204 protein-coding genes and 2 pseudogenes (2 of these 206 running past the window's edge) are annotated in these 230,686 nt (G+C 72.7%); 82 read left to right on the top strand and 124 right to left on the bottom strand.

The window, feature by feature from the left end; translation table 11 throughout:
• The 4 genes from PSH03_RS25975 to PSH03_RS25960 all read right to left on the bottom strand — a co-directional run.
• Positions 1-21 carry the beginning of a hypothetical protein gene (locus PSH03_RS25975; protein ID WP_238690667.1) on the bottom strand. Its footprint begins 450 nt before the window's first position, so 21 of the gene's 471 nt are visible here — the first part of the coding sequence; it begins with the start codon at positions 19-21; its stop codon lies beyond the left edge, outside the window.
• A gap of 5 nt (positions 22-26) precedes the next feature.
• Complete coding sequence (locus PSH03_RS25970) at positions 27-470, bottom strand: hypothetical protein (protein ID WP_238690666.1); 444 nt, start codon at positions 468-470, stop codon at positions 27-29.
• Between the two features lie 342 nt (positions 471-812).
• Positions 813-1,076: a DUF6244 family protein gene (locus tag PSH03_RS25965; RefSeq protein WP_030489032.1), complete on the bottom strand. Its 264-nt coding sequence runs from the start codon at positions 1,074-1,076 to the stop codon at positions 813-815.
• A 164-nt stretch (positions 1,077-1,240) separates the two neighbouring features.
• Complete coding sequence (locus PSH03_RS25960; RefSeq protein ID WP_196924501.1) at positions 1,241-1,459, bottom strand: winged helix-turn-helix domain-containing protein; 219 nt, start codon at positions 1,457-1,459, stop codon at positions 1,241-1,243.
• Between the two features lie 271 nt (positions 1,460-1,730).
• On the opposite strand from PSH03_RS25960, the gene PSH03_RS25955 reads away from it, so the two are divergent.
• Genes PSH03_RS25955 through PSH03_RS25945 form a run of 3 tightly spaced genes read left to right on the top strand, consistent with a single transcriptional unit; the run spans position 1,731 to position 3,084 of the window.
• A complete protein-coding gene (locus tag PSH03_RS25955) occupies positions 1,731-1,949 on the top strand; it encodes a hypothetical protein (protein WP_238690665.1) in 219 nt (72 codons plus the stop codon).
• Complete coding sequence (locus PSH03_RS25950; RefSeq protein WP_238690664.1) at positions 1,946-2,617, top strand: hypothetical protein; 672 nt, start codon at positions 1,946-1,948, stop codon at positions 2,615-2,617. The genes PSH03_RS25955 and PSH03_RS25950 overlap by 4 nt, the downstream gene beginning before the upstream one ends.
• A complete protein-coding gene (locus PSH03_RS25945; protein WP_238690663.1) occupies positions 2,611-3,084 on the top strand; it encodes a hypothetical protein in 474 nt (157 codons plus the stop codon). Before PSH03_RS25950 ends, PSH03_RS25945 begins: the two co-directional genes overlap by 7 nt.
• Positions 3,085-3,222: 138 nt before the next feature.
• On the opposite strand, the gene PSH03_RS25940 is transcribed toward PSH03_RS25945, so the two are convergent.
• The 4 genes from PSH03_RS25940 to PSH03_RS25925 form a co-directional block, all read right to left on the bottom strand.
• Positions 3,223-3,867 (bottom strand): hypothetical protein, encoded by a 645-nt coding sequence (locus PSH03_RS25940; protein ID WP_238690662.1) that lies wholly within the window; start codon positions 3,865-3,867, stop codon positions 3,223-3,225.
• A 305-nt stretch (positions 3,868-4,172) separates the two neighbouring features.
• Positions 4,173-5,117: a hypothetical protein gene (locus tag PSH03_RS25935; protein ID WP_238690661.1), complete on the bottom strand. Its 945-nt coding sequence runs from the start codon at positions 5,115-5,117 to the stop codon at positions 4,173-4,175.
• Complete coding sequence (locus PSH03_RS25930; protein WP_238690660.1) at positions 5,114-7,660, bottom strand: FtsK/SpoIIIE domain-containing protein; 2,547 nt, start codon at positions 7,658-7,660, stop codon at positions 5,114-5,116. The genes PSH03_RS25935 and PSH03_RS25930 overlap by 4 nt, the downstream gene beginning before the upstream one ends.
• A gap of 97 nt (positions 7,661-7,757) precedes the next feature.
• Positions 7,758-10,451, bottom strand: a complete 2,694-nt coding sequence (locus tag PSH03_RS25925) for a type 1 periplasmic-binding domain-containing protein (RefSeq protein ID WP_238690659.1) — start codon at positions 10,449-10,451, stop codon at positions 7,758-7,760.
• A 145-nt stretch (positions 10,452-10,596) separates the two neighbouring features.
• Between PSH03_RS25925 and PSH03_RS25920 the strand changes: the two genes are divergently transcribed.
• Positions 10,597-12,129, top strand: a complete 1,533-nt coding sequence (locus tag PSH03_RS25920; protein ID WP_238690658.1) for a M1 family metallopeptidase — start codon at positions 10,597-10,599, stop codon at positions 12,127-12,129.
• Positions 12,130-12,285: 156 nt separating this feature from the next.
• On the opposite strand, the gene PSH03_RS25915 is transcribed toward PSH03_RS25920, so the two are convergent.
• The 4 genes from PSH03_RS25915 to gltB form a co-directional block, all read right to left on the bottom strand.
• Positions 12,286-12,807 (bottom strand): hypothetical protein, encoded by a 522-nt coding sequence (locus PSH03_RS25915; RefSeq protein ID WP_238690657.1) that lies wholly within the window; start codon positions 12,805-12,807, stop codon positions 12,286-12,288.
• A 69-nt stretch (positions 12,808-12,876) separates the two neighbouring features.
• Positions 12,877-14,274, bottom strand: a complete 1,398-nt coding sequence (locus PSH03_RS25910; protein WP_238690656.1) for an MFS transporter — start codon at positions 14,272-14,274, stop codon at positions 12,877-12,879.
• A 174-nt stretch (positions 14,275-14,448) separates the two neighbouring features.
• Positions 14,449-15,984, bottom strand: coding sequence for a glutamate synthase subunit beta (locus tag PSH03_RS25905; RefSeq protein ID WP_210786613.1), 1,536 nt, complete (start codon positions 15,982-15,984; stop codon positions 14,449-14,451).
• Positions 15,977-20,689, bottom strand: coding sequence for a glutamate synthase large subunit (gltB, locus tag PSH03_RS25900; protein ID WP_238690655.1), 4,713 nt, complete (start codon positions 20,687-20,689; stop codon positions 15,977-15,979). The genes PSH03_RS25905 and gltB overlap by 8 nt, the downstream gene beginning before the upstream one ends.
• A gap of 144 nt (positions 20,690-20,833) precedes the next feature.
• Between gltB and PSH03_RS25895 the strand changes: the two genes are divergently transcribed.
• Positions 20,834-21,679, top strand: a complete 846-nt coding sequence (locus PSH03_RS25895; RefSeq protein ID WP_238690654.1) for a GNAT family N-acetyltransferase — start codon at positions 20,834-20,836, stop codon at positions 21,677-21,679.
• Positions 21,680-21,714: 35 nt separating this feature from the next.
• Here the strand turns inward: PSH03_RS25895 and PSH03_RS25890 are convergent, their stop codons facing one another.
• Positions 21,715-22,902, bottom strand: coding sequence for an FAD-dependent oxidoreductase (locus PSH03_RS25890; protein ID WP_210786619.1), 1,188 nt, complete (start codon positions 22,900-22,902; stop codon positions 21,715-21,717).
• 9 nt (positions 22,903-22,911) lie between these two features.
• Complete coding sequence (gene lgt / locus PSH03_RS25885; RefSeq protein ID WP_238690653.1) at positions 22,912-24,093, bottom strand: prolipoprotein diacylglyceryl transferase; 1,182 nt, start codon at positions 24,091-24,093, stop codon at positions 22,912-22,914.
• A gap of 102 nt (positions 24,094-24,195) precedes the next feature.
• Between lgt and PSH03_RS25880 the strand changes: the two genes are divergently transcribed.
• A complete protein-coding gene (locus PSH03_RS25880; protein WP_238690652.1) occupies positions 24,196-24,726 on the top strand; it encodes an NUDIX hydrolase in 531 nt (176 codons plus the stop codon).
• 83 nt (positions 24,727-24,809) lie between these two features.
• Here PSH03_RS25880 and trpA read toward each other — a convergent pair whose 3' ends face one another.
• The 3 genes from trpA to trpC are packed head-to-tail and all read right to left on the bottom strand — an operon-like array spanning position 24,810 to position 27,695.
• A complete protein-coding gene (trpA, locus tag PSH03_RS25875) occupies positions 24,810-25,613 on the bottom strand; it encodes a tryptophan synthase subunit alpha (RefSeq protein WP_091407799.1) in 804 nt (267 codons plus the stop codon).
• Position 25,614: 1 nt separating this feature from the next.
• Positions 25,615-26,853 carry a tryptophan synthase subunit beta gene (gene trpB, locus PSH03_RS25870; RefSeq protein WP_210786627.1) on the bottom strand — a complete coding sequence of 413 codons (1,239 nt, stop codon included), beginning with the start codon at positions 26,851-26,853 and terminating at the stop codon, positions 25,615-25,617.
• A 38-nt stretch (positions 26,854-26,891) separates the two neighbouring features.
• Positions 26,892-27,695 (bottom strand): indole-3-glycerol phosphate synthase TrpC, encoded by an 804-nt coding sequence (gene trpC / locus PSH03_RS25865; RefSeq protein WP_030334428.1) that lies wholly within the window; start codon positions 27,693-27,695, stop codon positions 26,892-26,894.
• 487 nt (positions 27,696-28,182) lie between these two features.
• Between trpC and PSH03_RS25860 the strand changes: the two genes are divergently transcribed.
• The gene (locus PSH03_RS25860; protein WP_238690697.1) at positions 28,183-28,452 is read left to right on the top strand and encodes a hypothetical protein; all 270 of its coding nucleotides are present in this window, start codon (positions 28,183-28,185) and stop codon (positions 28,450-28,452) included.
• A gap of 50 nt (positions 28,453-28,502) precedes the next feature.
• On the opposite strand, the gene PSH03_RS25855 is transcribed toward PSH03_RS25860, so the two are convergent.
• The 4 genes and pseudogenes from PSH03_RS25855 to PSH03_RS25840 all read right to left on the bottom strand — a co-directional run.
• Positions 28,503-29,093, bottom strand: coding sequence for a Trp biosynthesis-associated membrane protein (locus PSH03_RS25855; protein ID WP_238690651.1), 591 nt, complete (start codon positions 29,091-29,093; stop codon positions 28,503-28,505).
• 55 nt (positions 29,094-29,148) lie between these two features.
• Positions 29,149-30,702, bottom strand: coding sequence for an anthranilate synthase component I (locus tag PSH03_RS25850; RefSeq protein WP_238690650.1), 1,554 nt, complete (start codon positions 30,700-30,702; stop codon positions 29,149-29,151).
• 58 nt (positions 30,703-30,760) lie between these two features.
• The gene (hisI, locus tag PSH03_RS25845) at positions 30,761-31,192 is read right to left on the bottom strand and encodes a phosphoribosyl-AMP cyclohydrolase (protein WP_112676797.1); all 432 of its coding nucleotides are present in this window, start codon (positions 31,190-31,192) and stop codon (positions 30,761-30,763) included.
• Between the two features lie 267 nt (positions 31,193-31,459).
• Positions 31,460-31,738, bottom strand: a pseudogene (locus tag PSH03_RS25840) (phosphoribosyl-AMP cyclohydrolase); the annotation flags it as partial.
• Between the two features lie 597 nt (positions 31,739-32,335).
• Between PSH03_RS25840 and PSH03_RS25835 the strand changes: the two are divergent.
• The 3 genes from PSH03_RS25835 (at position 32,336) to PSH03_RS25825 (ending at position 34,536) form a co-directional block, all read left to right on the top strand.
• Positions 32,336-33,091 (top strand): ABC transporter ATP-binding protein, encoded by a 756-nt coding sequence (locus PSH03_RS25835; RefSeq protein WP_210786636.1) that lies wholly within the window; start codon positions 32,336-32,338, stop codon positions 33,089-33,091.
• On the top strand, positions 33,088-33,843 hold the full coding sequence (locus PSH03_RS25830) for an ABC transporter permease (RefSeq protein ID WP_238690649.1): 756 nt from the start codon (positions 33,088-33,090) through the stop codon (positions 33,841-33,843). The genes PSH03_RS25835 and PSH03_RS25830 overlap by 4 nt, the downstream gene beginning before the upstream one ends.
• Positions 33,844-33,939: 96 nt before the next feature.
• On the top strand, positions 33,940-34,536 hold the full coding sequence (locus tag PSH03_RS25825; RefSeq protein ID WP_210786640.1) for a TetR/AcrR family transcriptional regulator: 597 nt from the start codon (positions 33,940-33,942) through the stop codon (positions 34,534-34,536).
• Positions 34,537-34,679: 143 nt separating this feature from the next.
• On the opposite strand, the gene PSH03_RS25820 is transcribed toward PSH03_RS25825, so the two are convergent.
• From PSH03_RS25820 to PSH03_RS25810, 3 genes are all read right to left on the bottom strand, one after another.
• Positions 34,680-35,429, bottom strand: coding sequence for a DUF2470 domain-containing protein (locus PSH03_RS25820; protein ID WP_238690648.1), 750 nt, complete (start codon positions 35,427-35,429; stop codon positions 34,680-34,682).
• Between the two features lie 84 nt (positions 35,430-35,513).
• Positions 35,514-37,304, bottom strand: coding sequence for an ABC transporter ATP-binding protein (locus PSH03_RS25815; protein ID WP_372494873.1), 1,791 nt, complete (start codon positions 37,302-37,304; stop codon positions 35,514-35,516).
• A gap of 55 nt (positions 37,305-37,359) precedes the next feature.
• Positions 37,360-39,243: an ABC transporter ATP-binding protein gene (locus PSH03_RS25810; protein WP_238690647.1), complete on the bottom strand. Its 1,884-nt coding sequence runs from the start codon at positions 39,241-39,243 to the stop codon at positions 37,360-37,362.
• 172 nt (positions 39,244-39,415) lie between these two features.
• Between PSH03_RS25810 and PSH03_RS25805 the strand changes: the two genes are divergently transcribed.
• The 3 genes from PSH03_RS25805 (at position 39,416) to PSH03_RS25795 (ending at position 43,084) form a co-directional block, all read left to right on the top strand.
• Complete coding sequence (locus tag PSH03_RS25805; RefSeq protein WP_238690646.1) at positions 39,416-40,045, top strand: TIGR03085 family metal-binding protein; 630 nt, start codon at positions 39,416-39,418, stop codon at positions 40,043-40,045.
• Positions 40,046-40,244: 199 nt separating this feature from the next.
• A complete protein-coding gene (locus PSH03_RS25800) occupies positions 40,245-41,120 on the top strand; it encodes a terpene synthase family protein (protein WP_238690645.1) in 876 nt (291 codons plus the stop codon).
• A 137-nt stretch (positions 41,121-41,257) separates the two neighbouring features.
• Positions 41,258-43,084, top strand: a complete 1,827-nt coding sequence (locus tag PSH03_RS25795) for an AMP-dependent synthetase/ligase (RefSeq protein ID WP_210786189.1) — start codon at positions 41,258-41,260, stop codon at positions 43,082-43,084.
• 45 nt (positions 43,085-43,129) lie between these two features.
• Here PSH03_RS25795 and PSH03_RS25790 read toward each other — a convergent pair whose 3' ends face one another.
• On the bottom strand, positions 43,130-44,434 hold the full coding sequence (locus tag PSH03_RS25790) for a low temperature requirement protein A (RefSeq protein ID WP_238690644.1): 1,305 nt from the start codon (positions 44,432-44,434) through the stop codon (positions 43,130-43,132).
• A gap of 107 nt (positions 44,435-44,541) precedes the next feature.
• Positions 44,542-45,996, bottom strand: a complete 1,455-nt coding sequence (gene yczR, locus PSH03_RS25785; RefSeq protein WP_238690643.1) for a MocR-like transcription factor YczR — start codon at positions 45,994-45,996, stop codon at positions 44,542-44,544.
• 59 nt (positions 45,997-46,055) lie between these two features.
• On the opposite strand from yczR, the gene yczE reads away from it, so the two are divergent.
• Positions 46,056-46,727 carry a membrane protein YczE gene (yczE, locus tag PSH03_RS25780; RefSeq protein ID WP_238690642.1) on the top strand — a complete coding sequence of 224 codons (672 nt, stop codon included), beginning with the start codon at positions 46,056-46,058 and terminating at the stop codon, positions 46,725-46,727.
• Positions 46,728-46,828: 101 nt separating this feature from the next.
• Positions 46,829-47,290: a hypothetical protein gene (locus tag PSH03_RS25775; RefSeq protein ID WP_210786191.1), complete on the top strand. Its 462-nt coding sequence runs from the start codon at positions 46,829-46,831 to the stop codon at positions 47,288-47,290.
• A 5-nt stretch (positions 47,291-47,295) separates the two neighbouring features.
• Here the strand turns inward: PSH03_RS25775 and hisF are convergent, their stop codons facing one another.
• The 12 genes from hisF to hisD form a co-directional block, all read right to left on the bottom strand.
• Positions 47,296-48,063 carry an imidazole glycerol phosphate synthase subunit HisF gene (hisF, locus tag PSH03_RS25770; RefSeq protein ID WP_210786192.1) on the bottom strand — a complete coding sequence of 256 codons (768 nt, stop codon included), beginning with the start codon at positions 48,061-48,063 and terminating at the stop codon, positions 47,296-47,298.
• Positions 48,064-48,136: 73 nt separating this feature from the next.
• Positions 48,137-49,132, bottom strand: coding sequence for an NADP-dependent oxidoreductase (locus PSH03_RS25765; protein WP_238690641.1), 996 nt, complete (start codon positions 49,130-49,132; stop codon positions 48,137-48,139).
• Positions 49,133-49,179: 47 nt separating this feature from the next.
• Complete coding sequence (locus PSH03_RS25760; protein ID WP_112668570.1) at positions 49,180-49,611, bottom strand: organic hydroperoxide resistance protein; 432 nt, start codon at positions 49,609-49,611, stop codon at positions 49,180-49,182.
• A gap of 5 nt (positions 49,612-49,616) precedes the next feature.
• Positions 49,617-50,063: a MarR family winged helix-turn-helix transcriptional regulator gene (locus tag PSH03_RS25755; RefSeq protein ID WP_238690640.1), complete on the bottom strand. Its 447-nt coding sequence runs from the start codon at positions 50,061-50,063 to the stop codon at positions 49,617-49,619.
• Between the two features lie 81 nt (positions 50,064-50,144).
• Positions 50,145-50,534: a RidA family protein gene (locus PSH03_RS25750; protein WP_112582733.1), complete on the bottom strand. Its 390-nt coding sequence runs from the start codon at positions 50,532-50,534 to the stop codon at positions 50,145-50,147.
• A complete protein-coding gene (gene priA / locus PSH03_RS25745) occupies positions 50,531-51,256 on the bottom strand; it encodes a bifunctional 1-(5-phosphoribosyl)-5-((5-phosphoribosylamino)methylideneamino)imidazole-4-carboxamide isomerase/phosphoribosylanthranilate isomerase PriA (RefSeq protein ID WP_091407754.1) in 726 nt (241 codons plus the stop codon). Before priA ends, PSH03_RS25750 begins: the two co-directional genes overlap by 4 nt.
• A gap of 14 nt (positions 51,257-51,270) precedes the next feature.
• Positions 51,271-51,594, bottom strand: a complete 324-nt coding sequence (locus PSH03_RS25740) for a hypothetical protein (protein WP_210786194.1) — start codon at positions 51,592-51,594, stop codon at positions 51,271-51,273.
• Between the two features lie 36 nt (positions 51,595-51,630).
• Positions 51,631-52,263, bottom strand: coding sequence for an imidazole glycerol phosphate synthase subunit HisH (gene hisH / locus PSH03_RS25735; protein WP_210786195.1), 633 nt, complete (start codon positions 52,261-52,263; stop codon positions 51,631-51,633).
• A 13-nt stretch (positions 52,264-52,276) separates the two neighbouring features.
• Positions 52,277-52,447: a CG2302 family histidine operon protein gene (locus tag PSH03_RS25730; protein WP_210786196.1), complete on the bottom strand. Its 171-nt coding sequence runs from the start codon at positions 52,445-52,447 to the stop codon at positions 52,277-52,279.
• Positions 52,448-52,505: 58 nt separating this feature from the next.
• A complete protein-coding gene (hisB, locus tag PSH03_RS25725) occupies positions 52,506-53,117 on the bottom strand; it encodes an imidazoleglycerol-phosphate dehydratase HisB (RefSeq protein WP_030334475.1) in 612 nt (203 codons plus the stop codon).
• Entirely contained in the window at positions 53,114-54,187 is a 1,074-nt protein-coding gene (locus tag PSH03_RS25720) for a histidinol-phosphate transaminase (protein WP_238690639.1), read from the bottom strand. Before PSH03_RS25720 ends, hisB begins: the two co-directional genes overlap by 4 nt.
• Positions 54,184-55,506, bottom strand: a complete 1,323-nt coding sequence (hisD, locus tag PSH03_RS25715; protein ID WP_238690638.1) for a histidinol dehydrogenase — start codon at positions 55,504-55,506, stop codon at positions 54,184-54,186. The genes PSH03_RS25720 and hisD overlap by 4 nt, the downstream gene beginning before the upstream one ends.
• 106 nt (positions 55,507-55,612) lie before the next feature.
• On the opposite strand from hisD, the gene PSH03_RS25710 reads away from it, so the two are divergent.
• The gene (locus PSH03_RS25710) at positions 55,613-56,320 is read left to right on the top strand and encodes an LON peptidase substrate-binding domain-containing protein (RefSeq protein ID WP_210786199.1); all 708 of its coding nucleotides are present in this window, start codon (positions 55,613-55,615) and stop codon (positions 56,318-56,320) included.
• Here the strand turns inward: PSH03_RS25710 and PSH03_RS25705 are convergent.
• The 25 genes and pseudogenes from PSH03_RS25705 to mraZ form a co-directional block, all read right to left on the bottom strand.
• A complete protein-coding gene (locus tag PSH03_RS25705) occupies positions 56,235-57,065 on the bottom strand; it encodes a DUF2567 domain-containing protein (protein ID WP_210786200.1) in 831 nt (276 codons plus the stop codon). The genes PSH03_RS25710 and PSH03_RS25705 overlap by 86 nt on opposite strands.
• A 56-nt stretch (positions 57,066-57,121) precedes the next feature.
• On the bottom strand, positions 57,122-58,807 hold the full coding sequence (locus tag PSH03_RS25700; RefSeq protein WP_441005699.1) for a MinD/ParA family ATP-binding protein: 1,686 nt from the start codon (positions 58,805-58,807) through the stop codon (positions 57,122-57,124).
• 95 nt (positions 58,808-58,902) lie between these two features.
• On the bottom strand, positions 58,903-59,934 hold the full coding sequence (locus PSH03_RS25695) for a hypothetical protein (protein ID WP_238690636.1): 1,032 nt from the start codon (positions 59,932-59,934) through the stop codon (positions 58,903-58,905).
• 42 nt (positions 59,935-59,976) lie between these two features.
• On the bottom strand, positions 59,977-60,921 hold the full coding sequence (locus PSH03_RS25690; protein WP_210786203.1) for an RluA family pseudouridine synthase: 945 nt from the start codon (positions 60,919-60,921) through the stop codon (positions 59,977-59,979).
• Positions 60,918-61,535 (bottom strand): signal peptidase II, encoded by a 618-nt coding sequence (gene lspA / locus PSH03_RS25685; protein ID WP_238690635.1) that lies wholly within the window; start codon positions 61,533-61,535, stop codon positions 60,918-60,920. Before lspA ends, PSH03_RS25690 begins: the two co-directional genes overlap by 4 nt.
• Positions 61,536-61,599: 64 nt before the next feature.
• Complete coding sequence (locus PSH03_RS25680) at positions 61,600-62,019, bottom strand: TraR/DksA family transcriptional regulator (protein ID WP_091407724.1); 420 nt, start codon at positions 62,017-62,019, stop codon at positions 61,600-61,602.
• 225 nt (positions 62,020-62,244) lie between these two features.
• Complete coding sequence (locus tag PSH03_RS25675; RefSeq protein WP_210786205.1) at positions 62,245-63,744, bottom strand: potassium/proton antiporter; 1,500 nt, start codon at positions 63,742-63,744, stop codon at positions 62,245-62,247.
• 22 nt (positions 63,745-63,766) lie between these two features.
• Positions 63,767-64,072, bottom strand: coding sequence for a DUF167 domain-containing protein (locus tag PSH03_RS25670; RefSeq protein WP_112582742.1), 306 nt, complete (start codon positions 64,070-64,072; stop codon positions 63,767-63,769).
• 10 nt (positions 64,073-64,082) lie between these two features.
• Positions 64,083-64,832 (bottom strand): hypothetical protein, encoded by a 750-nt coding sequence (locus PSH03_RS25665; protein WP_238690634.1) that lies wholly within the window; start codon positions 64,830-64,832, stop codon positions 64,083-64,085.
• An 80-nt stretch (positions 64,833-64,912) separates the two neighbouring features.
• Positions 64,913-65,725, bottom strand: a complete 813-nt coding sequence (locus PSH03_RS25660; protein WP_238690633.1) for a DivIVA domain-containing protein — start codon at positions 65,723-65,725, stop codon at positions 64,913-64,915.
• A gap of 44 nt (positions 65,726-65,769) precedes the next feature.
• On the bottom strand, positions 65,770-66,075 hold the full coding sequence (locus tag PSH03_RS25655; protein WP_030334503.1) for a YggT family protein: 306 nt from the start codon (positions 66,073-66,075) through the stop codon (positions 65,770-65,772).
• Positions 66,076-66,105: 30 nt separating this feature from the next.
• Positions 66,106-66,798, bottom strand: a complete 693-nt coding sequence (locus PSH03_RS25650) for a cell division protein SepF (protein WP_210786207.1) — start codon at positions 66,796-66,798, stop codon at positions 66,106-66,108.
• Positions 66,799-66,990: 192 nt separating this feature from the next.
• Positions 66,991-67,734, bottom strand: a complete 744-nt coding sequence (locus PSH03_RS25645) for a YggS family pyridoxal phosphate-dependent enzyme (RefSeq protein ID WP_238690632.1) — start codon at positions 67,732-67,734, stop codon at positions 66,991-66,993.
• Between the two features lie 9 nt (positions 67,735-67,743).
• Complete coding sequence (gene ftsZ / locus PSH03_RS25640) at positions 67,744-68,859, bottom strand: cell division protein FtsZ (protein ID WP_210786209.1); 1,116 nt, start codon at positions 68,857-68,859, stop codon at positions 67,744-67,746.
• Between the two features lie 245 nt (positions 68,860-69,104).
• Positions 69,105-69,923: a cell division protein FtsQ/DivIB gene (locus PSH03_RS25635; RefSeq protein ID WP_238690631.1), complete on the bottom strand. Its 819-nt coding sequence runs from the start codon at positions 69,921-69,923 to the stop codon at positions 69,105-69,107.
• Positions 69,920-71,485, bottom strand: a complete 1,566-nt coding sequence (gene murC, locus PSH03_RS25630; protein ID WP_238690630.1) for a UDP-N-acetylmuramate--L-alanine ligase — start codon at positions 71,483-71,485, stop codon at positions 69,920-69,922. The genes PSH03_RS25635 and murC overlap by 4 nt, the downstream gene beginning before the upstream one ends.
• On the bottom strand, positions 71,482-72,588 hold the full coding sequence (gene murG / locus PSH03_RS25625) for an undecaprenyldiphospho-muramoylpentapeptide beta-N-acetylglucosaminyltransferase (RefSeq protein ID WP_210785710.1): 1,107 nt from the start codon (positions 72,586-72,588) through the stop codon (positions 71,482-71,484). Before murG ends, murC begins: the two co-directional genes overlap by 4 nt.
• On the bottom strand, positions 72,588-74,042 hold the full coding sequence (locus PSH03_RS25620) for an FtsW/RodA/SpoVE family cell cycle protein (RefSeq protein ID WP_238690696.1): 1,455 nt from the start codon (positions 74,040-74,042) through the stop codon (positions 72,588-72,590). The genes murG and PSH03_RS25620 overlap by 1 nt, the downstream gene beginning before the upstream one ends.
• A 374-nt stretch (positions 74,043-74,416) precedes the next feature.
• Positions 74,417-75,541, bottom strand: coding sequence for a phospho-N-acetylmuramoyl-pentapeptide-transferase (mraY, locus tag PSH03_RS25615; RefSeq protein WP_030334519.1), 1,125 nt, complete (start codon positions 75,539-75,541; stop codon positions 74,417-74,419).
• Positions 75,538-76,935: a UDP-N-acetylmuramoyl-tripeptide--D-alanyl-D-alanine ligase gene (locus tag PSH03_RS25610; protein ID WP_238690629.1), complete on the bottom strand. Its 1,398-nt coding sequence runs from the start codon at positions 76,933-76,935 to the stop codon at positions 75,538-75,540. Before PSH03_RS25610 ends, mraY begins: the two co-directional genes overlap by 4 nt.
• Positions 76,932-78,494: a UDP-N-acetylmuramoyl-L-alanyl-D-glutamate--2,6-diaminopimelate ligase gene (locus PSH03_RS25605; protein WP_238690628.1), complete on the bottom strand. Its 1,563-nt coding sequence runs from the start codon at positions 78,492-78,494 to the stop codon at positions 76,932-76,934. Before PSH03_RS25605 ends, PSH03_RS25610 begins: the two co-directional genes overlap by 4 nt.
• A 52-nt stretch (positions 78,495-78,546) precedes the next feature.
• Entirely contained in the window at positions 78,547-80,754 is a 2,208-nt protein-coding gene (locus PSH03_RS25600) for a peptidoglycan D,D-transpeptidase FtsI family protein (RefSeq protein ID WP_238690627.1), read from the bottom strand.
• 3 nt (positions 80,755-80,757) lie between these two features.
• Positions 80,758-81,363, bottom strand: coding sequence for a cell division protein FtsL (gene ftsL, locus PSH03_RS25595; protein WP_210785713.1), 606 nt, complete (start codon positions 81,361-81,363; stop codon positions 80,758-80,760).
• Between the two features lie 63 nt (positions 81,364-81,426).
• Positions 81,427-82,464, bottom strand: a pseudogene (gene rsmH / locus PSH03_RS25590) (16S rRNA (cytosine(1402)-N(4))-methyltransferase RsmH); the annotation flags it as partial.
• Between the two features lie 206 nt (positions 82,465-82,670).
• Complete coding sequence (mraZ, locus tag PSH03_RS25585) at positions 82,671-83,102, bottom strand: division/cell wall cluster transcriptional repressor MraZ (RefSeq protein ID WP_030488958.1); 432 nt, start codon at positions 83,100-83,102, stop codon at positions 82,671-82,673.
• Positions 83,103-83,457: 355 nt separating this feature from the next.
• Between mraZ and PSH03_RS25580 the strand changes: the two genes are divergently transcribed.
• From PSH03_RS25580 to PSH03_RS25570, 3 genes are read left to right on the top strand one after another with little or no spacing between them, the layout of a single operon-like run.
• A complete protein-coding gene (locus PSH03_RS25580) occupies positions 83,458-84,705 on the top strand; it encodes a MurT ligase domain-containing protein (protein WP_091407686.1) in 1,248 nt (415 codons plus the stop codon).
• Positions 84,695-85,414, top strand: a complete 720-nt coding sequence (locus tag PSH03_RS25575; protein ID WP_091407683.1) for a type 1 glutamine amidotransferase — start codon at positions 84,695-84,697, stop codon at positions 85,412-85,414. Before PSH03_RS25580 ends, PSH03_RS25575 begins: the two co-directional genes overlap by 11 nt.
• On the top strand, positions 85,411-86,097 hold the full coding sequence (locus PSH03_RS25570) for a TVP38/TMEM64 family protein (protein ID WP_210785714.1): 687 nt from the start codon (positions 85,411-85,413) through the stop codon (positions 86,095-86,097). The genes PSH03_RS25575 and PSH03_RS25570 overlap by 4 nt, the downstream gene beginning before the upstream one ends.
• Before the next feature lie 336 nt (positions 86,098-86,433).
• Here the strand turns inward: PSH03_RS25570 and leuS are convergent, their stop codons facing one another.
• Entirely contained in the window at positions 86,434-89,274 is a 2,841-nt protein-coding gene (gene leuS / locus PSH03_RS25565; RefSeq protein ID WP_238690626.1) for a leucine--tRNA ligase, read from the bottom strand.
• Between the two features lie 404 nt (positions 89,275-89,678).
• Between leuS and PSH03_RS25560 the strand changes: the two genes are divergently transcribed.
• From PSH03_RS25560 to PSH03_RS25550, 3 genes are read left to right on the top strand one after another with little or no spacing between them, the layout of a single operon-like run.
• The gene (locus tag PSH03_RS25560; RefSeq protein ID WP_091407670.1) at positions 89,679-90,734 is read left to right on the top strand and encodes an AAA family ATPase; all 1,056 of its coding nucleotides are present in this window, start codon (positions 89,679-89,681) and stop codon (positions 90,732-90,734) included.
• A gap of 1 nt (position 90,735) precedes the next feature.
• The gene (locus tag PSH03_RS25555) at positions 90,736-92,034 is read left to right on the top strand and encodes a DUF58 domain-containing protein (RefSeq protein ID WP_210785716.1); all 1,299 of its coding nucleotides are present in this window, start codon (positions 90,736-90,738) and stop codon (positions 92,032-92,034) included.
• 16 nt (positions 92,035-92,050) lie between these two features.
• Complete coding sequence (locus tag PSH03_RS25550; RefSeq protein WP_210785717.1) at positions 92,051-94,522, top strand: transglutaminase TgpA family protein; 2,472 nt, start codon at positions 92,051-92,053, stop codon at positions 94,520-94,522.
• Between the two features lie 307 nt (positions 94,523-94,829).
• Here PSH03_RS25550 and PSH03_RS25545 read toward each other — a convergent pair whose 3' ends face one another.
• The 9 genes from PSH03_RS25545 to PSH03_RS25505 form a co-directional block, all read right to left on the bottom strand.
• Positions 94,830-95,228, bottom strand: a complete 399-nt coding sequence (locus PSH03_RS25545; RefSeq protein ID WP_030334542.1) for an SCO2097 family morphological protein — start codon at positions 95,226-95,228, stop codon at positions 94,830-94,832.
• A gap of 116 nt (positions 95,229-95,344) precedes the next feature.
• Positions 95,345-96,604 carry a DNA polymerase IV gene (locus PSH03_RS25540; protein ID WP_210785718.1) on the bottom strand — a complete coding sequence of 420 codons (1,260 nt, stop codon included), beginning with the start codon at positions 96,602-96,604 and terminating at the stop codon, positions 95,345-95,347.
• A gap of 62 nt (positions 96,605-96,666) precedes the next feature.
• Entirely contained in the window at positions 96,667-97,839 is a 1,173-nt protein-coding gene (locus tag PSH03_RS25535; RefSeq protein WP_238690625.1) for an alkaline phosphatase family protein, read from the bottom strand.
• On the bottom strand, positions 97,836-98,603 hold the full coding sequence (locus PSH03_RS25530) for a methyltransferase domain-containing protein (RefSeq protein ID WP_238690624.1): 768 nt from the start codon (positions 98,601-98,603) through the stop codon (positions 97,836-97,838). Before PSH03_RS25530 ends, PSH03_RS25535 begins: the two co-directional genes overlap by 4 nt.
• 75 nt (positions 98,604-98,678) lie before the next feature.
• Positions 98,679-98,855 (bottom strand): hypothetical protein, encoded by a 177-nt coding sequence (locus PSH03_RS25525; protein ID WP_167492956.1) that lies wholly within the window; start codon positions 98,853-98,855, stop codon positions 98,679-98,681.
• 93 nt (positions 98,856-98,948) lie between these two features.
• The gene (locus PSH03_RS25520) at positions 98,949-102,332 is read right to left on the bottom strand and encodes an error-prone DNA polymerase (RefSeq protein WP_238690623.1); all 3,384 of its coding nucleotides are present in this window, start codon (positions 102,330-102,332) and stop codon (positions 98,949-98,951) included.
• A gap of 33 nt (positions 102,333-102,365) precedes the next feature.
• Entirely contained in the window at positions 102,366-103,979 is a 1,614-nt protein-coding gene (locus PSH03_RS25515) for a DNA polymerase Y family protein (RefSeq protein ID WP_238690622.1), read from the bottom strand.
• Positions 103,976-104,701 (bottom strand): DnaE2-dependent mutagenesis accessory factor ImuA', encoded by a 726-nt coding sequence (imuA', locus tag PSH03_RS25510; protein ID WP_238690621.1) that lies wholly within the window; start codon positions 104,699-104,701, stop codon positions 103,976-103,978. The genes PSH03_RS25515 and imuA' overlap by 4 nt, the downstream gene beginning before the upstream one ends.
• 102 nt (positions 104,702-104,803) lie before the next feature.
• Positions 104,804-105,253 (bottom strand): SAV_6107 family HEPN domain-containing protein, encoded by a 450-nt coding sequence (locus PSH03_RS25505; RefSeq protein WP_007463070.1) that lies wholly within the window; start codon positions 105,251-105,253, stop codon positions 104,804-104,806.
• A gap of 445 nt (positions 105,254-105,698) precedes the next feature.
• Between PSH03_RS25505 and PSH03_RS25500 the strand changes: the two genes are divergently transcribed.
• The 6 genes from PSH03_RS25500 to PSH03_RS25475 all read left to right on the top strand — a co-directional run bounded on the left by PSH03_RS25500 (position 105,699) and on the right by PSH03_RS25475 (position 111,043).
• Positions 105,699-106,187, top strand: a complete 489-nt coding sequence (locus PSH03_RS25500; RefSeq protein ID WP_091407640.1) for a YbaK/EbsC family protein — start codon at positions 105,699-105,701, stop codon at positions 106,185-106,187.
• 98 nt (positions 106,188-106,285) lie between these two features.
• On the top strand, positions 106,286-106,996 hold the full coding sequence (locus PSH03_RS25495; RefSeq protein ID WP_210785731.1) for a monooxygenase: 711 nt from the start codon (positions 106,286-106,288) through the stop codon (positions 106,994-106,996).
• A complete protein-coding gene (locus tag PSH03_RS25490; RefSeq protein WP_210785723.1) occupies positions 106,993-107,544 on the top strand; it encodes a GNAT family N-acetyltransferase in 552 nt (183 codons plus the stop codon). Before PSH03_RS25495 ends, PSH03_RS25490 begins: the two co-directional genes overlap by 4 nt.
• Entirely contained in the window at positions 107,541-108,419 is an 879-nt protein-coding gene (locus PSH03_RS25485) for a carotenoid biosynthesis protein (protein WP_238690620.1), read from the top strand. The genes PSH03_RS25490 and PSH03_RS25485 overlap by 4 nt, the downstream gene beginning before the upstream one ends.
• A complete protein-coding gene (locus PSH03_RS25480) occupies positions 108,416-109,543 on the top strand; it encodes a glycosyltransferase family 2 protein (RefSeq protein WP_238690619.1) in 1,128 nt (375 codons plus the stop codon). Before PSH03_RS25485 ends, PSH03_RS25480 begins: the two co-directional genes overlap by 4 nt.
• A 12-nt stretch (positions 109,544-109,555) precedes the next feature.
• On the top strand, positions 109,556-111,043 hold the full coding sequence (locus PSH03_RS25475; protein ID WP_238690618.1) for a phytoene desaturase family protein: 1,488 nt from the start codon (positions 109,556-109,558) through the stop codon (positions 111,041-111,043).
• 44 nt (positions 111,044-111,087) lie between these two features.
• Here the strand turns inward: PSH03_RS25475 and PSH03_RS25470 are convergent, their stop codons facing one another.
• On the bottom strand, positions 111,088-111,777 hold the full coding sequence (locus PSH03_RS25470) for a CDP-alcohol phosphatidyltransferase family protein (RefSeq protein WP_112582773.1): 690 nt from the start codon (positions 111,775-111,777) through the stop codon (positions 111,088-111,090).
• A 44-nt stretch (positions 111,778-111,821) separates the two neighbouring features.
• Positions 111,822-112,739 carry a methylenetetrahydrofolate reductase [NAD(P)H] gene (metF, locus tag PSH03_RS25465; RefSeq protein ID WP_112623915.1) on the bottom strand — a complete coding sequence of 306 codons (918 nt, stop codon included), beginning with the start codon at positions 112,737-112,739 and terminating at the stop codon, positions 111,822-111,824.
• Positions 112,740-112,988: 249 nt separating this feature from the next.
• Between metF and PSH03_RS25460 the strand changes: the two genes are divergently transcribed.
• Both PSH03_RS25460 and PSH03_RS25455 read left to right on the top strand, forming a co-directional pair.
• Positions 112,989-113,378 carry a helix-turn-helix domain-containing protein gene (locus PSH03_RS25460; protein ID WP_238690617.1) on the top strand — a complete coding sequence of 130 codons (390 nt, stop codon included), beginning with the start codon at positions 112,989-112,991 and terminating at the stop codon, positions 113,376-113,378.
• 9 nt (positions 113,379-113,387) lie between these two features.
• Positions 113,388-114,470 (top strand): polyprenyl synthetase family protein, encoded by a 1,083-nt coding sequence (locus tag PSH03_RS25455; protein ID WP_238690616.1) that lies wholly within the window; start codon positions 113,388-113,390, stop codon positions 114,468-114,470.
• A 168-nt stretch (positions 114,471-114,638) separates the two neighbouring features.
• Here the strand turns inward: PSH03_RS25455 and PSH03_RS25450 are convergent, their stop codons facing one another.
• Positions 114,639-115,028, bottom strand: coding sequence for an Rv2175c family DNA-binding protein (locus PSH03_RS25450; RefSeq protein ID WP_238690615.1), 390 nt, complete (start codon positions 115,026-115,028; stop codon positions 114,639-114,641).
• A 188-nt stretch (positions 115,029-115,216) separates the two neighbouring features.
• On the opposite strand from PSH03_RS25450, the gene pknB reads away from it, so the two are divergent.
• Positions 115,217-117,205, top strand: coding sequence for a Stk1 family PASTA domain-containing Ser/Thr kinase (gene pknB / locus PSH03_RS25445; protein ID WP_238690614.1), 1,989 nt, complete (start codon positions 115,217-115,219; stop codon positions 117,203-117,205).
• Complete coding sequence (locus PSH03_RS25440) at positions 117,205-118,074, top strand: deoxyribonuclease IV (RefSeq protein WP_238690613.1); 870 nt, start codon at positions 117,205-117,207, stop codon at positions 118,072-118,074. The genes pknB and PSH03_RS25440 overlap by 1 nt, the downstream gene beginning before the upstream one ends.
• An 89-nt stretch (positions 118,075-118,163) precedes the next feature.
• Here PSH03_RS25440 and PSH03_RS25435 read toward each other — a convergent pair whose 3' ends face one another.
• The 4 genes from PSH03_RS25435 to PSH03_RS25420 form a co-directional block, all read right to left on the bottom strand.
• Entirely contained in the window at positions 118,164-119,204 is a 1,041-nt protein-coding gene (locus PSH03_RS25435) for a threonine aldolase family protein (RefSeq protein ID WP_247670366.1), read from the bottom strand.
• Between the two features lie 78 nt (positions 119,205-119,282).
• Positions 119,283-120,689, bottom strand: coding sequence for a class II 3-deoxy-7-phosphoheptulonate synthase (locus PSH03_RS25430; RefSeq protein ID WP_112725193.1), 1,407 nt, complete (start codon positions 120,687-120,689; stop codon positions 119,283-119,285).
• A gap of 87 nt (positions 120,690-120,776) precedes the next feature.
• A complete protein-coding gene (locus PSH03_RS25425; protein ID WP_238690612.1) occupies positions 120,777-121,283 on the bottom strand; it encodes a nuclear transport factor 2 family protein in 507 nt (168 codons plus the stop codon).
• Positions 121,284-121,464: 181 nt separating this feature from the next.
• On the bottom strand, positions 121,465-123,090 hold the full coding sequence (locus tag PSH03_RS25420; protein ID WP_238690611.1) for a glycosyl hydrolase family 18 protein: 1,626 nt from the start codon (positions 123,088-123,090) through the stop codon (positions 121,465-121,467).
• A 167-nt stretch (positions 123,091-123,257) separates the two neighbouring features.
• Here PSH03_RS25420 and PSH03_RS25415 point away from each other — a divergent pair, with 167 nt between their 5' ends.
• Both PSH03_RS25415 and PSH03_RS25410 read left to right on the top strand, forming a co-directional pair.
• Positions 123,258-123,749: a glutathione peroxidase gene (locus PSH03_RS25415; protein ID WP_238690610.1), complete on the top strand. Its 492-nt coding sequence runs from the start codon at positions 123,258-123,260 to the stop codon at positions 123,747-123,749.
• A 331-nt stretch (positions 123,750-124,080) separates the two neighbouring features.
• Positions 124,081-124,755 (top strand): NADPH-dependent F420 reductase, encoded by a 675-nt coding sequence (locus PSH03_RS25410; RefSeq protein WP_238690609.1) that lies wholly within the window; start codon positions 124,081-124,083, stop codon positions 124,753-124,755.
• A gap of 32 nt (positions 124,756-124,787) precedes the next feature.
• Here PSH03_RS25410 and PSH03_RS25405 read toward each other — a convergent pair whose 3' ends face one another.
• Positions 124,788-126,389 carry a glycosyltransferase 87 family protein gene (locus PSH03_RS25405; RefSeq protein ID WP_238690608.1) on the bottom strand — a complete coding sequence of 534 codons (1,602 nt, stop codon included), beginning with the start codon at positions 126,387-126,389 and terminating at the stop codon, positions 124,788-124,790.
• A gap of 184 nt (positions 126,390-126,573) precedes the next feature.
• Between PSH03_RS25405 and PSH03_RS25400 the strand changes: the two genes are divergently transcribed.
• Both PSH03_RS25400 and PSH03_RS25395 read left to right on the top strand, forming a co-directional pair.
• Entirely contained in the window at positions 126,574-127,443 is an 870-nt protein-coding gene (locus tag PSH03_RS25400) for a DUF4397 domain-containing protein (protein ID WP_210784639.1), read from the top strand.
• Positions 127,440-128,123 (top strand): class F sortase, encoded by a 684-nt coding sequence (locus tag PSH03_RS25395; protein ID WP_238690607.1) that lies wholly within the window; start codon positions 127,440-127,442, stop codon positions 128,121-128,123. The genes PSH03_RS25400 and PSH03_RS25395 overlap by 4 nt, the downstream gene beginning before the upstream one ends.
• A 1-nt stretch (position 128,124) precedes the next feature.
• Here the strand turns inward: PSH03_RS25395 and PSH03_RS25390 are convergent, their stop codons facing one another.
• The 5 genes from PSH03_RS25390 to PSH03_RS25370 form a co-directional block, all read right to left on the bottom strand.
• On the bottom strand, positions 128,125-128,475 hold the full coding sequence (locus tag PSH03_RS25390; protein ID WP_238690606.1) for a DUF2203 domain-containing protein: 351 nt from the start codon (positions 128,473-128,475) through the stop codon (positions 128,125-128,127).
• Between the two features lie 46 nt (positions 128,476-128,521).
• Positions 128,522-129,340: a pyrroline-5-carboxylate reductase gene (gene proC / locus PSH03_RS25385; protein ID WP_091407583.1), complete on the bottom strand. Its 819-nt coding sequence runs from the start codon at positions 129,338-129,340 to the stop codon at positions 128,522-128,524.
• A gap of 73 nt (positions 129,341-129,413) precedes the next feature.
• Complete coding sequence (locus PSH03_RS25380; RefSeq protein ID WP_091408060.1) at positions 129,414-130,442, bottom strand: 6-phosphofructokinase; 1,029 nt, start codon at positions 130,440-130,442, stop codon at positions 129,414-129,416.
• 162 nt (positions 130,443-130,604) lie between these two features.
• On the bottom strand, positions 130,605-131,108 hold the full coding sequence (locus tag PSH03_RS25375; protein ID WP_210785068.1) for a pyridoxamine 5'-phosphate oxidase family protein: 504 nt from the start codon (positions 131,106-131,108) through the stop codon (positions 130,605-130,607).
• Positions 131,109-131,186: 78 nt separating this feature from the next.
• On the bottom strand, positions 131,187-131,684 hold the full coding sequence (locus PSH03_RS25370; RefSeq protein ID WP_112582786.1) for a polyadenylate-specific 3'-exoribonuclease AS: 498 nt from the start codon (positions 131,682-131,684) through the stop codon (positions 131,187-131,189).
• A 269-nt stretch (positions 131,685-131,953) separates the two neighbouring features.
• Here PSH03_RS25370 and PSH03_RS25365 point away from each other — a divergent pair, with 269 nt between their 5' ends.
• A complete protein-coding gene (locus tag PSH03_RS25365) occupies positions 131,954-132,646 on the top strand; it encodes a Crp/Fnr family transcriptional regulator (protein WP_091407574.1) in 693 nt (230 codons plus the stop codon).
• Between the two features lie 181 nt (positions 132,647-132,827).
• On the opposite strand, the gene PSH03_RS25360 is transcribed toward PSH03_RS25365, so the two are convergent.
• On the bottom strand, positions 132,828-133,085 hold the full coding sequence (locus PSH03_RS25360) for a hypothetical protein (RefSeq protein ID WP_084597913.1): 258 nt from the start codon (positions 133,083-133,085) through the stop codon (positions 132,828-132,830).
• Between the two features lie 131 nt (positions 133,086-133,216).
• Between PSH03_RS25360 and PSH03_RS25355 the strand changes: the two genes are divergently transcribed.
• A complete protein-coding gene (locus PSH03_RS25355; protein ID WP_247669747.1) occupies positions 133,217-136,714 on the top strand; it encodes an AAA family ATPase in 3,498 nt (1,165 codons plus the stop codon).
• Positions 136,715-136,742: 28 nt separating this feature from the next.
• On the opposite strand, the gene PSH03_RS25350 is transcribed toward PSH03_RS25355, so the two are convergent.
• The gene (locus tag PSH03_RS25350; RefSeq protein ID WP_210785069.1) at positions 136,743-137,435 is read right to left on the bottom strand and encodes a lysophospholipid acyltransferase family protein; all 693 of its coding nucleotides are present in this window, start codon (positions 137,433-137,435) and stop codon (positions 136,743-136,745) included.
• A 327-nt stretch (positions 137,436-137,762) separates the two neighbouring features.
• Here PSH03_RS25350 and PSH03_RS25345 point away from each other — a divergent pair, with 327 nt between their 5' ends.
• Together PSH03_RS25345 and PSH03_RS25340 are read left to right on the top strand one after the other, a co-directional pair.
• The gene (locus PSH03_RS25345) at positions 137,763-138,614 is read left to right on the top strand and encodes a DUF308 domain-containing protein (RefSeq protein ID WP_210785070.1); all 852 of its coding nucleotides are present in this window, start codon (positions 137,763-137,765) and stop codon (positions 138,612-138,614) included.
• A gap of 159 nt (positions 138,615-138,773) precedes the next feature.
• Entirely contained in the window at positions 138,774-140,264 is a 1,491-nt protein-coding gene (locus tag PSH03_RS25340) for an alpha,alpha-trehalose-phosphate synthase (UDP-forming) (RefSeq protein ID WP_238690605.1), read from the top strand.
• 19 nt (positions 140,265-140,283) lie between these two features.
• On the opposite strand, the gene PSH03_RS25335 is transcribed toward PSH03_RS25340, so the two are convergent.
• From PSH03_RS25335 to PSH03_RS25310, 6 genes are all read right to left on the bottom strand, one after another.
• Positions 140,284-141,078, bottom strand: coding sequence for an alpha/beta hydrolase (locus PSH03_RS25335; RefSeq protein WP_238690695.1), 795 nt, complete (start codon positions 141,076-141,078; stop codon positions 140,284-140,286).
• Between the two features lie 79 nt (positions 141,079-141,157).
• Entirely contained in the window at positions 141,158-142,564 is a 1,407-nt protein-coding gene (locus PSH03_RS25330; protein ID WP_210785072.1) for a flavin-containing monooxygenase, read from the bottom strand.
• 117 nt (positions 142,565-142,681) lie between these two features.
• Entirely contained in the window at positions 142,682-143,374 is a 693-nt protein-coding gene (locus tag PSH03_RS25325) for an endonuclease/exonuclease/phosphatase family protein (RefSeq protein WP_112582793.1), read from the bottom strand.
• An 11-nt stretch (positions 143,375-143,385) separates the two neighbouring features.
• Positions 143,386-144,333 carry an ROK family glucokinase gene (locus tag PSH03_RS25320; protein WP_210785073.1) on the bottom strand — a complete coding sequence of 316 codons (948 nt, stop codon included), beginning with the start codon at positions 144,331-144,333 and terminating at the stop codon, positions 143,386-143,388.
• A gap of 76 nt (positions 144,334-144,409) precedes the next feature.
• The gene (locus tag PSH03_RS25315) at positions 144,410-145,114 is read right to left on the bottom strand and encodes a hypothetical protein (protein WP_210785074.1); all 705 of its coding nucleotides are present in this window, start codon (positions 145,112-145,114) and stop codon (positions 144,410-144,412) included.
• A gap of 31 nt (positions 145,115-145,145) precedes the next feature.
• Entirely contained in the window at positions 145,146-145,601 is a 456-nt protein-coding gene (locus PSH03_RS25310; RefSeq protein WP_210785075.1) for an SRPBCC family protein, read from the bottom strand.
• A 118-nt stretch (positions 145,602-145,719) separates the two neighbouring features.
• Between PSH03_RS25310 and PSH03_RS25305 the strand changes: the two genes are divergently transcribed.
• The 7 genes from PSH03_RS25305 (at position 145,720) to PSH03_RS25275 (ending at position 153,958) form a co-directional block, all read left to right on the top strand.
• The gene (locus tag PSH03_RS25305; RefSeq protein ID WP_238690604.1) at positions 145,720-147,534 is read left to right on the top strand and encodes an AMP-dependent synthetase/ligase; all 1,815 of its coding nucleotides are present in this window, start codon (positions 145,720-145,722) and stop codon (positions 147,532-147,534) included.
• Positions 147,535-147,548: 14 nt separating this feature from the next.
• A complete protein-coding gene (locus tag PSH03_RS25300; protein WP_210785077.1) occupies positions 147,549-149,240 on the top strand; it encodes a sensor histidine kinase in 1,692 nt (563 codons plus the stop codon).
• Positions 149,241-149,247: 7 nt separating this feature from the next.
• On the top strand, positions 149,248-149,916 hold the full coding sequence (locus PSH03_RS25295; protein ID WP_030337723.1) for a response regulator transcription factor: 669 nt from the start codon (positions 149,248-149,250) through the stop codon (positions 149,914-149,916).
• A gap of 142 nt (positions 149,917-150,058) precedes the next feature.
• Entirely contained in the window at positions 150,059-150,868 is an 810-nt protein-coding gene (locus PSH03_RS25290; RefSeq protein ID WP_238690694.1) for an SAM-dependent methyltransferase, read from the top strand.
• Positions 150,869-150,947: 79 nt separating this feature from the next.
• Entirely contained in the window at positions 150,948-152,606 is a 1,659-nt protein-coding gene (locus tag PSH03_RS25285; RefSeq protein WP_238690693.1) for a putative bifunctional diguanylate cyclase/phosphodiesterase, read from the top strand.
• Between the two features lie 86 nt (positions 152,607-152,692).
• A complete protein-coding gene (locus PSH03_RS25280; protein ID WP_210785080.1) occupies positions 152,693-153,277 on the top strand; it encodes a TetR/AcrR family transcriptional regulator in 585 nt (194 codons plus the stop codon).
• An 18-nt stretch (positions 153,278-153,295) separates the two neighbouring features.
• Positions 153,296-153,958 (top strand): lysophospholipid acyltransferase family protein, encoded by a 663-nt coding sequence (locus PSH03_RS25275; protein WP_210785081.1) that lies wholly within the window; start codon positions 153,296-153,298, stop codon positions 153,956-153,958.
• Between the two features lie 13 nt (positions 153,959-153,971).
• On the opposite strand, the gene PSH03_RS25270 is transcribed toward PSH03_RS25275, so the two are convergent.
• From PSH03_RS25270 to PSH03_RS25250, 5 genes are all read right to left on the bottom strand, one after another.
• The gene (locus PSH03_RS25270; RefSeq protein WP_238690603.1) at positions 153,972-155,096 is read right to left on the bottom strand and encodes a glycosyltransferase family 4 protein; all 1,125 of its coding nucleotides are present in this window, start codon (positions 155,094-155,096) and stop codon (positions 153,972-153,974) included.
• A complete protein-coding gene (locus tag PSH03_RS25265; protein WP_210785083.1) occupies positions 155,093-156,352 on the bottom strand; it encodes a M48 family metalloprotease in 1,260 nt (419 codons plus the stop codon). The genes PSH03_RS25270 and PSH03_RS25265 overlap by 4 nt, the downstream gene beginning before the upstream one ends.
• 102 nt (positions 156,353-156,454) lie before the next feature.
• The gene (locus PSH03_RS25260) at positions 156,455-156,673 is read right to left on the bottom strand and encodes a hypothetical protein (protein ID WP_210785084.1); all 219 of its coding nucleotides are present in this window, start codon (positions 156,671-156,673) and stop codon (positions 156,455-156,457) included.
• Positions 156,674-156,860: 187 nt separating this feature from the next.
• The gene (locus PSH03_RS25255) at positions 156,861-157,580 is read right to left on the bottom strand and encodes a DinB family protein (protein ID WP_238690602.1); all 720 of its coding nucleotides are present in this window, start codon (positions 157,578-157,580) and stop codon (positions 156,861-156,863) included.
• A gap of 142 nt (positions 157,581-157,722) precedes the next feature.
• Positions 157,723-159,177 carry an NYN domain-containing protein gene (locus PSH03_RS25250; protein ID WP_210785086.1) on the bottom strand — a complete coding sequence of 485 codons (1,455 nt, stop codon included), beginning with the start codon at positions 159,175-159,177 and terminating at the stop codon, positions 157,723-157,725.
• A 127-nt stretch (positions 159,178-159,304) separates the two neighbouring features.
• Here PSH03_RS25250 and PSH03_RS25245 point away from each other — a divergent pair, with 127 nt between their 5' ends.
• The 5 genes from PSH03_RS25245 (at position 159,305) to PSH03_RS25225 (ending at position 164,808) form a co-directional block, all read left to right on the top strand.
• Positions 159,305-161,059: a DEDD exonuclease domain-containing protein gene (locus PSH03_RS25245; protein ID WP_210785087.1), complete on the top strand. Its 1,755-nt coding sequence runs from the start codon at positions 159,305-159,307 to the stop codon at positions 161,057-161,059.
• Positions 161,060-161,185: 126 nt separating this feature from the next.
• Entirely contained in the window at positions 161,186-162,979 is a 1,794-nt protein-coding gene (locus tag PSH03_RS25240) for a RelA/SpoT family protein (protein WP_210785101.1), read from the top strand.
• A 53-nt stretch (positions 162,980-163,032) separates the two neighbouring features.
• Positions 163,033-163,575 (top strand): NUDIX hydrolase, encoded by a 543-nt coding sequence (locus PSH03_RS25235; protein ID WP_091407528.1) that lies wholly within the window; start codon positions 163,033-163,035, stop codon positions 163,573-163,575.
• Positions 163,572-164,441 carry a nucleotidyltransferase family protein gene (locus PSH03_RS25230; RefSeq protein ID WP_210785088.1) on the top strand — a complete coding sequence of 290 codons (870 nt, stop codon included), beginning with the start codon at positions 163,572-163,574 and terminating at the stop codon, positions 164,439-164,441. The genes PSH03_RS25235 and PSH03_RS25230 overlap by 4 nt, the downstream gene beginning before the upstream one ends.
• Before the next feature lie 79 nt (positions 164,442-164,520).
• Positions 164,521-164,808 carry an Lrp/AsnC family transcriptional regulator gene (locus PSH03_RS25225; protein WP_074313163.1) on the top strand — a complete coding sequence of 96 codons (288 nt, stop codon included), beginning with the start codon at positions 164,521-164,523 and terminating at the stop codon, positions 164,806-164,808.
• Between the two features lie 104 nt (positions 164,809-164,912).
• On the opposite strand, the gene PSH03_RS25220 is transcribed toward PSH03_RS25225, so the two are convergent.
• From PSH03_RS25220 to ctaE, 5 genes are all read right to left on the bottom strand, one after another.
• The gene (locus PSH03_RS25220; RefSeq protein WP_210785089.1) at positions 164,913-165,605 is read right to left on the bottom strand and encodes a DUF4142 domain-containing protein; all 693 of its coding nucleotides are present in this window, start codon (positions 165,603-165,605) and stop codon (positions 164,913-164,915) included.
• Between the two features lie 192 nt (positions 165,606-165,797).
• Positions 165,798-167,429, bottom strand: coding sequence for a cytochrome bc1 complex cytochrome b subunit (qcrB, locus tag PSH03_RS25215; RefSeq protein ID WP_210785090.1), 1,632 nt, complete (start codon positions 167,427-167,429; stop codon positions 165,798-165,800).
• A complete protein-coding gene (qcrA, locus tag PSH03_RS25210; protein ID WP_210785091.1) occupies positions 167,426-168,514 on the bottom strand; it encodes a cytochrome bc1 complex Rieske iron-sulfur subunit in 1,089 nt (362 codons plus the stop codon). The genes qcrB and qcrA overlap by 4 nt, the downstream gene beginning before the upstream one ends.
• Before the next feature lie 64 nt (positions 168,515-168,578).
• On the bottom strand, positions 168,579-169,415 hold the full coding sequence (qcrC, locus tag PSH03_RS25205) for a cytochrome bc1 complex diheme cytochrome c subunit (protein WP_210785092.1): 837 nt from the start codon (positions 169,413-169,415) through the stop codon (positions 168,579-168,581).
• A gap of 70 nt (positions 169,416-169,485) precedes the next feature.
• A complete protein-coding gene (ctaE, locus tag PSH03_RS25200; RefSeq protein ID WP_112582810.1) occupies positions 169,486-170,085 on the bottom strand; it encodes an aa3-type cytochrome oxidase subunit III in 600 nt (199 codons plus the stop codon).
• A 108-nt stretch (positions 170,086-170,193) separates the two neighbouring features.
• Between ctaE and PSH03_RS25195 the strand changes: the two genes are divergently transcribed.
• The 4 genes from PSH03_RS25195 (at position 170,194) to PSH03_RS25180 (ending at position 173,110) form a co-directional block, all read left to right on the top strand.
• The gene (locus tag PSH03_RS25195) at positions 170,194-171,114 is read left to right on the top strand and encodes a cytochrome c oxidase assembly protein (protein WP_372494870.1); all 921 of its coding nucleotides are present in this window, start codon (positions 170,194-170,196) and stop codon (positions 171,112-171,114) included.
• A gap of 103 nt (positions 171,115-171,217) precedes the next feature.
• Complete coding sequence (locus tag PSH03_RS25190; protein WP_091407513.1) at positions 171,218-171,613, top strand: helix-turn-helix domain-containing protein; 396 nt, start codon at positions 171,218-171,220, stop codon at positions 171,611-171,613.
• A gap of 91 nt (positions 171,614-171,704) precedes the next feature.
• The gene (gene trpD, locus PSH03_RS25185) at positions 171,705-172,751 is read left to right on the top strand and encodes an anthranilate phosphoribosyltransferase (RefSeq protein WP_238690601.1); all 1,047 of its coding nucleotides are present in this window, start codon (positions 171,705-171,707) and stop codon (positions 172,749-172,751) included.
• A gap of 155 nt (positions 172,752-172,906) precedes the next feature.
• Positions 172,907-173,110 (top strand): hypothetical protein, encoded by a 204-nt coding sequence (locus PSH03_RS25180; protein ID WP_210785094.1) that lies wholly within the window; start codon positions 172,907-172,909, stop codon positions 173,108-173,110.
• A 132-nt stretch (positions 173,111-173,242) separates the two neighbouring features.
• Here the strand turns inward: PSH03_RS25180 and PSH03_RS25175 are convergent, their stop codons facing one another.
• The gene (locus tag PSH03_RS25175) at positions 173,243-173,668 is read right to left on the bottom strand and encodes a cytochrome c oxidase subunit 4 (RefSeq protein ID WP_210785095.1); all 426 of its coding nucleotides are present in this window, start codon (positions 173,666-173,668) and stop codon (positions 173,243-173,245) included.
• Between the two features lie 9 nt (positions 173,669-173,677).
• Positions 173,678-174,649 carry an aa3-type cytochrome oxidase subunit II gene (gene ctaC, locus PSH03_RS25170; protein ID WP_210785096.1) on the bottom strand — a complete coding sequence of 324 codons (972 nt, stop codon included), beginning with the start codon at positions 174,647-174,649 and terminating at the stop codon, positions 173,678-173,680.
• Between the two features lie 230 nt (positions 174,650-174,879).
• Here ctaC and PSH03_RS25165 point away from each other — a divergent pair, with 230 nt between their 5' ends.
• Positions 174,880-176,031, top strand: a complete 1,152-nt coding sequence (locus tag PSH03_RS25165; protein WP_210785097.1) for a cysteine desulfurase family protein — start codon at positions 174,880-174,882, stop codon at positions 176,029-176,031.
• Entirely contained in the window at positions 176,028-176,261 is a 234-nt protein-coding gene (locus PSH03_RS25160; RefSeq protein ID WP_091407500.1) for a sulfurtransferase TusA family protein, read from the top strand. Before PSH03_RS25165 ends, PSH03_RS25160 begins: the two co-directional genes overlap by 4 nt.
• Before the next feature lie 124 nt (positions 176,262-176,385).
• On the opposite strand, the gene PSH03_RS25155 is transcribed toward PSH03_RS25160, so the two are convergent.
• The 3 genes from PSH03_RS25155 to PSH03_RS25145 all read right to left on the bottom strand — a co-directional run bounded on the left by PSH03_RS25155 (position 176,386) and on the right by PSH03_RS25145 (position 179,255).
• Complete coding sequence (locus PSH03_RS25155; protein ID WP_124820724.1) at positions 176,386-177,366, bottom strand: carbohydrate kinase family protein; 981 nt, start codon at positions 177,364-177,366, stop codon at positions 176,386-176,388.
• Between the two features lie 199 nt (positions 177,367-177,565).
• A complete protein-coding gene (gene erpA / locus PSH03_RS25150; RefSeq protein ID WP_091407494.1) occupies positions 177,566-177,934 on the bottom strand; it encodes an iron-sulfur cluster insertion protein ErpA in 369 nt (122 codons plus the stop codon).
• Positions 177,935-178,115: 181 nt separating this feature from the next.
• Positions 178,116-179,255, bottom strand: a complete 1,140-nt coding sequence (locus PSH03_RS25145) for a glycerate kinase family protein (RefSeq protein WP_210785102.1) — start codon at positions 179,253-179,255, stop codon at positions 178,116-178,118.
• Between the two features lie 68 nt (positions 179,256-179,323).
• Here PSH03_RS25145 and nadA point away from each other — a divergent pair, with 68 nt between their 5' ends.
• The 6 genes from nadA (at position 179,324) to PSH03_RS25115 (ending at position 189,725) form a co-directional block, all read left to right on the top strand.
• Positions 179,324-180,523 carry a quinolinate synthase NadA gene (gene nadA, locus PSH03_RS25140; protein WP_238690600.1) on the top strand — a complete coding sequence of 400 codons (1,200 nt, stop codon included), beginning with the start codon at positions 179,324-179,326 and terminating at the stop codon, positions 180,521-180,523.
• A gap of 212 nt (positions 180,524-180,735) precedes the next feature.
• A complete protein-coding gene (gene murA / locus PSH03_RS25135) occupies positions 180,736-182,091 on the top strand; it encodes a UDP-N-acetylglucosamine 1-carboxyvinyltransferase (RefSeq protein ID WP_110564159.1) in 1,356 nt (451 codons plus the stop codon).
• Between the two features lie 112 nt (positions 182,092-182,203).
• Positions 182,204-182,797 carry a DUF3043 domain-containing protein gene (locus PSH03_RS25130; protein WP_091407492.1) on the top strand — a complete coding sequence of 198 codons (594 nt, stop codon included), beginning with the start codon at positions 182,204-182,206 and terminating at the stop codon, positions 182,795-182,797.
• A gap of 174 nt (positions 182,798-182,971) precedes the next feature.
• Entirely contained in the window at positions 182,972-183,532 is a 561-nt protein-coding gene (locus PSH03_RS25125) for a helix-turn-helix domain-containing protein (protein ID WP_238690599.1), read from the top strand.
• Between the two features lie 383 nt (positions 183,533-183,915).
• Complete coding sequence (locus PSH03_RS25120) at positions 183,916-188,682, top strand: WG repeat-containing protein (RefSeq protein WP_238690598.1); 4,767 nt, start codon at positions 183,916-183,918, stop codon at positions 188,680-188,682.
• Between the two features lie 44 nt (positions 188,683-188,726).
• Positions 188,727-189,725: an aldo/keto reductase family protein gene (locus tag PSH03_RS25115; RefSeq protein ID WP_112589150.1), complete on the top strand. Its 999-nt coding sequence runs from the start codon at positions 188,727-188,729 to the stop codon at positions 189,723-189,725.
• Positions 189,726-189,827: 102 nt separating this feature from the next.
• Here the strand turns inward: PSH03_RS25115 and PSH03_RS25110 are convergent, their stop codons facing one another.
• Both PSH03_RS25110 and PSH03_RS25105 read right to left on the bottom strand, forming a co-directional pair.
• A complete protein-coding gene (locus PSH03_RS25110; RefSeq protein WP_238690597.1) occupies positions 189,828-190,622 on the bottom strand; it encodes a site-2 protease family protein in 795 nt (264 codons plus the stop codon).
• On the bottom strand, positions 190,622-190,822 hold the full coding sequence (locus PSH03_RS25105) for a hypothetical protein (protein WP_030337978.1): 201 nt from the start codon (positions 190,820-190,822) through the stop codon (positions 190,622-190,624). Before PSH03_RS25105 ends, PSH03_RS25110 begins: the two co-directional genes overlap by 1 nt.
• Positions 190,823-190,967: 145 nt before the next feature.
• On the opposite strand from PSH03_RS25105, the gene PSH03_RS25100 reads away from it, so the two are divergent.
• From PSH03_RS25100 to PSH03_RS25085, 4 genes are all read left to right on the top strand, one after another.
• Positions 190,968-192,785, top strand: a complete 1,818-nt coding sequence (locus tag PSH03_RS25100; protein WP_238690596.1) for a serine/threonine-protein kinase — start codon at positions 190,968-190,970, stop codon at positions 192,783-192,785.
• A 49-nt stretch (positions 192,786-192,834) separates the two neighbouring features.
• Positions 192,835-194,763, top strand: a complete 1,929-nt coding sequence (locus tag PSH03_RS25095; RefSeq protein WP_238690595.1) for a bifunctional adenosylcobinamide kinase/adenosylcobinamide-phosphate guanylyltransferase — start codon at positions 192,835-192,837, stop codon at positions 194,761-194,763.
• Positions 194,753-195,526: an adenosylcobinamide-GDP ribazoletransferase gene (cobS, locus tag PSH03_RS25090; protein ID WP_210787313.1), complete on the top strand. Its 774-nt coding sequence runs from the start codon at positions 194,753-194,755 to the stop codon at positions 195,524-195,526. Before PSH03_RS25095 ends, cobS begins: the two co-directional genes overlap by 11 nt.
• Positions 195,527-195,593: 67 nt before the next feature.
• A complete protein-coding gene (locus PSH03_RS25085) occupies positions 195,594-196,889 on the top strand; it encodes a DUF2314 domain-containing protein (RefSeq protein ID WP_238690594.1) in 1,296 nt (431 codons plus the stop codon).
• A gap of 146 nt (positions 196,890-197,035) precedes the next feature.
• Here the strand turns inward: PSH03_RS25085 and gcvT are convergent, their stop codons facing one another.
• Positions 197,036-198,166: a glycine cleavage system aminomethyltransferase GcvT gene (gene gcvT, locus PSH03_RS25080; protein ID WP_238690593.1), complete on the bottom strand. Its 1,131-nt coding sequence runs from the start codon at positions 198,164-198,166 to the stop codon at positions 197,036-197,038.
• A gap of 162 nt (positions 198,167-198,328) precedes the next feature.
• Here gcvT and PSH03_RS25075 point away from each other — a divergent pair, with 162 nt between their 5' ends.
• The gene (locus tag PSH03_RS25075; RefSeq protein ID WP_238690592.1) at positions 198,329-199,903 is read left to right on the top strand and encodes a leucyl aminopeptidase; all 1,575 of its coding nucleotides are present in this window, start codon (positions 198,329-198,331) and stop codon (positions 199,901-199,903) included.
• 73 nt (positions 199,904-199,976) lie between these two features.
• On the opposite strand, the gene PSH03_RS25070 is transcribed toward PSH03_RS25075, so the two are convergent.
• The gene (locus tag PSH03_RS25070) at positions 199,977-200,306 is read right to left on the bottom strand and encodes a hypothetical protein (RefSeq protein ID WP_210787508.1); all 330 of its coding nucleotides are present in this window, start codon (positions 200,304-200,306) and stop codon (positions 199,977-199,979) included.
• Between the two features lie 178 nt (positions 200,307-200,484).
• Between PSH03_RS25070 and lpdA the strand changes: the two genes are divergently transcribed.
• Complete coding sequence (gene lpdA / locus PSH03_RS25065; protein ID WP_210787507.1) at positions 200,485-201,876, top strand: dihydrolipoyl dehydrogenase; 1,392 nt, start codon at positions 200,485-200,487, stop codon at positions 201,874-201,876.
• A 67-nt stretch (positions 201,877-201,943) separates the two neighbouring features.
• Positions 201,944-203,779, top strand: coding sequence for a 2-oxoglutarate dehydrogenase, E2 component, dihydrolipoamide succinyltransferase (gene sucB / locus PSH03_RS25060; protein ID WP_238690591.1), 1,836 nt, complete (start codon positions 201,944-201,946; stop codon positions 203,777-203,779).
• Positions 203,780-203,842: 63 nt separating this feature from the next.
• Here the strand turns inward: sucB and PSH03_RS25055 are convergent, their stop codons facing one another.
• On the bottom strand, positions 203,843-204,778 hold the full coding sequence (locus PSH03_RS25055) for an SDR family NAD(P)-dependent oxidoreductase (RefSeq protein ID WP_238690590.1): 936 nt from the start codon (positions 204,776-204,778) through the stop codon (positions 203,843-203,845).
• Between the two features lie 152 nt (positions 204,779-204,930).
• Between PSH03_RS25055 and PSH03_RS25050 the strand changes: the two genes are divergently transcribed.
• Positions 204,931-206,268 (top strand): low temperature requirement protein A, encoded by a 1,338-nt coding sequence (locus PSH03_RS25050; protein ID WP_210787465.1) that lies wholly within the window; start codon positions 204,931-204,933, stop codon positions 206,266-206,268.
• Between the two features lie 120 nt (positions 206,269-206,388).
• Positions 206,389-206,871, top strand: a complete 483-nt coding sequence (locus PSH03_RS25045; protein ID WP_238690589.1) for a hemerythrin domain-containing protein — start codon at positions 206,389-206,391, stop codon at positions 206,869-206,871.
• Here the strand turns inward: PSH03_RS25045 and PSH03_RS25040 are convergent.
• Entirely contained in the window at positions 206,868-207,254 is a 387-nt protein-coding gene (locus PSH03_RS25040; RefSeq protein WP_210787463.1) for a MerR family transcriptional regulator, read from the bottom strand. The two genes, PSH03_RS25045 and PSH03_RS25040, sit on opposite strands and share 4 nt — an antisense overlap.
• Positions 207,255-207,310: 56 nt before the next feature.
• Between PSH03_RS25040 and PSH03_RS25035 the strand changes: the two genes are divergently transcribed.
• Positions 207,311-208,309 (top strand): aldo/keto reductase, encoded by a 999-nt coding sequence (locus PSH03_RS25035; protein ID WP_210787462.1) that lies wholly within the window; start codon positions 207,311-207,313, stop codon positions 208,307-208,309.
• A gap of 30 nt (positions 208,310-208,339) precedes the next feature.
• Here the strand turns inward: PSH03_RS25035 and PSH03_RS25030 are convergent, their stop codons facing one another.
• Positions 208,340-209,191, bottom strand: coding sequence for an NmrA family NAD(P)-binding protein (locus PSH03_RS25030; RefSeq protein ID WP_238690588.1), 852 nt, complete (start codon positions 209,189-209,191; stop codon positions 208,340-208,342).
• 311 nt (positions 209,192-209,502) lie between these two features.
• Between PSH03_RS25030 and PSH03_RS25025 the strand changes: the two genes are divergently transcribed.
• Positions 209,503-210,405 (top strand): TIGR01777 family oxidoreductase, encoded by a 903-nt coding sequence (locus PSH03_RS25025; RefSeq protein WP_238690587.1) that lies wholly within the window; start codon positions 209,503-209,505, stop codon positions 210,403-210,405.
• A gap of 97 nt (positions 210,406-210,502) precedes the next feature.
• Positions 210,503-211,417 carry an LLM class flavin-dependent oxidoreductase gene (locus PSH03_RS25020; protein WP_238690586.1) on the top strand — a complete coding sequence of 305 codons (915 nt, stop codon included), beginning with the start codon at positions 210,503-210,505 and terminating at the stop codon, positions 211,415-211,417.
• Between the two features lie 98 nt (positions 211,418-211,515).
• On the opposite strand, the gene PSH03_RS25015 is transcribed toward PSH03_RS25020, so the two are convergent.
• Positions 211,516-212,739 (bottom strand): extracellular catalytic domain type 1 short-chain-length polyhydroxyalkanoate depolymerase, encoded by a 1,224-nt coding sequence (locus PSH03_RS25015; protein ID WP_238690585.1) that lies wholly within the window; start codon positions 212,737-212,739, stop codon positions 211,516-211,518.
• A gap of 217 nt (positions 212,740-212,956) precedes the next feature.
• Here PSH03_RS25015 and PSH03_RS25010 point away from each other — a divergent pair, with 217 nt between their 5' ends.
• Together PSH03_RS25010 and lipB are read left to right on the top strand one after the other, a co-directional pair.
• Entirely contained in the window at positions 212,957-214,789 is a 1,833-nt protein-coding gene (locus PSH03_RS25010; protein WP_238690584.1) for a DUF6311 domain-containing protein, read from the top strand.
• A gap of 69 nt (positions 214,790-214,858) precedes the next feature.
• Entirely contained in the window at positions 214,859-215,500 is a 642-nt protein-coding gene (gene lipB, locus PSH03_RS25005) for a lipoyl(octanoyl) transferase LipB (RefSeq protein ID WP_210787391.1), read from the top strand.
• A gap of 40 nt (positions 215,501-215,540) precedes the next feature.
• Here lipB and aspS read toward each other — a convergent pair whose 3' ends face one another.
• Complete coding sequence (gene aspS / locus PSH03_RS25000) at positions 215,541-216,827, bottom strand: aspartate--tRNA(Asn) ligase (protein WP_238690583.1); 1,287 nt, start codon at positions 216,825-216,827, stop codon at positions 215,541-215,543.
• A 452-nt stretch (positions 216,828-217,279) separates the two neighbouring features.
• On the opposite strand from aspS, the gene lipA reads away from it, so the two are divergent.
• Both lipA and PSH03_RS24990 read left to right on the top strand, forming a co-directional pair.
• Positions 217,280-218,275, top strand: coding sequence for a lipoyl synthase (gene lipA / locus PSH03_RS24995; protein WP_112589194.1), 996 nt, complete (start codon positions 217,280-217,282; stop codon positions 218,273-218,275).
• 53 nt (positions 218,276-218,328) lie between these two features.
• Positions 218,329-220,035 carry a hypothetical protein gene (locus PSH03_RS24990; RefSeq protein ID WP_238690582.1) on the top strand — a complete coding sequence of 569 codons (1,707 nt, stop codon included), beginning with the start codon at positions 218,329-218,331 and terminating at the stop codon, positions 220,033-220,035.
• A 95-nt stretch (positions 220,036-220,130) separates the two neighbouring features.
• Here PSH03_RS24990 and PSH03_RS24985 read toward each other — a convergent pair whose 3' ends face one another.
• Both PSH03_RS24985 and PSH03_RS24980 read right to left on the bottom strand, forming a co-directional pair.
• Complete coding sequence (locus tag PSH03_RS24985) at positions 220,131-223,022, bottom strand: helix-turn-helix transcriptional regulator (protein WP_238690581.1); 2,892 nt, start codon at positions 223,020-223,022, stop codon at positions 220,131-220,133.
• A gap of 158 nt (positions 223,023-223,180) precedes the next feature.
• A complete protein-coding gene (locus PSH03_RS24980) occupies positions 223,181-223,351 on the bottom strand; it encodes a hypothetical protein (RefSeq protein WP_167362519.1) in 171 nt (56 codons plus the stop codon).
• A 207-nt stretch (positions 223,352-223,558) separates the two neighbouring features.
• Between PSH03_RS24980 and PSH03_RS24975 the strand changes: the two genes are divergently transcribed.
• Positions 223,559-224,245, top strand: coding sequence for a DUF4191 domain-containing protein (locus tag PSH03_RS24975; RefSeq protein WP_091407420.1), 687 nt, complete (start codon positions 223,559-223,561; stop codon positions 224,243-224,245).
• Positions 224,246-224,472: 227 nt separating this feature from the next.
• Here PSH03_RS24975 and PSH03_RS24970 read toward each other — a convergent pair whose 3' ends face one another.
• Positions 224,473-224,871: an RDD family protein gene (locus PSH03_RS24970; protein ID WP_308194398.1), complete on the bottom strand. Its 399-nt coding sequence runs from the start codon at positions 224,869-224,871 to the stop codon at positions 224,473-224,475.
• Between the two features lie 263 nt (positions 224,872-225,134).
• Here PSH03_RS24970 and glnA point away from each other — a divergent pair, with 263 nt between their 5' ends.
• The gene (gene glnA / locus PSH03_RS24965) at positions 225,135-226,559 is read left to right on the top strand and encodes a type I glutamate--ammonia ligase (RefSeq protein WP_112671701.1); all 1,425 of its coding nucleotides are present in this window, start codon (positions 225,135-225,137) and stop codon (positions 226,557-226,559) included.
• A gap of 168 nt (positions 226,560-226,727) precedes the next feature.
• On the opposite strand, the gene mptB (PSH03_RS24960) is transcribed toward glnA, so the two are convergent.
• The 3 genes in view from mptB (PSH03_RS24960) to PSH03_RS24950 are tightly spaced (at most 48 nt apart) and all read right to left on the bottom strand, a layout consistent with a single transcriptional unit that may run on beyond the window.
• On the bottom strand, positions 226,728-228,200 hold the full coding sequence (gene mptB / locus PSH03_RS24960; protein WP_307850693.1) for a polyprenol phosphomannose-dependent alpha 1,6 mannosyltransferase MptB: 1,473 nt from the start codon (positions 228,198-228,200) through the stop codon (positions 226,728-226,730).
• 14 nt (positions 228,201-228,214) lie between these two features.
• Positions 228,215-229,615, bottom strand: a complete 1,401-nt coding sequence (mptB, locus tag PSH03_RS24955; protein WP_238690580.1) for a polyprenol phosphomannose-dependent alpha 1,6 mannosyltransferase MptB — start codon at positions 229,613-229,615, stop codon at positions 228,215-228,217.
• 48 nt (positions 229,616-229,663) lie between these two features.
• Positions 229,664-230,686: the 3' portion of a hypothetical protein gene (locus PSH03_RS24950; RefSeq protein ID WP_238690579.1), read on the bottom strand. 597 nt of this gene lie beyond the right edge of the window; only the last 1,023 of its 1,620 coding nucleotides appear in the window; its start codon lies beyond the right edge, outside the window; it ends in the stop codon at positions 229,664-229,666.

Below are 230,686 nucleotides of genomic sequence, written 5' to 3'. Positions count from 1 at the left end.
TCGGACGACCGGCTCAGGCACGCCTGTCACCTGGCCGCCTCCATGGCGGCCTCCATCCGGTCGAGGTAGTCCCACCACTTCTCGTCGTCTCGGCGACAGGAGGAGAGCAGGTTCGCCGCAACGACGAAGGCCAGGATAATGGCGTTTTCAGTGGGGACTGCGGTGGCGAACGGCTCACCCCTCATCAGCCTCATCAAGAAGTCCGCCACCTCGCGGCGAGTCGGTTGCGCCCAGGATTCCGCCTCGGCGACTTCCTCAGCCACGGCCGAAATCTGATCGTCGCTCGGCCGACCCTTGTGGATGTCGACCATCAGGAAACCGACAAGGGCGAGGGCAAGCTCGACGGTTGCAGCCGCCGTGTTGTCGTCGTTGAGGGTCCGCAAGCGCTCATCGAGCTTAGGGAAATCACGCTGCACGGCGGCGTGGATCATGGCTCGCATCGCGGCTTCGGTGGAGCTATTGATCTTCACTTTGATTCCTCTCTCGGCGCCTCTTCAACCATGACTTGCCGGCACTGACTGTGGCGGCCGTCGCCAAGAGCGTCCCGGCGACCGCCTTCGGCAGCACTGGCATGAACTCGGCGACTGTTGCCCAAGCGGCCCCACCAGCCGACGCCCAGAAACCGACTGCCTCCGCGCTCACCCGTTCCCGCCGCCTGGCGGGTTGTTCAATGTCTCGCGCATCAGCGTCTCGGCGGGCACGAGCACCCTCTCCTCGGTTCGGAGGGTTCTGAGGCTGCCGAGGCACCTGAGGACGAATGATCGGTTTCACCGCTGCGGGTGGTTGGTGGATTGCGCTGCCACCACCCGTGGTCAGTTTCCCAGCGCTCGGACCTTGGCGATCGTCTCCTGCACATGCTGCTTGGCCGGGTCGCCACCCTGAGACGCCTGCGCGAGCGCCTGACGGTACGAGTCGATCATGCCTACCAGCGGACCGGCGGCCACACCCTCCAGCGCGCCGGCGACGAGTGCTCGCGCCTCGGCGGCGTCCTGTGCTGCCGCTGCGGTCTTGGCCTTCGCCTCGTCCAGCTTCTGCGACGCCGCCGCCAACCTCGCGATGATCTGTGCTGCGCTCACGCGCACCTCCCCGTGATCGACCATCGCCTCCACCACCGCACCGGCGGAGACCACATGGGAGCGTACGAGATTCGCGCACCCAGCGCGACCGCATGATCGCTCTCTCGTCACGACGAAAGCAGCAGATCCCTCGAACTCAAGCCACGTTAGGGGACCGTAACTGCTCAGTGCTCAGCGACAAAGACACCCAGCCCGTGAACGCCTTCGACGAGACCTTGGGTCTGTAGGACGAGAATCGCCTGCCGCACTACGCCAGCCGAGACGTTGTGCTCAACACGAAGCTGGGAGGTGGATGGCAGCTTGTCACCTGGGGCGAGTTCACCGGACGCGATCTGCTCTCGGATATGGTCCGCGAGCTGCGCCCATTTGGGCTTGGCGGGCATGTCATCTCCCTGGTCTGCACCGCCATTTGATCACACCCAACTAGTCAGTACAAGAACGGACTAGTCTGTCGTTGACTTGTACAGACTAGTGTGACAAAGTTCGAGTCGACCGGCTCCCTGGTCTGCAACCCGGAGCTGGTTCGTTCCCACCGCGCAGGAAGCGCCCGGTCGGTCGGTCCCCCCGTTCGGCCGGGCGTGCCGGGGTGTGCCCGCACGCCGCCCCGACGCACGAGCCGTGAGCAGCTAGGAGACGACCCGACGGGAGCCCTCGATGCCCGATCGACCCGACGAATCCCCCATCGACCCACCAGCCCCAGCCGAGCAACGCCGACTCGTGTCCGATCAGGACGTCGAGGACGCCGACGACGTCCTCTTCGCCCATCCGCCCCGGGTGGTCCGTCGCTGGCTCTGCGAGTGCGGCGTCGACTACCCCTGTACCGATGTGCGCTTCGCCCTGCTGGTCAAGTCCAGTGCCGAGGCGGGCGAGTGAGCACCGATGCCGTGGATGACCTGCGTGCCGCTTGGCTGGCGACAATCTCGGCTACCGATCGGGCCGGCGCGCAGTTGCACGGGGCAGGACCGCCCGGCCGGCGGCTGCCCTGGCAGGACGCGGTCACGGAGTGCTGGCGGGCGTTGAGCCTGGTCTACGCCGGCCTGGCCGCCGATCGGGAGTCACCGGGAGGCTCGGTCGGGGACCTGCTCGCCGGTCTGCACGCTGCTCGGTTCGACGCGGACCGAGCCGCCATTCTGGCCGCTCGGGCCCGCTGGCGGTTGAGCGCGACCGAGGACCGACTGCGGCGTACCCGGGAGGCGGCCGACGTGGTCGCGGCCCGGCACCTCGCGGCGGCGGCCACCCGGTTGGACCTGGTCGTTGCCCGACTCGCGATCGGCCGCTGCCGGATCGAGCATTCGGTGGCGGCACTGATCGAAGAGCCGGCGGCACTGTCCGCACCGACCCGGCCCAGCAGCGCCGACAACCACGCCGGCCACGACAGCGAGGCGGAGCATGACAGCGACAGTGCCAGCGTCGCCCACAGCGCCGCACTGATCGCCCACGGCTGCCGGGCGGCGAGCGCGCTGGTGACCAGACGGCATCGACTGACCCGGCCACGCGCACGCAGGAGAGCACTCACAATGATCAGGGAGCGACGATGGTGACGGACCCGCAGGCGGCGCTACGCGGTCTGCTGACTGGGCGGCTGCGCAGCCACGAACGGCGGCTGGGCCGGTTCACCGAGTCGGACTGGCGGCGGTACGCGGATCTGCTCGCCGGTGCGCTGTTGGTGGCGGTACGGCGGCGGTTCGTCGCGGGGCAGGATCGGGCGCCGGTGATCCGGTTCGTGGCGTCCGCTCGGGAACGCTACGACGCGACCGGGCGCGACGTCGACCCGGTGCTAGCCGAGGCGCTGGTGTGGGCGGCGCTCGGTGAGCGTCCGCCGGTGCCCCACGACGCGGCCGCGATCGTTGCGCGGACGGTGCTGCTGCTCGGCCTGCTCGAAGACGAAGGTCTCACCGACCGCGAACTCGACGAAGTCCTGGTGGCCGCGGCACATGGCGCCGACGACACGGAGCATGGCGCGGAACCCCAGCAGGTAGGCGCCACGGTCGAATCCGACCGGCAGTGAGCGCAACAGGGCGAAAGATCGACGAGGTAGCTGAAGTCGGGGTATCCCGCTGGCCCGGATACCCCGCCTTCAGCAAACCGTGTGGATCATGCGAGGCGGACCAGGCGGACTACACGGCCGGGCGGGCCGGGCAGCGCGCTACGGCGACGGCGGGCCGTTCTGGGCCCGGGTGATGAGATCGTGCAACGGCTTGGTGCCGCTGCCGACCATCACACCGGTCACGACGGCGTCGACCCAGACTGCCACGCCGTTCCAGTCGGCTCCGGCCACCGCGTGCAGAACGTAGAACCCGCCGGCGCTGGACGCCACTGTGGCCAACCCGCTGGCGAGGCCCCACGCGACGATGGTGCGGTTCGCCTTCGCCCGCGCGACCTTGGCGGTGGCCACGGCGACCGCCTCGCGATCGGCCTCGGTGGGGCCGCCGACCCGGCTGGTCACGTCGGTCACCGTCCGGGACAACGCGGCCTCGGCGGCGCGTCCTGGCAGCCACCGTGAGAACGGTTCCAGGATCCGCTCGACCGCTGCGGCGAAGACCAGCAGGGTGAGGAAGACACCTGTGGTGTCCTCGGGCTGGATCTTCGCCGCGGAGGCGCCGCTGCGCCAGAGCAGCCAACCGCCGGCCGCGCCGACAGCAATCAGCCCGAAACCCGCGACCACCGCGCCCGGGCCGGCCTGCTGGGAGGCGGCGATGACCGACGACCCTGGCTCGGAGCGAGGCGTCGCCGTGCCGGCGGCAGCATCGGCGTTGACGGGCGAAGCGGCAAGCCCGCCCTCTGCCGGCATCGGCTCAACCTGGGTGGACGTGTATCCCTGCAATTCCCTGACCAACCTTTCGACCTGCCGCTCCCAGAGACGTCGGGGCGTGACGGTCCAGACCCTCGGCAAGCGGTTTGCGCACCGACTGCGCACGGGGCGCGAGACTACGGCACCGGGGCGAACACAGTGGACCGCAGGGACAAGCGGTCTTCGGCAAGATCGACACGGGTCTCAGGATGTCGGGGTATCCCACCGGTCCGGACACCCCGGTTTCCGAGTGGATCTGACGACCGGCTGCGCGGCGAAGCGCAGACCGGATGCCAGATCGGTCATCAGCGCAGGCCGCGGACCATCAGCAGGTACGCGCAGTAGGCCATCGGCACCACCAGGAAACAGATCAGGAACCCGAGCGGCAGGTACCTCGGCGGGGTGCCGGCGACCATGGCCGGCCGCCCCCAGCGGCCCAGCACCAGGTACCCGCCGAAGAACGCCACCGCCGGCAACCCCGCGCAGATCCACGCGCCGAGGGTGAACCCGTCCACCAGACCGACCCCGGAGGCGAGCACCAGCATCAGCACGAGCACCCCGGCCGCCGCGCCGCACCCGGCGTAGACGGCGACCGCCCGGGCCAGCGGCGACCACGTCGGCAACAGCGCCGGCCGCTGGGCCAGCAACTCCGCCTGCTGCCCGTGCCGGTCGGCCTCGTCGGCCATCCGCCGGGCCATCTCCAGCTCCACCGCCGGGTCGGCCGTGGCCACGCGCTGCGCGGGCACGCCGCCGCCCGCCGGGCTCACCGCCGTCGGCAACGCCAGCCGCGCCTCCCCCGCCGGCAGCTCGGGGTACGCCCCGACCCCCGCCCGCCCCGGCGCGCCGGCTGCGCCGGCGGATTCCCCGTCCCCGGTTCCCGGCACTGTGGGAGCGCCGGCAGCGAAGGGCGGGCCGGAGCTGGGAGCGGTGGGCGCCCCGACGCCGGACGGCGGGCCGGGCCAGGCGGCGGTCTCGCCTGGCGTCCGGGTTCCCTGTCCCGCACCTGGGCCTGGGCCCGCCCCATGGCCCGCACTAGGGGCAGGGGCAGCGGGTGGTTGGTCGACGCCGATGGCTCGGCCGAGCTGGTCGAGGCGCTGGCCCTGGGCGTTCAGCCGCTGCTGGAGGTAGTCGACGGCGGCGTGCAGGTCGCGGCGGCGCGCGGACTCGACGGCGGCGTGCTGTTCCCCGGCGCGGTGCTGGGCGGAGAGTTGTCGGGCCAGCGCCGCGTACTCCTCGAAGGACACTGTCACCGCTCCCCGTCGGGGTCGTGCCCGTCGCCGACGAACGGCACGATCAGCCGGGTGCGCTGGTCGTGCCGGTCGATCAGCAGCGCCCGGTCGGGGCGGGGCGTGTAGGCCAGGTCGTGCGCTCCGAGGTGCAGGGCCAGTTCAGCGCCGGGCACGTTGAGCGCGACCAGGCAGGCGACATCGTCGCGGTTCTGGGTGCCGCCGAGGTCGTCGGCGAGTCGGCGCAGCCCTCGCCACCAGCCGAGCAGGTGCACCCCGTGCCCGGGGCCCTGGCGCAGGACGGTACGCAGGTCGTCCAGGCCGGAACGGAAGGTGCCGGGGTCGGTGGCTCCGAGGACGGGCGCGGCGGCGTCCATGCCGAACACCACAAGGTATTCGCGGCCGGTGGGCTCGGCGGCCAGCGCGGCGATCCGGTCGCGCAGCCCTGCCGCGTCGAGCCGCTGCACCGAGTGGCCGGCGGCCCGCAGCAGTGTTTCGGTGTCGTCGGCGACCGGGTCGGCGACGTCGACAAGGCAGGCCAGTTGGAAGCGGGCGTCGCCGGGGGTGTGCTGGCGGGCCAGGCTGAGCGTAGCGGCCCGCAGCACGTCCGCGCCGGTCGGTGCGGTGCCCACCACGGCGAGGTGCCGGCCGGGGGTGGTGTCCATCAGGAACAGCGCGGTGGTGCCGTGCACGTCGACGGTTCGGCCGACCAGGGCCATCGGCCGTCGACCACCGGGGCGCAACCCGGTGAACGTGCTGTCGTCCTCGATCCGCGCGGCTTCGTACCCCTTGAAGACCGCCGGTGCCCGCGAGCCCGGCGGGCGGGCCTGCCACAGGTCGTGGCGCAACGCGGCGAGGTCCGCCGCGGCGGCGTGCGCGTCGGGGAAGCGCAGCACGGTGTCGGCGCCGACCGCGCCGGCGGCGGTGTTGACCACGGCGGAGCCGATCGGCAGGGCCGCGGCGGCGTCGTTGAGCTGGTCGAGCACCCCACTGCCGCCGGGCAGCGCCACCCGCAACGCGAACTGCCCGAAGATCGCCTCGGCCCGCCCGTAGAGGGCTTCGATGCCGGTCATGCTCTGGCTGGCGAGCACCAGGTGGATGCCGTACGAGCGGCCCTTGCGGGCCAACTCCTCCAGCAGGTCGACCGACTCGCGGGCCAGCGCGTCGTTGCCGGCGAGCAGCACGTGGAACTCGTCGATGACCGTCACGATGCGCGGCAGCGGATTGTCAGGGGGCAGGTCGGCGAGCTTGGTGACGCCGTGCCGTTTGAGTGCGGTGGCCCGGCGCTGCGCCTCCCGGCGCAGCTCGCGCAGCACGGCGAGACCGTACTCGCGGTCGGATTCGATGCCGACGGCGCGGGCGTGCGGCAGCCAGGACGGATCCCGGCCGGTGGGCACGAACTCGGTGAAGCTCACGCCCTCCTTGAAGTCGAGCAGGTAGAGCTGCAACTCGGCCGGCGAGTAGCGGGCGGCCAGCCCGTAGAGGACGTCGAGCAGGAACACGGTCTTGCCGGCGCCGGTGCGCCCGCCGACCAGCCAGTGCGGGGTGGCGTCGTCGAACGCGAGCGTCAGCGCGGTGTCGAAGGCGGCACCGCCGCCGGCCCGGCCGATCACCGTACGCAACCCGTTGCCGGCGGACTCGGCCCAGCGCCGTTCGGGCAGCAGGTCGGTGAAGGGCAACGCGTCGGCGCGGCGGGTGGCGGTGCCGAGGTGCTCGGCGAGCGCGCGAACCGAGGCCGGCGGCGGGTCGCCGTCGAGCAGGACGGGTACGGCGAGCCCGCTGCCGTCGGCGCTGAACGGGTTGCCGGGCGGGTCGCCGACGTGCGCGTACCCCTGGTTGAGCCGCACCGCTGTGGTGCCGCCCAGCGGCGGCACGGTCTCGCCGGGCAGCCGGGACGGGTGGCCGGCGAGCAGCACGCACACGGCGGCGGCCGGGCCGGCGTGGGTGAGCGCGGCGAGCCGGGCCAGCTCGCGCGGCGGCGGCGCGGCGGTGGCGACCACCACCAACAGGCGACGGGCGACGGGCTGACCGTGCTGGGCGGCACGGGCGTGCTGCTCGGCGGCGTCCAGCAGCGCGGCCACCTCGGCCTCACCGGTGGCCGGCGGGTCGAGCACTCCGGCGTCGAGCAGCGGACGCAGCGGGCCGAAGGTCGCGCCGAGCGCTGCGGTGTCGATGCCGGCGACACGGACCTGACCGGGCGGCGCGGTGGCGACCAGCCGCAGCACCAGCGCCCGCAGCAGCCCGGCGACCTGCGGGTCCCGGGCGTCGGTGTCCAGGGCCAGGTGGTGACCGCCGCCGAGCGGGACCAGCACCGGAAAACCGCCGTCCGCTGTGGACGCCTCGCCGATCCGCACCGCGGCCGGCTCGTCGGTCAGCGGGGTGACGCCCGGGGCGGGGGTGGCCAGGGCACCGCCGAGGCGGGCGAGGTGGGTCACCAGGTCGTCCGCGCCGACCGGCGCGACGGTGGTCGGTGCCGCCCCCAGTGCGCTGCGGGCGGTCTCCAGATGCGCGCGAGCCGCCCGGTGGGAGTTGACCGCCTGCCCGTACGCCGACGCGAGCCTGCCCACCCTCTGCCCCCAACGCCACGGTCGCCTGGTCCCAGGAACCCTAACGGACACCGGCGGCACCCGGACAGTCCTGCGAGGACGTGTCACGCCGGACCGGTCAGGCGGGGCCGCACGCCGCCGGGCCGGACGAGTCGGCCGCCCCGCAGCGGAACACCTCCACCGGCGCCCTCGCCACGTCGGGCACCTGCTCCACCCGCATCAGGGCCAGCCGCTTGTCGACCGGCTCCCCCGAGTCGGGCGTGAACCGGATCAGCCCGGCCACCCCCGGGTAGCCCTGCCCGGCGTTCTGCCGGAGCACCTCCGCGTGCACGCCCACCGGGTTGACCGAATCCGGCTCCCAGCGTTGCCGGGGGTCGGCGTGGTGCAGCCGGGCGGCGAGGCTCTCCACCGCCCGGACCAGCATCATCGACGCGTCGTAGGCGAGGCTGACCCGCTCCCCGACCTGCTCCTCGGAGCCGGGCCGGCAGCGCGGCGGGTCGAGCAGGTCGTCGGCCTGGATCCAGGACAGGAAGCTGGCCCGGGCGTCGTCGCGCCGGTCCTCGGCGGCCCGCAGCGCCGCGCAGGTGGCCAGGGCCGCCTTGGAGACGTACGTGACGGGCAGGTTGCCGGGCGCGGCGGCGCGCAGCCCCGGGTTGGCCATGTACCGGTTGGCCGAGTCGTCGGCGACGAGGTGTCGGGGCGGGTTGCCGCCGCACTCGCGCAACGCCCGCAGGAAACCGTCGAACTCCGACCATCGGCCCGCGTAGAAGAGCAGCCCGGCGTAGCCGCACTCGTCGGTCAGCCGCTGGCCGGTGCGCCACTCGTCGAGGCGGGTGATCCGGGGGCCGAACTGTTGCCGGAGCCCGTCGACGAGGGTGCCCACGTAGAGGTCCTCGGTGAGCGAACTGCCCTCCAGTGTGGTGTAGAAGACGTGCGCCTCGTTGACCTTCAACACCTGTTTGGCGTACGCGTCGACCAGCTTCACCTGGTCCTTGTTCGGCGCGGAGATCTGGAGGTAGAGCCGGGAGTTGGCGTCCATCTTGTCGGCGGAGAGGGTGGGCGCCAGCACCGGCAGCCCGACCTGGTTCAGCTCGCGCAGCGCCCGGGCGGTGCTGGTGCGGCTCTCCACCAGCCCGACCACCCCGAGCACCGTGGGGTCGTCCCGGGCCAGCTCGGCAAGCATCGCCACCGCCCGGTCGGCGTAGATCATCTGCCGGCCGCCGTTGGCCACCACGATCCGCAGCAACGCGGCGCCGTCGGCGCCGGCCGACTCCTTCAGCAACGCGTACTGGGCGGTGGCCATCCCTTCGAGCTCCTCGCGCTCGGAGACGTACGACTCCTCGTCCGCGCGGGTCCGGTTGCCGGTGAGGGTGCCGAGGTAGACCAGGGTGAGGAAGGGCCGTCGTCGGTCGCTACGCTGCCAGACCTCCTCGGCGGCGCGGTTCTGCGCGAAGATGCGCTCCTGAACTGTGCGCAGCCGGTCCTGGCCGGGGTCGTTGTTGAACACCTGGGCGGCGCTGTCGCTGTAGCCGACACACTCGCCGCTGCCGACCACCTCGACCGATACCTGGCCGGTGAGCGAGGGGTGACAGCCCGGCCCCCACCGGCTGGCCGCCCACAGGCCGAGCACCGCCACCAGCACCAGGCAGAGCGCCGCCGGCAGGAAGCGCCGCGACCACCACGGCGGGTCGGGCGCGGAGAAGGGCCGCAGCCCGCCACGTGACGGTGGGCCGGTGTCGGTCTCATCGGGACGCAGCGCCACCAGCCAGGTGGCCGGGCGGCGCAGCCGTCGCATCTCCGGCAGCGCCCCGGCCCACTCGTCGTACGCCTCGTCGGCCTCGGTCAACGGGTGCGGTTCGGGCAGGTCCGGTGGGGGTTGCCCACCGGACGCGACGATCAGCAGCGGGTCGTTGCGGCCGGTCTCGGTGCGGACGTCGCCGATCAGGCGGACCAGTTCCCCGCCGACGTTGCCGGGGGCGACGGAATCGATCAGCAGAGCCGGGTACGCGGTGCGCCGCCAGTCCGACGGGCGCCACGGCCGACGCCGGTACGCCTGCCGCAGGTCCTCCAGGAACGCGTGCAGCAGAAGCTTGTTGACCTGGTCGGGTTGCTCCCCGTCGCGCCAGCCCGCGGTGAGGCGCTCGGCGAAGCCGAGGAAGGTGACCGACTGCCGGGGCGCCAGGTACTGCTGGCGCATGAACCAGTTGTAGTGCCGCCCGAGCACCGGCACCCGACCGGAGACGGCAGCCCGGAAGACCACCCCCGGCACGGCGCGACGGACCAGCCAGAGCAGCACCTGCGAGACGATGCTGACCGCGTCGCCGCCGGACGGCAGCGCCTCCGGCGTACGCGGGCCCCTGCGGTCGCGCAGCCGGCGGACCAGGGCCGCGCGGCTGTCGTCGGCGTCGATGCCCAGGCTGAGGCTCTGCTGCATCAGCCAGTCGGCCAGCGGATAGTGCCGGAAGCGCAGTCGGGCGGCGCCGAATGCCTCCAGGGAGAGCTGACGGTGCAGCTCGCGCAGCAGCGCCGGCACGTCCCCGGCGCCGGGCGGCGCGTCGGCGTCCAGCACGGCGTGCGGGACCCGCCGCCGGGGGCCCTGGCCGAGGAAGCGGCGCAGCGGCATCATCAGATCCGCTGTGTCGGAGCGGACCAGCCACAGCAGCGGCAGCCGGCGGTCGCCGCGACGGGGTCGCCGCAGCAGCCGGGCGAGCAGCGCGAACAACTCCAACCCGCCGGCCGGCAGCCGTTCCCGGCCCGCTGTCGACTGCCGTTGGCCGATCAATTCCCGTCTGGGCAACTCCGAGCGTCGCACGTGTCACCTCCGATCAACACAGTGTGACCTTGCGGTGCAAGGCACGCCAGGGGGCGACGACCGACGATGGGTGTGGCGGGCCGGCGACGTTCACAGTTGTCGATTAGGTTGACCTGGCGAACACCCGATGGAGGGAGTCCACCCCGTGCGACGAGTCCTCACGGCGGCCACCACCGCCCTGACCCTCACCACCGCCGGCACCATGCTCGCCGGCACCCCCGGCCAGGCCGCCCCGACGGGCTGGGGCCGTCCGGTCGTCTCCGCGGCGCCGCAACCCGGCGCGCCCGGAGTGGGCGACAGCTACTTCCCCGACTACGGCAACGGGGGCTACGACGTCGAGCACTACGACGTCCGGCTGCGCTACGAACCGGCCAGTGACCTGCTCACCGGCACCACCACCATCCTCGCCACCGCCACTGCGGACCTTTCGACGTTCAATCTGGACTTCCTGCTCGACGTCGAGTCGGTCCGGGTCAACGGTTGGGCGGCGAGCACCAGCACCGCCGGGGTGCACGAGTTGGTGGTCACCCCGGCCCGCACGGTGACCCGGGGCCAGCAGCTCACCATCGTCGTGCGCTACTCCGGTGTCCCGTCGGAGGCCCTGGTCAACGGCTACACCGGTTGGACGCGTACCGACGACGGCGCCCTCGCCGTCAACGAGCCCGAGTCGGCGTGGTGGTGGTTCCCGAGCAACGACCACCCGCTGGACAAGGCCACCTACGACATCTCGGTGTCGGTGCCCACCGGCGTCGAGGTGATCAGCAACGGCGTGCAGCCGAGGCCGCCGCTGGCCGAGGCCGGCAACCGCACCCGGTGGATCTGGCGGACCACCTCCCCCACCGCCACCTACCTGGCCTTCATGGCCATCGGCCAGTACGACATCGTCACCGACACCACCCCGAGCGGCCAGCCGGTGATCAACGCGTACAGCACCTCGCTGGGCGCACTCGGGCCGGCCGCGCGGGCCAGCATCGAGCGGACCGCCGAGATCGTCGACTGGGAGAGCGGGATCTTCGGCCCGTACCCCTTCGAGGCGCAGGGCGGCGTGGCCGGGCCGATCGACGGCATCAGCTTCGCGCTGGAGACGCAGACCCGACCGGTGTACGGGCCGGGCTTCTGGCGACGCGGCGCCAACACCTACGTGGTGACGCACGAACTGGCCCACCAGTGGTTCGGCGACTCGGTCTCGGTGGCCGACTGGCGCAACATCTGGCTCAACGAGGGCTTCGCCTCGTACGCCGAGTGGCTCTGGTCGGAGGAGCAGGGCGAGGGCACCGCACAGGAGGTCTTCGACTTCACCTACGCCAGCTACCCGGCCGACGACGGGTTCTGGCAGGTGCTGCCCGGCGACCCGGGTGCCGCTCGGGTCTTCGACAACGCCGTCTACGACCGGGGTGCGATGACCCTGCACCAGCTGCGGCTGGCCGTCGGCGACGACGCGTTCTTCGAGATCCTGCCGACCTGGACCGCCGAGCGCCGGTACGGCAACGGCACCATCGAGCAGTTCCAGGCCCTGGCCGAGCGGATCTCCGGACTGGACCTGGACGACCTGTTCACCACCTGGCTGTTCACCGCCGGCCGGCCCGAGGTGGCCAGCGCCGCCCGCAAGGCGGCACCGCCGACCGAGCCCAAGTCCTGGGCCAAGATCCGCGAGTCGCACCACCTGATGTCGCACTGACCGCACCAACCCGGCCCCCGCCCAGGTCGATCATGGAGTTGTGGTGCCTCGCGTATCCGGCACTGGTGAGCATTCCGCCCACCACAACTCCATGATCGACGGGGCAGGGGTGCAGCAGCCCCGTCCGACGAAGGCGTGCGGCGTGCGGGTGGAGTTTTACGGGGTCAGGGCCGGCCGGGCGTTTGTCGCCTCGGCCGTGCTCGCCTCGACGGCGCGGATGTGCCGGTACGCGAACCAGAGCGGCGGGAACGCCCCGACCGCGAAGGACAGGTCGACGAGCGTCCAGAACCAGGGGATGTCCCGGATCGGACCGCAGATCAGCGCCAGCGGAACGATGCCGGCGCAGGCGATCATGCCGACCTGCACCACCCAGACGTTGCGCACCGGGTCGCGCAGTGGCCCCCAGAAGGCCACCGCCAGCACCAGGTGGGCGAAGGCCAACCAGTCGGTGCCGTAGAGCAGGAACGGGTAGTCGTCGCCGGCCGTCACGAGCCCTGTGTGCACCCGCTCGATCCAGGCGACCAGCGCGGGCAGTTGGCCGGCGAGCGGATCCAGTACGCGCAGCAACCAGCGCACCTCGATCTCCAGCGGAAAGGCGGTGACACCACTCAGGAAGAGCCCGATCAGCACGATCCACAGCCATCGGCGGGTTCGCCGTAGCCGCTCCTCAATGTCCATGATCGCAGCGTAACGATGATCTTCAGGTTGCCCAGTCCCGGAAGCGGGCCGCCGAGGGTGACCGCTGTCTCAGCGGTTCGTCACCGGCCCGGCGGTGGCCAACTCCCGGAGCCGGACCCCGCCCGACCGCACCGCACCGGCTTCGGCGGGCACGATGACGCAGACCGCGCCGGTGGGCCGGACGATGCGAGCGGCCCGGAACGCCGCTCGTCGTACCGGATGGCGGGGTCGCGGAACGACAAGCGCGAGGGTCTCCGCGCGGCCGCGCTGCCGGTCCAGGGCGACGCCCGCCGCCGTCGTGGCGATCGCCGCGGCGGCTCCGGCGAGGACCAGCGTCTGCCGGGGCCCGGCGTGTTCGGCGAGCCAGCCGAGCAGCGGGGCGCCGACCGCGGCGGAGACCGAGCCCGTGACCGCCAGGGCGGCGAGCACCCGGCCCCGCATCGCGCCGTCGGTGTCGAGCTGGGCGCGGGTGCCGACGGTGGTGTCGATGACCACCGCGGCGGCGGCGATCGGCAGGATCACCGCGGCGAAGCTCCAGGTGCCCGGTGCGAGGCCGGCGACGATCTGCAGCCCGCTGGCGAGCAGGCCCGCGACGACGAGCGTCCGGTAGCCCAGGGAACGCCGCCGGGCCGCGACGAGCGCACCCACCACCGTTCCGACAGCGAACACCGTCGACAGCAGGCCGTACCCGGAGGCGCCGGCGTCCAGCGGCCCGTCGCTCATCGCGGCCATTGTCACCTGGTAGTTGCGGCCCAGGCTGCCGAGCACGAACGACAGGGCGAGCGCGAGGAGCAGCACCGGCTGCCCACGCAGGTAGGCGAACCCGGCGCGAACACCGCCCCGTGCCCGGCCGGCGTCCGGGACCGGGAGGCCGGGCACGGCTCCCGGGCGTACGGCGAACAGCGCCACCACCACGGCGGCGAAGCTGGCCGCGTTGATGCCGAACAGCGGGGCGGGTCCGACGGCGGCCACCACCACGGCGCCGAGGCTCATGCCGAGGATGCGGCCGGCGGAGTTGGTGAGCGAGCCGAGCGCCAGCGCGTTGCCCAGCGTCTCCCGGTCGACGAGGCTGGCGGCCCAGCGCCCCATCACCGGGCCTTCGATCGCCGAGACGGCACCGGTGGCCAGCGAGATCGCGAAGATCAGCGGCAGGCCGCCGACCCCGGTCAGGGCGACCGCCGCCAGTCCGGCGGCGAGCACCGCGTGGGCGCCCTGGGCGGCGATCAGCAGCGGGCGGGCGGGCAGCCGGTCGGCCAGCACGCCACCCCAGACGCTGAGCAGCAGCGTGGGCGCCGCCTGGAGCAGCACGGCGAAGCCCATGGACGTCGCCGAGCCGGTTTCCTTCAGGACGTACCAGTTGACTCCGAGGACCTGCATCCAGGTGCCGATGACGGAGACGAAGCCGGCGAGCGCCCAGATCCGGTAGTTGCGGTGGCGCAACGCGGCGAAGGTGGCACCTCGGGCCACGACGAACCTCCAGCGATCGGCAGGATGATCATTCACACCGATCGCAGCGCGGTTCGGCAGCCGGCAAGTCTTGCCGGCTTAAACCTTTTTGCCCACAGTTGTGAGCGGCTTCACCAGCGGGAATGTCCGGTCGGTGCGGTGGCGGACCTGCCGCACCGACCGGACACCCGCACCTCAGCGAGCGGCGAGAGCCTGCGCGGCCGGGCCCACCGGGGCCGGCAGCGTACCGACACCGCCCAGATAGTCGTGGATGGCGGCGGCGACCGCCCGCCCCTCGGCGATGGCCCAGACGATCAACGAGGCGCCCCGGTGCATGTCACCGGCCACGAACACCCCGTCGGCGTCGGTCTGCCAGTCGTCGCGGGCGTCGATGGAGCCCCGAGGGTTGCGCTCCACGCCGAACTGGGCCAGCAGCGGCTGCTGCTCGGTGCCCTCGAAGCCGATCGCCAGCAGCACCAGATCGGCCGGCAACTCCCGCTCGGAGCCCGGCACCACTGTGACGACCCGCCGGCCGTCGCGCTTCTCCACTGTCACCTCGGCGACCCGCACCGCCCGCACCTGGCCGGTGCCGTCGTCCACGAACTCCTGCACCGCCACGGCGAAGACCCGCTCGCCACCCTCCTCGTGCGCCGGGTAGCTGCGCAGCACCCACGGCCAGGTCGGCCACGGATCCCGTGCCTCGTCGCGCTCCTGCGGCGGCTGCGGGTACAGGTCGAGTTGGTGCACGCCCGCGGCGCCCTGGCGGTGCGCGACGCCGAGACAGTCGGCCGCCGTGTCACCGCCACCGATGATCACCACGTGCTTGCCGGCCGCGTCGATCGGCGTGCCGTCCGGCAACACCGCCCGCGCCAGCCGACGCTCGGCGGTGGCCACCACGCCGGCCTGGTCGGTGGCCGCCGTGGCAACCGCGCGATTCGCCGCGACCAGGTGCGCCATCGCCTGGTGTACGCCCCGAAGCGCCCGCCCCGGGGTCTCCGGGGTGTCCCGGCCCTGCAACGCCCCACAGGCCAGCAGCACCGCGTCGTGCTCGGCGCGCAACTGCTCGGCGGTCACGTCCACCCCGACGTTCACGCCGGTGCGGAAGCGCACCCCCTCGGCGGTGAGCTGGGCCAGCCGGGCATCGATGTGCCGCTTCTCCAACTTGAAGTCGGGAATGCCGTACCGGAGCAGGCCACCGATCGCGTCGTCGCGTTCGTACACAGTCACCGCGTGACCGGCGCGGGCCAACTGCTGGGCGGCGGCGAGGCCGGCGGGCCCGGAGCCGACGACGGCGACCGACCGGCCCGACGGCGCCGGCACCGGACGGGGGGTGAACCCGCGCGCCGCGGCGGCGTCGGCGATCTCCACCTCGACCTGCTTGATGGTCACCGGTTGACCGCCGGAAATGCCGAGCACGCAGGCCGCCTCGCAGGGCGCCGGGCAGAGCCGGCCGGTGAACTCCGGGAAGTTGTTCGTGGCGTGCAGCGACTCCACAGCGGCGTCCCAGTTGCCGGTACGCACCAGGTCGTTCCAGTCCGGGATGCGATTGCCCAGCGGGCAGCCGTCGTGGCAGAACGGGATGCCGCAGTCCATGCATCGGGTGGCCTGCTCACGGACCAACTCCTCGCCGGCCGGCGGGTACACCTCCCGCCAGTCGCTGATCCGCACCGGCACCGGGCGGCGGGCCGGCAGCCGCCGGTCGTAGCGCAGGAAACCGTTCGGGTCAGGCACGTGCCACCTCCTGGGCAGCCACCCGCGGGGCGGGCGGCACCGGCATCGCCGGCACAGCGGGCGCGGTCAGTTCTGTCATGACCGCGTCGTCGACGTCGCGGCCGGCTGCTTCGGCGGCCCGCATGATCTCCAGCACCCGGCGGTAGTCGCGGGGTACCACAGCGGTGAACTCGGCCACCGCCTCCGGCCACCGCTTGAGCAGATCCTCGGCGACCGCCGACCCGGTCTCGGCGACGTGCCGTTGGATCAGCTCGTGCAGGAGTGACTGCTCCTGCTCGCCCAGCGGCAACAGGTCGACCAGCTCCGCGTTGACCCGGGCCCGGTCCAGATGGTGCACGTACGCCGTGCCGCCGGACATGCCCGCCGCGAAGTTCCGGCCGGTCGCACCGAGCACCACCACGGTGCCGCCGGTCATGTACTCGCAGCCATGGTCGCCGACGCCCTCGACCACGGCGATCGCGCCGGAGTTGCGCACCGCGAACCGCTCCCCCACCCGGCCGCGCAGGAAGACCTCGCCGGCCGTGGCCCCGTACAGGATGGTGTTGCCGGCGATGATCTGATCCTCGGCCCGCTGCCCCGGCCCGGCGTCCGGGTCGAGGAACGGCGCGGCGGCGTCCGGACGGACGACGAGCCGACCCCCGGAGAGGCCCTTGCCCACGTAGTCGTTGGCGTCGCCGTGCAGGCGCAGGGTCACCCCGCGCGGCAGGAAGGCGCCGAACGACTGCCCAGCCGTGCCGTGCAGCACGAACTCGATGGTGTCCTCGGGAAGGCCGGCGCCGCCGAAGCGACGGGTCACCTCACCGCCGAGCATCGCGCCGACGCTGCGATGCTCGTTGCGCACCGCCACCTCGACCCGCACCGGCGCCCCGTCCGTCAGAGCCGGACGGGCCAGCGCGATCAGCTCGTTGTCGAGCGCCTGATCCAGGCCGTGATCCTGCGCGCGGATCCCGCGTCGGGCCGCGCCGGCGGGCAGCTCCGGCAGGTGCAGGACGGGCGCCAGGTCCAACCCGTGCGCCTTCCAGTGCGTCACCGCCGGGGCCACGTCGAGCAGCTCGGACTGCCCGATCGCCTCCTCGATCGACCGGAAACCCAGCTCGGCCAGGTACCCCCGGACCTCCTCGGCGAGGAAGAGGAAGAAGCTCTCCACGAACTCCGGCTTGCCGGTGAAACGCTCCCGCAGCACCGGATTCTGGGTGGCGATGCCGACCGGGCAGGTGTCCAGGTGGCAGACCCGCATCATCACGCAACCCTCGACGATCAGCGGTGCGGTCGCGAAGCCGAACTCCTCCGCGCCGAGCAGCGCCGCGATCAGCACGTCCCGGCCGGTCTTGAGCTGGCCGTCGACCTGCACCGTGACCCGGTCGCGCAGCTTGTTGAGCAACAGCGTCTGCTGGGCCTCGGCCAACCCCAGCTCCCACGGGGTGCCGGCGTGCTTGAGCGAGTTCAGCGGAGAGGCGCCCGTGCCGCCGTCGTGGCCGGAGATCAGGATGACGTCCGCCTTGAGCTTCGCCACCCCGGCGGCGACGGTGCCGACGCCGACCTCGCTGACCAGCTTGACGTGCACCCGGGCCGCCGGGTTGACGCACTTCAGGTCGTGCACCAACTGGGCGAGGTCCTCGATGGAGTAGATGTCGTGGTGCGGCGGCGGGGAGATCAGACCCACGCCGGGGGTGGCGTGCCGGGTGCGGGCGATCCACGGCCAGACCTTGTTGCCGGGCAGCTGACCGCCCTCGCCCGGCTTGGCGCCCTGGGCCATCTTGATCTGGAGGTCGTCGGCGTTGACCAGGTATTCGCTGGTCACACCGAAGCGGCCGCTGGCGATCTGCTTGACCGCCGAACGCCGGGCCGGGTCGTGCAGCCGCTCGACGTCCTCGCCGCCCTCACCGGTGTTGGACTTGCCGCCGAGCCGGTTCATGGCGATGGCCAGCGTCTCGTGCGCCTCCGCCGAGATCGACCCGTACGACATGGCGCCGGTGGCGAACCGCTTCACGATCTCGGTGGCCGGCTCGACCTGCTCGATCGGCACCGCCGGACGGACCCCGGTGCGCAGCGTGAACAGCCCGCGCAGCGAGCCGGCCTGCGCGGCGAGCGCGTCGACCTTGGCGGTGTACTGCCGGAAGACGTCGTACTGCCGGCTGCGGGTGGCGTGCTGCAGCAGGAACACCGTCTCCGGGTTGAACAGGTGCAACTCACCCTCGCGGCGCCACTGGTACTCGCCACCGACCTCCAACCGGTCGGAGCTGGCGGTGCCGGCCGGCGGCCAGGCCAGCGCGTGCCGGGCGGCCACCTCGGTGTGCACGCCCGCGAGACCCACCCCGCCGATGCGGCTCGGGGTGCCCCGGAAGTAGCGCTCGACCAGCCGGCTGTCCAGGCCGACCGCCTCGAAGACCTGCGCACCGCAGTACGAGGAGACAGTCGAGATGCCCATCTTGGACATGATCTTCAGGACGCCCTTGCCGAGCGCCTTCGCGTAGTTGCGCACCGCTGCGGCGGGCTCCACCCCGGCCAACGCGCCGGTGTGGATCAGGTCCTCCACCGACTCGAACGCCAGGTACGGGTTGACCGCCGCCGCGCCGTAGCCGATCAGCACCGCCGCGTGGTGCACCTCCCGGCAGTCGCCGGACTCCACGATCAGCGCCGCCTGCGTACGGGTCTGCTCGCGCACCAGGTGCTGGTGCACGGCGGCGGTGAGCAGCAGCGACGGGATCGGCGCCAGGTCGGCGTTGGAGTCCCGGTCGGAGAGCACCAGGATGCGCACGCCGTCCTCGATCGCCTCGGAGACGTGCCGGCAGATCTCGGTCAGCCGCGCCTTGATCCCGGCGGCGCCCTCCCGGATCCGGTACAGCCCGGAGACCCGGACCGCCTTGAAGCCGGGCAGGTCGCCGTCCTCGTCGATGGAGAGGATCTTCGCCAGCTCGTCGTTGTCGATGATCGGGTGCGGGAGCACGATCTGCCGGCAGCTCGCGGCGCCCGGGTCGAGCAGGTTGCCCTCCGGCCCGATGGTCGACGCCAGGCTGGTCACCAACTCCTCGCGGATGGCGTCCAGCGGCGGGTTGGTGACCTGGGCGAAGAGCTGGTGGAAGTAGTCGTAGAGCAGCCGCGGCCGGGTGGACAGCGGCGCGATCGGGGTGTCCGTACCCATCGAACCGAGCGGCTCGGCGCCGGTGCGGGCCATCGGCCCGAGCAGGATCTTCAGCTCCTCCACCGTGTAGCCGAAGGTCTGCTGCCGGCGGCGCACCGAGTCGTGCGTGTAGACGGTGTGCTCGCGGGCCGGCAGGTCGTTCAGCTCGATCAGCCCGGCGTGCAGCCACTCGCCGTACGGCTGGGCGGCGGCCAACTCGGACTTGATCTCCTCGTCGTGCACGATCCGCCCGGCCACCGTGTCGACCAGGAACATCCGGCCCGGCTGGAGTCGCCCCTTGGCGACCACGTGGGCCGGGTCGAGGTCGAGGACACCCGCCTCGGAGCCGAGCACCACGAGCCCGTCGTCGGTCTGCCACCAGCGCCCCGGGCGCAGCCCGTTGCGGTCCAGCACCGCGCCGACGATCTCGCCGTCGGTGAAGGCCACCGACGCCGGACCGTCCCACGGCTCCATCAGGCTGGCGTGGAAGCGGTAGAAGGCGCGCTTGGCCGGGTCCATCCCCGGGTCGTTCTCCCAGGCCTCGGGGATCATCATGAGCACCGCGTGCGGCAGGCTTCGCCCGGCCAGGTGCAGCAGCTCCAGGACCTCATCGAAGTTCGCCGAGTCGGAGGCGGCGGGGGTGCAGACCGGGAAGACCCGCCGGATGTTGCCCGGCACGTTCGGCGAGCGCAGGAGCGCCTCGCGGGCCTGCATCCAGTTGCGGTTGCCCCGGATCGTGTTGATCTCGCCGTTGTGGGCGATGAACCGGTACGGGTGCGCCAGCGGCCAGGACGGGAAGGTGTTCGTGGAGAAGCGGGAGTGCACCAGCGCGATGGCGCTGTCCACCCGCTCGTCGCGCAGGTCCGGGTAGAACGCCGGCAACTGGTCGGGCGTGAGCATGCCCTTGTAGACCATGGTGCGGCTGGACAGCGACGGGAAGTACGCCGGAACGCCGCGCTCGGCGGTCTCCCGTTCGGCCTGCTTGCGCAGACAGAACGCCACCCGGTCCAGCTCGATGCCGCGCAGCGGGGAGCCGGCCGGCCCGCCGGGCGTGTCGGTGAGGCGGTGCGCGGCCAGGAAGAGCTGCCGGACCCGGGGCATCGCCGCCAGGGCGGTCTCGCCCAGGTCACTCGGGTCGATCGGCACGTCCCGCCAACCGAGCAGGTCGGCGCCCTCGACCAACGCGTACTTCTCGACCACCCGGCGGGCACGCGCCTCGGCGGCATCGTCGTCGGGAAGGAAGACCAGCCCCGTGGCGTACTCGCCCGCCGGGGGAAGCGCGACGTCGGCCACCGCGCGCAGGAACGCGTCCGGCACCTGGATCATGATGCCTGCACCGTCGCCGGTGTTCGGCTCCGCGCCACGGGCGCCCCGGTGGTCCAGCCGACAGAGCGCGCCGAGCCCGTTGGCGACGACCGAGTGTGAACGCCGGCCGTGCAGGTCCGCCACGAAGGCCACGCCGCAGGCATCGTGCTCCTGCGCTGGGTCGTAGAGGCCCTGGGCGGACGGACGGGGATGGGGCGTCGGGGACGCCTGCGGGCTGTGCGGGTGCGGCTGTTCTGTGTCCGCGTACGGCTGAGCCACCGGGCCTCCTGTCGTCACTCAGGTTGGATCATGGTGGGGACGACGTCGGCCCGTGGGTCTATTGAGTCTACGTTAGGGCCGGGGTCGCACGGCCACCCGAGATTGATCACACCGTCCACTGGCTGGGACGTGTAGTCTCGCGCGGTGGATCCGCGACACAAGAACGTCTTCGACCGGTTGGAACGCTTCTACGACGCGGTGCCCCGCGACGTCGCCGGTGCGGAGGATCATGGCGGACTGGTGCTGTTCGTCCGCGAAGGTGCCGGCTGGCCGTTCTACGCCCGCCCCCGGATCGACGCCACCGAGCCGCCGTCGCTGGCCGACGTTACCTCGGTCCGCGAGCGCCAGCGGAAGTTGGGCCTGCCAGAAGCCTTCGAGTGGGTGCACGAGACGACCCCGGAGCTGCTGGCGGTGGCCCGCTCGGCGGGGCTCAGCGTGCTGGAGGCGCCGCTGATGGTGCTCGACCCGAGCGCGCTGCCCGACCCGGCGACGCTCTCCGACGCGGCGGTGCGGGTGCTGGCGGCGGACTCCCCCGGCTTCGCCGCCGACGTCGCCGCCCGGCGTGCGGTGGCAGCGGTGGCGTTCGCCGCCGCCGGCACCGCCCCCGGCGAGGCCGGCCCGGCCGAACGCGACGCCGCCGTCACCGAACTCGAACTGGCCGCGCTCGACGAGGAGCGCGTCCGGATCGCCGACGGGCGACGGATCTCCGCGCTGGCCGGCACGCCGACCGAGGGGGCGCTGGCCAGCGGCATGGCTATGCGGGTGGACGACGTCGCGGAGATCGCCGGGGTGGCCACCCTGCCGTCCGCCCGACGACGCGGGCTGGGCGCCGCGCTCACCGCCACCCTGGCCCGGGAGCTGCTGGCGGCCGGTACCGAGCTGGTCTTCCTCTCCGCGGGCAGCGAGGAGATCGCACGGGTCTACCTGCGGGTCGGCTTCCGCCGAATCGGCACCGCGTGCATCGCCGAACCCGCCGCGCTCATCCCCTGACCTGCCTCGCTCCGCTAGCTGCCTCGCGGCCGAGGTCAGGTCGGTGGGCGCCACTGGGCGGCGGAGGCGGCGGCGCTGGAGAGCAGTCGGGAGTTGATCGTGCCCAGTGCGGCGTCCCGGGCACGCAGCGCCAACCGGCCCCGGGTCTGGAGCACCGCCGACATCCGCCGGGTCTGCCGGACCACTGTCGCGGCCCGAGGGCGGCGCACCCGGTCGTACGCCTGGACGGCGTCGGGCAGCCGGGCCTCCCGCAGCAACGACGCGAGCGTGGCGGCGTCCTCGAACGCGAGGCAGGCGCCCTGCCCGAGGTGGGGCGGCATGGCGTGCGCCGCGTCGCCGAGCAGCACCACCCCACCGGGCCCGACCGGAAAGCCGTACGCCCGGGGCAGCGGGCGCAGCTCGCGAACCTCCTGTTGGACCAGGTCGGCCGGGTCGGTGGCGTCGAGCAGCGCGCCGACCGGCGCGGGCCAGCCCGCGTACCAGCGGCGCAGCAGGGCGAGCTGGGTCTCCGGTGGTTCCGGGCGGGGCGCGCCGGCGGCGGTGGCCACCCAGTAGATGCCGCCCCGGGTGGACCCGCCCGAGGAACCGCGCTCGCCCAGCGACGCGGCCACGAACCGGTAACCCGCGCCGAGGATCTCGCCGGCCAGCGGCTGATCGTCGGGAAGTCGAGGTGCCTGGTACCAGGGGATGACGGCCCGCCAGGCTGCGCACCCGGAGCTGACCACCCGGGACTCGGGCGCGAGTTGGCGGCGGATGCCGCTGTCCGTGCCGTCGGCGGCCACCACCAGATCGGCCTCGATGGTGTGCCGCCCGTCGCTGACTCCCGGTCGCTCGCCCGGCTCGACGCGGACGTGGCGCACTGTCACCCCGGTCCGCAACTCGACCCGCTCGCCGAGGCCGGCGATCAGCGCATCATGCAGATCCTCCCGGTGCACCACCACCGGCATCCGGTCGGCCGGGATGGGCCGGGGCTGCACGAGCCAGTGCCCGTCCGGGCGACGGACCCCGCCGTCGGGCAACGGGGTGGCGATGGCGGCCAGGCCGGCGCCGAGGCCGAGGGCCTGGAGCGCGCGGACGCCGTTGGGCCAGAGCACCACCGCGGTCGGCTCGGGGCGGACCCGTTCGGCGCGTTCCAAGACTGTGACCTGCCAGCCGGAACGGGCCAGCGCGCCGGCCACCGCGAGGCCACCGACCCCTGCGCCGACCACCACCGCGCTTCGCATCGGTGCCGCTCAGCTGTCCCGGTCGGCGGGACGCGCGCCCGTGGCGTCGGCCCGGTCGGTGCGAGCGGCGGACGGATCGTCCACCGGCTCGTCGTCGCTCGGCGTGAGGTCGGCGGCTGCCGTGTCGTCGGACGGCCGGCCATCATCCGGCCGGGAGTCGTCGTCGTTCGCCGGCGGTACGACACCGGTGTCCTGCCAGGCGGCGTACTGCTCCTCGCTCACCACCCGGTAGCCCTCCGGCGCGGCAGCCCGCGTCGGGGTCTCCCGCTCGGAGAGGTCGACCTGGGACAGGTCGGACGTGGGAGGCGGGGTCGTCGTCGCTGCCGGGCCGAGCGGGATCAGGTAGTCCCGAGGGCCACGCACCCGTACGAAGTAGATGAGGGCGCCGAGGAAGACCAGGGCGGCGGTCCAGACGTTGAGCCGGACGCCGAGGATCTGGTTGGCCTCGTCGGTGCGCATCAGCTCGATCCAGAACCGCCCGACGGTGTACCCCATCACGTAGAGCGCGAAGGCCCGGCCCCGGCCCAGCTTCAGCCGGCGGTCGAGGAGGAGGACCAGAGCTACGACGCCGAGGTTCCACAGCGCCTCGTAGAGGAAGGTCGGCTGGTAGAGGCCCGGTTCGAGGATCGGCTGCCCGGCGTCGTCGCGGAGGGCGTGCCCGGGGTTGTCCGGGTCCATCCGGTGGATCTCCAGACCCCACGGCAGGGTCGTCCGGCCACCGAAGAGCTCGTTGTTGAACCAGTTGCCGATCCGGCCGACGGCCTGGGCCAGCGGCAGCCCGGGGGCCAGCGCGTCGGCCACCACGCCGAACGGAATGCCGAGCTGTCGGGCCGCGATCCAGGCACCGAGCGCGCCACCGGCGACCGCGCCCCAGATGCCGAGACCGCCCTCCCAGATGGCGAACGCCTTCATCGGGTCACCACCGGCCCCGAAATACTTCTCGGGTGAGGTGACCACGTGGTAGATCCGGGCACCGATGATGCCGGCGGGCACCGCCCAGACGGCAATGTCGAGCACCGCGCCGGGCGCGACGCCGCGCTGCCGCAGCCGGCGCTCCGTCAGCCAGCAGGCCAGCACGATGCCGGCGATGATGCAGAGCGCGTAGGCCCGGATCGGCACCGGCCCGAGCTGCCAGACCGCGGTGCTGGGGCTGGGCAGGGCCGCCTGGGGGGAGAGCGAGGCGAGGGTCACGGGTGCACACGCTACCGCTGGACACCCCCGCAGCGGCACCCCGGGCCGCCGGAGGGCGCATCCCGGTGACTTCTGGTTTGCGCCGCCGTAGGCTCTTTGTCCATGAGCGCGCTCACCTGGGCGGTCGCCGCGGTCGTCACCGACGACACCGGTCGAGTGCTGCTCTGCCGGCAGGGTCGGGGAGAACGCCGCTACGCGTTGCCCGGCGGGCGGCTGCGCCCGGCCGAGGGCCCGGTGCGGGCGGCGCTACGGGACATTCGCGCGGAGACCGGCTGGGACATCGAGCTGACCGACCTGGTCGGCATCTACCAGGTGAGCGGCCCTTCGGGGGAGGGCGCGGCCGGACGCGCCGGCCCGCTGCCGGACGTCCTCGTGCACGTGTTCCGGGCCCGCGCGGCCGGGGTCCGACCCGCCACCGACCCACCGCCGGGCTGCCGACTGTCCTGGCACTCCCCCGACGGGCTGCCCGAGGCGGTCACCCCGCTCACCCGGGCCGCCGTCACCGACGCGACCGCCGGTCGCTCCGGCGTGCTCCGCGACGTCCCCTGCGCGCCCGGCACCGTCGCCTCCGCGCCGCTGCCGGCGGCCCGCCCAGCTGAAAAGAGCCGGCCGGCCGGGTCCGTGCACCCCTGACAAGCCGCAACCCGTCCCGAGGTCGGCCGCGGGGTCGCGGACAGCCCCACCTGCCGGACACATCCGATGAGGCGAGGCCGGGCTCAGCGGGTGGGGTTACGGACGCCCTCGGCGAGTTCGGCGCTGAGCGTGCGCAGGGCGGCCAGCCCGTCGGCCTCGGTGGGCGCGTCGAGCACACACCGGACCAGCGCGCTGCCCACGATCACCCCGTCGGCGTAACCGGCGACGGTGCCGGCCTGCGCGCCGGTACCCACACCCAGGCCGACACCGATCGGCAGGTCGGTGACCGCGCGGGCCCGGGAGACCAGCGTCGGGGCGGCGTCGGAGGTACGCGCCCGGGCGCCGGTCACCCCCATCACGGCGGTCGCGTAGACGAAGCCACGGCAGTGCTGCACCGTCATCGCCAGCCGGGCGTCGGTGGACGACGGCGAGACCAGGAACGTGCGGTCCAGCCCGTGGGCGTCCGAGGCGGCCAGCCACTCGTCGGCCTCGTCAGGGATGAGGTCCGGGGTGATCAGACCGGTGCCGCCGGCGGAGGCCAGGTCACGGGCGAAGACGTCCACGCCGTACCGCTCGACCGGGTTCCAGTAGGTCATGGTGACCACCGGAGCGCCGGTGGCCGCCACCGCCTCGATGATGCGCATCGTGTCCGCGGTGCGTACGCCCCCGGCCAGCGCGATGTCGCTGGCCCGCTGGATCACCGGCCCGTCCATCACCGGGTCGGAGTAGGGGATCTCCACCTCGATCACGTCGACGCCGGCCTCGACCATGGCGGTCATCGCGGCGATGCTGCCCTCGACGGTGGGGAACCCGGCCGGCATGCAGCCGACCAGCAGTGCCCGTCCGTCGGCGCGGGCCTTGTCGAAGGCCACCCCGATCCGGCTCATCTCACCGCTCCTTGTCGAGGATGCCGAAGTAGTCGCCGGCGGTGTGCACGTCCTTGTCGCCCCGCCCGGAGAGGTTGACCACGATGGTGGGCTCCCGGCCCAGCTCCGCGGCGAGCTTCGGAGCCAGCGCGACGGTGCCGGCGAGCGCGTGTGCGCTCTCGATCGCCGGGATGATGCCCTCGGTACGGCAGAGCAGCTCGAACGCGGCCATCGCCTCGTCGTCGGTGACCGGCAGGTAGTTCGCCCGGCCGGTGTCGTGCAGCCACGCGTGCTCGGGCCCGACGCCCGGGTAGTCCAGGCCGGCGGAGATCGAGTGCGACTCCAGGGTCTGCCCGTCGGCGTCCTGGAGCACGAAGGTGCGGGTGCCGTGCAGCACCCCGGCGGACCCGCCGGTGATGCTCGCCGCGTGCCGCCCGGTGGCCACCCCGTCGCCACCGGCTTCGAAGCCGTACAGCCGCACGGCCTCGTCGCCAACGAACGCGTGGAAGATGCCCAGCGCGTTGGAGCCGCCGCCGACGCAGGCGGTGACGGCGTCCGGCAGCCCGCCGGTGAGGTCCAGGCACTGCTGGCGGGCCTCGTCACCGATGCCCCGGACGAAGTCGCGCACCATCGCCGGGAACGGGTGCGGGCCCGCGGCGGTGCCGATCAGGTAGTGCGTCTCGTCGACGTTGGCCACCCAGTCGCGCATCGCCTCGTTCATCGCGTCCTTGAGGGTGCGCGAGCCGTTGGTGACCGGGACGACGGTCGCGCCGAGCATCCGCATCCGGGCCACGTTGAGCGCCTGCCGCTCGGTGTCGACCTGGCCCATGTAGACCACGCACTCCAGGTCGAACAGGGCCGCGGCGGTCGCGGTGGCGACACCGTGCTGGCCGGCGCCGGTCTCGGCGATCACCCGGGTCTTGCCCATCCGCTTGGTGAGCAGCGCCTGGCCGAGCACGTTGCGCACCTTGTGCGCACCCGTGTGGTTGAGGTCCTCGCGCTTGAGCAGCACCCGCGCGCCGACCTTCGCGGAGAACCGCCGGGCCTCGTAGAGCAGCGAAGGCGTGCCCGCGTAGTCGCGCAACAGCGCGCCGAACTCCGCCCGGAAGGACTCGTCCGCCACCGCCGTACGCCACGCCCCGTCGAGCTCGTCCAGCGCGGCCACCAGGGCCTCGGGAACGAACCGACCGCCGAAGCGGCCGAAGTGGCCGGCGGAGTCGGGCTGCGGGCCGGCCACCGGGGCCAGCGCGTCGGCGCTCATCGGGAATCCTCTCGGTGGGACGTCGGACCGGCGCGGGGTCAGCGCACCGGCCGGGGCGTTGCCGGGTGGTTGCCGGCGTTGACCAACTCGGCGACCGCCTCGCGGGGGCTCTTCTGGGTGACCAGGCCCTCGCCCACGAGGACCGCGTCGGCGCCCGCGGAGGCGTACCGGATCAGGTCGTGCGGGCCTCGAACGCCGGATTCGGCGATCTTGACGACGCTGCTGGGCAGGCCGGGCGCGATCCGCTCGAACACCGACCGGTCGACCTCCAGGGTACGCAGGTCACGGGCGTTGACGCCGATCACCTGCGCGCCGGCCTCCAGCGCACGGTCGGCCTCTTCCTCGTCGTGCACCTCGACCAGGGCGGTCATGCCCAGCGACTCGATCCGCTCCAGCAGGCCCATCAGGACGTTCTGCTCGAGGGCGGCGACGATCAGCAGAACCAGGTCGGCGCCGTGCGCGCGGGCCTCGTGGATCTGATAGCTGGAGACCACGAAGTCCTTACGCAGCACCGGCACGGTGACCGCGGCACGCACGGCCGCGAGGTCGTCCAGCGAACCGCCGAACCAGCGGCCCTCGGTCAGCACGCTGATCGCCCGCGCCCCACCGGCCGCGTAGTCGACAGCGAGGTCGGCCGGATCGGCGATCTCGGCCAACCGACCCTTGGACGGTGACGAACGCTTCACCTCGGCGATCACGGCCACGCCGGGCTTGCGCAGCGCCGCGTACGCGTCCATGGGCGGCGGCGCCGCCGCTGCCAGTTCACGGATCCGCTCCAGCGGAACCTGCTCCTGGCGTCGGGCGACGTCTTCACGCACGCCGGCCAGAATCTCGTCGAGCACGCTAACGGACGCTGCCTGGCCGGCCTCGTCCCCCTCCGCGTGCGCATGCTCAGCAGTCACGAACGGACTCCCCTCTCCGGGCGTCATGGGCCGATGCTAGGGGCAGCCGACCGACGCCGAATGCCGGGGGTATGGCGCTGCTCACGAAAAGGGCTGCGGCATAATGGCCGACTTGTCGTGAAGGGGTTGTCACGCAGCGCCACCTCCGGTATCGACCACCGTCACGCGGTATGGAGCCTGGCGGCCGCAGTCAGACCGGGCCGATCCATCGATCATGCCACCAGTTTCCGCTCGCCGCCTGACTGCAGCGATGCCAATCGATGCTGTGAGCAAGCTCAAGGCCGAACGGACGGTGCCTGGTCACGGCCGAGGCGAGACAGTTGACCGGGCGGTCACCGCGGCGAAACGTCGACGGGCGAGCATCGTCCTCGGGCAGACTCGATGGCGCGCCTGCCCCGACCGCAGCAACTCCTCGTGCGAGGTGACCATGAGCATTTCCGAGCCGACCCCGACCATCGGACTGACCACCATCTCGCGGACGGTGGCATCGCTCGCCGTCGGGGTGGTACACAGCGTGGAACGGGCCGTGGTGGGCGAGGGACGGATGCGGACGGCACGGGGCAACGCCTGGGAGGCGGTCTGCGCCGACCGGGCCCGCGCCGACCAACGGGCCGAGCTGAACCGCCTGGTCGCCGAACTGACCGCCGCCCGCGCCGCCAGTAGCCGCGCCCAGTGGGAGCGCCAGCCGGTCGGCTGACCGCCCGCCGGCCTCCGCGTCAGTCAGCCACACGTCAGCCGGCCGCCGCGTCAGTCGGCCGTCGGGTCCTCGCCCCGGTCCAGCGCGTCCCACGCCTCGGTGGTCCGCCGCCCCGCCAACGGCGTCGGCGGCACGGCCGGGTCGCTCTGCGCCGGCGTGGCCTGCGGCGCGGTCCGCGCCGGACGTTCGTACCGGGCGCCCATCGCCGGCCAGTCACCGCCACGCATCGCCGTCCAGCAGCCGCCCCCGGCGGCCAGCAGGCCGCCGAGCAGGCAGAGCGCCGGCCACTGCCGGCTCACGGCGCCGCCCACGTCGGCTACCAGCCCATACCCGCCGCCGGCCGCCACGGCCAGACCGAGCACGCCGAGCAGTGCCCCGAGCACCCGACGCAGGCGGCCCCGGGTGGCCAGCACCGCGCCACCCCCGGCCAAGGTGACCAGGGCCAACGCCGGCAGCCAGGGCAGCAGGCTCGCACCGCTGCGGGTGTCACGCACCGGCGGCAGCGGCGCCGGACGTACCGTCAGCTCGACCGACCAGCTGCGCGTCGCGGCCCACAGCGCCAGGCCCGCGCCGGCCAGGCAGAGCAGCACGGCGTACGTCAACGCGCGCCGGCCCAGGACGGCCCGCTCCCCGCCGCTCACGAACTCATCCCGTCGTTCGCGACCGCGAGGCTCCGCTTCGCCGCACCCCTCGCGCTCACCGTGCCGGCCGGAGGGTTTCGGCGGCCGCGATCGCGGCCAGCACGGCCGCTGCCTTGTTCCGCGTCTCCTGGTCCTCGGCGGCCGGGTCCGAGTCGGCGACCACCCCCGCCCCGGCCTGGACGTAGGCGCGGCCGTCGCGGATGAGCGCCGTCCGGATGGCGATCGCCATGTCCAGGTCGCCGCCGAAGCCGAAGTAGCCGACGGTGCCGCCGTAGAGGCCACGACGGACCGGTTCCAACTCCTCGATGATCTCCATGGCGCGCACCTTGGGCGCCCCGGAGAGCGTGCCGGCCGGGAAGGTCGCGGCCAGCGCGTCGAAGGCGCTCTGGTCGTCACGCAGCGTTCCGGTGACTGTGGAGACGATGTGCATGACGTGGCTGTACCGCTCGATGGTCGCGAACTCGGGCACCTCCACGCTGCCGGGCTGACAGACCCGTCCCAGGTCGTTGCGGCCGAGGTCGACCAGCATCACGTGCTCGGCTCGTTCCTTCGGGTCGGCGAGCAGCTCGGCGGCGAGCGCGGCGTCGCCGGCGGGGGTGCCGCCCCGGGGCCGGGTGCCGGCGATCGGGTGCAACAACGCCCGGCGCCGCCCGTTCGCGGCCCCGGTGACCTTCAGGTGCGCCTCGGGAGACGAGCCGACGATGTCGAACCCGTCGAAGCGCAGCAGGTACATGTACGGGCTCGGGTTGCTGGTGCGCAGCACCCGGTAGACGTCCAGCGGGTCGGCGTGGGTCGTCCGCTCGAAGCGCTGGGAGAGCACGATCTGGAAGCACTCACCGGCCCTGATCGCTTCCTTGGCCGCCTCCACCGCCTTCGGGTAACCGCCGTCGGGCGTACGGCAGAGCACCTCGCCGGCCGGCGGACGCTCGACCGTGGAGATCATCGGCGGGATGGGCCGGGACAGCGCCGTGGTCATCGCGTCCAACCTGCCCACCGCGTGGTGGTAGGCGGCGGCGACCTGCGGGGCGCGGTCCGGGGCGTCCAACGGCGGCAGCACCGCGTTGGCGACCAGAATCGCGGAGCCGTCGTAGTGGTCGAGCACCACCAGGTCGGTGGCGAGCATCATGCCCAGCTCCGGGACGCCCAGGTCGTCCTCGGTCAGCTCGGGCAACCGCTCGAAGCGCCGGATCAGGTCGTAGCCGAGGTAGCCGACCATGCCCCCGGTCAGCGGCGGCAGACCGTCGGACGGGTCCCCGACCGGGCCGGCCAGCGCCGCCACCGTCTCCCGCAGCATCCGCACCGGGTCACCCTCGGTGCTCAGCCCGGCCGGCGGCTGGCCGAGCCAGGTCGCCACGCCGTCGCGCTCGATCAGTGTCGCGCTGCTGCGTACGCCGATGAACGAGTACCGCGACCAGGCCATGCCGGCTGAGCCGACGCCCTGCTCGGCCGATTCCAACAGGAACGTGCCCGGTCCACCGGCCAGCTTCCGGTAGACCCCGACCGGGGTCTCCGCGTCGGCCAGCAGCCGCCGGGTGACCGGCACCACCCGCCAGTCGGCGGCCAGCGCGGTGAAGGTGGCCAGGTCGGGGCTGAGGGTGCCGTCGGTCATCAGCCGACCCGCCTTTCGGTAGCGACTGCGGTGCCTCGCCGCGGTGCACTCCGCGTGCTCACGGTGCCTCCGTCCCGGTGACGGGCAGCTCGGTGAAGAAGCAGGTCCGGTGCCCGGTGTGGCAGGCCGCGCCGACCTGGTCCACGCTCACCAGCAGCGCGTCGCCGTCGCAGTCCAGGGCGACCGACCGCACGTACTGGTGGTGCCCGGAGGTGGCGCCCTTGACCCAGTATTCGCGGCGGCTGCGCGACCAGTAGGTGGCCCGGCCGGTGGTGAGGGTGCGGTGCAACGCCTCGTCGTCCATCCAGGCGACCATCAGCACCTCACCGGAGTCGTGCGCGCGCACCACGGCGGCGACCAGACCGTCGGCGGTACGGCGCAGCTGGGCCGCGATGGCCGGGTCGAGCCGGGACGGGCGCGCCGGCGCGGGCGCGGCCAGCTCGTTCGGATCGCTGGGGACGCCGGTCACCGGCGAGTCAGGTACGGGCACAGTCACCAATTCTCCCGCACGCGGCGCGGGCACCGCCGACCGCTCCCGCCAGGGCTGCGACGGAAGCCCCGAGAGCCACGGCTGCGACGAGAGCCGAGGCTGCGACGCGGGCCCGGACTGCGGCAAGAGCCAGGGCTGCGACGCGGGCCGGGCCGGCCGGGCCAGCTGGGCGACGTAGCGGTCCAGCCGGCCGTCGACCAGGGCGGCGGCCAGGTCCGCGCCGGCCGTGTCGGCGATCTCCTCGGCGTACGGCCGGATCAACGGCAGTGTGCCGGCGACCAGCCGTACGGCGGCGGCCCAGAGCTGCCCGGTGGCGCCCGGGCGCAGCCCGAGGCAGAGCAGCATGTCCGTCCGGTAGCCGGGTGGTGCCACCGGCAGTTCCAGGGCCGCCGCGAAGGCCGCCCGGCGGGAGTGGACCCGTACGGACGGGTTGGCCGGCCGCAGCACCGAGGGGCACAGCCGCGCCAGGTCGGCGACGGCGAGCCGGACCCCGAGGCGGTCGCTGGCCGCGCGGGCGGCGGCGGCCTTACCCAGAGTGGCGATCATCTCTTCCAGCCGGGGTGGCTCGGCGGGTTGGCAGAGCACCGGCAGGTCGATCCGGGGCCGCCAGTGCGGGTCGGCCCAGAGCAGCCGCGCCGGCGCGGTGACCGGCAGCCCGAACGCCCAGTCGGCCGGTTCGCCCAGTCGGTCCACCCAGGACCGGATGTCCCGGGCGGCCACCGAGACGTGAGTCACCTGGCCTGCGGACTCGTCCAGATAGGCCCGGCGGGCCGCGTACGGGGCGCCGCCGACCAACACGTCGAGGTCGACGTCGCTGTGCGCGGTGGCGGCACGGCGGGCGTGGCTGCCGCGCAACAGGATGCCGACCACCGGCCGCTCGGCGGCCTGCCGCAACCGCGCGGCCCAATCCTCAAGAAAACCGCTATCCGGTAACGGAGCGTGACCCACCGCGCCATCGTGCCGTACGTCCGATCGGCGCGCAATGCCCGTTGGCGGACTTCGTGTCCGGTCCGGAGCCTACTGCCCGTTCTCGCGCTTCGCGCGACGGTCGGCCAGTCGGACACCGGTGCGGGCGTTGCGCCCGGCGCGGTATTTCATCTAGCGTTGAGTTCAACAGGTGATGAGTTTCTGTGGAGGTGTGTGATGGACGATGCGATAGCCGTCCGAGACCTGGTCGTGGACCGGGGTGGGCGGCGGGTGCTGGACGGCATCAGCTGCCGGGTCCCGCGCGGCGCGGTCACCGGGCTGCTCGGCCCCAGCGGCAGTGGCAAGACCACGTTCATGCGCGCGGTGGTCGGGGTGCAGGTGGTCAGTGGCGGGACGGTCACCGTGCTCGGTCAACCGGCGGGCACCCCCGCGCTGCGGCACCGGGTGGGCTACCTGACCCAGGCGCCGAGCGTCTACGCCGACCTGACCGTCCGGGAGAACGCCCGCTACTTCGCGGCCCTGTACGGGCGTGGGCGCGTCGAGGCCGACCGGGCGATCAGCGACGTCGGGCTCGCCGAGGCCGCCGGTCAGCTGGTCGGCACCCTCTCCGGCGGTCAACGCAGCCGAGCCTCACTGGCGTGCGCCCTGGTCGGGGAGCCGGAGCTGGTCATCCTCGACGAGCCGACAGTCGGTCAGGACCCGGTGCTGCGGGCCGACCTGTGGGCCCGGTTCCACGCGATGGCCGCCGCCGGCACCACGCTGTTGGTGTCCAGCCACGTGATGGACGAGGCGGCGCGCTGCGACCAACTGCTGCTGATCCGCCAGGGGCGGTTGATCGCCGACGACAGCCCCGCCGCGATCCGCGCCGCCGCCGGTGTGGACGACCTCGACGAGGCGTTCCTGCGGCTCATCCGGGCCGGCGAGGCCGCTTCCACCAGCACCGACGCGACAGCCGCACGGGAGACAGCATGAACGCGCGAATTCTCGCCGCCACCACCGGGCGCATCCTGCGTCAGCTCCGGCACGACCGGCGGACCATCGCGCTGCTCGTGGTGGTGCCGGCCGTCCTGCTCACCCTCGTCTACTTCATGTACGCCGACCAACCGACCCCGCCCGGCCAGCCGACAACCTTCGACCGGATCGCGCTGGTGATGCTCGGCATCTTCCCCTTCGTGATCATGTTTCTGGTGACCAGCATCGCCATGCTGCGGGAACGCACCTCGGGCACGCTGGAGCGGCTGCTCACCACCCCGCTGGGCAAGCTCGATCTGCTCTTCGGGTACGGCATCGCGTTCGGGCTGGCCGCCGCCGTGCAGGCAGCCGTCGCCGCCGTGGTGGCGTACTGGATCTTCGATCTGGACACCGCCGGCAGCATCGGGCTGGTGCTCGGGATCGCCGTGCTCGACGCCGTGCTCGGCGTCGCCCTCGGGCTGCTGTGCAGTGCCTTCGCGCGCACCGAGTTCCAGGCAGTACAGTTTCTGCCAGTCGTGGTGATCCCCCAACTGCTGCTCTGTGGGCTGTTCGTGGCCCGCGATCAGATGGCCGGCTGGCTCCAGGTGCTCAGTGACGCCTTCCCCCTGTCGTACGCCATCGAGGCGTTGCAGGAGGTCGGCGCTCACGCCGAACCGACCGGCCGGATGTGGCGCGACGTCGCGGTGGTGTTCGGCGCGGTGGTGCTGGCGCTGGTGCTCGCGGCGGCCACCCTGCGCCGACGCAGCGGCTGACCGCCGGCGCCGGGGGCGGCGGCCAGCGCGGCAGCCGACCCCGGCGTGAGCCGGGCCGGCCCACGACGGGCCGAGGCGGACGAACGAAGGGCGGCGATGACGCGGCGGACCGGCCGGCGACCCGGCAACCCGGGCACCCGGGAGGCGATTCTCGACGCGGCGCGGACGGCGTTCGCCGAACGTGGTTACGACGCCGCCTCGATCCGGGGCATCGCCGGTACGGCGCAGGTCGACCCGGCGCTCGTGCACCACTACTTCGGCAGCAAGGACCAGCTCTTCCTGGCCGCGATGAACTTTCCGGTCGACCCCGGTCAACTGGTGCCGAAGGTGCTCGCCGGCGACCGGGACGGCGTCGGTGAGCGGATGGTGCGCATCTTCCTCACTGTGTGGGACTCCCCGACCGGCAGCGCCGCACAGGCACTGCTGCGCTCGGCGGTGAGCAACGAGTGGACCGCGCGGCTGCTGCGTGAGTTCGTCACCACCCAGGTGCTGCGCCGGGTGCTGGAAAACCTCGACGTCGACCCGGTCGAGCTACCGCTGCGGGGCTCCCTGGTGGCCACCCAGATGATCGGCCTGGCCATGATGCGGCACGTGGTCCGCCTTGAGCCGGTCGCCTCGGCGGACCCGGAAACCCTGGTGGCCGCGATCGGCCCCACGATCCAGCGTTACCTGACCGGCCCGCTGCCAAACTGACCCGACAGCGCCCGCCCGACCTCGCCGTCCCGGACACCTCCGCGATCTTGCACTTTCTGCCCCGACTAAAGGGGTAGACCACGCGTATCGACGACAGAAAGTGCAAGATCGGCAGGATGGGGCGGGGGCGCGGGGCGGGACGGTCAGCGTGGGGGGTGGGCTTCGGCCTTCAGTCGCAGCGGCGGCAGCAGTTGGGGCAGCTCGGCCGGGTCGGCCACCGGGCCCGGGAAGGCCAGCCGGACCCGACGCCGGGCACCGGGTTGGCCGAGGGCCACCACCAGCCCGTAGCGGTCGATGCGCACCACCCGGGGCGGCCCGCCGGGGGTCTGCTCGGTCAACCCGAGCTGCCGGCGCAGATACTCCGTCACCTGGGCGCCGTGGCACTCGGCGAGGTCGGCGAGCAGGCGGGCCTCGACCGGGTGCACCGGGTCCGGCTCGGCCTCGGCGTACTCCACCGGGTCGATCCGGTGCACGACGCCGGCCCGCTCCCAACGGACCTCGACCACCTCGAAGCGGAACAGCCGGAACCGGGTGCCCAGGTCGAGCAGGTCGCCGGTCGGTTCCACAGCGGCGAACTCGACCGCCGCGTGGCGGGACTCGTCGCCGCGCAGCTCGGCCGCCCAGCCGGACACCCAGGCGCGGCCGAGGCCGGGCGCGCCGGCGGCGGGCGGCAGGTCGAGCACGTCGAGCACCACAGCGACGTCACTGCCTCCGGCGGCCGGTTGCAGGGCGGCGGCAAGGTGGCTGGCCACCGGCACCAGCAGCAGCACCCGCCCGTCCGAGTCGGTGACGTGCCGGGCGTGGTGCGGGCCCGGCCGGTGGGCCAGGTGCACCAGGCCGGGCAGGCGGCCGGCAACGAGGGTACGGACGATCTCGGCGGAGTTGGGCCGCATGGGCGCGACCTCCTTCAGAGGTTAGGCTTACCTAACTCGGAGCCTAGAGCACCCGCTCGTCGGCGTCCACCACACCGCCGCACCTCACCGGGTCTGCTCCAACCAGGAGGCGTAGAGCAGGCCGTACACCGAGTCGGCGTCACGAACCAGCTCGTCGTGCGGGCCGCGCTGCACCACCCGACCCCGGTCCACCACTATCACCTCGTCGGCGGCCTGCGCCGTGGAGAGCCGGTGCGCGATGGCGAGGGTGGTCCGACCCCGGGTGACAGCGTCCAACGTGCGTTGCAACCGCACCTCCGTCGCCGGGTCCACCGCGCTGGTCGCCTCGTCGAGCACCAGCAGGTCCGGGTCGGCCACGTACGCGCGGGCCAACGCGACAAGCTGCCGCTCCCCGACGCTGAGCGCCTCGCCGCGCTCCCCGACCGGAGTGTCCAGGCCCGCCGGCAGACCCTCCAGCCAGTCCGACAGGCCCAGCTCGGTGAAGGCGGCGCTCAACTGCTCGTCGGTCAGCTCCGGCCGGGCGAACCGGACGTTGTCCCCCACCGTCGCGTCGAACAGGAACCCGTCCTGCGGCACCATCACCACACGGGAGCGCAGCGAGCCGAACCGGACGTCGGTCAGCGGCACCCCGGACAGCAGCACCGCCCCGGCCGACGGGTCCATCAGCCGGGTCAGCAACTTGGCGAACGTGGTCTTGCCGCTGCCGGTCTCACCGACCACCGCCACCCGGCTCTTCGCCGGGATCTCCAGGTCGATGTCGTGCAGCACCGGCGGACCACCCGGATAGGCGAACCGCACACCGGAGAACCGGATGTCCAACGGCCCGCCCGGCAACTCCCGCCCCTGCTCCCCCGGGTCGGCCACGTCCGGGGCGACGTCCAGCACGTCCAGCACCCGACGCCAGCCGGCGATCGCGTTCTGCGCCTCGTTGAGCACCTCGGTGGCGATCTGCACCGGCTGGATGAAGAGCGTCACCAGGAAGAGGAACGCGGTCAGCTGACCGATCGACAGCGTGCCGTCCACCCCCAACAGCACGCCGAGCACCACCACGCCGGCCAGCGCCAGCCCCGCCGCCAACTCACCGACCGAGCTGCCCACGATGCTGATCCGGATCGCCCGCTGCTGCGCCAGCCGCTGCCTGTCGATCGCCTCGTCCAGCCGCCGCTCGGTGCGCCCGGCGATCCCGTACGCCCGGATCACCGGCGCGCCCACCACGCTCTCGCCGATCGCGCCGAGCAACGTCCCGGTGCGTTGACGCACCGTCGCGTACGCGCTGCCGAGACGACGTTGCAACTGCCGGATGACGAACACCGCCGGCAGGAACGCGGCCAACACCACAAGGGTCAACTGCCAGGAGTACGCCAGCATGACGGCGGTGGTGACCACCAGCTGACCGAGGTTGACCAGCAGGATCACCCCGCCCCACTGAAGGAACTGGGTGATCTGGTCCACGTCGCTGGTGACCCGCGAGACCAGCGAGCCACGCCGCTCCGACTGCTGGTGCAACATCGACAGGTCGTGCACGTGGCGGAACGCGCGGGTGCGGACGTTGGCCAGCGCCGTCTCGCTCACCGTGAACAGCCGGCGCATCATCAGGTAGCCGCAGATCGTGGTGATCGTCAGGATCGCCGCGGTGATCGCCACCACCGTCCAGACCACGTTCAGGTTCAGACCACCGACGAGGCCCCGGTCGATGCCCTGCTGCACGGCGACCGGCACGGCGACCCGCCCGACCATGTAGACCAACGCCAGGGCCAACGTGCCGGCCAGACCGATCCGTAGCTCCGGCGAGAGCGCCAGGCCACGCCGCAGGGTCTGCCAGGTCGTCTCCTGCCGGGCCTCCTGCTCGTCAGTCCCCAAAGTCGTCGTACTCACCGGGCCCGCCTTTCGTTCGCGACTGCGGGGCTCCGCTGCGCTGCACTCCTCGCGCTCACCGATCCACCTCGATCTCCAGGCCCGACGGCAGCGGCGCCACGTCGTCGCCGTAGGAACTTTCCTGCGCCCGCTCCACCTCGGCCTGCTCGTAGGCGGTGACCAGGTCGACGTAGCCGGGCACGGTGGCCAACAACTCGCTGTGGGTGCCCCGGGCGACCACCCGTCCCTGCTCGACGTAGATGACCTCGTCGGCGAGCGCGATGGTGGCCCGGCGGTACGCCACCACCAGGATCGACGCGGCGGGAACTCCGGCCTGCGTGGTCGACGACCGCAGCCCCGCCAGGATGGCCGCCTCCACTCGAGGATCGACAGCGCTCGTCGCGTCGTCGAGCACCAGCAGGCGCGGTCGACCGGCCAGCGCGCGGGCCAGGGTGAGCCGCTGCCGCTGACCGCCGGAGAGCGAGGTGCCCCGCTCCCCGACCATGGTGTCCAGACCGTCGGGCAGCGCGGCGACGAAGCCGTCCGCCTCGGCCAGCCGCAGCGCCGCCCAGACCACCTCGTCGTCGACACCGGGCCGGTCGAGGGCGATGTTGGCGCGGACCGTGTCGTCGAAGATGAAGGGCACCTGGGCGACCAGGGCCACAGTGCCGGCCAACGACGCGGAGGTCAGCTCGCGCACGTCCACGCCGTCCAGGCTCACCGTGCCGGAGTCCGGGTCGACGAGGCGCACCGCCAGCGAGGCGATGGTGGACTTGCCGGCGCCGGTCGGCCCCACCAGGGCCACCGTCCGACCGGCGGGCACCGTGAAGCCGACCTCGCCGAGGACCTGCGCGCCGGGCGGGTGGGCTTCGGCCGGCGGGTAGGAGTAGTGCACGTCGGTGAAGGTGAGGGTGGCCGGGCCGGCGCCGGCCGGGTCGAGCACCCGCTGCCCGTACGGCATCTCGCCGGTGGCGTCGAGCACCCGGCGCACCCGGTCCCAGCCGGCGACGCTGCGCGGCAGCTCGGCCAGCACCCAACCGATGGCCCGCACCGGGAAGGCCAGCACTGTGAAGAGGAAGGCCACGCTGACCAGCTCGGTCACGCTGATCGCGCCCTGGCGCAGCCGGAACGCCCCGACCACCAGTACGGCCAGGGTGCCGAGGCTGGGCAGCGTCTCCAGCAGCGGATCGAAGATGCCGCGCAGTCGGCCGACAGCGATCAGTGAGTCGCGCAGCTCACCGGCGCGCCCCGCGAACCGGGCGGTCTCCTGGGCCTCGCGACCCATCGTCTTGACCACCAGGGCGCCGTCGAAGCTCTCGTGGGCGATGCCGCTGACCTCGGCGCGCAGGCGCTGCGCCCGGGCCTGCCGGGGGGCCATCCGGCGGGAGTAGACGACGTTGAGCGCGAACAGCGCGGGAAAGACCGCGAGCCCGACCAGGGCGAGCGCCCAGTCGGTGGCGAAGAGCGACACGATCGCGCCGACCAGCATCACCAACGTGCCGACGGCGAACGGCAGCGGCGCGATCGGGTACCAGGCCGCCTCCACGTCGGAGTTGGCGTTGGACAGCAGGGTGCCGGTGGAGTTGCGGTGGTGCCAGGACAGCGGCAGCTCCAGGTACCGACGGGTCACCCTGCGGCGGTAGGAGGCCTGGAGGCGGTACTGCATGTAGCCGGCGCCGAGCCGGCGGCCGAAGATGCCCGCCACCCGCAGCACGCTGATCCCGAACAACGCGGCCGCGGCCAGCGCCAGGGTGCCGGCGCCCACCTCTCCGCGTTCGATGGCCGGAAGCGCCACCTCACCGATGACCGACCCGACGACCCGGGCGCTGACAATGATCATCCCGCCGAAGAGCACGCTGCCGACGACCGCCACCGAGAAGATCCGCGGTTGCTCACGGATCGCCTGCCGCAGGACCCCCAGCCCTCGACTGAGAACGTCCCGACTTGTCTTGCTCGCCACGCTCTCCCCCGCCGTAAGCCGCAATTATCTCCCTCATCCTTACCGGTCGGGGCCAGTGCCGCCGACCCTGACCGGATATGTCGACCATCACGTACCGGACGGCGGCGTGCCGCAGGCGCCGACCGGCGTCCGCTGTCGCGCGCCGACGGGCCGCCCGGCCTACGATCGGGCCATGCCGCGGTACGCCCGAGCCGAGCGCGAGGCGCTGGCCGATCTTCTCCTGGCCCTCGGGCCGGACGCCCCGACCATCAACGAGGGCTGGGCGACCCGCGACCTCGCCGCGCATCTGGTGCTGCGGGAGCGTCGTCCGGACGCGGCGGGTGGGATCGTGCTGTCGCCGCTGCGCGCCTATTCCGAGCGGGTCCGGCGGCGACTCGCCGCGCGGCCCTACCCCGAGCTGGTGGCCCAGGTACGCCGACCGCCGGTGTGGAGCCCGGTCAGCAACCCGCTGACCGACGAGCTGGCCAACACGATGGAGTTCTTCATCCATCACGAGGACGTTCGGCGGGCAAGCTCCGGGTGGCAGCCACGCGATCTGCCGGCCGGCCTGCAGAGCGCGCTCTGGAAACGCGCGGCCCCGATGGCTCGGCTGGCGCTACGCCGCTTCCCGGCGGACCTCTACGTGCAGGCGCCCGGCCACGGTGAGGTCTCCCTGGGTCGCGGTGGTGAACCACTGCGCCTGGTCGGCGCCCCGGCCGAGCTGGTGCTGTTCTTCTCCGGCCGGCAACGGGTGGCCCGGGTCCAACTGAACGGCTCGGCGGAAGCGGCTCAGCGGCTACGCGCCGCCAACCTGGGCATGTGACTACCTGTACGTAAACGGTCACCGAACGACTGTGGAATTTCCCACACCCAGCGAAACACGCTGATACCTCCTCCCGTACGCTTCACCGCGCCGCTCCGCGCCGAGCGGCACGGAGTGGGGGCACACTGTGCGGGACTTCGCGATTTCGGCGCTGCGGGAACCCCCGTTTCCCACGGGCCGTCACGGGGCCACGGACCAGGTGGCGAGTGAGAGCATCGATTGGGCGCGCACGTTCGGGCTGGTCGATTCCAGCCAACGCGTGCACCGCCTGGAACGGGCCGACGCCGCCGGACTGGCCGGTCGCGCCTGCCCGGACGGCTCGGTCGAGGGCCTGCGGCTGCTCACCGACCTGATCAGCTGGCTCTTCGTGATGGATGACGCCTGCGACGAGGACGGCCTCGGCGCCGACCCGGTCCGACTGGGCCCGGCGGTCAGCACCCTGCTCGACGTGTTGGACCGGTGCGGTGACCCGCACGTCGTACCGCCCGCCGTCGGGCCGCTGGGTGACGCGCTGCACGACCTCTGCCGCCGGACCCGACTGCACGATCACGCCGGACTGCTGCTGCGGTTCGTCAGCCAGATGCGCGAGTACCTGTTGGCGCTGCTCTGGGAGGCGGGCAACCGGGAACGTCGGCGCGTACCCGAGGTGGCGGAGTACGTGCAGCTACGCCGGCACATCGGCGGCGTGCACCCCTGCCTCACCCTGACCGACCTGGCGTCGACGCGGCCCTCCGGGCCAACCCAGCGCGCCAACCCGGGGCTGGTCGCCCTGGACCTGCTGGCGGTGGACCTGGTCTGCTGGTGCAACGACCTCTTCTCCTACGGCAAGGAGAGCCAGGGCGACCCGGACGCGCACAACCTCGTCACGGTGCTCGCCCAGGACAGCGAGGCGGACGAGGTGACGGCGCTCCGGAGTGCGGCACACCGGTTCAACCAGGGGTTGGCGACGTACCTGGACGCGGAGGAGGCGCTGCGCGCCGCCGGCGACGACGGGATCCGCGACGCCCTGGCCGCCCGGCGCAACTGGGTCCGGGCCACCTACGACTGGTCAGTGGTGGCTGCCCGGTACGCCTGATCGGCCGTACCGGTTGATGGGATGGGCCGGCCGGACGATCACCAGGGCTAGCCGATGCACGGCAACAGGCAATACTCTTCGGTAACCATCATGACGTGACAACCGTCACGCCACCACCCCCGAAGGCGGCTACAGCGATGGCTCTCGATGTACCGTACCGCTCCATCCCGGACATGTTCCTCAAGCGCGTGGCGGCCACCCCCGACCGGTTCGCGTTCGCGTCCCCGAACCCCGACGACTCGGGGCCCGTCTGGCTGACCTGGGCGCAGGTCGGCCAGCGCGCCAAGGCGGTCGCCGCCGGCCTGCACGGCCTGGGCGTCGGCCAGGAGGACCCGGTGGCGATCCTCGCCAACACCCGGCTGGAATGGGTGATCGCCGACCTCGGCATCATGTGCGCCGGCGGCGCGACCACCACCGTCTACCCGACCACCGAGCCGGCCGACGCGACGTACATCATCGCCGACTCCGGGTCGAAGGTGCTGTTCGCGGAGAACCCGGCCCAGGCCGCGAAGATCGCGGGGGCGTCCCTGCCCGCGCTCACCCACGTGGTGCTCCTGGACGGCGCCGTCGACCCGAACGCCGCGATCGCGCAGTTGACGCTCACCGACCTGGAGGAGCGCGGCACCCAGGCGCTGGCCGCCGAGCCGGAGCTGATCGACATGCTGGTGGCCGGCATCGGCCCGGACCACCTGGCCACCCTGATCTACACCTCCGGCACCACCGGCCAGCCCAAGGGCGTCGAGCTGCTGCACGGCGGCTGGTGCTGGGAGGCAGTGGCGCAGGCCGACGTCGGGCTGCTGCGCGACGACGACCTTCAGTACCTGTGGCTGCCGCTGGCCCACTCGTTCGGCAAGACCCTGCTCTGCGGCGCCATCCACGTCGGCCTGCCCACCTACGTCGACGGGCGGGTGGACAAGCTGGTCGACCTTCTCTCGGTCATCCGTCCGACGCTGATGTGCGGCGCTCCCCGGGTGTTCGAGAAGGTCTACAACAAGGCCGTGACCACCGCGCAGGGCGCCGGCGGCGCGAAGGCGAAGATCTTCGGCTGGGCCGTCGGCGTCGGCAAGGAGAAGGTCACCCTGGAGCAGGCCGGCAAGCCGGTGCCGGCCGGGCTGAAGCTGCGCTATGGGCTGGCCGAGAAGCTGGTGTTCAGCAAGCTCCAGGCCCGCCTGGGCGGCCGGATGCGGGTGCTGGTGTCCGGCGCCGCGCCGCTCAGCCCGGAGATCGCCACCTTCTTCGCCGCCGCGAACCTGCCGATCTCCGAGGGCTACGGCCTGACCGAGACCAGCGCCGGCAATTTCGTCAACCCCCCGGCCGGGCTGCGGATCGGCACGGTGGGCCGGGCGATGGGCGACCTGGAGTGCAAGATCGACACCGACGGGGAGATCCTGGTGCGGGGTCGGCCGGTGATGCGCGGTTACCACAACCTGCCGGAGGAGACCGCCGCCTCGTTCACCGAGGACGGCTTCTTCCGTACCGGTGATATCGGCACCCTGGACGAGCAGGGCTACCTCCGCATCACCGACCGCAAGAAGGACCTGGTCAAGACCTCGGGCGGCAAGTACATCGCGCCGTCGCACATCGAGGGCATGTTCAAGGCCATCTGCCCGTACACCTCGCAGGCGGTCGTCGTCGGTCAGGCCCGCAACTTCTGCACGATGCTGGTCACTCTGGACCCGGACGCCATCCGGGGCTGGGTCGCCGGCGGCCCGCTCGAAGGACGCAGCTACACCGAGATCGTCGCGTCGGCTGAGGCCCAGACGATGGTCGAGGAGTACGTCGCCCAGCTCAACGCCAAGCTCAACCGCTGGGAGACGATCAAGAAGGTGGCCATCCTGCCTCGCGACCTGACGATCGAGGACGGCGAGATCACCCCGTCGTTGAAGATCAAGCGGCGTGGGGTGGAGAGCAACTTCTCCGCCGAGATCGACAAGATGTACGCCGGCACCCTCGCCGAACTCTGAGCCCGCCGAGGGTCCCGTGCCGGCGAGGAAGCCGGCACGGGGCCCTCACAGGTGGTGACCCCGCCACCTCGTGTGTTCCTCTTCCGCGGCGAGCTGCTCCTCGAGCGCCATCTGCCGGACCCCGGCCCGACGCCGCGAGTCGACGACCGTCTGCCCGGCCACGGCCAGCGTCGTGGCCAGGGCCAACATGCCCAACGCGATCAGCTCGGGTAGCGACCCGGCAACCGGCACCAGCGCAATCAGCAGCAGGATCCCGCCGATGGTGGGCCAGCGGGGGACGCCGAGCATCAACCGGCCGAGCACGATGAGCGCGAGCAGGTAGAGCGCGACCCCACCGTGGAGCGCCAGCAGGTCGAAGCTCGGCAGCGGAACGCCCCAGGTCGGTGTGCTGGGATCGGCGCCTTCGTGGATCAGCTCCTTGAGCCCGAGCGCGAACAGGATGACGCCGGCGATGACCGGCAGGTGCAGGTAGCTGTAGGCGTTGCGGGCCAGGACGGCGCGCGCGCCCGGGTCGCGGGTGCGGTGCAGGGTCTGTTCCATGCCGAGCGCCAGGGTGTCGAAGTACGCCCACCACATCGCGGCGGCCACCGCGATGCCGAGCACCGCCGCGAACAGCACCGGCCAGGTCAGCGGCAGACCCGCGGTCGCGTTGGGGCTGAACCCGAGCGCGATGATCGCCTCGCCGAGGGCGACCAGGACGATCTGACCGTGCCGCTCCGCCCAGTGCCCGGCGGAGAGCACAGTCCACCCGGTGCCCCGCAGCGCCAGTCCGGCCCCGTACTCCACGCCAATGGCCGCGAGCCAGCACAGCAGGCGGGCCACCGACTCGGCTGTTCCGTCGAAGAGCCGCTGTGGCAGCAGCCCGGCGACCACGATGAGGCCCGTGGCCACGAACGCCGGCAGGGCGAGCAGCTGCCAGCGTCGACGCACGTCGCGGTTGCGGCGGCCGATCCACAGGAAGATCACACTCTCGCTCACCCGGACCAGGAAGTAGCAGGTCGCGAAGACCAGCGGACCGAACACTCCACCGGGGCGGTCGACGAACGCCTTCGGCAGACTCAGCGCCAGCACGAAGGCGGCGGCGATGGTGACGAAGCCGACCGCCGGGACGATCCCCTGGTCGGTGCGGATCAGATTGCCCAGCACGGCGAACCCCGACCAGCACCACCAGAGCAGGGCCAGCAGCACCAGGCACCGGACCAGGCCACGGGCGGTCGGATTGCCGGCGGTGGCCGTGGTGACGTGCAGGAACGCGAAGACGAAGACCAGGTCGTAGAAGAGTTCCAGCGGGGTCGCCCGCGAGCCCGGCGCACTCCGGCGGACCCCACGAGTACCGCCACCCTGGCCCACCAGGAGAGTGTGGCAGCCGGGCTAGCGCAAATGGCACATTCCCGTCATTGTCGCGCCGGTGGTGCCGGCGGATCCGCGACGATGCCGATGGTTGCTTCGGCGCCGGCTCAGGCGATGACGGCCGGCTCGCGCCACCGCTGGCGGCCGGCGCGGTCCAGGTCGTAGCGGATCGCCGCGATCCGCCCGACGGCCTCCACGAGGTCCGCCGCGGGCAGGGTGAAGGGCAGCCGCAGGAAACGCTCCAGAGTGCCGTCCAGGCCGAACCGGGGGCCAGGGGCCAGCCGTACGCCGACCTCCTCCGCGGCCCGGGCCAGCGCGCTCGAGACCGGGCCGTCCAACTCGGCCCAGAGCGTCACGCCACCCCGTGGCACTGTGACCCGCCACTCCGGCAGTTGGTGCGCCAGCGCGCCGAGCAGGGCGTCCCGTTGGACGGCCAACTGGACGCGGCGGTCGGCGACGATGGCTTCGGCGTCGGCGAGCAGGTGCACCGCTACCAGTTGGTCGAGCACCGGGCTGGCCATGTCGACCCCTACCCGCACGGCGGCCAGCCGCTGCACCTGCGGCGCGGACGCGCGCACCCAGCCGATCCGCAGGCCACCCCAGTAGGGCTTGCTCATCCCGCCGATGCTGACCACCCGGCTGTGCCGGTCGTAGGTGGCGACCGGGGGTGGCACCTCGGTGCCGTCCATCGACAGGTCCACGAAGGACTCGTCGATGATCAGATCGGTGCCGACCGCGTGCGCGGCGGCCACCACCCGCTCGCGCAGCGAGGCGGGCATCAGGTGCCCCGTCGGGTTCTGGAACTCCGGAATCAGGTAGGCCAGCTTGGGTCGGGTCTGTCGGAGACTGCCCAGCAGCAGGTCGGGCTCCCAGCCGGCGTCGGAGGCCAGCCCGTGGGTGCTGATCCGGGCCCGCCGGCCGGCCAGCGCGGCGAGGGCATTGGGGTAGGTCGGGGACTCGACCAGCACGGTGCCGCCCGGGGCGAGGGCGAGCCGCAGCACCAGATCCAGTGCGTGCTGGGTGCCGCTGGTGACCATGATCTGGTCGGCCGAGGTGGGCAGACCCCGGGCGGTGTACGCGTCGGCCACCGCCTCGCGCAGCTCGATGATGCCGGTCGGGTGGTAACCGGCCCCGCTCAGGTAGCGGGGCAGGTCCTCGGCGGCGGCCCGCGCGGCCGACAGCAGCTGCGGCGGGGCGGCCAGCGCGGCGACGCCGAGGTCGAGCATCTCCCGGTCGTCCAGCGGGGTCCACAGGCCGGTGCTGGCCACCCGGTGGTTGCCGGGCAGCATCGTCCAGCTACCGGCGCCCCGCCGGCTGGCCAGGTGCCCGCTCTCGCGTAGCTGCCGGTAGGCGGCGGTGACAGTGGTCCGGCTGATCCGCAGCGCCTCAGCCAGCTCCCGTTCGGCCGGGAGGCGGACGCCCAGCGGCAGCCGGCCGTCGGCGAGCAGCCCGCGTACCGAGCCGGCCAGCGCGGCGTAGTCGGGGCTGCGGCGGCGGCCCGGCAGAGCATGCCACTGCCCGAGCAGACGGGCCAATTGGACGCCGCGCACCTGCCCTGTCATAGCCACTCCTCGAATATTGGCTTCTTCCTCGACGAGGATTGGCACCTAGGGTGGCATGCATGGCACTGCTTGGCAATCTGCGGCACCGGCCGGTTCGACGGTTGGTCCAGCTCTACCTCGGGCTCACGCTCTACGGCGTCAGCATGGCCCTGATGATCCGCTCCGACCTGGGCCTCGACCCGTGGGACGTGTTCCACCAGGGGCTCTCCGAGCTGACCGGGCTCTCCTTCGGCACAGTCACCATCGCCGTCGGCGCACTGGTCCTGCTGCTCTGGATCCCGCTGCGGCAGCGGCCCGGCCTCGGCACTGTCAGCAACGTCGTGGTGATCGGCCTGGTCGTGGACGCCACATTGGCCCTGCTGCCCGCGGGTGGCCCGTTCAGCGTCCGGATCGCGATGCTGATCAGCGGGATCGTCGCCAACGGCGCGGCCACCGCTCTCTACCTCGGTGCCCGGCTGGGGCCCGGCCCCCGCGACGGCCTGATGACCGGGTACGTGGCCCGCCGGCCCGGCCGGTCGATCCGACTGGTGCGCACCGTCATCGAGGTCACCGTGCTGGCGCTGGGCGCGCTGCTCGGCGGCACTGTCGGCGTGGGAACCGTCGCGTACGCGCTGGCCATCGGCCCGTTGGCCCAGTTCTTCATCCCGCTGTTCGCCGTGCCGGAGGACACCGCGCCGGACAGCGCCGCGCCCCCGCCGGGCAACCCCGCGCCGGTCACCCCGGCCGGCTGAACCCTCACCGACCGTCCGCGAACCGGTACGTGGTGGTGGTGCCGGGCACCGGTTCGTGGGTGGGTGTTCCCTTCCGCGACGCGCGCCGTCATCATCTCTGCATGGGGGAGAACGGTTGGCGCTGGAACGACGCCTGGATCTTCGTGTCGCTCGTCATCGCGAGCGGGGCCGGACGGCACCGTCGGTCGGCGACAAGCCGGCGGCCGGAGGGCGTCCGCCTGACCGACGTGCTCTCCACCGCCGACCACCTCAACCACGCGATCCCGCAGCGACACGAGGTGGAGGCCGCGGTCCAGCGGCTGGTCGGCGCCGGGCTGATCAGCGTCGCCGACGGCTGGTTCCGGATCACCGCCGAGGGTGAGCAGCTGTGGCGTACCCGGCCGCGCGCGGGTGTGGCGACCATGGTGGACACCGTGCAGGGTGTGTTGACCCGCCGGCACGCGCCCGGCAGGGCGGACTGGATCCTGGACGAAGCCGACCACGCGGCTGCCGTTCAGGAGTACGCGGTCCGTTCGATTCCCACCCCGCGTCGGTCACCGGAGGGGCACTCCGGCGAGCGCTGAGCTGCTCAGCGCACCGGATGGCCGCCGAGGCGCAGCGCGTCCTTGACCTCGGCGACGGTCAGCTCGCCGAAGTGGAAGACGCTGGCGGCGAGCACCGCGTCCGCGCCGGCACCGATCGCTGGCGGGAAGTGGGCCACCTCGCCGGCGCCCCCACTGGCCACCACCGGCACGTCCACCACCGCGCGCACCGCGGCGATCAGTTCCAGGTCGAAGCCCGCCTTGGTGCCGTCGGCGTCCATCGAGTTGAGCAGGATCTCCCCGGCGCCCAGCTCGGCCCCTCGGTGCGCCCACCACACGGCGTCGATGCCGGTGCCGCGCCGACCCCCGTGGGTGGTGACCTCGAACCCGCTGGGGGTGATGTCGGTCGGGGCCCGGCGCACGTCGAGGGAGAGCACGAGCACCTGCCGGCCGAACCGGTCGGCGATCTCGGCGATCAGCTCCGGACGGGCTATGGCGGCGGTGTTCACGCCGACCTTGTCCGCACCGGCGCGCAGCAGCGTGTCCACGTCGGCGACCTGCCGGACCCCGCCGCCGACGGTCAGCGGGATGAACACCGACTCGGCGGTGCGGCGCACCACGTCGAGCATGGTGCCCCGGTCGCTGGAGGACGCCGTGACGTCGAGGAAGGTCAACTCGTCAGCGCCGGCCCGGTCGTACGCGGCGGCCAGCTCCACCGGGTCGCCGGCGTCCCGCAGGTCGAGGAAGTTGACCCCCTTGACCACCCGCCCGGCGTCCACGTCCAGACAGGGGATCACCCGTACCGCCACCGTCATGCCGCGAGCCTATCCTCCGCACCCGGCACGGCGGTCGACCCGACCGGGTCGACCGCCGTGAGAGAGGTCTGCGTCACACCTTGACGAGCATCTTGCCGAGGTTGTCGCCGCGCAGCAGGCCGAGGAACGCGGCCGGGGCGTTCTCGATGCCGTCCACGATCGTCTCGTCGTAGGACAGTGTGCCGTCGCGCAGCCAGCCCGAGACGTCGCGCACGAACGCCGCCCGCACGTCGTTGTGGTCGTTGACCAGGAAGCCGCGCAGGGTGAGCCGCTTGCCGATGACCAGCGCCAGGTTGCGCGGGGCGGCCGGCGGCTCGGTGGCGTTGTACTGCGCGATCATGCCGCAGATGGCGGCCCGGCCGTGCAGGTTCATGGCCAAGATCGCGGCCTCCAGGTGGTCACCGCCGACGTTGTCGAAGTAGACGTCGACGCCGTCCGGGGCGGCCGCCCGCAGCGACTCACGGACCCCGTCGTGGTAGTCGAATGCGGCGTCGAAGCCCAGCGCCCGCAGCCGCTCGACCTTGGCCGGCGAGCCGGCACTGCCGATCACCCGGCCGGCGCCCTTGAGCTTGGCGATCTGGCCGACCAGGCTGCCCACCGCGCCGGCCGCGGCGGAGACGAAGACCGTCTCGCCGGGCTTCATCGCGGCCACCTCCAGCAGACCGGCGTACGCGGTCAACCCGGTCATGCCGAGCACGCTCAGGTACGCGCTGACCGGGGCGACGCTCGGGTCGACGGGGCGGGCCGCGGCGGCGTCGAGCAGCGCGTACTCCCGCCAGCCCAGCCCGTGCAGGACTGTGGTCCCGACGGCGATGTCCACCGCCTCGCTGGCCACCACCTCGCCGATCGCGGCACCGTCGAGCGGCGCGTCGAGCGCGAACGGCGGCACGTACGACTTGACGTCGTTCATCCGTCCGCGCATGTACGGGTCGACGGACATGTACTGGTTGCGGACCACGATCTGGCCCGGTCCGGGCGTCGGAACCTCGGTCTCGACGAGCCGGAAGGTGTCTTCGGTGGGCCAGCCCTGAGGGCGGCTGGCCAGGTGGATCTCGCGGTTGCTGGTCACGGCGTGGTCGTCCTCTCGTCCGCGGATGGGGGCCTGGGGCCGCGAGGTCACGCGGACAGGGTCTCGCGGACGGTCAGGGTGACGTCGACGTTGCCACGGGTGGCGTTGGAGTACGGGCAGACCTGGTGGGCCTGCTCGACGATCTGCTCGGCGACCTCGCGGGGCGCGGCGGGCAGGTCGACGACGAGCTGCACGGTGAGCCCGAAGCCGCCGCTGCCGTTCGGGCCGATGCCCACCTCGGCGCCGACCACGGAACCGGTCACGTCGGCCTTGGCCCGGCGGGCCACCAGCCGCAGGGCGCTGTGGAAGCAGGCCGCGTAACCGGCGGCGAAGAGCTGCTCGGGGTTGGCCGCGCCACCGGCGCCGCCCATCTCCTTCGGCACGGCCAGGTCGAGTGCGAACGTGCCGTCGGAGGTCTCGACGTGGCCGTCCCGGCCGTCGCCGGTGGCGGTCGCGGACGCGGTGTAGACAACCTGCATGGTGGTCACTGCTCCTTCTGTCGGTGGATGGTGTCGGTGACCCGGGTGAGGGTGTCGCGCAGCGCGACGAGTTCGTCGAAGCTCAGCCCGGTGGCCTGCGCGATCCGCAGCGGGACGTCGCAGACCCGCTCGCGCAGCGCCCGGCCCTGTTCGGTGAGGCCCACCTCGACCCGCCGCTCGTCGCGGGCCGAGCGCCGCCGCACCACCAGGCCCGCCCCCTCCAGCCGCTTGAGCAGCGGGGAGAGCGTGCCGGAGTCCAGCCGCAGCTCGGTGCCCAACTCGGACACCGTGGGGGCGTCGTCGGGACGCTCCCAGAGCACCAGCAGCGCCAGGTACTGCGGGTAGGTCAACCCGACCTCGTCGAGGATCGGCCGGTAGACGTCGGTCAGTGCGCGCGACGCGGCGTAGAGCGCGAAGCACACCTGCCGGCGCAGCACCAGGTCATCGGTCACCGCTGAACCGTAGCCCACAATTAAGTTGTGCACAATTTATCTGGCCACGGGGCGGCCCGGCAGGCCGCCCGGGCGGGGACCTCAGCGATCGCCGAGGTACGCCTCCAACTCCACCTCGACCAGGTGCTCCGGGTCCAACAGACCGGCCACCACCACCAGGGTGGCCGCCGGCCGGACGGCGCCGAACACCGCGTTGTGCGCCCGGCCCACCTCGTCGGCGTGCAGCCGGTCCGTCACGTACATCCTGGTCCGGACCACATCGCCCGGCTCCGCACCCACCTCGGCGAGCGCGGCCAACCCGATCCGCAGCGCCTGCGCGGTCTGCGCTGCCGCGTCACCGACGTGCACCACCCGGCCGTCCACAGTCGCCGTGCAACCAGCCGTCCAGGCCCGCTCACCGGCCCGGACCACCCGGGAGTACCCGTAGCGCTGCTCCCACGGGCCGCCCGACCCCAGCCGGGTCGTCGTCACGCCTCAGCCAGCGTCCGCAGCGCCTCGGCCACCGTGAAGGCACCCGCGTAGAGCGCCTTGCCGGCGATCACGCCCTCCACCCCGGCCGACTCCAGGGTCGCCAACGCCCGCAGGTCGTCCAGGGTGGACACCCCACCCGAGGCGATCACCGGCCGGTCCGTACGGGCACACACCTCGCGCAGCAGATCCAGGTTCGGCCCGCGCATCGTGCCGTCCTTGGTGATGTCGGTGACCACGTACCGACTCGCGCCCGCCTTGTCCAGCCGCTCCAGCACCTCGTACAGGTCACCACCGTCACGGGTCCAACCCCGCGCCGACAGGGTGTGACCCCGTACGTCCAGCCCGATGGCCACCCGGTCGCCGTACTCCGCGACCACCCGGTCACACCAGACCGGGTCCTCCAGGGCGGCGGTCCCGATGTTCACCCGGGCCGCGCCGGTGCCCAGCGCCGCACGCAGCGACTCGTCGTCCCGGATGCCCCCGGAGAGCTCCACCTTCACGTCCAACTGCCGCACCACCTCCGCGAGCAGGTGCGCGTTGGTGCCCCGACCGAACGCCGCGTCCAGGTCGACCAGGTGGATCCACTCCGCGCCGTCCTGCTGCCAGGCCAGCGCCGCGTCCAACGGGTCGCCGTAGATGCTCTCGCTTCCAACGGCGCCCTGCACGAGCCGGACGGCCCGGCCGTCAGCGACATCCACGGCGGGTAACAGGGTGAGGCTCAAGGTCTTCTCCTCGATCAGGTACGACGGTCCAGGGCGATCACCACGATCGCCGGCAGTACGAGCAGCAAGAGCACGATCAGCGCGATACGCAACGCCAGGTTGTCGACGAACGTCCAGATCAGGAGCAACGCCGCGCCGGTGAGCAGCACGATCGCGGCCCGCTCGCCCCGAGTGTGCCGGGCCAGCCGCCCGGAGCGACCCCGCCGCAGCCGCGGCGTCAAGTTGCGGACCACAGCGCGACGGCGTTGCCGCCGGGCGACCTGGCGCTGCCGGACCGCCCGTTCCCGGGCCTGCTCCGCCTCCCGCTCCGCCCGCCGGCGGGCACGCTCCCGGCTCACCGCGACGCCCGCCGCTCGGGCACCGCGCGACGGCGCTCAGTCACCGCTGGGCAACGTGGCGAGCCAGTTGCGCAGCAGCGCGGCACCGGTGTCGGCGGACTTCTCCGGGTGGAACTGGGCCGCCGACAACGAGCCCCGCTCCACAGCCGCGACGAAATCCGAGTCGTGGTGGGCGGTGGTCACCGTGGCACCGGCAGCGGCCAGCGCCGCCGGGTCGCCCATCGCGTACGAGTGGACGAAGTAGAACCGGCTCTGCTCCGCCAACCCGGCGAACAGCACCGACTCCCGCGGAGCGCGGACCGTGTTCCAGCCCATGTGCGGCAACCGGGTGGCGGCCAGCCGGGTCACCCCGCCGGGCAGCAGCCCCAGCCCCTTGGTCACCACTCCGTGCTCGTCACCGTGCTCGAAGAGCACCTGCATGCCCACGCAGATGCCGAGCACCGGCCGTCCGGCTGCCACCCGTTCGGCGATCACCGGGCCCGCGCCCAGCGCCTCGATCCCCGCCATGCACGCCGCGTACGCGCCCACACCCGGCACCACCAGACCATCGGCGGCAGCCGCCGCGGCCAGGTCGTCGGTCACCCGGACGTCCGCTCCGGCGGCGGCCAGCGCCCGCTCCGCCGAGCGCAGGTTGCCCGAGCCGTAGTCGAGCACCACCACGTCACTCATGTCGTCACCCCGATCACCCGTTCTCCGGCAGCAGCCGCAGCACCCCGGCGGCGGTGGCGAGCACCGCGAGCGCCGCGGTGATCAGCACGGCGGCCTTCGGCGCGCCCTGCCGGTAGAGCGACCAGGTGCCGCCAACCAGCACCCCGGCCAGGATCAGCAACAACGTCGGCAACGCGGCACCCATCAGAGCTGCCTTTCATTCGCGGCTGCGGGGCTCCGCTGCGCCGCACTCCTCGCGCTCATCAGAGCGCGCCCTTCGTGCTCGGGATCGCTCCGGCGGAACGCGGGTCGATCGAGGTGGCCTCGCGCAACGCGCGGGAGACCGCCTTGAACTGCGCCTCCACCACGTGGTGCGCGTCCGGGTGGCCACCCGGTCGGGCCGCCCGCAGCACGTCGACGTGCAGCGTGACCCGGGCCGCCTGGCCGAAGGACTCCCAGATGTGCCGGGTCATGCTGGTCGCGTACACCGGCCCGATGTACGGGGCGAGCACCGGCTCGTCGTGCACCACGTACGGCCGACCGGAGAGGTCCACCGCGGCCCGGACCAGCACCTCGTCCATCGGCACTGTCGCCGAGCCGTACCGCCGGATGCCGGCCTTGTCGCCCAGCGCCTGGTCGAACGCCGCACCCAGGGCGAGCGCGGTGTCCTCGATCGTGTGGTGCGCGTCGATCTCCAGGTCACCCACTGTGCGCACGGTCAGGTCGAAGCCGCCGTGCCGGGCGATCTGGTGCAGCATGTGGTCGTAGAAGCCGACGCCGGTGCTGATCTCGGCGGCACCGGTGCCGTCGAGATCGATCTCGACGAGGACCTTGGTCTCCTTGGTGATCCGTTCCACCCGGGCGGTCCGACTCATTGCGAAGTCTCCATTGCAGAAAGAAAGGCGTCGGTCTCGGCGGCGGTGCCGGCGGTCACCCGCAGCCAGCCGGGCAGGCCGACGTCACGGACCAGCACACCCTGCGCCAGCAGGGCGTTCCAGACGATTGTCTGGTCGCCGCCCACCTCGAAGAGCACGAAGTTGGCGTCGCTGTCGGCGACCCGCAACCCCCGCTCGCGCAGCGTCGCCACGATCCGGTCCCGCTGCGCCATGATCGCGCTCACCGTACCGAGAAGGGCGTCGCGGTGGGCCACCGCCGCGCGTGCCGCGGCCTGGGTGAGCGCGGAGAGATGGTACGGCAAACGGACGAGCTGCACCGCCCGCACGACCGCCGGGTCGGCGGCCAGGTAGCCCAGCCGGCCACCGGCGAAGCCGAACGCCTTGCTCATCGTCCGGGTGACCACCAGCCGCGGGTGGCCGGGCAGCACCGCGAGGGCGCTGATCGTCCCGGGTCGGGCGAACTCGGCGTACGCCTCGTCGACGACCACCATGCCGGGCGCGACGTCGAGCACCGCGGCGATCACCGCCGGGTCCAGTGCGGTGCCGGTGGGGTTGTTCGGCGAGCAGAGGAAGACCACGTCCGGCCGGTGCTCGCGGACCTGGGCGACCGCCTCCTCGGCGGTCAACCCGAAGTCGACGCCGCGCGCGGCGGGCACCCACCGGGTGCCGGTGCCGAGGGCCAGCAGCGGGTGCATCGAGTACGCCGGAACGAAGCCGAGCGCGGTGCGCCCCGGCCCGCCGAACGCCTGGAGCAGCTGCTGCTGGATCTCGTTGGAGCCGTTGGCAGCCCACACCTGGTCGACGGTGAGCCCGTGCCCGAGATATTCGGCGAGGTCGGCGCGGAGCGCCACAGCGTCCCGGTCCGGGTAGCGGTTCAGCTCGCGCAGCTCGGCCGCGAGCGCCTTGCCGATCGCCTCGACCACCGGCTCCGGCACCGGGTGGGAATTCTCGTTGGTGTTGAGCCGCACCGGCACGTCCAACTGCGGCGCCCCGTACGGCGACAGCCCCCGCAGGTCGGCCCGGATCGGCAGATCGTCCAGGCTGGTCACGCCGCCCCTCCCGGGAAACGGGCCTGGACCGCCTGGCCGTGCGCCGGCAGGTCCTCCACGTTGGCCAGGGTGACCACGTGCGGGGCCACGTCACGCAGCGCGGCCTCGGTGTATTCGATCAGGTGCACGCCGCGCAGGAACGACTGCACGGACAGGCCGGAGGAGTGCCGGGCACAGCCGCCGGTGGGCAGCACGTGGTTGGAGCCCGCGCAGTAGTCGCCGAGCGACACCGGCGACCAGGCGCCCACGAAGATCGCCCCGGCGTTGCGGACCCGCAGCGCCCACTCCCGGGCGTCGACCGTCTGGATCTCCAGGTGCTCGGCCGCGTACGCGTCGACCACCCGAAGCCCGGCCTCGAGGTCGTCGACCAGGACCACGCCACTCTGCTCACCGGTCAGCGCCGTGGTGACCCGCTCGGTGTGCTTGGTCGCCGGCACCTGCCGGGCCAACTCCGCCTCGACCGCCTCGACCAGCGCCACCGACGGGGTGACCAGCACGCTCGCGGCGAGCGGGTCGTGCTCGGCCTGACTGATCAGGTCGGCGGCCACGTGCGCCGCGTCGGCGGTGTCGTCGGCCAGGATGGCGATCTCGGTCGGCCCGGCCTCGGCGTCGATGCCGACAACGCCGCGCAGCAGCCGCTTGGCGGCGGTCACCCAGATGTTGCCGGGGCCGGTGATCAGGTCGACGGGGTCGCACCGCAGCTCACCCGCCGGGTCCACCGCCGCGCCGTACGCCAGCATCGCCACCGCGTGGGCCCCGCCCACGGCGTACACCTCGTCGACGCCGAGCAGCGCGCACGCGGCGAGCACCCGGGCATCGGGCAGGCCGCCGTTGTCCTTCTGCGGCGGGCTGACCACCACCAGCGAGCGCACCCCGGCCGCCTGGGCGGGCACCACGTTCATCACCACTGTCGACGGGTACATCGCCAGGCCACCGGGCACGTAGAGGCCGACCCGGTCGACCGGCAGCCACCGCTCGGTGACGGTGCCGCCGGGCACCACCTTCGTGGTGTGGTCGGTGCGCCGCTGGTCGGCGTGCACCCGGCGGGCCCGGGCGATGGACTCCAGCAGCGCGGCACGCACCGCCGGGTCGAGCACCCCCTCCGCCTCGGTGATCGCCTCGACCGGCACCCGCAGCACCTCCGGGGAGATGCCGTCGAACCGTTCGCTTGCCTCCCGGATCGCTGGGTACCCATGCTCACGGACCGCCTCCACCAGGGGCCGGATGCGCTCGACGGCGACGGACACGTCGAGCTGGGCACGGGGCAGCAGGCGGCGCGGGTCACCGAGACCGTCGCGCAGGTCGATCCGATTCAGCACCCTTGCGAGTCTAGGCGGCCGGCCCGACGTCCACCCGGGCCGCCCGTCCGCCGGGACGGTGAGCCGGGCCACGCCCCCGGTGCCGAGATTGGTTAGGCTCGACCATGTGACCGCACGGCTGCCGGTTTTCCCGCTCGCAACGGTGCTCTTTCCCGGGTTGGTGCTGCCGCTGCACATCTTCGAGGAGCGCTACCGGGCGCTGGTCCGGCACCTGGTCGGCCTGCCCGACGGCGCCCCGCGCGAGTTCGGCGTGGTGGCCATCCAGGCCGGCTGGGAGGTCGCGCCCGCCGGTCCCGCCGGCGCCCCGGCCAGGTCGAGCGTCGGCGAGGTGACGCTGCACGAGGTGGGCTGCACCGCCGAGCTGCGCCAGGTGACCGAGTTGACCGACGGTGGCTTCGACATCGTCACGGTCGGCCGCCGCCGGTTCCGCATCGCCGAGGTCGACGACAGCGCCGAGCCCTACCTGACCGCCGACGTCGAGTGGCTGCCCGACCCGGGCGGCCCGGACGAGGTGGCCGATCTGCTGGCCGCCCGGGTGATCGCGGTGTTCCGGCAGTACCTCGGCCTGATCCGCTCCGACCCGGAGGAGATCTCCGAGCAGTTGCCGGAGGACCCGACTGTGCTCTCGCACCTGGTGGCGGCGACCGCGGCGCTCACCGTCGACGACCGGCAACGGCTGCTGGCGATCGACGACACCGCCTCCCGGCTCCGCGCCGAGCTGCGGTTGCTCAACCGCGAGGCGGCTCTGCTGCGTCAGGTGCGGGCGGTTCCGGTGCCGTTGTCGGAGCTGGCGTCCCCGCCGACACCCAACTGAACTCCCCCGGCTCGGGCTCCGGGCGTAGCCCCGGCCACCGCGACCAGCCGGCCAGCAGGGTGTACATGACCGCGGCCCCGAACGCCGGCAGCAGCAGGTTGCCGTGCGGCACCGGCAGCACGCCGAGCAGCCAGTCCACTCCACCGGCCCGCAGGTCGGCGGGTTTGCTGAATGCCTGCCCGGCCGGGGCGGTCGCCAGCAGCCGGTCGAAGGTGGCCAGACCGATCCGCCGTCCCACCTGCCAGGCCACCGGCGCGGCGACCAGGGTGCCGAGCACCGCGGCGAGCAACCCGACCGGGCCGCGCCGTCGACGCAGCACGAACCACAGGGTGAGTGCCACGAGCAGCCCGAAGGCAAGCCCGAGCAGGCTGAACCAGCCGTCGGCGGCGATCGGCTGCTCCGGTTGCGGCTCGGCGTAGATCGCCCCCTCGGCGGTCTTGAGCACCGGGGTGTCCGGCGCGAGCGCGGCCCAGAGCAGCCCGAGGGGAACACCCAGTGCGGCGAGCGCGAGCACGGCGCCCAGGACCGTCGCCAGGGCACGCATCGGACGACGCGGTTCGTCGAACCGAAGCTCCAACGAGCTCTGGTACGCCGCCGAGGCCGGCAGGTGGCCCGGACCGAACTCGTCCGGCGCGGTCCCGGCCGACGGGTCGACCTCCGGCGGTTTCGCCTCCGGCGTACGGGGTGGCGCGGGTTGGTCGGGCTCGTCGACTGGCCGCTCACGGTCGGGGTTGTCCGGGCTCACCCGATGATCCTCTCAGGCCCGGTGCGTGGCCGGGGCTCCGGTGGCGGCAGACCAGCTCACCGGGCGAACGGCTCCACCATCATCGCCGCGGCCCGCAACCATGCCTGCCGGGTCTCCGGTTGGAGCTGGTGGTACTCGATCGACGACCCGGTCTCCAGAGCCGGGTCGTACGGCACGACGGCCACGCCCCGGGTACGGGTGGCGAAGTGCCGCTCCAGGTCGTCCTGGAGCGTCGAGCGACCCGGGGTCGGGCAGGAGATGAGGGTGATCGCGTTGTCCGCCAACTCGCCCATGCCCTCCTCGTGCAGCAGGTCGAGCATCCAGTCCGCGCTGAACGCCGCGTCCTCCCGGGGCACTGTGGTCACCACCAGCTGGTCGGCGGCCTGCATCACAGTGCGCCAGTTGGGGCTCTCCACGTTGTTGCCGGTGTCCACGCAGACCACGTCGTGGGTGCGGCGCAGCAGCTCCAGCACCCGGCGGACGGTGAACTGGTCCAGGCGCTGGGCGAAGCGCGGGCTCTCCTCGCCGGCCAGCACGTCGTACGAGCCGTCGGAGGCGTGCCGCAGGTAGTCGTCCAGCCGGTCCAGCAGGGTCGCGCCCTCCAGGATCTCGATCTGGGCCAGGTCGCTGATCAGGTGCCGGATCGTCCGGGCGTGCCGGGCGCTGCCGGCGCGTAGGCCGAGGGTGCCACGCAGCTCGTTGTCGTCCCAGGCCAGCACACCCTTGCCGCGGACGCTGCCGACCGTCGCGGCGGCGAGCACTGTGGCTGTCGTCTTGTGCACCCCGCCCTTGGGGTTGGCGAAGGCGAACACCCGGGGCGTGCCCAGGTCCCGTTGGAGCACACCGTTGGCGCGCTCCTGCTCCTGGTCGACGGCCGGTGGGCGCCATTCGATCCGGGCCGGGTAGGCACGTTCGGCGACCGCCGAGCCGACCGCCGGGGCGGGTGGCGGCGGGACGGGCGGCGTGACTGGCACGGCGACCGGCGGCGCGGGCGGTGGGGCGACCGGCGCGGGCGGTGGCGGGGCGGCCGGGTAGCCGGTCTCCGGCTGGTAGCCGGTCTCCAGCAGGGCGTACCGCGACTCCGCCGGCGGGTCGCCCGGTCGGTAGCCGTTGTCCAGCAACGCGTAGCGCGACGGAACCGGGTCGGGGCCGCGTGCCGGCGGCTCGGGCTCGGCCCGGTACGTCGGCTCGGCGCGGTAGTCCGGCTCGGCCCGATAACCGGGGTCGGCCCGGTAGTCCGGCTCGGCCCGGTAGCCGGGAGTGGCGAGGTAGTCCGGCTCAGCGCGGTAGCCCGGCTCGGCACGGTAACCGGGGTCGGCCCGGTAGCCCGGCTCGGTGCGGTGGTCCGGCTGCTCGGTCCGGTACGCCGGCTCCGCTCGATAGTCCGGCTCGGCCCGATAACCCGGCTCGGTCCGGTACGCGGGCTCGGCCCGGTAGTCCGGCTCGGCCCGGTACGCGGGGTCGGCCCGGTACGCGGGGTCGACCCGGTAGGTCGCCTCGGCCCGGTAACCAGGCTCCGCGCCGTACGACAGGTCGGCCGGATGCCCGATGGCGGGTGCCCGCCCGGCGTAGCCGTTGGGGGCCGCACGCCGGGGCAGTGGGTCCGGCGGCGGTTCCTCGCCGCGCCGCTCCGGCTCGGTCTGCTCCGCGCCGCGACCGCCCAGCCGGGCACGGTCCAACAGCGCGCGCCACCGCGGCGCTGGTTCGGCCGGCCGGCCCCAGCCGGTCTCACTGCCCTCCACGGCCCGCCCTCCCAGCGCCATCGATCTCTGTCTGACAGGCTACGAACCCAACCCTATTCGGACCACACCTCAGAGCGCACACCAGCCGGCGCAGATCACGACGACGGCGATGGCGGCGACGGCTCGACGAAGGTGGTGTCCGGCGAGGTGGTGACACTCGGCGGCGCCGACTCGGTGGGCTCCGGCTTCGACGGTTCCGGTGACGGAATCGTCACGACTGGTGCGGGTTCCGACGATTCGCCCACGGGGGCCGACGACGCCGGTGCGCTGATCATCGGCGCCGGCCGCTCGGACTGGGTCGGTGCCGGGCTCGGCCCGGTGTCGGCCGGCGGGCGCACCACGTCACGCTGTTCGGGCAGCGGCGGCGTGAAGACCGTCCGGTCCAGCCGGTACACCTCGGGGGCGGGGTCGACCGCCCGTACATCCGGCCGGGTCGCGACACCGCGCAGCGCCACCGGCGTCGCGCGAACCACCGCCGCGTAGACGCAGGCGCAGCCGGTGCGGTACGCGGTCGCCTCGGCGGCGGCCACCTCGGCGCCGCTGGCGTACTGCTCCCGCAACTCCCGCTCGCCCGGCCCGTCGCCGTCGACCGCGGCGGCCCTGGCCCGATAGTCGGCGGCCTCGGTCTCCTTGCGGGCCGCCACCTGTTCCATCCCGGCGACCACGTCGTCCGGCACCCGCAGCGCGGGGATCTTGACGATCTCGGTCTGCCGGCCGGGCAGCGGAACCCGCCCGAAGACTGTCGAGACCCCGACGTCGCCGAGCACCGTCGCCAGCCGCTGCGGAGGCAGGTACGCGTCGAGCGTGACCAGCGCGTACGTTCCGCCCTCGGGGGCCGGGGCGGACCCGGGCAGCGCGGCCAGGTCGGCCGCGGCGGACCGCAGGTAGCCGGGGACGGAGTCGCCGTCGGCAACGCCGACCCGGGTCACCTCGCCGACCGTCCGGTCGCCGACCGGAGTGTCGTCGACGGCCCACACGGCGGTGCCCAACACCGCCGCCGCGGAGAGCACCGCGGCCCAACTGAGCACGCCGGAGCGCGCCGACCGGTCGCCCAGCCGGGCCACGGCCCGGGTCAGCGGCGGCAGCAACCGCTGGTCCAACTGCCGCAGCAGGTTGCCGGCGCGCACGGGCGGGATCCCCTCTGTGGAACGGTGTCGGGCGGTCGCCGCTCAGTCACGCAGGATCTGAAGCGCACGGTCCAGGTCGTCAGGGTAGTCGCTGACGAACCGGACCTCGTCCCCCGTTCGGGGGTGCAAAAAGCTCAGTTCGCGGGCGTGCAGCCACTGTCGGGACAGGCCGAGACGGGCCGAGAGGGTGGGATCGGCGCCGTAGGTGAGGTCACCCACACAGGGGTGCCGCAGGGTGGAGAAGTGCACCCGGATCTGGTGGGTCCGGCCGGTCTCCAGCCGGACGTCGACCAGACTCGCCGCCGGGAACGCCTCCAGGGTGTCGTAGTGGGTGATGCTCGGCTTGCCGCCGGACACCACCGCCCAGCGGTAGTCGTGGGTGGGGTGCCTGTCGATCGGCGCGTCGACGGTGCCCCGCAGCGGGTCCAGGTGACCCTGCACCACAGCGTGGTAGCCCTTGTCGACCTCGCGGTACTTGAAGGCCCGCTTCAACGCCGTGTACGCCTGCTCGCTCTTGGCCACCACCATGATCCCGGTGGTGCCCACATCGAGCCGGTGCACCACGCCCTGGCGCTCGGCGGCGCCACTGGTGGAGATGCGGTGCCCGATCGCGGCGAGCGCGCCGATCACCGTCGGCCCGGTCCACCCGGGGCTCGGGTGCGCGGCCACCCCGACCGGCTTGTCGACCACGACGATGTCGTCGTCGGCGTAGACGACCCGCAGGCCGGGCACCGCCTGCGGCACCACGGTCGGCGGTGCCACCGGGGCGGGCAGCGTGACGTCCAGCCAGGAGCCGGCCTTGACCTTGTGCGAATTGGGCCGGGCGGAACCGTCGACCAGCGCGTCCCCGGCGTCGACAAGGGCCGCGGCGGCGGTGCGGGAGAGCCCGAACAGTCGGGACACGGCCTGGTCCAGGCGCATGCCGTCGAGGCCGTCGGGAACCGGAAGGGAACGGTGGTCGCCGCCAGCGGCGAACGCGGAGGTCATGCCCGCTCCCGCTGCTCGGCGCCCGGCGCGGCGGCGTCCGTCGTGGCCGGGTCGCCGTCGCGCCCCGCCCGCCGGCCGTCACGCTGGCGGCCGGTCAGCTCCAACAGGACGGCCAGCAGCACGCCGCAGACCAGCGAACTGTCGGCCAGGTTGAACACCGGCCAGACCTGACCGTACGGGTCAAAGAGGCTGATCATGTCGACGACGTGCCCGTGGAACGGGGACGGCGCCCGGAAGATCCGGTCGACGAGGTTGCCCAACGCGCCACCGAGCACCAGGCCGAGCGAGACCGCCCAGGGCAGCGAGCGCAGCCGCAACGCCATCCAGACGATCCAGCCGACCACACCGATGGTGATCAGTGGGAAGACCCAGGTGTGGTCCGCGCCGATGCTCCAGGCCGCGCCGCTGTTGCGGGTCAGGCTCAGGTAGACGAACCCGCCGAGCAGCCGGACCGGCTCCCGGTCGGTCAGCGCGGCCAGCGCGAGGTGCTTGGTGACCAGGTCGGCCAACAGGGCCACCAGGGCGACTCCGGCGAGAATCGCGACGGCCCGGGGCCGGCGGCTGCCGCGGCCCGGATCGGTGCGGCCGGGTTCGGCGGACGGTACTGCGGTCATGCGCTCCCCATCGACAGTCTTGGCGGTGATCGCTCACCGTCTCATCGCCGCCGGGGAACGGACCTCAGCGCCGCTCCTCCAGCTGCTTGCACGTCACACACAGGGTGGCCGACGGGAAGGCGGCGAGGCGCTCGACCGGGATCGGGTTGCCGCACCGCTCGCACCAGCCGTAACCACCCTCGTCGAGGCGCTCCAGAGCGCGCTCCACCTGCGTGATCCGTTCCAGAATGCTGTTGGCGAGAGAGATCTCCTGCTCCCGCTCGAGCGTCTTGGTGCCCGTGTCGGCCTGGTCGTCCCCGGCCGAGTCGGTCAGCCGATCGCGCTGCAGCTCGGTGATCTCACTCAGCGTCTGATCGTACTCGGCACGAAGCTCGTCCCGCCGCGCCGCCAGCGCCGCCCGGATCTTCTCGGTCTCCGCCGTGCTGCGGGTGGCCTTCGCCACCGGCTTGCGCCCGGCGGTCCTGGTGTCGGATGGCTTCGCCATGGGTCGCTCCCTCGGCCGGGGAACCGCGCGGTCCGCGGCGCCTGGTCAGGGGGCGCCGAGCAGGGCGTCCCCTATGTACGAAAAGGGGCGCACGGCGACGATCGCCGCGCACTCCGGAGGTTGGCAAGAATACGGAACGTACAGGCGTCCGACAACGTGCCGCACCGTCGCACCGTCTAACAGCCCCTAGCCCTGCCTAACTGGGGCAAAGGGAACGCTAGCAGATCAACTGGGCACCTCATCCCCGTACTCACCAAACCATCGGGCCAGACGACCCCGCCGACTGACCGCCCGCAACCGCCGTTCCGCCGCGTCCCGCACCCCTGCGGTCGCCACGATCAGCAGACTGTCGCCGGTCTTGAACCGGGTTTCCGGGGCGGGCACGAAACCCACGCCGTCGCGCAGCACCAGGGTCACCGACGCGCCCAACGGAAGCCGCAGCTCGTCGACGTGCACGCCGGCCAGTCGTGAGCCCGGTGGCACCTCCACCTGGAGCAGATCCGCCCGCATTCGCTCCAGCGGCGCGGTCTCCACGTGGATCTCGGCGGCCTCGGCCGGCGCGGTCACCCGCAACCGACGGGCGAACGACCCCAGCGTCCCGGTCTGCACCAACGTGAAGATCACCACCAGCACGAAGACCACGTCGAAGAGCCGCTCCGCGCCGGGCACCCGCTCGGAGAGCGGAATGGTGGCCAGCACGATCGGCACCGCCCCACGCAGCCCGGCCCAGGACAGGAACGCCTGTTCTCGAAGGCCGACCCGGAACGGCAACGCCGAGACGGCCACCGACAACGGCCGGGCCAGGAGCACCAGGGCCAGCCCGGCGACCACAGCGGGCAGCACCGCCGCGTCCAGCCGGCCCGGCGAGGCCAGCAACCCGAGCAGCACGAACAACCCGATCTGGGCGAGCCAGGCCAGCCCGTCCGCGAAACCGAGGATCGCCTGCCGGTGCGACAGGCGGGCATTGCCCAGCAACACCCCGGCCACATAGACGGCGAGGAAGCCCGAGGCGTGCAGAACGGCCCCCGCGGCGTACGCCAGCACGGTGATGCCCACCGCGGCGATCGGGTAGAGCCCGGCCGAGGGCAGCGCCGCTCGGCGCAGCGCCCAGGTGCCGGCGACGCCAGCGGCGACGCCCACCGCCGCGCCGACGCCCAGCTCGTAACAGACCAGCGCGACCTCGTACCACCACGGGTGCGCAAAGCCCTGGTGGGACAGCAGCACCACCAGCAGCACCACCGGGGCGTCGTTCATCCCCGACTCTGCCTCCAGTGTCGCCACCAGCCGGGGCGGCAACCGCAGTCGGCGCAGGGTTGCGAAGACGGCCGCCGCGTCGGTGGACGAGAGCACCGCGCCGTAGAGCAGCGCCAACCGCCAGTCCAGCCCCAGCAGCAGGTGCACGGCCACGCCGACCACCACGATGCTGACGATCACGCCGACCGTGGAGAGCGCGGAGGCCAGCCCGAGCACCGGGCGCAGCGTGGTCCACCGGGCGGTGAGGCCACCCTCCGCGATGATCACGATCAGCGCGCAGAAGCCGAGGGTCCGGGTCAGCTCGACGTCGTCGAAACGGATGCCCAGCCCGTTCTCGCCGATCGCCACGCCCAGAGCCAGGTAGACCAGGAGGCTGGGCACACCGAGCCGGGTGGAGAGTCGCACCGCGCCGACAGCTACCAGCAGCACGGCCGCACCGAGCAGCAGCGCGATGTCCAACCCGGGCGTCACGGCTGCCTTGCCTGGGCTGTCCTCACTCGGCGGATCCGTCGCGCAGGCGGCGCAGCACCTCGGGCAACTCCGGGCCGGGCCGATCGACGAGGAAGAGCTTGTCCCGGCTGGCCGCGCCGGCACGCAGTGACACGGCGGCCGGTCGGACGCCCAACGCGCCGGCCAACGCCCGGCGGGCGGCCTCGGTGGCCCGACCGTCGACGGCCGGGTCGTGGACCGCGATAACGAGGGCGGGTCCGTGCGGGCCGTCGAAGCGGCCACCGACCCGGTCCCGGGAGGCGCCGGGCTTCACCCGTACCGCCACGGTGAGCGTGTCCTGCGCGGGCACCGGCGTCGCTTCAGATCGGCCGGGCGTCGGCGAGGAGAGCGGTCGCCGGCGCGCAGTGCGCGCACGGGGTGAAGCCGAGGTCCACGGCCTCGGCGACCGGCAACGTCTCGGGCTGCCAGCCGATCAGATGGGGGCAGCCGTCCAGGTGGTAACGGGGGCGGCCGTCGACGACCTCGACGGCGTCGAGCAGCCGGGCCACCCGGGCCGCCTCGGCGGCCGTGATCTGCTGGGCGGCCGGCTCGTCGACCGCCGCGACCGCCGGGTCGAACACGTCGTCGGTCGACGCCGCGAACGGCGACGCCGGGCTGACCGGCCGGGCCCGCGCGGGCGCCTCGTCCGCCGCACTCACCAACGGCGACGCGTCATCGACGTGCGGTGGGTCGACCGGCGACGCCTCGTCGACCGGCGGCGCATTGTCGACCGGCGGCTCGGGTGGTTGCCGCCACCCGGTGCCGCCGGTACCAAACGTCGTGGGCACGTGCTGGACGGGCACCTCCGGCTCGACCAGCGGCGGCCCGTACGCGACACCCGGTGTGGCCTGGCTGGCCGTGCGGGGCGCGTCGGGGTGCCGCCGGTCGGTCCGGTCGGAATCCGCCGTGGCGCGGTTGGCGGCTGCCTGGCGGGCGCCCACCACCAACGCCACGGCGGCCAGCAGACTGGCCGCGATGGAGATGACCAACAAGAAGCTGGAGCCACCGGCCAGACCGAGCACCAGTAGCACCACCGCGACGAGGATGAGCAGAAGACTTGCGACTATCACGGCTCACCCCCGCCGCGTCGAACCGTCCGGGCCGGACCGGCGACCGTCACCATTGGCGGACAGCGATCGCCGGCCGGTGCTCAGCGTCCGGCTTCGAGGGCGCCGGAGCGCCCGCCGCCGCCGCCGTACGAACCAGCGAGACCCGCTGCGGCCAGCCCGTTGCCGCCAGCGACCCGGCCGGCTTCGGAGCGGGTCATCTCGGCCTCGAGGCCCTGGCCACGACCGTCGAGGTCACGCAGCTGGCTCTCCAGGTACGCCTTGAGCCGGGTGCGGTACTCGCGCTCGAACTGCTTGAGCTCCTCGATGTGCTTCTGCAGCGCCGTGCGCTTGGCGTCCAGGCCGCCCATGGCCTCCTGGTGCCGCTGGCGGGCGTCCCGCTCAAGGGCGTCAGCCTTGGCGCGCGCCTCCCGGGTCACCTCCTCGGCCTTGCTGCGAGCCTCGGACAACAGCTGGTCGGCCTCGCGGCGAGCGTCGGACACGTGGTCGTCGGCGGTGCGCTGGGCCATCATCAGCACGCGCAGGGCCTGCTGCTCACCGTCACCGGTGACGCCGCCGGCCGGACCGCCGGTCGCGCGGACCTGCTCCAGCTCGGCCTGCATCGCGCGGGCAGCCTGCTCGGCCGCCGACTTGTCGCGCTGCACCCGGTCCAGTTGGGCCTTGACATCGTTGAGCTCCGCCGCCAGTCGGGCGTCGCCGCCGGGGCCGGCGGGGGCACCGCCACGGCCGCCGCGCTCCACCTGGGCGCGCAGCTCGTTGTTCTCCTCGATGAGACGGGCGAGCTCGCGCTCGACCTCATCGAGGAAGGCGTCGACCTCCTCCTCGTCATACCCCCGTTTGCCGATCGGCGGCTTTTTGAAGGCGACGTTGTGGACGTCGGCCGGGGTCAGCGGCATCGAAACTCCTCGGGTCAGTTGCGGCCGCGAAAGCGCGTCGGTCATCAGGCAGATGCCCTGATCGACGGCCCTAACACGAACTCCATCAGCACGAACAGGATAACCAGGAGCACAAGGGAGGCCAGGTCGATGCTCACGGTACCAATTCGCAGCGGAGGGATCACACGCCTCAACGCGTTGAGAGGGGGATCAGTGACGCTCCACACGGATTCCAATCCTGCCGATGCTCCACGCCCCGGTTGCCAGCGACGGCCGTACTGCAGGACGGCGCTCAACACGAACCGGGACAGAAGAAGGAGCAGGAAGACATAAAGGATCAGGTACAACACTTGCAGTAAGATCGACAACACGGTCAGCGACGTCCCTCGGGTCGGGCGGGATCAACTCAGACTGAAAAAGCCGCCCTCAGCGATCTTGGCTTTGTCCTCTGCGGTGACCTGGACGTTAGCCGGTGAGAGCAGGAACACCCGATTGGTCACGCGCTCGATCGTACCGCGCAGGCCGAACGCCAGCCCGGCGGCGAAGTCAACCAGACGGCGGGCATCGGCCTCATCCATCTCGGTGAGATTGATGATCACCGGGACACCGTCACGGAAGTGCTCACCGATGGTGCGCGCCTCCCGGTAGGTGGTGGGGTGCAGCGTGGTGATCTGGTAACGCTGCTCCTCCTCGGGCAGGGCCCGCTCGCGCGACGTGACCTGCGGCGCGAGGGCCAGGTTGTCCCGAGTGTGGTAGGTCAGCGCACCGGAGGTCTCGCCCGCCGACGACCGGGTGATCGACCGGACGCTGGACCGCTCGATCCGCTCCGGCCGCTCACCGTCACCGCGCTCGGAGTCGCTCAACCGCCCGCTCGACCGCTCGGAGAGTCGACCCCGCCCACTGTCGCGCGGCCGGGGAGCCGGCGGCTCCTCGGCGTCGTCCTCGTCGTCGTCGGCGAACTCCTCGGCGTACCGGCTCTGCCGGTAACGCGAGTCGCGGTAGCCACCCTTTTCGTAGCCACCGTCGTCGTAGGCCCGCTCGTCGTCTTCTTCGACCAGACCGAGCCAGACCCCCGCCTTGCGCAGTGCACCCATCCCGCGCCCTTCCGTCCGCCGTGCGGCACGCGCCCCCGTGCCATGTCGCCCGTCGCGAGTGGACAACCATGCCCATCGGACCGGAACGGCAATCCCCCCGGCGCGCGATTCGCGTCGCGCACCACGACCCCCGACTAGGAGACGCCCGCCCCTGAAACAACACTGATGTAATTTGCTTGTCTCGCGGTCAGGCTACCGCAGCGTGGGACGCATTCCGAGCAACGCGCTACCGACGCGGACATGTGTCGCGCCGTAACGGATCGCGATTTCGAAATCTCCGCTCATACCGGCGGACAGCGCGGTGGCTCCCGGATGGACAGCCCGAAACGCGTCGGCGACCTCCGCGAGCCGGGCGAACGCCCGCTCGGGCTCCCACCCCAGCGGGGCGACCGCCATGAGACCGACCAGACGCATCCCCGGCGCGTCGGCCACCGCCTCGGCGACCGGCTCCAGACCGGCGCCCGGATCCGCCGAGCCGGGCAGGGCTCCGCCCCGGGAGGCGTCGCCGTCGATGCTCACCTGGACCAGCGCGTCGAGCGGTTCCGGCCGGTCGGCGGTCGCGCTGGCCAACGCCCGGGCCAGCCGGACACTGTCGACGGAGTGCACCACGTCGGCGTAGCGGACCACCGAGCGGGCCTTGTTGCGCTGCAACTGGCCGATGAAGTGCCAGCGGGGACGCACCCCGGCGGCAGCCACCTCGGCGGCCTTGCCGGCCGCCTCCTGGTCGCGGTTCTCCCCCATGTCGGTCACCCCGAGCCCGGCCAGCGCCAACACGTCGCTGGCCGGGTAGGTCTTCGTCACCGCGATCATGGTCACCTCGGCGGGGTTCCGGCCGGCCTGCGCGCAGGCGTCGTCGACCCGGGACCGAACCTGGGCCAGACCGGCCGCTAGTTCGGCGTGCCGATCTGGTCGTACCGTGGCTGAGCTGTCGGTCATCGGCGGAGCTCAGGACCCGTTCTTGAGGAAGTCGGGAACGTCCACGTCGTCGAAGAGCACCCGACGCGGCGACTGGGCCGGAGCCGGGTTGGTGGCCGGCGCCGGCGCCGGGGTGCTCTGCGGTGCCGGCTGGTTGGTGTTGGACTTGCGGGTCGGCTCGGCCGCCTTGTACGCGGGCGTGCCGCCGTCGAAGCCCGCCGCGATGACAGTCACCCGCACCTCGTCACCGAGCGCGTCGTCGATGACCGCGCCGAAGATGATGTTGGCGTCCGGGTGGGCCGCGTCGGTGACCAGCTGGGCGGCGTCATTGATCTCGAACAGGCCCAGGTCGGAGCCGCCGGCGATGGAGAGCAGCACGCCCCGCGCGCCGTCCATGCTCTGCTCCAGCAGCGGGCTGGAGATGGCCGCCTCGGCCGCCTCGACCGCGCGGTTCTCGCCGCGGGCGCTGCCGATGCCCATCAACGCGCTGCCGGCGCCGCTCATCACGCTCTTGACGTCGGCGAAGTCCAGGTTGATCAGACCCGGGGTGGTGATCAGGTCGGTGATGCCCTGCACACCCGAGAGCAGCACCTGGTCGGCCGTGCGGAACGCGTCCATCATGCTGATGTTGCGGTCGCCCAGGGCCAGCAGCCGGTCGTTCGGGATGACGATAAGCGTGTCGCACTGGTTGCGGAGCTCGTCTATCCCCGTCTCGGCCTGCACCTGGCGGCGCTTGCCCTCGAAGGAGAACGGCCGGGTCACCACGCCGATGGTCAGTGCGCCGAGCTTGCGGGCGATGTTGGCCACCACTGGCGCGCCGCCGGTGCCGGTGCCGCCGCCCTCGCCGCAGGTCACGAAGACCATGTCGGCGCCCTTGAGCACCTCCTCGATCTCGTCGCGGTGGTCCTCGGCGGCGTTCTTCCCGACGTCCGGGTTGGCCCCGGCCCCCAGGCCACGGGTCAGCTCCCGGCCGACGTCGAGCTTGACGTCGGCGTCGCTCATCAGCAGCGCCTGCGCATCGGTGTTGATCGCGATGAACTCGACGCCCTTGAGCCCAACCTCGATCATCCGGTTGACGGCGTTGACGCCGCCACCCCCGATGCCGACGACCTTGATGACCGCCAGGTAGTTGTGCGGAGGTGTCATCTCCGGTCCTTTCCTTCGAGATTGGCTTCGGCCGACCGGTTACGGCGTGGCCAGACCAGCGGCCGACGACAGCTGTCACCAACGAGGATCAGGGGTAAACCCTAACCCTCTACTAGAGGCTTACAGTTATGTCAACCACTGAAGCTCTTCGAGGCAACGTAAGCGCCACCGCGCGATGAGCCAAGGACCCGGGCGGCGTGTCGCCGCGCGGAGCGCCACGGGTCACGTCCCCGCACGCTCACCGGTCAACGAAAGGTCACCACATCCGGCGCGCTCACGTCGATCCGGTCGGTGTCCTCGTCGAGCAGCGCGGTCGCCACCCGAGCCTTGTCCGTACCCCGGGTCGCGTCGCCCCAGACCACCGTCCGGTCGCCGCGCAACCGCAGGCTGATCCGGGCCAGCCCCGCCACGTTCACGTCCACCAGCTCCGCGCGCAGCTGCGGCGTCAGCGCGACGAGCACCTCCAGCGCGGCCCGGGTGCCCGGGTCGTCGGCGGCCGGCCGGGCCACAGTCACCTGTGGCAGATCGGCGGGGCGTCGCTCCACCGTCCGGAACGCCACCCCGCTCCGATCGATCAGGGCGAACGCATCGCCCTGCGGCACCACCGCCACAGCAGTCCGCTCGGTCACCCGCACCACCAGCGCGCCGGGCCAGTCCCGGGAGACCGTGGCCCGCTCCACCGCCGGCAGCGCGCCGACCCGACGGGCGGCGGCGGTCAGGTCCACCCGGGCCAGCGGCACCCCGTCCGGCACCCCGACCGCGTCGTGCACCTGCACCGGCGTGACCAGGTCGGCGCCCTCCACGCGTACCTCCCGCACACCGAACAGCCCGGTGCCGAGCACCGTCCAGGCGACCAGCCCGGCCAGGGCGAGCACCCCGGCCGCCACCGCCCACGGCAGCGCCGCACGCATGCGACGCTGCCGGGCACGGGCCATGAACCGGCGGGTCGAGGGCGGTACCGCGTCGCGGCCCGCCCGGACCAACTGCCACCGCCGCGCCGGACCGCGGCGCGGTGCGCCACCGTCGGCGGCGCTGGTCCGCCCTCGGGCCGGGCCGGGACTCATCCGGCCGCGGGCGCCGAGCCGCCGGGCACGGCGGTGCCACCGAGAGCCGCGCCGTCGCCGCCGGACGTCGCCCCACCCGGCACCGGATCACCGATCGCCGGGGTGGTGGCCACCGGGTCGACGGTCGCGGTCGGCGCCGAGCCGCCGTTACGCTCACCCAGGGCGGCCAGCAGCTCGTCACCCATCAGCGAGATCGGCGGGGCACCCATGGTGACCACCACGTCCCCGGAGCGGGCGCGGCGGGCCACCTCGACCGGGGCCTGCTCCCACGACTCCACGAAGACCTTGCGGTCGGCAGGCAGATCCACCGCCGCGATCAATGCCGCCGAGCCCTCGCCGGGCTGACGCAACTCACCCGGCCCGAAGACCTCCAGGAGCACCACCTCGTCCGCGATGGCCAGCGCCTCGGCGATCTCCGCCTGGTTGTCGCGGGTGCGGTACAGCCGGTACGGCTGGAAGACGACGATCAGCCGGCCGTCCCCGGCGACCTCGCGCAACGTCTGGTTCGCCAACGTCATCGAGGTCGGGTGGTAGGCGTACTCGTCGTAGACCAGCACGCCGTCCGCGACACCCTTGCGCTCGAAGCGCCGTCGCACCCCGGGAAAGACCGCCAGCGCGGCCTCCGCCGCCTCCAGCGGCAGTTCCAGCAGGTACGCGGCCAGCACCGCGGCGGCGCTGTTCAGCCCCATGTGTCGCCCCGGCACCGGCAGCCGGAACTCGCCCAGCGACCGGCCGTCGATCGCGGCCAGGTAGCGCACCCCACGCGCCGAGGAGACCATCTCGGTCAATCGCAGGTCGGCGTCGGCGGCCTCGCCGTAGGTGAACACCCGTCGTCCCTCGGAGCGCAGGCTCTCGGCCAACCGCCGACCGCCCGGGTCGTCGGCGCAGGTGATGATGAACCCGTCCGGGTCGGTGAGGCGGGCGAACTCCACGAACGCCGCCTCCAGCGTCGCGTAGTCGCCGTAGGTGTTCAGGTGGTCCGCCTCGACGTTCGTGATGATCGAGACGTACGGGCGGTAGATGAGGAACGAGCGGTCGCTCTCGTCCGCCTCGACCACGAAGTGCTCGCCGGTGCCGTGGTGGGCGCCCGAGCCGACCTCGGAGATCTCCCCACCGATCACGAAGGACGGGTCCACACCGGCCTGCTGGAGCACCATCGTCACCATCGAGGTGGTGGTGGTCTTGCCGTGCGTGCCGGCGACGGCCACCGCCCGACGGCCGGTCATCGCCGCGGCGAGCGCCTCCGAGCGGTGCAGGACCCGCAGGCCACGCCGACGCGCCTCGACCAACTCCAGGTGGTCCTGGGGAATGGCCGACGAGTAGACGACAGTGTCCACGCCGTCGAGGTTGGTCACCTCGTGGCTGAGGTGGATGGTGCCGCCGAGCGCCCGCAGGCCGGCCAGCGAGGGCCACTCCCGCAGGTCGCTGCCGGAGACCCGGATGCCGCGGGTGAGCAGCAGCCGGGCCACGCCGAGCATGCCCACCCCGCCCACTCCGATCAGGTGCACGGCGCCCAGGTCCTCGGCGGTCAGCGTGCCGGCCGGGGTGAACTGCGCGGTCATCGGGCCACCGCCGCCAGCACGAAGGAACGCAGCGCCTCGTCGCCGTCACGCCGGCCGTACGAACCGGCGGCGGCACCCATGTTGTAGAGCCGCTGCGGGTCGCGGATGAGGGGGATGACGGTGCGCTCCAGCCAGTCCGGGGTGAGCTCCGCGTCGTCGACCAGCAGTCCACCGCCGGCCTCCACCACGGGCAGCGCGTTGCGCCGCTGCTCCTGGTTGCTGTGCGGGTACGGCACGTAGATCGTGGGCATCCCGATAGCGGCCACCTCGGCGACGGTCATCGCCCCGCCCCGGGCCAGCATCAGGTCGGCGGCGGCGTAGCCCAGCTCCATCTCGGACAGGTACGGCAGCGTCACGTACGGCACCGGCAGGTCGGTGGGGATCGGCACCGGCTCGTTGCGGGCGCCCATCACGTGCAGCACCTGCACGCCGTTGCGGGCCAGCTCCTTGGCCGCCCCGGAGACCGCCAGGTTGATCGAGCGGGCGCCGGACGAGCCGCCGGACACGAAGAGCACCGGCAGGTCCGGGCGGAGCCCGAAGTGGGCGCGGGCGGCGTTGCGCAGCGCGTACCGGTCCAGACCGGCGATGCTGCGGCGCAGCGGCACACCGACGACCGTGGCGTCCCGCAGCGACTCGGCCTGGCTCGGCTGGTTCGGGAAGCCGACGGCCACGTTCTTGGTGAACTTCATGCCCAGCTTGTTGGCCACGCCCGGTGGCACGTTCACCTCGTGGATCACCATGGGCAGTTCGCGGCGCCACGCGGCCAGGTAGGCCGGCACCGAGACGTACCCGCCGAAGCCGACGACCACGTCGGCGCGCACCTCGTCGATCACCTTGCCCGCGGCGCGCGCCGCGGTCCACATCCGGCCCGGTGTGCGGACCAGGTTCATGTTGACCGACCGGGGCAGCTGGTACGCCGGGATCTGCCGCAGGTCGTAGCCCTTCGGCGGGATCAGGTCGTTCTCCATGCCCCGTGGTGTGCCGAGGCAGGTGATCCGGACGCCCGGGTCGTGTCGGCGCAGGCAGTCGGCGAAGGCGAGCAGCGGGTAGACGTGCCCCCCGGTGCCACCTCCCGCGAGCACCACCGAACGCAGTGGACCCATCAGCGTCTCCTCTCGCTCGCCGCACCCTTGCGGCTGCGGTCCTGTCGGACCCCGCGCGGCGCGGCCTGATCGTCATGGCGCCGCTCGCGGGACCGGGGTACGGACCCTCGGCCAGCGGGCGGCGTCGCCGGTCGGCGGCGCCGGCCGGGAAGCGGCGGCAACGGGGCCCAGAGTAGTCGGACCCACCGGGCCGGCGGACGGGCATGCAGTGCTCTGGCCGCATCGGGTTCGGCGCGGGCGAAGGACGCCAGCATGCCGATGCCGGCCAACGTCACCACCAGGGCACTTCCGCCGTCGGAGATGAACGGCAACGGCAAGCCGGTGATCGGCAGCAGCCCCACCACCCCACCGATGTTGATCACGGCCTGGCTGACCAGCCAGGTGGTCACGGCGGTGGCGGCGAGGCGGCGGAACGGGTCGTCGACCCGCCGGGCGATCCGGAAACCGGTGTACGCGAGGACCGCGAAGAGGCTGAGCACCACGACGCACCCGATCACGCCCAGTTCCTCGGCGATGATCGCGAAGATGAAGTCGTTGTGCGCTTCGGGGAGCCAGTCCCACTTCAGGCTGCCCTTGCCCAGCCCGACACCGAACCAGCCGCCGTGCTCGATGGCCAGCCGCCCCTGGTAGAACTGGAGGCAGTCGTTGAGTTTGCAGGTCTCCGGGTCCGGCGGATTGAAGAACATGTCCAGCCGGGCGAGGCGGTAGTTGTCAGCGCCGCGCTCGCCGGAGCCGGCGCCCAGCGAGGCCACCGCCACGAGCAGACCGATCCCGATCAGACCGGCCGTGGCCAGGGCGCCGAAGACCCGCATCCGCACCCCGGCGGCCCAGAGCAGGCCCACGACCAGGGCCAGCAGACAGAGCATCGTGCCTGTGTCGTTGTAGCCGACCAGGACGAAGAGCAGACCGACCACCGGGAAGAGCGGGGTGGCCAGCTCACGCCACCAACCGAGCGCGGCGCCCTTGCGGGCGACGATGTGCGCACCCCAGAGCACCATCGCGAACTTGGCCAGCTCGGACGGTTGTAGCTGGATGCCGCCGACGAACAGCCAGTTCAGTCGCGCCTCGATCGGGCCGAACGCGGCCGACCGCTGATTGGTCAGCCGGGCGTAGGCGACCAGCAGGTTGAGCACCACCAGGAGGGCGATCGAGGTGAACAGCAGCGGCCGGCCCAGCGACCGGTAGGTGCTGGCCGGCAGGCGCTGGCAGACCCAGAACGCGCCGATGCCGATCACCGCGAAGATTGCCTGCTTGGTCACCGAGGCCGAGGCGTTGCCGTCCTCGGCGTAGTCCTTGACGCTGGTCGCCGAAAAGACCATTGTCAGCCCGATCAGCAGCAGCAGGCCGGCGCAGGACAGCAGCAGGTAGTAGGAGGTCAGCGGCCGGTCCAGCAGGCCGCGCAGCGCGGCGAGCCCGCCGGCCGCGTCGATACCGCGCAGCGGGGTCGACGCCACGGCCTCCGGCTCGCGTCCCGCCGGCCCAGGCTCCCGCGCCCCCGGCCCGGATTCGCGGGCCGCCGCGCCAGGCTCCGGGCCACGTGCCCCGGCGGCCAACTGCGTACGCCCCGACGCGCCCGGCGGCCGACGCGCCCGCCCGCCTGCCCTGCCCTCAGTGCCGATGTCCTCCCCCACCCCGACATCATCACCGCTGAACACGCCCCACCGCCCCACAACGCCCCACCGGGCGTGTCGAACCCGTCCCCACGCCGCCCTCCCGCGTCGATCTTGCACTTTCTGTGCCGGCAAAACACCCATGAAGGGACGTTCCGCCATCCGAAAGTGCAAGATCGACGGATGAGGGGGTGGGCGCGGGGCGCGGGCCCCGCGGATCAGGTCATGTTGGCGAGGAACTCGCTGTAGAACAGGCCCAGGGCGATGGCCACGCCGATGCCGGCGATGATCCAGAAACGCACCACGATGTTGACCTCGCTCCAGCCGGCCAACTCGAAGTGGTGCTGGAGCGGAGACATTCGGAACACCCGTTTACCGGTGGTCTTGAAGGAGATGATCTGGATCACCACGGACATCGTGATGATCACGAAGAGCCCGCCGATGATCGGCAGCAGCAGGATGGTGCGGGTGGACATCGCCATGCCGGCGATCAGACCGCCCAGCCCCAGTGCCCCGGTGTCGCCCATGAAGATCCGCGCCGGGGAGGTGTTCCACCAGAGGAAGCCCACACAGGCCCCGGCCGCCGCCCCGGCGATCAGCGCGATCTCCAACGGGTCGCGGACCTCGTAGCAGTACGGCTGGGTGTAGTTCGGGTCGGCGCACCAGTGGCGGTACTGCCAGAACGCGATCAGCGCGTACGCGGCGAGCACCATCACCGACGCGCCGGTGGCCAGACCGTCCAGGCCGTCGGTGAGGTTGACGCCGTTCGTCGCGGCCATCACCACGAAGATGAAGATGATCACCGCGCCGACCTTGCTGACCTCCAGGAAGTCGATGTCCCGGATGAAGCTCAGCGTGGTGCTGCCCACCGTCTCGGTGTTTGTCGCCAGGCCCGAACCGTTTGTCATCGTGCTCGGGAACCACAGCGCGATCACCCCGAAGACCGCACCGACCAGGATCTGGCCGAGCAACTTGCCGCGCTTGTTCAGCCCGGCGCTGTTGCGCTTGCGCACCTTGAGGAAGTCGTCGAGGAAACCCACAGCGCCGGAGAAGACCATCAGCCCCAGCAGCACCAGCGCGGTGATGGTCGGCTCCACCTGGGCGATCTGCTGGTCCGGCAGGGTGGTCAGGGCCAGGTGCCCGGCCACGTACGCGATCACCGTGGCCAGGATGAAGACCACGCCACCCATCGTGGGCGTGCCCTTCTTGCCCTGGTGCATGGCGGGGCCGTCGGACCGGATCGGCTGACCGGCCTTGAGCCGGGTGAACACCTTGATCGCGATCGGGGTGCAGAAGAGCGATACGAGGAAGGCCACCCCGATGGCGACGATGACCGCCCTCATCGGGTCGACTCCCCACCGGCGTCGGCGCGCAGGGCGTCGGCCACCTCCCAGGTCCGGTACCGGGAACCCTTGACCAGGACGACGTCACCCGGTCGTAGCTCGCTCCGCAGCACCTCGACGGCCGCCGCCTGATCGGTGAGCAGCACCGACTCTCCTCCCCAGTTCGCTACCGCTGTCGCGCCTTCGTGGATCGGCGCGGCCGGCTCACCCACCACGAGCAGCCGGTCGACACCCAGCTCGGCCGCGAGTCGGCCGACCTCGGCGTGGCCGTCGTACTCGAACGGGCCCAGCTCGGCCATGTAACCAAGCACCGCGACGGTACGCCGCCCCTGGCCCATGCTGGCCAGCGCCCGTACCGCTACCGCCATCGACGCAGGGTTGGCGTTGTACGAGTCGTCGATCACTGTCACCCCGTCGGGGCGGTCGAAGACGTCCATCCGTCGGGTCGAGACCAGCCCCAGCTCGCCGAGGGCCGTGGCCAGCTCGGTCAGCGGCATGCCCAGCTCCCGGGCGACCGCCGCCGCCGCGAGGGTGTTCCAGACCTGGTGGCGGCCGGCCAGCCGCAGCCGCACCGGCGCGCGCCCCTCCGGGGTGACCAGGGTGTACGACGGGTGACCCCGCTCGTCGAGCGTGACGTCCTCGGCGCGCACGTCGGCATCCGGTGCCTCGCCGTAGCGGACCACCCGGGCCTGCGTGCGGCTCGCCATCGCGTCCACCCGGGGATCGTCGGCGTTCAGCACGGCCAGCCCGTCCGGCGGCAGCGCCTCGACCAGCTCGCCCTTGGCCACGGCGATGGTGTCCTGCGAGCCGAACTCGCCGATGTGCGAGGTGCCGACGTTGAGCACCACGGAGATCCTTGGCGGCACCAGCTCGCACAGGTACCGCACGTGCCCGACCCCGCGCGCGCCCTTCTCCATCACCAGGTAGCGGGTGCCCGGGTCGGCCTGCAGCGCGGTGTACGGGTGCCCCAGCTCGTTGTTGAACGAGCCGGGCGGCGCCACAGTGGCCCCGAGTCGGGCGGTGAGCTGACCGATCAGGTCCTTCGTGGTGGTCTTGCCGGACGAGCCGGTCACGCCGATCACGGTCAGCCCGGTCAGCCGGTCCACCGCCGCGCGGGCCAGTCGGCCCATCGCGGTCAGGGCGTCGTCGACCAGCACCATCGGCACCCCGGGCACCTCTCGGCTGCCGAGCACCGCCACCGCGCCGGCCTGGATCGCCGTCGCCGCGTAGTCGTGCCCGTCGACCTTCTCCCCCGGGAAGGCCACGAAGAGCGAACCGGGCCCCACCTTGCGCGAGTCGAACTCCACCGATCCGGTGACGGTGGCGGCCGGGTCGGCGGCCACCAGCCGCCCGCCGACCGCCGCGGCCACCTCGGCCAGGCTCAGCGTGATCACCGCTGACCCGCCAGGTCCCCGAAGCGGGCCCGCAGCGCCTCGGCCAACTCGACGCTGTCGTCGAACGGGAGCACCTGGCCCGCCACCTCCTGGCCGCGCTCGTGGCCCTTGCCGAGCAGCGCGATCACGTCGCCCGGCTCGGCCAGCCGCACCGCCTCGTCGATCGCGGCACGGCGGCCCGCCACCTCGATGATCCGAGCGGCAGTGCCGGCCCGGTACGCCCCGGCCAGCACCTCGGCGCGAATCTCCCCCGGGTCCTCGGTGCGCGGGTTGTCGTCGGTCACCAGCACCACGTCGGCTCCCTCCGCCGCGGCGGCGCCCATCACCGGCCGCTTGCCCCGATCCCGGTCCCCGCCGGCGCCGATCACACAGATCAGTCGGCCGGCGCTGAACTCTCGCAGCGCGGCAAGCGCTGCCACTATCGCGTCAGACTTGTGGGCGTAGTCGACCACCCCGCGCACCGGCGCGGCCACGTCGACCAACTCCAGCCGGCCCGGGACGCCCCCGCAGGCGGCCACACCGGTCGCCGCGGTCACCGGGTCCACCCCGGCACCGACCAGTGCGGCGATGGCCAGCAGCGCGTTGGCCACGTTGTGCCGGCCGGGCAGCGCGACACCGGCGGACACCGCCACGCCGTTCGGGCCGTGCGCGGTGAACCGCTGCGCGTACCCCTCGCCGCCCACACCGTCGGCCCACCAGGTCGCGCCCTGCTCACCGGCCGCCGAGTAGGTGACAGTGCTCGGCTTGAGCAGCGGCTTCAACGCCGGGTCGTCGTGGTTGAGCACCTCGACCGCGCAGCGCCCGTCGAAGAGCTGGGCCTTCGCCGCGAAGTAGTCGTCGCTGTCGGCGTGGAAGTCCAGGTGGTCGGAGCCGAAGTTGGTGTAACCACCGACGGCGAACCGCACACCACCCACCCGGCCCATGGCCAGCGCGTGGCTGGAAACCTCCATGACCACGGCGGTGACCCCACGCTCGCGAGCGGTGGCCAACATGGCGTGCAGGTCGGTCGCCTCGGGAGTGGTGCGGACACTGTCGATCACCAGATCACCGAGCCGGGTCTCCACAGTCCCGACCAGCCCGGTGGTGTGCCCGGCGGCCCGCAGCCCCGACTCGATCAGGTACGCGGTGGACGTCTTGCCCGCGGTGCCGGTCACCCCGATCACTGTGAGGTCGGCGGTCGGGTCGCCGTACACGGCCGAGGCCAGCTCGCCGAGCACGGCGCGCGGGTCGGGCACCACCAGGGCGGGCAGGCCGGTTCCCGCCGCCAACTCCGCGCCGGCCCTGTCGGTCAGCAGCGCCACGGCACCCGCCTCGACGGCGGCGGCGGCGAACTCCGCGCCGTGCCGACGGGCACCGGGCAGCGCCGCGTACAGGTCGCCGGGGCGAACCTCCTGGCTGGCGTGGGTGACCCCGGAGACGACCACCGCGGCGGCGTCCGCCGGAAGGTCGACGGCGAGCCGGACGGCGAGATCACCGAGCCGGACTCCGGTCACGGTACGTGGACGTGGATTGCCGGGCACGGCGTCAGACCCTACCCGGTCGTCCGGTTCCGGCCGCACAGCCGCCCCGGTGGTTCGTCGGCACTCACCGATGATGTCCCGCCGTTGCTGCTCAGCGCGGATAGACCACGAACTTGGGCGCGGATCCGCCGGTGGAGGGCGGTACCCGGTAGTGACGCAGAGTGAACTGCATCATGTCCCGGAACGCCGGCCCGGCGATCGCCGCGCCCCCGCCGTTGGGCGCATACACGAACACCGCGATCACGTACCGGGGGTTCTCGGCGGGAGCCATCCCGATGAACGAGGACACCTCGCCGGGCTGCTTCTTGCCGTTCACCAGCCGCCAGCCGGTGCCGGTCTTGCCGGCGACCCGGTAACCGGGAACCGCGGCGGTGACGCCGGTGGCGCCGTCGACGGTGGTGACCGCCTCCAGCATGGTGCGCAGGGCCGCCGCGTTCTGCGGGCTGAGCACCGAGCGGGTCACCGGTGCCGGCGCGGGGGTGCGCTTGCCGTCCGGGCCGATCACCTCCTTGACGAGGTGCGGCTGCACGTACGTGCCGTTGTTGGCGATGGCGGCGTACGCGGCGGCCATCTGCAGTGGGGTGGCGTCGACGCTGTGCCCGATCGGCACCGACCCCTGCGAGGACTCGCTCCACTCGTCGGCCGGCAGCAGTCGACCGCTGGCCTCCCCGGGCATCCCCTCGCCGGTGGGCTTGCCCAGCCCGAACCGCTTCTGGTAGTCGATCAGCCGATCCGGACCGAGTTCGTCGGCGATGGTGATCGTGCCGACGTTCGACGAGAAGGCGAGCATCCCCGGCACGCTCATCCGCTTGCCGTTGGCCGGATGGGTGTCGGAGAACCAGGTGTCGCCCTTCTTGATGCTGTTGGCGATCGGCAGCGTGGTGTCCGGCGTGATCACTCCCTCCTGCAACGCTGCGCCGTAGGTGATCGCCTTGTGCACCGAGCCGGGGTCCACCACGAAGCTGGTCGCGGCGTCCTCCCGGGCGACCGGGTCGCTGGGCGTCGGCTTCGCCGCGTCGTAGGTGGGGTTGCTGGCCTGGGCCAGCACCGCGCCGGAGGGAATCTCGATGACCACGGCGGCACCGGTGCCGCCCGGCGCCTGGGCCATGCCCGCGCTGAGAATTTGCTGCGTCCGGAACTGCAGGTCACGGTTGAGGGTGAGGGCGAGCGAGCTGCCCGGCTTGGCGGGAGTGGTCCGGCTGTAGCCACCGGGAATGGGCGCGGCGAGGTCGCCGAGGCCGGCCTCGTACACCCGTTTGCCGTCCTGACCGGCGAGCACGTCGTCGTAGCGGGCCTCCAGCCCCTCCAATCCGACCATGTCCTGGCTGGTGAAGCCGATCAGGTTGGCCGCCAGGTCACCGCCGGGCACCTCGCGACGCTCGTCGCGGTGCACCCCGATGCCGGACAGCTCCAGCGCCTGCACGCGCTTGGCGGTCGAGATCTCCACTCCTCGCGCCAGGTACACGAATCGGGACGCCTTACCGTCCTCCAGCTTGCGGGGCTTCATCAGCTCCATCAGCTTCGACACCGGGATGCCGAGCAGCGGGGAGAGCGCCTTGGCGACGGCGGCCGAGTCCTCCACCTCGGTCGGATCGGCGTACACGTACCGCGCCTCGACACTGCGGGCCAGCGGCGCGCCGGTGCTGTCGTAGATCGCACCCCGCGGCGCCGGCAGCTCGACGGTGCGGAGCCGGTCGACGATGCCGCCCCCGGCGTACGCCGGAGCGTCGACAGTCTGGAGGAAGATCAGCCGGATCCCGATGGTGGCGAAGAGCGTCAGGGCGAGCACGGTGCCCAGCCGCAGCCGCAGTCGCGAGTCGGCAAGCTTCGGCGGGCGTCGTGGCTTGCGCGACGGCCGCCGGGCCGCCGGTCGGTCGGTGCGCCGCGGCGCGCGTGGCGTGGTCCGGCGGCGCGGCGGCGGCTCGTCCCCACCCGGGCCACCGGGGGTTCGCGGCGCGACGGTGCGCACCACCCCACCGCGTCCGGCCGCCGGAGCGTCGCGCCGGCCGGCCCGGGCGGCGGCCCGACCGCCGTCGAGCACCTGCAACGCCGGCCGGAACGGGTCACCGGACCGGGTGCTGCGCGGCGTACGCCGCTGCTCGGCGCCCTGACCGCGCGCCGGCGTGCCGTGCTCCTCGCGGACGGTCCGACCCCTCGGGGTGTACGCCCGGGCGCCGGAGATGCCCCCGATGCCCGGCTCGCCGGTGCGCGGCTCGCCGTCGGCGGGCCCGGCATCACGTGCAGAACCGCGCCGGGACCCCGTAGGGTCCCGGCGCGGCTCGTCCGACCTTGGTGGCACCGGTCAGCCTCCCGCACCCTGGCTGGTCACCGACGGCTGGCCGTTCGCCGGCTGCGGCACACCGATGGTCTTGCCGTCCGGCAGCCGGATGTAGCCCGGCTCGCCGGCGTCGACCAGGCCCAGCCGCTTCGCGTTGGCGGTCAGGTTGCCCGGCGCCTCGGCGTCGGCGATCTGCTTGTCCAGTTGCTGCTTCTCCAGGTCCAGTCGAGCCTGCTGCTGCTGCAACCGCTCCAGCCGGAACGCGTTCTCATTGATCTTGGTGTTGACCGCCAGGATGCCCAGCACCCCACCGACCACCAGCACCACGATCAGCGCCGCGAACGGCGCACGCGGCACCGAGATCGGCGGCGGCGGCGCCACCCGCAGCCGCGGCGGCCGGGCGCTGGTCGCGCTGGCGGCCTTCTCGACCGGTCGCAGCGCGGCCGTGCCCTGAGTCGGGAACTCGCGCGCCCCCCGGGCGCGAGTCTCCCCCTGCCGATTCGTTCGATCGATGCGTGGCGTACCGTTTCCGAGGCGCGGAGCCCGCTCCGCCGCGATCCGGCCCCCCGACCGCGGTGCGCGCTGCCCGCCGCCGGTGACGTCCCGGCGGTCGCGCTTGTCAATGCTCATGTCCCCTCCCCCTCAACATCCGTCCCTCTAGCCGTCCCGGTGCCCCTGACCCCCCACGGATCAGGCGGACCCCGTGCCCGGTTGGTGCATTCCCTTCACCCGTCGGCGAGACCGTTCGCGGTCGGTCCGCCCCTGCTCTGTCGCGTTCGGGTCGAGTCGCTCCGCGGCCCGCAGCCGCACCGAGGCGGCCCGCGGGTTCGCGGCGACCTCCGCCTCCCCCGGCAGTTCGGCGCCCCGGCTGAGCAGCCGGAACGTCGGACCGGACCCGGGAAGCTCGACCGGGAGGTCAATCGGGCCCTTACTGCGGACCCGGTCCGTGAGGGCCGCCTTGGTGAGCCGGTCCTCCAGCGAGTGGTAGGACAGGACCACCATGCGACCGCCCACGGTCAGTGCGTCGAGTGCGGATGGCAACGCTGTCTCCAGCGCTGCCAGCTCTCTGTTTACCTCGATCCGTAAAGCCTGAAACGTTCTCTTTGCCGGGTGCCCACCCGTTCGTCGGGCTGGTGCGGGAATGGAGTCCCGAACCAGCTCCGCCAGCAGCGCGGACGAGGTGATCCGGGCCCGCTCCCGCTGCCGGATGATCGCCGAGGCGATCCGACCGGCGAACTTCTCCTCGCCGTAGACCCGCAGCACCCGGGCCAGGTCCGGATGCGCGTACGTGTTGACCACCTCTTCGGCGGTCACCCCCCGGGTCTGGTCCATCCGCATGTCCAACGGCGCGTCCTGGGCGTACGCGAACCCTCGGTCGGGCGCGTCCAACTGCAACGACGAGACACCCAGGTCGAACAGGATGCCGTCGATGGCCGGATAGCCCAGCCGGTCCAGCACGTCCGGCAACTCGTCGTAGACGGCGTGCTCCAGGTGCACCCGATCGGCGAACCGGGCCAGCCGGACCCGCGCGTGAGCGAGCGCCTCGGTGTCCCGGTCGAGCCCGATCAGGACCGTCTCCGGATGCGCCTCGAGCACCGCCTCCGCATGCCCGGCGAGACCGAGCGTCGCGTCGACGTAGACCGTCCGGCCGCCTCGACCCAGCGCGGGGGCCAGCAGCTCGAGACACCGCTCGAGCAGCACCGGCACGTGCGTGCCGCGCAACTCCCCCATGATGACCCCCACTGGTTGAAACGTCCGTTCTTCTCGTGCGCCTGTCGTCGGACGGCGCTGCCGTCGTACCGCCAGATCCCCATCCGCTCCCGCCTGACACCGGACCGTCGCCCAATGACTGGATCGTGCGCCTGGCACCGGGGAAGTGATGCCAGGAACTCGAAAGCGGCTGGAGATCTCGCAGTACGTCGGGCGCCGTTACCGCCCTACAGACCGCCGGGCAGCACCCCCTCCTCGATGTCGGCGAAGTCGTCTTCGCTCTCGGCGAGGTAGGTCTCCCAGGCGACCTTGTCCCAGATCTCCACCCGCGTGCTCGCGCCGATCACCACCAACTCGCGGTCCAGTGCGGCATAGGCCCGCAGGTGAGCCGGAATGGTCACCCGACCCTGCTTGTCTGGAACCTCGTCGTGCGCGCTGGCGAAGAAGACCCGGCTGTAGGCCCGGGCCGCCTTGTGGGTCATCGGCTGTGCGCGCAACTGCTCCGCGATCCGCTGGAACTCAGGGGTCGGGAAGACGTAGAGGCAGCGCTCCTGCCCTTTGGTGACCACGACACCCCCCGCCAGCTCATCCCGGAACTTGGCCGGAAGGATCAACCGGCCCTTTTCGTCCAGGCGCGGAGTGTGGGTGCCGAGAAACATCGGCCCAACCCCCTCGCCCCTGAGCGGCGTTCGCGGCGCCGCTGACCCCCCGGGCCGGTGAGCCCTCCCGGCCTCACCATTGGTCCCCACTCTACTCCACTTCCCTCCACCCGCAACCAAATTCGCCCGCGTGGCGCGCCTGACCCGGCGACAAAACCGCACGTCACAAGGGGTGGAGCGGAGTGGAGGGCTCCGGCCGCCCCTCGGCGTGGTCCGCTTTCCGACATAGATCGACTCCGTCCGGGGGACGCCGACCCGGCCGCCCGCGCAACCACCACGGCCGAACGGTTCACCGTCGGCGGCGATCTGGTGGGGCCGGCGGTCCGGTAACCTCGCTCGCGTGACGGACGCGAAAATGCCCCTACGGGCCAAGGTGGCCAGCTCCGTGTCACGGACCGCCGCGGCGCTCTCCCGGGCCGCCGGCCGTGGCGACGGTTCGGTGATCGGCGGGTGGATCGGCCTGAAGATCGACCCGGACCTGCTGGCCCACCTGTCGGCCGGGCGCGCGATCGCGCTCGTCTCCGGCACCAACGGCAAGACCACCACCACCCGGTTGACCTCCGCCGCGGTCGGCGTGCTCGGCCGGGTCGCCACCAACTCGTTCGGCGCCAACATGCCCAGCGGGCACACCTCGGCGCTGGCCAAGGCCGGCAGCACCCCGTACGCGGTGCTGGAGGTCGACGAGCACTACCTGGCGCAGGTGCTGGAGGCGACCGAGCCGCACGTTGTCGCGCTGCTGAACCTCTCCCGCGACCAGCTCGACCGCGCCAAGGAGGTCGCCATGATGGCGCAGCTCTGGCGCGCGGCGCTGGTCCGGCACACCGACGTACGGGTGGTGGCCAACGCCGACGACCCGCTGGTGGTGTGGGCCGCCACCCCACCGGGCGACCCCGCCCGGGGCATCAACCCGCCGCACGTGACGTGGTTCAGTGCCGGCCAACGCTGGCACGACGACTCCTGGGTCTGCCCGGAGTGCGGCTCCACCATCCAGCGCTCCGGCGAGCAGTGGTGGTGCACCGGCTGCCCGCTACGCCGACCGGAGCCGCACTGGGTCGTCGAGGACGAGGGCGTGCTCGACCCCACCGGCGCCTGGCACAAGGTCTCCCTCCAACTGCCCGGCAAGGTCAACCTCGGCAACGCGGCGACCGCGCTGGCGGTGGCCGCCGAGTTCGGCGTCCGCCCGGTCGACGCGGTGTCCCGCCTCGGCATCGTCACCTCGGTGGCCGGCCGCTACGCCCAGGTCGACAAGGACGGGCGCAACATCCGGCTGCTGCTGGCCAAGAACCCGGCCAGTTGGCTGGAGGCGTTCGACATGGCCGACGACGCGCCGACCCTGCTCTCCATCAACGCGCGCGACCCCGACGGCCTGGACACCTCCTGGCTCTACGACGTCGACTTCGCCCCGCTCCGCGGCCGGCAGGTGTTGATCACCGGCGACCGGGCATACGACCTGGCGGTTCGACTGGACGTCAACGACGTGCCGTTCCAGCACGTCCGCACGTTCGACGACGCACTCCGGTCGGTCCCGCCCGGGCGGCTGGAGGTCATCGCGAACTACACCGCGTTCCAGGACATCCGAGCGGAGTTGGACCGTGTCATCTGAGAGTCTGCGCATCGTCTGGATCTACCCCGACCTGCTCTCCACCTACGGAGACCGGGGCAACGCCCTGATCCTCGCCCGGCGGGCCCGGCAGCGTGGGATGCCGGTCGAGGTGCTGGAGGTCCGCTCCGACGAGCGACTGCCCGCGACCGCCGACATCTACCTGGTCGGTGGCGGCGAGGACGGCCCGCAGGCGCTCGGCGCCCAGCGGCTGCTGGCCGACGGCGGCCTGCACCGCGCCGTCGCGCAGGGCTCGGTGGTGTTCGGCGTCTGCGCCGGCTACCAGCTGCTCGGCACCTCGTTCTTCGCCAAGGGTGTGCAGTGCCGCGGGCTGGAGCTGCTCGACCTGCGGTCCGACCGGGGCGAGAGCCGGGCCGTGGGCGAGCTGGCCGGTGAGATCGACCCCCGGCTGGGCCTGCCCCCGCTGACCGGTTTCGAGAACCACGGCGGCCGCACCCACCTCGGTCCGGAGGTGTCCCCGTTGGCCCGGGTCACCGCCGGGGTGGGCAACGACGGCGCCACCGAGGGCGCATGGCGCGGCAAGCTGCTGGGCACCTACTCGCACGGGCCGGCGCTGGCTCGCAACCCGGCCCTGGCCGACCTGCTGCTGCGCTGGGCCACCGGGGCACACCAGCTCCCGCCGTTGGACGACACCTGGTCGGACCGGCTCCGCAACGAGCGCCGCTCCGCGGTGGCCGCCGCCCGGGCATGATCCGTGCCGTCCGACGGCTGCTCCGGCAGCCGTCGGCCGCCCGGTTCGCCCTGCTCGTGCTGCTGATCGGCGGGTGCGGGTTACTGCTGCTGCTGGTGCCCCGGCCGGATCCGGCGCAGTTACCGCTGGTCGCCGACCGGCTGGGCGACCTCGCTCCGGTGGCGGCGATCCTCGGTGGCGCGCTGCTGCTGGTCGCGCTGGTGCCCCGGACCTTCATCACGCTCGCCGCAGGTGCGATCTTCGGCCCGCTGGAGGGCGCCGCGTACGCCCTCGGCGCCGCGCTGGTGGCGGCGGCGATCGGGTTCACTGTCGGCCGGTTGCTCGGGCGGGAGTTCGTGGCCGAACGGGTCCGCGGTCGCCTGGCCAGCCTCGACGGCTGGTTCGCCCGGCAGAGCGTGCTCGGTGTGGTCACCGTCCGGCTGCTGCCGATCGCCGGCTTCGGCCTGGTCAGCTACGGCTACGGCACGACCGGCGCCCGAGTGCTGCCGTTCCTCGCCGGCAGCGTGATCGCGTCCGCGCCGACCGCCTTCGGCTACGCGGCGATCGGCGCGGCGGTCAGCTCCCCCGGCCACGTCAACTGGTACGCCGCAGCCCCGGCCAGCCTCGGCCTGATCGCCAGCCTGGTGCTCATCCACCAGTGGTGGCGCGCCGAACGCCGCCGCCGTCGCACCATGCCGGTCTGAACCGCGGACTTCCTCTTCCGGCCCCCGTTGCGCGACGGGAAGCTCGCCGTCACCAGGATCCTCGGCGAGGAACAACTCGGACCCCGCACAGCAGCACGCGTACTCGCTGCTCCGCGCGGACCGGCTGCCGCCACTGCCGCCCCGCCCGTGACCACCGGAGCGCAACCGTCGGGTGGCTGGTCTGGTTGATCCGGCGACTGCACGAGCCGGTTGTGCGGAGACCGGCGGGGGATACGCCGGAGAGCGTTATGACTCAGAGGCATATTTATGCCCCTGAGTCATAACGCTCACCGCGGTGCCCGCCTCCGTGGACGTCACGGTGCGTATCGCTCGCAGTCAGGCGACGACCGAGACCATCCGGCCCTTGACCACGATGACCTTGCGCGGTTCCTTCCCGTTCAGGGTCGCCGCCACCGCGTCCAGGGCCGCCGCGCGGACGACCTCCTCGGAGGCGTCGGCGGGGACCTCGATGCGACCACGGACCTTGCCGTTGACCTGCACCGGGTAGGTCACCGTGTCGGCCACCAGCAGCGCCGGGTCGGCGGTCGGGAAGTCCGCGTACGTCAGCGAGGTGTCGTGGCCCAGCTTGCGCCACAACTCCTCGGCCACGTGCGGGGCGAACGGCGCCACCATCAGCACCAGCGGCTCGGCCACCTCGCGGGGCGTGGCCGACAGTCGGGTCAGCCCGTTGGTCAGCTCGATCAGCTTGGCGATCGCTGTGTTGAACCGGATGCCGTCCATGTCGCCACGGACCCCGTCGATCACCTTGTGCAGCAGCCGGCGGGTCGCCTCGTCGGCCTGGTCCTCGGTGATCCGCAGGGCACCGGTCTGCTCGTCGACGACGGCCCGCCACACCCGCTGCAGGAACCGGTACGAGCCGACCACCGCCCGGGTCTCCCAGGGGCGGGAGACCTCCAGCGGGCCCATCGACATCTCGTACACCCGGAAGGTGTCCGCGCCGTAGGCGGCACACATGTCGTCGGGCGTCACCACGTTCTTCAGCGACTTGCCCATCTTGCCGTACTCGCGGTTGACCGCCAGGTCACCCAGGTAGTAAGCGCCGTCGCGCTCGAAGACCTCCTCGGCCTGCACGTAGCTGCCGCGCGAGTCGGTGTACGCGTACGCCTGGATCATGCCCTGGTTGAACAGCTTGCGGAACGGCTCGAACGACGACACGTGCCCCAGGTCGAACAGCACCTTGTGCCAGAACCGCGCGTACAGCAGGTGCAGCACGGCGTGCTCGGCGCCACCGACGTACAGGTCGGTGCCCCCGCAGTCGCCGTCGGCGCGCGGACCCATCCAGTACCGCTCGTTCTCCGCGTCGACGAACCGCTCGCTGTTTGTCGGGTCCAGGTAGCGCAGCTCGTACCAGCAGGAGCCGGCCCACTGCGGCATCACGTTGGTTTCCCGGGTGTAGCGCTTCGGTCCGTCACCCAGGTCCAGTTCGACCTCGACCCAGTCGCGCCGCCGCGACAGCGGGGTCTCCGGGTTGCTGTTGGCGTCGTCGGCCTCGAACGTCTTCGGGGAGAAGTCGTCGACCTCCGGCAGCTCGACCGGCAGCATCTCCTCCGGCAGGGCGATGGCCGCGCCGGTCTCGTCGTAGACGATCGGGAACGGCTCGCCCCAGTAACGCTGCCGGGAGAACAGCCAGTCGCGCAGCCGGTAGGTCACCGCGCCGGCGCCGTGCCCGTTCGCCTCCAGCCAGGCGATGATCGCCGCCTTGGCGTCGGCGACCCCCATGCCGTTCAGGTCCAGGCCGCGCTCGGGCGCGGCGCTGTTGATCGCCGGGCCGTCCCCGGTGTACGCCTTGCCGTCGAAGCCCTCCGCGGGCTGCACGGTACGGACGATGGGCAGCTCGAAGACCTCGGCGAACGCCCAGTCCCGCTCGTCCTGCGCCGGCACCGCCATGATCGCGCCGGTGCCGTAGCCGGCCAGCACGTAGTCGGCGATGAAGATCGGGATCTGCCCACTGGTGACCGGGTTGGTGGCGTACGCGCCGATGAAGACGCCGGTCTTCTCCTTGCTGTCGGACTGCCGCTCGACGTCGGTCTTGGCGGCCGCCGCCTTGCGGTACGCCTCGACGGCCTCCCGGGGGCTGGCGTGCCCGCCGGTCCAGGCGTCCCTCGTCCCGTCCGGCCAGCTGGCCGGCGCCAGCGCGTCGACCAGCTCGTGCTCGGGCGCCAGCACCATGTAGGTGGCACCGAAGACGGTGTCCGGGCGGGTCGTGAACACCCGCACCGGCGCCGCGCTGGTCGGGAAGTCGATGTGGGCGCCGATGGAGCGGCCGATCCAGTTGCGCTGCATCAGCTTGATCGGCTCGGGCCAGTCCAGGCTGTCCAGGTCGTCCAGCAGCCGGTCGCCGTACGCGGTGATCCGCATCATCCACTGCTTCAGGTTGCGCTTGAAGACCGGGAAGTTGCCCCGCTCGGAACGGCCGTCGGCGGTGACCTCCTCGTTGGCCAGCACGGTGCCCAGCCCCGGGCACCAGTTCACCGGCGCCTGCGAGACGTACGCCAGGCGGTGGTCGTCGACGACCTGGCGGCGCTCGGCGACGCTCAGCTCGGCCCAGGCGCGGCCGTCCGGCGTGGGCCGGTTACCGCCCTCGAACTCGGCGATCAGCTCGGCGATCGGACGGGCCCGGTTGGCGTCGCGGTCGTACCAGGAGTTGAAGATCTGCAGGAAGATCCACTGGGTCCAGCGGTAGAAGTCGGTGTCGATGGTGGCCACCGAGCGACGCTCGTCGTGCGCCAGCCCCAGCCGGCGCAGCTGCGCCTTGTACCGCTCGATGTTCGCGACGGTGGTGGTCCGGGGGTGGGTGCCGGTCTGCACCGCGTACTGCTCGGCGGGCAGGCCGAACGCGTCGAAGCCCATCGCGTGCAGCACGTTGCGGCCGGCCATCCGCTGGTAGCGGGCGTAGCAGTCGGTGCCGATGTAGCCCAGCGGGTGGCCGACGTGCAGGCCCGCCCCGGAGGGGTACGGGAACATGTCCAGCACGTACAGCTTTTCCGCGCCGGCGCGTGGATGGGTCGGGTCGGCCAGCGGGCCGGTCGGGTTCGGTGCGTGGAAGGTGCCCTCGCGCGCCCAGATGTCCTGCCAACGAATCTCGATCTCGTCGGCCAGGGCCGCGGTGTACCGGAACGGGGGAATGTCGCCCGCCGGTGCGGCTGCCTCACTCATCGTCTCTCCTCGCTTCGCTTCGCTTCGTCTCGGCACCACCGGGCCGGGCCGGCGGCGGGCACAAAAAAGCCCCTCGCGCAGGAGGGGCCGCCGTGCTGTCGCTGGGTTCAGCGCATCAGCACGGCCCGGTAAGAAGCAGGAAGACTCCGGCCATGCCCCGCAGTGTACCTCTTCCACGGTTCGCCCTGCCCGGCCCCCGGGCGGTGTCGAACCCGTTCCCCCGAGCTGGCGAATATCGGTGCGTAACCGACGGACTACCTGCGGGGGTCGGCGATAACGACAAACATGGTTAGCCTGAGAGACTAGTGAGATTCCTGCGGCAAACGAGGCTCGACGTCGCGAACCCAACGGCGGGTCCAGGTGCTCTCTAGAGAGCTGCCGTGACGGCGACGAGGAGGAGGCCCGTGACACAACAGACCTGGGACGAGGTGGGCGGCCTGTTGCCGCACGACGAGTTCCGCGCCGCCAGCGAGGCCATCGTGGCCAACATCGAGCAGGTCATCGAGGGTAAGACCGCCACCGTGCGGCTCGCCCTGGCCGTCCTGCTCGCCGAGGGTCACCTCCTGATCGAAGACGTCCCGGGTGTCGGCAAGACCAAGCTTGCCAAGGCCCTCGCCCGGTCCATCGACTGCACAGTGCGACGGATCCAGTTCACCCCCGACCTGCTGCCCAGCGACGTCACCGGGGTCAGCGTCTACAACCAGGAGACGCACGACTTCGAGTTCCGCCCCGGTGCCGTGTTCGCCAACCTGGTGGTCGGCGACGAGATCAACCGGGCCTCGCCGAAGACCCAGTCGGCGTTGCTGGAGTGCATGGAGGAGCGGCAGGTCACCGTCGACGGGGTGACGTACCAGCTCCAGACCCCGTTCATGGTGATCGCCACCCAGAACCCGATCGAGATGGAGGGGACCTACCCGCTGCCGGAGGCGCAGCGCGACCGGTTCACCGCCCGCATCGCTATGGGTTACCCGGACTCCAACGCCGAGCTGGCCATGCTCGACGGGCACGGCGCCACCGACCCGCTGCACGAGCTGCGCGCGGTCTCCGACGCGGCCATCGTCCGGCAGCTGATCGCCACCGTCCGGCAGGTGCACGTGGCGGACGCGGTCAAGCAGTACGCGATCGACCTGGTCACCGCCACCCGCGAGGCCCCCGACCTGCGGCTCGGCGCGTCCCCCCGGGCGACCCTGCAACTGTTGCGCACCGCCCGGGCGGTCGCCGCCCTGGAGGGCCGCGACTACGTCCTCCCCGACGACCTGCAGGCCCTGGCGGTGCCGGTGCTCGCCCACCGGATCATCCCGACCGCCGACGCGCAGCTCGCCCGGCGCACCACCGACGCGATCGTCTCCGAGCTGGTGCACCGCCTGCCGCTGCCACACGACCGGCAGCGCAACCCGTACGACACCCGGCCCCCCGCCACCGGCAACGGTCGCGCACCCTACGAGCCGCGGAGGCCATGACGTGCGTGCCGGGCTGCGCGGGCTGACCACCCGCGGGCGGTCCTTCCTCGCCGCTGCGGTCGCGGCGGCGATCTCGGCCGGAATCCTCGGCGAGAAGGACCTGCTCCGGGTGGCTGTGCTGTTGGCCATCCTGCCGTTGCTGGCCGCCGCCTACGTCGGGCGGAGCCGCTACAAGCTGGCCTGCAACCGTTCCCTGGACCCGCACCGGGTTCCGGTCGGCGCCAACTCCCGGGTGGTGCTGCGCCTACAGAACCTGTCCCGGCTGCCGACCGGCACCCTGCTCCTGGAGGACCGGCTGCCCTACGCGCTGGGCAGCCGGCCCCGGGTGGTGTTGGAGCGGCTCGGCGCGCACCAGGCCAGCTCCGTGGCGTACACGGTGCGGGCCGACGTGCGGGGCCGCTACGACGTGGGCCCGCTGGTCGTCCGGATGACCGACCCGTTCGGCCTGTGCGAGCTCACCCGCTCCTTCCCCAGCACCGACCACCTGACGGTCATCCCGCAGGTCACCCCGCTGCCGTCGGTCCGGCTCCCCGGGGAGTACGCGGGCAGCGGCGACAGCCGGGCCCGCTCGGTGGCGGTGCACGGCGAGGACGACGCGGCGACCCGGGAGTACCGGCGCGGCGACGACCTGCGCCGGGTGCACTGGAAGTCCACCGCCCGCACCGGTGAGCTGATGGTGCGCCGCGAGGAGCAACCGTGGGAGAGCCGGGCCACCGTCGTCCTGGACACCCGGGCGTACGGCCACCGGGGCGAGGGGCCGACGGCCAGTTTCGAGTGGTCGGTCTCGGCCGCCGCGAGCATCGCCGTTCACCTGCGGCAGGCCGGTTACAAGTTGCGCCTGGTCACCGGCTCGGGGGCAGATGTGGACGCCTCCGAGGCCGGCGGGGACGGTGCGCTGCTCGACCACCTCGCGGAGGTCCGACTGGATCAGCGCGCCGAGGTCACCGGCCTCGTGCAGCGGGTCCGCCAACGCGCCGACGGCGGTCTGATCATCGGCCTGTTCGGCACGGTGAGCGTCGCCGAGGCGGAGCTGCTGGCCGGGCTGCGGGGCAACGGCGCCACCTGTGTCGGCTTCCTCCTGAACAGCTCCACCTGGCTCAGCCTGCCGGAGAAGGCACGGGCCGAGGCGGAGCACGCCCACGCCGCCGCCGTCCTCGCCATGTTGCAGAGTGGCTGGCGGGTGGTCGGCGTCGACCACGGCGGCCGGCTGCCGGCGCTGTGGCCGCAGGTCGGTCGGGGCGCCCAGGGGTTCGCCCTGCGGGCCGCGCTGGCCGAGACGGTCGCCGGCGGTGTGCGATGAACGGAAGGTTCTCCGCATGATCAGCACTCGGAACATCGGCATGGTGGCGGCCGCTGCCACGCTGCTGGCCGCCGCGCCGCTGTCGGCCATCTTCCAGGGCTGGACGTGGTTGATCGAGTCCATCATCGCGGTCGCCGTGGTGGCCGGGGTGGCCGCGCTGACCCGCCTTGCCCGGGCACCTCTGTGGGGTCAGGTGCTGGGCATGCTGGCCGGCCTGATGCTCGCCCTGACCTGGTTGTTCCCCAGCGGCCAGGAGCTGTTCGCGATCCTGCCCACCCCGGGCACGTTCGCGTACTTCGGGGACCTGCTCGCCGGCTCCATGCAGGACATGCGCTCGTACGGGGTCGAGGTCCCGGACACCGACCCGCTGCTGTTCATCGCTGTGCTCGGCGTCGGCGGGGTCGCCGTGCTGGTGGACGTACTGGCCGTGGGGCTGCGCCGGCCCGCGCTGGCGGGGCTGCCGATGCTCGCCATCTACTCGGTGCCGGTCGCCGTCTACGTGGACAGCGTCCCCGCGGTGCCGTTCGTGGTGGGCGCCGCCGGTTACCTCTGGCTGCTGGTCACCGACAACGTCGACCGGGTGCGCCGCTTCGGGCGCCGGTTCACCGGTGATGGCCGTGACGTCGACGTGTGGGAGGCCTCTCCGCTGGCGTCCGCCGGCCGTCGGCTCGCGGCGGTCGGGGTGGCCCTGGCGGTGGTGCTGCCGCTGGCGGTGCCCGGCATGACCGGCGGGCTGCTCGACTCGCTCAGCCGAGGGCCGGGCAACGGCACCGGCAACGGGTCCGGCTCGGGGGGCACGTCGGGTCGGATCGACCTTTTCGCCTCGCTCGCCGGCCAGCTCAACCAGTCCCAGGTGGCCGACCTGGTGAAGGTGAAGACGTCCGAGCAGAACCCGTTCTACCTGCGCTACGCGGTCGCCGACGAGTTGCGCCCCGCTGGTTTCCAGGCGCGCAGCCCCAGCGGCAGGTCGGTCAACCGGGACCTGCCGAACCCGGCCGACCGGGCCGGGCCAGGCGTGCGGCAGGCCACCTACCAGGCGACCGTCGAGGTCACCAAGAGCCTGAGCATGTCGCTGATGCCGGTGTACGCCGAACCGACCCGCGCCGACGACCTCAGTGACAACTGGCTCTACGACGCCAACCAGCAGGTCGTCTTCTCCAACCGGGAGAACTCCCGCGGTCGGAAGTACTCCTTCGACTACGTTCGCTCGACCTTCACACCCGACGCGTTGCGGACCGCGAAGCCGCTGCCTACCGAACACCCCGTACGCCGACAGATGACCGCGACCCCCGGGCCGGTGCCCGAGGTGGAGGAGCTGGTCAAGGGGCTGATCCAGGGCAAACGCACTGACTACGACCGGGTGCTGTCGATCTACCAGCACTTCTCGGCGGACAACGGTTTCAGCTACCGGTTGAGCACCGAGAGCGGCAGCAGCGGTCAGGACATCGTCAACTTTCTGACCAACAAGGTCGGCTACTGCCAGCAGTACGCCGCCGCGATGGCCTGGCTGGTCCGCTCGGCCGGCATCCCGGCCCGGGTGGCTTTCGGGTTCACCAACGGCAGCAAGCGCGACGGTGACACCTTCACGCTGACCAATCTCAACCTGCACGCCTGGACCGAGGTCTACTTCGACGGGGCTGGTTGGGTGCCGTTCGACGCCACCCCGGCGTACGGGGTGCCCGGCTCCACCCGGTCGGCCTGGGCACCGGACACTGACGCGCCGGAGGAGCCCAGCCCGAGCAGCGGCGCCACCAGCGCCCCGACGGACCCGGGCGCCTCGACGGAGTCGACCGGCCCGGACAACGCCGACCGGGACACCGACGACGGGCTCTCTCTCGGCGGGACGACGCCGAACGAGCAGCCACCGGTCTGGCCGTGGTGGGCAGCGGGCCTGGTGGCCCTGCTGGTGCTGCTCGCGGTGCCCGCGCTGCGCCGGATGGCCCTGCGCCGCCGACGCAGTGGCCGCGCGGCGAGCGGGGCGATGGTCTCCGCGAGGGTCGACGGCGGCAGCGAGCCGGGGGCACGTCCGGTGGTGGTCAGCGCGGACGCCAACCGTGCCCGCGCGGACGCGCACGCCGCCTGGGCGGAGCTGCTCGACACGCTTGTGGACTTCCGGGTCCCGGTCGATCCGACCGAGACGCCCAGGGCGACAGCGGACCGGCTTGTCCGGGACTCCCTCGACGACGACGACGCGATCGGGTCGGCGCGGCTGCTCGGCCGGGCGGAGGAGCGGGCCCGCTACGCGCGGGATCCGCTGACCGGTGAGGGGTTGCTGCCGGCGCTACGCGCGGTCCGTGCGGCGCTCGCGACACGGGCGGACCGACGGACCCGCCTGCTCGCCGCCGTGCTGCCGCCCTCGGTGCTGCTGCGCTGGCGCACCGCCATGGCCGACAGGTCCGGCCGGATGGTGGCGCTCACCGGGCAGGCCCGGTACCGGCTGCTGCGGTGGAATCCTCGACGGCTGCTGGCCGACCGGGCCGCTCGCTGACCGACCAGTTCCAGGTCCGTGGGGCGGCGGCCACCACCGCCGCTCCACCCGCCTCAGCTGCCGCCACCCAAGGTCGTGCTCGATCCAGGAGGTAGGCCCTTCCCGGGCGCACGATGCCACTACATCCAGGACCGAGCACGATCATGCGCAGAGTGGTCGCTCCTCGGTGAGGTGCTTCTGCGGGTCGGGGCACCCCTGCGGAGAGCGTGCAACGGCAGAGGGCGCGCGGATACGACGGAGGTCGCCGGGGGCTGTGCCCGGCGACCGCTCGTCGCGGCGTACGGCCCGCCTCAGCGGCGGGACCGGCTCAGCGGTGCCCCTCCGGGCGCTGCCGCCACCTGTCCTCCATGCGGTCCAGGATTGACGACCGGCGACCGGATCGGCCACCGCGGGGACGACGACGACTCGTCGTGCCGCCCACCACGTGCAGGTCGGGTGACTGCGCCCGCCGGTGCGACTGCACCGCGAACGCCGCCGACGCCAGCATGACGACGAAGCCCGCCACCGCCAGTGGTGGAGTCTTGATCACCGCGCCATAGACCAGTAGAGCCAAGCCAGCGATGATGACGCCGGCGGCGACGAGCAGGCGACGCCGCGCATGGAAGCGCGGATCGCTGGCGCGCACGGCCGAGGCGAATTTGGGGTCCTCGGCAAGCGACCGCTCGATCTGCTCGAACAGCCGCTGCTCGTGCTCCGAGAGCGGCACGGCACTCCTCCCCGGTCACGTTGGTCGGGCCCACTCGGGCCGACAGACCGTGGCAGCCAACCGGCTGCTTACCCGCAAGTCTACGAGGGGGGTCGCGCGTCGGAAAGCGGGACGACCTATGGGCGGGGTGGATTTTCGTTTCGACGGGGATCACGGTCGCCCATCAGACTGGCCGGACCTATGACGGACCGCCCGAAACGGGCAGCGGCGGCGTCCGCGGCAGCTTCCGCTTCGCGCCAGCCACGCTCGGGCGCGCCGAGGGTGAGTTGCCGGGGAGCGCCCTGCGCCGAGGCGAGCCCTTCCACCCGGACACCGACGAGGCGGATCCGCTCGCCAGGGTCCAACGCGGTATAGAGCGCCCAGACCGTGTCGAACATCTCGCGGGCGGTGTCGGTGGGAACGTCGAGGGTGCGAGATCGGCTGACGGTGCGGAAGTCGGCCAGCCGGACCTTGAGCGAGACGGTGCGCCCGACCTGCCCGGAGCCGCGCAACCGGACACCGACCTTCGCGCTGAGCGCGAGCAACGCACGGCGGATCTCCAACGGGTCGGCCACGTCGACGTCGAAGGTCACCTCGGCGCCGATCGACTTGTCGACGTGCTCGGGGCTGACCCCGCGCGGGTCGCGCCCCCAGGCCAACTCGTGCAGGTGGGATGCCGAGGCGGCACCGACGGCCCGGCGGAGCATGCCCACCGGTGCCTCGGCGAGGTCGCCGACGGTGGTCAGGCCGAGCCGGCGTAGCGCCTCGGCGGCGCGCTCCCCCACCCCCCACAGGGCGTTCACCGGCAGCGGGTGCAGGAAGTCGAGCACCTGCCCCGGGGGCACGACCAGCAGGCCGTCCGGCTTGGCCCGGGTGGAGCCCAGCTTGGCCACGAACTTGGTCGGCGCCACCCCGACCGAGCAGGTCAGCGCCTGCTCGTCGGCGACCCGGCGACGGATCAGCCGGGCGATGGTGGCCGGAGAGCCGAAGAGCCGCCGGGCGCCGGTCACGTCGAGGAACGCCTCGTCGAGGGAGAGCGGCTCGACCAGCGGCGTGACGTCCCGGAAGATCTGCATGACGGCCCGGGAGGCGGCCGTGTAGGCGGAAAAATCCGGTGGCAGGTAGACCGCGTGGGGGCAGCGGGCCCGGGCCTGACTGGTCGGCATCGCGCTGCGGACGCCGTACCGGCGGGCCTCGTAGCTGGCCGAGCTGACCACCCCGCGCGGGCCGACACCGCCGACGACCACCGGTCGGCCGCGCAGCTCGGGGCGGCGGCGCACCTCGACAGCGGCGAAGAAGGCGTCCATGTCGACGTGCAGGATCGGGCTGGCGGAGTCGTCGGCGTCCGGCCCGAAGCGTGGATCGTCGCCCCGAGGCAACGACTGGCTGCGGCCCATCCCGGCAGGTTAACCCGGGGGTACGACACCACCATCGGCCAGTGGGCCGAACCGTCCCCGGGTCAGCCCCGGACGACCAGCAGCGGCACTGTCAGCTCCGCGGCGGTGTCCGACCCGTGGTAGGCCACCAACTTCGACGCCATCGGCCGCTCGGTGCGACTGGCCATGACCGCGTACGTGTCGTTGCAGATCACCACCACGTCGCCGATCCGGCCGAGGTGCTCCTCGGGCACCGGCCCGAACCAGCCGGTGGCCACCACCTCGTCGCGGGTGCGTACCCGGGCCGTGGCGCCCAGCGCCTCCGACCAGGCGGCCCGCACGTCGTCGACCGCGCCCGGCTCGACGTGCAGGTAACGCACCCGGGCCTCGCCGGCCACCAGCCGCACGCCGGCGCGCAGTCGCGGATCGGTGTCCAGGTCGAAGCGGTGCGCGGCAGGGATGTCGAGCTGCCCGTGGTCGGCGGTCACCAGCAGCGCCGCGTCCGGCGGCAGCCCGTCGACCAGGCGGGTGACCAGGGCGTCCACCTCGGTGGCGGCGACCCGCCAGGGTGCCGAGTCGACGCCGCTGACGTGGCCGTGCCGGTCCAGGTCGGCGTGGTAGCCGGAGACCAGTGTGGGACCGGCCCCGGCGGCCAGCGCGGCCAGCATGGCGGTGGCCACCGCGTCCCCGCCGGCGGCGCCCCGGAAGTCGCCACCCCGGTTGGCGGCCAGTGTCAACCCGCTGCCGCCGAACTCCGGCCGACTCACCACGCTCGTCGTCACCCCGGCGGCGCGGGCCCGCTCCAACTGGGTGGGCACCGGCTGCCAGCGCAGCGGCGACGGATCGGCGGCCCAGTCGGTGTGGGTGAGCACCCGATCGGTGCCGGGCACCCGCACTGTGAAGCCGAGCACCCCGTGTGCGCCCGGCGCGACACCGGTGCCCAGCGACACCAGGCTGGTCGGGGTGGTGGACGGGAAGCCGGCGATGAGCGGCCGGGCCACAGTCGCGGCGAGCCCGGCGAGGGTCGGCGCGTACGGCGCCGCGGTCGGCAGCTGGTACCAGCCGAGCCCGTCGACGAGCAGCACGGCGATCCGGCGTACCCCGGCCAGCGCGGGCCCGAGCCCGAGCGGGTCGGTCGAGCCGGGCACCCCGAGCACGGCCAGCGCGCTGGGCAGCACGTCGGCGAGACGTCCGCCACCGTGGCCCGGCCCGAGGATCTCCAGCGGCGCCGGCCGGCCGCGGGCCTCGGCGATCATGCCGGCCGGCGGGCGAACAGGTGCAGTTGGGCGGCCAGGTCCCGGTACGGCGGTTGGGCGGCCAGCGCACGTTCCAGCTCGACCACGGCGGCGGACTGCCCGTCGGCGACCGCGGCCGGCAGCAGGTCGGCCAGCACGCGTACCCCGTGGATCTCCTCGACCACCAGCCCGGCGGCGCCGAGCAGCGCGGCGGCGCCGGGAGCGTCGTAGCGTCGGCGCAGCGTGTCGCGCGGGCCCGCGGTGCCGGCCGGATCGGCGGCCAGGGTGGCCGCGACGTCCAGGTGCCCGTTCATCGCGCGGCCCAGCACGGCGGCGGCACGGCCGGCCACCAGCACACTGGCCGCGCCACCCGGGCGCAGCGCGGTGGCCAGCGCGGTCACCACCGGCGTCGGGTCGTCGACGACCTCCAGGACGGCGTGGCAGAGCACCAGGTCGACGCCGGCCGGCTCGACCAGCCCGGCGAGGGCGTCACCGTCGCCCTGCACGGCGGCGATCCGGTCGGCCACCCCGGCCTCGGCGGCGCGGCGGGTGAGCGCGGCGAGCGCGTCGGGGCTGGCGTCGACGACCGTGACCCGATGCCCGGCGCGGGCCAGCGGAACGGCGAAACCGCCGGTGCCACCGCCCACGTCCAGCACTGTGAGCTCGGCGTCGCCGCGCCGGTCCAGCTCGGCGCGGAGCACCGACCAGATCACGGCGGTACGGGGTGTCAGCGGCGGCTCGGCGAACCGGCCTCGGGTCTGCTCCACCCGGTCGAGCCTAGTCACCCGGTCAGGTGGTGGTGCGGGCGTGTGGCGGGGGCGCCCACCACACGCCCGATCGGTGCGTGGTGCGGCGGCCGGTCAGGCCTCGGTGCCCTCGGCCTCGTCCTCCGCCCGGGACCGGCGCTCGTTGGCCACCGGACCGTTTGTCACCTCGTACTCGCGGGGGTCGGCGAGGTGCGACGGCACCCAGCCGGTGCCCAGTCGGGTCCGCCGGGCGTTGGCGATTCCACCGGTGTACGCGTGATTTCCCGTCACTGTCGTTCCCCCTCACGGATCACGGGCCGCTCTGCCCGCTCGGAACGAGTCTCCCGCTCGACGGCTCGGGAAACCGTAATGTGGATCACTGAATCAGCGGAAGTCACGGGAGGCGGGGCTGACCGGTGGCTCGATGGCGTCCAGGCGGTCGGCGACCAGGTTGGTCACCCCCTCGTGCCGCTGCAACCGCCCCCGGACCACCAGCGCGGCGCTGGTCCGCGCCACCCGCCGGTAGCGCTGCCACAGCCCCGGCGAACAGGTGACGTTGAGCATCCCCGTCTCGTCCTCCAGGTTGAGGAAGGTGACCCCGCCCGCGGTCGCCGGGCGTTGCCGGTGGGTGACGATGCCACCGACCCGGATCCGCTGCCCCGGCTCCACCCGGCCGAGCCGGGCGATCGGCACCGCGCCGAGCACGTCGAGCTGACCCCGGATGAACCGGGCGGGGTGGCTCTCCGGCGACAACCCGGTGGCCCACACGTCGGCGACCAGCCGGTCCACCGCCTCCATCCCGGGCAGCGTGGGCGCCGCCGCGCCGGTCACCGTGCCCGGCAGCCGACCCGGCCGGTCCTGGGCCGCCGCGCCGGCGGCCCACAGCGCCTGCCGCCGGGTCAGCCCGAAACAGGCGAAGGCGTCCGCGGTGGCCAACGCCTCCAGCTGCGCGGCGGTGAGACCGAGCCGCCGGGCCACATCCGGCATGTCCCGGTACGGCCCACCGGCGACCCGTTCGGCCTCGATCCGTTCGGCCACGTCGGCGCCGAGGGTCCGCACACCGGACAGGCCGAGCCGGACGGCGGGACCGCCCAGCCCCCAGGCGTGCGGCGGCTCCCCCGGCCCGCTGCCCCACCGGGTCTCCGGGGTGGACTCCAGCACCGCCAGAGCCCCGCTGGCGTTGATGTCCGGACGACGGACCTCCACCCCGTGCCGGCGGGCGTCGTCGACAAGGGTCTGCGGCGAGTAGAAACCCATCGGCTGGGCGTTGAGCAGCGCGGCCAGGAACGGCGCGGGGTGGTAACGCTTGAGCCAGGAGCTGGCGTAGACCAGGTAGGCGAAGCTCATCGCGTGGCTCTCCGGAAAGCCGTAGCTGGCGAACGCGGTGAGCTTGCGGTAGACGTCGTCGGCCAGCTCACCGGTGATGCCCCGCTCGGCCATCCCGGCGTAGAGCCGGTCGGCGATCCGGGTCATCCGCTCGACCGACCGTTTGGCGCCCATCGCCCGGCGCAACTGGTCGGCCTCGGCCGCGTCGAAGCCGGCCAGGTCGATGGCGAGCTGCATCAGCTGCTCCTGGAACAACGGCACACCCAGGGTCTTCTCCAGGGCGTTACGCATCAATGGGTGCGCGAAGGTCACCGGCTCCTGGCCGTTCTTGCGGCGGATGAACGGGTGCACCGAACCGCCCTGGATCGGGCCGGGGCGGATCAGCGCCACCTCGACCACCAGGTCGTAGAACTCGCGGGGCTTGAGTCGGGGCAGGGTGGCCATCTGGGCCCGACTCTCCACCTGGAACACCCCGACCGAGTCGGCCCGGCAGAGCATGTCGTAGACCTCCGGGTCGTCCAGGGTCATGTCGCCCAGGTCGAGCCGGGACCCGATCATGTCGTAGCCGTAGTGCAGGGCGGAGAGCATGCCCAGGCCGAGCAGGTCGAACTTGACCAGGCCCACCGCGGCGCAGTCGTCCTTGTCCCATTGCAGGACGCTGCGCCCGGGCATCCGCCCCCACTCCACCGGGCAGACCTCGATCACCGGCCGGTCGCAGATCACCATGCCGCCGGAGTGGATGCCCAGGTGTCGCGGGAACGTCTGCAACTCGTTGGCGTACTCCACCACCTGCTCGGGGATGTTCTCGACATCGACAGTGGCGACCGAGCCCCACCTGTCGATCTGCTTGCTCCAGGCGTCCTGCTGCCCCGGCGAGTAGCCGAACGCCTTGGCCACGTCCCGCACTGCCGACCGGGGCCGGTAGGAGATGACGTTGGCGACCTGGGCGGCGTGCTCCCGGCCGTAACGGGTGTAGACGTGCTGGATCACCTCCTCCCGGCGGTCGGACTCGATGTCCACGTCGATGTCGGGTGGACCGTCCCGTTCCGGGGCGAGGAACCGCTCGAAGAGCAGTTGGTGCCGGACCGCGTCCACATTGGTGATCCGCAACGCGTAGCAGACCGCCGAGTTGGCCGCCGAACCCCGACCCTGGCAGTAGATGTCCTGGTCACGGCAGAACGTGACGATGTCGTAGACCACCAGGAAGTAGCCGGGGAAACCCAGCTCCTCGATCATGTTCAGTTCGTGGTCGAGTTGCGCGTACGCCGTCGGGTGCGCCTGCGGCGGCCCGTAGCGCTCGTGTGCCCCGTCAGCTGTCAGCTTCCGCAGCCAGCTCATCTCCGTGTGCCCCGGCGGCACCGGGTACGCCGGTAGCTGCGGCGCGACGAGCTGGAGGTCGAAGGCCAACTCGGCGCCGAACTCGGCGGCCCGCGCCACCGCACCCGGGTACGCGGCGAACCGGGCCGCCATCTCCGCGCCGCTGCGCAGGTGAGCGGTGGCCGCCGCGGGCAACCAGCCGTCGATCTCGTCCAGGCTGCGGCGGGCCCGGACCGCGGCGACGGTGGTGGCCAGCCGACGCCGGCCGGGGCTGGCGTAGTGCACGTTGTTGCTGGCCACAGTCGGCAACCCGGCCGCGGCGGCCAGCTCGGCGAGCGCGTCGTTACGGTCGGCGTCGATGGGATGGCCGTGGTCGGTCAGCTCCACGGCCACCGTCTCCGCGCCGAAGAGCGCTGTCAGCCGGTCCAACTCGCGGGCCGCCGCGTCCACCCCCTCGGTGAGCAGTGCCCCCGGCACGTGCCCCTTGCGGCAGCCGGTCAGCACCAGCACATGGTCACGCAGCTCGGCGGCGACCTCCTCCAGGTCCCCGTAGTCCGGGCGGCCCTTCTCCCCGCCGCGCAGCTGGGCGCGGGCGATGGTGGTGGCCAGCCGGGCGTACCCCTCGTGGCCGTGCGCGAGCACCAGCAGGTGCGCGCCGTGCGGGTCGGGCTCGCCGTTCTGCGGGCCGGGCAGGCCGAGGGACAGTTCCGCGCCGAAGATGGTCGGCAGGCCCAGCGTACGAGCCGCCTCGGCGAAGCGGACCACCCCGTAGAAGCCGTCGTGGTCGGTGACGGCGAGCGCGGTGAGCCCCAGCCGGGCCGCCTCCTCGGCCAGCTCCTCCGGGTGGCTGGCGCCGTCGAGGAAGCTGAAATTGGTGTGCGCGTGCAGCTCCGCGTAGGGCACCACGCCGTCGGGGCGGATCAGCTCCGGTGGCTGGTACTGCTCGCGGCGGCGGCTCCACGCCGGGGAGTCGCCGCCGTCGGCGTCCACGGCGAGCGGATCCACCACGTGCAGGTGCCGCTCCTCGCGCGACCGACCGCCGCCCGACCGGCCGGAGCCGCTGGCCCGCCCGGAGAGCACCCGCTCCAGCTCCGACCAGGGCATCTTCGGGTTGTGGAAGCTCATCGAGCATCCGCCTCCGACCTGGGGAGCACCGGCTCAGTCATAGATTGCCTCCACCAACCACTGCCCGGCCTCGACGGCCAGCAGCAGGGCGGCGCCGTCGGCCAGGCTGACCTGGAACCGGGCCCGGCGGCGGGCCTCGACCGGCGCCCACCACCGCTCGTCCACCGGCCACGGGCCGGCCCAGCCCACGATCTCCGCCGGCTGACCGGTGCCGACCACCAGCCGAGCCGGTGGGGCACTCACCGCCAACCGCGCGCTGATCACCACCGGCTCGCCGGCGGCGTCGTGCACCGTCGCCGCGAGCGGGCTGGGCAGCACCACCGCCGGCGCGGGCGCCGGCAGCCGGCCCGGCCACGGCGGAGCCCCGCCTGCACCCCGGCCGGTGGCCGGGTCGGCGCCGGCATCGGCCGGCGGACCAGGACGGGCGGGGACGCGTTCGTCGCCCCACGGCACCAGTCGCACCTGGTCGGCCGGGGAGCGCCCACCACCGAGCACCGCGGTGACCACCGCTTCCGGGCCGAGGATGCCCTGCACCCGGCTCAACGCCCGGTGCGCGCGTTCCCGTTCCTCGCCGGTCTCCCCCCAGAGCCCGGCCTGCAGACCGGCCTGGGCGATCACCCCGTCCGGGATCAGTCGCAGCCGGATGATGCCGGCCGTCGGTCGGGCCGGCCGGGCACCGGCGCGGCCGTTGCTGCCGGAGAGCCACCCGTCGAGCTGCCAGCGCACCCGGTCGGCGATGGCCGCGGCGGTGAGCAGGCCATCGTGCCGCCACACCCGGTGCAACTCCTGCCCGTGCTCGGTCACCGCCTCGATGCCGAGCCGGGTGCAGGCCAACCCGTGCCCGGCCAGCCGTTCGTGCAGCCGCTCGGCCAGCGCCCGGGCCACGAACGCCGCCGCGTCGACCCGGTCGATCGGCTCGTCGTGCTCGGCGGTCACCGTCAGGTCGGCCGGCGGCTGTCGGACGGCGAGTGGGCGGTGGTCCCGCCCGGCGGCCAGCCGGTGGGCCAGCGCACCGTCGAACCCGAACCGGGCCAGCACGTCGCCGGCCGGCAGGGCCGCGAAGTCGCCGAGGGTGCGTACCCCCAGCCGACGCAGCAGGTCGGCCAGCGCCGACCGGCCGAGCGCCTCGACCGGCAACCCGGCCAGGAACTCCGGTGTCCCACCCGGTGCCACCACCCGGCCAGCGCGAGCGGCCAACCCGGCCGCGAACACCCCGTCGGCGATGCCGACCTGGCTCTCCACCAGGCACGACTGCGCCACGTGTTCGATGATCCGCTCAGCGGCCGCCTCCTCACCGCCGAGGTAACGGCCCGGCCCCCGGGCGGCCACCGCGCAGGCACCCGGACGGACCACCTCGACACCGGCGACCAACTCCTCCACCGCGGCGACCACCGGCTCGAACGCCCGGGCGTCCCGGCCGGGGTCGTACTCCACGACGGCGAGCTGCGGGCAGCGCCCCTGCGCCTCCCGCTTGCGCAGCCCTCGACGCACCCCCTCGGCGCGGGCCCGCTCGGAGCAGGCGACCACCCGATTGGCGTGCAGCACGGCGACCGGGCCGGTCGCCGGCACCCCGTCGACGATCTCGGCGGCGAGCACCGGCCAGTCCGGGCACCACAGCAGCAGCGTGCGCGCCGGCGCGCCGGTCACCCCCGACCGACCAGCGCGAGTGGCGCGGCCGATCGGCCCACGGGCGACGGCAGCGCACGAGGGATCACCCGGGTCAGCTCGTCACCCGGGAGCCAGACCTTGATCTCCTTGGGCCGGGCGGCCGCCCCGCGCCCGCGCGCCGAGACGGTGATCTCCCGGCGGCGCAACCGCCCCCGACCCAACCCGAGACCCTCCCAGACTCCCCGGACCACCTGCAGCGTCACGTCCGCGCCGTCCCACCGGCCGTACGGGACGAGCACGCTGCCGCGCTGCCGGGCCCGGGCTGCCAACCGGGTGGCGACCGAGGCGGAGACCGAGGCCGGCACTGTGGTGACCACGACGTCCACCCCGTCGATCAGCGCGGCGACAACTGTGGCCCACTCGGGGCCGGGGTTCGGCACCAGGGCCAGCCGGTCCAGGGCGATGCCCAGCTCAGCCGCCGCGCCCGCACCGAACGTCGGCACCCCGACCACGGCGCACCACGAGCCGGCCCGGGACGCCTCGGCGAGCAGGGCCAGCATCAGCGAGGTGCCACCGCTGCGGCGGGGCTGGCCGGCGGCGACAGCGATGGTGCTGCCCCGGCGCAGGCCCCTGTTGGGCAGCAGACCCGTCAGCTCGGGCACCACCGGCAGCACCCGGTGGCCACCGACTGGGTCGGGCGCGCTCGCCGGGCGCACCAGATCGGCCAGCGCGGCGGAACCGACCACCATGCGGCCCGCCATTGGACCAACTCCCCCGTCGTTGCTGTGGATCAGATCAGGACCGGCACGCCGTGCCACCGGCCGCCCGGCTCCCCCCGCCGGGCGGCCGGTGGCACGGCGGGATCAGGCGGCGAGGCCGTCCAGGGCCGGTTGGTGGGCCACGCCGAGCGCGGTTTCCACCACCGTGACGAACTGTTCGGCAGCGCGGAGCAGATCGTCGGCCTCCCGGGCGCTGACCACCCGGGGGATGCCGGCCTCGGCGGCGGCGCGCTTGCTGGCCCCCGCGGCGAAGAACCGGGACCACTCGTCGAGCTCCGGAGCGACGGCGCAGAGGAGGACCCAGACGCTGGTGATCCGGTTGCGTCGACTCGGCGCGGGTCGGGCCCGGGCGGCGAGAAGGGCCGCCGCCGCGCGCAGGGCAGCAAGGTGGGCAGCCGCGTAGCGCAGACCGTCAGGTCGGGTCTGGCCGGCCTCGACCAGCCCACGGCGGGCCAACGTGAGGAGTTGGGCGGGGGTGCGGTGCGGCAACACGTGCGCCGGCACCGTCGGTGCCTGAGCCGGGTTGGTCGGCATGGATGTCTCTCCTCCACGTGGCCGAGACGCCACTGCGGCGGCTGATGCCGCCGACGAGACGCCGAGGTCGGGGTGGTGCGGAGGAAGACGCACCGGGTGTGGCCGGCCGGGTGTGGATGCTTCCCCACACCACACCCGGCCGGCGGACCGGCGGGTGCGTCGCCCGCCGCCCGGGGGTCGTGGGCGGCGGGCAACGCTCCTGCCTGTTGGGACCAGGCTCGCGACTGCCCGGAAACCCAGGTGCGGCCCGCGGAGCCGCACCGCCCGGAGGTGGCGCCGCGAAACGCCGCGCTCCGGCTGGTTGGAACGGGCGTTCGAGGCAATCGAACACTCGTTCTAACTGCTGCTGACAGTACACCTCCCCTCCGACGAAAATGCAACGTGTGACGCGCCGAGCGTGCCGGCCGGCTGAACCGGCCACCAGCGGACCGGGAAGAATGGCGGGATGCAGCCACACCCGAACGTACGGGCGGTGCAGGACGCGCTCACCGCCGCCGGCACTCTCGACGGCGCCGGTGAGCCCAGCATGGTCCGTCTGCTGCCCGACGCGGTGCACACCGCCGCGGCGGCCGCCGAGGCACTCGACGTCGAGGTCGGCCAGATCGCCAACTCACTGATCTTCGACGCGGACGACACTCCGCTGCTCGTCCTCACCTCTGGCGCACACCGGGTCGACACCGCCGGCCTGGCGGCATCGATCGGCGTCACCCGACTGCGCCGGGCCACCCCGGAGTTCGTCCGGGCCCACACCGGGCAGCCGATCGGCGGGGTCGCCCCACTCGGGCACCCGCACCCGCTACGCACCCTGGTGGACACGGCGCTGGCGGCGTACCCGGAGATCTGGGCCGCGGGTGGCGTACCCCAGGCGGTCTTCCCGACCACCTACCCCGAGCTGTTGCGGGTCACCGCCGGCACCCCGGCCGAGGTGGCGTGAGCGAGCGGAGCGAGCGAACCAGCGGGCACAGCAACGAGCGGAGCGAGCGAACCAGCGGGCCCAGCGGCGACGTCAGCGCGGCCCCGGAGCTCGTCACGCTGCACGTGTGGCGGACCTCCCACGGCGCGCTGCCCCGGGCGCTGACCCGGATGGCGGTGGACCCCCGCCGGTTGCGGGCCCTCCCCGGCGTTCGGTTCGGCAAGCTGCTGGGCACCGGGACCGGCACCGACTTCGGGCCACGGGACGCCGACCTGACCCGGTGGGCGGCGCTGACCGTCTGGGACTCTCCCGCCGCGGCGGCCGGCTTCGACGACTCGCCGGTCGGGCGGGCCTGGGCGCGCATCGCCCACGCCCAGGCGCGAATCGACCTACGCCCGCTGACCAGCCGGGGCGAGTGGTCCGGCCAGCGGCCGTTCGGCGACCCGTCGGGCGGCCGGGTCGCCGGCCCGGTGCTGGCACTGACCCGGGCCCGGCTGCGGGCCCGCCGGGCGGCCACCTTCTGGCGGGCGATCCCGCCGGTGGTCGCCGCCCTGCGCGACGCGCCCGGGCTGCTGGCCCGGTTCGGGGTCGGAGAGGCCCCGTTGGGTTGGCAGGGCACGGTGAGCGTGTGGCGCGCCCCGACGGACCTGGTGGCGTTCGCGTACCGTCACCCGGAGCATCGGGCGGCGATCATGCGAACCCCCACCGCGGGCTGGTACGCCGAGGAGCTGTTCGCCCGGTTCGAGGTGCGCGACGTGGTCGGCGACCGGTCGGTGCTCGGATGGGTCGCCGACGGCGGCCCGGAAACGGTGAAGGGTGGACGGGCATGAGGTTGGTGCGCTGGACGCCGGACGATCTCGTCCGGCGGCTGGACGACGTGGTGGCCGTCTACGGCGAGGCGATGGGATACCGCACCGACCTGCTGGAGGCCCGGCGCGGTTACATCGCCACCCACGTCCGCCGGCCGGGTTTCCGGGCGGTCGCCAGCCTGACCAGTGAGGGTCACCTCGCCGGCTTCGGCTACGGCTACCTGGGCGCCTCCGGTCAGTGGTGGCACGACCAGGTGCACCGCGCGCTGGACACCCCGACCCGCACGCGCTGGCTCACCCACTGCTTCGAGGTGGTCGAGCTGCACGTCCGGCCACCGGCGCAGGGGCACGGCCTGGGCGCCGGTCAGCTGCGCGCGCTGCTCGGCATGGCGGAGGGCGACACCGTGCTGCTGTCCACCCCGGAGGCCGACGAGCAGACCTCGCGGGCCTGGCGGTTGTACCGACGGTTCGGCTTCGTCGACGTGCTGCGCGACTTCCACTTCCCCGGCGACGAGCGACCGTTCGGCGTACTCGGTCGGGATCTGCCGCTCGAGCCACCGGCGTCATGACCCGGCGGATCTCCTGGACGATGCTCGCCGTCCTGGTGCTCGCCCAGATCTGCTACCCGCTCACCACCGGCGCCACCCGGGCCGGGCTCACAGTGGCCACCGTCGTCCTCGGTTGGCTGCTCTCGGTCGGCCACGCGCTGCTCAGCCGGGGCCCACGGGTGGCGGCGGCGCTGGTCGCGGTGGCCACCGGCGGCGGGTTCGCGATCGAGGCGATCGGGGTGGCCACCGGCGTGCCGTTCGGCAGCTACGACTACTCCGGAGAGCTGGGCCCCAAGCTGGCCGGCGTGCCACTGATCATTCCGCTGGCCTGGACCTGGATGGCCTGGCCGGCCTGGCTGGCAGCGGTCCGACTGACCGGCGGCACTGCCGCAACGGCCGGCGGCAGCGGGTCGGCAGGCGGCGGCAGCGGGTCGACGGTGGGGCGGTGGGTGGGGCGGATCGCGCTGGCCACCGTGGGGCTGGCCGCCTGGGACCTCTTCCTCGACCCGCAGATGGTGGCCGAGGGCTACTGGGTCTGGCGCGACGCCACCCCGGCCCTGCCCGGCCTGGCCGGCATCCCGGTCAGCAACTACCTGGGCTGGCTGCTCTTCGCCGTGCTGATGATGAGCGCGCTACGCCCGCTGGCCGGGCCGGCCGCCGAACACACCGACCGGCGGGACCACCCGATGGTCGCGCTCTACCTGTGGACGTACTTCTCCAGCATCCTGGCCCACGCCGTCTTCCTCGACCTGCCCGCCTCGGCGCTCTGGGGCGCCGCCGGCATGTCGGTGACCGCCGTACCCCTGGCGGTGACCCTCCTGCGTGCCCGCCGGGGCGGTGACCCCGGTCGGGAGACCCACCAGCCACACCGCCCCGGCGTCGACGCGACCCGATGACCGCCCTGCTCGCCCTGCTCATCGCCGTCGCCGCGTTGACCGGGCACACCTGGCTCAACGCCACCCGGTGGCTGCGCCGACCCACCGACCGGCCCGGCGACGTCGACGAGCCGGTCACCGTGCTGCTGCCGCTGCGCGACGAGGCCACCCGGGTCACACCCTGCCTGCGCGCCCTGCTGGCCCAGCGCGGCGTACCCGGGCTGCGCGTCGTGGTCCTCGACGACGGGTCCACCGACGGTACCGCCGACGTGGTCCGCGCGGTGGCCGGCGACGACCCCCGGGTCACGCTGCTCACCGGGGTCGCCCCACCGCCGGGCTGGCTGGGCAAGCCGCACGCCTGCTGGCAGCTGGCCACCCGGGCCGACCCGGACGCCACCGCGCTGGTCTTCGTCGACGCCGACGTGGTGCTCGCCCCGCACGCCGTGGCCGCTGCCGTCACCGAGTTGCGCGCCGCCCGGGTGACGCTGCTGTCGCCGTACCCCCGGATCGTGGTGGCGACGGCCGGCGACCGGTTGGTGCAGCCGCTGTTGCAGTGGCTCTGGCTGACCTTCCTGCCGCTGCGCGCGATGGAGCGCTCGTCGCGGCCGTCGCTGGCCGCGGCGGGCGGGCAGTTCCTGGTGGTGGACCGGGCCGGCTACACCACCGCCGGCGGGCACGCCGCGGTCGCCGACAAGATCCTGGAGGACGTCGAGCTGGCCCGGGCGGTCAAGCGGGCCGGTGGGCGGATCGCCCTGGCCGACGGCTCCCGGCTGGCCACCTGCCGGATGTACGACAACTGGCCGCAACTGCGCGACGGGTACTCGAAGTCGCTCTGGGCGTCCTTCGGGCACCCGGACGCGGCGGCAGCCGTGGTGGCGGCGCTGCTGCTGCTCTACACCGCCCCACCACTGATCGCGCTGACGGGTGCGGCGGCCGGCGCACCGAGGGTGGCCGCCGTGGGCCTGGCCGCGTACGTGCTCGGGGTGGCCGGACGGGTGCTCACCGCCCGCGCGACCGGTGGCCGGTGGTGGCCCGACGCGCTCGCACACCCCGTGTCGGTCGTGGTCCTCGGTTGGCTGACCCTGCGGTCGTACCATCTGCGAAAGCGACGCCGCCTGACCTGGCGGGGCCGCCCGGTCAGCTAGGGAGGACGCGGCATGGCGCGGATCGTGGTCGTCGGCGCCGGGGTGGGTGGCCTCGCCACCGCCGCCCGGCTGGCCGCTACCGGGCACCAGGTGACCGTCTTCGAGCGGGCCGACACGGTCGGCGGCAAGCTCGGCCGGTACGCGCACGACACCCCGGCCGGGTCGTTCCACTTCGACACCGGGCCGAGCCTGCTCACCCTGCCCGAGGTCTTCCACGACCTGTTCGAGGCGACCGGGGCGAAGCTCGACGAATACCTGGACCTGGTCGGACTGGACCCGATCGTCCGGCACGTCTTTCCCGACGGTGGCCCGACCCTGGACTCGTGCGCCGACCCGGCGGAGTTCACCGCCCGGATCGGGGCCGCGTTCGGTGACCGGGCGGCAGCCGACTGGCAGCGGCTGTGGCGGCGGGCGGCGCGGGTGTGGCAGGCCTCCTCACGGGACATCCTGCGTCGTACCGTCGACTCTCCCCGCGACCTCACGTCGCTGGCCTGGCGCGTCGGCGACCTGGCCGCCATCGCCCCGGGCCGCACTCTGCGCGGCCTGGGCCGCCGGCACCTGTCCGACCCGCGGCTGCGGATGATGCTGGACCGGTACGCCACCTACACCGGCGCCGACCCACGTCGGGCACCGGCGGCGCTGGTCGCGGTCCCCTACGCCGAGCTGGCCTTCGGCGGCTGGTACCTGCGCGGTGGGCTGGGCACACTCGCCGACGCGCTGCTGACCCGCTGCCTGGACCTCGGCGTGGTCGTGCAGACCGACGCCACTGTCACCCGGATCGACGCCACCGGCGGCCGGGTGCACGGGGTACGCCTCGCCGGCGTCACCGCCCCGGTGCCCGCCGACGTGGTGGTGGCCAACGTGGACGCGCTCACCGTCTACCGTGACCTGCTGCCGCACCCGCGTCGGCTGGCCGCGCTGACCGACCGCAGCCTCGCCGGCTTCGTGCTGCTGCTCGGCGTCTCCGGCAACACCGGGCTGGCCCACCACAACGTCTTCTTCCCGGACGACTACGACGCCGAGTTCGACGCGGTCTTCGGTGACCCCGGGCGCGGCGTACGGGCCCGGCCGGCGGCCGACCCGGCGGTGTTCGTCACAGTGGCCGACGACCCGATGGTCCGCCCAGCCGGACACGAGGCGTGGTTCGTGCTGGTCAACGCCGCCCGGCAGGGCACCGCGGCGGGCGCGGTCGACTGGCGGCGCCCGGGGCTGGCCGACGCGTACGCCGACCGGATCCTGGACGTGCTGGCGCGGCGCGGCGTGGACGTGCGCGATCGGCTGCTGTTCCGCGAGATCCGTACCCCGGCCGACCTGGACGTGGCGACCGGCGCGCCAGGTGGCTCGATCTACGGCACCGCCGGTGGGCTGCTCCGCCCGGCGAACCGGGGCCCGGCGAACGGGCTGTGGCTGGTGGGTGGCTCCACCCACCCGGGCGGCGGATTGCCGATGGTGACCCTCTCCGCGCAGATCGTCGCCGACGAGATCGGCCCCGCCTGGTAGACCCGGCCTGGCACCTGATTTCGGTCGGCGTCGGGCTGGCCCGCTCAGTCGGCGTCGAGCAGGGCGCGGCGGATGCTGGAGAGCAGTTGCCCCAGGCCGAAACCGGCCAGCAGCACCCAGACCGCGGTCGCCATGGTGATGGTGCCAGCGGCCAGGTCCGGCTCGATCAGCCCGGCCAGCCCGGCGACCAGCAGGCCGGCCAGCGCCACCGAAACCCGGGTGGGGCGTTCGCCCACTGTCACCGCGCCGATCTCCCGCATGCCGGCGGCGACCGCCCGCGCCCGGACGTACTCGTGCAACCAGGACAGCGCGCCGCCCGCGACCACCAGCCCACCCGGCGCTCCCACCAGCCAGAACGCCAGCAGCCACGCCACCTCACCGAGCCGGTCGGCGACCGAGTCGTAGACGTAGCCGAGCCGGGTGGTGCGGCCGGTGGCGACCGCCACCGCACCGTCCACGCTGTCCGCCACGGCGGCGAGCAGCACGAACAGCGCGCCGAGGAACGGCCCGTCCCCCGGCCGGCCCACCAGCAACGGTACGCAGAAGCAGAGCAGCACCCCGGCCACGGTCACCGCGGTGGGGCTGACCCGCAGCCGACCCAGCACATACCCGACGTGGTACGCGAATCGCAGCCAGGCGCGCACCACCGGCGCGGCGACCCGGGGGTCGAACCCGCCGTGCAACCGCGCCCACGCCGTGGCGTACTGATCCCAGTTCAGCTGTGTGCCCACCACGGATCAACCGTCGTGCCGGGCAACAGGTGTCGCAGGCGCATCGTTCACACGCGGGCGCCGGCCTTCAGGTTCTGCCAGACCTCGCGGGTCGCGGTGGACCGGTTGAGGGTGATGAAGTGGATTCCCGGCACGCCCTCGTCCAGCAGTCGGCGGCACATCTCGCTGGCCTGCTCGATGCCGAGCCGGCGGACGGCGTCCGGGTCGTCGGCGACGCGTTCGAAGCGGGCCGCCAACGCCGGTGGGAACGGCGCACCGGAAAGCTGCACGGACCGCTCGATGGTGCTGAACTGGGTCACCGGCATCACGCCGGCCAGGATCGGGGTGTCACAGCCGGCAGCGGCCACCCGGTCACGTAGCCGCAGGTAGTCGTCGGCGTCGAAGAACATCTGGGTGACCGCGAACTCCGCGCCGGCCCGACACTTGCGGACGAACTGGGCGGTGTCGCTGGCCACGTCGGGCGAGCGGGGGTGCTTGTACGGGAAGGCCGCCACGCCGACGCTGAAGTCGCCGGCGTCGCGCACCAGCCGGACCAGGTCCTCGGCGTAGTCGACGCCCTCGGGGTGACGGATCCACTCACCGCCCGGGTTGCCCGGGGGGTCACCACGAACGGCCAGCACGTTGCGCACCCCCACCCCGGCGAGGCGGCCGACCACGTGCCGCAGCTCGGCGACGGAGTGGTTGACCGCGGTGAGGTGGGCCATCGGCAGCAGAGTGGTCTCGGTGGCGATCCGCTCGGTCACCGCCACTGTGGTGTCCCGGGTCGAGCCGCCGGCGCCGTACGTGATCGACACGAACGACGGGCGCAGGGACTCCAACTCGCGGATGGCCTGCCAGAGCAACTGCTCCCCCGCCTCGGTCTTGGGCGGGAAGAACTCGAACGAGAAGGTCGGCTGGTGCTCACGGATGAGCTCCCCGATCGCCGGCTGCGGATTGGGGAGTGTCGAGGGAAGACCGAGCGCCACGACCCGACTCTAGCGGTCGATGGCACCAGGACCCAGGCCCTTCCCACCCAGCGGCCCGGTGCCGCCCCGGTCCGGTGGGCTGCTTCGCCCGGATAAGGCGTCGTACCTCCGAGGTAGGAAGGGACGGTGCGGGAGGGGCGGCGGGGGTGGCCCGGGTCCCGCGCGGGGGTCAGCAACCGAGCGGTGACGCCGCTCCCGTCCGGCCGGGCGGGTGGGTCGTCACCGCACCGACGCCCGCCAGGAGGACCCATGATCCCGCCCACATCGCCGCGCCCCGCGCAGCTCGGGCCGCTGCTGGCCCGGTGCCGACTGGACCGGGGCTTGAGCCAGCAGCGAGCCGCCGCCGAGTTGTGTGCCGCCGCCGGGGTGCCGACGTTGAGTCGGCACGAGGTTTCCCGGTGGGAACGACAGCGTCGCGTGCCGGGCGGGTTCTGGCTCGGCTGGCTCGCCGTCGTCCTGGACGTGCCGCTGGTGGTGCTCGCCGAGGCCGCCGCGACCACCCGTCGGGCCAGCTCGACGCGGGCCACCGGGCCGGGCCGCGCGGCGGCGGCCGGCACACGACCGGCCGGGCGGACGGGACCCGGCCGCACCGGCGGGACTACGCGTGGCGGTGGAGCACGAGCACGGACGACCGGCTAGCGTCGGGACGTGACCCACGCTGCTCCCGTGTCCCCCGTCGACCGCGCCGGCCTGCGGCAGCGGGTCGACAAGGCTCTCACCGAGTTCCTGGCCGGCCAACGGGTCCGGCTCGCCGCCGTGGACGACGCTCTGGGTCCGGTGGCCGAGGCCATCGAGGCGTTCGTGCTCGGCGGCGGCAAGCGGCTGCGTCCCGCATTCGCGTACTGGGGGTTCCGGGGGGCCGGCGGGCTGGATGGCGACCAGGTGCTGACCGCCCTGGCATCACTGGAGTTCGTCCAGGCCAGCGCCCTGATCCACGACGACCTGATGGACCGTTCCGACACCCGTCGCGGCGAGCCCGCCGTACACCGACGGTTCGCCACCCGGCACCGGGAGGCCGGCTGGGGCGGCGACGCGGACGGTTTCGGCGACGCCGCGGCCATCCTGCTCGGTGACCTGTGCCTGGTCTGGTCCGACGAGCTGCTGCACTCCGCCGGCCTGGACCTGTGGTCGTTGGCCCGGGCCCGGCCGGTCTTCGACGAGATGCGCACCGAGGTCACCGTCGGGCAGTACCTCGACGTGCTCACGCAGGTCACCGGGGACACCTCGGTGGAACGGGCCAGCAAGGTCGCCCGGTACAAGTCCGCGAAGTACACCGTCGAGCGCCCGATGCTGCTCGGCGCCGCGCTGGCCGACGCGCCGGAGGACGTGCGGACGGCCTACTCGGCGTACGGGCTGCCGCTGGGCGAGGCGTTCCAGCTCCGCGACGACGTGCTGGGGGTCTTCGGCGACCCGGCGCTGACCGGCAAACCGGCCGGGGACGATCTACGCGAGGGCAAGCGCACCTACCTGGTGGCGGCGGCCGTGGAGACCACCGACGACGCGGGCCGCGAGCTGCTGCTCGGCCGGCTCGGCGACCCGGCGCTGGACGAGCACGGGGTGGCCCGGCTCCGCGAGGTGATCTCGGAGAGCGGGGCGCTGGCCCGTACCGAACAGCGGATCGTCACACTCACCGACGCCGCCCTGGCCGCCCTGAGCGCCGTCGACCTCGACACCGAGGCCCGCCAAGCCCTGGTAGACCTGGCCATAGCCGCCACCCGCCGATCCGACTAACCCACCCCACCCTCCTCCCGCCCACGGCCCGCGCCCACGGCCCGCGCCCGCGCCCGCGCCCGCGTTGATCATGAAGTTATTGCCACGACACGCCGAGCGGGCTGGCAATAACTTCATGATCAACCGGGGCGGGGGGCCGGGGGCCGGGGGCCGGGGTGGGGTGGGGAGTTAGAAGCCTTGGGCTTGGGCTCGGCGTTTTACCTCGCGGGCCTGGTCGCCGGAGAGGGCGGCGGCTGGGGTGGCACCGGGGAGGGTGTCGTCCGGCTCGTAGAGCCAGCGCAGGACGGCCTCGTCGTCGTAGCCGTTGTCGGCGAGCAGATTGAGCACGCCGGGCAGGTGCTTGAGCGCGGTCTGGTTGGCAACCAGGTCCGCTGGGATCCGGCGGACGCCGTCGCGGCGGACCGCCAACAACTCCCGGTCACGGATCATCTGGTGCACCTTGCTGATCGACACGTCGAGGCGTTCGGCGACGTCGGGCAGGGTCAACCAGTCGGCCGGGTCGGTGGGGCCGGCGAGTTCCAGGCCGGGCGCGGCCTGGTCGGGTACGGGTTCGGTCACCCGACCACCCTGCCACGCCGCCGCCGCGACGAGCCACCGGCACCCCGGGCGGCCGATCTGCGTCCTCTTCCCTGATCGCCGCTGACCAGCGAACAAGGGGCGGAGAACGCGGCGGGACGGACCGGTTCGGCATACGGCTGTAGCATCCTGTTCATCCCTCACCCTCTGGACACATAGACTGCCTGCCGATGGACACTCAGGTCGCCGACACGTTGCTGGGCTCGCTGATCGACGGGCGCTACCGCATTCGCGGTCGCGTGGCCCGTGGTGGCATGGCGACCGTGTACACCGCCACCGACGAACGCCTTGAGCGCACCGTCGCTGTCAAGATCATTCACCCGACCCAGGCCAGCGAGGCACGAGCCCGGATCGCCAACTTCGTGGCCCGGTTCACCGACGAGGCGAAGACCATCGCCCGGCTGACCCACCCGAACGTGGTGGCGGTCTACGACCAGGGCACGCACGCCGGCCTGCCGTACCTGGTGATGGAGTACGTCCGTGGCCGCACCCTGCGTGACGTGCTGGCCGAGCGGCGCCGGCTCAACCCGGACGAGGCGCTGGCCATCGCCGAGCAGATGCTCGCCGCGATCGCTGCCGCGCACCGGGCCGGTCTCGTGCACCGCGACGTCAAACCGGAGAACGTGCTGGTCGCGGAGGCGCCTACCGGTGGCGTCGCCAACCTTGTCGACAGCGTCGTGAAGGTGGCCGACTTCGGGCTGGCCCGGGCGGTCGAGGCGAGCGCCGACGAGGAGCAGGGCAACCAACTGATGGCCACCGTGGCGTACGTCGCCCCGGAGTTGGTCACCGAGGGCCGCGCCGATCCGCGCACCGACGTCTACTCGGCCGGCATCGTGCTGTTCGAGATGCTCACCGGCCGGGTGCCGTACGACGGGGACCGCCCGGTGGACGTCGCCTGGCAGCACGTCGACCGGGACGTGCCGACGCCCTCGACGCTGGTGCCGGGCCTGCCGTCGGTCCTCGACGACCTGGTGCGGCGGGCTACCCGCCGCGACCCGGGAGCACGGCCCGCGGACGCCGGCGCGTTGTTGGCCGAGGTGCAGGTGGCCCGGGATCGTCTGGGCGACGCCAACAGCCACACCGCCGTACTCCGCCCGATCAGTGACGCACCGTCGCTCTCCCAGCCGACCATGATGGTCGCGACGGTCCAGCCGCCCAACCGCCCGTCGTGGGCACGACTGCCCGAGGGCGCCAGCAGCCAGGGGCCGGGGCGGCGTCGGGCCGCCCCGGAGCCGGCGGAGGGCCTGGGCGCCCGGCTCGCCGCGCTGCGCAGCACGGTGCTGAGCAACCCCCGTGGCCGGCTGGCCGTCGCGGCCGTGGTCGTGACGCTGGGCCTGGTGGCCGCGCTCGGGGGTTGGTGGTTCGGCGTCGGCCGCTACACGGACGCTCCGCAGTTGGTGAGCCTGAGCAAGGCCGAGGCGCAGGCGCGGGCCGACCGCAGCGGGCTTCTCGTCAAGTACGCTGAGCCGCGCTTCGACGAGAAGGCCCCGAAGGACAGCGTGCTGGAGCAGAGCCCGGCGTCCGCTGCCAAGATCGCCAAGGGTGGCACGATCACCCTGACCCTCTCCCTCGGTCCGGAGCGTTTCCCCGTACCGGACGTGATCGGCAAGGAGTTCGAGCTCGCCGAGGCGGATCTGGTCAACGTGAAGCTGGTGGTGGCCAGGGGCACCGCCCGCTACGACGACAGCCTGCCGGCCGGGGTCGTGGTGGACAGCTCCCCCAAGGTGGGCACCGAGGTCAAGCCCGGTGCGAAGGTCACCCTCATTCTGAGCCGGGGCAGGGCGCCGGTGACGGTGCCGAACCTGGTCGGCAAGAGCCTGACCGACGCCCGGACGACCCTGGCCCAGCTCAACCTGGTGTTGAAGGAGACCTACAAGGACTCCGACAAGCCGAGGGACGAGATCCTCGGGCAGAGCCCGGCCGATGGCGCCGGCGTGGAGAAGGGCACCGAGGTCAAGCTGGACGTCAGCAAGGGGCCACCGCTGGTCGCCATGCCGCGGGTGATCGACCTGCCGTGCCAGCAGGCCAAGCAGGCGTTGGAGGGTCAGGGCTTCCCGGTGACGATGGCGATCAACCCGAACGCCGTGGTCCGGATCCAGATCCCGGGCGAGAATTCGCAGGTGGCACCCGGCACCCCGGTCACCCTGACGTGCTTCTGATGCCGACGATCTCCGCGCGGCCGGTGGGCACGCACACTCCGACCTCGGGTGGGCTGGCGAAGGCTGCCCTGCCGTACGCCGACGCGACCGGTGCGCAGGTGGTGCAGGTCTACGTCTCCAACTCGCGAGGCTGGGCACTGCCCGACGGCGACCCGGCGCAGGACGCGCTGTTCCGCGACGGTTGCGCCGAGCGGGGCCTTCCCGCGTTCATCCACGCCGCGCTGCTGGTCAACCTCGGCTCGCCCACCCCGGCCACTGTCGAGAAGTCGGCCGAGACGCTGGCGCACGCGCTTCGTCGGGGCGTGGCGATCGGCGCGCGCGGGGTGGTGTTCCACGCGGGTAGTTCGGTGGACGAGGGGCACGCCGAGGCGGCGATGGGACAGGTCCGCGAGGTGTTGCTGCCGCTGCTCGACTGGGCTGCCGCCGCTGGCGGGCCGATGTTGCTGGTCGAGCCGAGCGCCGGCGGGGGCCGCTCACTGGCCTCCCGGGTGGAGCAGCTCGGGCCCTACCTGGACGCGGTGGACGGGCACCCCATGCTCGGGGTCTGCTTCGACACCTGCCACGCCTGGGCGGCCGGCCACGATCTGGCGGCGGAGGGCGGCATGACGGCGACCCTGGACACCCTGGTGGCCACCGTCGGTGCGGACCGGCTGCAGCTGGTCCACGCCAACGACTCGAAGGATCTGTGCGGCTCCACCCGGGATCGGCACGAGAACATCGGCAAGGGCAGCATCGGCGAGCCCGCCTTCGCCGAGCTGATGGCGCACCCGGCGACCGCTGGGGTCCCGACCGTCGTGGAAACCCCCAGCGAGAAGCAGGTGGGCCACGCCGCCGACATCGCCACCCTCACCCGCCTGTCCCACCCCTGACCCCAACCTTGTTGATCAAGAGGTTTGCGTCACCCGGCGACCGGGATCTGACGCGAATCTCTTGATCACCGAGGTTGGGGTCAGGGGGTTTAGGCCGCGGCGAGGATGCGGGGTAGGGCTGCCAGGGCGCGGTCGATGTCCGCGTCGCTGAGGCCCAGGTGGGTGACCAGGCGGGCGGTACGGGGGCCGAGCACGGAGATCAGTACGCCCTCGGCCCGCGCCGCGGCAGCCAGGGCCCGCGCGTCCAGAGTGTGCTTGGTGAGGTCCAGCGCGACCAGGTTGGTACGGACAGTGGTGGCCAACACACCGAACGGCGCGACCGCCTCGGCGAGCCGGGCCGCCTTCGCGTGGTCGTCGGCCAACCGGTCGATGTGCTGCGCGAGCGCGTACCGACCGGCGGCGGCGAGAATGCCGGCCTGGCGCATGCCCCCGCCCATCCGCTTGCGGATCAGCCGGGCACGTTCGATCTTCTCCGCGCTGCCGATCACCAGCGAACCGACCGGTGCGCCGAGGCCCTTGGAGAGGCACACCGACAGCGTGTCGAAGAGCCGGCCGTACTCGATCAGCGGCACCTGGTCGGCGACGTGCGCGTGCCAGATCCGGGCGCCGTCACAGTGCAGCGCGACGCCCGCCTCGTCAGCGACCCCGCGCAGATCCCGCAGGGTCGAGAGCGGAATCACCCCGCCGCCGCCGCGATTGTGGGTCTGCTCGACGGCGATCGCGCGGGTGGGGACGGCGAAGTAACCGTCCGGTCGGATCATCCCGGCCACCATCTCCGGGTCGATGTCCGCGCCCACGGCGGGCCAGGTCCGCGAGGTGATCCCGCCGTACGCGGCCGCGGCGCCGATCTCGTACGTGACCACGTGCGCGTCGGCGTCGCAGAGCAACTCGTCGCCGGGCGACACCAGCAGTTGCAGGGCGATCTGGTTCGCCATCGAACCACTCGGGGCGAACAGCGCCGCCTCGTGCCCGAACAAGGCGGCGACCTCGGCCTCCAGCGCGTTGACGCTCGGGTCCTCGCCGTAGACGTCGTCACCGACCTCGGCGGTGGCCATCGCCTCCCGCATCCCGGCGGTGGGTCGGGTCACCGTGTCGGACCGCAGGTCCACGAACAGATCAGGCACTGTCATCCTTTCAACTGCCGACTGCGGGCTCGTAAGCTCACTCCTCGCGTCAGCCATGGTCATGCCGGCTGCGGGCTCGCAAGCTCAGCCACGCAGCATTTCCGCTACGAGGAAGGCCAACTCCAACGACTGCTGGGTGTTCAGTCGCGGGTCGCAGGCGGTCTCGTACCGGTCGGGCAGGTCGAGATCCTCGATCCCCTGGGCGCCGCCGAGGCACTCGGTGACGTCCTCGCCGGTCAACTCGACGTGCAGGCCGCCGGGGTGGGTGTCCAGCCCCCGGTGCACCTCGAAGTAGCCGAGCACCTCGTCGACGATGCGGTCGAAGTGCCGGGTCTTGTAGCCGTTTGACGATTCGTGCGTGTTGCCGTGCATCGGGTCGCACTGCCAGACCACCTTGGCCCCGGCGGCGGTGACCTTGGCGACGATCGGCGGCAGCGCGTCGCGTACCCGGTGGTTGCCCATCCGGCTGATCAGGGTGAGCCGACCGGGGATGTTGTCCGGGTTGAGCTTCTCGCACAACTCGATCGCCTCGTCCGGGGAGGTGGTCGGGCCGAGCTTGACCCCGATCGGGTTGGCGATCCGGGAGATGAAGTCGATGTGCGCCCCGCTGATCTGCCGGGTGCGCTCGCCGATCCACAGGAAGTGCCCGGAGAGCCCGTACGCCCGACGGTCGGAGACCCGGGTGAGCGCCCGGTCGTACTCCAGGGCCAGGGCCTCGTGGGAGCAGTAGAGCGTGACGGTGCGCAGCGCCTCGTCGTCGGTCATGCCGCAGGCCCGGATGAAGGCCAACGCCCGGTCGATCTCCCGGGCGATCGCCTCGTAACGCTCCCCCGCCGGGGAGTTCTTCACGAAGCCCTTGTTCCAGTCGTGCACGGCGTGCAGGTCGGCGAGCCCGCCGGCGAGGTACGCCCGGAGCATGTTCATCGCCGCCGCCGAGTTCGCGTACGCGCGGATCATGCGCTGTGGATCGGCGACCCGGGCGGCCGGGTCGGCCTCCAGCGAGTTGATCATGTCGCCGCGGTACGCGGGCAGGCCGCGGGCGTCGGTCGGCAGCGAGCGGGGCTTCGTGTACTGCCCGGCGACCCGGGCGACCTTGACCACCGGCAGCGACGCGCCGTAGGTGAGCACGATCGCCATCTGGAGCAGGGTGCGGGCGTTGGCCAGCAGGTGGCTCTCGGTGTTGTCCACGAACGTCTCGGCGCAGTCACCACCCTGCAGCAGGAACGCCTTGCCCTCGCAGACCAGGGCGAGCTTCTGCCGGAGCTGGTCCACCTCGTAGGGCGCGACGACCGACGGCACGGTGTCGAGGACCTTGCAGACCGCGGCCACGGCAGCCGGGTCGGACCACGGCGGGACCTGCTCGCGGGGCAGTTCCCGCCATCGGTCCAGACCGAGCGCGGCGTCCTCGGCGGAGTCGACGGTCGGTCGGCTGGTCTGCAGGCCCGGGCTGCCCACCGCGGGATGGCTCAGCTGATGCCACTCATGGCGCATGACAGAAAGCGTACGGCGACGGTCGGGGTGCCCGGGCGGCGAGGGGGACGGTTCCGGCAGATGGGAGATCAACCTGCCGGGCGCTGGTCAGGACGCGCGGGTAGGGGCGACGCCGGTCGGCGTCGCGGCGGCCGGTTCACCCGGCGCTTCGCTGGCGATGCACCAGTCGCTTCCGTCCCGGGTGACGGTGAAGACCAACGGCCGGACGACGGTGCGCTTGCCGACCGCGACCGAGACCGAGACGCGGACCTCCTGCCCGAGCGGACCGGACCGGATTTCCGTGATGGCCGCCTCCGGCACCTGGAAGTGGTCGGCGAAGTCACCGTTGGGGCCGGTGGCGCCCAGGTCGAAGCCGTCGTGCAGCAGAGCGCAGAGCTGGCTGCGGCCGGCGGCGACGTCCTTGGCCGCCATCGCGTCGAGGTACGCCTGCACGCGCTCCCGGGAGCGGGTGGCCGCCTCCTCTGCGGGGGCTCGGGCCGGCTTGGCGGCGGACTTCTCCTCGTCCTTGTCGCCGATCCCGCAGCCGACCAGGGCAACCGGCAGCAGCATCAACCCGGCGGCGGTCGCCGCCAGCCTGCGGTGCGTCGCGCGCATGATCACCTCCGTCGGCGGTGAGATCGAGACGTGCCGAGCCGCGAGTCTGCCACATCCGGCTGAGCGAACCCAACGGCGGCGGCCCGGTCGACGCTGGGCGTCGACCGGGCCGCTGTGTCACGGGCGGGAAGGGACGGTGCGGGCCCCTTCCCGCCGTGTGGGTGGTGCGTCGGCCCTCGGCTCAGCCGAGACCGCCCTTGATGGCGCCGATGAGCTCGCCGTTGCTCGTGTCACCGGAGAGCTCCCAGAAGAACGCGCCACCGAGGCCCTGGTTGTTCGCGTACGTCATCTTGCCGTTGATGGTCGACGGGGTGTCGTAGCTCCACCAGTTGCTGCCGCACTTGGCGTACGCGGTGCCGGCGATGGTGCCGGTGGCCGGGCAGGTGTTCTTGAGGACCTTGTAGTCCTCGATGCCGGCCTCGTAGGTGCCCGGCGCCGCGCCGGTGGCGCTGCCACCCGGAGCGGCCTGGGTGACACCGGTCCAGCCCCGACCGTAGAACCCGATGCCGAGCAGCAGCTTGTTGGCCGGGACGCCCTTGCTCTTGAGCTTCTGGATCGCCGCGTCGGAGTTGAAGCCCTGCTGCGGGATGCCGGTGTACGAGGTGAGCGGTGAGTGCGGCGCCGTCGGACCCTGGGCGGCGAACGCGCCGAAGTAGTCGTACGTCATCGGCATCAGCCAGTTGAGGTTGCCGATGGCGCCGGCGTAGTCGGTGGCGTCGATCTTGCCGCCGTTGCTGCCGTCCGCGGTGATGGCGGCGGTGACCAGGGCACTGGACCCGAACTTCGACCGCAGGGCGCTGATCACGTTCTTGAACGCGTTCGGGCCGCTGCTGTCACAGCTCAGACCGCAGGCGTTGGGGTACTCCCAGTCGACGTCGATGCCGTCGAAGACGTCCGCCCAGCGCGGGTCCTCGACCAGGTTGTAGCAGCTCTCGGCGAACGCGGCCGGGTTCTGCGCGGCCTGGGTGAAGCCACCGGACCAGGTCCAGCCACCGAACGACCAGATCACCTTGAGGTGCGGGTTCAGCTGCTTGAGCTTGCGCAGCTGGTTGAAGCTGCCGCGCAGCGGCTGGTCCCACGTGTCCGCGACGCCGTCCACGCTCTCCGCCGCGGTGTACGCCTTCTCGTAGTCGGCGTAGCTGTCACCGATGGCGCAACGGCCACCGGTGGTGTTGCCGAAGGCGTACAGGATGTGGGTCAGCTTGGCGGCCGAGCCGCTGGTCTGGATGTTCTTGACGTGGTAGTTGCGCCCGTAGACGCCCCACTCGGCGAAGTAACCGACGATCTTCTTGCCGCCCGGGTTCGGCGGGTTGGTGGTCGGCGGTGGCGTGGTGGGCGGCGGGGTGGTGGGCGGCGTCGTCGTCGGTGGGGTGGTGGTCGGCGGAGTGGTGGTCGGCGGGGTCGTCCCGCCGCCGCACGCGGCACCGTTGATGGTGCAGTTCAGCGGTGCCTTGTAGGCGCCGCTGCCGTTGTAGCCCCAGCTGAACGAGGCGCCGGGGGCGATGCCGCCGGCCCAGCTCTTCTTGACCGCGACGTAGTGGTTGCCGCTGCTGGTGACGTCGGCGTCCCACGCGCTGCTGATGGTGGTGCCCGACGGCAGGTCGAACTCGATGCGCCAGGTGCTGACAGTGGCGCTGGAGCCGTTGGTGACGGTCACCCTCGTCTCGTGACCGGTCCCCCAGTCCTGCGCCTTGGTGAAGGTGGTGGTGACCGTGCCGGCGCCGAACGCGGTGGTCACCGGCACCGCTGCGACGGTCACGGCGACCACGGCACCGGCCCAGAGGGCCCGGCGGAGCGATCTTTTCATGAGGCGTCTCCCGAACTGTTAGGAAACTTTCCAAAAGCGATGGTGAGACGGTACTCACGCTGTCATCAGTTCGTCAAGATGCGCATGTTTCGATTTCTCCTGGTGCACGGAGTGCGTACGCTGCGCCCACCCCGGGTCGACACCCGGCCGGCGCGTAGCCTCGGCCCATGACCGTCTTCGACATCCCGATCGACGCCCTCAACGGCGGCCCCGCCGACCTGGCCCGGCACCGCGGCAAGGCGTTGCTGGTCGTCAACGTGGCCTCCCACTGCGGCCTCACCCCGCAGTACGCCGGCCTCCAGACGCTCGCCGACTCCTACGCCGACCAGGGCCTCGTGGTGCTCGGCGTGCCGTGCAACCAGTTCGCCGGGCAGGAGCCGGGCAGCGCCGCCGAGATCAGCGACTTCTGCCAGGTCAACTACGGGGTCACCTTTCCGCTGACCGAGAAGGTCGACGTCAACGGCCCCGACCGGCACCCGCTCTACGCCGCGCTCGTGGACACCCCGGACGCCGACGGGCACACCGGTGACGTGCGCTGGAACTTCGAGAAGTTCCTGGTGGCCCCGGACGGCTCGGTCGCCGCCCGCTTCGCCCCCACTGTCGCGCCCGACTCCGACGACCTGCGCTCAGCCATCGAGAAGGCCCTCCCCACCCCCTGACACCCCGGGGCGCTGCACAGCGTCGCCTCGATCACGCTCGAAGTTCTCGGATGCCACTACATCCCGGATCCAGCGCGATCCTGCCTGGTCGACGCCGCACGGCAGCCGGCACGAACCGCTCGTCACCGGAGAGTGGCACCTCCCGGGAGAGCCGGTCGGCGACCAACGTGGGCAGTACGTTGTGCAGGACGAACTCACGGCGCCACCCAGGCGCCCGCCGTGGACGGCGAAGGTCGCGAGCAGCCTGAGCAGTCGCCCGGCGGCGGACAGAGCGAAAAAACCACCAGGCAGATGGGGAACGCGTCGTGGGTGGACGGAGTTGGGAACGAGCATGACAACTGTGGGACTGATCGGCAGTGGCAACATCGGCGGCACCGTGGCCCGGCTGGCCGTCGACGCCGGCTACGACGTGGTGCTGAGCAACTCGCGGGGCCCGGAGACCCTCACCGACCTGGTGGAGACCCTGGGCGAGCACGCCAGCGCCGGCACCACGCGGGACGCGGCGCAGGTCGGTGACCTGGTGGTGGTCAGCGTGCCGCTGAAGGCGTACCGCGCGGTGCCAGTGGAACCGCTGGCCGGCAAGGTCGTCATCGACACCAACAACTACTACCCGCAGCGCGATGGCACCTTCCCGGAGCTGGACTCCGGCGAGACCACCAGCAGCGAGTTGCTCCAGCGCCACCTGCCGGACTCGCGGGTGGTCAAGGTCTTCAACAACATCAACTTCAAGGGCCTGGCCGCCCTCCCCCGGCCAACCGGTGCGGCCGACCGCAGCGCCCTCGCGATCGCCGGTGACGACGCCGCCGCGAAGGCCGAGGTGACCGCCTTCCTGGACCGGATCGGCTACGACGCGGTGGACGTCGGCCCACTGGCCGAGGGGTGGCGCTACCAGCCGGACACCCCGGCGTACGGCACGCTCTACTCCGCGAGCCCGACCGACTGGGAGCACCCGGCCCCAGGCGATGCCGCGAAGCTGCGCGCCGCCCTGGCCGCCGCCACCCGCTGAGCAAAGCCGGCCGCCGCCCTGCCGGCGATCACCTACCGGGTGGTCGTGCGGAGGGCGGCGGCGAGCTCGTCGTCGTAGCTGGCGATCGGCTGCCCATCCGCCGCGTACGCGACGAGCCGACCGTGGGCCATCGTCGCCGACCGGAACGAGAAGGTACGCGAACCCGGGTACGCGGCGAGCAGCGGAATGGCCCGGGGTGCTCCACCCGGCGCGGAGTAGTACTCCAGGCGGCTGACCTGCGGGGAGACCACGCCGTTGACCCGGACCTTGGTCTTCTCGGCGCGGGTGCCGAAGGTGACCGGCACCTCGGTGGCGTAGGCGGCGCATTCGGCCGGACCACGGCAGACGAAGAAGTATCGCGGGTTGACCACGTCGTCGAGGGTGTACGCCTTGAAGGTGGGGTCCGCTCCGGCCGGCAGCGGCTGCACGGCGAAGAACGCGACCGCCACCGTGGCAGTGACGCCCACCCGCAGCCAGGCACGGCCGGCGGCCGGTCGTCTGCTCGTGCGCTGGGCGGCGACGGCGACACCGCCGAAGCCGACCAGGCACAGGAGGCACACCCCGACGGCACGGGCGTTCTCGAAGAGGAACTGCACCCCCGGCCGCGTCGAGATCGGGCTGAGCGCCGCGCCCAACGAGACGACCATGGCGGCGAGCAGCGCCGCGCCGGCGACCCGCTGGGTAATGCCGGAGGCGCCGATCAGCAGCATCGCGGCGAGCACCGGCCACACCTGGTGGTGGGTCCAGGAAACCGGGGACGCGGCCACTGTGGCGCAGCCGACGAGCACGGCGGCGTGCCCGGGGCAGCCCTGCCGCGTCAACTGCCGGGCCCGCAGCAGCGCCGCCACGCAGATCAGTGCCACCATGGCGGCCCAGAGCACTGGCAGCGCCGTCTCGTCGACGCCGACGCGCAGCAACATTCCGTGCAGGGACTGGTTGCCCAACGAGGACAGATTGCCGATGCGCGAGGTCTGCCGCACGGTCTCGGTCCAGTAGGACCAACTCTCCCGGGGCAGCACGATCGCGGCGAGCCCCGCGCAGGCCACGAACGCGGCCGCCGACCGACCGGCGTCACGGTAGCGCCCGACGGCGAGGAAGTAGACCACGAACAGCAGTGGGGTGAGCTTGATCGCCGCGGCCACCCCGACCAGCGTCCCGCGCAGTCGGGGTGGGACGACGCCCAGCCCGTCGAGCAGCGCCATCAACACGATGAAGATGCTGACCTGCCCGAAGCGTAGGTTGCTCTGCACCGGCGCGGAGAGCATCAGCACGGTGGCCGCCAGCGCCACGACGAGCGGACGCCGGGAACGTCGGGTAGTCAGCGCGACACCCACCGACCCGGCGATGGCGACGACCGCCGCGCACGTCGCGACCAGCCAGATCCCCTGGAGTACGCCCTCGCTGACGGCGGTGATCGGCCACAGCACGAGAGCGGCGAACGGCGGATAGGTGAACGGACCGCCGTTCTCCGCCACATACCCGTACAGCGGCTTGCCGGCGTGCAGGTCGGACAGCGCACCGTGGTAGATGTGCAGGTCGGAGAGACGATCCGGACGGCGCAGAACGAGCACACAGGACACCAGCGCGACGACGACGAAGGCCGCCCACGCCAGCGCCACCCGGCGATCCCGCATCGCCCGAGAATAGGCGACCGTCCTGGTCCGCGTCGGCCCCGTAACGGCAGACGCGGGCTCCCTTTGCGATCGGTAGTGACAGCCGACGAAAACATCGCTGTGGCAACTTGCGCCGCAGTCCTGTTCACGGGACCCTGTTTCTCTGGGTTGCCGCCCGCTCACCGAACGTGCCCCCGGAGGCGACATGCACACGCTCCGTACCGTGCCCCGCCGGCTGTTGGCCGGTTCCGGCGCGCTCCTGCTCGGCACCGCCCTCGCCACCGCCGCCATTCCGATTCCGGCGAACGCCGCGACCGGCGCGGACACCGTCGGATACGTCCGGCTCGCGCACCTCTCCCCGGACACCCCGGCTGTGGACGTCTACCTTGCCGCGCCAGGCGCGGCGAAGCCGCAGGTCTTCCCCGGCGTCGGTTACGGCGTGGTCTCCGACTACCTCGAACTCGCGCCGGGCCGCTACGCCGTGGCCATGCGCGAGGCCGGCGCCCCCGCCAGCGACCCCCCGGTACTGACCACCGAGGTCGCGGTGACCAGCGGGGACGCCTTCACGGTGGCCGGTGTCGGCCGGCACGCCGACCTCGGACTGCGGGTGCTCAACGACGATCTCAGCGCCCCCACCGACGGCCGCGCCAAGGTGCGGGTCGTACAGGCGTCGGTGCGGACCCCGGTGCTCGACGTGGCCGCCGCCGACGGCCCGATGATCGCCGACGGGGTGCAGTTCGCCACGACGACCGACTACCAGCAGGTCGAGCCGGGCAGTTGGCGGCTGAAACTGACGGGTGCCGGCGGGCCGAGCACCGAAGCCGAGGTGCGGCTCACCGGCGGCGCGGTCTACTCGTTGCTGGTGCTCGACGCGAAACAGGGCGGGCTCACCGCCGAGCTGCGCCGCGACGCCGAGGGCGGCACCGTCGTACCGGCCGGCGGGGTGGACACCGGCGCCGGAGGCACCGCCGGGGCCGGGCTCGACGCGTACCCCCTGGTGGCCGGCGGTCTGGCCGCGGCGGCCGGCGCGGTGGCCCTGCTGCTCTGGCGTCGGCGGCGACGCACCACCTGGTGAGCGCCGGGCCGGACCCGTCGATCCGGCGGCACCGTGAGCGCCGGATACCGCTGGCCGCGCTGATCGCGGCCAGCGCGGCGGTCTGCCTGGCCGCCGGCACCGGCGTCGGGCTGGGGCTGGCCACCACCGGCCCGCCACCGCCGGTGGCGAGCTGGCACCCCGGCTGCGGCGAGGACTGCCCGTCGGTGGCCGCCGCGCCCACGCCACACGGTCCACCCACGCGGGTACGCGTACCGCGCATCGACGTCGACTCACCGCTCACCGTGCTGGGCCTGGACCGCGCCGGCGTGCTGATTCCGCCGAGCGACTTCCACACCGCCGGCTGGTACGGCGGCGGCCCGGCCCCTGGCGACACCGGCCCGGCCGTACTCGCCGGGCACCTGGACTCACGACGCGGCCCGGCGGTCTTCGCCCGGCTCGGCGAGCTACGGCCCGGCGACCTGGTGGAGGTGTGGCGCGGCGGGCAGCGGTTGCCCTTCCGGGTGACCGGGTCGCTGCGTACCCGCAAGGACCAGTTTCCGACTGCCGTGGTCTATGGCCCGACACCCGGGGCGGAGCTGCGCCTGGTCACCTGCGGGGGTGACTTCGACCGGCGGCAGGGCCACTACGTCGACAACGTGGTGGTGTTCGCGGTGACCGAGGCCCCCGACCCGGTCCTGCCGACGTCCGCCGCGGGCTGAGTCAGAGGGGGCGGCGGCCGGCGAAGCCGCACTCGGCCCGGTGGTACCAGCGCACGTCGGAGTCGCCCTCCAGCCAGCACCAGAGCACGGCACGGCCGGCCCGCTCGCCGGGAAAGTCGAGCAGCACCGGGGCGATGCCCTTGACCTGGATGTCGTGCTGGTGCAGCTCGTCGACGACGGCGTGCAGCCGAGCTTCCAGCGCCTTGACCTCGGCCAGCCCGCCGAGCGCGCTCACGCCGTGGTCGGTCAGGTCGGCGCGCAACTCGGCCAGGTCGGCCCGGACCCGGATCAACTCGTCGACGCGCGGCTGCAGGGTGGCCACCAGGTGCCGGGCCTGGGCAAGTGTGAACACCGAGCCAGTATGCGGCACACCCGGTCCGGCGACGCGCCCCGACCGCTCAGTCGGCCTGTGCCGCCAGCTCGCGGGCGCGATCCCGGGCGGCCTCCAGCGCGGCGAGCAGCGCCGCGCGTACGCCGTGCTTCTCCAGCTCACGAATGGCGGAGATGGTGGTGCCGGCCGGCGAGGTGACCGCCTCGCGCAGCTTGACCGGGTGCTCGCCGGAGTCGCGCAGCATCACCGCCGACCCGATCGCGGTCTGCACGATCAACTCGTGCGCCACCTGACGGGGCAGCCCGAGCAGGATCCCCGCGTCGATCATGGCTTCGACCAGCAGGTAGAAGTAGGCCGGGCCGGAGCCGGAGAGCGCGGTGACCGCGTCCTGCTGCGATTCGGGCACCCGGATCGTCTGGCCGAGCGGCTTGAACATCTCCTCGGCCAGCGTGAGGTGCGCCCCGGTGGCGTGCGCGCCGGCGGAGATCGCGGTCATCGCCTCGTCGACCAGCGCCGGGGTGTTGGTCATCACCCGCACCACGGGGGTGCCCTCGGGCAACCGGCGGCTGAAGAAGCTGGTGGGCAGACCTGCGCAGAGCGAGATGACGAGCTTGTCGGCCGGCACCTTGGGGCCGATCTCGTCGAGGAGCGCGGCGGCGTCCTGCGGCTTGACCGAGACCGCGAGCACCGCGGCCTCGTCCACAGCGGTCAGGTTGTCGACCACCCGTACGCCGTACCGAGCGGTCAACTCCTCGGCGCGAGCGGGTCGGCGGGCGGTGGCCAGCAGCCGGTCCACCGGCCATCCCGAGCGCAGCAGCCCGGAGAGCATCAGCTCACCGATCTTGCCCGCGCCGATCACCGCGACCGTGTGCACTCCGGCTGACATGTCGGCCCGTACCCCCCTCGCCTTGGGTCGCGGCGCGGCGGACCCGCAGGCCCGCCGCGCCGCCGACGATCGATCAGCTGCCGAAGAAGACCTCGGCCTCGGCGTACCGCTCCAGCGGCACGGTCTTCAGCTCGCGGGTGGCCTCGGCGAGGGGCACCCGGACGATGTCGGTGCTCTGCATCGCGACCATCTTGCCCCAGTCGCCGTCGTTGACGGCGTCGATGGCCTGCAGGCCCAGGCGGGTGGCGAGCACCCGGTCGAAGGCGGTCGGGGTGCCACCGCGCTGGATGTGGCCCAGCACCACGGTGCGGGCCTCCTTGCCGGTCTTGGCCTCCAACTGCTCGGCGAGCCACTGGCCGATGCCGCCGAGGCGGACGTGGCCGAACGAGTCGAGCTCCTGGTTGGCGAGGACCATCTGGCCGTCGAGCGGCTGGGCGCCCTCGGCGACCACGACGATCGGGGCGTACTGGTGCTGGAAGCGCTTCTCGACGTAGCCGGCCACCTGGTCGACGTCGAACTGACGCTCGGGCAGCAGGATCACGTTGGCGCCGCCGGCCAGGCCGGCGTGCAGGGCGATCCAGCCGGCGTGCCGGCCCATCACCTCGACGACCAGGGTGCGGTGGTGGCTCTCCGCTGTGGTGTGCAGCCGGTCGATGGCCTCCATCGCGATGTTGACCGCGGTGTCGAAGCCGAAGGTGTAGTCGGTGGCGCCGAGGTCGTTGTCGATCGTCTTCGGCACGCCGACGACGTGCACGCCCAGCTCGTAGAGCTTGGTGGCAACGCCGAGGGTGTCCTCGCCGCCGATCGCGATCAGCGCGTCCACGCCCTGGGCGGCGAGGTTGTCCTTGATCCGCTCGACGCCGTTCTCGATCTTGAACGGGTTGGTCCGGGACGAGCCGAGGATGGTGCCGCCGCGGGGCAGGATGCCGCGGACGTCGGCGATGTCCAGCGGCCGGGACAGGCCCTCGAGCGGGCCCTTCCAGCCGTCCCGGAAACCCACGAACTCGTGACCGTAAGTGGCGACGCCCTTGCGGACCACCGCCCGGATGACCGCGTTGAGACCGGGGCAGTCGCCGCCGCCGGTGAGCACGCCGATACGCATGATCCGCTCATCCTCCTGGAGCATCAGGTAAAGCCCGATATGCCCCAGGGTATGTGTCAGGTCAGACCATCGGCGCCGTTGCCGGCCCGGGGCGGGCCGTCACTGCGAACTGTAGTCGGCCCGCCAGTACGACGACAGCGCGCCCCGGGCACCCACCCCCGGTCAGTAGGTCACCTCGTGGTTCTCGCCGGCCTTCGGTGGCCGGCCGGTGACCGCGGCCCTCGCGTAGTCGAGCAGGTTCACCACAGTGCTGTTCGGCGAGTCCCAGTACTCGGCGGAGCTGGCGTGCACCTTGATCAGCGTGAGACCGGACGTGTCCAGCCCGTCGGGGAACCACGCCTTGAGCAGCGGGTTCCACAGCCGCTCGGCCCGGGCCCGGTCGAACCCCTCGGTGGCGGTGCCGGAGATCGACACCCACGCGTTGTGCTTCTGGTCGGAGAAAGCGACGTTGACCTCCGGGTTCACCCGGATCTGGCGGACCTTGGCCGAGTCGGCGTAGGCGAAGAACCACAGCTCGCCGTCGAACTCGGCCTCCTGGAGCCCCATCGGTCGACTCACCTGCCGCCCGTCCAGAGCGGTAGTGGTGAGCATGCAGATCCGCGCGGCCCGGGCCAGGCCGGTGACCCGGGCGCGTGCCTCCGCGGCGTTGCTCGGCTGGTCGCTCATGGCAATCTCCCTCGGCTCGGCTGGTCGAACCGATGCCCGGGACAGAACCGGTCAAACCTACGGCGGCGCGGCCACCGCTCAGCGGGCGGTCATCGCCCGCCAGCGGGCCAGATTGTGCCGGGCGTCGACCAGAGCGTCGTGCCGGGCCGCGTCCGCGTCCGGCAGGGGCGGCCGGCCCCGGTCGTCCCAGAGCTGCCGCAGCTCCTTGGTGTAGCGGGGAATCTCCCGGGGCAGCGCCGGCATCGCGCCCCAGAGCTGGGCGAGCACCACGTGGTCGTACGCGGCGAACCAGGCCCACAGCTCCAACTGCTCCCCCGGCCGGTCCCGGATCGGCTCGACCAGGAAGTCGTACAGGTCGTCGCGGATGCGCTCACGCGAGCGCCAGGCCCGGTCCGCCGGGGAGGGCAGCTTGTCCAGCACGTTGCGTCGGACCCAGGGCACGGCGCGGGAGTCGTCGAACTCGGTGGAGACCGCGTAGAACTCGCGGCCGTACTCGTCGACGACACCGATCGAGACGAGGTCGACGGTCGTCCCGTCCTCGATGAACTCGCAGTCGTAGAAATAGCGGTAGACCATTCCGGGCATCCTCGCCCACCGCCGCACGGCCGCGCCCGGCGGGGCCCGTCCGGGCGTCGACCCAGCTCCGGCGACACCTCGTGAACGGCACGTCGCAGCTCGTGACGGTCACGGAAGTGCTTCGAGGGGTGTACAGCAAGCGACCGGACCGTCATGATCTGATGTGTACCGCTACCGGACGCCGAATCGGTGTCAGTTCACCTTGTCGGGGCCCATCAGGTTCGCCCGGTGAGCGAGTTGTGGTCCATGACCGGGGGAGGGGTTGGGCCGTGGAGGTTCGCCTGCCGGAGCCGGGTGACGCGCTCACGGGTGTCGAGATGTTCGCCGGGCTGGAGCCCGAGGTACGGCAGCGTGTCATCGCCGCCGCCGTTCCGCGCACCTACCGCAAGGGCCAACTGCTCTTCGTGGAGAACGACCCCGGCGAGTCCCTGATCGTGCTGCGCCGCGGCGCGGTGGCGGTCTTTCGCACCGCACCCACCGGCGAGCGGGCCGTGCTGTCGGTTATCCGTCCGCCGGACGTGCTCGGTGAGGTCTCCCTGCTCGACGCGTCCACCCGGTCCGCCTCGGCGGAGGCCATCGAGGACTGCGCGGCGCTCGCGCTCTCGCGGGGCGCCTTCATGGAGTTGGTGCACTCCAACCCCCGCATCCTGGACGCGGTGATGCGCTCACTGGGCGGGCTGATCCGCCGGCTCACCGAGCAGAACGCCGACCACGTCTTCCTCGACCTGCCCGGTCGGGTGGCGAAGACGCTGGTGCGGTTGGCCGGCGAAAGCCAGGCACCGATGATCACGATCGAGCTCAACCAGAGTCAGTTGGCCGAGATGGCCGGTGGTTCCCGGCAGAGCGTCAACCAGGCGATCGGCTCGTTCGCCAGCCGTGGCTGGCTGCGCACCGAGGGCCGCCGGATCGTGGTGACCGACGTGGCCGCGCTGCGCCGCCGCGCCGGCATGGCCGACCGCTGACCGACCGGCCCGCCCCGGTTTCGTCGACGGTCGGGCGTCCGATCTGGACGGCCGTCACCCGGCGCCGGCCCACCCGTACCCACGGCTGATGCCGGCCGCCACTGGCAACCGGCATCAACGAACGTGCAGGACAGACGGGTGCGGCCGGTGGACCGATGGCCCGCCGACCGCACCCGGGCGTTCAGTTCTCCGTGCTGTCGGCCGGCGGCGCACCCGGCCCCGGCCCGATCTTCTTCGGATCGGTCGGCTTACCAGCCGTGGACGTGCTCGACGAGGTGGTCGTGGTCTCCCCCGACCCGCCCGACTGACCCTCAGGCTCTTCCACCATGCCCTGCTCCTCCAGTTCGGCGAGAGTGACAGCATCGACGTCGATCGTGTCCCCCGGCGCCCACAGCGTGCCACCCGGATCGGTCCACGAGGCGGACAGTCGTACCTGCACGGCACTCTCCCTGACATGAAACTTCCTGGTACGGAACACTAACCCCGACCGATCGATGCCGTTGCCCGCCCGCACGTCGGGTACCCGACTGGGTCGACCGGCCGCGATACTGACCTCTTTCGCCCACGGAGCTGAACATCGACCTCAAGTGTGGACACTGCGCACGCGCGGCCGGGCCGGACGACCGCTTCTGCGGCGGGTGTGGCCAGCCGCTCGGGGTCAACTGTGCGCACTGCGGGCATGCCAACAGCACCGAGGTCAACTTCTGCACCAGCTGCGGTCAACCGCTGCGGGACCACGCCGTCGCGGTGCAGGAGGATCGGCGTCAGGTCAGCGTGCTCTTCGTCGACATCGTGGACTTCACCAGCTACGCGGAGCGGACCGACCCGGAGCAGGCCCGCAGTCTGCAACAGACCTACTTCGCCACGGTGCGCCGGATCGTGCACCAGTACGGCGGGGTGGTCGAGAAGTACATCGGCGACGCGGCGATGGCGCTGTTCGGCGCGCCGGTGGCCACCGACAACGACGCGTTGCGGTGCGTCCGCGCCGGCCTGGAGCTGCAGCGGAACCTGGCCCGCCAGCCCGCCGGTCCGCAGCCGCCGCTGAGCTTCCGGGTCGGCATCGCGACCGGCGAGGCCCTGGTCGACCTCTCCGCCACCCGCGACGGTGGGCAGGCCTTCGTGACCGGAGACGTGGTCAACACGGCCTCGCGCCTGCAGGGGTTCGCCCCGCCGGGCGGTGTCGTCGTCGACGAGAGCACCTGGTCGGCCACCCGACACGAGATGGAGTACGCCGACCAACCACCGGTCACCCTGCGCGGCCGGTCCGCGGTGAGCCGGATCTGGCTGGCCGTCCAGGTGCGACCACACCGGGACCCGCGCGGCGCCGAGCTGACCCCGATGGTGGATCGGGAACACGAGCGCGGTCTGCTGGTCAACGCGCTGCACCGGATGGTGACCGAGCGGACCTCCCAGTTGGTGACGGTGTTCGGCCCGGCCGGTGTGGGCAAGAGCCGGTTGCTGCGCGAACTGGCCCGGCACGCCGGCAGCGTGCCCGGCCCGCCGATCACCTGGCTCGTCGGGCAGTGCCCGCCGTTCGGCGAGAACGTCACCTGGGCCGCCCTGTCGGACATCGTGAAGACCTGGGTGGGCGTGCCGGAGGTCGACGACCCGGCCGCGCTGCGCGAGCGGCTGCGGTCCCGGCTGGGGCAGCTCGCCGACCCGCACGCGACCCGGTTGGCCGAGGCGCTCGGGCCGCTGATCGGCGTACCGGGCGAACGGCTCACCCCCGGCGAGACCGAGGCCGCCTGGCGGCGGTTCCTGCTCGCCCTGGCGACCACCGGCCCGACCGTGCTGGTCTTCGAGGACATGCACTGGGCCGACCAGGCGATGCTCGCCTTCGTCGAGCAGTTGGGCGCGTCGGCGCGCGGCGTACCGCTGCTGGTCGTCGCTACCGCCCGGCCGGAGCTGCGGGAACGGCACCCGGCCTGGACCGGCACGATCAGTGGCGCGATGTCGATCTCGGTGCCGCCGATGCACGACACCGACATCGACACGCTCTACTCGCTGCTCCTCGGGCAGCTGACGCTGCCGTCCAGCTCGCGTACCCCACTGATCGAGTTCGCCGACGGCAACCCGCTCTACGCCCAGGAGTACGCCCGGATGCTGCTGGACGGCGGCCTGCTCGACGCGGTCGGTTCGGCCGCGCGCCCCGACCTCGACGGTGGCGCGGAGATGCCCCGCACCGTACAGGCGGTCATCGCCAACCGGCTCGACCTGCTGGACCCGGCCGACCGGGCGGTGCTCCAGGCCGCCGCCGTGGTCGGCGTGGTGTTCTGGGCCGCGCCGGTGGCGATGGCGTTGGGACGGCCGGTGGAGTGGGTGGAGCGTGCGCTGGACCGCCTGCAACGTCGCGACCTGGTGTACGAGCAGAGCACGTCGACGATGCCCGGCCAGTCCGAGTACCGGTTCCGGCACATTCTGGTGCGCGACGTCTGCTACCAGCGGCTGCCCAGGGCCGAACGGGTGCTGCGCCACCACCGCACCGCCGACTGGATGGCACAGCTCACCGACGGCCGGCAGTACGACCTGGCCGAGGTGCTGGCCAACCATCGCTGGGCGGCCCACGAGATCGCCCGGACGGTCGGGCTGGACACCGCCCCCTACGCCCCCTCGGCGCGGGCCGCGCTGCACCGGGCGGCCCGCCGCGCGTACGAGCTGCACGCGCTGGACACCGCCGCCGCGCTGGTCGGCCGGGCGCTGGCCCTGGACGTCGGGCCGGACCCGGCGCTGGAGCTGTTCGACGCCGAGCTGGCGTTCTATCGGGACGGTGACGCCTTCCTGGTGGCGGGGGGCACTGACACCCTCACCAGGCTGGCCGACCGGCTCACCACGAGCGGCGACCGGACGGGGGCGGCGCGCGCCTGGACGCTGCTCGCCACCGCCGCCTGGAGTCGGGCCGACCGGTCGGCGACCCTGCACTGCCTGGACCAGGCGATCGGCATCTACAGCGACCTACCGGACAGTCAGGAGAAGGCGGGCGCCCTGCTGGAGCTGGCCCGGGTGCACATGCTCAACGCGGAGACCGAGCCGGCGTGCACGGCGGCGCGGGCGGCAGGGGCCCTCGCCGAGCGGCTCCAGCTGCGCGAGGTCCAAGCCAACGCGCGGATCACCCTGGCCGTGGCGCGCTACCTCGCCGGCTCCGCCGAGGCGTTCCCGGAGCTGGCGGAGGTGACCGAGCACTGCCGGGTGGAGCGGCTGACCAGCCGGCGCCGGGCGGTGCAGAACCTGGCCTGGGCGTTGCAGGAGGAGGGCGACCTGGCCGGCTCGGCCCGGTTGGTCGACGAGCAGCTCACCCTCGACCTGGGCGGCGAGCACAGCCTGGCCACCAGCTTCGCCGACCAGTGGGCGCGGTCGTACTACGCGGGTGACTGGACGGCGGCGCTGGCGATGGCGGCGGAGTCGACCCGACGGCCAACCGCGGAGTGGGATCTGCACATCGTGGCGGTCTCGGGTTGGATGCGGGGGCTGGCCGGAGCCGAGCTGGTCGGCCCCGACCGGCCCGACGAGACCGCGGGGTCGGACGGACCGGGTGGGGATCTGGTCGAGCAGGCGTTGGTCGCGGCGCGGCGCAGCGGATTCCACCGGGTGCTGCGCTCCACCCTGGCGCACGCCGCCCTCTGCCGGGCGGTGCAGGGCCGCCGGGACGAGGCGATGGCGCTGCTCACCGAGCTGGACGAGGACTGGCAACGGACCCGGATGATTCCGTTCGCGGAGTGGGTGCCGGCCGTCGGCCACGTCGCCGGGGTGCTCGGCGCGGACGCGGCCCGGCTGGTCCGGCAGATGCTCGGCCGGGCGCCGCGGACGACACCGTGGGCTCGGGCCGCCGGTCAGGTCGCCGACGCCACGCTGGCCCGGCACGCCGGGGACGCCACGACCGCGGCGAACCTGCTGCGCTCGGCGGCGACGAGCTACGCCCGGATGACCGACGTGACCGACGAGATCATCACGATGGCGCTGGCCATCGGCCCGCTGGCCGAGACCGACCCGTCCGCCGCCGCGGCCACCCGCGCCCGCCTGCACGACTTCGCCACCCGTCACCACGCCCCCGCTCTGCTCCACCTGCCCTGACCGGCGAGCGGGCCGGCCCGGCGGCGGCTCAGGCGGCCAGCGGCGTCGGGACGGGCTGTTTCAGCTTCTGGGCGTAGACGTCCACGTACTCCCGACCGGAGAGCTCCATCAACTCGTACATGATCTCGTCGGTGACCGCGCGCTCGACGAACCGGTCGCCGGCCAGCCCGGCGTAGCGGGAGAAGTCCAGCGGCGCCCCGAACCGGATCCTCACCCGGTCGATCTTGGGAATGAGCTTGCCCGGCGGCTGGATCTCGTCGGCGTTGAGCATCGCCACCGGCACCACCAGCGCGCCGCTCTCCAGGGCGAGCCGGGCCACCCCGGTCTTGCCCCGGTAGAGCCGCCCGTCCGGGGAGCGGGTGCCCTCGGGGTAGATGCCGGCCACTCCCCCGGCCCGTAGCACCTGCAACTGGGTGTCCAGGGCGGCGCGCGCGGCCCGGCCACCGGAGCGGTCCACCGGAATCGTGCCGGTGCCGACGAAGAACATCTTGGTCAGCCAGCCCTTGATCCCCTTGCCGGTGAAGTACTCGGCCTTGGCGACGAAGGTGACCTTCCGGGCGGTGATCAACGGGGTGAAGATCGAGTCGGAGAAGGAGAGGTGGTTGCTCGCCAGGATCACCGGACCGGTCGCCGGCACGTTGCGCAGGCCCTCCACCTGCGGGCGGAAGATCAGCTTGAGCAGCGGACCGAGGATGACGTACTTCAGCAGCCAGTAGAGCACCGGCGTCCTTTCCCGTGGTGTGCCCGCGACAGCGCCAGCCGTCGTCGCCGCCGAGCCTACGAAGCGAGCGCTCTCACCACAACGGACGACGTTCGGGGGGCCGAGGCATAGAGCCGCTTCCGCGATCACCGAGATCGCACTTGTCGCGCAAGAACGGACAAAGAAGCCCCGCCGCGACCTGCGGAAGCAGCCGTGACTTTGGAAGACGCGACACAACGCACTCCCGGAACCATGCCCTGACGTGTCACGATTCAGAGCACGGCGTGCGGACTGGCGCCGAAGGGCAGCGGTGGCCGCGCCGGCAGGCGCGTTAAGGGGGATGTCCGGGTGTCAGCGGGTGGGGCCCGCCGGGGACGGCGGGACAACGGGCTCGACGCGAACGAGTACGCCGTCGTCGGCGACGTCGATCCGCGCGTCGGTGAGCACCTGCTCGACGTGCTGGCCGCCGGCGGGATCGCCGCCTACCTCCAGCCCTCCGCCGACCTCAACCCGGTCACCCGCACCACCACCGTGCCGGCCCGGCCGGTCGACCGGCTCTACGTCGACCGCTCGCACCTGACCACCGCCCGGGACTACCTGACCCAACTCGCCGACGAGACCGCTCCGGAGCAGCCGCCGGCTCGCGACGAACCGGACGTCGACGCCGAGTGGGCGCGGATCGTGGCGGGCTTCCACACCACCTCCACGCCCGGTGACCACCCGTGGCCGGCCTCGGAGGACGTGGACGAACGGGACAGCCGGGACGAGCCGACCTCCGGGCCGCTGACCCGCTCCGGCACCGACGAACCCGGTCCGACCGCCACCGACGTTCGCCGGCTGCCGTCCGCGACGGACATCTCCGGGATCTCCGTGGGGCGCGGCACCCGACCGGACGAGCCGTCGCTGCTGGACGGGCTGGACACCTTCGGCGCCGACCTGCCCGACGACGAGGACGACGAGGGCTACCACCCGCCGCCACCGCCGCCACTGCCGCGGGTCAGCAAGTACGCGGTGATCGGCGTGCTCGGGGTGGTCGTCGGGTTCGTGCTGTTCCTCTTCCCGTGGCTGCTTCCGATCGACCGCTCCGCGGTCACGCTGTTCGGCTTCACCGGCATCCTGGCCGGTTTCGTCACGCTGATCTGGCGGCTGCGTCCCGGCGACGAGGACGAGGACGACCCGGACAACGGCGCCGTCGTCTGACGGTCGGCCCGCATCCCGGGACAGCAGCGCCCCGCCGGGGGCGTAACAGTGGTGTAACTTACTGTCAGTAGGAATACCGCTGTACGTCACTTCCCCCGCTGACTGACCGGTTTTTCCTTGCTCGCGGCGGTCAGTCCTCTGCTGATCGGAATGCCCGAGATGCGACAGAGTTCTCTCGTGGTGGTGGCCAACCGCCTCCCCATCGACGACAATCAGGCCCCCGATGGAGCCTGCGAGTGGCGGCGCAGCCCCGGCGGGTTGGTCAGCGCCCTGCTCCCGCTCCTGCGGCACACCCCGGCGACCTGGGTCGGCTGGGCCGGTGGCACCGGGCCGGCCCCCGCCCTGCCGGACGTGGACGGCGTGCGGATGCACACCGTCGCGCTCAGCCCGGAAGACCTGCGCGACCACTACGAGGGGTTCGCCAACGCCACCCTCTGGCCGCTCTACCACGACTCCGTGGAGCAGCCGCAACACCACCGTCGGTGGTGGGAGGCGTACCAGCGGGTCAACCAGCGCTTCGCCGAGGCGACCGCGGAGGTGGCCGAGCCGGGCGGGGTGGTCTGGGTGCAGGATTACCACCTTCAACTGGTCCCCGGGCTGCTGCGCGCGCTCCGCCCGGACCTGCGCATCGGGTTCTTCCTGCACGTGCCGTTCCCGCCGCCGGAGCTGTTCATGCAACTGCCCCGCCGGGCCGAACTGCTGCGCGGCATGCTCGGCGCCGACCTGGTCGGCTTCCAGCGGGTGCAGGCGGCGCACAACTTCGCCCAGTTGGTGACCCGGGTGCTGGAGCTGCCGGCCACCGACCGGCGAATCGGCATCGACGACCGGGTCGTCCGCATCGGCGCGTTCCCGGTCTCCATCGACACCGCCGAGATGGCCGCGCTCGCCGACCGCCCGGACGTGGCCGCCCGGGCCCACCGGCTCCGTCAGGACCTCGGCGATCCCCGGCAGGTCGTCCTCAGCGTGGACCGGATGGATTACACCAAGGGCATCGAGCAGCGCCTCAAGGCGTACAGCGAGTTGCTCGCCAGCGGCGACGTCAAGGTCCGCGACACGGTGCTGGTGCAGGTCGCCATGCCGAGCCGGGAACGCGTCGGCCAGTACCAGATCCTGCGCGAGCGCATCGAACGCGAAGTCGGCCGGATCAACGGCGAGTTCGGCCGGGTCGGTGAGCCGGCGATCCACTACCTCACCCAGCCCTTCGACCGGGCCGAGCTGGCCGCGCTCTACCGAGTCGCCGACGTGATGGCGGTGACCCCGTTGCGCGACGGAATGAACCTGGTCGCCAAGGAGTACGTGGCCGCGCGGGTCGACGACACTGGCGCGCTGCTGCTCAGCGAGTTCGCCGGCACCGCCGCCGAGCTGTCCCAGGCGTACCTGGTCAACCCGCACGACCTGGAAGGGCTCAAGCAGGGCCTGCGCGCCGCGCTGCGGGCCGACCCGGCCGACACCACCCAGCGGATGCGAGCCATGCGCGCTCACCTGCACAAGCACGACATCCGGGCCTGGGCCCGCTCCTATCTGCGCGCCCTGGACGAGGGCGGCGGCCTGATCAGTCGCCTGACCAGCACCGACACCGGCTCCGACGCTCGGGTGCCCCAACCGGCCACCCCGGCCGGCAGCCCGGCCGTCCACCAGGCCGGCGGCTGACCGCCGACGGCCCGGCTGCTCAGTGCGCCACCGGCTCCTTCTCCAGCCAGTCCAGGATCGCGTCGATCGGCTCCTCCCACCGCGCGTCCAGCATCAGGTCGTGGCCCATTCCGGGAAAGAGCAGCGGGGCGGACCCGTACCGGCGGGCCACCCGGGTCAGCGTCGACGCCGGCACCACCCGGTCGTCCGGGCTGCCCAGCACCAACACCGGGGGCGCGCCCACGGCCGGCTCGGCCTCCGGCTCACCCAGCAGCGCCCACTGCGCCCGTCGACCCGCCCGACCGAGGCGGCCGACATACCGCCGGGCCTCCTCGTCGGGCAACTCGCGGCTGAACAGCTGTCCCCGGTTGAGCCGCAACGGCCCGCCGAACACCGCCGGCAACGTGCCCGCGGGGTTGCGGCGCAGGGCCGCGCCCAGCACTCCCCAGCCGCCGAAGACCGGCGCCACCAGCACCGCGCCCCGCGCCGGGTAGCGGGCCAACGCGTGCGCCACCACCAGGGCGCCGGCGCCGTGCCCCACCAGCACCGCCTGCCGCGGCAGGCTCGCGGCCACCTGGACCACGTCGTGGGCGTACGCCCGCAGCGTCGCCTCCGGCGCCGGCTCGCTGCCACCGTGCCCGCGCAGGCTCACCGCGTACGCCGGGAACCCCCGCGACGCCGCGTGCCCCAACCAGTGCTCGGCGAACGCCCACGCGCCGTGCCCGAACCCGGGTACGAACAGCAGTGGCGGACGCCCCTCCTCCAGCTCGGGGACCGCGCTGAGCACCTCCCGGCGGGCCGGCCGGACCGGCCGGGACCACTCCCGACCCCGCATGATCCGCAGCTCACTACTCGCGCTCACCGTGCCAGCCTTTCGTTCGCGACTGCGGGGCTCGCAAGCTCACTCCTCGCGCTCACTTGCCCTCCAGCTCGACCAGGGCGCGTTGGATGGCGCGCAGGTAGTCGGCGTGCCCGACCTCGAACCAGTGCCGGCTGCTGTCCTTGACCGGCCCGGAGTACCGCTCCCCCGCCCGGTCCCGCACCCGCTGCGCGAACGCCGTGGCCCGTTCCGGCCGGTCCCGACGGGCCTGAAGCAGCCGGGCGAAGAGCACCGTCTGCCAGTGCGACAGGGTGAACAGCCCGGAGTCCGGTTGCAGCAGGCCGGCGACGGCCAGGGTCGGATGCCCGGGGGTGAACGCGTTGAGCCACAGCGTGGGCCGGCCCGCGCCCGCGCTGTCACCGAACACCGACGCGTCGAGGAACTCGAAGCGCGGCAGGTAACCGGTGGCGAAGACGACCACCTCGGGGTCGATCTCGCGGCCGTCGGCCAACTCCACGGCGTACGGGTGGAACCGGGCGACGTCCGGCACCGGGCCGATCCCGCCGTGGCCCACGTAGTACACGAGCTGGCTGTTCGCGATCGGGTGCGTCTCGTACACCCGGTGGTCGGGCTTGGGCAGGCCGAAGCGGGTCAGGTCGCCGACGGTCAGCCGCAGCGTCCAGTGGTAGAGCCACTGCCGCACCCGCAGCGGCACCCGCAGCGCCAACAGGCTGTCGTTGACCTGGTCGGCGGGGCGACCGAGCACGTACTTCGGCGCGTACCAGTAGCCCCGGCGGGTGGAGTGCCAGCAACGCGACGCCTGCTGGGCGGCCTCGACGGCGATGTCGCAGCCGGTGTTGCCGGCGCCGACCACCAGCACCCGCTTGCCGCGCAGCTGCGCCGGGTCCTTGTAGGACGAGGCGTGCATGATCTCGCCACGGAACTGTTCGAGGCCCTCGTAGCGGGGCAGCTTCGGCGACCAGTTGTGGCCGTTGGCGATCACCACGGCGGCGTACCGGGCGGTGCGCTCGGGGCCGTACCCGCCGGTGGAGCGGGTGGTCACGTCCCACCGGTCACCCTCGACGGGCTGGACCCGGATCACCTCGGTGCCGAACCAGATGTGCGAGCGCAGGTCGAAATGGTCGGCGTAACGCTCGAAGTAGGACAGCAGCTGACCGTGGTGCGGGTAGTCCGGCCAGGAGTCCGGCATGGGGAAGTCCGGGAACTGGGTGAACGGCTTCGACGAGATCAGGTGGGTGCTGGCGTACACCGGGCTGCGGTCGTGCCGCCAGTTCCAGGCGCCGCCGACGCCCGTCTCCCGCTCGTAGCAGTCCACGCCGAACCCGTGCTCACGCAGGTTCTTGATGGCCGTCAGGCCGCTGGCACCGGCCCCGATGACGCAGACGGTGTCGCCCCGGTCGGAGACCGGGCGGCCGTCGCTGTTCGCCGCGGGCGAGGTCGCCTCCGGGTCGGGCCGGCCGTGGTCGGTGGAGGTGGACACCGGGGACATCTCCTTTTGGTACGGCAGGCGTGCCGGTCGCCGCGAAATCCTCTCCACAACCGGGCCGGATGTCCAGTCCTGAGCCGGATGCGCCGACGGTCGAGCCGGCGTCGGGGGTCAGTCGGTGGCGGGTAGCAGCAGGTCGACCAGGACCGGGAAGTGGTCGCTGGCCCGGCGGGTCTGCGGGGTGTCCACCACGTCGTAGTCGACAACTGTGATCCGCGGGTCGACGAAGAGCGCGTCGATGCGTCGGCGGGGGTCGGCGCAGGAGTAGGTGAGCCGCTCGGCCCGGTCGGCAGCCACCGCCGCGTCGGTCAACCCGCGCGACACGGTGGCCCAGGCGGGCCCGTCCGGCCCCTCGTTGAGGTCCGCCCCGGCCAGCACGGGGCTGGTCGCCGCGTCCAGGCCACGCTTGAACTCGGTGGCCTGGGAGGGTCGCTCGGCCGGGTCGGTGGACAGGTGCGAGCCGGCGAGGGTGAACCGGGCGTCACCGACCCGGCAGTCGGCGTACGCGGCGCCGCGCAGGTGCCGGCCGGGGGTCAGCGGAAAGCGCTGACAGCGGGTGCCCAGCACCTGGACCCGCAGGCTGGTCAGGAGCAGGTTGCCCAGGGCGGGCAGCCCACCGGCGGCCACCACCAGACCGAACGACTCGGCCAACGTGGCGGACTTCTGTCGCCACCGGAACCGGCGCGGCCCCTCCTGCACGATCACCACGTCCGGCGTCGCGGCCCGGACCACCGCAGCCAGCGCGGCGGTGTCGTCGCGCTGGCTGTGGATGTTGTACGACACCACGCGCAGCGGCACGCCCATCCCGGACCGCCTCAGATCCGGCGGGCCAGGTCAGCGGCGCCGATCACCCCGGCGCTGTTGCCCAGCTGCGCCGGGAGCACCTCGGCCACCGGCAGGCGACCACGCTGGGCGAGCGCGTCGAGGTACGAGCGGCGGGTGGGACCGAGCAGCAGGTCACCGGCGTCGATCACCCCGCCGCCGACCACCAGGGTCTGCGGGTCGAGGATCTGCGCCATGTCGGCGAGGCTGGTGCCCAGCCACCGGCCGATCTGGGCGAACGCCTCGGCGGAGACCGGGTCGCCGCCCTGCGCGGCGGCGGTCACCATCGGGCCGGTGATCGCCTCGGCCTCACCGCCGGCCAGCTTCAGCAGGGCGGTGGCCCGGTTGGGCTCCTGCCGGGCGCCGGCCCGCGCGAACCGCACCAGGGCGCTGCCGCTGGCGTACTGCTCGATGCAGCCCAGCCGGCCGCAGCCGCACTGGTGTCCGTCCGGGACGGCCAGCATGTGGCCCAGCTCCGCGGCGATGCCGTGCGCGCCGCGCATCAGGTCGCCACCGAGGACGATGCCGCCACCCACACCGGTGCCGATGGTGAACATGATCATCGAGTCGTCGGCGTCGCGGGCCGCGCCGTAACGGAACTCGGCCCATGCGGCGACGTTCCCGTCGTTCTCCACGATCACGGGCAGCCCGACGGCCTCGCTGACGTACTCACGCAGCGGTTCGTCACGCCAGGCCAGGTTGGGAGCGAAGAGCACCGTCGAACGGCTGGCGTCGATCCAACCGGCCGCGCCGATGCCGACGGCCTCGATGGTCCGCCCGGCAGCCAGCTCGCCGACCAACTCGATGATGACGTCGCGGGTCTTGGCCACGTCATCGGCGGGAGTGTCCCGTCGGGTCTGCACGAGGACCGTGCCGGTGTCGTCCACGACACCGCCGGCCACCTTCGTGCCACCGACGTCGACTCCGATGGTCAGCGTCACCGCTACCGCCCCCCTCTGCTGTGCTGTCCGGCCCAGGTTCCGGCCCAGTGCCGGTCCGGGTCGGAAGGTCCCGCGCTCAGGCGCCGTCGCCCGATGCTTCCGCGTCGGCGTCATCGGGCACCCGCGAGGCGGGCACCACGGGACGGGTGGTCGGTGCCGGTACGGTCGCCGTCCCGGCCTCGTCGACGGGTGGTACGGCGGCCGGGGCGAGTGGGTCCGCCGTCCGGGTGGCGACCGACCAGACATCCCGCTCCGGCGCCGGCTGAGAATCATGCCCGGTACGGGTGGCATCGCGCCACACGTGGTCGTCGACGGTCGCTGTGGGCGGGGTGCCCGGGGGTGGCTCGGGGAACACGTCGTCGGTGCTCGCGGCGGGTGCCGGCGAGGGCGGGGCGGTCGGTTCGGCGGCCGGCTCGGCGGGGCTCGGCGTGGACGGTTCCGCCGGGGAGAACGCGCGGAGCAGGCTGGCGACGCCCGCGGCGAGGTCACCGGCGCCGGTCGCGAGCCGTTCGGCGAATTCCGGACTCGGGTCCCGCAACGCGGCGATGCCCCGACAGACCGGACAGACGCAGCATTCGGCCGAACCGGTGGCGAAAGCACCACCGGCGCCGGAGCGGGCGTCCGGGCCCGCGCTGTGACCGAGGACACCGGACAGCATCCCGCCCAACGAGCCGAACGCGCCGCCCGCCGAGCCGGCGGAGGCCAGTCGCGCCCCCGCCAACAGGGTGGCGACCAGCCGCTCCGCCTCTTCCCGGGCCGAACCCGGATCCGTTCCGCCCACCGTCGGCTCCTCTACCGTGCCACCGGACACGTCACTGCGCCGCACCGGTTGCTTCTACCCGGCGCTTGAGCTGCTTCAACGCGGTATCCATGATCATCTTCTCGGCTTTGCGCCGAAACATCCCGAGCATGCCGACCGACAGGTCGACCTCCAGCGTGTAGGTCACCGTCGTGCTGCCGTCCGGGTTACCCACCAGGTCGTAGGAACCACGCTGGGCCTTCTGCATCTTCGAGGGGGCGACCAGGTGCCACTCGATCCGGGACAGGTCCTCGGCGTACTCGTAGGCGAGCACGTACTCGTCGGCCATCACCCCGGCGTCGATGGTGAAACGCACCTGACTGGCGTAGCCGTCCTCGTACTCCTCGACGACCTCGGCACGACGCACCGCGTCGGTCCACTCCGGGTAGCGCGCGAAGTCGCAGATGACCGCCGTCACCCGGTCCGGTGCGGCGCCGATGATGATCGACTGGGTGGAGGAGTCCGCCATGGGGGGAGGCTACCCGCCTCCTGGTTGTCTCACCCCGACCGCCCGCCGGGTAGGTTTCGACACATGCCGACGCCACGGCGGCGGTCGGTCCAGCCAGTGCGAGCACGAAGGAGTGCAGGTGCGCGAGTTCTCCGTCCCGCCGATCGTCACCGTTGGCGACGCGGCCAACCTCACCGATCCGGTCTGGGACAACGCCGAAGTCGCGCCCGACACCGTCCAGTTCGCCCGCCCCACCCCGCGCACCGACGGCACCGTCACCGAGTGGACCGAGGTGACCTGCCTCCAGTTCCGCGACGAGGTGGCCGCCGTGGCCCGCGGGCTGATCGCCGCCGGCATCGAGCCCGGTGTCCGGGTCGGGCTGATGAGCCGCACCCGCTACGAGTGGACGCTGCTCGACTACGCGATCTGGGCCGTCGGCGCGGTGACAGTGCCGATCTACGAGACGTCCAGCGCCGAGCAGGCCGCGTGGATCCTCGAGGACTCCAACGCGGTCGCCGTCGTGGTGGAGAGCGAGGCGCACGCCGCCCTGATCGCCGGTGTCCGGCACCGGCTGCCCGAGCTGGGCCAGGTCTGGCAGATCGACAGCGGCGGGGTGGACGAGCTGGTCACCACCGGCGCCACTGTCGAGCTGGCCGAGGTCGAGCGGCGACGCAAGGCCGTCCGCGCCGGCGACCTGGCCACGATCATCTACACCAGCGGCACCACCGGCCGACCCAAGGGCTGCGTGCTCACCCACCGCAACATGTACGCCGACATCGCCAACGCGGTGCCGGTGCTGCCGAACCTGTTCAACGCCGGCGCGAGCACCCTGCTCTTCCTCCCGCTGGCGCACGCCTTCGCCCGACTCATCCAGATCGGCGTCGTGCAGGCGCGAGCCACCATGGCGCACTGCGCCGACACCAGGAACCTGGTCGCCGAGCTACAGGCGTTCCGGCCGACCTTCGTGCTCTCCGTACCCCGGGTGTTCGAGAAGGTCTACAACGCCGCCAAGCAGAAGGCCGAGGCGGACGGCAAGGGCGGCATCTTCGCCCGCGCCGAGCAGGTCGCCATCGCGTACAGCGAGGCGCTCGAGACCCCGGGCGGCCCGGGCCTGGCGCTGCGCGCCCAGCACGTGGTCTTCGACCGGCTGGTCTACCGCAAGCTACGCGCCGCGCTCGGCGGACGGTGCCGGGACGCGATCTCCGGCGGCGCGCCACTCGGCGCCCGGCTCGGCCACTTCTTCCGGGGCATCGGCGTGACGGTCCTGGAGGGCTACGGCCTGACCGAGACCTCGCCCGCCGCCGCCGCGAACCTGCCCAGCGGCACCCGGATGGGCAGCGTCGGCCGTCCGCTGCCCGGCGTGACAGTGCGGATCGAGGACGACGGCGAGATCCTGATCTCCGGCGAGCTGGTCTTCCAGGGTTACTGGCGCAACGAGACCGCGACGGCCGAGACGATCAGCGCCGACGGCTGGTTCCGCACCGGCGACCTGGGCCAGCTCGACTCCGACGGCTACCTGAGCATCACCGGCCGCAAGAAGGAGCTGATCGTCACCGCCGGCGGCAAGAACGTCGCCCCGGCGGTGCTCGAGGACCTGGTCCGGGCGCACCCGTTGATCAGCCAGTGTGTCGTGGTCGGCGACCGGAAGCCGTTCATCGCGGCACTGGTCACGGTCGACGAGGAGGCGCTGCCGACCTGGCTGGAGAACGCCGGGATGCCCCTCGACACCCCCGTCGAGCAGCTGCGCGAGCACGAGGGTCTCCACAAGGAGATCCAGGCCGCGGTCGACGCCGCGAACCAGGCCGTGTCGAAGGCCGAGGCGATCAAGGTGTTCCGGGTCCTGCCCCGCGACTTCACCGAGGCGACCGGCGAGCTGACCCCGTCGCTCAAGGTCAAGCGCCAGGTTGTCCACAAGACGTACGCGGCGGAGATCGCCGATATCTACCGAGGCTGACTACCATCCGTCACGTGCCCGCATCCACAGCCACCGTCCCGCACCCGCATCCCCTCGCCGCGGCCGCCCGCGTGGTGATGCTGGCGCTGATCGCCATCCTGACGCTGTTCGCCACCCGCGACGTGACCCAGCTGTGGTGGATCGCGCTGCTGGCGGTGGCCGGGCTGCCGTCGCTGCTGGCACCTCAGCACCGGCTGGTCGGCCCGCTGAGCCGGGTGGCCGAGGTGGTGGTGCTGGGGCTGGCCGCGAGCCACGTCGCCGCTGTGGCGTCCATCGGCGGCACTGTCGACGGCCTGGGCGCCTCGGCGGTGCTGCCCTACCTGGCGGTCCCGGTGACCGTCACCGCGCTGCGCCGCCGCTTCCCGGAGGGCGCCGCGCTGCTCGTGGTCACCGCCGCCACCCTGCTGCTCAGCGGCGCGCTGACCCGGGTCGACGGTACCCTCCAGCTCGGCCAGCTGGGTTACCTCGCGGTCTGCGCGCAGTGGCTGATCCTGGCGGCGCTGGGGCTCTACGCCGCCGGCACGCTGCACCGGGTGATGGCGGTCCGCGGTGAGGGCAAACCGCAGCCGTACGCCGAGGCCACCCGGCTGCTGACCCAACTGCGGACAGTGGCCCGGCAGCTGCCCGGGGCGACCCTGGACCCGGGCGGCATCTCCGAGCACCTGCTGGAGGAGCTGCGGACGGTGGCCCGCGCGGACCGGGGCGCGGTGCTCTCGGCCAGCGGCGGAGGTCGCCTCGTGGTGCTCGCCCAGGCCGGCGTCGACCGGGTGGACTGGGAGACGACGCTGGACGCGGACTCGGCGATCGCCGACGCCTGGGCCACCCAGCAGGCCACCACGGCCGCCCGGTCGCAGTCCCGCTCGCACCGCGGCGGCGACGTGTCCGCGCTGATCATTCCGCTGGTCGCTGGGGTGCGCACGGTGGGGCTGGTGGTGCTGGAGGCCGACGCCGCGCACGCGTACCCGCCGCCGGTGGTGTCCCGGGTGACAGCGCTGACCCGCCCGGCCGCGCTGCGGCTGGAGGCGGCGCTGCTCTTCGACGAGGTGCGCTCGCTGGCCACCAACGAGGAGCGGCAGCGACTGGCCCGGGAGATCCACGACGGGGTGGCCCAGGAGCTGGTGATGGTCGGCTACGGCATCGACAACGCCCTGGCCACCGTCTTCGACGACGCCGACGAGACCGCCGAGGCCCTCCGTACGCTGCGCGGCGAGGTGACCCGGGTGATCCAGGAGCTGCGGCTGAGCCTCTTCGAGCTGCGCAGCGAGGTGGACCGGCAGGGTGGGTTGGCCGCGGCGATCGCCGAGTACGCGCGCACCGTGGGCGCGTCCGGCGGGCTGCGGGTGCACCTCTCGCTGGACGAGTCCACCGCCCGGCTGCCGGCCGCCACCGAAGCCGAGTTGCTGCGCATCGCGCAGGAGGCGGTGACCAACGCGCGCAAGCACGCCGGGGCGTCGAATTTGTGGGTCACGTGTGAGGTCGACCCCCCGTATGCGCAAATAGAAGTGTCGGATGACGGTCAGGGGATGGCTGACCAGCGCCCGGACGGGCGGTACGGTCTTGCGATCATGGCCGAGAGGGCGGAACGTATCCGGGGCCGGTTGGAGATCAGGCCGCGGCAACCCAGCGGCACGACCGTGGCGGTGGTTCTCGGCACCTCGGCCCGGCGCGATAACGTGCGCGGCAGCGCAGCACCAGAAGGGGAGTAACCCGAGGATGACCACAAGTCCGATACCGGCCACCCGTACCAAGGTCCTCCTTGTCGACGATCATGATCTGATTCGCAAGGGTTTGCGGCACGCCTTCGAGCGCGACCGCCAGTTCGAGGTCGTCGGTGAGGCGGCCACGGCGGCGGAGGGGGTACGCCAGGCCGGCGCCTTGCAGCCGGACGTGGTGATCATGGATCTGCGGCTGCCCGACGGCAGCGGCCTGGAGGCCACCCGCGCACTGCGTAAGTCCAGCGCGTCGATGGGCATCGTGGTGCTGACCATGTACGCCGGCGACGACCAGCTCTTCGGCGCCCTGGAGGCCGGCGCGAGCGCCTTCGTGCCGAAGACCGCCCCGGCCGACGAGGTGGTGGCCGCCGCACGGCACGCCGCCTCCTCCCCCAGCGCGTTCACAGCGGCCGACCTGGCCGAGGCGATGAAGCGCCGGCTCGCCCCGTCCGGTCCGCAGTTGTCTCCCCGGGAGGGGCAGGTGCTGCGGCTGCTCGCGGACGGGATGAGCGTGGCGGGCATCGCCAAGCAGCTGTTCGTCAGCGAGTCCACGGCGAAGACGCACATCTCGAAGCTCTACGAGAAGCTCGGCGCGGCCAATCGGGCTCAGGCCCTGATGACCGCACTCCGGCTCGGCCTGCTCGAGGCACCGGACGCGCCGAAGTTCTGACCTGTCTTCCGCTCGTCGAGCGGGACGACGCGACCGACGTCGGCAGGCAACCTTCGGCGCGCTATGGTCTGGCGTGCGTGGCGGGTGCACAATACCCGCGCGGGCGACGATGCTCGCATCGCGGATTCGAGGGGTGAAACGCATGCAGCGGCCGGACTGGGCACCCGACACCATCGACATCGAGCGCCCGAGCGTCGCGCGGATGTACGACTACTACCTCGGCGGCTCACACAACTTCGCCGCCGACCGGGCCGCGGCGCAGGCGATGGTCGCCGCGGTGCCCGAGGCGCCGTTGATGGCCCAGGCCAACCGGGCGTTCCTGCGCCGGGCCGTGCACCACCTCGCCGACGCCGGGATCCGGCAGTTCCTGGACATCGGTTCGGGGATCCCGACCGTCGGCAACGTGCACGAGATCGCCCAGCAGCTCGACCCGCGGTCGCGAGTGGTCTATGTGGACGTCGACCCGGTGGCGGTGGCGCACAGCCGCGAGATCCTCGCCGGCAACGAGCAGGCCGCGGTCGTGCAGGAGGACCTGCGCAACCCGGAGGCGATCCTGGCCCATCCGGACGTCCGCAAGCTGCTCGACCTGAGCCAACCGGTGGCCGTGATGGTAGTGGCCGTCCTGCACTTCGTCTCCGACGACGACCGGCCGGCGGAGCTGCTGCGGACGCTGCGGGACGCGTTGGCGCCCGGCAGCTACCTGGTGCTGTCGCAGGCCAGCGACGACGGGCGCAGCGAGGACGAACGCGCCGAGGCGGAGCGGGTCTACCGGCGCACCGACAATCCGCTGTGGATACGCAGCCGCGCCGAGCTGACCGCGCTCTTCGACGGTTTCGAGCTGCTCGACCCCGGCGTGGTCTGGGTGCCCGAGTGGCGACCGGACACTCCGGAGAGCGCGGAGGACGCCGAGCGCGCGGTCTTCATGGGCGGCGTCGGGCGCCTCGGTGACTGAGTCGCCCGGGGCGAACCCCTACCCGGGGACGTTCGCCCGGGCCTGGGCGAAGGCGGTCTCCGGCACCAGCTACCTACCGATGACCCAGGCCCAGTTGGAGTCCCTGCTGGACCGGCTCACCGGGCAACTGGCCGGGGCGTTGCTCACCGAGCCGTTCGACCTGCGTGCCGGGCACCGGGTCGGCGCCGAGCTCGTCGCCGCGCACATCGCCTCCGCCGAGGGGCTGGGTCGTACCGTCGAGGTCATCCAGCTCCGCCTGGTGCGCGACCTGGGCCTGGTGGCCGAGGAGGTCGAGGACCGGATGGCCCGGCTGCTGGCGGCCGTGGCGACCGGCTACGCCCGCGCGCTGCGCGACCGGACGCTCGACGAGCAGGAGTCGATCCGCCGCGCCGCCATGCGGGCCCGCACCCAGGCCGAGCAGGCGCTGCGGGCCAGCGAGGCCCGGTTCCGGCATCAGGCCACCCACGACCCGCTCACCGGCCTGCCCAACCGGACACTGTTCACCGAGCGGCTCGCCGCGGCGCTCAACGAGCCGAGCCGGGGCGCGCAGCGGGTCGGGGTGTGCTTCCTGGACCTGGACCGCTTCAAGGTGGTCAACGACACGCTGGGGCACCAGATCGGTGACCTGCTGCTGGCCACTGTGGCCGAACGGCTGCGCAAGGCCATGGGTGAGCACCTGGTGGCCCGGCTCGGCGGCGACGAGTTCGTCATCCTGGTGGAATGCACCGCCGGCACCGACGACATGGTGGCGGTCGCCGAGACCGCGCTCGCCGCGGTACGCACACCGGCGCTGGTCGACGGGCACGAGCTGCAGATCTCGGCGAGCATCGGCATCGTCGAGCGCCAGGTCGCCGGGGCCAACCCGACGGACCTGATGCGGGCCGCCGACAGCACCCTGCACTGGGCGAAGTCCGCCGGTGGGGCGCGCTGGGCGCTCTACGACGCCGAGCGCAACCAACGTGAACTGGCCCGCTACGCGCTCTCCGCGGCCATCCCGGCCGCGTTGGAGCGGGGCGAGTTCTACCTCGACTACCAGCCGCTGACCTCACTGCGCGACGGCAGCCTGGTCGGCGTGGAGGCACTGGTCCGCTGGCGGCACCCCGAGTTGGGGGTGCTCCGCCCGGACAGCTTCATCGGATTGGCCGAGGAGACCGGCCTGATCATCCAGCTGGGCGGTTGGGTGTTGGCCGAGGCGTGCCGCGAGGCCGAGGCGTGGTCGGCCGGGGGTGCCGCCGCGCCCTTCGTCAGCGTCAACCTGGCGGTACGGCAGGTGCACCGGCCCGGGTTGGTGCAGGAGGTCCGCGCGCTGCTGCGGCAGACCGGCCTGCCACCGGAGCGGCTCCAACTGGAGATCACCGAGAGCACGATGATGAGCACCGCGGAGGAGCCGGTCCGCGCCCTGCGGGTCCTCGCCGACCTCGGGGTACGCATCGCCATCGACGACTTCGGCACCGGCTACAGCAATCTGGCGTACCTGCGGGACCTGCCGGTGACCGAACTGAAGGTGGCTGGGGAATTCGTGGCCGGCCTGCGCTCGCCCTCCGTCGGCCGCACCGACGAGCGGATCCTCGCCTCCCTGGTTTCGCTGGCGCACGCACTGGACCTGACCGTCACCGCCGAAGGGGTGGAGACCGCCGGGCAGGCCGAGCGGCTACGCGCGATCGGCTGCGACGCAGCCCAGGGCTGGCACTTCGGCCGCCCGGCCCCCGCCGATCGCATCCTGGCCCGCATCCGCTGAACCTCCCCGGCCCGACCACCCACCCCGACGGACGTCCACCGACACTGGAAGTAGACAGCGTCTACGGCGGCTGATAGACAGTGTCTATGGGCGCGGACGAGACGGGGCTGCGAGCGCGGTTGGTGGCCGCCGGAGTGGACCTGGTGCTGCGTGAGGGCCAGTCGGCGGTGTCGCTGCGGGAGATCGCCCGGCGTGCCGGGGTCTCGCACGGCGCACCGCGCCGCTACTTCCCCACCCACGTCGACCTGCTCTCCGCCATCGCCCGGGAGGGCTTCGCCGACCTCACCGCCCAGGTCGAGCGAACGTTGCGCGACGTCGATCCGGACCCCCGTACCCGATTGACCGCGCTGGCCCGGACGTACCTGGACTTCGCGGCGGCCCACCGCGGCATGTTCGAGCTGATGTTCCGCCACGACCTGCTGGACAGCGGCCGGCTGCGGCTGCGCGAAACGAGCCTGCCGCTGTTCGCCGTCCTGGCCGACCTGGTGGCGCAGGCGCGCCGGCCCACCGACGCGCCCGCGGCGGTGCTGGCCGGCGCGCTGTGGGCGAACCTGCACGGCATCGCCCAACTCTGGGCCTGGGGCAGCCTCCCGCTGGCCACCGGCGCCACCGACGACGATGCCCTGCTGCGCGCCGCGTTGGACGCCCACCTCGGCCCGGCGCCCGCCTGAAACGACCCCGGAGGACACGTGCCCCTGCTGTACGACGTCACCAAGCTGGCCGTCGGCGCCGCGCTGCGGTTTGGCTGGCAGCCCCGGGTGGAAGGGCTGGAGCATCTGCCCCGACACGGCGGCGCGATCCTCGCCGGCAATCACCTGTCCGTCGCCGACGAGTTGTTCCTCGTCACCTCGACGCCCCGACACGTCACCTTCTGGGCGAAGGTCGAGTACTTCAACGGCCGGGGTCCGGGCGGCTGGCTGAACCGGCGGATCGTCGCTGGCATGGGCGCCATCCCGGTCGACCGCGCCGACGGCCGGGCCGCCCTGCGCGCCCTCGACGCCGCCATCCCGGTGCTGCGCGCCGGTGGCCTGGTCGCCGTCTACCCGGAGGGCACCCGCTCCCCGGACGGGCGGCTCTACCGGGGTCGCGTCGGGATGACCCGGCTGGCCCGCGACGCCGGGGTGCCGATCATCCCGGTCGGCGTGCTCGGCACCGCCGAGGTGCTGCCGGTCGACGCGCGGCTGCCCCGTCGACACCCGATCACCCTGCGGTTCGGCCCGCCGATACCGGTCGCCGAGCGGATCAACGGGCCACGTGACATCCGGACTGTCACCGACGAGGTGATGGCGGCGATTCAGCAGCTCACCGGCCAGGAGTACGTGCCGCACTACGCGCCCGCCCGGGAGAGCTGAACGCGGGCGGCGATCAGCCGGCCAGCAGTGCCGTCATGCGTTCCGCCTGCGCCTCCCAGCGCCACTCCCGTTCCACCCACGCCCGGCCAGCCGCTCCCAGCTGACGGGCCAAGTCCCGGTCGGCGAGCAGCCGGGCGACCCGGTCGGCGAGCTGGGCGACGTCCCGACCGCGTACGACGTAGCCGGTCTCCCCCTCCCGGACCGCGTCCGGTGCGCCCCCGGAGTCACCGGCCACCACCGGCAGGCCGGTCGCGGATGCCTCCAGGTAGACGATGCCCAGCCCTTCGACGTCGAGGCCACGGTTGCGGGTGCGGCACGGCATCGCGTAGACGTCACCGGCCGCGTAGTGCGCCGGCAACTCGACCGACGGCACCGTGCCGGTGAACACCACGTCCCGTTCCACACCGGTCTGGCGGGCCAGCTTCTCCAGGGTCGCCCGGTACGGCCCGCCACCGACGATCAGCAGCGCCGCGTCGGGCACCCGGCGCCGGATCTCCGGCAGGGCCCGGATCAGGGTGTCCTGACCCTTGCGCGGCACCAGCCGGGACACGCAGACGACCACCGGTCGGTCGGTCAACCCGAGCCGGGCCCGGACCTGTTCACCGTCCACGCTCGGGTGGTAGGTGTCCACGTCGACCCCCGGCGCGAGGCGGCGCAACTCGGTCACCCCGTCCAGCACCCGGGCCAACCGGCTGCGGGTGTACTCGCCGAGATAGGTGGTCACGTCCACACCCCGACCGATGCGCCGCAGCGCCGGCCGGGCGGCCGGCACCGCCGCCCAACCGATCTCGTGGCCATGGGTCTGCGCCACCACCCGGTGGATGCCGGCCCGCCGCCGCAGGCCGGCCGCGAGAAGGCCCAGCGGGGCCGCCGCGCCGAACCACACCGTGTCGCAGTCGTACGCGCGAGCCAACCGGGCCGCCCTGCGGGCGATCAACGGGGTGGGCAACAACACCCGGGTACGCTCCCGGATCACCTCGAACGGCTGGTCGGCGTCGAACTTGGCGGCCCCGCGCCAGCTCGACGCGTAGACGACCACCGAACCCGCCGGTTGACGGACCGCGAGGTTGTGCACGAACGACTGGATCCCACCCGGGCGGGGCGGAAAGTCATTGGTGATCAGCAGGGTGCGGCTCATCGGCCGACCTCCCGGGCGTACGCGCGGGCGGCGGCCATCCGCTCCACCGTGGACGGATGTGAGGCCGAGTAGAGGTATTCCCAGCGGGGCGGGTCGGGGTCGCCGAGGTTGACCGAGCCGAGCCGACGCTGCATCGACTCGAAGGACTCCGGGTCGTTGGTGAGCGCGAGCGCGTGCGCGTCGGCCCGCGCCTCCACCCGTCGGGACATCAGCGCCTGCACCGGAGCGGCAACCAGCCCGGCCACCGTGACCAGGGCGACCAGCAGCGGGAACGCGCGCGGTTGGGCCACCGAGTCGACACCGGCCAGCCGCAACAGTGGCCCCCACGAGCCGAGCAGGTAGAGCGCCACCACGGCGGCCGCGGCGCCCAACGCCCCGGTCAGCGTGCCGGCCGCCACGTCGGAGTCCTTCGCGTGCCCCAACTCGTGCGCCACGACGGCGGTCACCTCGGCCGGGGTCGCCTCGCGCAGCAGCGTGTCGTAGACGACCACCCGTCGGGTCGGCCCGAGACCGGAGACGTACGCGTTGACCGCCCTGGTACGCCGGGAGGCGTCGGCGACCAGCACGTCGCGCACCGGCACCCCGTCGCGGGCGGCCATGCTCATCAGCTCGGTGCGCAACGGGCCCTGCTGCATCGGGGTGAACCGGTTGAACACCGGCTCCACCAGCACCGGCAGCACGAACGACAGCAGCACCACAAGCACCGCGGCGCCGGCCGCACCGAACGCCCACCACCAGCGTGGCGCGAGCCGGATGACCGCGTAGAAGCCGAACAGCGCCACCGCGCCGATCACCGCGCTGACGGCGTACGACTTGAGCAGGTCGGCCGCCCAGCCGCTCCAGCCGTTGGTGCTCAACCCGTAGCGGGTGAGCACGCTCTGCCGCCAGGCGGCGAACGGGAGCGTCACCAGGTCCGCGACGAGCACCACCGCCAGCCCGCCGAGCACAGCCTGCGCTGCCCAGTGCCCACCGAACGGCCGGCCCACCAGCTCGACCAGGCGACTGCCCAGCGGGGTCAACCCGAGCGCGAGGGCGATCAGCAGCCCAACGGCGAGCGCGGCATAGCCACCGGGACGCAGCGCGGCCCGGAACTCCCGCCCCTTGGCGACCTGCTCGGACGGCAGGTCGCCCAGCGCGGCGAGCTGGTCGGCCCGGGGTGCCGGCGGGCGGTGCCACGGGATGAGCAGCGCGGCCAGCACGACCAGCGCGAGGGTCAGCCCGGCCAGGGTCAGCAGCGCCCAGCCGCGCGGGGTCACCGCGTCACCACCCGTTGTTCCCCGTTCATCGCGCCGCTCCTCCCGCCGTGACCGCTCATCCTATGGCCCGCGAAAAGCCCGCTTCCGGGCGCGGTGTCGCGCTCAGGCGACGCGGCGGGTGGCGCGACGGCGAGCCGCCTCCGGGCGCGCGGGCGCGACCAGCACCTCGACGTCGAAGCCGGCCCGGGCGAACACCTCGATGGCCTCGACCTCGGCGGCGACCAACCCGGCCGCCGGGGACGTCTCGTCGAACAGGGCGGTCAGTGGGCAGCCGGAACAGCCGTCGGCCCGCTTCGCGCACCCGTCGCAGTCGATGAGCATCAACCCTCCTGATCGGCTCGCGGCACCCGGGCGACTCCTGCCGTCGCCGGCCGAGCACCGTCGGTGACATCGACACTAACCACCGGGTACGACAGGAACCCCGTCCGACCGCCCGTTTCAGGGCTGGATCCACTCCAGATCAGCGATATCGGGGTATCCCACCCGGCTGGCCGTCGCTGGCGAGGTCTCAGCCCTGTGCGTCGAGGTCACGCAGTGCGAAGCGGAGGTGCTGCCACTCCTCGCCGAAGATCACGTGAAGGCAGTGCAGGACGGACACGATGTGCTCGGGCCACCAGGCGCTCGGCCGAGGCTCGGCGAGCAACTCCGGCGTGACAGTCGCGAGGAAGTCGCGCACCATGGCCTGTCGCTCGGTCCGCACCTGGAGGACCGCCTCGAAGGTCGGCTGCTCGGTGGCGAAGACCGACATGTCGAAGCCGTCGGTCTCGTACTCGACGTGCGACTGACCGAGCGGGTGGAACGGCTGGGGCAGGCGCAGGATCGCCTTGCCCAACCACGCGTCCGCGGCGAACACGAGATGACGCAGCGTCTGCGCGAACGACCACTCACCGTCGATCGAGACGTCGACCGCGCCCTCGGGCATGGACACAGCCCGGTCGACCGCCGCCGCCCAGGCTCCTTCGATCGCCGCCCACCCCTCGCGCAGGTCGTCCGGGTCCTTGGCCAGCCGGAGATCGCGCCCGGGGAACCGTCGGTTGAGCTGGGCCTCGACCAACGGCACGACATCGACGCCGTTGACCACGAGCGTGCCTTCGGCCAACCACGGCGCGTCGATGTCCAGGCCATCAACGTCGACGCCGCGCATCACCGCACCGGCCAGTGTCGAGCGGTTGAACCGCGCACCCCGCAGGTTCTCGTCGACGAAGACCGTGACGTCGTCCTGTGCCATCGCGGCTCCCATCCCTCGGCGGTCGCGGCGATGCTAACGACGGGGTGGGACAGGTTCAGGCACAGTGCGACGGGTGGCGCGCCCGCCGGGCTCGCCCAACCAGCGCCGGGAGCCGGCCCGTCGACGTGTCGGCCCGCTGTGGTCAGGAGCGGGCGAGCCGCCGCAGCAGCGAGTCCGCGCCCAGCGGATACGCGCCGTGCCGGCGTACCCCGTCGGCGACCTCGCGGTCCGACGAGACGACCACCACCGGCCGGCCCGCCGGCTCGGCGCGGACCAGTCGCCGGATCAGCTCGTCGGCGGTCTCGCCCTTGCGGGAGAAGAGCACCCGCACGCCGCGCGGGGCGGGCGGCAGCCCGTGCATCCGTTCGGCCCCGTCGAAGACCACTGTGACCTCGTCGCCGGTCTGCGCGGCGATCCCGCCCAGCCCGGTGATCAGGCGTTTGCGCTGCTGCTCCAGGGACATCTCGCCGAAGCCACGCTTGGTGACGTTGTAGCCGTCCACCACGAGGTGCGCCCGGGGCAGGGCGAGCAACTGGTCGAGCCGGGCCGGGTCGTCGGTGTCGCGGGCGCGGGCGGCAGGGCCGGCCGGGGCGGTGCCCGGCTGCTCGGCGAACGCGTCGGCGACGAAGTCGGCGGGGAGTTTGTCCACCGGGTCGAGCGCCAGCTCCCGGCGCAGCCCGACGGCGGCCTGGCCGATGGTCTCCAGGAGCAGCCAGAGCCGGGCGTCGTCGACCGAACGCGCCTCCTTGGCACTGGCCCGGGCCACCCCGGCGGCGGCCTCGGCCTCGGCCAGCCGGGCCCGGGCGCGGCGGAGTTCGGCGTCCACGTCGGCGCTGGCGCGGGCGGCCCGGCCGCGCTCGGTGGCCAGCAGTTCGGTGGCCTTCCGCTCGCGGGCCTGGGTCTCCCGCAGGGTGCGGGCCACCTGTCGGGACTCCTCGCGGAGCTGACCCAGCTCCTCGCGGACGCGGGCCAACTCGTCGCGGAGCTTCTCGGCCTCGACCCGGGCCACCGCGCGGTCGTGCTCGGCCCGGGTGGCCCGCTGCTCGGCCTCGCGGACCAACTCGGCGACGACGGCGCTGTCCGCCTCGGCGCGCACGGCCGCGCCGCTGGCGTCGATCAGCTCCCGCCAGCCACGGGGCCGGGCCAGGTAGGCCAGCGCGGCCACCTCGACCGGGTCGGCGGCCGCCGGCGCGGTGCCCTCGACCACTGCCGCACCGAGGTCACCGGCGTCGGCCAGGACCCGCGCGGTGACCCGCTGCCGGAACAGCGGGTCGGCGGTGAGCTGGGCGGCGATGACCGGCGCGCCGAGCCGGGCGCGCCGGTTGGGGGCGAACTTGGCCACCCGGCGCAACGGCACCGGGACCTCGTCGGTGGGGAGGGTGGGCAGCACCGCGGCGGTCAGCGTCACGATCCGCTGCCGAACCGGCTCGGGCAGGGTGGGCTCCGGCTCGGCGGCGGGACCGTCGCCCGTCGTCGTCGGGCCCGATGCGCCCGATGTGTCGTTGACTACGTTGTCGTCCGGGTTGCCCACAGCACCGTCGAGTGCGACCGGGTCCTCCTGCGGGAGGTGGTCGTCGTACGGCTCGGTGAGGGGCATGTGGCAAGTCTCCCACCGCGACCGGGCCCACCGCCCGGTGAGTGAGCCGATCTCTCATCCTAGCCCCATGGTGACGGATGGGACGGCTGCGACGGGAGTGTCGGACCGGGGCGCTAGCGTGCCGCCGATGGCACAGGCGGAGTACGTCCAGGAGTCACTGGCCGGTCTCGACCCGGCGGTGGGCGGGGTGGACCCGGCGCTGCCGCTCTACGCGACGACGTTCGTGGTGGTCGACCTGGAGACCACCGGGGGCGCGCCGGACGGCGGCGGCATCACCGAGATCGGCGCGGTCAAGGTGCGCGGTGGCGAGCGGTTGGGGGTGCTGGCGACCCTGGTCAACCCGGGCCAGCCGATTCCGCCGTTCATCACAGTGCTGACCGGCATCACCCAGGCCATGCTGGTGCCGGCGCCACCGATCGAGCAGGTGCTGCCGAGCTTCCTGGAGTTCATCGACGACGCGGTGCTGGTGGCCCACAACGCCCCGTACGACGTGGGCTTCCTCAAGGCCGCCTGCGCCAAGCACGGCTACCGCTGGCCCAACCCCCGGGTCCTGGACACGGCGGCGCTCGCCCGCCGGGTGCTGACCCGCGACGAGGTGCCCAACCGCAAGCTGGGCACCCTGGCCGCCTACTTCCGGACCGCCACCCAGCCCACCCACCGGGCGTTGGACGACGCGAAGGCCACCGTCGACGTGCTGCACGGGCTGATCGGCCGGCTCGGCGGGCACCGGGTGGACACTGTCGGCGACGCCATCGAGTTCGCCCGCGCTGTCACCCCGACCCAGCGTCGCAAACGGCACCTGGCCGAGGGGCTGCCCAAGGTCCCGGGGGTCTACATCTTCCGGGCCGCCGACGACCGGCCGCTCTACGTGGGCACCTCGGTCGACATCGCCACCCGGGTGCGCAGCTACTTCACCGCCGGCGAGAAGCGTGCCCGGATCTCCGAGATGCTGGGCGCGGCCGAGCGGGTCGAGGCGGTGGAGTGCGCCCACTCGTTGGAGGCGGAGGTCCGCGAGCTGCGGTTGATCGCCGCGCACGCCCCGCCGTACAACCGCCGGTCCAAATACCCGGAACGAATGGTCTGGCTCAAGCTGACCGACGGTCCGTACCCTCGGCTGTCGATCGTCCGCGACCTCTCCCCCACCGACACCGCGTACCTCGGGCCGTTCACCTCCCGGCGGGCCGCCGAGCTGGCAGCCGCCGGTTTCCACGATGCGGTGCCGCTGCGCCAGTGCACGCACCGGCTGTCGTTGCGCACCGTCACGCCGGCCTGCGCGCTGGCCGAGCTGGGTCGCTGCCCGGCGCCCTGCGAACACAAGATCACCCCCGAGGAGTACGACGACAGCGCCGCCGCGCCCTTCCGTACCGCGACCGCCAGTGATCCGCAGCCGGTGGTGGACGCGCTGCTCGCGCGGATCGACGTGCTCTCCCGCGACCAGCGCTACGAGGAGGCCGCCGTGGTGCGGTCCCGGCTGGCCGCCGTGCTGCGGGCCACAGTGCGGATGCAGCGGCTGGCCGCGCTGACCGGGATCGTCGAGTTGGCCGCGGCCCGGCCGGCCGCCCGCGGCGGCTGGGAGTTGGCGCTGGTCCGGCACGGCCGACTGGCCGGCGCGGGGGTGTCCCCACCGGGCGTGCACCCGCGTCCCACGTTGACCACGATCCGGGCCACCGCCGAGACGGTGTCGGGCGGGCACGGCCCGGTGCCGGCCGCCACCGCCGAGGAGTCGGAGCGGATCCTGTCCTGGTTGGAGCGACCGGAGACCCGACTCGTCGAGATGTCCTCCGGTTGGTCCTCTCCGGCGAGTGGCGCGGGCCGGTTCCGTGACCTGCTGGCGAAGGCCGAGGGCGGCGCGTCCCACCAACTCTCGACCGAACGCTCATGACCAACTGACCGATCGGACTACGTCGACTCGCTTAGGCTGTTAGAGAAGTGCAGTCCTGCCCGATTCGTGGGCCTGCTCCCCCGCCGGGTTCCGGCGATGTGGAGCCGGGGTGAGGAGGTGTCCCTCGTGGACGTCGACGCCGGACACGGCGCCGCCCTGGGGGGCGCCCTGCCGACACAGCCGGGTGAGCTGCCGCTCGCCCGCCGGCTGCGGTCGTTGCTCAGTTGGCCGACCACCGACTCGGACCCGGTCACCCAGCTGGTCCGCACCCATCGGGGCATCCACGCCGGCACCGATCCCGCGGTGCTGCGCCGTGCCTACACGATCGCGGAGAACATGCACCGCGGGCAGTTCCGCAAGAGCGGGGAACCGTACATCACCCATCCCCTCGCGGTGGCGCAGATCTGCGCCGAGCTGGGGATGGACACCACCACCCTGGTCGCGGCGCTGCTGCACGACACCGTGGAGGACACCCGCTACACCCTTCAGGCGCTCTCCGAGGACTTCGGCGGCGAGGTGGCCCACCTGGTCGACGGGGTGACCAAGTTCGACAAGGCGTTCTACGGCAAGGCCGCCGAGGCGGAGACGGTCCGCAAGATGATCGTCGCGGCCGCCAAGGACGTCCGGGTGCTGATCATCAAGCTGGCCGACCGGCTGCACAACATGCGGACGCTCGGGGTGCGCTCCGCGTCGTCGCGGGAACGGATCGCCCGTAAGACCCAGGAGGTGCTGGTCCCGCTCTGTGACCGGCTGGGCATCCAGACCCTCAAGCGCGAGCTGGACGACGTGGTGCTGCTGCACCTCGAGCCCGACGAGCACGCCCGGCTGGCCCGGCACGTGCACGATCGGCCGGGCTGGGATTCGTACCTCGACTCGGTGGTCACCCGGGCCCGGGTGGCGCTGCGCCGCAGCCGGGTCGACGCCGACGTGAGCCCTCGTCCCCGGCACCTCTACTCGATCTGGAAGGACACCATCGCCGGCGGCCACACCGCCCCGTACGACCTGCCCCGCATCGTGGTGGTGGTCGACGGCCCGGCCACCGACTGTTACGCCGCGCTGGGCGCGATCCACGGCACCTGGCGACCGATGCCCGGCCGTTTCAAGGACTTCATCGCCTCACCGAAGAACAACCTCTACCGTTCGCTGCACACCAGCGTCTGCGGCCCTCAGGACCGCACAGTGGAGGTGCTGATCCGCACCGAGGAGATGCACCGCGCGGCCGAGTACGGCATCGCCGCCGACTTCCGTTTCCCCCGCTCCGGCAGCAGCACCGCCGCGGCCCGTGCCGAACAGCTGGACTGGCTGCGCCGGGTGCTCGACTGGGAGCCGGACGCCGCCGACCCGGCACAGTTCTACGAGTCGCTGCGCTGCGACCTGGCCGAGGGGCAGATCCAGGTCTTCGCCGACGGACGGCAGGTCGTGCTGCCAGCCGGTGCCACGCCTGTCGACCTCGCGTACGAGCTGGGCAACGACCGCGGCGACCACTGCCTCGCCGCACGCATCAACGGTCGGTTGGCCCCGCTCAGTTCGGAGCTGGACGAGGGCGACGTGGTGGAGATCTTCACCGAGAACGACGGCGACAACGGCTTCGAGGCCGGTGTGGCACCGCGCGGCCCCCGGCGGGAGTGGCTGACCTTCGTCAAGTCGCCGCACGCGCAGATGCAGATCAACAGGTGGTTCGCCGAGCACACCGAGCCGGGCATCACGATCAGCGACAAGGTGCGCCTCGGTCGGGCCACCATCGGGCTCGCCCTACGCCAACACAACCGGGGCCTCGCCAGTGACCTGCCACTGCTGCGCCTCTCCGAGGAGTTGGGCTACCCCGACCTGGAGACCCTGTTGGTAGCGGTCTTCGACCGGGTGATCGAACCGGACACCGTGGTCCGCCAGCTCATCGACCTGGTCGACCATCGACAGTGACCCGGCGGGCCCCAGCGGGACCGAGGGACATTCGTGACCACTAGCCTGGAGTCATGATCCCCCGCTCCCGCGCCACCGGTCGGGCCCTTTTCTACCAGGCCTTCTATCGGCTGCCGCTGCCGGTGCGTCGACGCCTGGTCCGGTTGGCCGTGCCCAAGTACATCGTCGGCGCGGTGACCCTGGTCCGGGACACCGAGGCGACGGGCGCGGGTCGGTTGCTCATGCTGCGCCAGCCGCCCGGCAAGGGTTGGTCACTCCCCGCCGGCCTGCTCAACCGGGGTGAGGCCCCGGTGGTGGGCGCGGCCCGTGAGCTGTTCGAGGAGTCCGGCGTCCGGCTCCCACCGTCGCGGCTGCGTCCGGCGGTGCCGAACGCGATCGTGCACGCCAAGGGCTGGGTGGACATGGTCTTCGAGGCCGAGGTGCCGGCGTCCAGCACCGAGCTGACAGTCGACGGCGGGGAGGTCTTCGAGGCCGCCTGGCACCCCCTGGACGACCTGCCCAAGCTGACCTGGCCGACGGCCCGGCTGCTCGCCTACTACGACATCGGGCCGCTGGCCGGGCAGTTCCCGCCGCCGGTGCCCGACGACACCCCGTGACCGGCGCGGCCGGTGTGCCGGCGGAGCTGTGCGCTGTGGTGCTGGCCGCCGGCGAGGGCACGCGGCTGCGCCCGCTCACCGAACGGCTGCCCAAGGCACTCTGTCCGGTGGGCAACGTGCCCCTGCTGGATCGGGCGTTGGCGCGGCTGGCCGGCCTGGGCCTGACCGGTCCCGGGCGGGTCGCGGTGAACGCCTGCTACCTCGGCGACCAGGTGGTGGCGCACGTCGGCGACCGCGCACACCTGTCGGTGGAGCCGGGCGACCCGCTGGGCACCGCGGGCGGGGTGGCCAACCTGCGGGACTGGATCGACGGGCGGCCGGTGCTGGTCGGCAACGCCGACGCGTACCTCGCCGACCCGGCTGCTCCCCCGGGCCCGGACGTGGCCGCCCTGCTCGACGGCTGGGACGGGCACACCGTACGCCTGCTCGGCCAGCCCGCCGCGGACCCGGCGGCGCCGGGCACCTTCGCCGGGCACTGCTTCACCGGGTTCTCGCTGCTGCCCTGGCGGCTGGTCCGGGACCTGCCGGTCGTCTTCTCGGACCTGGTTCGCGCCGTGTGGCGTCCGGCCGAGGCGGCTGGCGCCCTGACCGTGGTGCCGTACCCGGGCACCTTCTTCGACACCGGCACCCCGGCCGACTACCTGGCGGCCAACCTGCACGCCGCGGCCGGCGGCGTTCTCGTCGCGGAGTCCGCGACGGTGACCGGCCACTGCGTGGAGTCGGTCGTCGGCGCGGGCGCGCGGGTGGACGGTGACGTGTCCCGCACAGTGGTGTGGCCGGGCGCGACAGTACGGGCCGGTGAGCGGCTGCGGAACGTGATCCGGGCCGGGAGCGACCTGACAGTGCCCTGCCCCGCCCAGGGCTGAGCCCCGGCGGCTCCCGCCTCCGGTCCCGGGACGAAACATCTAGCATGGGCGACGACGCCGACGAACGGAGAAATGCCCCGTGATCACCGCGATCGTGCTGATCGACTGCGCCACCGATGCGATCCCCGAGGTGGCGGAGAACCTGGCCAACCTTCCCGGTGTCAGCGAGGTCTACTCGGTGGCCGGGCACGTCGACCTCATCGCCATCGTCCGGGTCCGCGAGTTCGACCAGATCGCCCAGGTCATCGCGGGCAGCATCTCCAAGGTCCCGGGAGTGCTCAACACCGAGTCGCACATCGCCTTCCGGGCGTACTCGCAGCACGACCTGGAGGAGGCGTTCGCGATCGGTCTGGCCAGCGCCGACTGACCCGCTCGCCGTTTCGGGGGCCGTGCCGGCCGCACGGCGGCGGGTGGCGCGCGCAGGGCGGCCGGCCCACCGCGAGGGTGGACCGGCCGTCTGCTGTGGCTACGTCAGCTCTCGCTGGGAGCCGGTACCTCGGTGCTGCCGCCGCCCGGAGCCGGCGACTCGGTGCCGGTGCCGCCCGGAGCCGGCGACTCGGTGCCGGTGCCGCCCGGAGCCGGGGACTCAGTGCCGGTGCCGCCCGGGCTGGGCGTACCGCTGGCGCTGGTCTGCGGGACCGGGATGCCCAGCTTGTTGGCGAGCGCCACCAACTCGTCGTAGTGCGTCTGCAGCGTCGGAAGCGCCGTCTGCGCCAGCTGGACCACCGACTGCTCGGAGCCCTGCGAGATCTCCGTCTGGGTGGCCTGGATGGCCTGGACGTGGCCGGCCAGCTCACTGGTCACCCAAAGCCGGTCGAACTCCGCGCCGCTGGCGTTGTTCAGCTGGTCGATGACCGCCTGCTGATCGGCGCTGGGCTCGTTCGGCAGTTCCACCCCGAGCTGCGACGCGGTCTGCTGCACCGTCTGGTCCAGCTGGGTGTGGTCGGTCTTCAGCATCGCGCCCAGGTCCTTGACCCCCTGGTCCTGACCCTTCTGCTGAGCCAGGTCACCAGCGGTGATCTCGAACAGGTTGACCTGGTGTACCGCCTGCAGGTACTGGGTGTCCTGCGTTGACGGCTGTGCCGCGGCCTGCGCAGCCGCAGCCGGCGCGACACCGACAAGTACCAGCGCGGCCAACAGGCCGAGGCGTTTGATACCCAACATGCTTCCCCCCCTTGAGACGTTGGACCGCACGGATACCCGGCTCACCGGGGTTATTCCTGCGATCGCCCGCCGCGCGGGGTCGACCGGTCCCATCAGGGGCGTCCGACTCCTGGTCGGATGGGTCGGGGGTGTGGATACGACGGAGCGCCCGCCGGATTCCGGCGGGCGCCCCGTAATGGTGCGACTGGGCGGTCAGCGGCGGCTCTCGCCGCTGCCGATCTCCTCGCGCTCGGGCCGGGCCTCGACCGGCGGGTGCCCCGGCGAGACAGGCGCCTCGACCGGCTTCTCGATCGGGTAGAAGAAGCCCCGGATGGCCGGCCCGAGGGCCCCCAGCCGGTTCATCTTCTTGGGCACGACCCAACCGACGTAGTCGAGTTGGCCGTGACCGTCCGCGTGCCCGTTGGACGCGCTGAGCGGCTGGTGCACCTCGACGAACCGGCCGTCCGGCATGCGCCGGATGATGCCCGTCTCGACGCCGTGCGCGAGGACCTCCCGGTCGTGCTGCTGCAGACCCAGGCAGAGCCGGTAGGTGACGTAGTACGCCAGCGGCGGGACCACCAGCAGGCCGATGCGGCCCGCCCAGGTCATCGCGTTCAGGCTGATCTGGAACTTGTCCGCGATCACGTCGTTGGCGCCGGAGAGCGTCAGCACGATGTAGAACGAGACGGCCATGGCGCCGACGGCGGTCCGGGCCGGAGCGTCCCGGGGACGCTCGAGCAGGTTGTGGCTCTTGCGGTCCTTGAGGTGCCGGGCTTCCAGGAACGGGTACATCGTCGACAGGCCCACCAGGATGCCGGGCAGCACCACCGTCGGCCAGAACAGCGGCGGGATGACGTACCCGTCGCCGAGCGGGATGTTGATTTCCCAGGCCGGCATGAGTCGGGTCGACCCGTCGAGGAACATGACGTACCAGTCGGGCTGGCTGGCGGCCGAGACCACCCACGCCTCGTACGGGCCGAACAACCAGATCGGGTTGATCTGGAACAGACCGCCCATCAGCGCGATGACGCCGAAGACGACCATGAAGAAGCCGCCCTGCTTCAGCGCGTACCGCGGGAACATCCGCTCGCCGACCACGTTGTTGTTGGTCCGGCCGGGGCCGGGCCACTGCGTGTGCTTCTGCTTGAAGACCAGACCCAGGTGGACGCTGATCAGCGCGACCAGCAGACCCGGGATGAGCAGCACGTGGGCGATGAAGAACCGGCTGATGATGATCGTGCCCGGGAACTCGCCAGCGAAGACCGACGAGGTGACCCAGGAGCCGATCACCGGGATGGACAGCATGATCGCCGAAGCGATCCGCAGGCCGGTGCCGGACAGGCCGTCGTCCGGCAGCGAGTAGCCGGTGAAGCCGGCCAGGAAGCCGACCCAGAACAGCAGCGAACCGATGATCCAGTTGGTCTCACGCGGCTTGCGGAAGGCGCCGGTGAAGAAGACCCGCAGCATGTGCACGACGATCGCGGCCATGAACAGCAGCGCCGCCCAGTGGTGCATCTGCCGCATCACCAGACCGCCGCGGACGTCGAACGAGATGTCCAGGCTGGAGGCGTACGCGGCGGACATCGGGGTGCCCTGCAACGGCGCGTAGCTGCCGTTGTAGACCACCTCGGTCATCGCCGGCTCGAAGAAGAAGGTGAGGAACACACCGGTCAGCAGCAGCACGACGAACGAGAAGAGCGCGATCTCGCCGAGCAGGAAGGACCAGTGGTCCGGGAAGACCTTGTTCAGCAGCTTGCGCAGCGGGGTGGCCACCGCGAAGCGGTCGTCCACTCCCACCGCGGCCTTGCCCGGCGTCGCCGCAAGGTCAAACTTTCGACGCTTCATGGCCGCTCCCAGAAATCAGGCCCGACGGTCTCGGTGTAGTCGGACTTCGCCACGAAGAAGCCCTCGGAGTCCACCTCGATCGGCAGCTGCGGCAGCCGGCGGCTGGCGGGGCCGAAGATTGGCCGGGCGTTGTCGGTGATCAGGAACTGGGACTGGTGGCACGGGCAGAGCAGCCGGTTGGTCTGCTGCTCGTACAGGCTGGCCGGGCATCCCGCGTGCGTGCAGATCTTGGAGAACGCCGCGTAGTTGCCCCACATGTAGTCGCCGTGGCCGATCTTCTCGTTGGCCCGGCGCGACTCCTGCGCGTCCGAGTCGCGGAGGTGGATCAGCAGCGTCGGCGAGTCGGCGTGCTTGTTGCTCACACCGTGGTCGATGCCGGGGAAGACGGTCAGCTGCCCACCGGTGCTGATGTCCGCCGGACGGACCGGACGGCCGTCCTCGCGGACCAGGCGGATCCGCTCGCCGCCCTCGGCCGTGGCGAACCCGGTGGTGAACATCTGGTTGTTCTTGTGCGGCTGCGAGATCAGGCCGCCGACCAGCGGCGCCGCGGCGACCGCGGCGACCGGCGCGAGACCGGCCAGCAGCGAGATGCCGAGCAGGGGACGACGCTTCACGCCCAGTTCGTCCGCCATGTAGAGCATGGTCTGGCCGGTGATGGTGCGGCCTTCGGAGTCCACCTGGCCCTCGTGCCGGTCCTGGATCGAGACCTCCTTGGGCAGCAACTTCTTGCCCCAGGTCAGGATGCCGAAGCCGACGGCGAGCAGCGCCACGCCGAGGGTGAAGCCGAGCAGCGGGGTGTAGAACTTGTCGCCGCCCCGGCCCGCCTCGTACTGCCACGGCCACCAGATGTAGATGGCCAGGAAGGCGGTCGCGGCCAGGCCGGTGATCAGGAAGAAGCCGGCGACCACCCGGGTCAGCCGACGCTCCGCCTTGGTGCCCGGCAGCACCTGCGGCTCGTAGTGGACGATCTCGATGTCGTCCCGACGCGCGCCTTCACGAACGATGTCGAACCGGGTCAGCTTGGGGTCGTTCACGTCGAGCGGCTCCGGGCCCTGTGGGGCCTGGTGCTCGGGGTGGGTGCTCATGCCGTCACCTCGCTAGGGGTGGCGCCGAGCGGCACCACAGCACTGAATCGGATGGCCTGCTCGATCACGACTTACCCGCAATCCACAGGCTAGCGAAGACGAGCGCCACGATGCCAACCAGGAAGATCGCCAGGCCCTCGGTGGACGGGCCGTACCGTCCGAGGTTGAACCCACCCGGGTCCTGGTCGTGCTTCAGCGTCTCCTGGATGTAGGCGATGATGTCGGCCTTCTGCTCCGGCCGGAGCTGGTTGTCGCCGAACACCGGCATGTTCTGCGGGCCACTCAGCATCGCCGCGTAGATCTGGCGGTCGGTCGCGGGGTGCAGGCTCGGGGCGAACTTGCCCGAGGAGAGCGCACCGCCGCCACCACCGAACGCGTGGCACTGCGAGCAGTTGATCCGGAACAGCTCACCGCCGGAGGCGATGTTGCCGTCCTCGCGGAGGTCGTCGCCCTCGGGCACGACCGGGCCGCCGCCAAGCTCCTGGATGTACTGGGCCAGCTGACGGGTCTGCTCGTCGGTGAAGACCGGGGGCTTGCGGTGCGCCTGGGCCTCCTGGCGGGCCATCGGCATCCGCCCGGAGCTGACCTGGAACTCGACCGATGCCGCGCCGACGCCGATCAGGCTCGGCCCGCGGCCCTCGACACCCTGGGCGTTGCGGCCGTGGCAGGTCACGCAGCTCACGTCGAACAGCGCCTTGCCCTCGGCGGCGGCGCCGGTCAGCTGCGGGTTGTCCTGCGCCTGGGCGCCCGGGGCGAAGACGGTGTACGCGCCACCGGCGAGCATCAGCGCGGCGATCAGCCGGACCGCGGCGCCCAGCCGGCGGCGGCCCCTGCTGCGCGCGGCGGGCCGCTCACGCAACCGCGCGAGCAGACCGCGTCGGCGGTCGTTGTCAGAAGTCATGAGCGGTGTCCTTAACCGGTTGGACCTGTCTCAGGGGACGGAGCAGCAGCGCGGAATGTGACGCGCAAGATCACTGGAGCCAGTAGATCATGGCGTACAGCCCGATCCACACGACGTCGACGAAGTGCCAGTAGTACGACACGACGATCGCCGACGTCGCCTGCGCCGGAGTGAACCGGCCCATGGTCGTACGGACCATGAAAATGATGAAGGCGATCAGACCACCGGTCACGTGCAGGCCGTGGAAGCCGGTGGTCAGGTAGAACACCGACCCGTACCCGTCTTCGTTGATCTTGATGCCGTCGGCGACCAGGTGCCGGTACTCGTTCAGCTGGCCGAGGACGAAGATCAGGCCCATCACGAAGGTGACGGTGAACCAGCGCCGCAGCGCGTGCACGTCACCCTTCTCCGCCGCGAAGACGCCGAGCTGGCACGTCACCGAGGACAGCACCAGGATCACCGTGAAGGTGGTCGCGTACGGGATGTTCAGCGCCTCGGTGTGCTTCTCCCACTGCTCCGGCGCAGCCGCGCGGATGGAGAAGTACATCGCGAACAGCGCCGCGAAGAACATGAGTTCGCTGGAGAGCCACACGATCGTCCCGACGCTGACCATGTTTGGTCGGGTCAGAGAGTGGATCCGGCTCTTGTCAATGGCTGGGGCCGCAGTCACGCCGTCATTATTGCCCCTGACCGGGGCCGCCGATCAGCGGGGTGGCAAACCCGCGCCTTCCGTGGCCCGAGCGTCAGCGTCCGGTTCACCTGGCCTAGCCTGAAAAGCGTGCTGCACGTCGATCCGATCTTCGCCGCCACCTCGGCCCCGCCGCCGTTCACCGTCGGCGCGGTGCTGACCGAGACCCGGCTGGACAGCTGGCTGGCCCTCGGCCTGGTGCTCGCCGCCGGCCTGTACCTCTACGGGGTGTACCGGCTGCGCCTGCGGGGCGACCGCTGGCCGATCGCCCGTACCGTGTTCTTCCTCGGGCCCGGCCTGGGCGGCATCGCGCTCGTCACGGTCAGCGGGCTGCACGCGTACGACACCGCGCTGCTGTCCGTGCACATGATCCAGCACATGGTGCTGTCCATGGTGGCGCCGATCTTCCTGGCGCTGGGCGCGCCGATGACCCTGGCCCTGCGGACCCTGCCGGTCGGGCCACGCAAGCGCCTGCTCGCGATCGTGCACAGCCGCGTCGCCCGGGTCTACAGCTTCCCGCTGGTGGCGTTCGCCATCTTCGTGGTCAACCCGTTCGTGCTGTACTTCAGTGACCTGTACCGCTACACCCTCGAACACGCCTGGGCGCACGAGCTGGTGCACGCGCACTTCATCATGACCGGCTGCGTGTTCTTCTGGCCGCTGCTCGGCCTCGACCCGCTGCCCGGCCGCTGGCCGTACCCGGCGCGTGCGCTGCTGATGCTGCTCTCCGTGCCGTTCCACACAGTGCTCGGCCTCACCATCATGCAGAGCAGCACGCTCTTCGGCGGGGACTGGTACCCGTCGCTCAACCTCGGTTGGGTCGACCCGTGGCAGGACCAGGTGGTCGCCGGCGGCATCCTCTGGGCCGGTGGCGAGTTCGTCAGTGTGACCATGCTCGCGGTGCTGGTGGTGCAGTGGGTCAAGCAGTCCGAGCGGGAGGCCCGCCGGGTGGACCGCGAGCTGGACCGCCAGGAGGCCCGCGAACGCGCCGCCGACGCCGCGCCGGCCTGAGCTGCCCGGACGGTACGCCCCGACCCGCGACGCCGGGCGGGATGTCGGCTACGTCACGCCGACCGGTACGATCTGCGGGCAGCTACGAGGTGGGAGTTCCGGCATGACCGATCGTCTTTGCACCGTGTTGCTCTACAGCGACGACCCGCAGGTCCGTGATCGGATGCGGATGGCCGTCGGCACCCGGCCCGCTCCCGGTCTGCAGATCGAGTTCGTCGAGGCGTCGACCTACGCGGAGACGATCCGGCTGGTCGACGACTACGAGATCGACCTGCTGCTGCTCGACGGTGAGGCGAGCCCGGGCGGCGGCATCGGCATCGCCCGCCAGGTCAAGGACGACCGCGACGACGCTCCCCCGACCTGCCTGGTGATCGCCCGCGCCGCCGACCGATGGCTCGCCGCGTACGCCGAGGTCGACGCGACGCTGGTGCACCCGCTCGACCCGGTGACCACCGGCGGCACGGTGGCCGAGTTGCTGCGGACGCACGCACCCGCCTGACGTCCCACGCTCCTCCGGCACCCCCACGGCGCCGGATCTCCTCGGCGCCGGTTCCAGCCCACCCGCACTTCGCATGCTCGGGAGGCCCGCCATGGGCGATCGGACCTGGCCGCACCTGCTCAACGCGCTGCTGCGCGGTGACGAACTCTCCACCGCCGACACCGCCTGGGCGATGGACGAGATCATGACCGGCTCGGCGAGCGCGGCGCAGATCGCCGCCTTCGCCGTGGCGCTGCGGGCCAAGGGGGAGACCCCCGCGGAGCTGGCCGGCCTGGTGCAGGCGATGCTCGGTCGCGCGGTCCCGGTGACGCTCCCCGAGGAGCTGCGCCGCACCGCGCTCGACGTGGTCGGCACCGGCGGTGACCTCGCCCACACGGTGAACATCTCCACGATGACGGCGCTGGTGGTCGCCGGCACGGGCGTTCGTGTGGTGAAGCACGGCAACCGGGCCGCCTCCTCCCTGTGCGGCACCGCCGACCTGCTGGAGTTCCTCGGCATCCCGCTGGATCTCGGCCCGGAGCAGGTTGCCCGCTGTGTGGAGGAAGCCGGCATCGGGTTCTGCTTCGCGGCCCGCTTCCACCCTGGGATGCGGCACGCCGGCCCGGTCCGCCGCGAGGTGGGCGTGCCCACCTTCTTCAACTTCCTCGGCCCACTGACCAACCCGGCCCGCCCTCGGGCCGGCGCGGTCGGCTGCTTCGACCTGCGGATGGCCCCGGTGATGGCCAGCGTGTTCGCGGCCCGTGGCGACTCGGCGATCGTGATGCGCGGCGAGGACGGGCTGGACGAGTTCACCACGGCCGCGCCGACCAGGATCTGGGCGGCCCAGGGCGGCACCGTACGCGAGGTCGTGCTGGACGCGACCGACCTGGGGGTACCCCGGTCCACCCTCGCTGACCTGCGGGGCGGTGACGCCGCGTACAACGCGGGCGTGGCCCGTCGCCTGCTGGCCGGCGAGACGGGCCCGGTCCGGGACGCGGTGCTGGTCAACGCGGCGGCGGCGCTGGCCACCCAGGGCCCGCTGGACGGCGACCTGACCGAGGCGCTCCGCGCCGGCCTGGCCCGTGCCGCCGAGTCGATCGACTCCGGCGCGGCCGCCGCGACCCTGGACCGCTGGATCGAGACCGCCAGCGCCGCCTGACGTCACCACCGCCGCGGACGCCGATGAGTGGGCGACCGTGCGCGGAGATTTGTCGGACCCGTCTGGGAAACTACAGCTGAGTAGTTCTCTGCTGCCGTCGGTGCGTCACTGTCGCATCCGGGGGCGGTCCGCCTGGTATCCGAGAGGAGACGCCCGTGTCGCATCGCGAGCTCTACTGCGACGTCTGCGAGGGCGTGGCGCTGTTCGAGGCGCCGCCCTGCGTCGACAGCCACGGCACCGACTGTCCAGAGCTGATCTGCACCGACTGCGGCGCCGCCGTGGTGGTCGGCACGTTCGCCTTCCCGGTCACCCTGCTGGCCGCCCGCCGCCGCCAGCCCGCCCGCCGCCGCGCCGCCTGACCACAGCACCGCCCGACCGCAGCACCGCCCGGGCCACCCGAGGCGGGGGTGGAACATGACCCAAGGCCCGCTCCCCCACTCGGGGAACGGGCCTTGGTCGTGCCGGGTCGGTCGCGACGGCGACCGGGTGGATCAGTGCTCGGCGGTACGCCGGGTGCCGCTGTAGTACTCGAACAGGAGCCCACAGGCGGAGAAGACGACGGCCAGCAGGCCGGCGCCGATCAGCCAGTACTGCCAGAACACCATGCCGAGCGCGGCGATCGCGGCGGCCAGCGCCAGACCGAACGGCCAGTAGCTGCCCGGGCTGAAGAAGCCGACCTCACCGGCGCCGTCGGCGATCTCAGCGTCCGGGCGGTCCTCCGGGCGCAGGTCGATGCGGCGGGAGACGAACCAGAAGAAACCACCGCACATCGAGCAGAGCAGGAACGACAGCAGCAGGGCGATGGTGCCGACCCACTCGACGCCGCCCGACTCCCCCTGCGTCCAGGCGCCGTAGAGGATGGTGGCACCGAGGAGGAACCCGGCGATGATCAGGAAGATACGCCACTCGGTCTTCATGCGGCTGCCTCAGCTTCCCGTGCGGGCCGGAACGTCGTCCGGGTTGAAGTTGTCCTGCGTCCGCCGCGTGTCGAACGGCTGCGTGGTCGTCGCGTACGGCTGCTCACCGATCGCGGACAGCGCGTCCTGGGTGGACTTGCCGCTCTGCTTGGCCGCCAGGAACTGGTCGTACTTCTCCGGCGAGACCACCCGCAGCTCGAAGTTCATGAACGCGTGGTAGCTGCCGCACAGTTCGGCGCAGCGCCCGACGTAGGCACCCTCGGCGTCCAGGCTCGAGACCTCGAACACGTTGCGGATCTTGCCCGGCATGACGTCCCGCTTGAAGAGCAGCTCCGGCACCCAGAACGAGTGGATGACGTCGCGGCTGGTCTCCTCGAACCGGATGGACCGGTTGGTCGGCAGCACCAGCACCGGGATGACCTCGCTGGTGCCGAGCGTCGACGCGGTGGTGGTGGCTTCCGTACCCTGGCCGTCCCGGTAGTTGAACTGCCAGTTCCACTTGAACGCGACGACCTCGACGGTGACGTCCGGGTTCTTCGACAACTTGTCGACGTCGGTCTGCACGATCGCCGTGTAGTAGAAGAGCACGGAGACGATCAGGATCGGCGCGATGGTGTAGAGGAACTCCATCGGCATGTTGTAGCGGGTCTGCACCGGCAGCGCGTTGCCACGCTTGCGGTACCGCACGACGCACCAGAAGATCAGGCCCCACACGAAGACGCCGACCGCGAGCGCGGCGATGCAGGAGGCGATCCACAGGTCGTACATCCGCTTGGACTCCGGCGAGATGCCGCCCTGCGGCCAGCCGAAGCCGTGGAACGTCTGACCCACGTCACAGCCCGTGAGCAGAACCAGCAACGCCACGCCACCGAGACCGAGCCCAGCCAGGCGACCAGCACCACGCCCCCGGCGTCCACCAACCCCTGGGGAAGCGCTGTGCCGTACGGCCGACGGCCGTACCTCCGAACTCCTTGCGACCACCTGGTCCTGCCTCCCTAGCGCGCCGCGGTGCGTCTTTCCTCAGCACCCGCGGCAAAGGCGTCACCGACGGTCGCAGATTACTCGACCATGACGGACTCGGCCGTGGTGGGGTCACTGTCCGACCCCCATCGGGGGGATCCTAGGCATACCGCCGCGATAGCCTCTTGGTCTGTGAGCGCGAGGAGTGAGCCGGGGTTGCGAGCCCCGCGGCCGCGAACGAAGGCAGGTCTGTGAGCGCACCTCCGGTCTACCTGGACGCGGCGACCGCCGCGCCGATGCATCCGGTCGCGCGGCAGGCTCTGCTGGCCGCGCTCGACGACGGCTGGGCCGACCCGGGCAAGCTGTACACGCAGGCCCGCCGGGCCCGGCAACTGCTCGACGCCGCCCGCGAGGCCACCGCGCTGACGCTCGGCGTCCGCGCCGATGAGGTCTCCTTCACCCCCAGCGGTACGACCGCGGCCCACGGCGCGGTGCTCGGCGGTCTGGCGGGGCGGCGCCGGTTCGGGTCGACGCTGGTGCACTCGGCGATCGAGCACTCGGCGGTGCTGCACGCCGCGGAACGGCACGTCGGCGCGGGCGGGACGGCCGCCGCGGTGCCGGTCGACCGGTTGGGCCGGCTGGACCTGACCGCGTGGTCGACCGCCGTTCGGGCCCCGGGGGTCGCACTGGCCGCGTTGATCACCGCCAGTCACGAGGTGGGGACGGTGCAGCCGGTCGCCGAGGCGGCGGCGGCCTGCGCCGACGTGGGTGTGCCGCTGTACGTGGACGCGGCGCAGTCGGTGGGCCGGGTGCCCCTGCCGGCCGGCTGGTCGGTGCTCACGGCGAGCGCCCACAAGTGGGGCGGGCCACCCGGAGTGGGGTTGCTGGCGGTCCGGAAGGGCACTCGCTGGGAGTCACCCTGGCCGGCCGACGAGCGGGAGAGCGGACGTACCCCCGGGGTGGTGAACCTGCCCGCGGTCGTGGCGGCGGCGGCGAGCCTGCGCGCGGCGGCGGCCGACGCGGCGGCCGAGGCGGCCCGGTTGGCCGACCTGGTGGACCGGGTCCGGGAGCGGGTAGCGGCGGAGGTGCCCGACGTGGAGGTGGTCGGCGACCCGGTGCTCCGGCTCCCCCACCTGGTCACCTTCTCCTGCCTGTACGTCGACGGGGAGGCGTTGCTGCACGCTCTGGACCGGCGGGGCTTCGCCGTGTCGTCCGGCTCGTCCTGCACCTCGTCCACGTTGCGTCCGTCGCACGTGCTGGAGGCGATGGGGGTGCTCTCGCACGGCAACGTGCGGGTCAGCCTGCACCGGGAGACGACCGAGGCGGACGTGGAGCGGTTCCTGACCGAGCTGCCGGGGATCGTCGCCGGGCTGCGCGCCGAGGCCGGGGTGGTGGGGCTGTGACGATGCCGGACGAGGTGATCGACTGCCGGGGGCAACGCTGCCCGCTGCCGGTGATCGCGGCGGCGCGACGGATGCCCGAGGTGCCGGTCGGCACTGTGGTCCGGGTGCTGGCCGACGACCCGGCGGCGGCGGTCGACATCCCCGCCTGGTGCCGGATGCGCGGCCAGGAGTTCCTAGGGTCCGTCAACGGCCCAGACGGCCCCGCCTACGACGTACGCCGCACCCACTAACCCCAACCCTGCCCCACCGCCCCCGGCCACCCCCGCGATCTTGCAGTTTCTGCGTGGACAAAGGGGTGCAGAAGCCGCGAGACGGCGACAGAAAGTGCAAGATCGCCGGGAGTGGGGGTGAGGGCTACGCCGGGAGGAGGTGGGGGCGGACCTCTTCCGCCGCGGTGTCGCCGTAGGACTCGGCGAGCCGCTTGACGAACAGGTCGCGACGGACGTCGTACTCCTGGGTGCCGACGGTCTCCAGGACCAGCGTGGCCAGCAACGAGCCGACCTGGGCGGCGCGTTCCAGGCCGAGACCCCAGGAGAGCGCGGTGAAGAAGCCGGCCCGGAAGCCGTCGCCGACACCGGTCGGATCGACCGCGCGGATCTCCCGCGCGATCGGTACGTGGATCGGGTCGATGCCGCGCCCGGCGATCTCCACACCGTGCTTGCCCAACGTGGTGACCCGCACCTTGACCAGGTCCAGCAGTTGGTCGTCGCTGAGCTGCGCCTTGCTCTGCAGCAGCGACTTCTCGTAGTCGTTGGTCATCAGGTACTCGGCGCCTTCGATCAGCGCCACCACGTCCTCGCCGGGCATCCGGGCGAGCTGCTGGGACGGGTCGGCGGCGAAGGCGTACCCGCGGGTGCGGCACTCGGCCGAGTGCCGCAGCATCGCCTCGGGGTCGTTCGCGCCGACCAGCACCAGGTCCAGACCGCCGAGCCGGTCGGCGACCGGGGCCAGCTCGATGTTGCGGGCCTCGCTCATCGCACCGGCGTAGAACGACGCGATCTGGCACATGTCGGTGTCGGTGGTGCAGACGAAGCGGGCGGTGTGCGCCACCTCGCTGATGTGCACCGAGTCGCAGTCCACGCCGTGGCGCTCGAGCCAGGAGCGGTAGTCGGCGAAGTCGGCGCCGACCGCACCGAGCAGCACCGGGCGCAGCCCGAGCTGACCCATCCCGAAGGAGATGTTCGCCGCCACGCCGCCGCGGCGGAGCACCAGGTCGTCCACCAGGAAGGAGAGGGACACCTTGTGCAGTTGATCGGCGATGAGCTGGTCGGCGAAGCGGCCGGGGAAGCTCATCAGGTGATCGGTGGCGATCGAGCCGGTGACGGCGATCTTCATGTCAACCCTCGGGGTCGGGAGCAGGGCGCGGGTCAGCCTACCGGGACGGCAACGCGATGGTCACCGCTCGGTCGGACTACGGCAACCAGCCCGCCACCGCCCCCTTCGGGACCGCTCCCGGACCGGTGCGACCGCCGACCGGTACGGCGATGGGGCCGTCCCGAAGAACGGCCCCATCGTCGCTGGTGTGTGGTGTGACTCAGTTGAACGAGTCACCGCAGGCGCAGGAGCTGCCCGCGTTGGGGTTGTCGATGGTGAAGCCCTGGGCGTCGATCCGGTCGGCGAAGTCGATCGTCGCGCCGGAAAGGTACGGGGCGCTCATCCGGTCGACGACGACCTCGACACCACCGAAGTCGGTCACGACGTCACCGTCGAGCGAACGCTCGTCGAAGAAGAGCTGGTACCGCAGGCCGGAGCAGCCGCCCGGCTGCACGGCGACGCGGAGCCGCAGGTCGTCGCGGCCCTCCTGCTCGATCAGGGCCTTGACCTTCTGCGCCGCGACGTCGGTGAGGACGACGGAAGTAGGGGCCTTGGCCTCGGTCGACTCGGTCTGCGCTGGCGTGGTCACGTGGAAGTCTCCCTGCGCGGTTTGGGTCCGGACGCACTGGCCAACGTCGCGCGTCGTCCAGTGATTCCCGGTTGTGGTCCTCAGCCGATCGTACGCCGCCTCGGCCGGGCTCACCCGCGTGGCGTGACCCCCGCCGCAGGTAGGCCCTCGGTCGGGGCGGGCGCACGGGCGCTCGGGACGCTCAGCGGCTCCACTGCCGGGCCAGTCGGGCGCCCAGCTCGCGCAGCCCCTCCGCGGGCCGGCTCAGCGCCGCGTCGAGCCCGCCGCCCTCCTCGCCGCCGAAGTGCTCCACCAGGCTGTACGCGTCGGTCACCCCGGCCGACGCGGCCTCCCGCCGGCCGGTGCTCACCTGCCCGGCCACCACCACGCAGGGAACTCCCCGGTCACGGGCGGCGCCGGCCACCCCGGCGACGACCTTGCCGCGCAGCGACTGGTGGTCGAACGACCCCTCACCGGTGATCACCAGGTCGGCGGTGTCCAGCGCGGTGTCGAGTCGGGTGGCCCGGGTGACCAGACCGATCCCCGACTCGCAGTCGCCGCCCAGGGCGAGCAGCGCCGCGCCGATGCCACCGGCGGCCCCGCCCCCGGGCAGCGAGCCGAGCCCCGCCGGGCAGCCGGCCAGATCCCGTTCCAGCACCGCCGCGAACCGCTCCAGGGCGGCGTCGAGCAGCAGAACGTCGGCCCGGTCGGCGCCCTTCTGCGGGCCGAACACGTTGCTGGCGCCGTGCAGGCCGAGCAGGGGATTGTCCACGTCGGTGGCCGCGACCAGCCGGACGCCGCGCAGCCGGGCCGCGCCGTCCAGCGCGTCGACCGCGGCGAGCGCCGCCCCGCCGTACGGCAGCGCGGCGCCGCCCTGGTCGAGGGGGGTCACGCCCAGCGCGGCGAGCATTCCGGCGCCGCCGTCGTTGGTGCCGGAGCCGCCCAGCCCGATCACCACAGCGCGGGCACCGCTCTCCACAGCGGCGGCCACCAACAGACCCAGCCCGTACGAGGTGGTGGTCTTCGGGTCGCGCTCGGCCGCGGAGAGCAGGTGCAGGCCGCACGCCTGTGCGCTCTCCAGGTAGGCGGTCGCGCCGTCGGCGGTGAGCAGGATCTCACCGGCTGCCGGGCGGCCCAGCGGATCGACGGTCGACACCGGCACCCGCCGGCCGCCGAGGGCCTCGGCGAGCACCTCCACGAAGCCCGGTCCGCCGTCCGCGAGGGGCCGGATCAGCAGATCGTCTCCGTCGGTGACGGTGCGCCAACCGGCGGCGACGGCGGCGGCCACCTCCGGTGCGGACAGGGTGCCGGCGAACTTGTCCGGGCAGAGCAGCACGCGCATGCCGAGCAGTGTGGCAGCCCACACCGAGCGAGGCTGTGTCGCGCTCGCGCTGTGGGACCATGGGCTACGTGACTTCGACCTGGGTGGAACCCTCCAACACGGCGACGGCTCTGCTGCTGCTCGGCCGGGGCAGCGACCCCGACACCGAGCGCGGCGTCGAGTGTCCGGGCGACCTGCCGGCGCCCAGCGATCCGGATCTGGTGGCCCGTGCCACCGCCGCGAAGGCGAAGCTGGGCAGCAAGGTCTTCGTGCTGGGGCACCACTACCAGCGCGACGAGGTGATCCAGTTCGCCGACGTGACGGGCGACTCGTTCAAGCTGGCCCGGGAGGCCGCGGCCCGTCCGGACGCGGAGTACATCGTCTTCTGCGGCGTGCACTTCATGGCCGAGAGCGCCGACATCCTCACCACCGACACCCAGCGGGTGATCCTGCCGGACCTCGCGGCGGGTTGCTCGATGGCGGACATGGCCGTGCTGGGCCAGGTCGAGGCCGCCTGGGACACGCTGACCGAGTTGGGCATCGCCGGCGAGACCGTGCCGGTGACGTACATGAACTCCTCGGCCGACATCAAGGGTTTCGTGGGCCGCAACGGCGGCGTGGTCTGCACCTCGTCCAACGCCAAGCGCGCCCTGGACTGGGCCTTCAAGCAGGGGTCGAAGGTGCTCTTCCTGCCGGATCAGCACCTGGGCCGCAACACCGCGGTGCTGGAGATGGGCCTGTCGCTGGACGACTGCGTGCTCTACGACCCGCACAAGCCCGGTGGCGGGCTCACGCCGGAGCAGTTGCGCGACGCCAAGATGATCCTGTGGCGGGGGCACTGCTCGGTGCACGGCCGGTTCACCCTGGAGAGCGTCAACGACGTACGGGAGCGGGTGCCCGGGGTCAACGTCCTGGTCCACCCGGAGTGCCGGCACGAGGTGGTCACGGCCTCCGACTACGTCGGGTCCACCGAATACATCATCAAGACCATCGAGGCGGCTCCGGCCGGCTCGGCGTGGGCGCTCGGCACCGAGCTGAACCTGGTCCGCCGGCTCGCGCTGGCGCACCCGGACAAGCAGATCATGTTCCTGGACAAGGCCGTCTGCTACTGCTCGACGATGAACCGGATCGATCTGCCGCACCTGGTCTGGGCCCTGGAGGAGCTGGTCGCGGGCCGGGTCGTCAACCAGATCACTGTCGACACCGACACCGCGCACCACGCCCGGGTGGCGCTTGATCAGATGCTCGCGTTGCCCGGCGCGGACACTCCGCCGCCGACGGTGCCCTGATCACGATCCGTAGCGCTCTTGGTACGCAAAAGTGCCGGATCACCGATTAATGCCACACACGCCGATGTGACCGAGTCCTTTTTCGTCACCGAGGGCTATGCTGCCCAAGCGACGACACACGCGGGCCGTTTCGACATGGCCGCATCCGGGGTAGCGACAACGTTCAGGCGCCCCACCATCAACACGGCAGCACCGACGCGCTGGAGGTTGCGTTGACCGACGACGTCCTGGTTGTGCACGGAGGTACTCCGCTCGAAGGGCGGATCCGCGTGCGCGGCGCGAAGAACCTGGTATCGAAGGCGATGGTCGCCGCGTTGCTCGGCGACAGCCCGAGCCGGCTGTTCGACGTGCCCAAGATCCGCGATGTCGAGGTGGTGCGAGGTCTGCTCGGCCTGCACGGCGTCAAGGTCACCGACGGCACCGAGGACGGCGAGCTCGTCTTCGACCCGGCGAACGTGGAGAGCGCCAGCACCGACCAGATCAACGTGCACGCCGGTTCCAGCCGGATCCCGATCCTGTTCTGCGGCCCGCTGCTGCACCGCCTCGGGCACGCGTTCATCCCGGATCTGGGTGGCTGCCACATCGGCCCGCGCCCGATCGACTTCCACCTCCAGGCGCTGCGCGAGTTCGGCGCCACTGTCGAGAAGCGGCCCGAGGGTCTGCACCTGTCCGCGCCGAACGGGCTGCACGGCACCAAGTTCGCGCTGCCGTACCCGAGCGTCGGCGCCACCGAGCAGGTGCTGCTGACCGCCGTGATGGCCGAGGGCGTCACCGAGCTGCGCAACGCCGCTGTGGAGCCGGAGATCATCGACCTGATCTGCATCCTGCAGAAGATGGGCGCGATCATCAAGGTCCACACCGACCGGGTGATCGAGATTCAGGGCGTGCCCAAGCTGCACGGCTACACCCACCGGCCGATCCCGGACCGGATCGAGGCGGCGAGCTGGGCGGCCGCCGCCCTGGCGACCCGTGGTCACGTCGAGGTGCTGGGCGCGCAGCAGGCCGACATGATGACCTTCCTGAACATCTTCCGATCGGTCGGCGGCGAGTACGAGGTCACCGACGCCCGCGCGCCGAAGCTGGGCGACCCCGGTCAAGAGGGCGGCATCCGCTTCTGGCACCCGGGTGGCGAGCTGAACGCTGTGGCGCTGGAGACCGACGTGCACCCCGGCTTCATGACCGACTGGCAGCAGCCGCTGGTCGTGGCGCTGACCCAGGCCCGCGGCCTGTCGATCGTCCACGAGACGGTCTACGAGCAGCGGCTGGGCTACACCGAGGCCCTCAACTCGATGGGCGCCAACATCCAGGTCTACCGGGACTGCCTCGGCGGCACCCCGTGCCGCTTCGGCCGGCGTAACTTCAAGCACTCCGCGGTGATCGCCGGGCCGAGCAAGCTGCACGCCGCCGACCTGGTCATCCCGGACCTGCGGGCCGGGTTCAGTCACCTGATCGCGGCACTCGCGGCCGAGGGCACCTCCCGGGTGTACGGCGTGGATCTGATCAACCGGGGCTACGAGGACTTCGAGGCGAAGCTCGCCGACCTGGGCGCGCACGCCGAGCGTCCGTAACCTCGGTCACCATCGTTCGGATACGACGGCTCCGGGTCGCGCTGCGACCTGGAGCCGTCGGCCGTTGTACCGCGATGTGCACCGGGCGCGGACCGTTGGCTACCCTTGCCGCGTGCCGTCGCTCTTTCGCCGCAAGTCCACCGACCTCGTCGACGAGGCCGTCACCTCGGTGACCCCCGAGGAGACCGCTGAGCGGTCCCGGGGTTACACCCCGGCCAAGGGTCGGGAGACGCCCAAGCGGCCGACCGTCGGCCGTCGCCCGGCCGGCCCCACGCGTCCCCTCACCAAGGAGGAGGAGCGGGAGCGTCGCCGTCAACTGCGCGCCGAGGCGGCGTCGGAGTTCCGCCGCGAGGGTGGCCCCCGCGACCGCGGCCCGGAGCGGCTGCTGGCCCGCAACGTGGTCGACTCCCGGCGTACCGTCGGCACCTGGTTCTTCGGCGGCGCGCTGATCGTGCTGGTCGGGTCGAACGCGGCAATGCCGCCGCTGGTCCGGCTGATCTCCAACGTGCTCTGGGGCGCGCTGGCGCTGGGTGTGGTCGTCGACTCGGTGCTGATCTGCCGCAAGATCAGCAAGTTGGTCCGGGAGCGCTTCCCGAAGACCGACCAGCGGATGGGCTCGCTCTTCCTCTACGCGGTCATGCGGTCGATCACGTTCCGGCGGATGCGCGCTCCGGCGCCCCAGGTCAAGCTGGGCGACAAGGTCTGACCCCCGGGCTCCGGCTCCCGCACCTCCAAGATCCGCGCAACATCAACGAAACTGCTGCCTCAGGCATCTCCGAGGCAGCAGTTTCGCCGTAACTGCGCGGATCTTGTCGTGCGTTCAGCATGCTGAACCGGTCGTTGTTCGACAGACCGAACGTTTGACCAATGGAGCGAAGGCATGCCTTCGGAACCTGCTGCCCCCCTGGCCACCATCGCCGCCGCCCTGCGCCGGGAGCGGGAACGGGTCGGCATCTCGCTGACCGAGCTGGCCCGCCGGGCGGGGGTGGCCAAGTCCACCCTCTCTCAACTGGAGTCGGGCACCGGAAACCCGAGCGTGGAGACGCTCTGGGCGCTGGGCGTCGCGCTCGGTGTGCCGTTCAGCCGGCTGGTGGAACCCGTCGACGACGGCGTACGGGTCGTCCGGGCCGGGGACGGGCCGCACGTCCGCTCGGAGCAGGCCGACTTCAGCGGAACGCTGCTCAGCGCCGGTGCGGCGCACCTGCGCCGGGACGTCTACCTGATCAGGCTCGAACCCGGCGCGGTCCGAGCCGGGCAGGGACACACCCCGCGCAGTATCGAGCACGTGGTGGTCGCCGCCGGCCGGCTGCGGGTGGGGCCCGAGGCGGCACCGGTCGAACTCGACCCCGGCGACTACGCCACGTTCCCCGGCGACGCGCCGCACCGTTACGAGGCGCTCGCTCCCGGTACGTTCGCCGTCCTCATCATGGAACACCCCTGAACGAGGACGGCGATCCCGCCACAGCCGGGTGGTCTTCGAGTGCGGTATGGTCGGAGGCCAGATTCGCTTATAGGACCAAATGTCCGAAACCAATGGGATAACGTTTGCGCCGGTAGGCGGCACCACAGTGGCGGTGAGCGAGCCCACGCCGTTACCCTCCATCCGCAGCCACGGCCTGCCGGAGCGGCGATCTGACCGGCATGTGCGGCCCCAGCGCGACAATTTGCAACGAGGTGACAACGCGTGAGCGAGCGGACGCGAGCCGGCCACCGGGGCGTGGCAGGCGGCGACCGGACGCCCAGCGGTCACCCGGCGGCGGCTGCGGACACCTCACCCCCGGCGAGAATCGGCCCGGCGGCCGGGTGCGGCGACGGGCTCGACGGATGAACGGCCGCTACACCGACCGGTGGTCAGACCCGAACGAACCGTCCTGGGTGGTCGAGCCGACCACCGAGTGGCACCCCCAGTTCCCCGGCCAGCGTTACGCCGGCGACATCGGCATGCCGCACCAGCCGCCACCGCGCGGCCGCGCGACGGTGTCCGGTCGCGCCGAGGTGCCACCGCTGGCGCCCACCCGCCCGGACGGCACCTACCTCGGCCGGTCCTGGTCCGACGAACCACCGGCGGAACACGCACCTCAGGGCCGTTCCTGGGTGGACGACGAGCCGGGCGAGGCAGCTGCCTACGGCCGACTCCGCGGCGACGAGCGCTCGGCGGACACGTCCGCCTACGGCCGGCCCGACAACGCCGACTCCCGCCACTACGACCACGAGCCGTACCGTCGTCCGCTGCCGGAGCCACCCCGCCGCGACGACCGCCGCTCCCCCGAGTCGGACCGACGTACCGCCTGGTCCGACCGACGCCCCGCCGACGAGCGGGGGCCCGCGCGGGAAGCCGCCTGGCACCGGGACCAGCCCACCCCCGAGCGGTACGACAGCCGCCGTCCCCGGCAGGAGCCCACCGAGCGGGATCGGGGTTACCGGGGCTCTCCGCCGGTCTCCCCCGCGCCCCGGCCCGAACCTGGCTGGGTGTCGGAGCCGGACGACACACCACGTCGGCGCGGCACACCGGAACGACCGGCCGCCGGTTACGAGCGGCACACCGGCGACGGGTACGGCGTCCGACCCACCCGCGACCCTGACGGTCGCATCGCCGACGCGGTCGACCCGTGGGCACCCGTGGACGGCCGCACGCGATACCGCGCCGACGGGTACCCGGACCGGGCCGCCGACGACCTGCGCCGCCCGGAGCCGCGTTACCGCGCGGACGAGGGGAACGGCGCAGCGCCCTCACCCAACGGTGGACGGCGGCGTCGCCCCGAGTCGGACCTGCCCGACCAGCCGCGCCTCGACGACGACCGGCGGCGACCCGACACCGAGCCGCACCGGCAGCAGCCCCGTGAGGCGGCGGCCCGCGCCGAGGCGTACCCGGACCGGCGACCCCGCGAGCAGACCCGCCCGGACACCTACCGCGACAACGGGTACCGCGAGGACGCGCCTCGTGAGGACGCCTACCGCGAGCCCCGGCCACAGCCGGGCCAACGGTCGGACGGCAGTCTGCCCTGGCCAGCACCGGGTCCGGTGCGCCAGGAGCGCACCCCGGACCGCACCCGGGAGCCCGGCCACCGCACCGATCCGCACCGCACCACGGACCCGCACCGCACCACCGACCCGCACCGCACCGACCCACACGGCAGCCCCGACCCGCACCGCCCGACCGAGCCGCATCGCAGCACGGACCCGCACCGCAGCCCCGACCCGTACCGCAGCGCCGAGCCGGGCATCGCGTCGCGGCCGGCCGCCCGGCCCGACCGGCCGGCGGCCACGCCGTCCCGGCCAGACGAGCGCCCGGCGGCCACTCCGGCACGGTACGACGAGCGACAGGTACGTCCGGCCGCGACGGCGCCGCCCGCCTCCGGCCGTGCCATGCCGGTCCCACCGGTCTCCCCGGAGCGACCGGTGTCGCCAGCACCCGTGTCCCCCGGCTGGGACCGACCGGTGTCATCCGCCCCGGCCGCCCCGGAGCGACCGGTGTCGCCGGCACCCGACTCCCCCGGCTGGGACCGACCGGTGTCGCCAGCACCCGTCTCCCCCGGCTGGGACCGGCCGGTGTCGGCCGCTCCCGTCTCCCCCGCCGCGACCGGTTGGGACCGGCCGGTGTCGGCCGCCCCCGTCTCCCCCGCCTCCGACCGGCCCGTCTCCGGGCCACCCGCCGCGCGCCTGCGGCTGGAGTACCTGCCCGCGCCGGTGGACCCGCCCGGCGCCGACGAACGCTCGGATGCCCCGCCAGCATCGGGCCGCCGGTCGCTGGCCGAACCGCCACCGGCGTCCGGCGCGCATCCCGCCCCGCCGCGTTACCCCGGCCCGGACACCAAGGACCGTCCGGCGGACCAACGGCGCGGCGAGGAGCCGGACCCGGACCGCCGTAGGGTCGGCGACCCGTTGGCCGGCACCCCACCGACCGACCGCCGCCCGACCTCCCCCGACCGCTCGCCCCCGGCGGAGCGGCCGCACCCCGGGGATCGCCCGGCCGCGCAGCAGCGCCCGTACTCGCCGGAGCGACTGACCCCGACGGCGGACGCGCGCCCGTCGGTGGCCCCGCCACCCACCTGGCAGGCACCGCCGCCACCGGCGACCCGTCCCGACCCGACCCCGGCCGACCCGACCCCGGAGGTTCCGGCTCCGGCGGCCCCGCAGCCACCGGCGGCGGAAGTCGCGCCGGCGCTCCCGCCGGCCCCCGGTACGCCGCGCCGCTACGTACCCCCAGCGCCTTCGGAAGAGCCGGTGGCGGCCGTTCACGAGCCGGACGACGTTCCGGGCACCCGCGGGCCGGAGGCGTGGTTCAGCCCCGCTCAGCCCGCCGAATCCGACCAGGCCGAGCCGGCGACGGACCAGCGGTCGTTCGACCCGGTCGACGACGAGTCGACGGTCGGCGACCCCGACCTCTCCGTGACACCGGTCGCACCGGACGCGCAGACGTCGACGTCGACGGCCGACAGCCACCTCGACGTGGCCGACGAGCACACCAGCGGGTCGACACCAGACGAGGCGTTCGACCCGGTCTCCGGGCCGCCCGCCCACCCCGTCTCCGGTGCCCCTCGGCTCTGGGCGGACGACCTGGACGACGACCCGCAGCCCGCTTTCGACACGGGAACGCTGGAGGGCGACCAGCCCGTCTCCGGCGCACCTGTCGTCGCGATGCCCCACCAGCGGACCGAAGCCGGCCTCGAAGCCGAGGGCGAGGCCGACCAGCAGCCAGTCGCCGATTCGCCCGGCGAGGACACCGATCCGGTCGAGTACGACCCGACGGACGAACTCGCGCCACCCGACGAGCCGACGGACGCGATCGACGATGCGAGCGCGGGCCCGCCGGACGGCTCGCGATTCGACGACTGGCGGGACGACGCGGCGCAGCACGTCACGGCTGCGGACGACACGAGCCGGCCCGTCTCGGCACCGCCGGTCCCGGTCACGCCGGTCTCCGCACCTCCGGCACCGCCGGTATCCGCCCCGCCCGCAGCCCCCGTCTCCGCGCCGCCAGCATCCGCCGCGGCGCCCGTCTCCACACCGCCAGCGCCGACCGCAGCCCCGGTGTCCGCACCGCCCGCGTCAGCGCAGCCGTACTCCGTAGCGCCCGTCTCCGCGCCGCCAGCCGCCACGCCCATGACCGCACCGCCGGCCTCGACCCCGCCGCCCGCCGCAGCGCCCGTCTCCGGGCCGCCGGCTTCGGTGGTGCCGACGTCCGGGCCACCCGCCTCCGCCGTACCCGGCCCGAGGAGCGGCTCGGACGGGGAGAACGAGCCGGTGTCCGCGCCACCCGACGACGCACCGCCGGTGGTGACCCGCCCGTCGCTGGCCGACCCGGGCGACCCGGAGCAGGTGCTGGCCGCGTACCGGTGGCGGTTGGACCCGGTCACCCTGCGCGAGGAGCTGACGGAGCCGGACGACCTGCGGGCCATTCGGCGGCGGCTGACCGAGAAGTTGGGCTCGGCGGTCGACAACCGTGCCCGCGCCCGGCTGCTCAGCCTGCGGGCGGTGGCCTCGCGGATTCTCGGCGACCTGGACGACGCGCTGGCCGACGGTCGGCTCGCCCTCACCTACGCAGAGGCCACCGGCGAGCTGCGCCGGACCGCGCTGGCCCAGGCCCGGCTGGCCCACGTGCTGCGCTGGCGCGGCGACTTCGCCGAGGCCGACCAGCTCTTCGCCCAGGCCAACTCGGTCGAGTTGCCCGACCGGCTGCGGGCCGCGCTGCACGAGCACGCCGGACGGTCGTGTTACGACCAGGGGCGGCTCATGGAGGCCTGCGAGCACTTCGAGAAGGCGCTCGACCTGCGCGGCGCGGGCGACGCCGAACTGCTGGACCGGGTCCGGGTGGCCCTCGACGCGGTCACCGTCCGGGCCGAGGCGGATGGCTTCGGGGCGTACCCCCGGGGTCGGGACGAGGTGCTCGACCGGGACCGACCCCCGTTGCCGGACCGGGACGGGTCGCTGTGGGGTTACACCAGCCAGGACGGCGACGTGGTCGTCCCCGCCCGGTACGCCGAGGCGCAGCCCTTCCACGACGGGTTGGCCTGGGTCCGCCGGCCGGACACCGACCGCTGGTCGCTGATCAACCTGCTCGGTACGACGGTGATCCCGCCGTCCTTCCGGGCCGCACAGCCGTTCAGCGACGGCCTGGCCTGGGTGGTCGGCGAGGGTGGTTGGACGGCGATCGACGCGACCGGGGCAGTGCAGGTCGCGCCCAACTTCGCCGAGGTACGACCGTTCCGGCGTGGGCTGGCCGCGGTACGGCGCGAGGGGTGGGGCGCGGTCGACCGGACCGGTCGGGTCATCGTGCCCACCCGCTACCACGGCTTCGTCACCGAGTTGGCCGACGGCCAGCAGATCGACGGTTTCACCGACGAGGGGCTCGCCGTGGTCGACGTCGGGGGTCGGCGGGGCGTGGTGGACCGCACCGGCACGGTGCTGGTCCCGCCGGCGCACCGGATGCTGGTCGTCCACCCGGTGGCGTTCCTGATCGAGAGCGACAACGGGCGGTGGGGCGCGCTGGACCGGCGCGGCGTGCCGCTCATCGATCCGGTGCACCGCGATCGCACCGAGGTGCTGGAGGAGATCGACCGGCTACTCACCGACGCCAACCCGGTGCTCTGAGTCACCGGTCGCCGGTGTTGATCCACTGGAGCTAGGGTCGGTGCATGGAATTCCGACACCTGGGCCGTTCCGGCCTGATGGTCAGCGAGATCTCGTACGGCAACTGGATCACCCACGGTTCGCAGGTCGAGGAGGACGCGGCGTTCGCCTGCGTCCGGGCCGCCCTCGATGCGGGGATCACGACCTTCGACACCGCCGACGTGTACGCCGGCACGCGCGCCGAGGACGTGCTCGGCCGGGCGCTGCAGAACGAGCGCCGCGAGGGCCTGGAGATCTTCACCAAGGTCTACTGGCCGACCGGGCCCGGCCGCAACGACCGTGGCCTGTCCCGCAAGCACATCATGGAGTCGATCAACGGCTCGCTGCGCCGGCTGCGTACCGACTACGTGGACCTCTACCAGGCCCACCGGTACGACTACAGCACGCCGCTGGAAGAGACGATGGAGGCGTTCGCCGACGTCGTGCACTCCGGCAAGGCGCACTACATCGGGGTCTCCGAGTGGACCGCCGAGCAGCTGCGCGCCGCGCACCCGCTCGCCCGGGAGCTGCACATCCCGCTGGTCTCCAACCAACCTCAGTACTCGATGCTCTGGCGGGTCATCGAGACCGAGGTCGTACCGGCCAGCGAGGAGCTGGGCATCGGGCAGATCGTCTGGTCGCCGATGGCCCAGGGTGTGCTCTCCGGCAAGTACCTGCCCGGCCAGCCGCCGCCGGCCGGTTCCCGGGCCACCGACGAGAAGTCGGGCGCGGGCTTCATCTCCCGGTTCATGAACGACGACGTGCTCACCCGGGTCCAGCAGCTCAAGCCCCTCGCGGAGCAGGCCGGGCTCACCATGGCCCAGCTCGCCGTCGCGTGGGTGTTGCAGAACCCGAACGTCTCGTCGGCGATCATCGGCGCGTCCCGCCCCGAGCAGGTGCACGACAACGTGAAAGCGGCCGGGGTGAAGCTCGACGCCGAACTGCTCAAGGCGATCGACGACATCATCGAGCCGATCACCGAGCGGGACGCGGCGAAGACCGAGTCCCCCGCGCAGCGTCCCTGACGCCGTTCCGGCCCGGCCGGCGCGAGAGCTTCGCGCCGACCGGGCCGGGTCAGGTCAGGTCCGTCTGGTCGCCGGGTCAGGTCAACTGCGCCCGGTCGCCGGTCACTGCCAGAAGCGGATCAGCTCCAGGCCGGTGGCGTAGAGCCACGACGGCAGACCGAGCAGGTCACCGACCGCGAAGACCGCGTCGAAGAACCAGCCGCCGATGCGCGGGTTCCACAGCAGCGCGAAGAGCAGGATGAAGCCGTACGGCGCGAACAGGTCGTACATCTTGCGCCACTGCGGGTTGAGCCACGGCTGGATCATGTTGCCGCCGTCCAGGCCGGGCACCGGCAGCAGGTTCAGCACACTGGCGGTGAGCTGGAGGAAGGCGAGCAGCGCCACCCCGGCCCAGAACTCCACCGGACCATCCGACTGGGTGCCGAGCCGCACCGCCGCCACCAGCACCAGCGTGAACAGCACGTTGGTCGCCGGGCCGGCGAGGCTGACCAGGGTGTGCCGCAGTCGACCCGGGATGGCGTGCCGGTCCACCCAGACCGCGCCACCCGGCAGGCCGATGCCGCCGAGCAGCACCACCACCACCGGCAGCACGATCGACAGCAACGGGTGGGTGTACTTCAACGGGTTGAGCGTCAGGTAGCCGCGATGGGCGATGTCCCGGTCGCCGGCCCGGTAGGCCACCACCGCGTGGGCGTACTCGTGCAGGCAGAGCGACACCAGCCAGCCGGACACCACGAACAGGAACACGTTGAACCGGACGCTGCCGTACCCGTTCCAGGTCAGCACCCCGCTGACCGCGAAGAGCGCGACCAGGCCGAGGAAGACCGGGCTGGGCCGGAACGCCGCCTTGGGCACGCCGAGGACCAGCCCGTCACCGCCCGGGCGGTCGTAGGCCATCACTCGGCCGTGGGCAGCAGGCTCATCCGGTACTCCACCCGGTCGTCCTCCACGAGCGCGACCGAGGTGACGCCGGACGCCGCGAGCTCCCGCCAGGTCTGACCGATCCAGGATTCGGCGTCGGCCTGGCTGCCGAACGACTCCGCCGGTCCCTCGACCGTCTGACCGTCCGTGCCCTCGTACCGCCAGCTCCACGCCATGCCGCGTCTCCCCTCGCCGCTGAAGTCCCCGTGGGACGAACCCTCGCCAGCGTAGTCGGCCCGGCGCGCAACGGCCGCTCGCTCGCCCCGGCGGGGGCCCACGGGGTGGATCAATCCGATCGACGCCGGCCGGTACGGTGGCTTGGTGCTGACACGGGGAGTGCTGCTCGGCGACCGGTACCGGCTGGGCGAGCGGGTGGCGACGGGTGGGATGGGCGCGGTCTGGCGCGGCACTGACGTGCTGCTGGAACGCGAGGTCGCCGTGAAGGTGCTGCTGCCGTCGCTGGTCGCCGATCCGGAGTTCACCGCCCGCTTCCGGGCCGAGGCGCGGATGCTGGCCGCGCTGCGGCACCCCGGCGTGGTGCCGGTGCACGACGTGGGGCAGGCCACGCTCGACGACGGCAGCCAGGTCGACTACCTGGTGATGGAGTACGTCGACGGCGAACCGTTGTCCGCCCGGGTGCGCGCGGTCACGCGGCTGGATCCGGCCACCACCATGTCGGTGCTGGCCCAGGCCGCCGACGCGCTGCACACCGCCCACCTCGCCGGCATCGTGCACCGGGACGTGAAGCCGGGCAACCTGCTGGTCAAGGACGACGGCACTGTGGTGCTCGTCGACTTCGGCATCGCCCGGTCCCGCACCATGGCCGGGCTCACCGCCGCGAACATGGTGCTCGGCACCGCCTCGTACATGTCTCCCGAGCAGGCCACCGGGCAGCCGGTCTCGGCCGCCACCGACATCTACGCGCTCGGCGCGGTGGCGTACTTCTGCCTTGCCGGGCAGCCGCCCTTCCACGGTGACAACCCCCTCGCGGTGGCGCTGCGGCACGCCCAGGAGGACGCGGCGGCACTACCGGCGGACACCCCACCGGCGGTTGCCGCAGTGGTGAGCCGCGCGCTGGCCAAGCGTCCGGAGGACCGGTTCGGCAGCGCCGCCGAGTTGGCCGCTGCCGCCGCCGACGCCCGCGACGCGACTCTGGCGAGCATTCCGGTCTCGGCCCGCCCACCGTGGGCGCTGGCCGTACCCACTCCCGGGACACCCTCGGCTCTTCCGGTCACCCCGGCCGCTACACCGCCCGCACCGACGCCCGTGCCGACGCCCTCCGGCGCACCGACGCCGTTGGCCGGGTCGACGCCGACCGGGCCCTCCGCGCCGGTCGGGGCCGCCGCTGTGCCCACGCCGGCGGGCTTCGCGGCCTCGCCGGTGACCGGGCCAGGCTCGACCCGCGAGGAGGCGCTCCGGAAGGGGTCGTCCGGCCGACGCCGGCAACTGCTGGTCGGGGTCGGCGCGGTCGCTCTCGTGGCACTGATCGCCGTGGCCGTGGCGGCCCTGCGGCCCGACGGAGAGCAGGGTGGGGCCGACGTTCCGCCCGCCCTGGCCGGCGAATCGGCGGCGGCCCCGGGCGGCGGCGCGCTCGACGACGAAGGTGCGAGCACCTCGGGATCCACGCCCAGCGGCGCCCCGGGCGCCAACCGCACCGCGTCCGCCGCGCCGACCGGCTCCGTCGGAGGGGCCGACGCGCCGACCCCCGCCCCGGACACGCGCACCGCGACGCCGGGCAGCACACCGACCGGTACGGCCAGCAGCCGACCGACGCCCAGCCGCACCTCGTCCAGCCGGCCCAACCCGTACACGGCGGCACAGGCGTGCGGCAGCGGCTACCAGGTGATCGACTCGGCGACGCTGACCGGTAGTGACGGGCAGCGCAAGGGTCGGGTCTTCCTGCTGTACCACGCGGGCACCGGCACCAACTGCGTGGTGACCCTGAAGGACACCGCGGTCGGCGCGAAGTCGGCCGCCTCGGCGTACCTGGAGGTGCAGGGGCGGGCACGCAGCACCGACAGCGGGTCCTTCGATTACTACGCCGGACCGGTGCGGGCCAGCGCCGCCGGGACGTGCGTCAAGTGGGGCGGCTCCACCGGCGGAGTCAGCTACGGCAGCGGGTTCGAGCACTGCGACTGAACGACGGGCCGGCAGGCACCGCAACCCTGGGCGGCCTTAAGGTACGGGCATGTCCGTAGACGGGTGGAACACGGTCCTGGTGCTCGGCGGTATCCGGTCCGGCAAGTCCGAGTTCGCCGAGTCCCTGGTCACCGACGCGCCGGTGGTCCGCTACGTCGCCACCGCGCCCGAGGGCGACCCGGAGGACACCGAGTGGGCGACCCGGCTGGCGGCGCACCGCGCCCGACGGCCGGGCAGCTGGACCACCGAGGAGACCACCGAGGACCCGCGCCGGCTGGCCGACGTGCTCGAGTCCGCCGAGCCCAACGAGATGCTGCTCGTCGACGACCTGGGCGGCTGGGTGACGGTGCTGCTCGACCCGGACCACCAGCCCGCCGACGACGTGGCGACCATCACCGAGCTGGCCGAGGCGATCCGCGGGTGTGCCGCCCGGGTGGTGCTGGTGAGCCCCGAGGTGGGGCTGTCGCTGGTGCCGACCACCCCGCTGGGCCGGGCGTTCACCGACGCGTTGGGCGCGGCCAACCGCGCGGTCGCCGACGCCTGCGACGCGGTCGTACTGGTCGTCGCCGGCCAGCCGGTCTGGCTCAAGCCGGCCACCACCGCGACCGAACCGTCCGTTCCCGCCACTGCGACCGCGCCGACGGCTGCCGCCACCGCACCGGTCGTGGCGAGCCTGGCCGACAGCGAGCCCACCCCCGAGGTGCAGCTGCCCGACGTGCTGACTCCCACGCCGCCGGCCGCCCCGACCGGGGAGCCGGGCAACCCGTGGGCCGCGCCGACAATGGCGCTACCGATGGTGTCCACCGGGCTGGTCATCCAGCCCGGCATGGAGCTGCCGATGCCCGACGAGTACGCCGGCCCGCAGGCGGTCGACCGGCTGGCCACGCTGGACGTACCGGGTGCCGGGCTGGGCGTGCTGGACCGGGTGGTGGGCTTCGCCGCCGCCACCCAGGGCACCTCGACCCCCGCCGCCTGGGGCTCGGTTCGGGTGCTGCTGCTGCACGGCGACCACGCCGGCGGGGCGGCGGCCGGCACCGTCGCCGGTGACTCGGCGCGCCGCGCCGCACAGGCCCGCGCCGGCCAGGGCGCGTTGGCGCGGCTGGCCGCCGAGAGCGGCGCGAGTCTCCAGGTGGTGGACACTCCGGCCTCCGCGCCGATCGAAGACCAGCCGGCCCTCGCGCCGGAACAGGTGGAGTCCGCGCTGCGCTACGGCTGGCGGTTGGCCGAGCAGGCCGCCGACGCCGGCGTACAACTGCTGGTGCTCGGCGCGTGCGGCGCCGGCACCGAGGCGGCGGCCGCGGCGGTGCTCGCGGCGACAGCGGGCGCGGAGCCGCCCGCCGTGCTGGGCCGGGTGATCACCGACTCCGGCGAGATCGACGACGCGGCGTGGATGATCCGCTGCGCGGCGGTACGCGATGCGCTGCACCGCACCCGACGCTCGTCGCGCGGCGCCAAGGACATCCTGGCCGAACTGGGCGGTGGCGACGTGGCGGTGGCCACCGGTGTGCTGCTCGGCGCGACCGCCCGCCGGGTGCCGGTGCTGCTCGACGGGCCGGTCGGGTTGGCCGCCGGCATGGTGAGCCGTGACCTGGCCGGGCAGGCCCGGCACTGGTGCCTGCTGGCCGACCACGGCGGGCACCCCGCCGTGCGGCTCGCCGCCGACGTACTGGGCCTCACCCCGCTGCTCGACCTGCGGATGGATCTCGGCGAGGGCGCGAACGCGCTGGTCGCGCTGCCGCTGCTGCGCTCGGTGCTGGCGCTGTCCGCCGCGCTGCCGGTCCACCCGTCGCTGGCCGGCACCGACGACACCGGCCCGGCCCCCGACGAGCCGGAGTCCACCGACCCGAGCTACGCCGACCCGGCTCTCACCGAGCCCGACTCGACCGAGCCCGACTTCGCCGAGCCGGAGCCGGCCGGGCCGGGCCCGGCCAGCACCGGGGCGGACGAGCAGCCGGCGTCGGGCTGGCGTGCCGGCTGAGCCACGGCTGCTCGCGGGAGCCCGGCTGGCGGTCACCACGTTCACCACGCTGCCGGTGCGGGCCGGACGCATCGATCGCCCGGTCGCCGGCACGGCGATGACCCTCGCCCCGGTGGTCGGCGCGCTGCTCGGCGCCCTGCTGGCCGGTCTGCTGCTGCTGGCCGGGGCGCTCGCCCCACCGCTGGTGGCGGCCGGTGTGACAGTCGGCGTCGCCGCGCTGCTCACCAGAGGGCTGCACCTGGACGGGCTGGCCGACACCGTGGACGCGCTCGGCTCGTACCGCCGGGGCGCTGCCGCCCTGGAGATCATGAAGAAGCCGGACGTCGGCCCGTTCGGGGTGGTCGCCCTGGTGGTCGTACTCCTGGTGCAGGCCGCGGCGCTCGCCGACCTCGCCGGTCGGTCCTGGCCGGCATGCGTCGCGGCGGTGGTCGCGGCGACCGCGGCCGGGCGACTCGGTGTCACTGTGGCCTGCCGGCGGGGAGTGCCGGCGGCCCGGCCCGACGGGCTGGGCGCGCTGGTCGCCGGCACGGTCGGCCCGGTCGCGGTGGCCGCCGGCGCGATCGCCGTCGTGCTGCTTGCGGTGCCCGCGGTGCCGGGCCGTCCGTGGCAGGGGCCGCTGGCCGTCGTCGCCGCGATCGCCGTCGCGCTACCGCTGCTCAACCACGTGGTACGCCGCCTCGGCGGGATCACCGGCGACGTCCTCGGCGCGACCGTCGAGGTGGTCACCACGCTGGTCTACCTGGGTCTGGTGCTGTCCGGCTGAACCGGGCCCGGCGGGCCGGGTAGCGTTCGGCTCGACAACACCGGCGCGGCCACCGGGGGATCCCACAATGCTCATCACGGACGACTTCCTGCCCGTACCGGTGCCGGAGTCGCTCAGCGCGACCTACCTGGTGCCGATGGCGGGGCTACCGAAGGTCAGTGCGAAGACAGCGGTGGCGGCCCTGACCGGCCGACTGGCCGAGCCGGTGCACGGGCTGGCCCGGCAGATGCTCGACAGCCCGCTGATGAGCGTCGACACCCGGCCGATCGCCGAGTTCCCCGAGCTGCCACCGGACCTGCTCACCGCGTTCGGTGCCACCAAGGAGCAGCTGGACCGGCTGGCGGCGGCGACGCACCTGGTGGTCATACAGGCCGAGTACCGGCCCGGTTGGCCACCCGCGCACGAGTGGGCCGCCCGGGCGGTCGCCGCCGCCGTGGCGGAATCCGTCGACAGCGACGTGGTGGACGTCTTCGGCCTCCAGTTCCTCGACCCGGCGACCGCGCTGCGCTCCCTCCCCGACGAGCAGGGCCGCATCCGGCTTGTCGACTGGGTGCTGGTGCCGTACTCCTCGGACACCGAGGGCCTGTGGTTCACCACCAAGGGCCTGCGCCGCTTCGGTCTGCTGGAGTTGCAGACCCAGGGGGTGCCCGACCACCTCACCCGCGCCTGGGGTGCGGTGATGACCGGGGCGGCCCGCCGACTGCTGCGGGACTGGACCGACGGGCTCACCGGCGAGGAGGTGCCGGCGTTCGTGCAGCTGCCGGTGCTGGCCACGGTCACCGGGCACGACATCGCGGTGGCGTACGGCAACCCGGAGCAGCACGGCGCCACCGCCCCGGTGCTGCTCCGCCTCGAACTGGACCCGGCGACCGACCCGGAGGCCGACTCGTTCCTCAGCCTGCGCCCGCCGGCCGGGCACCCCGGCCCGGACGGGCGTTACTACGCCGCCGCCTGCGCGACCCTGTTCTCCGGGATCCAGCCGGACGTGCGCTACGCCCGCTCGGGTGACGCGATGAGCCGTGCGGTCGCCACCGCCCGGGCCGCGCTGGATGACGCGCGGGCCCGGTTCGTCGCAGGCCTTCTCCCCACCGAGTCGCAACTGGTGGTCAAGTACGGCCTGCCCGGAGACGACGGCCCGGAGTACGTCTGGGCGGGCGTCACCTCGTGGGAGGCCCCGGAACGCGTCGTCGGCGTGAGCGCCAGCGACGCGAACACCGACCAGAGCGTGCGCATCGGCGCCCCGGTGGTCGTGGAGGCGTCCGACGTGGTCGACTGGGCCGTCCTGGACGCCACAGGCGTCATAGAGGGCGGCTGGACCCAAGCAGTCCTGGACTCAGGCGAACCCCCAACCCCCTCCCGCTAACCCCCACCCCCGCCCCCGTCCCCGGGCCGCCCACCCGCGTTGATCATGAAGTTATTGCCATCGCCGTCGGCGTGTCGTGGCAATAACTTCATGATCAACCAGGTCTGGGGACTGAGGCCGGAGGCCGGTGGGTGGGTGGGGTGGGGTTACTTCACTGAGGGGGTTACGAAGGGGGGTTTGGTCAGCTTCAGGGGGGCTCGGCGGCCTCGGATGTCGATCTCGACCTCGTCGCCGTCGGTCAGGTTGGCGTCGGTGTTCAGCAGGGCCAGTGCGATGCCCTGTTTGCGGGTTGGCGAGAAGGTGCCGCTGGTCACCTCACCCACCTGGGTGTCGCCTACGTGCAGGGTCATGCCGGGCCGCGGGATGGCCCGGTCGACGGCCACCAGGCCGCGCAGCGTACGCCGGGGGCCGGCGGCCTTCTCGGCGAGCAGCGCGTCGCGGCCCCAGAAGGCCGGCTTGTCCCAGCCGACCGCCCAGCCGGAGCGGGCCTGCACCGGGCTGATGTCCAGGGAGAGGTCCTGCCCGTGCAGCGGGTAACCCATCTCGGTCCGCAGCGTGTCCCGGGCGGCCAGCCCGCAGGCGCGCAGCTCGAACGCCGCGCCGGCGGCGAAGAGCGCGTCCCAGACGGCGACCGCGTGCTCCGCCGGCACCACCAGCTCGTAGCCCAGCTCACCCGTGTAGCCGGTACGGCAGACGGTCAGCTCCACCCCGGCCAGGCTCGCGGCGGAGAAGCTCATGTAGCCGTGTTCGGTGGGCAGGTCCAGGGCGGTCAGTAGCTCGGCCGAGCGGGGGCCCTGCACGGCCAGCACCGCGTACGCCTCGTGCTCGTCGGTGACGGTCACCTGCGCGGGAGCGGCGGCGCGCAACCGGCGCACCACCTCGGCGGTGTTCGCCGCGTTCGGGATGAGGAAGACGTGGTCGTCGGCGTAGAGGTAGGCGATGATGTCGTCCACCACGCCGCCGGTGGCGTCGTCGCAGCAGAGCGTGTACTGCGCCCGGCCCGGGCCGATCCGGCCGAGGTCGTTGCTGAGGCAGGAGTTGACGAAGTCGGCCGCACCGGGGCCGCTCACCCGGGCCTTGCCCAGGTGTGACACGTCGAAGACCCCGACCGCCGTACGCACCGCGGTGTGTTCCTTGAGCACTCCGCCGCCGGCGTACTCCAGGGGCATCTCCCAGCCCCCGAAGGGGGCGAACTTGGCTCCGGCGGCGGTGTGCCGCTCGTGCAGCGGGGAACGGCGCAGCCGGGTCGCGGCGGCGTCGGAGGTCACGTCGGTCATGGGTGGCAACTTACCGGGGGCAACGTCGCTGGTTAGCATCGGCGGGAGCCCGCTGGCGCTGTCGGCGGGACAGCCATGACGTCCGGCGGGTAGGTTCCGCCGGAGACCTTCACCGCTGGTACGCGACGCCGCGACCGGCCCGGCCCGCCCGGAGTAGCTTCAGTGACTTCACCCCGCACCACCAACCTGAGCCTGGTCGACACCGACCCGGCCGAGCTCGCCGTCGACGCGATCGTGATCGGCGTGCACAGCCAGACCGGAGAGCAGGGCGCCACCAGCGGCCTCGCCGGCACCCTGCTGCTCGCCAGCGGCGCGGAGAGCATCGCGGCCGCGTTCGACGGCAAGCTGACCGAGACCCTCGCGCTGCTCGGCGCGACCGGCGGGCCGGGTGAGGTCATCAAGCTGGCCACGCTGGGCACCGTGACCGCCCCGCTGGTCACCGCGGTCGGGCTCGGCCCGGAGCCGTCGGGTGCCGCACCGGCCCCGGAGACGCTGCGTCGGGCCGCCGGTGCGGCGATCCGGGCCCTGGCGGGCGCACCCACTGTCGCGCTGGCGCTGCCGCTGCCGGACGACGCGGACGCGTCGGCCGAGCTGCGCGCGGTCGCCGAGGGGGCGCTGCTGGGTGGGTACCGGTTCGCCGGTTACAAGACCCGGCCGCAGCCGACCCGGCGCGAGCCGGTGGCCGAGGTGCTCATCGCGGTGCCGGACGCCGCCGACGCGGGCGCCCAGGCGGAGGTCGCCCGGGCGCAGGCGGTGGCGGGCGCGGTCCGGCTCAGCCGGGACTGGGTGAACACCGCGCCGAACGAGCTGCGTCCGCCGTCGTTCGCCGACGCGGTCGCCAGCGCGGCGCGCGAGGCGGGCCTCGGCGTCGAGGTGCTCGACGAGGCGGCGCTGGCCGCCGGCGGGTACGGCGGCATCGTCGCGGTGGGGCAGGGCTCGGAGGCCCCGCCTCGGCTGGTGAAGCTGACCTACACCCCGCAGGACGGCGGCAACGGCAAGCGGGTCGCACTGGTCGGCAAGGGCATCACCTTCGACACCGGCGGCATCTCGATCAAGCCGGCGCAGGGCATGTGGGAGATGAAGTCCGACATGGCGGGCGCCGCCGCGGTGGGCGCGGCCATGCTGGCGATCGCCGCGCTGAAGCCGACGGTGGCGGTCAGCGCGTACCTGCCGATGGCGGAGAACATGCCGTCGGGCACCAGCTACCGGCCGGGTGACGTGATCACCATGTTCAACGGCAAGCGGGTCGAGGTGCTCAACACCGACGCCGAGGGCCGGATGATCCTGGGCGACGCCATCGCCCGCGCCTGCGCGGACGGCACCGACTACCTGTTCGAGACCTCCACGCTGACCGGCGGCCAGGTCATCGCGCTGGGCAAGCGGATGGCCGGCGTGATGGGCACCCCGCAGCTGTGCGACCGGGTGAAGGTGGCCGGCGACGCCGTCGGCGAGCCGGCCTGGCCGATGCCGCTGCCCGACGACGTCCGTAAGGGCATGGAGTCGGATGTGGCGGACATCTCCCAGGTCAACGCCGGGATGGACCGGGCCGGCCACATGCTGCAGGGCGGTGTGTTCCTGCGCGAGTTCGTGACCGACGACGTGGCCTGGGCGCACATCGACATCGCCGGGCCGGGCTACCACTCGGGCGAGCCGATCGGCTACTGGACCAAGGGCGGCACTGGGGTTCCGGTCCGCACGCTGGTGCAGCTCGTCGAGGATGTCGCCACCAACGGCTGACGGGACATCCGAAAGGGGCCCCTGCTCAAGGGGGCCCCTTTCGCGTGGCTCAGTGCCGCTCGGGTCGCGTGGCTCAGTGCCGCTCGGGGCGACGTTTGCGGCGCTCGTTGAAGTCGCGCATCCGCTGCGGGTAGCCCATCAGCCGGACGTCGTACACCGGGATGCCCATCCGGTACGCGAAGCGCCGGGCTCCGTCCGGGCCGTCGATGCGCCGGCGGGTCCACTCCCCGTCGTCGGCGATCAGGATGACAGTGGTCTCCGTCACCGTCGTACGGGGTTCGATGTACGCCTCGACGCCGCGCCGACTCCGGATGAAGTTCTCCAAATGCTCCAGATCGCCGCGACTGGCGGCACGGTCATGGCTCGGCACAGCCGCCTGTTTGCGGCGCCGGAACAAGCCCACCGGATCTCTCCCCCACGTTGCGTCATCGACGACGGTGCCAAGGGTACGTGTCGATGACGTGTCGTTGGGCACCTCGGTACGCACCCTGTGCCCAGTGGTGACAAGATGACCGAGGTGGGGTGTGTCCGTGTTACACCTCTGTGACCCCCGATGCAGCGACGCGACCTGGGAGTTGGACGTGAGCGAGCCGAACGAAGCGACCTTCGACATTGTCATTCTCGGAGGTGGCAGCGGCGGCTACGCGACCGCGCTGCGCGCCGTCCAGCTGGGCCTGAAGGTCGCGCTGGTCGAGAAGGGCAAACTCGGCGGCACCTGCCTGCACAACGGTTGCATCCCGACGAAGGCCCTGCTGCACGCCGCCGAGATCGCCGACCAGGCCCGCGAGTCGGAGCAGTTCGGCGTGAAGGCCGAGCTGATCGGCATCGACATGGCCGGGGTCAACGCGTACAAGGACGGTGTGATCTCCCGCCTGTACAAGGGCCTGCAGGGCCTGGTGAGCGGTTCGAAGAACATCACCTTCGTGGCCGGCGCCGGCAAGCTGGTCGGCAAGAACGTGGTCGAGGTGGACGGCAAGCGTTACACCGGCCGCAACATCGTCCTGGCCTCCGGCTCGTACGCGAAGAGCCTGCCCGGCCTGGAGGTCGACGGCGAGCGGATCATCACCAGCGACCACGCCCTCACGATGGACCGGGTGCCGTCGTCGGTGATCGTGCTCGGTGGCGGCGTGATCGGCGTCGAGTTCGCCAGCGTGTGGAAGTCCTTCGGTGTGGACGTGACGATCGTCGAGGCGCTGCCCCGGCTGGTCGCCGCCGAGGACGAGGAGTCGTCCAAGGCGCTGGAGCGGGCGTTCCGCAAGCGGAAGATCAACTTCAAGGTCGGCAAGCCGTTCGAGAAGGTCGAGAAGACCGACAGCGGCGTCAAGCTGACCATCTCCGGCGGCGAGACGGTCGAGGCGGAGCTGTTGCTGGTCGCCGTCGGTCGCGGCCCGAACACCGCCAACCTCGGGTACGAGGAGCAGGGCGTCAAGATGGACCGTGGCTACGTGCTGACCGACGAGCGGCTGCGCACCAGCGTGCCGAACGTCTACGCGGTCGGTGACATCGTGCCCGGCCTCCAGCTCGCGCACCGCGGCTTCCAGCAGGGCATCTTCGTGGCCGAGGAGATCGCCGGGCAGACCCCCGCCGTGATCGACGAGGTCGGCATCCCGCGCGTCACCTACTGCGACCCGGAGCTGGCGTCGGTGGGTCTCACCGAAGCCAAGGCCAAGGAGCAGTACGGCGCCGACAAGGTCAAGACGTACAACTACAACCTGGGTGGCAACGGCAAGAGCCAGATCCTCAAGACCACCGGCTTCGTGAAGCTGGTCCGGGTCGAGGACGGCCCGGTGGTCGGCGTGCACATGATCGGCGCCCGGGTGGGTGAGCTGATCGGTGAGGCGCAGCTCATCTACAACTGGGAGGCCTACCCGGCGGAGGTCGCCCAGCTCGTGCACGCCCACCCGACCCAGAACGAGGCCCTGGGCGAGGCGCACCTGGCCCTCGCCGGCAAGCCGCTGCACGCGCACGCCTGATCATCCAAAACCGCGGCGTCCGGCGACGGGCGAAGATCCCACCAGGGGAATGAAGGAGTCTCAGAAAATGCCGGTATCGGTCACCATGCCCCGGCTCGGCGAGAGCGTCACCGAGGGCACCGTCACTCGCTGGCTCAAGCAGGAGGGCGACACGGTCGAGGTCGACGAGCCCCTGCTCGAGGTCTCCACCGACAAGGTCGACACCGAGATCCCGTCACCCGCCGCCGGCGTGCTGAGCCGGATCGTGGTCGGCGAGGACGAGACCGCCGAGGTCGGCAGCGAGCTGGCCGTCATCGCCGGTGAGGGCGAGTCGACCGGCGGTGGCGAGGCCGCCCCGCAGGAGCAGGCCCCGGCGGAGTCGGTCGAGCCGGCCGCCGAGCCGACGGCCGCCGCCGAGGGCACCGCCGACGAGGTGGCCCAGGACGAGGCCCCGGCCGAGGCGCCCGCTCCGGCCGCCGCCTCGTCGGGCGAGGGCACCGCGGTGAAGATGCCCGCCCTGGGCGAGAGCGTCACCGAGGGTACTGTCACCCGCTGGCTCAAGCAGGTCGGCGAGACCATCGAGGTCGACGAGCCGCTGCTGGAGGTCTCCACCGACAAGGTGGACACCGAGATCCCGTCGCCGGTCGCCGGCACGGTGCTGGAGATCAAGGTCGCCGAGGACGAGACCGCCGCGGTCGGCGCCGACCTGGCGATCATCGGCGTCGCCGGCGGGGCCTCCGCCCCGGCGCAGCCCGAGCCGAAGCCCGAGCCGAAGGCGGAGGCCAAGCCGGCGCCGAAGGCCGAGCCGAAGCCGGAGCCGAAGGTCGAGGAGCCGACCCCCGGCATGTCGTACAACGAGCCCGCCGCGGAGACCGAGAGCTCGGCGCAGCCGGCGAAGACCGAGCAGGCCGCGCAGCCGGCCTCGTCGACCTCGACGCCGCCGCGCCCGTCCGCCCCGGCACCGGGTGCCGGCGAGGAGGCCGCCGGGTACGTGACCCCGCTGGTGCGCAAGCTGGCCAGTGAGCACGGCGTCGACCTGGCCGCGCTCAACGGCACCGGCGTGGGTGGTCGGATCCGCAAGCAGGACGTGCTGGAGGCCGCCGAGAAGGCGAAGGCCGCCAAGGCCGCTCCGGCTCCGGCGGCCGCTCCCGCCGCCGCGCCCCAGGCCAAGCCGGCCGCGAAGCCGCAGCCGAGCGGCAAGCGGGGCACCACCGAGAAGCTTCCCCGGATCCGCAAGGCCATCGCCAAGCGGTTGCACGAGTCGCTGCACGAGATGGCGCAGCTCACCACGGTGGTCGAGGTGGACGTCACCCGGATCGCCAAGCTGCGGGCGCAGGCGAAGGACTCGTTCGTGCAGCGGCACGGCGTGAAGTTGTCCTTCCTGCCGTTCTTCGCGCTCGCCGCCATCGAGGCGCTGCAGACGCACCCGATCGTCCAGGCGAGCATGGACCTGGAAGGTGGCACGATCACCTACCCGGCGGCCGAGCACCTCGGCATCGCCGTGGACACCGAGCGGGGTCTGCTGACGCCGGTCATCCACAACGCCGGCGACCTCAACCTGGGCGGCATCGCCAAGCGGGTCGCCGACCTGGCCGAGCGGACCCGGACCAACAAGATCAGCCCGGACGAGCTGGCCGGGGCGACCTTCACGCTGACCAACACGGGCAGCCGGGGCGCGCTCTTCGACACCCCGATCGTGCCGTCGCCCCAGTCGGCGATGCTCGGCACCGGTGCCGTGGTCAAGCGGCCGGTCGTGGTCAACGACCCGGAGCTGGGCGAGGTCGTCGCGATCCGGTCGATGGTCTACCTGGCCATGTCCTACGACCACCGGCTGATCGACGGCGCCGACGCCGCTCGCTTCCTGACCACTGTCAAGGAGCGGCTGGAGGCCGGCAACTTCGAGTCGGAGCTGGGCCTGGCCTGATCCACCCGCAACGCCGAAAGGGCACCCCGGTCGTCGACCGGGGTGCCCTTTCGGCTGCGGTCCTCAGCTCTTGAGCAGCGCGGTCGAGACCTTCCAGAGCTGCTCGGCGGCCTCCGGGTCCAGCGCGTAGTCGGCGACACCCGACCGCCCGCCGGGCTGGGCGGGGGCGGCCTCCTGACAGTCCTCGAAGTAACGCCCGCCCACGCCGTCGAGCAGCGGCGAGGCCGCGACCAGCACGGAGGTGGCGGCACCCTGTTCGACGGACTTCCAGGCCGCCGCGTTGCCGGCGCGCAGCCGGTCCAGTTCCTCCTGGCTCACGTATCGCTGGAGGTTGGTCCGGATCGCGCCGGGCATCAGCGAGTTGGCCGTGATGCCGTCGTCGGCCCAGCGCCGGGACGCCTCCACGGCGAACAGCACGTTCGCCGTCTTGGACTGCCCGTACGCCTGCCACGGCTCGTACTCCCGCTTGTCGTACTGGATGTCCTCGAAGACCACCGGTGAGCGCAGGTGGGCGGCGGAGCTGACCGAGACGATCCTGGCCCCGTCGCCGGCGGCGAGTGCCGGGCGCAGCCCGGTGGCGAGCGCGAAGTGCCCCAGGTGGTTGGTGGCGAACTGCATCTCCCAGCCCTGCGGGGTGCGGGACAGGGGTGCGGCCATGATGCCGGCGTTGTTGACCAGGATGTGCAGCGGGCCGTCCCAGTTGGCCACGAAGTCGGCGACCGAACCCTGGTCGGCGAGGTCGAGCGGGGCGACCAGGACGCGGTCGTTGCCGGTGGTGCCGGTGATGTCGTTGGCGGCCTGCTGACCCGCGTCGGGGTTGCGGACGGCCACTGTGACCTCCGCGCCGGCGCTGGCCAGGGCGCGGGCGGTCTCGACGCCGATCCCGGAGGACCCGCCGGTGACGATCGCCCGCCGCCCGACGAGGTCCACGCCCCGGATCACGTCCATAGCGGTGGAGTGATGGGCGAACGAAGTGGTGATCGGGTTGTTGGTCGTCATTGTCCATCCTTGTCCGGGGTGGGCGGACCGACCGCCCCGCTGCGAGAGGCCGTGGGCCCGGTGTTTCCCCGACCGGGGCCGGAGGTAACGCCGGACCCGTCGCCATCGCCGTTCGGGCCTCCGACCAGCCCGGACGCTGCCAGAGTGGGATCGTGGGCGGCTACCGGCGGGGTGGACAGCTGGGTCCGGCCGTCCCGATCGCCCCGGGCGCCCGGGTGGACAAGTTCGAGGTCTTCTTCGACCTGGTCTTCGTCTTCTCGTTCTTCATCATCACCCGGGCCACCGCCGCGAACATCTCCAGCCGGCAACTGCTGCACGCCGGCCTGGTGCTCGCCGTGCTCTGGTGGATCTGGGTGGTGCACAGCCTGGTCGCCACCCGGGTCCGGCTCGGCGAGGGCTACGTCCCGGTGCTCATGGTGATCGCGATGGTCGCCCTGTTCGCGTTCGCGCTGGCACTGCCACAGGCGTTCAACGACCCGAAGGGAAGCGCCGCCGGCCCGATGCTGGTGGCGATCAGTTACGTCGTGGCCCGCGGCATCCACTGGATCCTGTATCAGCACGTGGTGCGGGACAGCCCGCAGGAGCGGCGGCAACTGCGGCGGTTCGCGCCGGAGCTGGCGGTGAGCATCGTGCTGCTGCTGGCCGCCGCGCTCATCCCGCCGCAGATCAGCGACCCCGACCGGGCCGCCCTGGTCCGCGACGGGCTGTGGATCACCGTGGTGGTGGTGCAGTACGCCACCGGCTTCATCGTCGGGACCTGGGGCTGGGGGGTGACCAGCGCCGAGCACTGGACGGAGCGCTACGACCTCATCCTGATCATCGCGCTGGGCGAGTCGATCATCTCCACGGGCGTCGGCGGCAACCTGCTCGGCAAGCCGGTCACCTGGCCGGCGGTGGCCGCCGCCGCGCTCGGCATCGTGGTCACCGCCGCCCTCTGGTGGGCGCACTTCGACTTCATCGGGCCGGCCGCCCGGATCGCCCTGCACGCGGCGGAGGGCGCTCCCCGGGTGGCGATGGCTCGCGACGCGTACGCGTATCTCTACCTGCCGATGATCGCCGGGGTGATCCTCTTCTCGATCGGCAACGAGGAGGTCCTGCACAAGATCACCGACCCGTCCGGCGGGATCGCCGAGAAGGTCGAGGGACCGGCGGTGCCGATGCTCTTCGGCGGGTTGATCTGCTACTTCGCCGTCAACCTGCTCTTCCAGTTACGCACCCTGCACACCGTCACGTGGACCCGCGTCGGCGTCATCCTGGCGCTCACGGCGGCCCTCCCGATCGGCCAGCACCTGCCGGCGCTGGGCGCGCTCACTCTCGCGACGGTGATCTGCGTGGCGCTGGTGGCCGTGGAGGTGATGGTGATGGCGCAATCCCGGCACGCCCTGCGGGCCGCCGTCTTCCAGGAGCGGACCACCCATGAGGCCCACGAGGCCGCCTGGCGGGCCCGCTGGCACGACGTCCGGGAGACCGACGAGCCGACCACTCCGTGACCGCGGCGTTCCCGGGTTGAGGGCGTGACCGGTCGGCCCTAGACTTCGGCGCAGCGTCGCAGTGCACCCGGCCCGAAGGCCGCCGTGGGCATGGAGGCGCGGGGACAGCATGGGACGAACGTGCACCCAACCGGTTCACCGGCCGGCCGGCTCGCCGCCGTCGGCAATCAGATGATCGAGATCCACCTCTGGCTCAGCGCGGAGCTGGCCCGGCTGCAGGCAAGCCTCGACACCCCGTCCCGGGACCTGCGGGCGCACTGCCTCACCTTCTGCGCCGCGCTCGGCCGACACCACACCGGCGAGGACGCGGGCGCGTTCCGGTTGCTGGCCGAGGAGGCCCCCGAGCTGCGCCCGGTCATCGACAACCTGATCACCGATCACGAGGTGGTGGCGGGCATCCTGGAACGGGTCGAGGCACTGCTGGGCGGCGACGCGGCGGTGCCGGTCGCCCGGGTGCGCGCCGAGCTGGGCGGGTTGGCCGCCCTGCTGGAGTCGCACTTCCGCTACGAGGAGAAGCGGCTGGTCACCGCCCTGAACGCGCTCACCGGTCGAACCGGAACGACCGAGGAACTGCTCGGCCTTACCGCGCCCGGTCCCCCTTAGCCTGCCTCCGACCCCGGTGCGGTGCCGGGCAGTCGCTCGTAGAAGCGGATCTTCTCCCGCAGGTGGTCGTACTGGCGCTGGAGCAGGCGCATCTGCTCCTCGACCTGCGCCGCGTGGTGGCACAGCAACTCGTGCCGCTCGTCGGTGGTGTGCTCGCCGTCGCGAGCCAGTTGCGCGTAGCGGCGCATCTGCGCGATCGGCATTCCGGTGTCGCGCAGGCAGCGGAACAGCACCAGCCAGCCGAGGTCGTCGTCGGTGAAGACCCGCTGCCCGCCCGCCGTGCGCTCCACGTCCGCGAGCAGGCCGATCTTCTCGTAGTACCGCAGAGTGTCCAGGCTGAAGCCGCTGCGGCGGGCGGCCTCCGAGGGGGCGTAACCGCTCATGTCGCGAGATGGTAGTGCTTGACCTGGAGCGCGCTCCAGGTTGGAGGCTGGTGACCATGACGACGACACGGACGCTGGGGCGCAGCGGCATCACTGTGAGCGCGATCGGAATGGGGTGCTGGGCCATTGGCGGCCCGCTCTGGGGTGACGACGGGCAGCCGTTCGGCTGGGGTGAGGTGGACGACGACGAGTCGATCCGCACCATCCACCGGGCGCTCGATCTCGGGGTGACCCTGTTCGACACCGCCAGCAACTACGGCGCCGGGCACAGCGAGCGGATTCTCGGTCAGGCCCTGGGCGGGCGGCGGGACAGCGTGGTGATCGCCACCAAGTTCGGCAACGTCAGCGAGGAGAGCACCCGGCGGGCGCTCGGCACCGACGCCAGCCCGGCCTTCGCGGTGCGCAGCCTGGAAGACTCGCTCCGCCGGCTCGGCACCGACTACGTCGACCTCTACCAACTGCACATCAACGCACTGCCGGCGCCCGCCGCGCTCGACCTGGTCGACACCCTGGAGGCACTGGTCGCCCAGGGCAAGATCCGGGCGTACGGCTGGAGCACCGACGACCCGGCCTCGGCGGAGGCGTTCGCGGCCGCCGGCCGGCACTGCGCCGCGATCCAGCACGACGAGTCGGTGCTGCGCGACAACGCGGCGGTGCTGGCAGTGTGCGACAAGCACGACCTGGCCAGCCTCAACCGTGGGCCGCTGGCGATGGGGCTGCTCACCGGGTCGACCCGGGCGGTCGGGGCGGACGATGTGCGCGGACGGGCACCGGAGTGGCTGGAGTGGTTCACCGACGGCCGGCCGACGCCACGCTGGACGGCCCGGGTCGACCAGGTCCGCGCGGCGCTCACCGCCGACGGGCGCACCCTCGCGCAGGGCGCGCTCGGCTGGCTGCTGGCGCGCAGCCCCCGTACCGTGCCGATCCCCGGCCTGCGCACGGTGGCCCAGGCCGACGAGAACCTGGCCACCCTGGCGCTCGGCCCGCTGAGTGCCGAGTCGTACGCCGAGGTGGAGCGACTGCTCGCCGACCTGCGTCCGGCCCACGCGGCCTGACCGCCGGGCCGGTCCACGCCCCGGGCGTCGTCACCGGAAGTCGTCCGCGTGCTCGGCGGCCCACTGCCGGAACGTGCGCCCGGGGCGTCCGGTCACCTGCTCGACGTCCGGGGCGACCCAGGCGTTGCCGTCGAGATACCGCCCCATCTCCAGGAACCACTCGATCACCTCGGCGGGATAGTGGTCCTTCCAGTACTCGCGGGCCTGCTGCGGGGTCAGTTCGTCGAAGCGCACCGGACGGCCGATCGCCTCGCCGATCATCCGGACCGCGTCCCGGCGACGGACCGGCTCCGGCCCCGTCGGTTGGTACACCCGGCCAGCGTGGCCGTCCTCGGTCAGCGCGGCCACGATGACCGCGGCGATGTCCGCCTCGTGGACCAGCGCGCTGTTCCAGTCCCCGAACGGCGCCCGCACCACCCCCTCGGTGCGGATGCCGGCCGCCCACTCGCGGGTGTTAGCCATGAACTCGCCCGGGAAGACGTGCGTCCATTCCAGGCCCGAGTTCTCGACGGCCCGGTGCAGCGGCCGGTGGGGCGCCTCGAGCGGGTCGTCGTCGGCCCGGCTCGGATCGTTGTGGCCGAGGTGGGTGACCCGGCGGACGCCAGCCTTACGGGCCAGCTGCAGAATCTCCACACCAGTGCCCAGCGGCCCGTACCCGTCCATCGCGACCAGGTGCATCAGCGTCACGCCGCGCAGCGCCGCGACCAGCGTGTGGGGCCTGGCGAAGTCGCCCGCCACCACCTCCACCTGGCCGGGAAGCGCGGTTGCCGCCGGCGACGTGGGATCGCGGGTCAGCGCGCGGACGTCGTGGCCGGCGCTGACCAGTTGCCGGACCACGCTTCCTCCGACGGTCCCGGTCGCTCCGGTCACCAGGATCGGCATGGTTCCTCCTCAGGGATCGCCCGACGGCGGGCACGGCGAGCCGACCCCACCAAACGGGAGCGCTCTCGGATGACTCATGGTCAGCGAGATCGATGCCACAAGCAATCGCGAACACCGCATTCACGTTTGCTCTGACCTGCGGAAACGTGCTGACCGTCGACAGCGCGCGGCAACCGTTTTCGGCCCCGGGAACATTCGTTGACCTGGGCTTTCCTGCCGCACACGGGGTTCCGCGCAAGTTCGTTCGCCGAAACGCCCACCTTCGGCAGCCCCATGCATCCACCGGTGGCGTTCTGGACGAAGATGGGGGTATGCGGATCCTTCTGGCCGGCGCGTCCGGCTTCCTTGGCACCCGACTGGCCGACCTGCTCGTCCGCGACGGGCACGAGGTCACCCGGTTGGTCCGTCGGGCGCCGGGCGGGCCGCAGGAGCGACGGTGGGACCCGGCCGCCGGGCAGCTCGACCCGGCCGTGGTCGCCGAGGTCGACGCCGTGGTCAACCTGGCCGGCGCGGGCGTCGGCGACAAACGCTGGAACGACGACTACCGGCGGTTGATCCGCACCAGCCGGGTGGACACCACCACCACGCTGGCGACCACCATCGCCGGGCTCCCCGTCGCGGACCGACCCCGGGTGCTGCTCAACTCGTCGGCCGTCGGTTGGTACGGCAACACGGGCGACCGGGCGGTCGAGGAGGACGCGCCGGCCGGCGAGGGCTTCCTGGCCGACGTCTGCCGGGTGTGGGAGGCCGCGACCCGGCCGGCCGAGGACGCCGGGGTACGCGTGGTCCGGCTGCGTACCGGTCTGCCGCTGCACCGCGAGGGCGGGCTGCTCAAGCCGCAACTGCTGCCGTTCAAGCTGGGCATCGCCGGCCGGCTGGGCAGTGGCCGGCAGTGGCTGCCGTGGATCTCGATGGCCGACTGGCTGGACGCGACCCGCTTCCTGCTCGACAGCGACGACATCGCCGGCCCGGTCAACGTGGTGGGGCCGAACCCGGTCACCAACGCCGAGTTCACCAGCGAGCTGGCCCGGCAACTGCACCGCCCGGCGATCATCCCGATCCCCGCGCTGGCGCTCAAGGTGGTGCTCGGCGGCTTCTCCCACGAGGCCCTCACCAGCACCAGAGTCCTCCCCGGAGTCCTAACGAGAGCCGCCTACCCCTACCACCACCAAACCCTCCCCCAAGCCCTCCAAGCAGCCCTAACAACCCCCTAACCCCCACCCCGCCCTGCCTACCCCCGGTGGTTCGGCCCTTGGCAGAATCGGCTGTCGGCGGGTCGTCGGTGGGCCGGCGTGGGCCGATGCTGGACCAATGGCGACCTTCTCCCTCCAGGCCACCCCGACCGACGCGGCGAGCTGGGCCGAGCTGGCCCGTCGGGCCGAGACCGCCGGCTTCGACGCTCTCCTCGCCGCGGACCACCCCGGCGACGTGACGTCACCGTTCGTGGCGCTTGCCGCCGCCGCCCCGGTCACCTCGACGATCGGCCTCGGCTCGTACGTGTCGAACCTCGGCGTACGGGAACCGATGCTGCTCGCGGCCGACGTGGCCACCCTTGATCTGATCTCCGGCGGACGGGCCCGGCTCGGTGTCGGCGCCGGTCACACCCCGGCGGAGTGGCGCGCGGTAGGCCGGGAACGCCCCGACGTGGCCGGCCGGGTCCGCCGTTGCGTGGCCGTCGCCGAGGCGGTACGCGCCCTGCTCGACGGCGCCTCGGTCACCGTCGACTCGGCCGAGCTGACGATGCGCGAGGCGATGCTGCGCGAACCCCGGCCGGTGCAGGACCGGATCCCGCTGACGATGGGTACGGCGAACTCGACGCTGCTGCGCTGGGCCGGCGCGCACGCCGACGTGGTCGGGCTGACCGGGTTCGGACGTACCCTCGCCGACGGCCACCAGCATGAGGCGCGCTGGCGGGCCGACCAGATCGAGGCACAGCTGGCCTGTGTGGCCGCCGGCGCGGCCGGCCGGACCGACCCGCCGGCGTTGGAGGCGCTGGTCCAGACGGTGGTGGTCACCGACGACGCGGAGGCTGCCGCCGCGGAACAGGCCCGGCGCAACGGCATGACCGCCGCCGAACTGCTGGCCACCCCGTTCGTGCTGATCGGCACTGTGGGCGAGATCATCACGGCGGTCGCCGAACACGAACGGCGCTGGGGGGTGACCCGGTTCGTGGTCCGCAGCGACGCGCTGGATCCGCTCGCGCCGGTCCTGGCCCGCCTGACCTGATCCCCCACCGACAGCCCTGTCGATCAAGAGGTTTGCGTCAGATTCCGGCTTCCGGACGACGCAAACCTCTTGATCAACAGGGGCAAGCGGGGTGGGGGTCAGCAGCCGATTACCCAGTGGTTGGGGGCGGTTTGCTTGAGGGCGCTGGTGTAGAAGGTGTTGTAGAGGCCCATGCGCTGGTTGGAGCCGTTGGCGTAGGCGTAGCCGCCGGACTGGTACGCCCGACCGGCCGCCACGTGCGCGTAGTTGCTGGCCGTCACACAGGTCGGCGGCGTGGTCGGGGTGGCCGTCGGGGTCGGCGTGGGGGTGACCGTCGGGGTCGGGGTCGGGGTCGGGTTGGTCCCGCCGCCGTTCAGACCGAAGAAGAGCGCGTCACGGTACGTCGAGCAGATGGTGTCCAGGAAGTACGCGCCCGCGGTGCCGCACTGCTCGGCCGCCGAGCCCGGGTCGACGGGGGTGCCGTGGCCCATCCCGGAGATCCGGTAGAGCCGCACGTCGTCGTTGCCGTACACCTCGAGGCTGGTGTTGCCGGGCAGCGACGAGGTGCTGGTCGGGGTCTGCGACACGCCCCGCACGTTGGTCCACTGGTCGCGGGACTCGGTGCCGTTGAGCGGTACGACCGTGTAGTCCGAGGTGCCGTGCCAGATGGCCACCCGGGGGCGCGGGCCGGTGTAGCCGGAGTACGCGCCACGCACCAGGTCGCCCCACGCGGCCGGGGTCTTGTCCGCACCCGGGCTCATGCAGCTGAACGCGTTGACCATGCTGGTGGCGCAACGGTACGGGATCCCCGCGATGATCGATCCGGCCGCGAAGACGTCCGGGTAGGTGGCCAGCATGACCGCGCTCATCGCCCCGCCCGCGGAGAGCCCGCTGACGTAGACCCGGGAGCCGTTCACCCCGTAGTTCGTCTTGGCGTGGTCGACCATCTGCTTGATCGACAGCGCCTCACCCTGACCTCGGGTGGTGTCCCCCGCCTCGAAGAAGTTGAAGCAGGAGTTGGCGTTGTTGCCGGCGGGCTGCTGGGCGACGATCAGGGCGAACTTCCACTGGTCGGCGTACTTCTGCCAGCCGGAGTTGGCGAAGTAGCCGGAGGCGTTCTGCGTGCATCCGTGCAGCAGGACGACGGCCGGGGAGTTGGCCGGCAGGCCGTCCGGCCGGTAGGCGTACATGGCGAGGTTGCCGGGGTTGGAGCCGAACCCGGTGACCTGGGTGAGGGTGGCGGCCTGGGCGGGTGCGGCGACGGCGACCGCGCCCGCTACGGCGAGGGCGAGCCCGGCGACCACACCGAGCAGCCGGGTGAGGGTGGATGAGGAGCGGCGCACGGCGGCCTCCTGGAGGGCGGACTGTGAACTGGGTCACTGTCGGGTTGCCGTGACGTTACGACGACGTGTCGGCGCTATGACATGGGGCACACTCACACATTCACGACGGACGCTGTGTACGCCGGACCGTCGCCGTGGCGGACCTATTCCATCCCCAACGGTCCCGTCCTTGCAGGTCTGACCGGCCCGTCCAGGTCCGGTTGGTAACGTCCGCTGCGTGCCGTCCTCCCCGTCGCTGGCCACCGGGCCCGCACCCGTGTCACCGCCGCGCACCGTCCGGGACCGCCGGGCCGACCTGATCGTCGTGCTGGTGGCGCTCGCGCTCGCCGTCTGGGTGACCAGTGGGCTGTGGCGGGACCCGAACGTCCGCACCATCACCGCCAACTCCAGCGACCAGGCGCTGTTCGAATGGCTGCTGGCCTTCGGTGGGCACGCGGTCACCCACTGGGACAACCCGCTCTTCACCTACCTGATCAACGTCCCGGACGGCGTGAACCTCGCGATGAACACGACGATCACGGTGTACGCGGTGGTCTTCGCCCCGCTCACGTACCTGATCGGGCCGCCGGCGACGTTCCTGGTGATCCTCACCCTGAACCTCCTCGCCACCGCGCTGGTCTGGTACTGGCTGCTCTCCCGGCACCTGGTCCGCAGCCGGCTGGCCGCCGGGGTCGGCGCCCTGTTCATCGCCTACTCCCCCGGCATGGTGTCGCACGCCAACGCGCACCTGAACTGGACCGCCGGTTGGCTGGTGCCGCTGCTGATCTGGCGGCTGTTCGCGCTACGCCGCCCCGGGCACTGGCTGCGCGACGGGGTGATCCTCGGCGTGCTGGTCGCGGTGGCCTTCTCGATCGCCGCCGAGGGGCTCTTCTTCACCGCGCTGGCGCTGGGGGTGTTCGTCGCCATCTGGGCGCTGCACCCGGCCAACCGGGTGGAGGCCCGCGCCGCGCTGCCCACCTTCCTGCGCGGGCTCGGGGTGACCGCAGTGGTCGCCGGCGTGCTGCTGTCGTACCCCCTGTGGTTGCACTTCGCCGGGCCACAGCGGTTCCACGGCACCGGCTTCGACCCGGTGATCCACTCGGAGGACATCGCGGCGTTCGCCGCCTTCCCGCGCCGCTCGCTGGCCGGCGAGGCGGGGTTGGGCACCTCGCTGGCGCCGAACCCGACCGAGGAGAACTCGTTCTTCGGCATCCCGCTGCTGGTGCTCACCGTGATCTGTTTCGTCGTGCTCTGGCGGCGGGCCGACCCGCACCGCCGGGCCACCCTCTGGGCGCTGGGCGCCCTCGCTCTGATCTTCACGGTGCTCTCCTTCGGGCCGGTCGCCAAGGTCGACGGCCGACGCACCGAACTGCCCATGCCGTTCGACCTGGTCGGACAACTGCCGGTGGTGAACGCCGCACTGCCGGCCCGGCTGGCGCTGGTGGTCGCGCCCGTGGTCGGGCTGTTGCTGGCGTACGTCGTCGACCAGTTGCGCGCCGCACCACCCCGGCACCGCTCCACGGAACTGGCCTGGCTGCTGGGTTTCGCGGTGGCCCTGCTGCCGCTGCTGCCCACCCCGCTGCTGACCGACGAGCGGGAGCCGATCCCGCGCTTCATCACCTCCGGCACCTGGCGGGACTACGTGTCACCCGACGGGGTGCTGACCCCGGTGCCGCTGACCGTGGACATCTACCCGGACGGCCAGCGCTGGCAGGCGTACGCGTTGTCGCACCGCCAGGGCGAGTTCGCCATCCCGGGCGGCTTCTTCCTCGGGCCCGGCGGGCCGGACGGGCGGGGCCGGATCGGTCCGGTGCCGCGCACGCTGAGCGCGTTGATGGACCAGGCCGGCCGCACCGGGCTGGTCCCCATCGTCACCGACGGAACGATCCGGGAGGTCCAGTCGGACCTGCGGCACTGGCGCATCGAGACGGTGGTGCTCGCCGACGAGGTGCACGGCGCGAAGTTCGAGGTCGACGAGGAGGCGCTGCTGCGTACCGGCACCGCCCTGTTCGGCGAGCCGCAACGGGTCGACGACGTCTGGCTCTGGCGCATTCCACCGGCCGACCAGTAGGCAGGTGATCTTCCCCGGTGAGGCGGCTCACCAGGGATGATCGCCTCTGACGGGACTAGGCTGGTTGCCGTGACGACGACGACCCCAGGCCTGACGGCCGTCCGTGCCGGCCTGCTCGACTACCAGGCCGCCTGGGACGAGCAGCGGCGCCTGCACGAATCGGTGGTGGCCGGCGAGCGCGGCGACACGGTGCTGCTGCTGGAGCATCCGAGCGTCTACACCGCTGGCAAGCGCACCGAACCGTGGGACCGGCCCATGGACGGCACTCCGGTCGTCGACGTGGACCGTGGCGGCAAGATCACCTGGCATGGGCCGGGGCAGCTCGTCGGTTACCCGATCCTGCGCCTGCCCGACCCGGTGGACGTGGTCGCCTACGTGCGCCGGACCGAAGAGCTGCTCATCGACGTGTGCGCCGAGTTCGGGCTGACCGCCGGCCGGGTCGAGGGGCGCAGCGGGGTCTGGGTGCCCGAGGACGACCGGGGGCCGGCCCGCAAGGTGGCGGCCATCGGCATCCGGGTGGCCCGGGGCGTCACCCTGCACGGCTTCTCGATCAACTGCGACTGCGACCTGACGTACTTCGACCGGATCGTGCCGTGCGGCATCCGGGACGCGGGCGTCACCTCGCTCACCGCCGAGCTGGGCCGCCCGATCAGCGTCGCCGACGTGCTGCCGGTGGTCGAGCGCCGGCTTTCCACCCTCATCGAGGTCTGAGCTGCGGGCCCCCGGCGGCGACGCCGGGGGCCCGCCTCGCTCATGGCGTCAGTCGGTGCAGGTCACGCGGGAACGCGGTGACCTCCCGGATGTTGGCCGCGCCGACCAGCCGGGCCACGAACCGTTCCAGGCCGACGGCGAAGCCACCGTGCGGTGGCATGCCGTGCCGGAACGCGTCCAGGTAGCCGACGTACGGCTCGACCGGCTCACCCCGGGCCGCCAACGCCGCCAGGTAGTCGGCGTGCCGGTGCAGCCGCTGCCCGCCGGTGACCAGCTCCAGACCACGGAAGAGCAGGTCAAAACCGTTCGAGTACGCGGGCCGCGCCGGGTCCGGGTGGGTGTAGAAGGGACGCTTCGCCATCGGGTAGCCGGTGACGAAGAGGAAGTCCGACCCGTGTTCGCGCCGGGCCCACTCCCCCAGCGCCCGTTCGTGGGCCGGCGCGAGGTCCGGCTCGTCGGCGGGCGCGCCGGCGATCGTCAGCGCCTCGGTGAAGTGCACCGCCGGGATCTCCGCCGGCACCTGCGGCGGCGTGACGCCGAGCGTCGCCAGGGCGCTGCCGGCCCGCCCACTCACCGCGTCCAGCATCCCGGCCACGCTGTCGCGCAGCACCCGCATCACGTCCCGGTGGTCGGTGACGAAGCCCAGTTCCGCGTCGAGCGACGTGTACTGGGCGAGGTGCCGGACGGTGTCGTGCGGTTCGGCCCGGAAGACCGGCCCCACCTCGTAGACACGTTCGAAGACGCCGACCATCAGCTGCTTGTAGAACTGCGGCGACTGGGCCAGGTACGCGGGTCGGCCGAACCAGTCCAGCGCGAACACGTTCGCCCCGCTCTCGGTGCTGGAGCTGACCACCTTCGGCGTGTGGACCTCCACGAAGTCCTGGGCGTCGAGTGCGGCCCGGAACCCCGCCACCGCGGCCGCCGAGATCCGCAGCGCGGCCGACCGGGCGGGGTGCCGCAGCGCGGTGGGCGCGTTGTCGAGCTGGGTGGGCAGGCTCGCGGTGAGCGCCGGCCGGTACAGGTCGAACGGTGGCGGCACGGCGGGCGGCCCGAGGAGACGTACCGTCGGGTCGGTCAGCTCGACCCCGGCGGGCGCCGTGCCGTTCGCGGTGGCCGTCGCGGTGACCTCGACGACCGTCTCCTCGGTGAGTTTCTCCAGCTCGGCGCGGACGGCCGGGTCGGTGACGACCACCTGGGCCAGGCCGGTGGCGTCCCGCACGATCAGGAAGGCCACCGACTTGAGCAGTCGGCGGCGGTGCACCCAGCCGGCGATCCGCACTGTCGTGCCGATCCTGCCGGGCAGTTGCTGGGACAGGGTTCGTTGCATGGCGTGCTGCTCCTCGGTCGATCGCCACGCCGTCGCCGCCCGGGGGTGGCGAAAGCGTCGCATCAGCCCCAGGGAGGTGTGGGCGAGCGGGAACCTCGCGGTGCCACCACACCTTCGCCCCCGCCGGAGCGGGGGCCTCGTTCGTCGCCTGATGACCGGGGCCAGCCGGGCGGGCTCTACTGGGCGCGAGGGACCCGCGGCCGTTCTTCCCGCAGCTCGGGAGGGTCTTCGCGCCCGGTGCCAGACCGCCTCTCAGCACCGGCGGCTCTCTGCACTGGCGGGTCGGGGGCTACTCGGCTCCGTCGTCGCTGTTGCCGGCGACCGTAGCACCGGGTTCCCCGGTCTGTGACGCCCTTTTCCGACCGGCCGGTGTCCGGCGTCACAACGTTCGGGGCGTGACGCCGGTCGCCTGACGCACATAGACACCCGCCGTCCGGCGTAGGCTCATTTTCGTGACGATCGAGCACTCCGCGCCGACGACCGGCCAGGCAGCGCGCACCGCAACGGCGGCCCCCGAGGGGCGGCGTCTGCTGCGGATCGAGGCGCGTAACGCCGAGACGCCGATCGAGCGCAAACCGCCATGGATCAAGGTCAAGGCCAAGATGGGCCCGGAGTACACCCAGCTGCGCGGGCTCGTCTCGCGCGAAGGGCTGCACACCGTCTGCCAGGAGGCCGGCTGCCCCAACATCTACGAGTGTTGGGAAGACCGGGAGGCCACCTTCCTCATCGGTGGTGACCAGTGCACCCGGCGCTGCGACTTCTGCCAGATCGACACCGGCAAGCCGGCCGAGTTCGACGCCGACGAGCCGCGTCGCGTCGCCGAGTCGGTGGTCTCGATGGGGCTGCGGTACGCCACCATCACCGGTGTCGCCCGTGACGACCTGCCCGACGGCGGCGCCTGGCTGTACGCCGAGACCGTCCGACAGATCCACGCCCTGCAGCCCGGCTGCGGCGTCGAGCTGCTGATCCCGGACTTCAACGCCGTCCCCGAGCAGTTGGCCGAGGTCTTCAGCTCCCGTCCCGAGGTGCTGGCCCACAACGTGGAGACCGTGCCGCGCATCTTCAAGCGCATCCGGCCGGCGTTCCGCTACGACCGCTCGCTGGACGTGATCCGGCAGGCCCGCGCCGACGGCCTGGTCACCAAGAGCAACCTCATCCTGGGCATGGGCGAGGAGCGGGCCGAGGTCTCGCAGGCGCTGCGCGACCTGCACGAGGCCGGCTGTGAGCTGATCACCATCACCCAGTACCTGCGCCCCTCGCCCCGGCACCACCCGGTGACCCGCTGGGTCAAGCCGGAGGAGTTCGTGGAGCTGCGCGAGGAGGCCGAGGAGATCGGCTTCGCCGGGGTGATGAGCGGGCCGCTGGTGCGTTCGTCGTACCGGGCCGGCCGGCTCTACAAGCAGGCCATCGACGCCCGCGCCGCCGCCTCGGTCGCCACCGCCGGCTGACTCCGCCGGCAGCGCCGCACTGCCGTTCGGCGTCCGGGTGTCATGATCCTGTGATGACCGTCGGCGTACGCGAGCAGCCGCGCGGCGCGGACTCGCCCCGCCCGCGACCCGGCGTACGTCCCGGTCTGGTCGGTTGGCTCACCGGGTTGGCGGTGCTCGCCGGAGTGGGTTACCGGCTCTGGCTGCTGCTGCACGCCGCCCCGCCGACCAACAGCGACGAGGCCACCATGGGGTTGGCCGCGCTGCACATCGCGCGGGGTGAGGGCTTCCCGGTCTGGTTCTACGGCCAGCAGTACATGGGCACGCTGGAGGCGTACCTGGCCGCGCCGGTGTTCGCCCTGGCCGGTGGGCCGTCGCTGCTCGGGCTGCGGTTGCCCACGCTGGCCCTGTACGCGCTGTTCCTGCTGCTGGCCTGGCGGTTGACGCTGCGGCTGACCGGGGACCGGTGGTTCGGGCTGCTGATGGTGGCGCTGCTGGCCCTCGGTTCCGACCGGATCGTCAAGAACCAGCTGATCGCCGGCGGCGGCTACCCCGAGATGAACGCGGCCGGGGCGGCGCTGGCGGTGCTCGCCGTGGATCTGGCCACCGGTCGACCGGGGCGGCGATCGGCCGGCTCCGGGGAACCCGACGGGCGGACGACCGGGCGACCCGGCCGGCGGCTGGCGCGCTGGGCCGCGTGGGGGTTCCTGGCCGGGCTGATGCTCTGGGTCGATCCGCTCGTGTTGCCGTACGTCGCGGCGACCGGCGCGGTCCTCGTCGGGTTCTGCCGGCGGGAGCTGTACGGTGCCGCCGGGGCGCTGCTCGCGGCGGCGGCAGTGCTGGGGGCGGCCCCGCTGCTGCTGCACAGCCTGTCGACCGGGCGCAACCCGCTGCACGCCGTGCTCGCGGCCAGCGGTGCGAATGCCAGCGCGGGCTGGCCGGACCGGCTGCACGGCGGCCTGGTGCTCGGCCCCGGGCTGGGCATGGGCTTCTGCGCTCCCGGCCAGTGCGCCACCTGGCAACTGTGGTGGGCGCTGGCCCTGCCGCTGCTGCTGGCCATCGCCGCCGCCACCGCCTGGCGGGCCCTGCGCACCTCCGACGCCGCTGACCCCGCCGCTGTCGGCCCGGACGCGGTGTCGCCCCGGGTGGCGGCGGCGGCCCGGCTGGCGCTCGTGCTGGCGGCGGTGGCCACCCTCGGCGCGTACACAGTGAGCAGTTCCGCCGGGCTCACCCCGGTGGAGAGTTCCCGCTACCTGTCCTGCCTGCTCATCTCCCTGCCGGCGCTGCTCTGGCCGGTGTGGACGGTGGCCCGGCACGGGCTGCGTCCGGCGGCGACCGGCCGGCGGGGCGTCGGGTCGACGCTGGCCCGGTCGGTCGCTGTGGTGCTGCTCGCCGCCACGCTGGGCACCGCCGCCCACGCCACCTGGCGGGCGGCGGAGACCGTCCCGGCGACCCGGGCCGCCGAGGCCCGGCACACCGAGTTGGTGAGCACCCTGCGGCAACTCGGCGTACGGCACGTGCGCGCCGGCTACTGGACCTGCAACCGGCTCACCTTCACCAGCGCGGAGCAGGTGGTCTGCGCGGTCGTCGACGACACCCTGCGCCCCGGTTTCGACCGCTACCCCGCGTACCGGCGGGAGGTGGACAGCGCGGCGGCACCGGCCTGGGTCGCGCCGGCCGGCTCACCCCTGGCGGGGGTGCTCGACGAGCGGCAGCGAGTCACGCCGGGCAGCCTCGAACTGGTCACCATCGAGGGCTGGCGCATCTACCTGCCGCGCTGACCTCGGCGGCCCACGTCAGCGCGGCGGCCTCGGTGCGCGTCCCGACGGCTTCGGTGCGCGGCCCGCCGGTCTCGGTGCGGGAGCCTCGGTGCGCGTCAGCGCGGCGCGGCGGCCTCGGTGAGCAGGCCGAGGCGGTGGGCCAGGGCGGCGGCCTCCACCCGGTTGGTCACACCCAGCTTCGCGATGATCCGGGATACGTGCACGCTTGCCGTCTTCGGCGAGATGAACAGCCGCTCGGCGATCCGGCTGTTGCTCAACCCCTCAGCGACCAGGCGCAGCACCTCCCGCTCCCGGGCGGTCAGCAGGTCCGCGCCGGCCCCGCCACCGGCGCGCAGGCCGACCCGCCGCGCCAGGGTGGCGGCCGCCTCGACCAGCGGGGCCGCACCCAGCCGCCGGCCGATCTCGGTGGCCTCGGTGACCACCGCCGCCGTCTCGTCGCGTTCCCCGGCTGCGGCGGTCGCCTCGGCCAGCGCCAGCAGCGCTCTGCCCAACGGGTAGGGCTGTCCGTCGGCCCGCCACGCGTCGACCGCCGCACGCCACGCCGGCAGCGCCTGGTCGCCCACCGCGAGCAGCGCGGTGACCTGGGCGGCGTACGCGCGGGCGGCCGGGTGCCGCGCCGGCAGGTCGGTGGCGAGCGCCGCCACCGCGACGGCCAACTCCCGGTCACCCACCCGCGCCGCGGTACGCGCGGCGGCGCTGAGCACCGGCCAACCCTCCCGGGGCAGCCGCGGCAGGCTCTCGTCGGCCACCGCGACGCGGGCCGCCCGTACCGCCTCGACCTTGTCGTCCGCGGCCAGCGCCGCCTCGATCGCCAGTTCGTGCAGAGGCAGGCGGTGGTTCGGCCACAGGTACGGTCGATTGAGGAAGGTGAGCGCCCGGTCGACCAGCTCGTCGGCGCCCGGGTGGGCGCGGGCCAGCCGCAGCCCGGCGCCCAACTGGAGCCAGTGCAGACCGGTGACACCGGACAGGTCGATGCGGGCGGCCTCCGCGCAGACCGCCTCGGCCTCGTCCCACCGACCCAACGCGATGAGCGCCTCGGCCCGGTTGGAGAGCAGGTACGCCCCGGTGGAGCGGCTGATCCCCACCCGTCTCGCCTCGGCCACACCGGCCTCGGCGGCCTGTGCGGACTCGGCGTAGCGGCCCAACTCGCAGAGCATGTCCGACTCGAACACCATGGCGAGCACCAGGGTCGGCGCGTCCCCAGCCGCACGGGCGGCGGCGGCCGCCTCGCCCAGCTCGGCCAGCCCGCCGGTCAGGTCCCGCTCGCCGTGGCAGAGCAACGCGATCCGCGTCGACAGCAGGGCCACGTGTTCTCCGAGCGCCTCGGCGTCGGTGGCGGCCTCGGCTGCCACCCGGGCCGCCTTCCGCGGGTCGATCTTGACCAGGTGGGTGGCGATGTCGGCGAGCAGCCGGACCCGCTCCGCGCCGGGCGGGCCACCGGCCGCCAGCCGGTACGCCTCATCCAGCTCGCGGCTGCCGTCGCTCTTGCCGAGCAGGGCCATCAGTCGACCGCGCTGGTCCAGCAGGCGGGCGGCGCGCAGCGGCGCGGCGTCGGCGTCCACCTCGGCCAGCCCGGCCCGGGTCAGGGTGATGGCCCGGCTGAAGTCGCCTGCGGTCACCGCGGCGTCCAGGGTCTGCTCCAGCAACGCGAGGTGGTCCATGCCGAGCAGGTCGGCGGCGTCCGGCACCAGTTCCCACAACTCCAGCGCCCGCTCCAGCAGTCGGCGTTGCTCGGCGTACGCGTACCGGTCGGCGGCGGCGCACGCGGCGGCTCGTGCGGCGACGAGGGCGCGCGGGTGGTCGTGCGCGGCGTGCCAGTGGTGGGCGATCTCGGCCGGGGCCCGGCCCGCGGCGACCAGATGTGGCTGGGCCTCGATGGCGGCGGCGAAGCGGGCGTGCAGCCGGGCGTGCTCGCCGGGCAACAACTCGTCGTGTACGGCCTCGCGGACCAGCGCGTGTCGGAACTCGTAGTCACCGTCCCGGTCGGCCACCACCAGCTGGGCGGCGACGGCGGCGCGTAACGCGTCCTCCAGCTCGGTTTCGGGCAGCCCGGCGACCTCGGCGAGCAGGTCGTGGGCGAAACGGGTGCCGCCGGCGGCCGCGATCCGCAACACCCGCTGCGCCGGCTCGGGCAGCCGGTCCACCCGGGCCAGCAGCAGGTCACGCAGCGTCTCGGGGAGCGCCGCGCAGCCGATCGGGTCACCGGCGACGGCCAACTCCTCGATGAAGAAGGGGTTGCCCTGGGTGCGGTCGTGAACATCGTCGACGGCGCGGGCGAGCGGCTCGGCGCCGAGCAGGTCGGCGAGGATCGCGGCGGTGCCGTCGCGGTCCAGGCGAGCCAGCTCGACCCGCTCCACACCCCGGGCCCGATCCAGCTCGGCGAGGAACGGACGCAGCGGGTGCCCTCGCTGCAACTCGTCGGTGCGGTAGGTGCAGACCAGCAGCAGCCGGCCCGGCCTCGCCGCGCGGACGAGGAAACCGATGAGGTCGCGGGTGGAACGGTCGGCCCAGTGCAGGTCTTCGATGATCAGGACCAGCGGGCGAGCATCGGCCAGCCGCTGGAACAGCTCGGCGACCAGGTCGAACAGGTAGCCGCGCGGGGCGTCGCTGAGCGGGACGGCACGCGGGGTGGTCAGCGCCGCGGAGGCGCGGCCCAGCTCCGGCAGGAGCGGAGCGAACTCCGCCTCGTAGCCGGCGAAGACCTCGGGGCCGTCGGCGCGGAGCACCGCCCGCAACGCGGCGGCGAACGGCGCGAACGGCAGACCCGCCTCGCCCAACTCCAGGCACTGGCCGACGAGCACCCGCGCCGCGCCGTCGGTGGCCCAGCCCGCGAACTCCTCCAGCAGCCGGGTCTTACCCACACCCGCCTCGCCGCCGACGAGCACTGTGGTCGGCTCCCCGGCCCGCGCCCGGCCCAGCGCGTCCCGTAGTGCCGCGGTCTCGCGGTGGCGCCCGACGAGGACTGAGCTGGCGGCGCGTACGGTCACGTGTTCGAGCATGCCATGGCGCCCCGCCCCGCCGGCCCCGCCGATCGGCCGGTGGCCGGGCGGCGGGGTCGGATCGGGTCGAGCGGCCAGCCCGACGGGTGCCGTGGACGTGGCAGCCACGCCGGGCGCGGCGGGCGTGGCGGCCGCGCTGGGCGCGGTCACCGGCGGGCGTCGCCGGTGCGACCAGCCTGCCTGCGCCGGCCCAACCACCCGCGGCTGACCGGACGGGACAGCGACCGGGCGAGCCGGTCCGCGGCCGCGTCGGCGCGCAGCTCGGCGGCGTGGGTACGGTGCAGGGTGAGCAGGAAATCCGCGTCGTTGCCGAACATGTCGGGCTCCTTCGTGGTGTCGTCGTCTTCTGCTGACGACTCTTCGCGCGAAGGCCCTGTCCCGGCATGGGCACGGCGCCTCATCTTCCCCGCCCACAGCCTCCTTACCCGGCCGCTCGGGGCGCGTACGGCGACGTAAGGTACTCAGCTGCCCCGGCACCCGGACGCGGATCAACCGGGTCGGCGGCGACCACTAGACTCTGCGACATGGCAAAGCCCCAGGAGAAGGTCTCGTTCGGCCAACGGCTGAAGCAGATCGGGATGGTGTTCCAGTTCACCGCCAAGCAGGACCGGTGGTTCGCGCCGCTGGTCGCCGCCGCGGTGCTCATCCCGCTCGCCCTCACCGTGGTCGCGGTCATCCTCTGGAGCTGGATCTGGCTGCCGATCGGCATCCTGTTCGTCCTGCTCGCGGTGCTGATCGTGCTCAACCTGCGGTCCAACAAGGCGATGATGAACGCCGCCGAGGGGCAGCCCGGCGCGGCGGCGCAGATCATGGAGAACATGCGTGGCGACTGGCGGGTGACCCCGGCGGTCAGCTCGACCACCCAGATGGACATGGTCCACCTGGTGATCGGCCGCCCGGGCGTGATCCTGCTGGCCGAGGGCAACCCGCAGCGGGTGCGCGGTCTGCTCGGCCAGGAGAAGCGGCGGCTGTCCAAGGTGATCGGCTCCGCTCCCCTGCACGACTACGTGATCGGGCAGGAGGAGGGCGAGCTGCCGATCCGCAAGCTGCGGACGACGCTGCTGCGCCTGCCCCGCGCCCTCTCCGGCAAGGACGTCAACTCGCTGGACAAGCGACTCAAGGCGCTCACCGCCCGGCCACAGATGCCCAAGGGCGCGATCCCGAAGAACATGCGGCCGCCAGGCGCCTTCCGCCAGTCGCGGGGCCGCTGACCTCAGGTGTACGCGTAAAGGAGCCGGACCCCACCTGGGTCCGGCTCTTTTACGTACACCCTCATGTGCACCCGTCCCGACGCGCCGCCCGCCTCTGGCCACCCTCGCCATGATCGTGCTCGAGCCTGGATGTAGTGGCCTCGCGCGCGGCGGAGGCCACCAGATCGTGGATCGAGTGCGATCTTGCGGTTCGTGCGGCCCCGGACCGGCCTAGGGAGGGGTCGGCGTCAGCCTCGGGGGGCGTCGACGATGACCGAGCCGGCGATTCGGTCGTGCAGGCCGCGCCGGTGCTCGTCCATGATCAGTGCGGGGACGACGAGGGCCAGCAGCAGGCCACGGATCAGCCCCCGGAGCACGCCGATCCGGCCACCGTCGCGCCAACCCACACAGCGGATCTTGGTGATGTACATGCCCGGCGTCTGGGCGAACAGGCCGAGGAAGATGCCGTACTCCAGGACGAGCACCAGCACCGGCGCCCAGCCGTCGCGTACCGGGTCGGCGAAGAAGTTGGACACCAGCAGGCAGAGCACCCAGTCGATGATCAGCGCACCGAACCGCCGACCGAGGCTCGGCGCGGTGAAGGTGGGGTCGGTGGCCGGCGCTGCCGGGAGGTGCGGATTGGTCACAGCGGTCAAGGGTATCCGCGCCGGGATGAGGGCTTGCCGGGTGCCGTCGCCGCTGTGTGCCGATTCAGGCCAAAGGCATCAGATGTCATTACACTGGCACAGTCGGTACGGCGTTCCTGGCGGGCCGGAGGCGCGGACCGGGGCGTCGCTGACGCTCCGCGAGGGACGTAACACGGCAGAAACAACGGAGACACGGCCGGGCAACCCCCCGGCCCTAGCGTCGCCAGAAGCCTAGCCACCCCGTGGACGTGCCAGGAGGATGTGTGTTCGCCAATCCCGAGGAACTGCTGCGATACCTCAAGAACGAGGACGTGAAGTTCGTCGACGTTCGTTTCTGTGACCTGCCCGGCGTGATGCAGCACTTCAATCTGCCGGTCGAGTCCGTCAACGACGACCTCTTCACCGACGGCCTCGCGTTCGACGGTTCGTCGATCCGCGGTTTCCAGGCGATCCACGAGTCGGACATGCTCCTGCTCCCGGATGTCGCCACCGCGTTCATCGACCCGTTCCGCGCACAGAAGACGCTCGCGCTCAACTTCTTCATCCACGACCCGTTCACCCGCGAGGCCTACAGCCGCGACCCGCGCAACGTCGCGAAGAAGGCCGAGGCGTACCTCGCGGCCAGCGGCATCGCCGACACCGCGTACTTCGGCGCCGAGGCGGAGTTCTACATCTTCGACTCGATCCGCCACGAGACCTCGGCGCACCAGTCGTTCTACTACATCGACTCGATCGAGGGCGCCTGGAACACCGGCCGCGAAGAGCCGGGCGGCAACCGCGGCTACAAGACCGCGTACAAGGGCGGCTACTTCCCCGTCCCGCCGGTCGACCACTACGCCGACCTGCGTGACTCGATCGTGCGCCGCCTGGTCGACACCGGCTTCAACGTGGAGCGCTCGCACCACGAGGTGGGCACCGCCGGCCAGTCCGAGATCAACTACCGGTTCTCCACCCTGCTGCACGCCGGTGACCAGCTCCAGCTCTTCAAGTACATCGTGAAGAACGAGGCCTGGGCCAACGGCAAGACCGCGACGTTCATGCCCAAGCCGCTCTTCGGCGACAACGGCTCCGGCATGCACACCCACCAGAGCCTCTGGCTCAACGGTGAGCCGCTGTTCTACGACGAGACCGGCTACGCCGGCCTGTCCGACATGGCCCGCTGGTACATCGGCGGTCTGCTGCACCACGCGCCGTCGCTGCTGGCCTTCACCAACCCGACGATCAACTCGTACCGCCGTCTGGTGCCGGGCTTCGAGGCGCCGGTCAACCTGGTCTACTCGCAGCGCAACCGGTCCGCCTGCACCCGCATCCCGGTGACCGGCGCGAACCCGAAGGCCAAGCGCGTCGAGTTCCGCGTCCCGGACCCGTCGGCCAACGTCTACCTGGCCTTCTCGGCCATGATGATGGCCGGCCTCGACGGCATCAAGAGCAAGATCGAGCCGCCGACGCCGATCGACAAGGACCTCTACGACCTCCCGCCGGAGGAGTGGGGCGACGTCAAGCAGGTGCCGGGCTCGCTGTCGGCAGTGCTCGACTCGCTCGAGGCCGACCACGACTACCTGCTCGACGGCGGCGTCTTCACCCCCGACCTGATCTCCACCTGGGTCGACTGGAAGCGCGCCAACGAGGTCGACCCGGTGCGTCTGCGCCCGACCCCGCACGAGTTCGCCATGTACTACGACTGCTGAGCAGTCAGACGCACGACGACTGCTGAGCAGTCGCTGGAACACCGGCCGGGCCGGCTCCGCTCACCGCGGAGCCGGCCCGGTTCGCTCTGCCTGACGCCCCGCCCCTCCGGCACCCGATCATGAGGTTGGCGGGGCGTTCCGTCCAGATTGCCCCCGTCAACCTCATGATCAACGACGGCGGGCGGTGCGGGTGGTGCGGACGAGCACGGTCAGGAGCAGGGCGGTCATCGCCAGGGCACCGGGCGCCTTGGTGACGCGGGCCAGGTTGGTGCCGTCGGGCAGGGCGAGGAAGGCTGCCGCTGCGGTGGGCAGCACGAACCAGGTCGTGCGGGCGGCGGTGAGCGCCAGCAGCGCCAGCGGCCAGGTCGCGTACCAGGGGTGGAAGACCGGGGACAGGACGACGGTGGCGACCAGCGCCAACGCCGCGCCGTGCAGCGCCACCCGGGACCGCGCCACCCGAGGACACCCAGCCTCCTCGTTCAGCCCGCGCAGGGTCTGCCAGGCCCGCCACCAGAGCACCAGCAGCACCCCGACGAGCAGCAGCAGCGCGACCGCCCGGACAACAGGCACCGCCTGCGGGTCCCGGCCGACCAGCGCGCCGGTGTAGTCCACCACGAAGCCCACGGCGGTGGATGGTGACGTCCACTGCTCCGAGTCGCCGCTGTGGGTCAGCCCGCCCACCCAGCCGAAGCCGAGGCCGGACACCGCCGAGGTGACCAGCAGCGCGGCGAGCAGCCCTCCGGCCAACCAACCAGCGTGGCGCAGCAACGCCCGGACGGTGTACCGGTCGGGCATCCCGGCCAGCACGGCGAACGGCACCACCACCACGGCGCTGGCCTTCACAGTGACCGCCAGCCCGAGCAGCGCTCCGGCCAGCAGCAGCGCCGCCGGCCGACCTGGTCGACGGACCACGACCAGCAGTCCACCCAGCAGCAGGCCCAGCATCACGGCGTCGTTGTGCGCGCCGGCCACCAGGTGTACACCGACCAGCGGACCGGCCAACGCCAACCAGACCGCCCGCCGGGCCGGCACCCCGGCCGCCCGCGCCAGAGCGGGCAGGCAGAGCGCTGCCAGCAGCAGCCCCGCAACGGCGATCACGCGCAGCGCCACGATGGTCCCGGTGAGCCCGCCGCCGAGGCCGACGGCGAGGGCCGCGAGCAGGACGAACACCGGCCCGTACGGTGCCGGGGTGTCCCGCCAGATCGGCGCCACCGTATCCAGCCAGGGGCAACCCGCCGCCGCCACCCCCACCGTGTACGGGTCGACGCCGTGCGCGTACGTCCAGCCCTGGCAGGCGTACGAGTAGACGTCCCGGCTGCCCAGCGGCGGCGCGAGCAGCAGCGGTAGCGCCCACAGCCCGGCAGTGACGTACGCCCAACGGGTCGACGGCGCGCCCTCGCGCAGTGACCACCACGCCCCGACCAGCAGCACGGTGCCGATCAGCCAGCAGCTCAGCGTCGCCGGGCCGTTCGGGGTTCGCCAGATCGACGCGGGTGTCACGCCCAGCGGGGCGTCGGGCAGTGCCCCGCCGAGGTATCCGGCCACGGCGAGCAGGACCGCGCCGGCCAGGCCCGCGTACCGGGCACCCAATGACGCCAACGACACAGGCGGCGGCGGAACAGGCGGGCCGGGAGCGGTCACCGGCGCACCTTCCCTCAATCGGCGGCGACCGGCTGACGGGCCGCCCGAGCCGACCGTACCAACCGGATGACCAGCACGATCACCAACAGCGTCATCAGCGGCGCACCGACCGTCTTGGTGTACCTGGGCAACCCGGTGCCGTCGGGCAGCACCAGGAACGACGCGACCAGGGCGACGACTGTGAACCATCTGGTGCGCTGGGCGGTGGCCGCCAGCACGAACAGCGGCCAGCTCCAGTACCAGGGGTGTACGACGGGGGCGAGCGCGACGGTGAGGGCGAGCGCGAGGCCGGCGTGGTACAGCGGGTCGCGGGTGCGGGCCCGCCACCAGAGCCAGACGAGCAGGACGGCCAGGAGGACCACGGCGATCCCGCGGGTGACCGGCAGCGCGTCGATGTGGCCGCCGAACAGCGCCGCGACGTACCCGACCGTCTGCCCCACCGCGGTCGGCGGGGACGTCCAGGCGATGGCGGCGCCACCCTGGGACAGCCCGCCGATCCAACCGAAGTCCAGCCCACCGGCGACTGTCACGCCGACCACGCTGGCGACCGCGCCGCCGACGACCCAGCCGCCGTCGCGGATCAGCGTGCGGATCCGGTACGGCCCGGCGGTGGCCGCCAGTGCGGCGAACGGCACCACCACCACGGCGGTCACCTTGATCGCCACCGCGACTCCGAGGAGCAGGCCGCCGACCAGCAGCATTCCGCGCCGACCCGGGTGCGCCGCCACCACGGCCAGCCCACCGACCAACGCGGCGAGCATCAGCACGTCGTTGTGGGGGCCACCGATCAGGTGCGCGGCGACCAGCGGGGAACCCAACGCCAGCCACACCGCCCGCTTCGCCGGCACACCGGCCCGACGCGCCAGCGCCGGCAGGGCCCACGCGGTGAGGACCACGCCGACCAGCGACAGCGCACGGAACAGCACGATGCTGGCGGTCAGCGAACCGGTGGCCTTCACCACGGCGCCCGCGATGAGCACGAACAGCGGCCCGTACGGCGCCGGGGTGTCGCGCCAGATGACCGAGACCGTGTCCAGCCAGGGGCAGGGCAGCGCGGAGACGCCCTGCTCGTACGGGCTGATGCCGCCGACGAAGCTGGCGCCCTGGCAGGCGTACGCGTACACGTCCCGGCTGCCGAAGGGCGGTGCGATCAGCAACGGCAGCAGCCAGAGCCCGACGGTGACCAGGGCCCACCGCGTCGAGGGTCCCCCGTCGCGCAGCGCCCACCAGGCGTACGCCATCAGGCCGGTGCCGACCAGCCAGGCGGCGAGGATCAGTGGGCCGTTGGGCCCCTGCCAGATGCTGACCGGGGTGCTGCGCAGGGGGCCGCTGGGAAACGCGCCGCCGAGGAAAGCGGAGAGCGCGAGCAGCATTGAGCCGGCCAGGCCGGTCCAGCGCGCGAGGTGGGAAGGCACGCCGGACATGCTGCCAGCCCGTCGGTGGAAGGCCGACGGCAGGCACGGTCAGCAGTGGCGCGCCGGTGCCAGCCCACTGAAGATCGAGTAGTCGCCGGCGGCGCGGACCCGCACCTCGGTCCACCCGTCCGCGCCCGGTCGCAGACAGCCGTCCGGGCCGCTCACCGTGAGCCAGCGCGACCAGCGCACCCGGACCGGCACGTCCCCGGGCGTGGCGGTCAGGCGAACCGCGCCGCGGTCGGCGGCGACCAGTTGACCCGGCGCACCGACCAGCGGGGTCGGATCGACCACTGCGTACATCCGCCAGGTCGGGTCACGCCAGACCTCCCGCAGGTACGGCAGGCCGGCGCGGATCAGCGCGGCCTCGTCGCGGCCCCACCGGTCGGCGGGTGCGTCCGGGGCGAGCACCACGTAGCTCACCGCCTCGTGCCGTAACCACTGCTCGTACGTCTGCGCGTTCAGGTTGCCGTCGTAGAACAGCGCGTTGCGGTCGCTGTCGACCTGGCGTTCCCAACCTCGGGCCAGTGGCACTGTCGGCGGCAGGTACGCGGACTCCCAGTGGTCGCGCAGCGGCACCACCTCGACCCGTCCGGCCGGCTGCCGCCGGTCGAGTTCGGCGACGAGCGGTTGGTAGAAGCCTTCGGCGCTCTCCGGTGCGCCGGCCCGGGTCACGTCGCTCGTCATCACCGGGGACTGCCACCAGACGGTCGCGGCGAGCAGCCCGGCCAGCCACGGCCCCGGCAACGCGGCGTACCCGGCCAGCACGGGCAGGGCGAACAGCATCGGCAGCCGTAGCGCGTTGGAACCGATCGGGCTGGGCACGTAGTACGCCCCGATCAGGAGCAGCACGGTGAGCGCCGCGCCGACGCGCAGCACCCGGCGGCGACGCGGCAGCACGACCGCCACCAGCACCGCGAGCGCGACGTTGATGCGCATCGACTCGGCCGAGTACGGCTGGGTTCCGCCGTTGCCGAAGACGAACGCCATCGGGGCGAGCGTGACGGCGGGTGCCACGGCCAGGACGAACCCCTCGGCCAGTGGTCGCTCGGCTCGCCAGCCTCCGGGCAGCGG

The organism is Micromonospora salmantinae (assembly GCF_022230905.1).
In the GTDB taxonomy this organism is placed as follows: Bacteria; Actinomycetota; Actinomycetes; order Mycobacteriales; family Micromonosporaceae; genus Micromonospora; species Micromonospora salmantinae.
This window is presented reverse-complemented; position numbering and strand designations above follow the sequence as displayed.

Excerpts from the sequence above, each read along its gene's own strand:
- PSH03_RS25325 (WP_112582793.1), bottom strand. The coding sequence starts at position 143,374 with ATGGGCGTGCCGCTGCGCGTGGTGTCGTACAACATCCACAGCCAGCGC.
- PSH03_RS25475 (WP_238690618.1), top strand. The coding sequence starts at position 109,556 with ATGGCGCGGATCGTGGTCGTCGGCGCCGGGGTGGGTGGCCTCGCCACC.
- PSH03_RS25380 (WP_091408060.1), bottom strand. The coding sequence starts at position 130,442 with ATGCGTATCGGCGTGCTCACCGGCGGCGGCGACTGCCCCGGTCTCAAC.
- ftsL (WP_210785713.1), bottom strand. The coding sequence starts at position 81,363 with ATGAGCATTGACAAGCGCGACCGCCGGGACGTCACCGGCGGCGGGCAG.
- gcvT (WP_238690593.1), bottom strand. The coding sequence starts at position 198,166 with ATGACCGACGTGACCTCCGACGCCGCCGCGACCCGGCTGCGCCGTTCC.
- mraY (WP_030334519.1), bottom strand. The coding sequence starts at position 75,541 with ATGAGGGCGGTCATCGTCGCCATCGGGGTGGCCTTCCTCGTATCGCTC.
- PSH03_RS24975 (WP_091407420.1), top strand. The coding sequence starts at position 223,559 with ATGGCAAAGCCCCAGGAGAAGGTCTCGTTCGGCCAACGGCTGAAGCAG.
- hisB (WP_030334475.1), bottom strand. The coding sequence starts at position 53,117 with ATGAGTCGGACCGCCCGGGTGGAACGGATCACCAAGGAGACCAAGGTC.
- PSH03_RS25110 (WP_238690597.1), bottom strand. The coding sequence starts at position 190,622 with ATGGCCTACGACCGCCCGGGCGGTGACGGGCTGGTCCTCGGCGTGCCC.
- PSH03_RS25805 (WP_238690646.1), top strand. The coding sequence starts at position 39,416 with ATGCCGCGGTACGCCCGAGCCGAGCGCGAGGCGCTGGCCGATCTTCTC.
- PSH03_RS25295 (WP_030337723.1), top strand. The coding sequence starts at position 149,248 with ATGACCACAAGTCCGATACCGGCCACCCGTACCAAGGTCCTCCTTGTC.
- proC (WP_091407583.1), bottom strand. The coding sequence starts at position 129,340 with ATGTCAGCCGGAGTGCACACGGTCGCGGTGATCGGCGCGGGCAAGATC.
- PSH03_RS25540 (WP_210785718.1), bottom strand. The coding sequence starts at position 96,604 with ATGGGCCGCAGCCAGTCGTTGCCTCGGGGCGACGATCCACGCTTCGGG.
- PSH03_RS25435 (WP_247670366.1), bottom strand. The coding sequence starts at position 119,204 with ATGACAGTGCCTGATCTGTTCGTGGACCTGCGGTCCGACACGGTGACC.
- qcrA (WP_210785091.1), bottom strand. The coding sequence starts at position 168,514 with ATGAGCACCCACCCCGAGCACCAGGCCCCACAGGGCCCGGAGCCGCTC.
- PSH03_RS25155 (WP_124820724.1), bottom strand. The coding sequence starts at position 177,366 with ATGAAGATCGCCGTCACCGGCTCGATCGCCACCGATCACCTGATGAGC.
- PSH03_RS25830 (WP_238690649.1), top strand. The coding sequence starts at position 33,088 with ATGAACGCGCGAATTCTCGCCGCCACCACCGGGCGCATCCTGCGTCAG.
- PSH03_RS25255 (WP_238690602.1), bottom strand. The coding sequence starts at position 157,580 with ATGGCACAGGACGACGTCACGGTCTTCGTCGACGAGAACCTGCGGGGT.
- PSH03_RS25825 (WP_210786640.1), top strand. The coding sequence starts at position 33,940 with ATGACGCGGCGGACCGGCCGGCGACCCGGCAACCCGGGCACCCGGGAG.
- PSH03_RS25795 (WP_210786189.1), top strand. The coding sequence starts at position 41,258 with ATGGCTCTCGATGTACCGTACCGCTCCATCCCGGACATGTTCCTCAAG.
- PSH03_RS25645 (WP_238690632.1), bottom strand. The coding sequence starts at position 67,734 with ATGACCGACAGCTCAGCCACGGTACGACCAGATCGGCACGCCGAACTA.
- PSH03_RS25410 (WP_238690609.1), top strand. The coding sequence starts at position 124,081 with ATGACAACTGTGGGACTGATCGGCAGTGGCAACATCGGCGGCACCGTG.
- PSH03_RS25520 (WP_238690623.1), bottom strand. The coding sequence starts at position 102,332 with ATGAGCTTCCACAACCCGAAGATGCCCTGGTCGGAGCTGGAGCGGGTG.
- PSH03_RS25340 (WP_238690605.1), top strand. The coding sequence starts at position 138,774 with ATGCGACAGAGTTCTCTCGTGGTGGTGGCCAACCGCCTCCCCATCGAC.
- PSH03_RS25940 (WP_238690662.1), bottom strand. The coding sequence starts at position 3,867 with ATGCCGGCAGAGGGCGGGCTTGCCGCTTCGCCCGTCAACGCCGATGCT.
- PSH03_RS25035 (WP_210787462.1), top strand. The coding sequence starts at position 207,311 with ATGACGACGACACGGACGCTGGGGCGCAGCGGCATCACTGTGAGCGCG.
- qcrB (WP_210785090.1), bottom strand. The coding sequence starts at position 167,429 with ATGAAGCGTCGAAAGTTTGACCTTGCGGCGACGCCGGGCAAGGCCGCG.
- PSH03_RS25040 (WP_210787463.1), bottom strand. The coding sequence starts at position 207,254 with ATGAGCGGTTACGCCCCCTCGGAGGCCGCCCGCCGCAGCGGCTTCAGC.
- PSH03_RS25635 (WP_238690631.1), bottom strand. The coding sequence starts at position 69,923 with ATGAGTCCCGGCCCGGCCCGAGGGCGGACCAGCGCCGCCGACGGTGGC.
- trpA (WP_091407799.1), bottom strand. The coding sequence starts at position 25,613 with ATGAGCCGGATCGGGGTGGCCTTCGACAAGGCCCGCGCCGACGGACGG.
- PSH03_RS25250 (WP_210785086.1), bottom strand. The coding sequence starts at position 159,177 with ATGCCCCTCACCGAGCCGTACGACGACCACCTCCCGCAGGAGGACCCG.
- PSH03_RS25490 (WP_210785723.1), top strand. The coding sequence starts at position 106,993 with ATGAGGTTGGTGCGCTGGACGCCGGACGATCTCGTCCGGCGGCTGGAC.
- ftsZ (WP_210786209.1), bottom strand. The coding sequence starts at position 68,859 with ATGACACCTCCGCACAACTACCTGGCGGTCATCAAGGTCGTCGGCATC.
- PSH03_RS25425 (WP_238690612.1), bottom strand. The coding sequence starts at position 121,283 with ATGCGCGCGACGCACCGCAGGCTGGCGGCGACCGCCGCCGGGTTGATG.
- hisF (WP_210786192.1), bottom strand. The coding sequence starts at position 48,063 with ATGACGGTGGCGGTACGGGTGATCCCCTGTCTGGACGTGGACGCCGGG.
- PSH03_RS25190 (WP_091407513.1), top strand. The coding sequence starts at position 171,218 with ATGACCGATCGTCTTTGCACCGTGTTGCTCTACAGCGACGACCCGCAG.
- PSH03_RS25095 (WP_238690595.1), top strand. The coding sequence starts at position 192,835 with ATGTCCGTAGACGGGTGGAACACGGTCCTGGTGCTCGGCGGTATCCGG.
- PSH03_RS25570 (WP_210785714.1), top strand. The coding sequence starts at position 85,411 with ATGATCCGTGCCGTCCGACGGCTGCTCCGGCAGCCGTCGGCCGCCCGG.
- PSH03_RS24980 (WP_167362519.1), bottom strand. The coding sequence starts at position 223,351 with ATGTTCGGCAACGACGCGGATTTCCTGCTCACCCTGCACCGTACCCAC.
- PSH03_RS25175 (WP_210785095.1), bottom strand. The coding sequence starts at position 173,668 with ATGAAGACCGAGTGGCGTATCTTCCTGATCATCGCCGGGTTCCTCCTC.
- murG (WP_210785710.1), bottom strand. The coding sequence starts at position 72,588 with ATGGGTCCACTGCGTTCGGTGGTGCTCGCGGGAGGTGGCACCGGGGGG.
- PSH03_RS25915 (WP_238690657.1), bottom strand. The coding sequence starts at position 12,807 with ATGGACATTGAGGAGCGGCTACGGCGAACCCGCCGATGGCTGTGGATC.
- PSH03_RS25420 (WP_238690611.1), bottom strand. The coding sequence starts at position 123,090 with ATGAAAAGATCGCTCCGCCGGGCCCTCTGGGCCGGTGCCGTGGTCGCC.
- PSH03_RS25220 (WP_210785089.1), bottom strand. The coding sequence starts at position 165,605 with ATGTTGGGTATCAAACGCCTCGGCCTGTTGGCCGCGCTGGTACTTGTC.
- lspA (WP_238690635.1), bottom strand. The coding sequence starts at position 61,535 with ATGACCGCAGTACCGTCCGCCGAACCCGGCCGCACCGATCCGGGCCGC.
- PSH03_RS25030 (WP_238690588.1), bottom strand. The coding sequence starts at position 209,191 with ATGCCGATCCTGGTGACCGGAGCGACCGGGACCGTCGGAGGAAGCGTG.
- PSH03_RS25280 (WP_210785080.1), top strand. The coding sequence starts at position 152,693 with ATGGGCGCGGACGAGACGGGGCTGCGAGCGCGGTTGGTGGCCGCCGGA.
- PSH03_RS25460 (WP_238690617.1), top strand. The coding sequence starts at position 112,989 with ATGATCCCGCCCACATCGCCGCGCCCCGCGCAGCTCGGGCCGCTGCTG.
- imuA' (WP_238690621.1), bottom strand. The coding sequence starts at position 104,701 with ATGGCGGGCCGCATGGTGGTCGGTTCCGCCGCGCTGGCCGATCTGGTG.
- PSH03_RS25500 (WP_091407640.1), top strand. The coding sequence starts at position 105,699 with ATGCAGCCACACCCGAACGTACGGGCGGTGCAGGACGCGCTCACCGCC.
- PSH03_RS25480 (WP_238690619.1), top strand. The coding sequence starts at position 108,416 with ATGACCGCCCTGCTCGCCCTGCTCATCGCCGTCGCCGCGTTGACCGGG.
- PSH03_RS25120 (WP_238690598.1), top strand. The coding sequence starts at position 183,916 with ATGAACGGCCGCTACACCGACCGGTGGTCAGACCCGAACGAACCGTCC.
- PSH03_RS25505 (WP_007463070.1), bottom strand. The coding sequence starts at position 105,253 with ATGCCGACCAACCCGGCTCAGGCACCGACGGTGCCGGCGCACGTGTTG.
- PSH03_RS25535 (WP_238690625.1), bottom strand. The coding sequence starts at position 97,839 with ATGATCGCCGAGGCCCGCGGCCGGCCGGCGCCGCTGGAGATCCTCGGG.
- PSH03_RS25310 (WP_210785075.1), bottom strand. The coding sequence starts at position 145,601 with ATGGCGGACTCCTCCACCCAGTCGATCATCATCGGCGCCGCACCGGAC.
- mraZ (WP_030488958.1), bottom strand. The coding sequence starts at position 83,102 with ATGTTTCTCGGCACCCACACTCCGCGCCTGGACGAAAAGGGCCGGTTG.
- PSH03_RS25960 (WP_196924501.1), bottom strand. The coding sequence starts at position 1,459 with ATGCCCGCCAAGCCCAAATGGGCGCAGCTCGCGGACCATATCCGAGAG.
- PSH03_RS25760 (WP_112668570.1), bottom strand. The coding sequence starts at position 49,611 with ATGCAGGTTGTCTACACCGCGTCCGCGACCGCCACCGGCGACGGCCGG.
- pknB (WP_238690614.1), top strand. The coding sequence starts at position 115,217 with ATGGACACTCAGGTCGCCGACACGTTGCTGGGCTCGCTGATCGACGGG.
- PSH03_RS25085 (WP_238690594.1), top strand. The coding sequence starts at position 195,594 with ATGCTCATCACGGACGACTTCCTGCCCGTACCGGTGCCGGAGTCGCTC.
- leuS (WP_238690626.1), bottom strand. The coding sequence starts at position 89,274 with ATGAGTGAGGCAGCCGCACCGGCGGGCGACATTCCCCCGTTCCGGTAC.
- PSH03_RS25955 (WP_238690665.1), top strand. The coding sequence starts at position 1,731 with ATGCCCGATCGACCCGACGAATCCCCCATCGACCCACCAGCCCCAGCC.
- PSH03_RS25680 (WP_091407724.1), bottom strand. The coding sequence starts at position 62,019 with ATGGCGAAGCCATCCGACACCAGGACCGCCGGGCGCAAGCCGGTGGCG.
- PSH03_RS25335 (WP_238690695.1), bottom strand. The coding sequence starts at position 141,078 with ATGCGGGGTCGGGAGTGGTCCCGGCCGGTCCGGCCGGCCCGCCGGGAG.
- PSH03_RS24990 (WP_238690582.1), top strand. The coding sequence starts at position 218,329 with ATGACCGTCGGCGTACGCGAGCAGCCGCGCGGCGCGGACTCGCCCCGC.
- PSH03_RS25550 (WP_210785717.1), top strand. The coding sequence starts at position 92,051 with ATGATCAGCACTCGGAACATCGGCATGGTGGCGGCCGCTGCCACGCTG.
- PSH03_RS25690 (WP_210786203.1), bottom strand. The coding sequence starts at position 60,921 with ATGACCTCCGCGTTCGCCGCTGGCGGCGACCACCGTTCCCTTCCGGTT.
- PSH03_RS25775 (WP_210786191.1), top strand. The coding sequence starts at position 46,829 with ATGGGGGAGAACGGTTGGCGCTGGAACGACGCCTGGATCTTCGTGTCG.
- PSH03_RS25430 (WP_112725193.1), bottom strand. The coding sequence starts at position 120,689 with ATGCGCCATGAGTGGCATCAGCTGAGCCATCCCGCGGTGGGCAGCCCG.
- PSH03_RS25890 (WP_210786619.1), bottom strand. The coding sequence starts at position 22,902 with ATGCGAAGCGCGGTGGTGGTCGGCGCAGGGGTCGGTGGCCTCGCGGTG.
- aspS (WP_238690583.1), bottom strand. The coding sequence starts at position 216,827 with ATGCAACGAACCCTGTCCCAGCAACTGCCCGGCAGGATCGGCACGACA.
- PSH03_RS25820 (WP_238690648.1), bottom strand. The coding sequence starts at position 35,429 with ATGCGGCCCAACTCCGCCGAGATCGTCCGTACCCTCGTTGCCGGCCGC.
- PSH03_RS25270 (WP_238690603.1), bottom strand. The coding sequence starts at position 155,096 with ATGAGCCGCACCCTGCTGATCACCAATGACTTTCCGCCCCGCCCGGGT.
- PSH03_RS25290 (WP_238690694.1), top strand. The coding sequence starts at position 150,059 with ATGCAGCGGCCGGACTGGGCACCCGACACCATCGACATCGAGCGCCCG.
- PSH03_RS25485 (WP_238690620.1), top strand. The coding sequence starts at position 107,541 with ATGACCCGGCGGATCTCCTGGACGATGCTCGCCGTCCTGGTGCTCGCC.
- PSH03_RS25020 (WP_238690586.1), top strand. The coding sequence starts at position 210,503 with ATGGCGACCTTCTCCCTCCAGGCCACCCCGACCGACGCGGCGAGCTGG.
- PSH03_RS25285 (WP_238690693.1), top strand. The coding sequence starts at position 150,948 with ATGACCCAGGCCCAGTTGGAGTCCCTGCTGGACCGGCTCACCGGGCAA.
- PSH03_RS25860 (WP_238690697.1), top strand. The coding sequence starts at position 28,183 with ATGAGCATTTCCGAGCCGACCCCGACCATCGGACTGACCACCATCTCG.
- yczR (WP_238690643.1), bottom strand. The coding sequence starts at position 45,996 with ATGACAGGGCAGGTGCGCGGCGTCCAATTGGCCCGTCTGCTCGGGCAG.
- PSH03_RS25580 (WP_091407686.1), top strand. The coding sequence starts at position 83,458 with ATGCCCCTACGGGCCAAGGTGGCCAGCTCCGTGTCACGGACCGCCGCG.
- PSH03_RS25660 (WP_238690633.1), bottom strand. The coding sequence starts at position 65,725 with ATGCCGCTGACCCCGGCCGACGTCCACAACGTCGCCTTCAAAAAGCCG.
- sucB (WP_238690591.1), top strand. The coding sequence starts at position 201,944 with ATGCCGGTATCGGTCACCATGCCCCGGCTCGGCGAGAGCGTCACCGAG.
- PSH03_RS25025 (WP_238690587.1), top strand. The coding sequence starts at position 209,503 with ATGCGGATCCTTCTGGCCGGCGCGTCCGGCTTCCTTGGCACCCGACTG.
- PSH03_RS25055 (WP_238690590.1), bottom strand. The coding sequence starts at position 204,778 with ATGACGACCAACAACCCGATCACCACTTCGTTCGCCCATCACTCCACC.
- PSH03_RS25370 (WP_112582786.1), bottom strand. The coding sequence starts at position 131,684 with ATGGTCTACCGCTATTTCTACGACTGCGAGTTCATCGAGGACGGGACG.
- PSH03_RS25105 (WP_030337978.1), bottom strand. The coding sequence starts at position 190,822 with ATGGCGTGGAGCTGGCGGTACGAGGGCACGGACGGTCAGACGGTCGAG.
- PSH03_RS25115 (WP_112589150.1), top strand. The coding sequence starts at position 188,727 with ATGGAATTCCGACACCTGGGCCGTTCCGGCCTGATGGTCAGCGAGATC.
- PSH03_RS25405 (WP_238690608.1), bottom strand. The coding sequence starts at position 126,389 with ATGCGGGATCGCCGGGTGGCGCTGGCGTGGGCGGCCTTCGTCGTCGTC.
- trpB (WP_210786627.1), bottom strand. The coding sequence starts at position 26,853 with ATGAGCGCCGACGCGCTGGCCCCGGTGGCCGGCCCGCAGCCCGACTCC.
- PSH03_RS25125 (WP_238690599.1), top strand. The coding sequence starts at position 182,972 with ATGCCTTCGGAACCTGCTGCCCCCCTGGCCACCATCGCCGCCGCCCTG.
- qcrC (WP_210785092.1), bottom strand. The coding sequence starts at position 169,415 with ATGACTTCTGACAACGACCGCCGACGCGGTCTGCTCGCGCGGTTGCGT.
- PSH03_RS25235 (WP_091407528.1), top strand. The coding sequence starts at position 163,033 with ATGATCCCCCGCTCCCGCGCCACCGGTCGGGCCCTTTTCTACCAGGCC.
- PSH03_RS25260 (WP_210785084.1), bottom strand. The coding sequence starts at position 156,673 with ATGCTCATCGACTGCGACGGGTGCGCGAAGCGGGCCGACGGCTGTTCC.
- PSH03_RS25245 (WP_210785087.1), top strand. The coding sequence starts at position 159,305 with ATGGCACAGGCGGAGTACGTCCAGGAGTCACTGGCCGGTCTCGACCCG.
- PSH03_RS25880 (WP_238690652.1), top strand. The coding sequence starts at position 24,196 with ATGAGCGCGCTCACCTGGGCGGTCGCCGCGGTCGTCACCGACGACACC.
- PSH03_RS25835 (WP_210786636.1), top strand. The coding sequence starts at position 32,336 with ATGGACGATGCGATAGCCGTCCGAGACCTGGTCGTGGACCGGGGTGGG.
- PSH03_RS25145 (WP_210785102.1), bottom strand. The coding sequence starts at position 179,255 with ATGCGCGTGCTGCTCTGCCCGGACAAGTTCGCCGGCACCCTGTCCGCA.
- PSH03_RS25440 (WP_238690613.1), top strand. The coding sequence starts at position 117,205 with ATGCCGACGATCTCCGCGCGGCCGGTGGGCACGCACACTCCGACCTCG.
- PSH03_RS25650 (WP_210786207.1), bottom strand. The coding sequence starts at position 66,798 with ATGGGTGCACTGCGCAAGGCGGGGGTCTGGCTCGGTCTGGTCGAAGAA.
- PSH03_RS25375 (WP_210785068.1), bottom strand. The coding sequence starts at position 131,108 with ATGAGCGACCAGCCGAGCAACGCCGCGGAGGCACGCGCCCGGGTCACC.
- trpD (WP_238690601.1), top strand. The coding sequence starts at position 171,705 with ATGGGCGATCGGACCTGGCCGCACCTGCTCAACGCGCTGCTGCGCGGT.
- yczE (WP_238690642.1), top strand. The coding sequence starts at position 46,056 with ATGGCACTGCTTGGCAATCTGCGGCACCGGCCGGTTCGACGGTTGGTC.
- PSH03_RS25850 (WP_238690650.1), bottom strand. The coding sequence starts at position 30,702 with ATGACCGACGGCACCCTCAGCCCCGACCTGGCCACCTTCACCGCGCTG.
- murC (WP_238690630.1), bottom strand. The coding sequence starts at position 71,485 with ATGACCGCGCAGTTCACCCCGGCCGGCACGCTGACCGCCGAGGACCTG.
- hisH (WP_210786195.1), bottom strand. The coding sequence starts at position 52,263 with ATGAGTGACGTGGTGGTGCTCGACTACGGCTCGGGCAACCTGCGCTCG.
- PSH03_RS25945 (WP_238690663.1), top strand. The coding sequence starts at position 2,611 with ATGGTGACGGACCCGCAGGCGGCGCTACGCGGTCTGCTGACTGGGCGG.
- PSH03_RS25415 (WP_238690610.1), top strand. The coding sequence starts at position 123,258 with ATGACCGTCTTCGACATCCCGATCGACGCCCTCAACGGCGGCCCCGCC.
- PSH03_RS25400 (WP_210784639.1), top strand. The coding sequence starts at position 126,574 with ATGCACACGCTCCGTACCGTGCCCCGCCGGCTGTTGGCCGGTTCCGGC.
- PSH03_RS25730 (WP_210786196.1), bottom strand. The coding sequence starts at position 52,447 with ATGGGTGCCGCGTTGCCGACGTTGTTGCTGATCCTGGCCGGGGTGCTG.